Source organism: Arthrobacter echini, from assembly GCF_008107445.1.
Lineage (GTDB): Bacteria > Actinomycetota > Actinomycetes > Actinomycetales > Micrococcaceae > Arthrobacter_D > Arthrobacter_D echini_A.
In genome coordinates this window covers 1-171551 of the sequence record NZ_VSLD01000007.1, presented here as the reverse complement: position 1 = coordinate 171551, position 171551 = coordinate 1, and the positions used below count along the sequence as shown (strand labels likewise).

Annotated in this window: 147 protein-coding genes, 1 tRNA gene and 3 pseudogenes; 96 read left to right on the top strand and 55 right to left on the bottom strand. The window is 67.7% G+C overall.

The window, feature by feature from the left end; all coding sequences use genetic code 11:
• Positions 1-666 precede the first annotated feature (666 nt).
• Together FQ377_RS13045 and FQ377_RS13040 are read left to right on the top strand one after the other, a co-directional pair.
• Positions 667-819 (top strand): annotated as a pseudogene (locus FQ377_RS13045) (helix-turn-helix transcriptional regulator); the annotation flags it as partial.
• A 186-nt stretch (positions 820-1005) separates the two neighbouring features.
• On the top strand, positions 1006-2598 hold the full coding sequence (locus FQ377_RS13040) for a hypothetical protein (protein ID WP_148601690.1): 1593 nt from the start codon (positions 1006-1008) through the stop codon (positions 2596-2598).
• 305 nt (positions 2599-2903) lie between these two features.
• Here FQ377_RS13040 and FQ377_RS13035 read toward each other — a convergent pair whose 3' ends face one another.
• Together FQ377_RS13035 and FQ377_RS14905 are read right to left on the bottom strand one after the other, a co-directional pair.
• A complete protein-coding gene (locus FQ377_RS13035) occupies positions 2904-3938 on the bottom strand; it encodes an IS3 family transposase (protein WP_148601689.1) in 1035 nt (344 codons plus the stop codon).
• On the bottom strand, positions 3935-4360 hold the full coding sequence (locus FQ377_RS14905; RefSeq protein WP_222861880.1) for a hypothetical protein: 426 nt from the start codon (positions 4358-4360) through the stop codon (positions 3935-3937). Before FQ377_RS14905 ends, FQ377_RS13035 begins: the two co-directional genes overlap by 4 nt.
• Before the next feature lie 588 nt (positions 4361-4948).
• Here FQ377_RS14905 and FQ377_RS13025 point away from each other — a divergent pair.
• Together FQ377_RS13025 and FQ377_RS13020 are read left to right on the top strand one after the other, a co-directional pair.
• On the top strand, positions 4949-6424 hold the full coding sequence (locus FQ377_RS13025) for a hypothetical protein (RefSeq protein ID WP_148601688.1): 1476 nt from the start codon (positions 4949-4951) through the stop codon (positions 6422-6424).
• Between the two features lie 501 nt (positions 6425-6925).
• A pseudogene (locus tag FQ377_RS13020) lies at positions 6926-7180 on the top strand (HigA family addiction module antitoxin).
• Positions 7181-7225: 45 nt separating this feature from the next.
• Here FQ377_RS13020 and FQ377_RS13015 read toward each other — a convergent pair.
• Positions 7226-7801 carry a hypothetical protein gene (locus FQ377_RS13015; RefSeq protein WP_148601687.1) on the bottom strand — a complete coding sequence of 192 codons (576 nt, stop codon included), beginning with the start codon at positions 7799-7801 and terminating at the stop codon, positions 7226-7228.
• A 260-nt stretch (positions 7802-8061) separates the two neighbouring features.
• Here FQ377_RS13015 and FQ377_RS13010 point away from each other — a divergent pair, with 260 nt between their 5' ends.
• From FQ377_RS13010 to FQ377_RS15160, 6 genes and pseudogenes are all read left to right on the top strand, one after another.
• A complete protein-coding gene (locus tag FQ377_RS13010; protein WP_222861879.1) occupies positions 8062-8268 on the top strand; it encodes a type II toxin-antitoxin system RelE/ParE family toxin in 207 nt (68 codons plus the stop codon).
• Complete coding sequence (locus FQ377_RS13005) at positions 8243-8563, top strand: HigA family addiction module antitoxin (RefSeq protein WP_148601686.1); 321 nt, start codon at positions 8243-8245, stop codon at positions 8561-8563. Before FQ377_RS13010 ends, FQ377_RS13005 begins: the two co-directional genes overlap by 26 nt.
• A gap of 252 nt (positions 8564-8815) precedes the next feature.
• Complete coding sequence (locus FQ377_RS13000) at positions 8816-9706, top strand: alpha/beta fold hydrolase (protein WP_148601685.1); 891 nt, start codon at positions 8816-8818, stop codon at positions 9704-9706.
• A gap of 297 nt (positions 9707-10003) precedes the next feature.
• Positions 10004-10255 carry a type II toxin-antitoxin system Phd/YefM family antitoxin gene (locus FQ377_RS12995; protein WP_148601684.1) on the top strand — a complete coding sequence of 84 codons (252 nt, stop codon included), beginning with the start codon at positions 10004-10006 and terminating at the stop codon, positions 10253-10255.
• Positions 10256-10507, top strand: a pseudogene (locus FQ377_RS12990) (Txe/YoeB family addiction module toxin); the annotation flags it as partial. It abuts the gene before it with no gap.
• An 83-nt stretch (positions 10508-10590) separates the two neighbouring features.
• Positions 10591-10764, top strand: coding sequence for a PIN domain-containing protein (locus tag FQ377_RS15160; protein WP_262364459.1), 174 nt, complete (start codon positions 10591-10593; stop codon positions 10762-10764).
• A gap of 45 nt (positions 10765-10809) precedes the next feature.
• Here FQ377_RS15160 and FQ377_RS15155 read toward each other — a convergent pair whose 3' ends face one another.
• Complete coding sequence (locus tag FQ377_RS15155) at positions 10810-11025, bottom strand: hypothetical protein (RefSeq protein ID WP_262364458.1); 216 nt, start codon at positions 11023-11025, stop codon at positions 10810-10812.
• Between FQ377_RS15155 and FQ377_RS12980 the strand changes: the two genes are divergently transcribed.
• From FQ377_RS12980 to FQ377_RS12970, 3 genes are read left to right on the top strand one after another with little or no spacing between them, the layout of a single operon-like run.
• Entirely contained in the window at positions 11024-11503 is a 480-nt protein-coding gene (locus FQ377_RS12980; protein ID WP_148601683.1) for a GNAT family N-acetyltransferase, read from the top strand. The two genes, FQ377_RS15155 and FQ377_RS12980, sit on opposite strands and share 2 nt — an antisense overlap.
• Positions 11504-11556: 53 nt before the next feature.
• The gene (locus FQ377_RS12975; protein ID WP_222861878.1) at positions 11557-12114 is read left to right on the top strand and encodes an NUDIX domain-containing protein; all 558 of its coding nucleotides are present in this window, start codon (positions 11557-11559) and stop codon (positions 12112-12114) included.
• A 25-nt stretch (positions 12115-12139) separates the two neighbouring features.
• The gene (locus tag FQ377_RS12970) at positions 12140-13597 is read left to right on the top strand and encodes a hypothetical protein (protein ID WP_222861877.1); all 1458 of its coding nucleotides are present in this window, start codon (positions 12140-12142) and stop codon (positions 13595-13597) included.
• On the opposite strand, the gene FQ377_RS12965 is transcribed toward FQ377_RS12970, so the two are convergent.
• Positions 13594-14307 (bottom strand): superoxide dismutase family protein, encoded by a 714-nt coding sequence (locus tag FQ377_RS12965; RefSeq protein WP_148601682.1) that lies wholly within the window; start codon positions 14305-14307, stop codon positions 13594-13596. The two genes, FQ377_RS12970 and FQ377_RS12965, sit on opposite strands and share 4 nt — an antisense overlap.
• A 161-nt stretch (positions 14308-14468) precedes the next feature.
• Here FQ377_RS12965 and FQ377_RS12960 point away from each other — a divergent pair, with 161 nt between their 5' ends.
• From FQ377_RS12960 to FQ377_RS12945, 4 genes are all read left to right on the top strand, one after another.
• On the top strand, positions 14469-14810 hold the full coding sequence (locus FQ377_RS12960) for an ArsR/SmtB family transcription factor (RefSeq protein ID WP_316245929.1): 342 nt from the start codon (positions 14469-14471) through the stop codon (positions 14808-14810).
• The gene (locus FQ377_RS12955) at positions 14810-15556 is read left to right on the top strand and encodes a cation efflux transmembrane domain-containing protein (protein WP_148601680.1); all 747 of its coding nucleotides are present in this window, start codon (positions 14810-14812) and stop codon (positions 15554-15556) included. Before FQ377_RS12960 ends, FQ377_RS12955 begins: the two co-directional genes overlap by 1 nt.
• Positions 15557-15636: 80 nt before the next feature.
• The gene (locus FQ377_RS12950; protein WP_148601679.1) at positions 15637-16314 is read left to right on the top strand and encodes a DsbA family protein; all 678 of its coding nucleotides are present in this window, start codon (positions 15637-15639) and stop codon (positions 16312-16314) included.
• Positions 16315-16402: 88 nt separating this feature from the next.
• Positions 16403-17041 carry a vitamin K epoxide reductase family protein gene (locus FQ377_RS12945; protein ID WP_148601678.1) on the top strand — a complete coding sequence of 213 codons (639 nt, stop codon included), beginning with the start codon at positions 16403-16405 and terminating at the stop codon, positions 17039-17041.
• A 13-nt stretch (positions 17042-17054) separates the two neighbouring features.
• Here the strand turns inward: FQ377_RS12945 and FQ377_RS12940 are convergent, their stop codons facing one another.
• On the bottom strand, positions 17055-17369 hold the full coding sequence (locus FQ377_RS12940) for a hypothetical protein (RefSeq protein WP_148601677.1): 315 nt from the start codon (positions 17367-17369) through the stop codon (positions 17055-17057).
• A gap of 338 nt (positions 17370-17707) precedes the next feature.
• On the opposite strand from FQ377_RS12940, the gene FQ377_RS12935 reads away from it, so the two are divergent.
• The 3 genes from FQ377_RS12935 (at position 17708) to FQ377_RS12925 (ending at position 22344) form a co-directional block, all read left to right on the top strand.
• Entirely contained in the window at positions 17708-19507 is a 1800-nt protein-coding gene (locus FQ377_RS12935) for an ABC transporter family substrate-binding protein (RefSeq protein ID WP_148601676.1), read from the top strand.
• A 234-nt stretch (positions 19508-19741) separates the two neighbouring features.
• Positions 19742-21283 carry an ABC transporter permease gene (locus tag FQ377_RS12930; RefSeq protein ID WP_148601675.1) on the top strand — a complete coding sequence of 514 codons (1542 nt, stop codon included), beginning with the start codon at positions 19742-19744 and terminating at the stop codon, positions 21281-21283.
• Positions 21280-22344 carry an ABC transporter permease gene (locus FQ377_RS12925; protein WP_148601674.1) on the top strand — a complete coding sequence of 355 codons (1065 nt, stop codon included), beginning with the start codon at positions 21280-21282 and terminating at the stop codon, positions 22342-22344. Before FQ377_RS12930 ends, FQ377_RS12925 begins: the two co-directional genes overlap by 4 nt.
• 8 nt (positions 22345-22352) lie before the next feature.
• On the opposite strand, the gene FQ377_RS12920 is transcribed toward FQ377_RS12925, so the two are convergent.
• Positions 22353-22979 (bottom strand): PH domain-containing protein, encoded by a 627-nt coding sequence (locus FQ377_RS12920; protein WP_148601673.1) that lies wholly within the window; start codon positions 22977-22979, stop codon positions 22353-22355.
• Between the two features lie 89 nt (positions 22980-23068).
• Here FQ377_RS12920 and FQ377_RS12915 point away from each other — a divergent pair, with 89 nt between their 5' ends.
• The 8 genes from FQ377_RS12915 to FQ377_RS12880 all read left to right on the top strand — a co-directional run bounded on the left by FQ377_RS12915 (position 23069) and on the right by FQ377_RS12880 (position 35381).
• Positions 23069-24886: an ABC transporter ATP-binding protein gene (locus FQ377_RS12915; RefSeq protein ID WP_148601672.1), complete on the top strand. Its 1818-nt coding sequence runs from the start codon at positions 23069-23071 to the stop codon at positions 24884-24886.
• Between the two features lie 326 nt (positions 24887-25212).
• On the top strand, positions 25213-26856 hold the full coding sequence (locus tag FQ377_RS12910; RefSeq protein ID WP_148601671.1) for a peptide ABC transporter substrate-binding protein: 1644 nt from the start codon (positions 25213-25215) through the stop codon (positions 26854-26856).
• Positions 26857-26990: 134 nt separating this feature from the next.
• Positions 26991-27917: an ABC transporter permease gene (locus tag FQ377_RS12905; protein WP_148601670.1), complete on the top strand. Its 927-nt coding sequence runs from the start codon at positions 26991-26993 to the stop codon at positions 27915-27917.
• The gene (locus FQ377_RS12900; RefSeq protein ID WP_148601669.1) at positions 27910-28917 is read left to right on the top strand and encodes an ABC transporter permease; all 1008 of its coding nucleotides are present in this window, start codon (positions 27910-27912) and stop codon (positions 28915-28917) included. Before FQ377_RS12905 ends, FQ377_RS12900 begins: the two co-directional genes overlap by 8 nt.
• 14 nt (positions 28918-28931) lie before the next feature.
• Positions 28932-30641, top strand: coding sequence for a dipeptide ABC transporter ATP-binding protein (locus FQ377_RS12895; protein ID WP_148601709.1), 1710 nt, complete (start codon positions 28932-28934; stop codon positions 30639-30641).
• Positions 30642-30996: 355 nt separating this feature from the next.
• Positions 30997-32775, top strand: a complete 1779-nt coding sequence (locus FQ377_RS12890; RefSeq protein ID WP_148601668.1) for a BCCT family transporter — start codon at positions 30997-30999, stop codon at positions 32773-32775.
• A gap of 189 nt (positions 32776-32964) precedes the next feature.
• A complete protein-coding gene (typA, locus tag FQ377_RS12885; RefSeq protein ID WP_148601667.1) occupies positions 32965-34881 on the top strand; it encodes a translational GTPase TypA in 1917 nt (638 codons plus the stop codon).
• Between the two features lie 14 nt (positions 34882-34895).
• A complete protein-coding gene (locus FQ377_RS12880; protein WP_148601666.1) occupies positions 34896-35381 on the top strand; it encodes a hypothetical protein in 486 nt (161 codons plus the stop codon).
• Here FQ377_RS12880 and FQ377_RS12875 read toward each other — a convergent pair.
• Together FQ377_RS12875 and FQ377_RS12870 are read right to left on the bottom strand one after the other, a co-directional pair.
• Complete coding sequence (locus tag FQ377_RS12875; RefSeq protein WP_148601665.1) at positions 35344-35838, bottom strand: ArsR/SmtB family transcription factor; 495 nt, start codon at positions 35836-35838, stop codon at positions 35344-35346. The genes FQ377_RS12880 and FQ377_RS12875 overlap by 38 nt on opposite strands.
• Before the next feature lie 179 nt (positions 35839-36017).
• On the bottom strand, positions 36018-36272 hold the full coding sequence (locus tag FQ377_RS12870) for a putative acetyltransferase (RefSeq protein ID WP_148601664.1): 255 nt from the start codon (positions 36270-36272) through the stop codon (positions 36018-36020).
• A 136-nt stretch (positions 36273-36408) separates the two neighbouring features.
• Here FQ377_RS12870 and fdxA point away from each other — a divergent pair, with 136 nt between their 5' ends.
• From fdxA to FQ377_RS12855, 3 genes are all read left to right on the top strand, one after another.
• Positions 36409-36735, top strand: a complete 327-nt coding sequence (fdxA, locus tag FQ377_RS12865) for a ferredoxin (protein WP_148601663.1) — start codon at positions 36409-36411, stop codon at positions 36733-36735.
• Positions 36736-37890: a succinyldiaminopimelate transaminase gene (dapC, locus tag FQ377_RS12860; protein WP_262364457.1), complete on the top strand. Its 1155-nt coding sequence runs from the start codon at positions 36736-36738 to the stop codon at positions 37888-37890.
• A gap of 148 nt (positions 37891-38038) precedes the next feature.
• Entirely contained in the window at positions 38039-39322 is a 1284-nt protein-coding gene (locus FQ377_RS12855; protein ID WP_148601662.1) for a citrate synthase, read from the top strand.
• 94 nt (positions 39323-39416) lie between these two features.
• On the opposite strand, the gene galE is transcribed toward FQ377_RS12855, so the two are convergent.
• Positions 39417-40442: a UDP-glucose 4-epimerase GalE gene (galE, locus tag FQ377_RS12850; RefSeq protein WP_148601661.1), complete on the bottom strand. Its 1026-nt coding sequence runs from the start codon at positions 40440-40442 to the stop codon at positions 39417-39419.
• 149 nt (positions 40443-40591) lie between these two features.
• Between galE and FQ377_RS12845 the strand changes: the two genes are divergently transcribed.
• Positions 40592-41206, top strand: coding sequence for a hypothetical protein (locus tag FQ377_RS12845; RefSeq protein WP_148601660.1), 615 nt, complete (start codon positions 40592-40594; stop codon positions 41204-41206).
• A 64-nt stretch (positions 41207-41270) separates the two neighbouring features.
• On the opposite strand, the gene FQ377_RS12840 is transcribed toward FQ377_RS12845, so the two are convergent.
• Both FQ377_RS12840 and dapD read right to left on the bottom strand, forming a co-directional pair.
• Entirely contained in the window at positions 41271-42125 is an 855-nt protein-coding gene (locus FQ377_RS12840; protein ID WP_148601659.1) for a hypothetical protein, read from the bottom strand.
• 3 nt (positions 42126-42128) lie between these two features.
• Positions 42129-43139, bottom strand: coding sequence for a 2,3,4,5-tetrahydropyridine-2,6-dicarboxylate N-succinyltransferase (gene dapD / locus FQ377_RS12835; protein ID WP_148601658.1), 1011 nt, complete (start codon positions 43137-43139; stop codon positions 42129-42131).
• 32 nt (positions 43140-43171) lie between these two features.
• Between dapD and dapE the strand changes: the two genes are divergently transcribed.
• Positions 43172-44263 carry a succinyl-diaminopimelate desuccinylase gene (dapE, locus tag FQ377_RS12830; protein ID WP_148601657.1) on the top strand — a complete coding sequence of 364 codons (1092 nt, stop codon included), beginning with the start codon at positions 43172-43174 and terminating at the stop codon, positions 44261-44263.
• A 35-nt stretch (positions 44264-44298) separates the two neighbouring features.
• On the opposite strand, the gene FQ377_RS12825 is transcribed toward dapE, so the two are convergent.
• The 4 genes from FQ377_RS12825 to FQ377_RS12810 form a co-directional block, all read right to left on the bottom strand.
• Positions 44299-45168: an amino acid ABC transporter permease gene (locus tag FQ377_RS12825; protein ID WP_148601656.1), complete on the bottom strand. Its 870-nt coding sequence runs from the start codon at positions 45166-45168 to the stop codon at positions 44299-44301.
• Positions 45165-45842, bottom strand: a complete 678-nt coding sequence (locus tag FQ377_RS12820; protein ID WP_148601655.1) for an amino acid ABC transporter permease — start codon at positions 45840-45842, stop codon at positions 45165-45167. The genes FQ377_RS12825 and FQ377_RS12820 overlap by 4 nt, the downstream gene beginning before the upstream one ends.
• 78 nt (positions 45843-45920) lie before the next feature.
• Positions 45921-46763 carry a glutamate ABC transporter substrate-binding protein gene (locus FQ377_RS12815; RefSeq protein ID WP_148601654.1) on the bottom strand — a complete coding sequence of 281 codons (843 nt, stop codon included), beginning with the start codon at positions 46761-46763 and terminating at the stop codon, positions 45921-45923.
• A gap of 55 nt (positions 46764-46818) precedes the next feature.
• Complete coding sequence (locus tag FQ377_RS12810; RefSeq protein WP_148601653.1) at positions 46819-47595, bottom strand: amino acid ABC transporter ATP-binding protein; 777 nt, start codon at positions 47593-47595, stop codon at positions 46819-46821.
• A 124-nt stretch (positions 47596-47719) separates the two neighbouring features.
• Between FQ377_RS12810 and FQ377_RS12805 the strand changes: the two genes are divergently transcribed.
• From FQ377_RS12805 to FQ377_RS12785, 5 genes are all read left to right on the top strand, one after another.
• Complete coding sequence (locus FQ377_RS12805; RefSeq protein ID WP_395858492.1) at positions 47720-48526, top strand: LOG family protein; 807 nt, start codon at positions 47720-47722, stop codon at positions 48524-48526.
• A 35-nt stretch (positions 48527-48561) separates the two neighbouring features.
• Entirely contained in the window at positions 48562-48936 is a 375-nt protein-coding gene (locus FQ377_RS12800; protein ID WP_148601651.1) for a DivIVA domain-containing protein, read from the top strand.
• The gene (locus FQ377_RS12795) at positions 48933-49556 is read left to right on the top strand and encodes a DNA-3-methyladenine glycosylase I (protein WP_148601650.1); all 624 of its coding nucleotides are present in this window, start codon (positions 48933-48935) and stop codon (positions 49554-49556) included. The genes FQ377_RS12800 and FQ377_RS12795 overlap by 4 nt, the downstream gene beginning before the upstream one ends.
• Entirely contained in the window at positions 49553-50818 is a 1266-nt protein-coding gene (locus tag FQ377_RS12790; RefSeq protein WP_262364456.1) for a hypothetical protein, read from the top strand. The genes FQ377_RS12795 and FQ377_RS12790 overlap by 4 nt, the downstream gene beginning before the upstream one ends.
• Positions 50819-50989: 171 nt before the next feature.
• Positions 50990-51157 carry a DUF3117 domain-containing protein gene (locus tag FQ377_RS12785; RefSeq protein WP_087076540.1) on the top strand — a complete coding sequence of 56 codons (168 nt, stop codon included), beginning with the start codon at positions 50990-50992 and terminating at the stop codon, positions 51155-51157.
• Positions 51158-51193: 36 nt separating this feature from the next.
• On the opposite strand, the gene FQ377_RS12780 is transcribed toward FQ377_RS12785, so the two are convergent.
• Positions 51194-51832, bottom strand: a complete 639-nt coding sequence (locus FQ377_RS12780; protein WP_148601649.1) for an O-methyltransferase — start codon at positions 51830-51832, stop codon at positions 51194-51196.
• Between the two features lie 335 nt (positions 51833-52167).
• On the opposite strand from FQ377_RS12780, the gene sigE reads away from it, so the two are divergent.
• The 3 genes from sigE (at position 52168) to FQ377_RS12765 (ending at position 54301) form a co-directional block, all read left to right on the top strand.
• A complete protein-coding gene (sigE, locus tag FQ377_RS12775; protein WP_148601648.1) occupies positions 52168-52812 on the top strand; it encodes an RNA polymerase sigma factor SigE in 645 nt (214 codons plus the stop codon).
• A 4-nt stretch (positions 52813-52816) separates the two neighbouring features.
• The gene (locus FQ377_RS12770; protein WP_148601647.1) at positions 52817-53806 is read left to right on the top strand and encodes an anti-sigma factor family protein; all 990 of its coding nucleotides are present in this window, start codon (positions 52817-52819) and stop codon (positions 53804-53806) included.
• Between the two features lie 84 nt (positions 53807-53890).
• On the top strand, positions 53891-54301 hold the full coding sequence (locus tag FQ377_RS12765) for a twin-arginine translocase TatA/TatE family subunit (RefSeq protein WP_148601646.1): 411 nt from the start codon (positions 53891-53893) through the stop codon (positions 54299-54301).
• A 48-nt stretch (positions 54302-54349) separates the two neighbouring features.
• Here the strand turns inward: FQ377_RS12765 and FQ377_RS12760 are convergent, their stop codons facing one another.
• From FQ377_RS12760 to FQ377_RS12750, 3 genes are read right to left on the bottom strand one after another with little or no spacing between them, the layout of a single operon-like run.
• Positions 54350-55480 (bottom strand): Mrp/NBP35 family ATP-binding protein, encoded by a 1131-nt coding sequence (locus tag FQ377_RS12760; protein WP_262364455.1) that lies wholly within the window; start codon positions 55478-55480, stop codon positions 54350-54352.
• Complete coding sequence (locus FQ377_RS12755) at positions 55477-56034, bottom strand: DUF1003 domain-containing protein (RefSeq protein WP_262364454.1); 558 nt, start codon at positions 56032-56034, stop codon at positions 55477-55479. Before FQ377_RS12755 ends, FQ377_RS12760 begins: the two co-directional genes overlap by 4 nt.
• 31 nt (positions 56035-56065) lie before the next feature.
• Positions 56066-57352 (bottom strand): magnesium transporter MgtE N-terminal domain-containing protein, encoded by a 1287-nt coding sequence (locus FQ377_RS12750; protein WP_148601644.1) that lies wholly within the window; start codon positions 57350-57352, stop codon positions 56066-56068.
• Positions 57353-57478: 126 nt separating this feature from the next.
• Between FQ377_RS12750 and FQ377_RS12745 the strand changes: the two genes are divergently transcribed.
• Positions 57479-58327 (top strand): YflT domain-containing protein, encoded by an 849-nt coding sequence (locus tag FQ377_RS12745; RefSeq protein ID WP_148601643.1) that lies wholly within the window; start codon positions 57479-57481, stop codon positions 58325-58327.
• Positions 58328-58441: 114 nt separating this feature from the next.
• On the opposite strand, the gene FQ377_RS12740 is transcribed toward FQ377_RS12745, so the two are convergent.
• Entirely contained in the window at positions 58442-60022 is a 1581-nt protein-coding gene (locus FQ377_RS12740; protein WP_148601642.1) for an aminopeptidase P family protein, read from the bottom strand.
• Positions 60023-60114: 92 nt separating this feature from the next.
• Between FQ377_RS12740 and FQ377_RS12735 the strand changes: the two genes are divergently transcribed.
• Entirely contained in the window at positions 60115-60957 is an 843-nt protein-coding gene (locus tag FQ377_RS12735) for a PHP domain-containing protein (protein ID WP_148601641.1), read from the top strand.
• 40 nt (positions 60958-60997) lie between these two features.
• Here FQ377_RS12735 and FQ377_RS12730 read toward each other — a convergent pair whose 3' ends face one another.
• The 3 genes from FQ377_RS12730 to FQ377_RS12720 form a co-directional block, all read right to left on the bottom strand.
• On the bottom strand, positions 60998-61867 hold the full coding sequence (locus tag FQ377_RS12730) for a DNA-methyltransferase (RefSeq protein WP_262364453.1): 870 nt from the start codon (positions 61865-61867) through the stop codon (positions 60998-61000).
• Positions 61868-61873: 6 nt separating this feature from the next.
• Positions 61874-63697: a DEAD/DEAH box helicase gene (locus tag FQ377_RS12725; protein ID WP_395858491.1), complete on the bottom strand. Its 1824-nt coding sequence runs from the start codon at positions 63695-63697 to the stop codon at positions 61874-61876.
• A 282-nt stretch (positions 63698-63979) separates the two neighbouring features.
• On the bottom strand, positions 63980-65467 hold the full coding sequence (locus FQ377_RS12720; protein WP_262364452.1) for an RNB domain-containing ribonuclease: 1488 nt from the start codon (positions 65465-65467) through the stop codon (positions 63980-63982).
• A gap of 113 nt (positions 65468-65580) precedes the next feature.
• On the opposite strand from FQ377_RS12720, the gene FQ377_RS12715 reads away from it, so the two are divergent.
• Positions 65581-66336: a ferritin-like domain-containing protein gene (locus tag FQ377_RS12715; protein ID WP_262364451.1), complete on the top strand. Its 756-nt coding sequence runs from the start codon at positions 65581-65583 to the stop codon at positions 66334-66336.
• Positions 66337-66403: 67 nt separating this feature from the next.
• Here FQ377_RS12715 and FQ377_RS12710 read toward each other — a convergent pair whose 3' ends face one another.
• Together FQ377_RS12710 and FQ377_RS12705 are read right to left on the bottom strand one after the other, a co-directional pair.
• On the bottom strand, positions 66404-66628 hold the full coding sequence (locus FQ377_RS12710; RefSeq protein ID WP_148601639.1) for a DUF3107 domain-containing protein: 225 nt from the start codon (positions 66626-66628) through the stop codon (positions 66404-66406).
• 47 nt (positions 66629-66675) lie between these two features.
• Positions 66676-67293 carry a TetR/AcrR family transcriptional regulator gene (locus FQ377_RS12705; protein ID WP_262364450.1) on the bottom strand — a complete coding sequence of 206 codons (618 nt, stop codon included), beginning with the start codon at positions 67291-67293 and terminating at the stop codon, positions 66676-66678.
• Positions 67294-67386: 93 nt separating this feature from the next.
• Between FQ377_RS12705 and moeB the strand changes: the two genes are divergently transcribed.
• Positions 67387-68637 (top strand): molybdopterin-synthase adenylyltransferase MoeB, encoded by a 1251-nt coding sequence (gene moeB / locus FQ377_RS12700; protein ID WP_148601637.1) that lies wholly within the window; start codon positions 67387-67389, stop codon positions 68635-68637.
• A gap of 81 nt (positions 68638-68718) precedes the next feature.
• Here moeB and FQ377_RS12695 read toward each other — a convergent pair whose 3' ends face one another.
• Positions 68719-70092 (bottom strand): glutamyl-tRNA reductase, encoded by a 1374-nt coding sequence (locus FQ377_RS12695; RefSeq protein ID WP_148601636.1) that lies wholly within the window; start codon positions 70090-70092, stop codon positions 68719-68721.
• Between the two features lie 193 nt (positions 70093-70285).
• Here FQ377_RS12695 and hemE point away from each other — a divergent pair, with 193 nt between their 5' ends.
• The 8 genes from hemE to hemL all read left to right on the top strand — a co-directional run bounded on the left by hemE (position 70286) and on the right by hemL (position 79018).
• A complete protein-coding gene (gene hemE / locus FQ377_RS12690; protein ID WP_148601635.1) occupies positions 70286-71347 on the top strand; it encodes a uroporphyrinogen decarboxylase in 1062 nt (353 codons plus the stop codon).
• A 2-nt stretch (positions 71348-71349) separates the two neighbouring features.
• Positions 71350-72864, top strand: coding sequence for a protoporphyrinogen oxidase (gene hemG / locus FQ377_RS12685; RefSeq protein ID WP_148601634.1), 1515 nt, complete (start codon positions 71350-71352; stop codon positions 72862-72864).
• 71 nt (positions 72865-72935) lie between these two features.
• Complete coding sequence (gene hemQ, locus FQ377_RS12680) at positions 72936-73655, top strand: hydrogen peroxide-dependent heme synthase (RefSeq protein ID WP_148601633.1); 720 nt, start codon at positions 72936-72938, stop codon at positions 73653-73655.
• A 47-nt stretch (positions 73656-73702) separates the two neighbouring features.
• Positions 73703-74857, top strand: coding sequence for a ferrochelatase (locus FQ377_RS12675; protein ID WP_148601703.1), 1155 nt, complete (start codon positions 73703-73705; stop codon positions 74855-74857).
• Complete coding sequence (gene hemC, locus FQ377_RS12670) at positions 74857-75801, top strand: hydroxymethylbilane synthase (RefSeq protein ID WP_148601632.1); 945 nt, start codon at positions 74857-74859, stop codon at positions 75799-75801. Before FQ377_RS12675 ends, hemC begins: the two co-directional genes overlap by 1 nt.
• A gap of 6 nt (positions 75802-75807) precedes the next feature.
• On the top strand, positions 75808-76689 hold the full coding sequence (locus FQ377_RS12665) for a uroporphyrinogen-III synthase (protein WP_148601631.1): 882 nt from the start codon (positions 75808-75810) through the stop codon (positions 76687-76689).
• Positions 76686-77672 (top strand): porphobilinogen synthase, encoded by a 987-nt coding sequence (hemB, locus tag FQ377_RS12660; RefSeq protein WP_148601630.1) that lies wholly within the window; start codon positions 76686-76688, stop codon positions 77670-77672. Before FQ377_RS12665 ends, hemB begins: the two co-directional genes overlap by 4 nt.
• Before the next feature lie 8 nt (positions 77673-77680).
• Positions 77681-79018: a glutamate-1-semialdehyde 2,1-aminomutase gene (hemL, locus tag FQ377_RS12655; protein ID WP_148601629.1), complete on the top strand. Its 1338-nt coding sequence runs from the start codon at positions 77681-77683 to the stop codon at positions 79016-79018.
• Positions 79019-79061: 43 nt separating this feature from the next.
• Here the strand turns inward: hemL and FQ377_RS14900 are convergent, their stop codons facing one another.
• Positions 79062-79583 (bottom strand): DUF1697 domain-containing protein, encoded by a 522-nt coding sequence (locus FQ377_RS14900; protein ID WP_187393361.1) that lies wholly within the window; start codon positions 79581-79583, stop codon positions 79062-79064.
• Between the two features lie 22 nt (positions 79584-79605).
• Positions 79606-80394, bottom strand: coding sequence for a 3'-5' exonuclease (locus tag FQ377_RS12645; RefSeq protein ID WP_148601627.1), 789 nt, complete (start codon positions 80392-80394; stop codon positions 79606-79608).
• A 79-nt stretch (positions 80395-80473) separates the two neighbouring features.
• On the opposite strand from FQ377_RS12645, the gene FQ377_RS12640 reads away from it, so the two are divergent.
• Genes FQ377_RS12640 through FQ377_RS12630 form a run of 3 tightly spaced genes read left to right on the top strand, consistent with a single transcriptional unit; the run spans position 80474 to position 87762 of the window.
• The gene (locus tag FQ377_RS12640; protein WP_148601626.1) at positions 80474-80953 is read left to right on the top strand and encodes an MGMT family protein; all 480 of its coding nucleotides are present in this window, start codon (positions 80474-80476) and stop codon (positions 80951-80953) included.
• A gap of 36 nt (positions 80954-80989) precedes the next feature.
• Positions 80990-84349, top strand: a complete 3360-nt coding sequence (locus FQ377_RS12635; RefSeq protein ID WP_148601625.1) for an ATP-dependent helicase — start codon at positions 80990-80992, stop codon at positions 84347-84349.
• An 11-nt stretch (positions 84350-84360) separates the two neighbouring features.
• A complete protein-coding gene (locus tag FQ377_RS12630; protein ID WP_148601624.1) occupies positions 84361-87762 on the top strand; it encodes an ATP-dependent helicase in 3402 nt (1133 codons plus the stop codon).
• Between the two features lie 15 nt (positions 87763-87777).
• Here FQ377_RS12630 and FQ377_RS12625 read toward each other — a convergent pair whose 3' ends face one another.
• On the bottom strand, positions 87778-89184 hold the full coding sequence (locus tag FQ377_RS12625; protein ID WP_148601623.1) for a phosphotransferase: 1407 nt from the start codon (positions 89182-89184) through the stop codon (positions 87778-87780).
• Positions 89185-89332: 148 nt separating this feature from the next.
• Here FQ377_RS12625 and nudC point away from each other — a divergent pair, with 148 nt between their 5' ends.
• The 3 genes from nudC to FQ377_RS12610 are packed head-to-tail and all read left to right on the top strand — an operon-like array spanning position 89333 to position 92980.
• Positions 89333-90292, top strand: coding sequence for an NAD(+) diphosphatase (gene nudC, locus FQ377_RS12620; RefSeq protein WP_148601622.1), 960 nt, complete (start codon positions 89333-89335; stop codon positions 90290-90292).
• On the top strand, positions 90289-92397 hold the full coding sequence (locus FQ377_RS12615) for an ATP-dependent DNA helicase UvrD2 (protein WP_148601621.1): 2109 nt from the start codon (positions 90289-90291) through the stop codon (positions 92395-92397). The genes nudC and FQ377_RS12615 overlap by 4 nt, the downstream gene beginning before the upstream one ends.
• Positions 92384-92980 carry a M48 metallopeptidase family protein gene (locus FQ377_RS12610; RefSeq protein WP_148601620.1) on the top strand — a complete coding sequence of 199 codons (597 nt, stop codon included), beginning with the start codon at positions 92384-92386 and terminating at the stop codon, positions 92978-92980. Before FQ377_RS12615 ends, FQ377_RS12610 begins: the two co-directional genes overlap by 14 nt.
• A gap of 34 nt (positions 92981-93014) precedes the next feature.
• Here the strand turns inward: FQ377_RS12610 and FQ377_RS12605 are convergent, their stop codons facing one another.
• Entirely contained in the window at positions 93015-94580 is a 1566-nt protein-coding gene (locus tag FQ377_RS12605; RefSeq protein ID WP_148601619.1) for a zinc-dependent metalloprotease, read from the bottom strand.
• A gap of 261 nt (positions 94581-94841) precedes the next feature.
• Here FQ377_RS12605 and FQ377_RS12600 point away from each other — a divergent pair, with 261 nt between their 5' ends.
• The 3 genes from FQ377_RS12600 to FQ377_RS12590 all read left to right on the top strand — a co-directional run bounded on the left by FQ377_RS12600 (position 94842) and on the right by FQ377_RS12590 (position 99386).
• Positions 94842-95936 (top strand): YlbL family protein, encoded by a 1095-nt coding sequence (locus FQ377_RS12600; protein WP_262364449.1) that lies wholly within the window; start codon positions 94842-94844, stop codon positions 95934-95936.
• A gap of 247 nt (positions 95937-96183) precedes the next feature.
• Positions 96184-99234: a UPF0182 family membrane protein gene (locus FQ377_RS12595; protein WP_395858490.1), complete on the top strand. Its 3051-nt coding sequence runs from the start codon at positions 96184-96186 to the stop codon at positions 99232-99234.
• A gap of 78 nt (positions 99235-99312) precedes the next feature.
• Positions 99313-99386, top strand: a tRNA-Met gene (locus tag FQ377_RS12590).
• Positions 99387-99517: 131 nt separating this feature from the next.
• Here FQ377_RS12590 and FQ377_RS12585 read toward each other — a convergent pair.
• The 3 genes from FQ377_RS12585 to FQ377_RS12575 all read right to left on the bottom strand — a co-directional run bounded on the left by FQ377_RS12585 (position 99518) and on the right by FQ377_RS12575 (position 104038).
• Complete coding sequence (locus tag FQ377_RS12585; protein ID WP_148601618.1) at positions 99518-100906, bottom strand: cryptochrome/photolyase family protein; 1389 nt, start codon at positions 100904-100906, stop codon at positions 99518-99520.
• Between the two features lie 151 nt (positions 100907-101057).
• A complete protein-coding gene (locus FQ377_RS12580; protein WP_148601617.1) occupies positions 101058-101852 on the bottom strand; it encodes a PspA/IM30 family protein in 795 nt (264 codons plus the stop codon).
• A 62-nt stretch (positions 101853-101914) separates the two neighbouring features.
• Positions 101915-104038 carry a TPM domain-containing protein gene (locus FQ377_RS12575; protein WP_148601616.1) on the bottom strand — a complete coding sequence of 708 codons (2124 nt, stop codon included), beginning with the start codon at positions 104036-104038 and terminating at the stop codon, positions 101915-101917.
• 389 nt (positions 104039-104427) lie between these two features.
• Between FQ377_RS12575 and FQ377_RS12570 the strand changes: the two genes are divergently transcribed.
• From FQ377_RS12570 to FQ377_RS12555, 4 genes are all read left to right on the top strand, one after another.
• On the top strand, positions 104428-105819 hold the full coding sequence (locus FQ377_RS12570) for a S1C family serine protease (protein WP_262364448.1): 1392 nt from the start codon (positions 104428-104430) through the stop codon (positions 105817-105819).
• A 138-nt stretch (positions 105820-105957) separates the two neighbouring features.
• Complete coding sequence (locus FQ377_RS12565; RefSeq protein WP_187393360.1) at positions 105958-106785, top strand: electron transfer flavoprotein subunit beta/FixA family protein; 828 nt, start codon at positions 105958-105960, stop codon at positions 106783-106785.
• Between the two features lie 35 nt (positions 106786-106820).
• Positions 106821-107765, top strand: a complete 945-nt coding sequence (locus FQ377_RS12560) for an electron transfer flavoprotein subunit alpha/FixB family protein (protein ID WP_148601614.1) — start codon at positions 106821-106823, stop codon at positions 107763-107765.
• Between the two features lie 3 nt (positions 107766-107768).
• On the top strand, positions 107769-108521 hold the full coding sequence (locus FQ377_RS12555) for a PIG-L deacetylase family protein (protein WP_148601613.1): 753 nt from the start codon (positions 107769-107771) through the stop codon (positions 108519-108521).
• A 56-nt stretch (positions 108522-108577) separates the two neighbouring features.
• Here the strand turns inward: FQ377_RS12555 and FQ377_RS12550 are convergent, their stop codons facing one another.
• The 6 genes from FQ377_RS12550 to FQ377_RS12525 form a co-directional block, all read right to left on the bottom strand.
• Positions 108578-109438 carry an anti-sigma factor gene (locus FQ377_RS12550; protein WP_187393359.1) on the bottom strand — a complete coding sequence of 287 codons (861 nt, stop codon included), beginning with the start codon at positions 109436-109438 and terminating at the stop codon, positions 108578-108580.
• 16 nt (positions 109439-109454) lie between these two features.
• A complete protein-coding gene (gene sigK, locus FQ377_RS12545) occupies positions 109455-110072 on the bottom strand; it encodes an ECF RNA polymerase sigma factor SigK (protein WP_148601611.1) in 618 nt (205 codons plus the stop codon).
• Positions 110073-110253: 181 nt separating this feature from the next.
• Positions 110254-111072 carry a class I SAM-dependent methyltransferase gene (locus FQ377_RS12540; protein WP_148601610.1) on the bottom strand — a complete coding sequence of 273 codons (819 nt, stop codon included), beginning with the start codon at positions 111070-111072 and terminating at the stop codon, positions 110254-110256.
• A gap of 19 nt (positions 111073-111091) precedes the next feature.
• The gene (locus FQ377_RS12535; RefSeq protein ID WP_148601609.1) at positions 111092-111556 is read right to left on the bottom strand and encodes a tRNA (cytidine(34)-2'-O)-methyltransferase; all 465 of its coding nucleotides are present in this window, start codon (positions 111554-111556) and stop codon (positions 111092-111094) included.
• Positions 111557-111565: 9 nt separating this feature from the next.
• On the bottom strand, positions 111566-112537 hold the full coding sequence (locus FQ377_RS12530) for a J domain-containing protein (RefSeq protein WP_148601608.1): 972 nt from the start codon (positions 112535-112537) through the stop codon (positions 111566-111568).
• A 44-nt stretch (positions 112538-112581) separates the two neighbouring features.
• Positions 112582-113331 carry a pyrimidine reductase family protein gene (locus tag FQ377_RS12525; RefSeq protein ID WP_148601607.1) on the bottom strand — a complete coding sequence of 250 codons (750 nt, stop codon included), beginning with the start codon at positions 113329-113331 and terminating at the stop codon, positions 112582-112584.
• 945 nt (positions 113332-114276) lie between these two features.
• Here FQ377_RS12525 and FQ377_RS12520 point away from each other — a divergent pair.
• The 4 genes from FQ377_RS12520 to FQ377_RS12505 are packed head-to-tail and all read left to right on the top strand — an operon-like array spanning position 114277 to position 118138.
• Complete coding sequence (locus FQ377_RS12520) at positions 114277-115503, top strand: cysteine desulfurase family protein (RefSeq protein WP_148601606.1); 1227 nt, start codon at positions 114277-114279, stop codon at positions 115501-115503.
• On the top strand, positions 115500-116642 hold the full coding sequence (gene mnmA / locus FQ377_RS12515) for a tRNA 2-thiouridine(34) synthase MnmA (protein ID WP_148601605.1): 1143 nt from the start codon (positions 115500-115502) through the stop codon (positions 116640-116642). Before FQ377_RS12520 ends, mnmA begins: the two co-directional genes overlap by 4 nt.
• 37 nt (positions 116643-116679) lie before the next feature.
• Positions 116680-117093, top strand: a complete 414-nt coding sequence (locus tag FQ377_RS12510; RefSeq protein WP_148601604.1) for a chorismate mutase — start codon at positions 116680-116682, stop codon at positions 117091-117093.
• A complete protein-coding gene (locus FQ377_RS12505; RefSeq protein ID WP_148601603.1) occupies positions 117086-118138 on the top strand; it encodes a uroporphyrinogen decarboxylase/cobalamine-independent methonine synthase family protein in 1053 nt (350 codons plus the stop codon). Before FQ377_RS12510 ends, FQ377_RS12505 begins: the two co-directional genes overlap by 8 nt.
• Before the next feature lie 20 nt (positions 118139-118158).
• Here FQ377_RS12505 and FQ377_RS12500 read toward each other — a convergent pair whose 3' ends face one another.
• The 7 genes from FQ377_RS12500 to FQ377_RS12470 are packed head-to-tail and all read right to left on the bottom strand — an operon-like array spanning position 118159 to position 125171.
• Entirely contained in the window at positions 118159-118827 is a 669-nt protein-coding gene (locus tag FQ377_RS12500) for a DUF4166 domain-containing protein (protein ID WP_148601602.1), read from the bottom strand.
• Entirely contained in the window at positions 118824-119639 is an 816-nt protein-coding gene (locus tag FQ377_RS12495) for a phosphotransferase (protein ID WP_148601601.1), read from the bottom strand. Before FQ377_RS12495 ends, FQ377_RS12500 begins: the two co-directional genes overlap by 4 nt.
• Entirely contained in the window at positions 119636-120928 is a 1293-nt protein-coding gene (locus tag FQ377_RS12490; RefSeq protein ID WP_148601600.1) for a DUF58 domain-containing protein, read from the bottom strand. Before FQ377_RS12490 ends, FQ377_RS12495 begins: the two co-directional genes overlap by 4 nt.
• A gap of 47 nt (positions 120929-120975) precedes the next feature.
• Positions 120976-121959: an AAA family ATPase gene (locus tag FQ377_RS12485; protein ID WP_148601699.1), complete on the bottom strand. Its 984-nt coding sequence runs from the start codon at positions 121957-121959 to the stop codon at positions 120976-120978.
• Positions 121960-121973: 14 nt separating this feature from the next.
• Positions 121974-123248, bottom strand: coding sequence for a DUF4350 domain-containing protein (locus FQ377_RS12480; protein WP_148601599.1), 1275 nt, complete (start codon positions 123246-123248; stop codon positions 121974-121976).
• The gene (locus tag FQ377_RS12475; protein WP_148601598.1) at positions 123245-123895 is read right to left on the bottom strand and encodes a DUF4129 domain-containing protein; all 651 of its coding nucleotides are present in this window, start codon (positions 123893-123895) and stop codon (positions 123245-123247) included. Before FQ377_RS12475 ends, FQ377_RS12480 begins: the two co-directional genes overlap by 4 nt.
• Before the next feature lie 43 nt (positions 123896-123938).
• A complete protein-coding gene (locus tag FQ377_RS12470; RefSeq protein ID WP_148601597.1) occupies positions 123939-125171 on the bottom strand; it encodes a DUF7847 domain-containing protein in 1233 nt (410 codons plus the stop codon).
• Between the two features lie 165 nt (positions 125172-125336).
• On the opposite strand from FQ377_RS12470, the gene mtrA reads away from it, so the two are divergent.
• The 7 genes from mtrA (at position 125337) to secA (ending at position 135601) form a co-directional block, all read left to right on the top strand.
• The gene (gene mtrA / locus FQ377_RS12465) at positions 125337-126014 is read left to right on the top strand and encodes an MtrAB system response regulator MtrA (protein ID WP_148601596.1); all 678 of its coding nucleotides are present in this window, start codon (positions 125337-125339) and stop codon (positions 126012-126014) included.
• 88 nt (positions 126015-126102) lie between these two features.
• Entirely contained in the window at positions 126103-127842 is a 1740-nt protein-coding gene (gene mtrB, locus FQ377_RS12460; RefSeq protein WP_262364447.1) for an MtrAB system histidine kinase MtrB, read from the top strand.
• A complete protein-coding gene (locus FQ377_RS12455; protein WP_148601595.1) occupies positions 127829-129574 on the top strand; it encodes an LpqB family beta-propeller domain-containing protein in 1746 nt (581 codons plus the stop codon). Before mtrB ends, FQ377_RS12455 begins: the two co-directional genes overlap by 14 nt.
• Positions 129575-129635: 61 nt before the next feature.
• The gene (locus FQ377_RS12450; RefSeq protein ID WP_262364446.1) at positions 129636-130613 is read left to right on the top strand and encodes a ComF family protein; all 978 of its coding nucleotides are present in this window, start codon (positions 129636-129638) and stop codon (positions 130611-130613) included.
• Positions 130614-130737: 124 nt separating this feature from the next.
• The gene (gene hpf / locus FQ377_RS12445; RefSeq protein ID WP_148601594.1) at positions 130738-131466 is read left to right on the top strand and encodes a ribosome hibernation-promoting factor, HPF/YfiA family; all 729 of its coding nucleotides are present in this window, start codon (positions 130738-130740) and stop codon (positions 131464-131466) included.
• Positions 131467-131566: 100 nt separating this feature from the next.
• Positions 131567-132778 carry a winged helix-turn-helix domain-containing protein gene (locus tag FQ377_RS12440; RefSeq protein WP_148601593.1) on the top strand — a complete coding sequence of 404 codons (1212 nt, stop codon included), beginning with the start codon at positions 131567-131569 and terminating at the stop codon, positions 132776-132778.
• A 114-nt stretch (positions 132779-132892) separates the two neighbouring features.
• Positions 132893-135601, top strand: coding sequence for a preprotein translocase subunit SecA (gene secA, locus FQ377_RS12435; protein ID WP_148601592.1), 2709 nt, complete (start codon positions 132893-132895; stop codon positions 135599-135601).
• Between the two features lies 1 nt (position 135602).
• Here secA and FQ377_RS15010 read toward each other — a convergent pair whose 3' ends face one another.
• Positions 135603-136193, bottom strand: coding sequence for an Rv3235 family protein (locus FQ377_RS15010; RefSeq protein WP_222861876.1), 591 nt, complete (start codon positions 136191-136193; stop codon positions 135603-135605).
• Positions 136194-136256: 63 nt separating this feature from the next.
• On the bottom strand, positions 136257-137168 hold the full coding sequence (locus tag FQ377_RS12425) for a LysM peptidoglycan-binding domain-containing protein (protein WP_148601591.1): 912 nt from the start codon (positions 137166-137168) through the stop codon (positions 136257-136259).
• A 107-nt stretch (positions 137169-137275) separates the two neighbouring features.
• Here FQ377_RS12425 and FQ377_RS12420 point away from each other — a divergent pair, with 107 nt between their 5' ends.
• A complete protein-coding gene (locus FQ377_RS12420) occupies positions 137276-137860 on the top strand; it encodes a hypothetical protein (protein ID WP_148601590.1) in 585 nt (194 codons plus the stop codon).
• A gap of 216 nt (positions 137861-138076) precedes the next feature.
• On the opposite strand, the gene FQ377_RS12415 is transcribed toward FQ377_RS12420, so the two are convergent.
• Positions 138077-138304 carry a helix-turn-helix domain-containing protein gene (locus FQ377_RS12415; RefSeq protein WP_262364445.1) on the bottom strand — a complete coding sequence of 76 codons (228 nt, stop codon included), beginning with the start codon at positions 138302-138304 and terminating at the stop codon, positions 138077-138079.
• A 181-nt stretch (positions 138305-138485) separates the two neighbouring features.
• Between FQ377_RS12415 and FQ377_RS12410 the strand changes: the two genes are divergently transcribed.
• The 4 genes from FQ377_RS12410 to FQ377_RS12395 all read left to right on the top strand — a co-directional run bounded on the left by FQ377_RS12410 (position 138486) and on the right by FQ377_RS12395 (position 146954).
• Entirely contained in the window at positions 138486-139142 is a 657-nt protein-coding gene (locus tag FQ377_RS12410) for an SAF domain-containing protein (RefSeq protein ID WP_262364444.1), read from the top strand.
• Positions 139139-140467 carry a CpaE/TadZ family protein gene (locus FQ377_RS12405; protein ID WP_148601588.1) on the top strand — a complete coding sequence of 443 codons (1329 nt, stop codon included), beginning with the start codon at positions 139139-139141 and terminating at the stop codon, positions 140465-140467. Before FQ377_RS12410 ends, FQ377_RS12405 begins: the two co-directional genes overlap by 4 nt.
• A gap of 47 nt (positions 140468-140514) precedes the next feature.
• Entirely contained in the window at positions 140515-145347 is a 4833-nt protein-coding gene (locus FQ377_RS12400; protein WP_148601587.1) for an NAD-glutamate dehydrogenase, read from the top strand.
• A gap of 128 nt (positions 145348-145475) precedes the next feature.
• The gene (locus FQ377_RS12395; protein ID WP_148601586.1) at positions 145476-146954 is read left to right on the top strand and encodes a sensor histidine kinase; all 1479 of its coding nucleotides are present in this window, start codon (positions 145476-145478) and stop codon (positions 146952-146954) included.
• A gap of 149 nt (positions 146955-147103) precedes the next feature.
• Here FQ377_RS12395 and FQ377_RS12390 read toward each other — a convergent pair whose 3' ends face one another.
• A complete protein-coding gene (locus FQ377_RS12390) occupies positions 147104-147352 on the bottom strand; it encodes a WhiB family transcriptional regulator (protein WP_148601585.1) in 249 nt (82 codons plus the stop codon).
• Positions 147353-147593: 241 nt separating this feature from the next.
• On the opposite strand from FQ377_RS12390, the gene FQ377_RS12385 reads away from it, so the two are divergent.
• Positions 147594-148016 carry a hypothetical protein gene (locus tag FQ377_RS12385; RefSeq protein WP_148601584.1) on the top strand — a complete coding sequence of 141 codons (423 nt, stop codon included), beginning with the start codon at positions 147594-147596 and terminating at the stop codon, positions 148014-148016.
• On the opposite strand, the gene FQ377_RS12380 is transcribed toward FQ377_RS12385, so the two are convergent.
• Complete coding sequence (locus FQ377_RS12380) at positions 147979-152034, bottom strand: FtsK/SpoIIIE domain-containing protein (RefSeq protein ID WP_148601583.1); 4056 nt, start codon at positions 152032-152034, stop codon at positions 147979-147981. The genes FQ377_RS12385 and FQ377_RS12380 overlap by 38 nt on opposite strands.
• Before the next feature lie 239 nt (positions 152035-152273).
• On the opposite strand from FQ377_RS12380, the gene FQ377_RS12375 reads away from it, so the two are divergent.
• From FQ377_RS12375 to FQ377_RS12355, 5 genes are all read left to right on the top strand, one after another.
• Complete coding sequence (locus FQ377_RS12375) at positions 152274-153563, top strand: nucleotide sugar dehydrogenase (protein ID WP_148601582.1); 1290 nt, start codon at positions 152274-152276, stop codon at positions 153561-153563.
• A 72-nt stretch (positions 153564-153635) separates the two neighbouring features.
• The gene (locus tag FQ377_RS12370; RefSeq protein ID WP_148601581.1) at positions 153636-154232 is read left to right on the top strand and encodes an acyltransferase; all 597 of its coding nucleotides are present in this window, start codon (positions 153636-153638) and stop codon (positions 154230-154232) included.
• Positions 154229-155320, top strand: coding sequence for a DegT/DnrJ/EryC1/StrS family aminotransferase (locus tag FQ377_RS12365; protein WP_148601580.1), 1092 nt, complete (start codon positions 154229-154231; stop codon positions 155318-155320). Before FQ377_RS12370 ends, FQ377_RS12365 begins: the two co-directional genes overlap by 4 nt.
• A 3-nt stretch (positions 155321-155323) precedes the next feature.
• Entirely contained in the window at positions 155324-156310 is a 987-nt protein-coding gene (locus tag FQ377_RS12360; RefSeq protein WP_148601579.1) for a Gfo/Idh/MocA family protein, read from the top strand.
• A 2-nt stretch (positions 156311-156312) separates the two neighbouring features.
• Positions 156313-157464: a glycosyltransferase gene (locus FQ377_RS12355; protein ID WP_148601578.1), complete on the top strand. Its 1152-nt coding sequence runs from the start codon at positions 156313-156315 to the stop codon at positions 157462-157464.
• A 73-nt stretch (positions 157465-157537) separates the two neighbouring features.
• Here the strand turns inward: FQ377_RS12355 and FQ377_RS12350 are convergent, their stop codons facing one another.
• The gene (locus tag FQ377_RS12350; protein ID WP_148601577.1) at positions 157538-158674 is read right to left on the bottom strand and encodes a glycosyltransferase family protein; all 1137 of its coding nucleotides are present in this window, start codon (positions 158672-158674) and stop codon (positions 157538-157540) included.
• Between the two features lie 192 nt (positions 158675-158866).
• Between FQ377_RS12350 and glf the strand changes: the two genes are divergently transcribed.
• The 4 genes from glf to FQ377_RS12330 all read left to right on the top strand — a co-directional run bounded on the left by glf (position 158867) and on the right by FQ377_RS12330 (position 163697).
• Positions 158867-160054: a UDP-galactopyranose mutase gene (glf, locus tag FQ377_RS12345; RefSeq protein ID WP_148601576.1), complete on the top strand. Its 1188-nt coding sequence runs from the start codon at positions 158867-158869 to the stop codon at positions 160052-160054.
• On the top strand, positions 160051-162072 hold the full coding sequence (locus FQ377_RS12340) for a glycosyltransferase (protein ID WP_262364443.1): 2022 nt from the start codon (positions 160051-160053) through the stop codon (positions 162070-162072). The genes glf and FQ377_RS12340 overlap by 4 nt, the downstream gene beginning before the upstream one ends.
• Before the next feature lie 74 nt (positions 162073-162146).
• Positions 162147-162968, top strand: coding sequence for an ABC transporter permease (locus FQ377_RS12335; protein WP_262364442.1), 822 nt, complete (start codon positions 162147-162149; stop codon positions 162966-162968).
• Positions 162969-163697 (top strand): ABC transporter ATP-binding protein, encoded by a 729-nt coding sequence (locus FQ377_RS12330; protein ID WP_148601575.1) that lies wholly within the window; start codon positions 162969-162971, stop codon positions 163695-163697.
• Between the two features lie 28 nt (positions 163698-163725).
• Here FQ377_RS12330 and FQ377_RS12325 read toward each other — a convergent pair whose 3' ends face one another.
• Positions 163726-165690 carry a DUF6541 family protein gene (locus FQ377_RS12325; protein WP_148601574.1) on the bottom strand — a complete coding sequence of 655 codons (1965 nt, stop codon included), beginning with the start codon at positions 165688-165690 and terminating at the stop codon, positions 163726-163728.
• 458 nt (positions 165691-166148) lie between these two features.
• Between FQ377_RS12325 and FQ377_RS12320 the strand changes: the two genes are divergently transcribed.
• From FQ377_RS12320 to FQ377_RS12305, 4 genes are all read left to right on the top strand, one after another.
• Positions 166149-166814 carry a glycosyltransferase family 2 protein gene (locus FQ377_RS12320; RefSeq protein WP_262364441.1) on the top strand — a complete coding sequence of 222 codons (666 nt, stop codon included), beginning with the start codon at positions 166149-166151 and terminating at the stop codon, positions 166812-166814.
• A gap of 5 nt (positions 166815-166819) precedes the next feature.
• Complete coding sequence (locus FQ377_RS12315; RefSeq protein WP_148601573.1) at positions 166820-167236, top strand: DUF2304 domain-containing protein; 417 nt, start codon at positions 166820-166822, stop codon at positions 167234-167236.
• Positions 167233-169029, top strand: coding sequence for an ABC transporter ATP-binding protein (locus FQ377_RS12310; RefSeq protein ID WP_148601572.1), 1797 nt, complete (start codon positions 167233-167235; stop codon positions 169027-169029). Before FQ377_RS12315 ends, FQ377_RS12310 begins: the two co-directional genes overlap by 4 nt.
• A 125-nt stretch (positions 169030-169154) precedes the next feature.
• Positions 169155-170264: a glycosyltransferase gene (locus FQ377_RS12305; RefSeq protein ID WP_187393358.1), complete on the top strand. Its 1110-nt coding sequence runs from the start codon at positions 169155-169157 to the stop codon at positions 170262-170264.
• A 1075-nt stretch (positions 170265-171339) separates the two neighbouring features.
• Here the strand turns inward: FQ377_RS12305 and FQ377_RS14895 are convergent.
• The coding region (locus FQ377_RS14895; protein WP_187393357.1) for a hypothetical protein at positions 171340-171551 on the bottom strand (212 nt) is incomplete at its 5' end.

The window sequence follows — 171551 nt, the reverse complement described above, 5'->3', positions numbered from 1 at the left end:
TCATCGTGATGATGCCTTTCGAGTGTGATGTGAGAGTTTCCTCGAAGGATCACGCGGTGGCCGCCTTCATGTCCATCACGATGATGAACCCGGCAACCGCGCTACACCACCATATGGGGCACTACTGACCACATTGATTTCCGGGCGCTCAAGGAGCACCTGCAGGATGTGAATCCGCGTCTCGCTGGCCTGCTGGGACGCAAGAAGCCTTCACGGCCGACTCCGAAGGGCGACTGGGACCAGGTTATTCGACACGGCTTCGCTGAAGCTGCTCTGCCGGGTGGCGTGAAGAACAACCGGCAACGCACACGTCCGGCATTCCATGGGGATGGCGCCCTCAGGTTTCAGGCCATAGCCGACATCGATTTTGGAAGCGCAAGTGCACGGGACCTCGAGGACCTCTTGGATGCGACGCTAACTTTCCTAGCCGACAGACAGCCAGCTTAGGAATCAAACGGCGAGGAGTTGCACGTGGTTGAGCCTGCAATGGACGCTTCGGCAGATTGTGCCGGCCCGGGAAGTACGGGCGCCGAGCTCGTGAAGGTTCGGTAGGGCGAATACTCCATGTCTCGGACTACTTAGGCTCCTGCCAGTGTCGTCAAGGGAAGAAGCCGGAGGAGCGCTGACCCCACGGCTAAACCCGGGTGGTCCCGTTAGGATCGGTCCATGGCCGATCAGCCCCGTTTCATGACCTTGCCCGACGTCGTCGCGGAGCTCGCAGTGAGCCAGTCGCAGATGTATGCGCTGGTGAAGTCTGGTGACCTGCCAGCGATTCAGACTGGCGGCCGAGGCCAGTGGCGGGTGGAACGGGTGAAGCTCTAGGAGTATATCGCCAGGACGTACGAGCAGGCCTCGGTATACACGCGAGAACGCCAAGAAAACCGAACGGCAGACCGCATATTTTCGCAGCTACTCGGCCTCCAAACCGGATCGGGCACGCGCCAGCCGTCAAGCTGTCGAAAAGTGAATATCTAGAACTACTGGCGATGCTTTTAAAGGAGAAAGATGCAGGTTCTGTATGTTGCAAACTTTGATGTCGAAATTAGGGAGAAAGAGAAAAATTCTCGTGAAGCCGCTTTTATTGTTTTAGGAGCTATTTCCAAGTGGATTCTGACAACATGCAAAACTCGGATCGAGCGCGATGAATTCCTCGTCAACGGATCCCGTCACCTACCAGATGGGCGAGAAGGTAACAAGCGGTCCGTCGAGTGGGAGCACGTTCCTGGCGGCGAAATCTGGGCAACTCGCGTACAGCGACAAGACGTTTCGCGGGATGATTCGATCTTTGTTACCCGGATAACGGTCGGTGTGGAGGGGGAGGCATGTATCGTTCGCGTATCGATGGCTAGAGAAGTTCCGACTTCCGGCCTGACCCCGGCCTCCAGTGTTGACTTGCTTCAGCCTGCCTTCATCGCAATGCTGGTCGAAGATTCTCGCTTATCTGTGAGAGTAGATGGTCAAATTCAAGATGGCAAATACTTGCAAGTGCGTAGTGGCGGCGATGTAGAAGAATTGAGTCGCGCCCTCACTTCCGATACTCGCCTTCCCATTTTGTTGCTTCATACTCGCACCCTCGAAGCCCAAGCGGTTGCCGCAAAAGCGGCAAGTCGTCTTGTTGGTCTCGTCCGTGTTGTAACTCTCGATTACAAAGCTGCTAGACTGCTGCACGAATTAAACGACGCCGTTGAAGTTCCTTATTCTGGTGGCGTGCTTGTGTGGGCAGACTCGACGGCGGTTGCCTTAGAGATTCCACCCGTGCTGGTGAACAGTGCCAATAAAGATTCTGTGCGATCCAAACTGATGGCTCTTGTGGCACCCTTGTCTGTTCTCACCAGAGGGAGGGATGAGGTTTTCACAAAGGCAAGGCAGGCATCCCAATCGTTGAGAATGAAGGAGTTGGCCCGTTTTTCTGCTACGGCAGCGGCTTCGGGATCAGTGCAGGAGCAATTGGAAGCGGTAATCGCCGAACGAGATGCGCTGGCTTCTCAACTTAAAACGGCTGAGGACGAGTGGGTCTTTGCGGGGCAGTCTGCTGAGGAGAGCTTGCGTGAGGTTGCTCTCCTCAAGGCCCAGCTCGAACAATTCAAAATAACCGCGGATTATGCTGAATCGTCAATAAGTCCCGATAGCCAGCCTGAACTCAGAGATGCTCCAGAGGGGCTTGTTGCGGGGGACAAAGATTCCCTTGACGCACTGTGTCAGCATTTAGAAAAAGGAGCGGAAGGTGCTATCACTTTCACGCCAAACGCTCTTAATGCATGGAAAAAAGCTCCGGACTACCAAACTTTAGACTTGATGAGGGAGAGTTTGATAAAACTGGCGGAAGTTGCGCGGCATTTGTACGACGGGCAAGACAAGACTCTCGGTCATCTTGATGATTGGATCCGCCAGAATCACGACCTAAAAGTTGCACCACACGACAATGCTATTCCGAAGAACCTTCGAGACTTCAACTATGAGGACGAAAAATACTCTCGCCGTCAGCACGTCAAGGTAAATGACGGGGTCCCCCCATCACAATGCGGGAGAATCTACTTCGCCACGGACGCCGAGAACAAGCGGATAATCGTGGACCACATCGGCCTAAAATTAACGTAGCGAAGCGGTTCATGATGAGCCCGACGATGTTCCTGGTGTCCGCGCGTCCGCGCGTTCAATCTCACCAATGCGATGAGTTCATGCGGTCCGCGGTCGTGAAACTTGCTGTGAAAGACGCAGGGCCTGAAGAGTGCTTCTACAAGCTGGCCGAGCACCTCAGCCACCTCAAGCCCGGGGTGTCAGCCGGTGAGAAGTGTGCCATGGTCACAGTATGTCGGCTGGCGTTCGATCACTACGGAGCATCACGATAGGGCCCCTGTTCGCGCGCTCGACGGAAGGTGTCAAGGCTGGTGAGACAGTTGGTTTCAGGCGGTCTGTATGAGGGCCTCCTGTGAGGGTTGGTTGATCCATGCGGCGGTTGGGAGTTTCGGTGCTTGGGGCCGGTTGCGGGTGAAGCGTTCGGGGTGGGTGGTGTAGGCGGCGTCGAGGGTGTGCTGGCGTTGAGCACGGACCTCGGTGGCGGTGCCGTGATGCACGGAGGCGGGTGTGTGTAACCCGATGCCGGAGTGGCGGTGCTCGTGGTTGTAGTAGGCGAAGAAGTCCTCACAGAAGACCCTGGCGTCTTGGAGGGATCCGAAGGTCTCGGGGAAGACCGGGGCGTACTTCAAGGTCTTGAACGCCGACTCGCTGTAGGGATTGTCGTTGGAGACGTGGGGGCGGGAGTGGGATCGCTCGACGCCGAGGTCCAGGAGCAGGTGGGAGACGGGTTTGGAGGTCATCGAGGTGCCCCGGTCGGCGTGGATCGCCTCGGGGATCCCGTGGACTTTCATGGCGTCGTCGAGCATGGTTCTGGCGATCTTGGCGTCCTCGCGTGCTGCGACCCTCCAGGTGATGATGTAGCGGGAGTAGATATCGATCACGACGTAGAGGTCGTAGTAGACCCCGCGCACCGGGGACCTCAGTTTCGTGATGTCCCACGACCAGATCCAACCTGGCCCGGTGGCCAGGAGTTCGGGTTTCTTCCGCGGCGGGTGCGTCGCCTGCCGGCGACGTTCACCGGAGAGCTGGTTCTCGCGTAGCAGGCGGTGCATCGTGGACATCGAGCACAGGTACGTGCCCTCGTCCAGCAGCATCGCCCAGATCTGGGCGACGGCTTTGTCCGCGAACCGGGGTCCGGTCAACACCTTCAACACCCGCGCGCGCTCGGGATCGGTGAGCGCGTTCGGTGGGGTCGGCCGCGGTGCACGCACTGGTGCCGGTTCGGGCCCGAACACCACCCCGGCACGACGCTGGGCTTCGCGAGCAGCACGGTAATGAGACGCCCTGGAGCGCCCCAGCAAGGCGCACGCCGTCGCAACGGACGTCACGTGGGCGAGGTCCTCGACCAGCGGCACAATCACCGCTTCGAGTGCTTGCCGGCCTGCGGGTCCGCGCTCTCGGAGAGAGTCTCCAAGAGCGCGTGTGCTTTTCCCATCAGGTCCAACGCCGCCTTGTGCTTGGCCAGATCAGCCTCAGCCTTCTCCGCCCGAACGCGCAACAGCTCAAGTTCCCGGTCACGACCCCGATCGCGACGGTTCTTCGTCGCCGGTCCCAGACCCGTTGCGGCGCCGGCCTCGGCCGCTTTGCGCCACTCGATGATATGCGAGGAATACAAGCCCTCCCGGCGCAGAAGCACCCCACGTTGCCCGCGCTCAGCGTCCTCGTACTCCGCCAGAATCCTGGCCTTGTACTCGGCGGTGAAACTCCGCCGCTTCGGTCGATCCGATCGAGGTCCCATACCCCCATCATCGCCACTACCAGTGCCCAGATCAGCCGTGGTCATCGTCATCGTCACCCGTCTCACTTCTCACCCCGTGCAAGGGAAGGAATCACAACAGGTGTCTCACCCCAGCCTGACGCACAGGGTCGCGGCGTCCGAATATGAGTAGCTAAGCCGGTTCGAGGCTCACAACTACTGTTCTGAACCTAAATGGCGGGTACGATTCATACCAGCGGGGACGCGGGCTCTTTCTCAATGTCGACACCAAGTATCCACGTTTCACCACTAATACGAAAAGCCGCACAACTAACCTTCACACTTTGATCGTCTTGGCCTAGTAGGATAAGAGGCTGGTGCATTATGGTAGCACGCGCGATTATGTTCATGTTATTACTTTACACCACACACTTTTTGATAGTATTTGTGCTCAAAAGAGCCAAGAATAAAAGGCAAAACGCATCAGCACCAAAGATATCAGCTCGAACACATAAAACATTTTCTCTGGTTCGCGCCCTGCTTAACAGTTGGGTATACATCGTCGCGTTGATATGGATCGCCACAGGCGAGTTACATTACAGTGATATATGCCTGATCCTAGTTGCGACATGCCTCAGCGTAGCGGTGGCAGCATCTGTGAGCAGAAGCGCTCCTATGAATCCAATATCCACCATTGCATCAATCACGAGAACGGTGGCTGAGCTATATCCCGCTAATAGCGGCCTGTGGTGGGTAAGAATCGCCACCACCGCACTGATCACTCCATTAGTACTATTCGCATTCATAACCTGGATAATATTCTCTCATCTGTCACACGGAGCAGTAGATTACTCCGCACTTGTGTGGTTATTTTCAGCACTCACCATTACTGCTTGGGTAGCACAAGTTATAATGCTCTTGCCCCTTACGCTACATGAGGCGGTGAACTACGACGCCCGACTTCAAATTGTCATCGTCCAAGGTGCCGCCGGAGTTATCCCAATCATCTTGGCCGTTCTCGGAAGGCCGCCTCCAAATCTGACTTCACTGATAATCAACGACTGGACAGCGCCAATATCTCTCTGGCTCGTGATAGCGGTAATGATCGTGCTGGCTGGCACAGGAATACCAATGATCATCGGGAACAGCCGTCGACGGGTGTCCATCCTGACAGGCTTAGATAGCAGCCAGTCAATTATTCGTACTGTCGAATATACGTTGATGGAGAATCAGGCGGGCGACACGACGCTCCTACGTGAACGCGTGGATACAGAGAGTCAAAAGATTACCGCAGAACTAAATACCTTAACTACTCCCGCGGATGTATTTAGTAGAGCTCTCCAGTTCATGGCTGATGAAGATATATTAGTTAAGACCGAGACAAATGAAACTCGGAATTCTGCTATCGAAGCTATGAGAACTGACCTACTCAATATTGCTTCCGCTCTTGGATTGAAGTCTCTTCCTGATCCACCTCAAGGGCGTAGCGTACGAGCGTGGAGTAGACGAACGGGAATATTGCTAATTGTCCGAGTACACGAAGCCCATGTTGCTGTTATTCAATTGCTGATCCATCACAGAGTAGAGAGACTGGCATACGATTTTTTCGGATTGATTAACAGTTTTACGAGGAGCTCTGTCGAGAGGGATGCATGGCTTTCAATGAACGCTTGGAATAGCTATACCAATTCGATGGTTCAGTACATTGATGAGTTCGAAGCTCTGATCAAGCGATCGCTGTTGATCGTGGATGATTTTCCGTTTGCTACATACCTTCCCTCGTGGCTGTCACGCCTTCTGCGGTTCCTCCAATATGTAGGGCTCGTGGCAACAAGAGAAGAATTACATAGTTCCGTGAAGGGCTTCCTGGACGTTATAAAGCTACAGTTGAGCCACTTTAGTCGGGCGCCCTTTGAAGATCCGCGATGGAAACGGGTTATCACGGCTCACAGGATTCGGACAACGCTTCTTGAAAAAGATGTTACGCAAATTCGCGCGGGCATTAGCCATATATCTCGTATTTGCGATGAAGATCGTCAGATGATACTGGAGGATAAAGCTCGTACCCACCGAGTTTTATTTCCCGCTTTCACGTCCTTTGTAGCATCGGTTGGCACTCAGTACTTCTTCAATTTCGTTGGTTGGGCGTGATCGAGTAGGAGCCGCTGAAGGCGAGTCCAACATTGCCTGGTATATGCGTGGTCGAATATCGGTTCAATGTGTAATTAATTCCTGGTCCAACGCATAGTCGGTCCGGCCGGGTTGCATTCGCCCCGATCTGCTCAGCCGTGGGGCCCCCGGGCTGGCTCGTCTCGACCTTGGCGGCAGTCGACCTTGATATGTCGGTAGGACGCGGAGTCTCCGATTGTCGCGGATATTTTGAGGCACCCTCGCTCACGTGCTGCGCGCAGTGATGCTTCTATAGTTGCCGACGAGCACCGTTAGGTTAATCGGCTACGGAACGTGGTGGAGTTCCGATTCAACGTCTAGCGTTATTGACGTGCCTCGTTCTATTTTCTTCGTGTGGTCAGATCGTTCGGCCGCAAGGACACCGAGTGCATCTGGGCGGAGCAGTACGGTAGTCGCGTCGATCGTAGGCTGCAGCGAGCGACTCTGCGGAAGATCGAGCCGATCTATCCAAAAAAGCTCGTGATGGAGGACTTCATCGCGGTCTTCGGGATCACACCGCACGAGCTGGTCGTGCGCGTCGGGGTGCCACCGCGTCGGATCAACTAGTTCGAGCACGGCAAGCGAGGAATCACGGCTGATACAGCGATCCGTCTGGCGAAGTACTTCGGGACGTCCGATGAATTCTGGATGAATCTGAAGTCGAACTACGAGTTGTCCGTCGAGCGTCGCGCTTTGCGCGAGAAGGATCTCGGGATCACGCCGCGGTCGGTTGCATGAGAGACCATCCTTCCGCGCGCAGAGGCTTCCTTGTGCCGGGCGGACCTACTCGCAGGTGTCGCAGATGCCGGTCGCGGGAAGCGCCATGAAGCACGTGGGACAAGTGGCGACAGCACGTTCTGCCGACTCCTGGTTCGTTCGCCGTCCGCCGGTCCGGACCCGCGGGTTATGCACCGGCGGCTTGGTCGGCCGGTCGGGCATCATCCGTCGTTCATGGCCCGCTGACGCCGGATCGACGAGGACAGCTGAGAACGCGCCCGTCACCTCGTCCACGTCGATCAGCTTCATCATGAAGTGTTCCTCGGGATACCGGCCTGCGATGGTCAAGGTGTTTTCATCAGGATTGCGTGCGGTAACCCAGATGACGTGGAACAGGGCATCGCAGTTGTTGCGAGCGCTCAGCAGATTCCGGATGCGCTCCTGATTGCCCGGCTTCGACGTCCACGTTGCCAATCCGGGATCGTCGAAATAGTCGATCGATCCGTCGACGCCGGCCTCGTGTTCCCAGATCGTGACAGCGATTGTCTTCGAGTCGGGGCTCGCACCCGACCAGGACCATCGGGGATTGCCCGGACGGGTGCCGAAGAACGCGAACGCGTCGGCGAGCGTGGTGGTCTTCATCCTGCCCTCTTCCATGGCGCGGGCTCGTTGACCCTGGTCAGACTACCGGCGCATCGCTTGTCGTACAGCAGCACCGCACCGGCATCCGCGACGCTGAGACCTAGAGCCCGACAAGTGGTCAGATGGCCGTACAAGCCGGAACAGGGTGAAACTTCGGCTTAACGTCTAGCGTCACATGCTTGTCCGGTGATCAGATCGTCCGGCAGCAAGGATACCGAACGTATCTGGCATGAGCAGTACGTCAGTGTGTTGACAGGACAGTGCAACGGGCGACTCTGCGGAAGCTTGAGTTGACCCACGCGGCGAAGGATGTCGAGGACCTGCGTATCCCCCCGGGGAATCGGCTGGAGCGACTCGTCGGCGACCGTCGTGGTCAGCACAGCATCCGGGTGAACGCCCAGTGGCGTCTCTGCTTCGTCTGGAGAGATGGAGGTGCGGAAGATGTCGAACTCGCCGACTACCACTGAGAACGACCTGATCGAGCCGATCCACCCTGGGGAGATCCTCATGGAGGACTTCATCGAGGGCTTCGGGATCACACAGAACAAGCTGGCAGTGTCCAACGGCGTACCGCCGCGGCGTATCAACGAGATCGTGCACGGCAAGCGGGGGATCACGGCCGATACAGCAATCCGCCTCGCCCGGTACTTCGGGACATCCGAGGAGCTCTGGATGAACCTGCAGTCCAACTACGAACTTCGGATCGAGCGCCGAGTACTGGGTGAAAGGGTTGCCGCGATTACGCCCCTTAAGGTGGCGTAAACGTCGGGGCACATATGATCGTTCATCGCGGCGAGGCCAGCGAACGATTCCGCACAGGCTCGCAGCCTCCAGGCGTTCACGTTTCTTGGCTCGCCTGAATCATTTCCTCGCAGGTGTGCGTTCGGGTTCCTGCGCTCAGCTTCTCCCTGGGTGATTCGATCGTGGATACCATGGTGCTCCTGGGCCTGGGCCTGGGCCTGGGCCTGGTCCGAGATCCTGACATTGTGGTGAGACAGCGCAAGGAGCAACGGAATGTTTGACGGCTTCGCCGAACTCGATGTCGAGGTCAACGGGGTGCGTTTGCGGGGCCGCACCAGTCCGGATGAGGGCAAGCCTGCGCTGTTGCTGCTGCACGGGCATCCGCAGTCGCATGTCATGTGGCACCGAGTGGCCCCGGCACTTGCCGAAGACTTCTTCATCGTTGCTCCTGACTTGCGCGGCTATGGCGAATCCGGGCGTCCGGTCCCGGACACGGAGCATCACAGCTACAGCAAGCGCGAGATGGCCCGCGATGCGTTGGCGCTGATGGACTATCTGGGGCGCCGCAAGTTCTCGGTAGTGGGACACGACAGGGGCGCACGGGTTGCAGCGCGATTGGCCGCGGATGCGCCGAACCGCGTGCACCGGGCGATGCTTCTGGACATCGCGCCGACGCTAGACATGTATGAGGCCACCAATCGAAAGTTCGCCTCCGCCTATTGGCACTGGTTCGCGCTCATTCAGCCGGCACCGCTGCCGGAGACGTTGATCGGTAACAGTCCGCGTGCTTATGTCGAGGGCGTTCTGGGAGGTCGCCATGCCGGTTTAGAGCCGTTTCCAGCTGAGGTGCTTGATGCGTACGTCGCCGGCCTCACGGGTGCGGCGCGAGCACTCGGTGCATGTGAGGATTACCGTGCAAGTGCCTCGATCGATCTCGAGCATGATCGTGCAGACCGCGCTGCCGGGAACCTCATCCGCGTGCCACTGCGAATTTTGTGGGCTAAGTACGGAGTGATCGAGAAGCACTTCGACCCGCTCGAGCTCTGGCGGAACATCGCCGTTAGTATCTCCGGACGCGTGGTCAACTGCGGACACTATCTGGCCGAGGAGAACCCGGGCGAGATCGTGTCGGAGATCCGCGACTTCTTCACAGCAAAGCCCTAGCTGTTGTGTGTCTCGAGGTCTGTACTGCGATCGCACAGGACCGTGGCTTCATGACAGCTGGACAAAGAATGTTGCCATCCAAAGTGATTCGGCTACGGAACGGGATGGAGTTCCGCTTCAAGTGTAGGCGCGTCTCGATTTGGTGTGGGATCGTTCGTGGTATCGCCGCGTTCGCGTCCATCATGTTTGTTCAGATGACGTCCACGGACCCGCATGGGTTTTACTAGACCTTCAGCGATGGTCGCCCTAAGTGGTACGACAATCCCGTACCACTTATCCGGGTGCAAGGTCATCGACGTGTCCATGAGTGCCAGTGAGGCGCGTAAGACGCTGTTCCCGCTCATCGAGCACATCAACCAGGACCGTGACGCTGTCGAGATTGTTTCCCGCAATGGCAATGCCGTTCTCGTACCTGCCGACGAGTACGCCGCTTGGAAGGAGACGGCGTACCTGTTCCGCTCGCCCGCCAATGCCCGTCGGCTCCTCGATGCCTACGAGCGCGCCCGTGCGAGCCAGACCGAGGTGCACGATCTTGACCGGGAGGACTGAGTGCGTCTGGGTTGGGACCCGTCCGCCTGAGAGGACTACAAGCTCTGGCAGACGGCCGACAGTCGGACCCTCAAGCGGATCAACGTGCTCATCGATGCTTCCCTCCGTGAGCCGCTCGCCGGCATCGGGAAGCCCGAGCAGCTCAAGTACGGTGCACAGGGTTCGTGGTCCAGGCGCATTACCGACGAGCATCGGCTGGTCTATCTTGTCGACGGCGACGATCTAGTCATTCTTCAAGCGCGCTACCACTACCGACCGCAGCGAGACCCACCGGATTGCATCGACGGCCTCCCTTTCCCAGATCGATGCGACGTGGCGCGAGCGATGGACTTCGAGTGATCGTCCTCGATACGAATGTCATCTCGAAGGTCTTCCGACCGCAGCCGGACTCAGAAGTTGTGGCTTGGCTGGATTCACTTGCCGGCGACGTCGCGATCACTGCCATAACGCTCGCTGAAGTGCTGGCCAACGTGCGTCGCCTTCCTGATGGTCGGCGCAAATCCAAATAGTCGGCGAGGATCGAGGCTGCGGTAGAGCTTCACCGGGACGATCGTTCAGTCCTTGCCTTCGATGCTGCCGCCGCACAGCGGTATGGGGATGTCCTCTTCGAACGCGAGGTCGCAGGTCTGCCGATCAGTACCGCTGATGCTCAGATTGCAGCGATCCGCCTGGTACACGATGCCGTGTGCGCAACGCGGAATACCAAGGAGTTCGCGAGCACGTCGGTCGAGCTGATCAACCCGTGGGACGCTGCATGAGAGAAATTGCATGAGTCGCCCATCATGGAGTTCCGTACGGGAGCCTCAGGTTCCGGAGGACGTCGCCCGGTTGCTCGGAACCGTCCCCGAGTGGTTCGGGCAGCCGGAGTCGAACGCGGAGTACGTCGAGGCTGCGCGGTCGAAGAAGACGTGGACCGTCCGCGATGCCGCGGGACGGGTCGTCGGTGTGACGCTGGTCGACCGACACTTCCCGCACGTCGTCGAGATCCATCTCATCGTCGTCGATCGGGCCGTGCACGGCTCAGGTGTTGGCAGCGCAATGCTCGGTGCGATCGAGGCGGATGCGAGACGTCGCGGCGTGAAGCTCCTGGAGGTGAAGACGCTCGGACCGTCGCATCCCGCTGTCGGACATGCGCGGACCCGGCACTTCTACGAGAAATGGGGCTTCCTTCCCCTCGAGGAGACAGACCTGTGGGGCGAGGCAAACCCGTGTCTGATCATGATGAAGCCACTTGTCGGTAGTACCTGAAGCCGGTGAGGATCAGCGTGGTCCGATCTGGGGACACGAAAGGCAGATCGCGAATGGCAAACGAGCGAGCACAACGGATACGTCCCGGACGACGCCTCGTGCAGAAGGTCGTCGGCTACGTCGTTCACGACGATCAGCTCCTGGTATTCACGCACGACGACGTCGCTCTCGCGATCGCGGGCGTGCAGGTCCCGGCCGGAACACTGGAGGCGGGGGAGTCGCCTGCCGAGGCTGTGGTGCGTGAGGTCCTCGAGGAGACGGGTCGACGGACGTTCGTGGTGCGTGACCTCGGCGTCGAACGGTACGACGCGTGGCCGGCCAAGGACGAGGTGCATGAGCGCCGCTTCTTCCAGCTCGAACTGATCGACGAGCTGACCCTCGATCGCTGGAGCGCAGGCGAGGACCATCCATCCGACGGGGGTGCGCCTCAACGGTGGATCTGTCAGGCGAATCCGCAGACATTGCCGCACCCACCCCTCCGGGCCGGTAGTTTCTGCGGTCTCGGCGGAGGCTGCGGTCATCGGGCGGATCGACGGCGTCAGCTCCGGCTTCTGCCGAGGCTGAGTGCCACAGGGATGATCGTGGTCCAGGCAGCACCGACACCTCTGTAGCTCCGTCCATGTCCCACCACGGAGGATGGAAAAATCCTGGCGCGGGATTGCTGAAGCCCTGTACAGGCTCCTGTCAGCGGTCGCCAGGAAGCGACCGGAAGCGAACAGCACGGCAATATCAGATCCGACACTTCACCGGAAGGTCGTCACCATCGTCGAGTCACACACAGTCAGTGCAGGGGACGAGCTGCAGGACGCGCTCAACGACGGCGCACAGGACATCGAGGTCTCCGGCACCATCTCCGGCATCCCGCGCGTCGTGCTCCCCGCCGGCGCCCGGCTGCACGGTGGCCGCCTCGAATTCGGGTCCAAGGGCGTCCTGCTCACGCAGGACAACACGCTCGAGGACATCGAGATCGCGGTGCCCGAGCACGAGATCGCCGTCTATGCCGACGTCACGCAGTCCGGCTGGGGCACGCTCACCCTGCGCAACGTGACCACGGTGGGGCAGGTGGCGATCGTCGCCACGCAGGCGGTCCGCTCCGGCCACATTGCCATCGATGCGCTGACCGTCACCGCCGCCGACGTCCGCGGCCGCACCGATCGCCCGCGCGGCTTCGGCGTCGAGGCGATGCAGGGCGGTCTGACGGTCTGGAACCGCCAGCCCGACGCGGATGTGGAACTCACGGCCGAGATCACGAATGTGACCGTGGGGTCCGAGCAGAGCCCGGTGCGCGGCAGCGGCGTCTTCGTCGGCGGGCACGGGACCGACGACGGCAAAGCGTCCGGCGGCACGCTACGGGTCACGACGCTCACCACCGGCGAGGTCTACACCGACGGCGGCATCGCCGATGGCGCAGCGGATCTGGTCAGCGGCGGGGTCTTCGTCATCAGTGGCGCCATCGTCGACCAGGTGACGAATCACGGACCCGTGACGACGCTCGGCCAGAACGACATGGTGCTCGACAACTGGGGTGATGTGCGTTCCTGGACGGCCGAGCAGCCGATCACCTCCCACAGCCCCAGCGGCATCGGCTTCGTCAACTTCAGCGACATCAGGACATTGGAGATCAAGGCTCCGGTCCGGACCCACGGCAAGGGCGCTCGCGGATTCAACCTGTACGACGGCTCCCTCGAGGAGGCGATCTTCGAGTCCATCGAGACCTACGCGGACGGGTCGATCGGCGTGCAACTCTCCCGTCCGCTGCCGCGGCTGACCATCAGGAAGGACCTGACGACCCAGGGCGGCGAGGGGACGAGCCTGGTCAAGGGCGTCCAGATGACCCTCAAGGCCGTTGCGCTGAGCATCAAGTCCGGTGGCGCGGTGGACGAGATACGCGTCGGCGGTGCCATCGCCACCCAGGGAGACGACGTCGTCTCCGTCGAGCTCGCGGACAGCGTGGGCCTGTGGGACGTGGCTGGCGGAATCCACGCGAGCGGGGACAGGTCCGACGGCGTCCACTTCACCTCGCCCGGCGCAGCGCCCTCCGGTGTCGACATCAGGGCCGACCGCGGGAAGGGCGTCGCCGAGGGGATCTCCTAGCCGTCGGTCGGCGGGATGGAGCCTTCCGCGACGCCGCAGGCAAGGCGGTCGCCGGCGTCGCCGGCGCTGGTGGTGTCGTCGTCGGGACCGTCGGCGGCATACCGCTCCGGGATGTTGGCGAAGTTGTCGGGCTCGGAGTGGATCATCACCGCCGCGCCGTCGGCATCCATCAGCACGGACTCATCGAGTCGATCCGTGGTCACGGTCATGGTCGCCGTGCCGTCCTCACCCACCAGCAGCGTGGGGAGGTCGCCTGCGTGGTCCGGATGATCGGCGCCGTCCCCGGGGATGTGCCCTCCGGCTGACTTGAATGCGCCGGTGTCACTGGGGTCGTCGGGTGCCGCACTGTCGGCTGCACACTCGCCGATCTCGTGGACATGCAGACCGTAGAACCCGGGCTCCAGTCCCTCGGCCGAGACGGACACCGTGAGCGATCCGTCGGCCTCGGTGAACGCCACCTCACCGCGTGGTTGGCCGTCGACGTCGGCGAGAGCGGCCCGCGCGAGGACAGCGGCGTCGTCCGCGGTTGCCTGAGCTGCGGCATCGGTGACGGGTGCTCCGGCGTTCTCCGTCACGGGTGCGTCAGCGGTGTCGTCGGCACTGCACGCGGACAAGCCGACGGCAAGACCGAGAGCCAGGACCGCCACCGAGACCGTGACGCGCTTACGTCCACGAGTGCGCCGGAACTCGTACCTGCTGGAAGCCTTCATCGCTGTCCTTCCTCGGAAGCCGGGACCCATCGCATACTGCCTCCGTGATCGAGGCGGTATGCGATGAGCGGAGCTGGTGACGTGCGCTCTCCACACTAGGCGGGCTGACGGGTCCCGAGAAGAGCCACCGCGCGGTACAGAAACGGATGTACCATCGAGGTGTGGAAACCCTTGCGTCGTCGTCGGTCCTCGCCCGCTTCGGATACGCCCTCTCGGACCCGACCCGCTCGCGGGTGCTGCTGGCCCTGCGGGACGCGCCGTCGTATCCGAGCGAGCTCGCCGAGCTGGCCGGCGTGAGCCGCCAGAGTCTCTCGAACCATCTGGCCTGCCTGCGGGGATGCGGGCTCGTGGTGGCCGTGCCCGAGGGGCGCCGGGTCCGCTACGAACTGGCGGACCGGAAGCTGGGGGAGGCCCTGACAGCCCTGCTCGACGTCGTGGCCGTGGTGGGCCCTGGCTGTGACTGTCCCGCCGACACCCACGATGCCGGAAGGGCCTGCTGCTGATGGCATCCACCCTCGCGCGGACGACACCGACTCTTGAGCGGCGCACAGTACTGACCCGACGCATTCGCCTCTTCGTCGCGGCGACCATCACCTACAACATCATCGAGGCCGTCGTCGCGATCAGCGCCGGCACCATCGCCTCCTCCAGCGCACTCGTCGGCTTCGGGTTGGACTCGATCGTGGAGGTCCTCTCCGCGGCAGCGGTGGCGTGGCAGTTCGCGGGCCGCGACCCGGAGGCGCGGGAACGGACGGCCCTCCGGCTGATCGCCTTCTCGTTCTTCGGCCTCGCCGCGTTCGTGACCCTGGACGCCGTGCGCGCGCTCCTCGGGGCTGCCGAGCCCCAGCACTCCCTTGTGGGGATCGTCCTGGCCGCCGTCAGCCTGATGGTGATGCCGTTCCTCTCCTGGGCACAGCGCAGGGCCGGCCGCGAGCTCGGCTCCCGATCCGCCGTCGCCGATTCCAAGCAGACCCTCCTGTGCACCTATCTCTCCGGCGTCCTGCTGGGCGGGCTTCTGCTCAACAGCCTGTTCGGCTGGTCCTGGGCGGACCCGCTCGCGGCCCTGGTCATCGCCGCCGTGGCCGTGAAGGAGGGCAGGGACGCGTGGCGGGGGGACGCCTGCTGCGCACCCGCCCCCGGAAACTTCGCTGCTCCCGCACCCGTTGGACAGGCAGACAGCAGCAGAGCACCCGCGCCGGATTCGTGCTGCACCGGCAGCGCACCCTGTGCCTGCTGCCAGGACCACTGACCGACGTCGAGCACGGCCCGAAGCACGCCACCCGACCCGTACGGCGCACGATCGCCGCGACCCCCAGAGGAGATCCACCCGTGTCCACCCCCGCCAAAGGCCTGAGCCTGCCGAACCGCATAGCGATCGGCCTGCTCCTCGCTGCCGCCCTGATCGCGGGTCTGGTGATCATCCTCAACAATCTCGGCTCCGATGAACCAGAGGCTGCGGAGGCAGCGGCAGCGCGGACGCCGGTGGTGCGCCAGGACAGTCACCGGTTGTCCCGGGCTCCCGAGGAGAAGGCCGTCCTCGTGGAATTCCTCGACTTCGAGTGCGAGATCTGCCTCGAGGCCCATCCGCTCGTCGAGGACCTCACGGCTGAGTACGGCGAGAATCTCACCGTGGTGGCCCGATACTTCCCTCTGCCGGGGCACCCCAACTCCGAGACATCGGCGGCCGCCGTCGAGGCAGCGGCGCAGCAGGGCAAGTTCGTGGAGATGCACTCCCTGATGTACGAGAAGCAGCCCGAATGGGCGCACACCCCCGAATCCCGGGCCAGTACCTTCCGTGAGTACGCGCTCTCGCTCGATCTCGACATGGACGCCTACGATGCCGCGATCGCGGATCCGGCCACCCTGGAGCGCGTCAACAGCGACAAGGCGGACGGGCTCGCCCTGAACGTCGAGGGGACCCCCACGTTCTTCCTCGAGGGACGGAAGATCCAACCCTCCACCCAGGCGGAGTTCCGCAGCCTGATCGAGACCGCCATCGCCGACTGACGCGGTTGCCCGGACATGCAGGGCGACGGCGGAGGGAGACCGGGCAGTCGGAGGCGGGGTAACTAGAGGCATGGCAGAAGGACAACGTATGACGAACACCACCCACGACGCACCACCTGTGGACGGCCGCGTCGGTGAGGAGGCCCTGCCCGTCGTCGCCCGCCGTATCCCCTTCGGGGTGCTGCTGGTCAGCACGGGCCTCATCGGGTGGCTGGCCGCCGGCATCCTCATCCTGGAGAAGCTCGAGCTCTATCGGGACCCGGATCACGTGACCAGCTGCGACATCAACCCCTGGGTGTCCTGCGGCCGGGTCATGGAGACCTGGCAGTCCGAGCTGTTCGGCTTCCCTAACCCGTTCATCGGTCTCGTGGGCTTCGGCGTCATCATCACCACCGGTGTCGTGCTCCTCGCCGGGGCGCGCCTGGCGGGCTGGTACTGGCTGGGCCTCCAGCTGGGCGTGACCCTCGGCTCGGTCTTCGCCGTCTGGCTGTGGAGCCAGGCCCTGTTCGAGATCTACATCCTCTGCCTGTACTGCATGATCGTCTGGGCCGCCATGATCCCGCTCCTCATCCTCACCACCGTGAGGAATCTGGTCCACGGCGTCATCCCGGCACCCCGGACTTTCACCCGCTGGATCGCCGCGTGGGTGGGCCCGATCATCGCGGTGAGCTACGTCGCCGTCGGCGCCTCGGTGTTCTTCCGCTTCCTCCACGTCTTCACCGGATAGCCCGGAGGCCCATTCACCACAGGCGGCTGGTGGTCTCCGACACGAAGCCGCGCCCGTCCGAGAACCAGTGGATGGTGGGACTGTTGCGCGCGCTCGGCGTGGTCAGTTCGGCGAACAGATCGGCGTTGAAGCGATTGTTCAGTTCCGGAGAGCTGAGCTGCGTCTGCCGCGTGATCACGAACACCGGCCCCTTCAGGCCCCTGCTCTGGATGGACAGGTGCACCTCCGCGTGCTGGTCGAGGCGCGCCTTGATCGCCCCGATCGCCGCCTGGACATCGGCGTCGTCGTCCCAGACGGCAGCGTGCTGATCCACGAAGAGCCACGCCATGCGCTTCCACGTCCTGTTCCTGCCCCTGATCCGCCGCCCGTGTCCACGGGCGGCGCTCACCCGGGCGGGCATTCCAGGAGAGACCAAGCAAAGCACCGGTGCACCTGACCGATCAAGCCCCTTCCCTGCGCGCGGCGTCTGCTCGATCCGTGCCGGGCGTTATCCGAATTTGGTCACAGGTCGATAACAACGAGCGAGCCTGCCACTGATGGTTACCCTTTGCCCGTCCACTGCACCTAGGCTCTAGCTCATGTGAGTGGCGTCACCCAAGAGGTTGCGCGTCGGCTGTCATGCAACACCGCGTGACGTTGGAACCACACGACGAAGAAGGAGGCGGAATGCGTTTCACACGTACTTCCAAAGCGGTGGGAGTTGCCGCAGTAGCAGCCCTGGCACTGAGTGCCTGCGCTGCCGATACGGGGACGGATTCGTCCGATGGCGCAGACGACGGCGAGGCGACGGGCGGAAATGTACGCGTGGTCGAGGTGAACGCCTTCAGCTCGTTCAACTCGAACACATCCGAGGGCAACGTCGACATCAACGGCAAGATCGGTTACGCGACCCACGCCGGTTTCGTCTACGTGAACAACGATCTCGAGGTCGTGCAGAACGAGGACTTCGGCACCATGGAGGTCCTCTCGGAGGATCCCCTGAGCGTGAAGTACACGGTCAACGAGGACGTCAAGTGGTCCGACGGCGAACCCGTGGACGGCGGCGACCTGCTGCTCACCTGGGCCATCGGCTCCGGCTACTTCGACGACGCCAAGACCGACGACGCCGGCGAACCGGTGTCCGGGACCACCTACTTCGACTACGCCGGTGACACGAGCGGTCTTGCGCTGACCGAACTGCCGGAGATCGGCGAGGACGGGCGCTCCATCACCCTGAACTACTCGGAGCCCTACGCCGACTACATGGTGGCGTTCGGTGACATGACCGGTGAGGCGGGCATCTCCACTCCGGCGCACGTCGTGGCGGAGAAGGGCGGCCTCGCGGACGAGGACGCGCTGATCGAGCTCATCAAGACCGAGCCTGCCGGGGATCCCGAGAATCCGGAGGAGCGTCCCGAGGTTCAGGACCTCGCGGACTTCTGGAACGCGGGCTTCGACACGAAGTCGCTGCCGGAGGACGAGAGCCTCTATCTCTCGAACGGGCCGTTCATCGCCTCCAGCATCACGCCGGACCAGTCCATGACGTTGGTGCGCAACGAGGACTACACGTGGGGTCCGGAGCCGAAGGTGGACGAGATCACCGTGCGCTACATCGGTGAGGCTCCCGCGCAGATCCAGGCGCTGCAGAACGGCGAGGTGGACATCATCGCCCCGCAGGCCTCGGCCGACACCGTGGAGCAGCTCGAAGCGCTCGACGGCGTGACCGTGGAGCAGGGCAACCAGCTGTCCTACGACCACCTGGACCTGAACTTCAGCGGTGTGTTCAAGGACGCCGATGTGCGCGAGGCCTTCATGAAGACGGTGCCGCGCCAGCAGCTCGTCGACACGATCATCAAGAAGATCAACCCGGACGCGGTGCCGCTGGACTCCCAGTTGTTCCTGACGGATCAGGCGGCCTACGAGGACGCGGCCAGCAGCAATGGCTCGGACGCCTACGCGGAGGTGGACATCGAGGGCGCCAAGGAGCTGCTCGACGGGGCGACCCCCGAGGTGCGCCTGATGTACAACCGGGACAACCCGAACCGCCTGAACTCCTACACCCTCATCGCGGAGTCCGCCGCGAAGGCCGGCTTCAAGGTGGTCGACGGCGGGCTCGGTGCCTCCGACTGGGGTGCAGCCCTGGGCAACGGGACCTACGACGCGACCATCTTCGGCTGGATCAACTCGGGTGTCGGCGTTGCAGGTGTGCCGCAGATCTTCAAGTCCGGCAACGGCTCGAACTTCAACGGCTTCTCCAGCCCCGAGGCCGACGAGCTGATGAACGAGCTCATCGTCACCACCGACGAGGCCGAGCAGGATGCCCTGCAGGTCAAGATCGACAAGCTGATCTGGGACTCGAAGTACGGCATCCCGCTGTTCCAGGTGCCCGGGGTCGACGCGTACAGCGACAACATCTCGGGTGTCGAGTACATGCCGAACCAGATGGGTGTCTGGTGGAACTTCTGGGACTGGTCGGTCGCCCAGTAGGGAATCCGTAGCACCCAGCACCACCAGCTCGTGAAAGGCGCCGGGACGGGCATCCGCCCGTCGCGGCGCCTTTCGCGCGCACGCACCGTAACGGCCCATCGCTGCGAGATCGCACTGTGCGACACGTCGGACGGTCCGGACGGGGTGACCTGGCCGCGCGCGGCACAGGCTGAACTACACTTCAGCAACAACTCGGGAACCATCACCCGCATCCAAGATTGAGGCTCGAAACCTATGGTCACCTACATCGTTCGGCGTCTGGTGACGGCCGTCCTGATCCTGTTCGGCGCGTCGTTCGTCGTATATCAGCTCACGGCGCTCTCGGGCGATCCCCTCGAGGATCTTCGCGGCAGCAACGCGCCGAACCGGGATCAGCTGATCCAGGCACGGACGGACCTGCTCGATCTCAACACGCCGGCGCCGCTGCGGTACTTCGGCTGGCTGGCGGGAGCGGCCAAGTGCCTCATCCCGTTCGCCGCGACCTGCGACCTCGGCTCGAGCATCCAGGGCGAGGCCGTCACGACGGCGCTCTCACGGGCCATGGGCAACACCATCACGCTCGTCACCACCGCGACCATCCTCGCGATCGTCATCGGGGTGTCCCTCGGCATCATCACGGCACTGCGCCAGTACAGCGGCCTCGACTACGGCGTGACGTTCATGTCCTTCCTGTTCTTCTCCCTGCCGATCTTCTGGCTCGCCGTCCTCCTCAAGGAGTTCGGGGCCATCGGCTTCAACAACTTCCTCGCCGATCCCGACATACCGCCCCTGACCATCCTGGTGGTAGCGCTCGCCAGCGGTCTGATCTGGGCACTGTTCGCCAGCAGGTCATGGAAGCGCAAGGGTGTGGCGTTCGTGCTCGGCGCCGTCATCGCCGCGGCGCTGCTCTTCCTCCTCGATCTCGTCGACTGGTTCTCGGATCCCGGTCTCGGACCGATCGTCATCCTCATCACCGGGGTGGGGATCGCCCTGGGCGTCGTCCTGCTCACAGCGGGCCTGAGGAACCGCAAGGCGGTGTATGCCTCGCTGACGATGGTCGGTGTGGGCCTCGTTGCCTACTACGTGGTCAACCCGATCCTGAATGCCGCGACGATCTGGATGATCATCGTCTTCGGGCTCGTCATGGTGCTCGTGGGTCTGCTCGTCGGCTACCTCCTGGGCGGCTACGACCGCGGGCAGAGCATGCGGGCAGCGGCGCTGACCGGCGTCCTGATGGGACTCGTGATCGTGATCGACCGGTTCATGGTCACGTGGCCCGCCTACGTGGGCAATTCGCGGGTCCGCGGCAGGCCCATCGCCACGGTCGGGGCGCAGACGCCCGGGCTCGACGACTCGTTCTGGATCAACGGGCTCGACACCTTCACGCATCTGCTCCTGCCCACGCTGGCACTGCTGCTCGCATCCCTTGCGAGCTACAGCCGGTACTCGCGCGCCTCGATGCTCGAGATCATGAACATGGACTACATCCGGACGGCCCGCGCCAAGGGCCTCAGCGAGCGGACCGTGGTGATGCGACACGCTTTCCGCAATGCCCTCATCCCGCTCGCCACCCTGGTGGCCTTCGACATCGGCGCACTGATCGGCGGTGCGATCATCACGGAGCAGGTCTTCGCCTTCGCCGGCATGGGGCAGCTCTTCGTGCAGGCACTCCGTCGCGTGGATCCCGATCCGATCATGGGCTTCTTCCTCGTGGCCGGCATCCTGGCGCTGGTCTTCAACCTGGTGGCCGACATCGTGTACTCGTTCCTCGATCCTCGCGTAAGGGTAAAAGCATGACGACGCAGAGTCCCTCGGACTTCCCACTCCACGCACAGTCGACCGCCACGGGGCCTGTCCATCCGGATGCGGATGCCGAATCGTCGCCCACGGGTGAGCCGGAGCAGGAGAGGAAGGGACTCTCCCAGGGCCAGATCGTCCGCAAGAAATTTTTCGACAACACGGCGGCGATCATCAGCCTCGTCGTCTTCGTGGTGATCTTCCTGCTGGCGTTCACCTCGGTGGGATTCGCCGGCATTCCCGGCTGGTGGAAGTACAACCACACGGAGTTCGTCCCGCTGCTCGACGGCGGCGTGCCCACTGTCACCGGTCCGTTCAGCTGGGGGGAGCACCCCTTCGGGCAGGACTCCATCGGTCGCGACTACTTCGCCATGACCATGCGCGGTACGCAGAACTCCATCATCATCATGTTCCTGATCGGAGCCCTCGCGGGACTCGTCGGCGTGGTCATCGGGGCATGCTCCGGCTACTTCCGCGGGTGGCCGGAAGCGGTCCTGATGCGCTTCACGGACGTCATCATCATCATCCCCGTGGTGCTCGCAGCCGCGACGCTCGGAGAGGCAGTGACCCGTTTCGTGGGTCCGGGTGGCCAGATCTGGCTCCTCGGCCTCTTCCTCGGTCTCGTGCTCTGGACCGGACTCGCACGGCTGGTACGCGGTGAGTTCCTGACACTGCGTGAGCGGGAGTTCGTCGACGCCGCGAAGATCGCCGGGGCATCCAACGGCCGGATCATCTTCAAGCACATTCTGCCCAACGCCGTCGGGGTGATCATCGTGAACACCACGCTGCTCATGTCCGCCGCAATCCTCCTCGAGACGGCGCTGAGCTACATCGGCTTCGGTGTCAAGGCGCCGGACGTCTCGCTCGGGCTCATCATCAGCCAGAACCAGGAAGCCTTCCAGACCCGCCCCTGGCTGTTCTGGTTCCCAGGCCTGTTCATCGTGCTGATCTGCCTGTGCATCAACTTCATCGGAGACGGCCTGCGGGACGCGTTCGATCCGCGGCAGAAGAAGTTCAGGGCGAGCCGGATCAAGGGCGCCGGGAAGCCAGTCGCGGCGTGAGGTGCAGCCTAGAGGCCGACGGCGAGCGTCCAGGTGGCAGCCGCCGCCAGGAGGACCGCCAGCACCACGAGCCGCCAGTGCCAGGAGCGCTGCGGGAGCGAGGGCCGGTCGAGGTCGAGGGCTCCGTTCTCCACCAGCTCCTCCCACCGCGAGCGCACCAGATAGGCGGCGTATCCCGAATCGGTGTTCTTGAGGTCCCCCGGGCGGATGGACTGCCCGGGACCGTAGCTCATGGACGGCAGATTGGTCACGTGCTCCGGTTTCCCGGCGTGGGTGCCCCACACACCGGGCGCGGGGGCTGCCCAGGCCGTGAAGGCGCCCACGGGCGTCACCAGTTTCAGGGCGTACTTCGTGTCGACGTCGATCAGTGCCTCCCAGGGGACGTCGATCGTCGCGAGGGGGTTCCGCACGGTGATGCCCTGGTCGGCCACCACCACCGTGGGGTACCAGAACAGCCACCAGCCCGCGAAGGCGATACCGAGCAGGGGCCAGCCCACGAGCAGCCCACCAGGGCCCTCGGTCGCGACCACGGAGGCGAGTGCGCCGACGGCGACGACAACAGCCAGGGCTGTGAACCAGCTGCTGGTGCGCGGTCTGAAAATGGTGGCTCCGGCCACATCCTGCGTACTCGTCATGGCTCAATAGTCCCAGCGAAACACCTGCCCGCGGCAATTCAGGAGACTCCGCTGCACCGCGGCGTCACCCCCACCAAGGAGATCCACTCATGAGCACTCAGGTCATCGGCGGCACCGGCGCGGGCCGCCCCGCGTCCCAGGGGCCCGTCCTCGAGGTCCGTCACCTCAGCGTGGACTTCGGCGTCGACAAGGAGTGGGTGCCCGCAGCGATCGATCTCAGCTATGAGGTCAACGCCGGTGAGGTGCTCGCGATCGTGGGGGAGTCTGGCTCGGGCAAGAGCGCCAGCTCCATGTCCCTGCTCGGGCTGCTCCCGGAGAACGCCCGCGTGACCGGTGAGGTCATGCTGAACGGGAAGTCCGTGCTGACCATGTCGCCCGCGCAGCTGCGGCAGATCCGCGGCAATGATGTGGCGGTCATCTTCCAGGAACCCATGACGGCCCTGAACCCCGTGTACACCGTGGGCTTCCAGATCGTGGAGACCCTCCGCCTGCACAACGCCATCTCGCCCGACGAGGCCCGGGAGCGTGCCATCCGCATGCTCCAACTGGTCGAATTGCCGGACCCCGAGAAGGCCTTCCGGTCCTATCCGCACCAGCTCTCCGGTGGCCAGCGCCAGCGGGCGATGATCGCGCAGTCGCTCTCGTGCGACCCGAAGCTCCTGATCGCCGACGAACCGACCACCGCACTCGACGTCACGGTGCAGGCCGAGATCCTCGACCTCATGCGCAATCTGAGGACTAAGCTCAACAGCGCCATCGTCCTGATCACGCACGACATGGGCGTGGTGGCCGATCTCGCCGACCGTATCGCCGTCATGCGCCAGGGCCGGATCGTGGAGACCGGCACCGCGGACCAGGTGTTCAACGACCCCCAGCACGAATACACGAAGGCGCTCCTCGCCGCCGTACCCCACCTCGGGCAGGGGGACGGGGCCGACGACGTCGACATCACCGCGGCCCTGGCAGCCGCCACCCACGGAGAACGCCAACCGGACGAGCACGCCGCCCCCGGACACGGCGCACCTGCCGCGGAGTCGCCCAGCGGCACCACCGCCGAGCCACGGCCCACGAGCGAGGCGATCCTCGAACTGATCGACGTCGCCATCGAGTATCCGAAGCAGGGCCGGGTGCCGGCCTTCCGCGCCGTGGAGGGCGCCAATCTGATTGTGTATCCCGGTCAGGTGATCGGCCTGGTGGGGGAGTCCGGGTCCGGCAAGACCACGATCGGCCGTGCCGCCGTGGGTCTCCTCCCCGTGGCCGCCGGGTCCCTGAAGGTGGTCGGCACGGACATCACCGGCTTCCGGCCCACCTCGAAGGAACTGGGGAAGGTGCGGCGTGATGTGGGGATGGTGTTCCAGGATCCGTCCTCGTCCCTGAATCCGCGCCTGCCGATCGGTGAGAGTATCGGCGAGCCGATGTTCCTCGCGAAGGAGGCGAGGGGCGCGGCGCTGCAGAAGCGCATCGAGACCCTCCTGGACCAGGTGGAGCTGCCGCGGTCCTACCGCAACAGGTACCCGCATGAACTCTCGGGGGGCCAGAAGCAGCGTGTCGGGATCGCCCGTGCGCTCTCGCTCAGGCCGAAGCTCATGGTGGCCGACGAACCCACCTCGGCCCTGGATGTCTCCGTCCAGGCCAAGGTGCTCGAACTCTTCCAGAACCTGCAGCGCGAACTGGGCTTCGCCTGCCTCTTCGTGACCCACGACCTCGCCGTGGTCGACGTGCTCGCCGACTACATCTGCGTCATGAAGCGTGGACGGATCGTGGAGCAGGGATCACGCGACCAGATCCTGCGCAGTCCGAAGGACCCCTACACGCAGCGACTGCTTGCTGCCGTGCCTTTGCCCGATCCCGAGAAGCAGCGGGTGCGCCGCGAATTGCGCGCCGAGCTCATGGCCTCGACCGACTGACCGTCCCGGTGGGCGCACGATCGGTTGCAGCGTCCGCAACACAGTGCGCCACCGTCGTCCTTCGCTGCGTCCTGCACCGGAGCGCAGCCGCTGCGGGTCCAGCTGTTACCGAAGCGTGATCCTCGGGGCCGGTCCCGCGAGGGGACGCGAGCGGCGGAGGTTCTCCGACCGCCCGAGCGCATCCAGCGGTGCGTGCGCCCAGGCGTGATGTTCGGCGCGGCAACGGAACGGGCATATGATCTTGCCCTGTGAGGTGGCTCTCCCCAGGGGAGGGCAACCGGACCGGCTGCATCGACGCCGGGAGAAACCAATACCAAGGAGGCGGAATGCGTTACACGCGCAGTTCCACAATGCTCAGCGTCGCGGCCATCGCCGTCCTCGCACTGAGTGCATGCGGCTCGGACACCGATTCCAGTTCGGACGGGGGCGGCGGCGGCGATACCGAGGCCGTCATCGTGGTGGACGGCTCGGAGCCCCAGAACCCGCTGATCCCCACCAGCACCAACGAGGTGGGTGGCGGCGCCATTCTCGATCTCGTCTTCGCCGGCCTGGTGAGCTACGACGCGGACGGCAAGTCCCAGAACGAGGTGGCCGAGTCCATCGAGACCGAGGACGCCCAGAACTACACGATCACGCTGAAGGAAGGCCAGACCTTCACCAACGGTGATCCCGTCACCGCGAACTCCTTCGTGGACGCGTGGAACTACGGTGCTGCTGCGAAGAACGCACAGCTCTCCAGCTACTTCTTCGAGAGCATCGAAGGCTACGACGAGGCCAGTGCCGAGGGCTCCACGGTGGAGACCATGAGCGGCCTCGAGGTCGTCGACGATCAGACCTTCACCGTCAAGCTGGCCCAGCCCGAGTCCGACTGGCCCCTGCGCCTGGGCTACAGCGCGTTCTACCCGCTGCCCGCCGTCGCCTTCGAGGACACGGCCGCGTTCGGCGAGAACCCGATCGGCAACGGTCCCTACATGTTCGCCTCCGACGGCGCCTGGCAGCACAACCAGCAGATCGAGCTCGTCCCGAACGACGAGTACGAGGGTCCGCAGGAAGCCCAGAACGGCGGCGTCACGTTCAAGATCTACCAGAACGACACGACGGCGTACCAGGACCTGATCTCGGACAACCTGGACGTCCTCAAGACGATCCCCACGTCCGACATCAAGAACTTCAAGAACGACCTGGGGGAGCGCTCCATCGAGTCGCCCTATGCGGGCAACCAGACCATCGCCATCCCGTACTACCTGCCGAACTGGGACGGCGAGGCCGGCAAGCTCCGCCGGCAGGCCCTGTCCATGGCGATCAACCGCGACGAGATCACCGAGGTGATTTTCAGCAACGGCCGCGAGCCCGCGAAGGAATTCACCGCGCCCGTCCTCGACGGTTTCAACCCCGATCTGCCGGGCAGCGAGAATCTCGAGTTCAACCCCGACGAGGCGAAGAAGCTGTGGGAGCAGGCGGAGGAGCTCGAGCCCTACGACGAGTCCGAGCCCCTGACGATCGGCTACAACGCTGACAAGGGCGACCACAAGACGTGGATCGAGGCCGTGGTGAACAACATCAAGAACAACCTCGACATCGAGGTGTCAGGCAAGCCGTACGCGACCTTCAAGGAAGCGCGGACCGATGCCACGGACGAGAAGCTCACGGGTGCGCTGCGCTCGGGCTGGCAGGCCGACTACCCGTCGCTGTACAACTTCCTCGGACCGATCCACGCCACCGGCGCCGGCTCCAACGATTCCCGGTACAGCAACCCCGAGTTCGACGAGAAGCTGACCGAGGGTCTTGCGGCCGAGTCCGTCGAAGAGGGCAACGAGATGATGAACGAGGCCCAGGAGATGATCCTGGAGGACCTCCCAGCCATCCCGCTGTGGTACCAGGTTGCCCAGGGCGGCTGGAGCAACAACGTGGACGGTGTGGAGTTCGGCTGGAACGGCGTCCCGCTGTACTACGCCATCACCGGCAAGTAGCCCATTGCGGTCAGGGGCCCGCCCGCACAGGGCGGGCCCCTTTCCGTGCCCCGAAGCAAAGGTACGACTTTCCCCATGATCAATGACCACCCGCGTCCCGTCCGGACGCGCCCCCTGCCGGGAGGAGCGCACCGATGACCTGGTACATCGTCCGACGCTTCCTGCAGATGATCCCCGTCTTCCTGGGGGCCACCCTCCTGGTGTACTTCCTCGTCTTCAGCCTTCCCGGCGACGCCACCGCCGCCATCTGCGGGGACCGCGGCTGCACCCCCGCCGTCGTCGCCGGTCTGCGTGAGCAGTACAACCTCGACGAGCCTTTCTTCATCCAGTACCTGCTCTATCTGAAGGGCGTACTCACCTTCGACCTCGGGACCAACTTCTCCGGCCGCCCCATCGCCACGATTATCGCCGAGGTCTTCCCGACCACGGCGAAGCTCGCCCTCATGGCGCTGGTCCTCGAGGCCGTCTTCGGGATCGTCTTCGGCCTCGTCGCCGGTCTGCGCAAGGGGAAGCTCTTCGACTCCTCGGTCCTCGTGCTCTCCCTCGTCGTCATCGCCGTCCCCATCTTCGTGCTCGGCTTCCTGATGCAGTTCCTGATCGGGGTCAAGCTGCAGTGGACCAACCCGACGGTCAGCGGCGACGCGACCTTCACGGAACTGATCCTGCCGGCGGTGGTGCTCGGACTCGTGTCCTTCGCCTACGTCCTGCGCCTCACCCGCACCAGCATCATCGAGAACGTCAATGCGGACTACGTGCGGACCGCGACGGCGAAGGGCCTGAGCCGCAAGCGCGTCGTCGTGGTGCACGTGCTGCGCAACTCGCTGATCCCTGTCGTGACCTTCCTCGGCGCCGATCTCGGCGCACTCATGGGCGGTGCGATCGTCACGGAGGGCATCTTCAACGTGAACGGGGTGGGCAACACCCTGTACCGCGCCGTGCTCAACGGCGACGGACCGATGGTCGTCTCGATCGTCACCTTCCTGATCCTCATCTTCGTGCTCGCCAACCTGCTGGTGGATCTCCTCTATGCGTGGCTGGACCCAAGGATTCGATATGCCTGAACCAACACCCTCCATCCCTACCGGCCCCCCCGCCCCCGTGACGCGCACCAAGACCTCCGCGTACGAGATCGAGCACTTCGTGGCGGATCTCGACGAGACGCCGATCAAGGCCACCGACAGCGCCGTGACCGACGACGCGCCCCGCAGCCTGTGGGGCGAGGCGTGGCGCAGCCTGCGCCGGCAGCCACTGTTCATCCTCAGCGCGATCCTGATTCTGGCGGTCATCTTCGTGGCGCTGTTCCCGGGTGTCTTCACCGACGAACCGCCGAACGAGAACTGCCTGCTGGAGAACTCCGACGGCGGACCCGCTCCGGGCCACCCGCTGGGCTTCACCGTGCAGGGCTGCGACATCCTGTCCCGCGTGGTGTACGGCACCCAGTCCTCGCTGACGGTCGGCCTGTTCGCCACCATCGGCGTGGTGATCATCGGCGGACTGATCGGTGCACTCGCGGGCTTCTTCGGCGGCTGGGTGGATGCCATCTTGGCGCGCCTCGGTGACATCTTCTTCGCCCTCCCGCTGATCCTCGGCGCGATCGTGGTGGTACAGCTGCCCGTCTTCCAGCAGAACCGCAACGTGTGGACGCTCGTGGTCATTCTCGTCGCCTTCGGCTGGCCGCAGATCGCGCGCATCACCCGGGCGGCGATCATCGAGGTGCGGAACGCGGACTTCATCACGGCGGCGCGTTCGCTCGGGGTGTCACCGCTGGGTGCGCTCGTCAAGCACGCGATCCCCAATGCGCTGGCACCCGTGATCGTCATCGCGACGATCTCCCTGGGTACCTTCATCGTGGCGGAATCGACGCTGTCCTTCCTCGGCATCGGGCTGCCCCCGAGCGTCATGTCCTGGGGCAATGACATCTTCGCCGCGAAGCCCTCCCTGCGGAGCAACCCCATGGCCATCTTCTGGCCCGGGCTGGCTCTGTCGATCACCGTTCTGAGCTTCATCATGCTGGGCGATGCCCTGCGTGACGCTCTCGATCCGAAGGCGCGCAAACGATGAGCCACAGTACTGGCATGGACGACGCTCGCGGCAGCACGGCGCGCGCCGGCGCGAACGAGGCAGTGCCCCTGCTCGAGCTGCGCGATCTGGCCATCACCTTCGCCACCTCGAACGGAGATGTGGAGGCGGTGCGCAACGCCCACCTGACCGTGATGCCCGGGGAGACCGTCGCGATCGTGGGGGAGTCGGGATCGGGCAAGTCGACGACGGCGCTCGCGGCCATCGGCCTCCTGCCCGGCAACGGACGGGTCTCCAACGGCAGCATCATCTTCGACGGCGAGGACATCACCCGTGCCTCCCAGAAGCGGATCGTGGAGCTGCGTGGATCCTCGATCGGCATGGTGCCGCAGGACCCGATGTCCAATCTGAACCCGGTCTGGAAGATCGGCTTCCAGGTCAGGGAGACACTGCGGGCCAACGGCCTGCCCAGTGGCACCCAGGATGTGGCGAAGGTGCTCGCGGAGGCGGGTCTGCCGGACGCGGAATCCCGCGCCAACCAGTATCCCCACGAGTTCTCGGGAGGCATGCGCCAGCGCGCGCTCATCGCGATCGGCCTGTCCTGCCGGCCGCGCCTGCTCATCGCCGACGAGCCGACGTCGGCACTGGACGTCACCGTCCAGCGCCAGATCCTCGACCACCTCGACACGATGACCGAGCAGCTCGGCACCGCCGTCCTGCTCATCACGCACGATCTCGGCCTCGCCGCGGAACGGGCGCACAAGGTGATCGTGATGTACCGGGGGCAGGTCGTGGAGGCGGGCCCCGCCCTGGAACTGTTGACGAACCCACGCCATCCGTACACGCAGAAGCTCGTGGCCTCGGCACCGTCCATCGCCTCGAGGCGTATCGCGTCGGCGAAGAAGGCGCGCGTGGTGAGCGGGGACGAACTGGCTCCCGCCGTCCCCAGGGACGCGGGGAAGGACACCGTGATCGAGGTGTCGGATCTCACCAAGGTCTTCAAGCTGCGGGGCAGCTGGGGCAGATCCACCGACTTCACCGCGGTGGACGACGTGTCCTTCTCGGTCCAGCGGGGCACCACCACGGCCGTGGTGGGCGAGTCCGGTTCGGGCAAGTCGACGGTCGCGAAGATGGTCCTGGGACTCGAGGACGCGACCTCCGGCAGCATCCGCTTCGACGGCGTGGACATCACCACCCTGGGGCGGAAGGATCTGTTCGACTTCCGCCGACGGGTCCAGCCGATCTTCCAGGATCCCTATGGGTCCCTCGATCCGATGTACAACATTTATCGGACCATCGAGGAGCCCCTGCGGGTCCACGGTATCGGCGACTCGAAGAGCCGGGAGAAGAAGGTCCGCGAACTGCTCGATCAGGTGGCGTTGCCGTCCTCGATGATGCAGCGCTTCCCCAACGAGCTCTCGGGCGGACAGCGGCAGCGCGTGGCGATCGCCCGTGCGCTGGCGCTGGACCCCGAGGTGGTCATCTGTGACGAGGCCGTCTCCGCCCTCGACGTGCTGGTGCAGGCGCAGATCCTCAATCTGCTGGCGGATCTGCAGTCCGAGCTCGGGCTGAGCTACCTCTTCATTACCCACGACCTGGCGGTGGTGCGGCAGATCGCCGACCACGTCGCCGTCATGGAGAAGGGGCGGCTCGTGGAACAGGGCACCACCGACGACGTGTTCGACAACCCTCAGACCGCGTATACGAAGGCGCTGCTGGCGGCCATTCCGGGCGCCGGTCTGGAACTGCCGCCCGAGGCTGCCTGACCCCGGGCCGGCAGGCGGGCCGGACGAGTCGATCGGCCCTGCTGAGCGGTCCCCGATACCGGGGGCCGCTCATTGCTTTATCAGGAGAACCGGGCCGCGAGTGTAACGATTGAGCTGTCACTGACCGGCGCGACTCCCAATTCCGACCCGGGCGCAATAGCGTTACGCATCCAGCCCTCCGTAGGGTTTCCTGAGGGACGACCGCGGAAATCCGGGCATCGTCCGCGCCTGGAGAGCGCCCGCCCCACCTCCCGGATCGTGGCCTCCTCTGTACTCTGGATAGCTGACGTCAGGTCCGAAGCCTGGATCCCAGACCTGTGCCAGAGGCACGTCGCACCCCAAAAGGAGAACATTCGTGAGTATCAAGTCTCGGGACGAGGCTGTCACCAGCCCGCCCCAGCCGACGGCGGGGGAGCGAGAGCGTCCCGCCCAGAGAGCACGACTGGCCCTGCCCGTCTTCATCCCGGCCTCGGTCCTGATCGCGGTCTTCGTGGCCTTCGCGCTCATTGCCCCCGATTCCGCCGCCACCCTCTTCGCCGGCATCCAGGAAAACGTGATCGGTGCCTTCGGCTGGTACTACGTGGCCCTCGTCGCCTTCTTCGTCGTGTTCTCCCTGTGGGTCGGCTTCAGCCGCTACGGTGACATCCGGCTCGGCAAGGACGATGACAAACCCGAGTTCTCCACCATGTCCTGGTTCGCCCTCCTCTTCGCCGCGGGCATGGGGATCGGCCTCGTGTTCTGGGGCGTCGCCGAACCGCTCAACCACTTCGCGAGTCCCCGCCCCGGCGTCACCGGGTCCGATCTGCAGCTCGGCCAGCAGGCCATCACGCAGACGTTCCTCCACTGGGGGCTGCACGCGTGGAGCATCTACGTGGTCGTGGGGCTGTCCATCGCCTACGCCGTGCACCGCCGTGGCCGCCCCATCTCCATCCGCTGGACACTCGAGCCGCTGCTCGGCGATCGTGTCAGGGGTGGCTGGGGCCACGCCATCGACGTCGTTGCACTCGTGGGAACCCTGTTCGGCGTGGCCACGTCGCTGGGCCTCGGTGTCCTCCAGATCTCCTCGGGCCTCGACAGCGCCGGTATCCTCGCGGCGACCAAGGCCACCCAGGTGGGTCTGATCCTCGCCATCACGGCCCTGACCATCCTCTCGGTGATCTCCGGGGTGGGCAAGGGCATGAAATGGCTCTCCAACATCAACCTGGTCCTCGCCGGCGTCCTGCTCCTCGTGGTGCTGTTCGCCGGGCCCACCCTCTTCCTGCTGCGCGAGTTCGTCCAGTCGATCGGCAACTACCTGCAGAACGTCGTAGGGCTGACCTTCAACACGCTGGCGTTCTCCGGGGCCGAGGGCGAAGCCTGGCAGGCGGCGTGGACCACCTTCTACTGGGGCTGGTGGATGTCCTGGGCGCCGTTCGTCGGCATCTTCATCGCCCGCATCTCCAAGGGCCGCACGGTGCGTGAGTTCGTGGCCGGCGTGCTGCTGGTACCCACCACGCTCGGGTTCCTCTGGTTCGCGGTGCTCGGCGGATCGGCCATCTACCGCGAGATCTTCGGTCAGGGCGGCCTGGTGGGCGACGACGGATCGGTGGACACCGAGAACGCCCTGTTCGGACTGCTCAGCGATCTCCCGGGCGGACCGGCGCTCCTGATCGGGGCAATCATCCTGATCGCCATCTTCTTCATCACCTCCGCCGACTCGGGCGCACTCGTCATGAGCATGATCTCCACGGGCGGCGACGCCAATCCGCGGAACTGGGTCCGCGTGTTCTGGGCCGTCCTCGCATCTCTCGTCGCGATCGCCCTGCTGCTGGTCGGCGACACCGGACTGAGTTCCATCCAGACGGCCGCGATCCTCACGGCCCTGCCCTTCAGTATCGTGATGCTCCTCATGACCGTCGCCACGGCGAAGGCCTTCCACCGCGAGCACAGGGCCAAGGAGGCAGCCCTCCAGCGGGTGGCCGCCACGGCCATGGCCGAGCGGGTCAGCGACCAGGTCAGCGAATCGATGTCCGGGCAGGTGGAGCGGCAGGTGCAGGAGCATCTCGCGGACTACTCGACGGAGACGCAGCGGGCCGGTGGCGATATACCGACGCCCGACGACGAGCGGGAGCCGCGCCGCTACCCGCACAGCTAGCACGCACGCGCACAGCACGACGGCGGTCCCCCTCCAGGAGGGCCGCCGTCGTGCGTCCACGACCGTTGCCGGACGAGCATTGACAGAGTCCATTAGGTCTGATTTTGTCCAGCGCCTAGAATGTGGTGAGGCGTGCACTGCAGCCGCCACCACTTTCCCAGCAGTAGACACGGAATTGAGTCCTTACGCATGTCTGAAACCGCAGGCAACACCGCTGTCCGCAGCGACCTCCGCAACGTAGCCATCGTGGCCCACGTTGACCACGGAAAAACTACCCTGGTCGACGCCATGCTCAAGCAGACCAACTCCTTCTCGGCCCACGGCGACGTGGCGGAGCGCGTCATGGATTCCGGTGATCTGGAGCGCGAGAAGGGCATCACCATTCTCGCCAAGAACACCACGGTGTTCTACGACGGGCCCTCCGCCAAGGGTGAGACCATCACCATCAACGTCATCGACACCCCGGGTCACGCCGACTTCGGCGGCGAGGTGGAACGTGGTCTCTCCATGGTCGACGGCGTCGTGCTCCTCGTGGATGCCTCCGAGGGCCCCCTGCCCCAGACCCGCTTCGTGCTCCGCAAGGCGCTGGCCGCCAAGCTTCCCGTGGTGCTGCTGGTCAACAAGACCGACCGCCCCGACTCCCGCATCGAGGAGGTCGTCAGCGAGTCCATGGACCTCCTGCTCGGTCTCGCCTCCGATCTGGCCGACGAGGTCCCCGATCTCGACCTCGACTCGATCCTGAATGTCCCGGTGGTGTACGCCGCGGCCCGCGCAGGGGCAGCCTCGCTCGAGCAGCCCGCCGACGGCAGCGTCCCCTCGAACGACAATCTGGAGCCCCTGTTCCAGACGATCATCGACCACATCCCGGCGCCCCGCTACAACCCCGACGGCGTTCTGCAGGCCCACGTCACCAACCTGGACGCCTCGCCCTTCCTGGGACGCCTGGCGCTGCTGCGGATCTTCAACGGCACGCTGCGCAAGGGCCAGCAAGTGGCCTGGGCCCGTCAGAACGGCGAGCTGAAGACCGTGAAGATCACCGAGCTCCTCGCCACGAAGGCGCTCGACCGTGTGCCCACCGATTCAGCCGGCCCGGGCGAGATCGTTGCCGTCGCCGGTATCGAGGGAATCACCATCGGCGAGACCCTGACGGACGTCGACAACCCGCAGCCACTGCCGCTGATCACCGTCGACGATCCCGCGATCTCCGTCACCATCGGTATCAACACCTCGCCGCTCGCCGGCAGGGTCAAGGGCGCGAAGGTCACCGCCCGCCAGGTCAAGGACCGCCTCGACAAGGAGCTGATCGGCAACGTCTCCCTTCGCGTGCTCCCCACGGCCCGCCCCGACGCCTGGGAGGTCCAGGGCCGCGGCGAGCTCGCCCTGGCCATCCTCGTCGAACAGATGCGTCGCGAGGGGTTCGAGCTGACCGTCGGCAAGCCGCAGGTGGTCACCCGGACCGTGGACGGCAAGATCCACGAGCCCATGGAACACATGACCATCGACGTCCCCGAGGAGTACCTGGGTGGCGTGACGCAGCTGCTGGCCGCGCGCAAGGGCCGCATGACGAACATGGCCAACCACGGCACGGGCTGGGTCCGCATGGAGTTCATCGTTCCCGCCCGGGGCCTCATCGGTTTCCGGACCCGCTTCCTGACCGACACCCGCGGCTCCGGGATCGCCGCGTCGATCTCCGAGGGCTACGAGCCCTGGGCCGGTGACATCGAGTACCGCACCAACGGCTCCATGATCGCCGACCGTGCAGGCGTGGTGACGCCGTTCGCGATGATCAACCTGCAGGAGCGTGGCTCGTTCTTCGTCCAGCCCACCTCCGAGGTGTACCAGGGCATGATCGTCGGCGAGAACTCACGCGCCGATGACATGGAGGTCAACATCACGAAGGAGAAGAAGCTCACCAACATGCGGGCGGCGTCGTCGGACTCCTTCGAGAATCTGACCCCGCCGCGCAATCTCACGCTCGAGGAATCCCTCGAGTTCGCGCGGGAGGACGAGTGCGTCGAGGTGACGCCCGAGTCCATCCGGATCCGCAAGGTCATCCTCGACGCCAACGAGCGCATGCGCGCCTCGCGGTCCCGCGCCCGCGCCTAGCGCGAGACGTCCGCATGCACGACGACGACGCCGGTACCTCCCCCACTGGGCGGGGCCGGCGTCCGTCGTTCCGGGGACTGCCCGGCGCTGTGGCGGCAGGAGGGGCGGCGGGGATCCTCGGGACCCTGCTCCACGCCCAGCTCCTGGTGGTCGGTGGCGCCCAGCTCCCCGTAGGGGCCCTGGGTGCCCTGGTCCTCGCATCGAGCCTCTTCCTGCTGAGCGGCCTCTGGGCCCGCAATGTCATCATGAGTGCGGTGGCCGGCGCGGTGGCATACGGCGTCGTCGCCCTGATCTCCACGGCACCCAGGACACTGATCCTCACAGGCTCCTCCGACATGGCCCCGGGGACGGCCCTGGCCGGGAATCTCTGGCTGTTCGGGGTGCTCGTGGTCACGCTGGTGGCGGTGGTGGTGGGTTCCGTGGTGCTCCGTCCACGGCGCGGGAGCGCCCCTCGGCCCGCGCCTAGTCGGCCGTCCGGTCAGGGTGATGGGCCAGCATGATGGAGGTGGCCTCGCCGTCCTCGTCGGGTCCTCGCCGGACGTAGTCGTCGAGCACCTCCTGCAGACGTCCCAGCAGCTCCGCCCGATGACCGCTGTTGAGCCGGACACCGAGTCTCCAGACCTCGATCTCCGCCGGCTGCAGTCCCTCGATCTCCTGGAGGAACGTGTCCACCAGCACGGGAGCGGAGTCGGGCACCCGGCTGCTCCAGGACAACCCGGTGGCCCGGTAGGGGATCTCGCGCGCGCCACGATTGCCGCTGCGGGCCTCATCGGCCGCGAGGAAACCCGTGGACAGCAGGGTGCGGACGTGGTGCAGGGCCGTGGCCGGATTGAGTGCGAGCGTCTGGGCGATCTCCTTGTTCGTCCTCGGCCTGTGGAGACAGAGGCGCAGGATCCGGAGGCGGATGGGCGAACTCAGCGCCCGGGCCCTGGCCTGGAGCTCCTCGTCGCTGTCCATGCCACGAGTGTACGGGAGCCCCTGTGACCGATTGATGTCTCCCAATCGCAGCGGTCCCGGGTCGGCGCGGCGTCTCCGGTCCGTCACCCGCCCGGTCCGTCACCCGCCCGGTCCGTCACCCGCCCGGTCCGTCACCCGCCCGGTCCGTCACCCGCCCGGTCCGTCACCCGCCCGGTGCGTCATCGGTCCGGTCCGTCGCCCGTGGGCCTGCGCCGTGGAGCACGCCGCGGCGGGGCGGGTGGGACGGTCTTCGCCGCGGTGACGTCGTCCAGCCGGACGACGTCGTCCCCGCGGCGTGTGCGCACCGTGCAGGTGGAGGCATCGAGGGACATCAGGTCACCGAGGGAATCCGTGAAGCCCCCGCTGATCCGGTGTCGGACGACCACCCTGGTTCCCAGCGGGAGGGTGGCGAGGAGCTCACCGGGTGTCTGCACACGTCAAGGGTAGCCGCGGCGCACAGCCCGCAGGCTCCGGAGGATCGGGGCAGGAGCGCTCGGCGCAGGTGCGTTAAGCTGGGAAGCGCACCGAGGAGTGCATCCGCAGACTTAGTCACAAGGAAAGGCGTGGGAAGTGACCTACGTAATCGCGCAGCCGTGCGTCGATGTCAAGGACAAGGCCTGTATCGAGGAGTGCCCGGTCGACTGCATCTACGAGGGTGAGCGATCGCTCTACATCCACCCCGACGAGTGTGTGGACTGCGGTGCCTGCGAGCCCGTGTGCCCGGTCGAGGCGATCTACTATGAGGACGACACCCCGGAGCAGTGGGCCGAGTACTACAAGGCCAATGTGGAGTTCTTCGACGAACTCGGTTCACCCGGTGGAGCCGCGAAGATCGGGAACACCGGCTTCGACCACCCGATCATCGCCGTCCTGCCGCCGCAGAACCAACCCGCGTAGGTGGCGGGCCGGGAGCCGACGCCGTTCGGCCTGCAGCTGCCGGGGTATCCGTGGGACTCCATGGCGCCGTTCCAGGAGATCGCGGCCCGGCACCCCGATGGCGTGGTGGACCTGTCGATCGGCACGCCCGTCGATCCCACGCCCGCGCTGATCCGGGAGGCCCTCGGCGCTGCAGCCGATGCCCACGGCTATCCCACCACCCACGGGACACTCGCGCTGCGGCAGGCAGTCAGTGCCTGGTTCGCCCGGCGCAGGGGCGTTCCCGGGCTCGACCCGCAGGACATCCTGCCGACGGTGGGCTCCAAGGAGCTCGTCGCCTGGCTGCCGCTCCTGCTCGGTCTCGGAAAGGGCGACGTCGTCGTGCGCCCCGCCATCGCCTACCCCACCTACGACATCGGGGCCCACCTCGCTGGAGCCACACCCGTGGCCTCCGACTCCCTCGCCGATCTCCCGCAGGACCTCCGGGACCGGGTGCGCCTGGTGTGGATCAACTCCCCGGGCAATCCGACGGGCGAGGTGCTCGACGCCCACCAGCTCCGCAGCATCGTGGACGACGCCCGGGCGCTCGGCGCCGTCGTCGCCTCCGACGAGTGCTACGGCGAACTCGGATGGGGTCGCTGGGATCCCGCGGGATCGGGAAGCGCCGTGCCGAGCATCCTCGACCCGCAGGTCTGTGGGGACTCCCACGAGCTCCTCCTGGCCGTCTACTCGCTGAGCAAGCAGTCCAATCTCGCCGGGTACCGGGCCGCCTTCACCGCGGGGGACCCAGCACTCATCGCGAGCCTCGTCAACTCCCGCAAGCACGCGGGCATGATCGTGCCGTACCCCGTGCAGGAGGCGATGCGCGTGGCCCTCGGGGACGACGCACACGTCGAGGAGCAGAAGGACCGCTACCGACGCCGGCGCGCACGGCTCCTCCCGGCACTCCGGGAAGCCGGCCTCACCATTCACGGGTCCGACGCCGGGCTGTACCTCTGGGCCTCGAGCGGGAAGCCGACATGGGAGACCATTGGTCGGCTCGCGGAGCTGGGGATCCTCGCGGGTCCCGGCTCCTTCTACGGGGACGCCGGCGAGGGCTTCGTCCGCTTCGCCCTGACCGGCAGCGACGAGCGGATCGACGCCGCTGTGACCCGTCTGGTCGGCGCCTCGCGCTGACTCTGAGGCAGCCCGCGGCGGCCGGGCGGAATTAGCGATCACGGTGGGCTGGCGGTAGCGTTTGGCCTGATGCTTGTCCCGGAGTGACACCTGTGCTCCGGCAGAGCGATGACGTGCTGACCTCGTGCCGGCCTCTGAAGGAGAATCAATGACAGAGCAGAATGCTGCGTCCCTCCACTACGACGGTGGCCGGCTCGAGTTGCCGCTGGTCCCGGCGGTGGAGGGCAACAACGGCTACGACGTGTCGAAGCTCCTGAAGCAGACGGGCCAGGTCACCTACGATCCCGGCTTCATGAACACCGCCGCCACCACCTCGGCCATCACCTACATCGACGGTGACGCCGGGATCCTGCGCTACCGCGGCTACCCCATCGAGGAGCTCGCGAAGGGCTCGAGCTTCCTCGAGGTGTCCTATCTGCTCATCTACGGCAACCTGCCCACGCCCGAGGAACTGAGCGCCTTCGACGGCCGGATCCGCCGCCACACGCTGCTGCACGAGGAGCTCAAGGGGTTCTTCGGCGGGTTCCCGCGCGACGCCCATCCCATGCCCGTGCTGTCCTCGGCCGTGTCGGCGCTGTCCACGTTCTACCAGGACTCGCTGGACCCCTTCGACGACGAGCAGGTGGAGCTGTCGACCTTCCGCCTCATGGCGAAGCTCCCGGTCATCGCGGCCTACGCGCACAAGAAGTCCATCGGGCAGCCCATGCTGTACCCGGACAACTCCATGAACCTGGTGGAGAACTTCCTGCGGCTCTCTTTCGGCCTGCCTGCCGAGCCGTACGACGTGGATCCCATGATGGTCAAGGCCCTGGATCTGCTGCTGATCCTGCACGCGGACCACGAGCAGAACTGCTCGACGTCGACCGTGCGCCTCGTGGGAAGCTCGAACGCCAACATGTTCGCCTCGGTCTCCGCCGGGATCAACGCCCTCTTCGGTCCGCTCCACGGCGGCGCCAACGAGGCCGTGTTGAACATGCTGCGCGACATCAAGTCCCAGGGCGTCAAGCCCGAGGACTTCATGGAGAAGGTCAAGAACAAGGAAGACGGCGTCAGGCTCATGGGCTTCGGACACCGCGTCTACAAGAACTACGACCCCCGGGCGAAGATCGTCAAGGCCACGGCGCACGACATCCTCAGCAAGCTCGGTGGCAATGACGAACTGCTCGACATCGCCATGCGGCTCGAGGAGAAGGCCCTCGCCGACGACTACTTCATCGAGCGCAAGCTGTACCCGAACGTCGACTTCTACACCGGCCTGATCTACAAGGCCATGGGCTTCCCGGAGAAGATGTTCACGGTGCTCTTCGCCATCGGTCGACTGCCGGGCTGGATCGCCCAGTGGCGCGAGATGATGCAGGATCCGCAGACCAAGATCGGCCGCCCGCGCCAGCTGTACACGGGCGAGGGGGAGCGACACTACCCCGCACGCTGAGCACGGCGTCCTGAACTGTCCGACGGCGGCCACCCACCCTCACGGGGGAGGGCGGCCGCCGTCGTCGTGTGCGCGGTCGTCGGGTCCGGGTCGGTCAGCCGTTCCCGGACGGCGCGTAGCCCAGCGGATTGTTCTTCTGCCACCGCCAGTGGTCCTCGCACATCTGCGCCAGGGTGCGGCCCGCGGACCAGCCGAGATCCGCGAGGGCCGACGACGGGTCCGCGTAGCTGACGGCGGCGTCACCGGGGCGGCGGGGCGCGAACTCGTAGGGGATGTCCTTGCCCACGGCGTCCGAGAACGCGCCGAGGACCTCCAGCACGGAGGAGCCCGTGCCGGTCCCCAGGTTCCAGGTGTGGACACCGTCGTGGGCCACGAGGTAGTCCAGCGCTGCCAGATGTCCCTCGGCGAGATCGACCACATGGATGTAGTCGCGCACGCCGGTGCCGTCCGGTGTGGGGTAGTCGTTGCCGAAGATGCGCACCGTCTCCCGCCGGCCCACGGCCACCTGGGCCACGAAGGGCAGCAGATTGTTCGGGATGCCGGTGGGATCCTCGCCGATGGTGCCCGATGCGTGCGCGCCCACCGGGTTGAAGTAGCGCAGGAGGGCGATGGTCCAGCGCGGATCCGACGCACCGAGGTCCGAGAGGATGTCCTCGATCTGCTCCTTGGTGCGTCCGTACGGGTTCACGGCGTCCAGGGGGAGCTTCTCCGTGAGGGGCACCTCGACGGAGGTGCCGTACACGGTGGCGGAGGAGCTGAACACGAGGGTGCGCACCCCGACGTCGTCCATGACCCGCAGCAGGTTCAGCGTGCCGCCCACATTGTTGTGGTAGTAGTACAGCGGTTTCTCGACCGACTCGCCGACCGCTTTGAGCCCCGCGAAGTGGATCACGGCGTCCACCTGTTCCTCGGCGAAGATCTCCCGCAGACGGGCCTCGTCGAGCAGATCCGCCCGATGGAAGGCGGGGGCACGGCCGGCCAGTGACGCCACCCGCTCGAGGGAGGTCTCCGTGGAGTTCAGCAGGTTGTCCACCACGACGACGTCGTGGCCGTTCTCGAGCAGGGTCAGGACCGTGTGGGAACCGATGTAGCCGCTGCCACCGGTGACGAGGATCTTCATCCCTCCATCCTAGGTCGGGTGCCGGGACCGTCGCCTGCCCGCAGACGGGTGGCCGAAATCCCCGGCTGCGGTGTGGCCGGGCCCCGCTCTGGAACGTGGGGCGCCGTGGGTCTACCCTTGGAGCAGCCTGACTGGTCCGAAGGAGGCCCATGTCGTACTCCGACGCCGGCTACAGCGCCTATTTCACGGTCGATACGTCCGAAGTGCTCCTGGTTGCCCTGTATCTGCGCGACTGTGCGGGACTCACGACGTCGGGGCGCCCGACCCTCCCGCCGGCCGTCCCGGCGGTGCGCGTCATGGATCACCACCGCCTCGCGGAGCCGCTGGGCGGGGACGCTGCTCTGAGGGTGGAGTGGGAGGCCTGGTGGCACGGCCTGCTCCGGAACCGGATCGTCGACGCCGTGCTCCCTGTCCCTCCCCGTTTCGACGCCCTCGACGGCATGGAGGCGCTCAAGGCCCTGCTGCGCGCCCACGTCGGGGCGGCCATGGAGTGGGCGCAGGAACGTTGCGCCGACTACGCGCTGCACGCGGGCTCGCGCGGTGCCGGGAGCATGGAGGGCGTACTCGCCGCGATGCTGCAGGAACGCGAGCTGGAACTCGGGCGTGCGGCGCGCCGATTCACGCTGGAGCTGGTGGAGCTCCCGCTCGGCGTCCGTCGGGCCTGGTGGGTGGAGCCCGACAAGCTCCTGCTGGGGCAGGAGCTTTTCGACGACGAGAGATCCTTCCGCAGCTATGTGGAGCCGGTCATCAGGATGCTCGCCTGACGGCAACCCCGGCGTGCAGCCTGACGAGCGGCGGTCCGACGCGGGGCCGCTCCGTGGCGTGGACTCACTGCGCCACGTCGATGGTCAGGGTGGCGGGCTGCGTCGTCGTCGAGGTCCATCCCTGTCCGGTGCGCGTCCACTCCAGACCCGCATAGCGGACCGAGGTGATGTGCAGGGCGGAGGCGTTCGCCACGGCCCACTGGGCAACGGCCCAGCCCACGGTCTCCTCCGCTTCCAGGACCAGCTGCCGGCCGTCGGCGATCCCCCCGAGGGGACCGAAGACCTCGTTCGCCGAGCTGGAGACCGACAGGGCGTCACCGGTACCGCCCGGCGTGCGGAGCGAGCAGTCGAGGGCGGCCGGGGAGTTCCCGGTCAGCGCGGACGCGAACGCGCGCCCTTCCGGCTCGTGGTCCGCGTAGGCCTCCGGGTAGGCGGAGCGCTGCACCCGCTGCGCGGCCTCGGTGATGGGCATCGACTCGTACCCGGGAACCTGCACCAGGGCGTCGTAGAAGGCACCCACCGCGTACAGGGGCATCATGATCTGCTCCTCGGTGCCCCAGCCCTGTGACGGTCGCTGCTGGAAGAGGCCGCGGGAGTCCGGTCCGGCGTCGTCCCCGTAGTCGATGTTCTCCAGCCGCGATTCCTGGAACGCCGTGGCGATCGCGATCGAGGCAGCCCTGGCGGGCAGTCCGCGACCGACGGCGACGCCGGCGATCAAAGCGGCGTTCTCCGTCTGCGTCGGCGAGAGGTCGAAGGTCTCCGTGCCCACGGTTGCCGTGCAGCGCTCGCGGACGAGCATGTCGCCGCCGCCCGCCTGGGTGATGACCACAGCTCCTCCGACCACCACGAGGAGCCCGGCGAGGACGGCGCCGGTCCATCGTCGGCGCCGGCGGGCACGGGAGCCAGCGCTCGGCGTCATGGGTCAGTTCGCGTGCAGGGCCGGATTGAGGGCGATGCCGTGGCCGGTACGGGGGCGGGCCTCCACCACACCGGTTGCCGAGTTGCGCAGGAACAGGATGCCGTCCTCGCCCGAGAGCTCGCGGGCCTTGACGAACGAGCCGTCCTGCAGCATGACCTTGGTGCCCGACGTCAGGTACAGGCCCGCCTCGACCACGCAGTCGTCGCCCAGGGAGATGCCCACCCCGGACTCGGCGCCGAGCAGGCAGCGCTCGCCGAGGGTGATGCGTGCCGTCCCGCCACCGGAGAGGGTGCCCATGATCGAGGCTCCGCCGCCGATGTCCGATCCGTCGCCCACGACGACCCCTGCCGAGATGCGGCCCTCCACCATGGAGTGGCCGAGCGTCCCCGCGTTGAAGTTCACGAAGCCCTCGTGCATCACGGTGGTGCCCTCGGCGAGGTGTGCCCCCAGGCGTACCCGATCGGCATCCGCGATCCGAACGCCCGCCGGGACCACGTAGTCGGTCATGCGGGGAAATTTGTCGACGCCGTGGACGGACACGGGCCCGCGGGCGCGCAGCGCGGCGCGGACGATCTCGAAGCCCTGGACGGCGGTGGGTCCGTGGTTGGTCCAGACGACGTTCGCGAGCAGGCCGAAGATGCCGTCCAGATTGATCGTGTTCGGCCGCACGAGCCGGTGGGAGAGCAGCTGGAGCCGCAGGTAGGCGTCCTCGGTGCTCGTGGGGGCGGTGTCGGGATCGACGGTCAGTTCGACGACGCGCTGCGTCACCTTCCGCGCGTCGTCGGCGCCCTCCCGGGCCAGACCCTCCAGGGTGGCGCGGAGCTCCGCCTGGTCGGGTTCCGCGGAGTCGGGTTCGGAGTCGGTGCCGTCCGTCTCACGGGGGCCTTCCAGGAGCCAGGGGGCGGGGAACCAGGTGTCGAGCACCGAACCGTCGGCCGCCACCGTCGCGAGACCGGTTCCGCCGGCCGAGCGCCGGGTGCCGTCAGGGGAGGGCGTGGGCAGGGGGGAAGTCATGGCTGCAGTCTACCGAGCGATAGTGTTGCGCCATGATCCAGACCCCCGCCCCGGAGCTCGATCCCACCTCCGACGTGGCCCAGCTGACAGCCCGCCTGATCGACATCGGGAGTGTCTCGGGCAACGAGAAGGCCGTCGCCGACGCCGTGGAGGAGGCCCTGAGGGGTCTCGATCAGCTCGAGGTGGTGCGGGATGGCGACTGCGTGCTGGCGCGGACGACGCTCGGGCGTGGCGAGCGCGTGATCCTGGCCGGTCACCTCGACACCGTGCCCCTCCCGACGACGCCGGGCGCGCGCGGCACGGTGCCCTCGACCTGGGAGGGCGAAACCCTGTACGGCCGGGGGGCCACGGACATGAAGGGCGGCGTCGCGGTCCAGCTGGCGCTCGCCGCCACGCTCACCGCCCCGAGCCGGGACATCACTTTCATCTTCTACGATCACGAGGAGGTCGAGGCATCCCTCAGCGGTCTCGGCCGGGTCGCTGCGTCCCGTCCGGACTGGCTGGCCGCCGACTTCGCCGTCCTGCTCGAACCGACGGACGGGACGGTGGAGGGCGGGTGCAACGGTACCGCCCGCTTCGACGTCCGTGTTGCAGGGAAGGCTTCCCACTCCGCCCGTGCCTGGATGGGTGTCAACGCCATCCACGGCGCCGCGGAGATTCTCGGGCGTCTCCGCGACCACGAGCCCGCCACCGTGCACGTGGACGGCCTCGACTACCGCGAGAGCCTGAACGCCGTGCGGATCACCGGCGGAACGGCCGGCAACGTCATCCCGGACAGCACTGTCATCGAGGTCAACTACCGCTTCGCCCCGGACAAGACTCCCGATGACGCGGAGGCGTACGTGCGGGCGCTGCTGGAGGGCTTCGACGTGGAGCGGACCGACGCCGCGGCCGGCGCCCGTCCCGGGCTGCAGCATCCCGCCGCGGCCGCCTTCGTGGCCGCCGTCGGCGCCGACCCGAAACCGAAATACGGCTGGACCGACGTGGCACGCTTCAGTGCCCTCGGCATCCCCGCCGTGAACTTCGGCCCGGGGGATGCCCTGCTGGCGCACACCGACGACGAGCACGTCCACGCCGACGCGATCCGTGCCTGCCTCGCCGCACTGCTGACCTGGCTGGCCTGACCACGCCTCGATCGAGCCGGCGGTGAGGAGCAGGCTCAGGTCGAGGCGGGATCCATCACGACCACGTCCTTCGCGGCGGGTTTGCCGGCCCTGGTCCTGAACGTCAGCAGGGAGGACAGCCGGGTGGCCAGACTGGACAGCGCGAAGTTGATCAGGATGAAGATGGTCGCCGCGACGAGCAGCGACGGGATCACGTTGCCCTCCCCGACACCCAGCCGCCTCGTGTACTGCAGCAGTTCCGGATAAGTGATGATGTAGCCGAGCGCCGAGTCCTTCAGGATGACCACGAACTGGCTGATGAGGGCCGGCAGCATCGCGATCAGTGCCTGTGGCACCTCGATGTTCCGCAGCGACTGGTTCCGGGTCAGGCCGATCGCCATGCCTGCCTCGCGCTGGCCCTTCGGCAGCCCGTAGACGCCGGAGCGGACGAGCTCCGCGATCACCGAGCCGTTGTAGAGCGTGAGTGCGAGGATCACGGCGATCAGCGGCGCGTCCTGCGGCTCTACCGCCCCGGACCGTCCGAGCGCGAGCCAGAAGAAGATCATCATCAGCAGGACCGGGACGGCCCGGAGGAACTCGACCACGACGCCGGCGATCCAGCGGATTGGGGCGAGGTGGGAGAGCCGGCCGATCCCGAACACCAGGCCGAACGTGACGGAGGTGAGGATCGCGATGCCGGCGGCCTTGAGGGTGCTGAGCAGGCCCGGGAGAATGAAGAACTCCCAGGTTCGCCCCTCGAGGAACGGCGTCCACATGCTTGCCGCGAACTGCCCCTTCCCCGCGAGGGCGGACACCACCCAGGCGAGGATCGCGAGCACGATCAGGACGCCGACGATGTTGCAGATCAGGATGATTCGGCGGGTACGCGGCCCGGGGGCGTCGAACAGGACCTGCTGGGCGCTCATCGTGCCACCGCCAGTTTCCGGGAGGCCCAGGTGGTCAGGAGCCCGATGGGGATCACCAGGATCACGAATCCGAGGGCGAAGGTGAGGAAGATGGGTATCACGAGATCCGAGCGGAATTCGATCATGGTCTTCATGAGGCTCGAGGACTCGGCGGCCACGGAGCCGGCCGCCGCCACCGTGGAGTTCTTGATCAGGGCGATCAGGACGTTCCCCAGGGGAGCGATGGCACCACGGAAGGCCTGCGGCAGGATGATCAGCCGGGCGGCCGGGAGGAAGCCCAGGCCGATGGCCCTGGCTGCCTCGGCCTGGCCGAGGGGAACGGTGTTGACGCCGCTGCGGATGGCCTCGCAGACGAAGGCCGCGTGATACAGGGACAGGCCGACGATCGCGATCCGGAACAGGCTCAGATTGAGGTCGTCCGCCAGACTGATCTGCATCACGGAGAACAGACCGAGGAACCCGAAGGCGAGGATGATCGTCAGGGGTGTGTTGCGGAAGATGTTGACGTAGGCCGCGCCGAACCACTGCAGACTGAGGATGGGGGAGATGCGGAAGAGCGCAAGGACTGTGCCCAGGGCCAGCGCCCAGATCGCGGACCAGAAGGACAGCTGGATGTTGACCCAGAACGCAGCGGGTACGTCGTACGTCTCGAAGAGGGACAGGTAGCTCTCCACGGATCACCCCTTATCTGTTGAGGAACACGGCTGTGGTGGGGCCACCCGTCACGGGTGACCCCACCAGGGGACGGACGGCTACGCGCAGTCGTCGGGCTCCGGGGGATTCAGATCCTCGTTGTAGCTGTAGTCGGCACCTTCCGTGTTCGCGGTGAGCGCTTCCTCCCAGTCGCCCTCATCGATCATCTTGGTGATGGCGGCGTTGATGTCCTCACACTGGTCACTGTCCTGGGGCAGTCCCACACCGTACTTCTCCTCGGAGAACGTGTTGCCGACCACCTTGAACTTGCCGGCGTTGGCCTCCTGCGCGGCGAGACCCGCCAGGATGATGTCGTCGGTGGTGACGGCATCGATCTGTCCGCCGCCCATCGCCGTGACGCACTCGGCGTAGCCCGGCTGCTCCACGAGCTGCACACCCGGGTACTGGTCCTTGATCTTCTGCGCCGAGGTGGAGCCGGTGACCGAGCACAGGTTCTTGCCCTCGAGATCCTCCGGACCGGTGATGTCGCTGTCGGTGGGGACCAGCAGATCCTGCCCGGCGATGAAGTAGGGACCTGCGAAGGCGACGGTCTCCTTGCGGGTATCGGTGATGGAGTAGGTCGCGAAGATCATGTCCACCTGGTCGTTCGCCAGCATGTTCTCGCGGTTCGCGGAGGGGGACTCCACGAACTCGATCTGGTCCTCGGAGTAGCCGAGTTCGTTGGCCACGTACTTGGCGACGTCGACGTCGAACCCGGAGTACGATCCGCCCTCGTTGTAGCCGAGGCCCGGCTGGTCGAACTTGATGCCGATGCGGACCACCTCGCCGCCGGCGTCGCCACTCTCTCCGGAGGAACTGGCGTCGTCGCCTCCACCACAGGCGGACAGGGTCAGTGCGGCCGCGGCAGCCATCGCGGCTGCTGCGTAACGGGTCTTGCGCATTGGCTCTCCTTGCGTTGTGGCCCTCACGAAGGCCTCGAGTGGTCGGGTGTACGGGTCAGTGCGCGAGGATCTTGCCGAGGAAGTCCTTGGCGCGATCGGTCTGCGGATTGGTGAAGAACTCCTCCGGCGTCGCCTGTTCCATGATCTCGCCGTCGGCCATGAAGATCACGCGGTCGGCGGCCTTGCGGGCGAAACCCATCTCGTGGGTCACCACGATCATCGTCATGCCCTCCTTGGCGAGCAGGACCATCGCATCGAGGACCTCGGTGATCATCTCCGGGTCGAGGGCCGAGGTGGGCTCGTCGAACAGCATCACCTTGGGCTGCATGGCCAGCGCACGCGCGATGGCCACGCGCTGCTGCTGGCCGCCGGAGAGCTGTGCGGGCAGTTTCTGCGCCTGGTTCTCGACGCCCACCCGGGAGAGCAGCGACATGGCCAGCTCCTTCGCGGCGGCGCCCTTCATGCCCTTGACCTTCATGGGACCGAGGGTCACGTTCTCCAGGATGGACTTGTGGGCGAACAGATTGAAGGACTGGAAGACCATCCCCACGTCCGCACGCAGTTTCGCCAGGCCCTGGCCCTCGGCGGGGAGGACCTTCCCGTCGATGGTGATCTCGCCGTCGTCGATCGTCTCCAGGCGGTTGATGGCCCGGCACAGCGTCGACTTGCCCGACCCGGACGGGCCGATGACCACCACGACCTCGCCGCGGGAGACCTCCAGATTGATGTCGCGGAGCACATGCAGCTCACCGAAATGCTTGTTGACGTTCTTCAGCCGGACCAGCGGACCCGCCGGGGTCGACGGTCCGGTCGGCTGAGGCTCAGGTGTCATGGGAGAAATCTAGCGAACAATCCGGGGGTGTCACTACGCAGCAGCCCGAAGTGGTCAATCGTGATCCAAGAGCAACCAAGCCTGCGGCGCTGCGTGAGGGCGGGCGCCGGGGGTTCGCTAGCCTGTGGGGATGTCTTCCTTCCAGCGTCCCTCGCCCGACGACGGCAGCGCGTCCTCCGGGCCCGCTGCGTCCACTCCCTCCACCAGGCGCAAGGGCTCCGTGGTCTTGCGGCGTGGTCAGGCGACGGGTGCGCAGGCCGACAGTATCCTGCTCGACGACCACGGCTCGGGCGCCTTCACCCACACCGATCCCTGGCGTGTGCTGCGGATCCAGAGCGAGTTCGTGGAGGGATTCGGGGCGCTCGCGGAGCTGGGACCGGCCATCAGCGTCTTCGGGTCCGCGCGGACCGCTCGGGAGTCGCGCTACTACGCGATGGGCGAGGAGGTGGGTCGGCTGCTCGTGCAGGCCGGGTTCGCCGTGATCACCGGAGGTGGTCCGGGCACCATGGAGGCGGCCAACAAGGGGGCGTGCGAGGAGGGCGGCATCTCCGTGGGGCTCGGAATCGAGCTGCCCTTCGAAGCCGGCATGAACGAGTGGGTGGATCTGGGCGTCAACTTCCGCTACTTCTTCGCACGGAAGACGATGTTCGTGAAGTACGCGAGCGGCTTCGTGGTGCTGCCCGGCGGCTACGGCACACTCGACGAACTGTTCGAGGCGATGACCCTGGTCCAGACCCAGAAGGTGACCTCGTTCCCGATCGTGCTGGTCGGGGTGGACTACTGGGGGCCCCTGCTCGACTGGCTCCGGGCAACGCTGGTGGCCGAGGGGACGATCGCGGAGAAGGACCTCTCGCTCGTGCAGCTGGTCGACACGGCGGAGGAAGCGGTACGGATCATGACGACGTCGGCGGGAAGCCCGGGCGACGCCTGAGCACAGCGCTCCGCCTCCTCTGGCACCATTGCGGTGTGACTATCTTCCTGGTGATCCTCGCGATCCTGCTGGTGGGGGGAACGGCCGTGCTGGCGTCGGGTCGTCCGCTGCCGTCCTGGGCCGGCCGGCGTCGTCCCGGCTCGGCGGTGTCCCGGTCCGAGGACAGGGACGTATCGGGCGGCGGCGACCTCGGCCTGGTCCACCCCGTGGCCTCCCTGCCGCCGGTGCTGCTGCCGACACAGGTCTCGGCGAGGGACGTCGACGCCGTCCGCTTCGGTCTCGGTCTGCGCGGCTACCGGATGGACCAGGTGGACGAGGTGCTGGACAGGCTCGCTACTACGATCACCGAACGCGACGAGGAGATCCTGCACCTGCGCGCGCGGCTGGCGGAACGGGACGCCGTCCGGTGAGCCCTGCGGTCCCCGGGTCGGACGGGCGGCCCCGGTGCGGCTGGGCCGTCTCCAGTGCCGAGTACGAGCGTTACCACGACGAGGAGTGGGGCAGGCCGGTCCGCAGCGAACAGGGACTGTACGAGCGCCTGAGCCTCGAGGCCTTCCAGTCGGGACTGAGCTGGATCACCATCCTGCGGAAGCGACCGGCCTTCCGCCGGGCGTTCGCCGCCTTCGACCCGGACACCGTCGCGGCGTTCGGGACCGAGGACGTCGAGCGGCTCATGGCGGACACGGGTATCGTCCGGAACCGCCGCAAGATCGAGGCGACCATCGTCAACGCCCGGGCGCTCCTGGCGCTGCCGGCGGGGACGAGCCTCGGCGCGATCCTTCAGGCACACCGCCCCCCGGCCGGTCCTGCGCCCATGGATCTCTCGGACGTACCGGCGAGCACGCCCGGAAGCATCGCACTCGCCCGGGAGCTCCGGACGCTGGGGTTCCGCTTCGTCGGGCCGATCACGGCCTACGCCATGCTGCAGGCCACGGGCTATGTCGACGATCACCTCCGGGACTGCTGGGTGCGCGGCGGGGCCGCGACGGCCGAGAGCGACGATCCACCCGGCGACCCGCTGCGGCGATGACCCGTCCGCTGAGCCGCCCGTTGAGTCGTTCGCCGAGTCGTCCGCCGGGCCGCGCGCTGAGCCGCGCCGTGGCCGTGCGGTCCGTCGTCGGATCGCAGGGAACCTGGGTGGTCCAGGTCCTGGTGGTCTTCGTCGTGGGACGCCTCGTCTCCACCGGCCTCCTCCTGCTTTCTGCCGCCCGGCAGGGCCCCAGCCCATGGTCCGGCCCCGCCCCCGGCTACGGCGTCTTCATCAACTACTGGGACAGCGGCTGGTACGAGCGGATCTTCCGGGAGGGCTATCCTGCGGAGCTGCCGCGTGGCGCGCTCGGCTCCGTCGAGCCCAATCAGTGGGCCTTCTACCCGCTCTTCCCGGGACTCGTCCGTGGGCTCGACGCGGTCACGGGACTGGGCTGGGGGGTCCTGGCACCAAGCGTGGCACTGGCGGCGTCCGCCGGAGCCTCGCTGGTGATCTACAGGCTCTTCCGCCTCCGCGCCGGCCACGGGTCCGCCCTGGCAGGTGTCGCCCTCGTCTCCTTCGCACCCGTGGCAGCGATCCTGCAGGTCCCCTACGCTGAGTCCCTCCTGCTGCTCCTGCTGGCATCGGCGCTGTACCTCGTGTCCACTCACCACTACTATGCGGCGATGCCCGTGGTGGTGCTCATGGGCCTGGCGCGCCCGGTGGGGGTGCCGTTCGCGCTCGCCGTCGGGCTCCTCGTCCTCCACGCGGTCTGGCGGGCCCGTACCGCTGGTGGGTCGGCTGAGCGCCACCGTGCCACCTGGCAGGTGCTGCCCCTGTTCCTCCTCGGCGTGGTGTCCTCCCTCGCGGCGATCACCTGGCCGGCGGTGGCCTGGATCACGACCGGGGAGCGCGACGCATACGTGGCGACGGAGACGGCCTGGCGCGAGGAAGCACTCGTGCCGTTCGTGCCCTGGTTCGCCACGCCCGCTGCGCTGCTCGGACCGGTAGCCGCAGGGCTCCTGGTGTTCGCACTCCTGCTCGCGGTGGCGGGGCTCTTCCTGGCACCGGCGGTGCGATCCCTCGGCCCGGTCCTGTGGTCGTGGTGCGCGGGCTACCTGCTCTATCTGGCGGCCTTCTGGGATCCGCAGTCCAGCACCTGGCGGATCCTCCTGCCGCTGTTCCCGCTCGCTCTCGCCGCCGTCCCCCGCGGACCACGCCAGCTGTGGGTCCTGGTGCCTGTCTCGGTGGTGCTCCAGCTCCTCTGGGTGGACTGGTTCTGGGGCTGGACCCCGTCCGGTCCGGATGGGGATTTTCCGCCCTAGTCCCGGCGGATGTGATCCACGCCCCATCCGAATTAGCAGGTGCACGGCTTGTACTGAATAATGGAATCGATGATGTGCACCGCCGACCCCCTCGGGGAACCGGCTCGGGGCACCGTTTACTGATGCGTGGACCGCTGCCGGCGGTTGCGCCCTGTTGAAAGGGATCCCCCTATGGCTGCCATGAAACCGCGTACCGGCGATGGACCGATGGAAGTCACCAAGGAGGGGCGCAGCCTCATCATGCGGGTCCCGATCGACGGCGGTGGCCGGCTGGTCGTCGAGCTCAACGCGGAAGAGGCGGGCAAGCTCAAGGACTGCCTCCTGACCGTCACGACCTAGAGCCGCCGCCCGGGCCGGGGACACCGGCCCGGGTGATCAGGGACGTTGCTTGACGGCCAGGAGAAGTCCCGTGCCGGTGGGCAGGAGCGCCGAGACCAGGGTCTCGTTCTCGCGGACCAGTCTGCCGACCTGGCGCAGGGTGGTTGTGGAGGCCTCGCGCACGGCGGGCTCGGGCACCCGGTCCTGATCGAGTGCGTCGTTGACGATGAGCATGCCACCCTCCTTCAGCAGACGCGTGGCCTGCTCCACGTACCCGGGAAGTCCTGCCTTGTCGGCGTCGAGGAACACGAGGTCGTAGGCCCGGTCCGTCAGTCGCGGCAGCACGTCCGAGGCCCGCCCGGAGATCGTCCGGGTGCGGTTCGTGGGGATGCCCGCTTCCGCGTAGGCCTCCCTCGCGGCACGGAGGTGGTCCACATCGGCATCGATGGTGGTCAGGACGGCCTGGCGCCCCAGCCCCCGCAATAGGCAGACTCCGGATACTCCCGCACCCGCCCCGACCTCGACCGCGGTGGAGGCCTTCGACGCGGCAGCGAGGACGGTCAGGGCAGCGCCGACAGCGGGCGTGACCGGGGAGACTCCGAGTTCATGGGACCGCTCGCGCGCCCGGAGGAGGATGTCGTCCTCGTCGGGGAGCCCTTCCGTATAGGACCAGCTGCTGTGTTTGTCGGCGGCCATGGACTTCCCTTCGTTCTACGCCGCGCGGGAGGTGCCCTGCGCGCGGCCGGTGATTGGTGGCGGGCCGGAGCCCGGACTCAACACTACTGTGCCCTGCACGGCTTCGAAGGAGAGCATGCCCTGCATCGGAGCTCCTGTCCCCTCGTGAGCATTGCCCTCGGCGAATGACGGACCGGGCACGACCGACGCTGCCAGCCAGTTCCCAGCTTGGTGCGAAAGTCTTCTCGTGCTGGACATCCACCAGCGGAGCAGTGCCGAATCACTGCTGGGACCGGCCGCGCCCGAGCAGGAGCGGCCAGGATCCATCCGGGAGTTCGGGCGAGAAGGGGCACATGATGTCTAGCGTTGAGACGAGACAGCCGGATCTGGGGAGCGTCGACAGAACGGACGCGCCCGTCCTCGACGAGCACGGCAATCCTTGGGTGGCACCCTCCTGGGAGGAGGTCGTCACGAACTACTCGCCCAAGGTGTATCGCCTCGCCTATCGGCTCACCGGCAACAAGTTCGACGCCGAGGACCTCACGCAGGAGGTCTTCGTGCGCGTGTTCAGGTCTCTCGCGAAGTTCAGGCCCGGCACGCTGGATGGCTGGCTGCACCGGATCACCACGAACCTGTTCCTCGACCAGGCCCGCCGCAAGACCCGCATCCGCTTCGACGGTCTGACCGAGGAGGCGGAGAGCCGGCTCGCCAGCGGGCATCCCGGTCCCGAGCGCAGCTTCGAGTTCAACAATCTGGACATCGACGTGCAGGCGGCACTCGAAGAACTGCCTCCGGACTTCCGCGCCGCCGTCGTCCTGTGCGATCTCGAGGGCCTGGCCTACGACGAGGTGGCGCGGGCACTCGGGGTCAAGCTGGGCACTGTCCGCTCACGGATCCACCGCGGGCGGACGATGCTCCGTGGCAAGCTCGCCCACCGTGATCCCAGGCCCGCCGGCAGCGGCGCCTCGCTCGGCGTGCCGCGGGTCGCCGGTCTGGGGTAGCGCCGTGTTCCATCCACGGCGCTCCCTGCAGGACCTCGTGGACGGCGAGCTGTCCGACCGGAAGAGGCTCGCCGTCGAGCGCCATGTCCAGCTCTGCGCGCCCTGCACGGCGGCCGTGAGCCGGCTGCGCGGTCACAAGAGCACCCTCCTGGGGCTGCAGCGTCCGTCACTCGATCCGGACTTCCAGCGCAGGCTCCTCTCCACGACGTCGCGCCCTCCCCACGCCCCGGAGGTCCCCGGGTCCTCCGACGTTACGCGGTCGGACGACGTCCGACGCACGTGCCCCGCAGGTGTGGCTCACGATCCTGCGCTCCGTGCGCCACGCCGCCGCCGCGCAGTCGTTGCCGCGACCGCCGTCTCGGCCGTGGTGGCTGCGGCAGTGCTCGGCAGCGCCTACGTGGCGGGGTCCCCGCAGCAGGCGACGGCCGGAGCGGCCGGTCCGACGGCGCTGCGCGCGGGGTGGGAGTCCATGGTGCCGCGCACGCCCACCGCACTCGATGCCGATCAGCTGGAGACGCTGAGGGCGGAGGGGTGGGCGTGTCCCGCGCTCACGTCCCTCGGATTCACGCTCAGGAGCGCCGGGGGCATGAGTGTGGGCGACATGCCCACGCTCCGGCTCGTGCTGGAGCACGACGGCGACGAGGTCACCGTCTACGAGCAGCGGAAGATCGAGGGGCGCCCCGATGCGACGACGGCGGTGCCGGTGAACGCAGCGAGCGGCAGGACGGTCGAGCAGGACGGCTTCGACCACGTGGGCGGTGTGGGTCGAGATCTGTGGGTGCGCTCCGGCGAGCCCTGGCTCGTGGTGCTCGATTCACCCACGGTGACCTATACGGTGGTCTCCGAGCTGCCGCCCGCCGCCATGCCGCAGACGCTCAACCAGCTCGTCACCACGGACTACGCCCGATTGTCGACGCCGCACGGACAGGACGGCTCCATGATGGACAGGATCATGCGGGGGCTGTCGGTCATGACGCACCCGCAGGACCGCTGACCCATGGGGAGCTGCATCCCCGGGGCCGACGTCGGGCGCGCCACCGGATGCGGTACGTCCTGACCGGGAAGGTAGGCTTCTCGCGTGTTGGGAATCAATGGCCTCGAACTGGTGGTCCTGGCGATCATCGCCGTCGTGGTGCTCGGCCCGGAACGCCTCCCGGAGTACGCCGCGCAGTTGGCGAGGCTCGTGAAGAGCCTGCGGCGCATGGCCACCGGGGCCCGTGACCAGCTCCGGGAAGAGGTGGGTCCGGAGCTCGACGAGGTCGACTGGCGTAAGCTCGATCCGCGCCAGTACGACCCACGACGCATCATCAAGGAGGCGCTCCTCGACGACATCGAGGACGTCTTCAAGCCCGTCAGCAGCGGAGCGCCGACCGCTGTTCCGGCGGCCGCCACCGCGGCGGCCCTGCAGGTGGGCCCGGGCCCGTCGGTGCCCCTGAGGCCCACGCTGGCGCCAGGGGAGCCCGCCCCCTACGATCTGGAAGCCACTTAGCCGTACCCCGCATGGCCGGGCAGGTCCGGCCCGGGACTCTTCTGCGGGTCAGGAGACCGTGACAGGAAGCTTCAGCCCCTCGAGGCCTCGTGGGCGCCCGGCGAGGAGCGCGGCGATCCTGATCAGTTCGTCCTTCGCCGCGGAGGCTTCGGTCCCGAGGACGAGGGGCAGGCCCTCGTCGCCACCCTCGCGCAAGCTCTGATCCAGCGGGATGCTGCCGAGCAGTGGTACCTCGGTCGACAGCGTGCCGGACAGCCGGGTGGCCAGCAGTGCGCCCCCGCCGGCTCCGAAGAGCTCGAGCCGTCCGCCGTCGGGCAGTTCGAGCCAGGACATGTTCTCGATGACCCCGGCAACGCCCTGTCCGGTCTGCGCTGCCATGGCTCCCGCACGCTCGGCCACGCTGGCGGCGGCACTCTGCGGTGTGGTCACCACCAGGAGTTCGGAGGAGGGCAGCAACTGGGCCACCGAGATCGCGATGTCGCCCGTACCCGGCGGCAGATCGAGGAAGAGGGCGTCGAGATCCCCGAAGTAGACCTCCGTGAGGAACTGCTCCAGGGCACGGTGCAGCATGGGGCCGCGCCAGGAGATGGGCTGGTTGCCCTCGACGAACATGCCGATGGAGATCACCTTCACGCCGTGCGCGACCGGCGGCAAAATGAGTTCGTCCACGCGAGTGGGCTGCTGGCTGATACCCATGAGGGCCGGGACGGAGAAGCCGTAGATGTCCGCGTCGACGATCCCCACCCGGAGACCGCGCGCGGCCATGGCCACCGCGAGATTCACCGTCACGCTCGATTTCCCCACGCCTCCCTTGCCGCTCGCCACGGCGTAGACCCGCGTCAGCGACGCCGGATCGGCGAAGGGGATGCCGCGCCGGCCACCGGGGCCCTTGAGCTGGTCCTTCAGGGCGTCACGCTGGCCCTGGTTCATGACCCCGAGGTCCACCACCACCTCGTCCACGCCCTCGACGCGCGAGACCGCGGCCTCGGTGTCCTCGGTGATGGTGCCACGCAGCGGACACCCGGCGATCGTGAGCAGGATCCCGATGCGCACTGTGCTGCCCTCGACGGCCACCGACGCGACCATGCCGAGCTCGGTGATGGGACGGCGCAGCTCGGGGTCGATCACCGTGGCGAGGGCGTCGCGCACTGCCTGCTCGCTGGGCGGGGAGAAGGTCACCGCGACTGCCTCCTCCCTGCGGGCTGCACCCTCGGCGTGGTGGCGGTGTCGGAGGACTTCCGCGGCTTGCGCTTCTGCAGCATCAGCTCCTGGCCGTCCGCCGTCTCCAGTACCTCGTCGAGCACGGACCGCAGTTCGGAGCGGACGTAGTCGCGGGTGGCCACCTCCCGCAGGGCGATGCGCAGCTCGGCGATCTCGCGGGTCAGGTACTCGGTGTCGGAGAGATTGCGTTCCGCGCGCTGGCGGTCCTCCTTGAGCGAGACGCGGTCGCGATCGTCCTGGCGGTTCTGGGCCAGGAGCAGCAGGGGAGCTGCGTAGGAGGCCTGCAGCGAGAGCATGAGCGTCAGCAGGGTGAACCCGATCGCGGCGCTGTCGAAGCGCAGGCCCTCCGGCGCCAGCGTGTTCCACAGCAGCCACACCGCGCAGAACACGGTCATGTAGAAGAGGAACTGGGGTGTGCCCATGAACCGCGCGAAGTTCTCGGTGGCGCTGCCGAAGGCATCCGGGTTCGGACGCAGGCGCGGCAGGAGCCGCATCCGACTCTCGCGGGGCATGTCCAGCCCACTGGAACTCGACCTGATTCTCTCAACCACGGCGTTCACCTCGCTTCGCTTCCGATGCATCGTCCTGTGCCCGCCAGTCGTCGGGCAGCAGATGGTCCAGGACGTCGTCGACCGTCACGGCGCCGACGAGACGACCCTCGGTGTTGACGACGGGGACCGAGTTCAGATTGTAGGTCGCGAGGATCCGCGAGACATCGCTCAGGGCGGCCTGGTCGCCGACGGCCTCGAGATCCGTGTCGATGATGTTGCCGAGGGGTTCCGGAGGCGGATAGCGCAGCAACTGCTGGATATGGACCACACCGAGGTAGCGCCCCGTGGGGGTTTCGAGCGGCGGGCGGCAGACGAAGATCGCCGATGCGAGGGCGGGGGTGAGCTCCTGGCGGCGCACATGGGCGAGGGCCTCCGCGACAGTGGCTTCCGGAGGCAGGATGACCGGGACCGTGGTCATCAGCGATCCTGCCGTGTCCTCCTCGTACTCGAGCAGGCGGCGCACGTCCTCGGCGTCCTCCGGCTCCATGAGCTGCAGCAGTTCCTCCTTCTCTGCCTCGGGCAGTTCGTTGAGGAGATCGGCCGCGTCGTCGGGGTCCATCTCCTCCAGGACGTCCGCCGCACGCTCACGCGTGAGCGAGGACAGGATCTGGACCTGGTCGTCGTCGGGCAGTTCCTGCAGGACGTCCGCGAGACGATCGTCCTGCAGCTCCCCGGCCACCTCCACGCGGCGCTTGTCGTTCATCTCGTGGAGGGCGTCGGCGAAGTCGGCGGCCTTCAGGTCCTCGTGCTGCGCCACGTACTGGGACGCGCCCTGTGGCTCGCTCGCGGGCCCGTGGAAGGCGTCGATCCAGTCGATGATCAGGCGCTCCCCACCGCGGCGCAGGCCGCGCAGGGGCGAGGTGGAGGATCCACCGCGGCGCACGTACAGCTGCGAGACGTGCCAGTCGCCGCTGCGGTCGCGTTCCATGGCGCTGTCCTCCACCACGGCGCTGCCGCTACCGTCGCGGAGCGTCAGGCGCCGGTCGAAGAGTTCGGCGACCACGAGCATCTCGGCCCCGCGCTGTTCGAACCGGCGGAGATTGACCAGTCCGGTGCAGATGATCTGGGAGGCATCCATCGACGTGATACGGGTCATCGGCACGAAGACCCGCTTCTTGCCGGGGACCTCGACCACGAGACCCACCACCTGGGGCGGGCCGGCGGCACCGCGATCGAGCACGACGGCGTCCCGGAGGCGGCCCAGCCGGTCACCGAGCGGGTCGAAGACGTCCAGGCCCAGCAGTCGTGCGACGAAGACGCGGGTCGGATTGGTAGTCACCGTCCTAGGCTATCGGGCACGCTCGCGCCGACCGGCATCGGGGTCCTGCCGCGTCGGAGGACCGTGGGCGTTCACCAGCGGCGATACCGCTGTCCCGGCGGCAGGCCGTGGGCCAGAATAGGGATCATGTCGACGCCACTTGGAACCACCGCCTCCCGTGACCAGGGCCGCACCCTGCCCACGGGCGAGATCATCGGCCGCTACACGAGTTACCTCGATGCGCAGAAGGCGGTGGACTATCTCGCCGATCACAAGTTCGCCGTGCAGAAGGTGGCGATCGTCGGCAACGACCTCAAGGCGGTGGAGCGCGTCACCGGGCGGCTCAGTTACCCGCGCGTGGCCCTGGGCAGCGCAGCCACGGGTGCCTGGTTCGGTCTCTTCGTGGGCCTCATCCTGAGTCTCTTCGCAGGGAGCGAGTCGGGTATCACCATCACCTCCTCGATCGCCCTCGGTGCCATCTTCTGGCTCCTCTTCGGCGTGATCACCTACGCCTTCCAGCGTGGCAAGCGGGACTTCACCTCCACGAGCCAGGTCATCGCGACCAGCTACGACGTCCTCGTGGATCCCACCCTCGCGGCCGAGGCACGGAAGCTGCTGCAGCAGCTCCCGATGCAGGGCCAGGCCCAGCACCCGGTCGCCGGCTCCACCGGGCGACAGGGCCAGCAGCCTTCCCAGCCGGCGCCCGATCGTCCGGCCCAGTGGAACGATCCCTACGCCGGTCAGCAGCCCCCCGCCCTGCCGCCACAGCCCGCCCAGGACCCGGTCACCGCCGACCAGACCGCCGGACCGGGGACCACCGGGCCGCGTCGTGGTCAGCTCCCCGATCTTCCGGACGGACGCCCCCAGTACGGGGAGCGCGTCGAGGATCGTCCGGCCGGCGATCCGGCGGAGCAGTCCGGAACGGTGCACGGTGGACAGTCCCCGACGGGCGAGGCCGAGAACGGCGGACCCACCTCATCGCAGCGCCGGGGCTGATCCGCTCCTGATCAGCAGCTCCGTGCGGCGGAGCGCACCGGCGTCGAGCGACACGGAAGGCAGGGACCCGATGGTCCCTGCCTTCCGTCGTCCGGTCCGGAGCCGGGGTGAGGGCTACTCGCCGGTGCTGCCCCAGATCCCGGCGATCCAGTCCTCGACGTCCTCGGGGTTGCGGGGGAGCGCGGCGCTGAGGTTGACGGGTCCGTCGGCTGTCATGAGGATGTCGTCCTCGATCCGCACGCCGATCCCCCGGTACTCCTCCGGCACGGCGAGATCCTCGGCCTTGAAGTAGAGGCCCGGCTCGATCGTGAAGACCATGCCCTCCGTGAGGACGCCGTCCAGGTAGAGCTCACGCTTGGCCTGGGCGCAGTCGTGGACATCCATGCCGAGGTGGTGGCTGGTGCCGTGCGGCATCCAGCGGCGGTGGTGCTGGCCGTCAGGTGCCAGGGCCTCATCCAGCGATACCGGCAGCAGCCCCCAGCGGTCGAGATTCTCGGCGAGCACCGTCACGGCCGCATCGTGGATCTCGCGGAACTTCCGGCCGGGCCGGGCTGCGGCGAACCCGGCGTCGGCCGCATCGAGCACGGCCTGGTAGATGGCGCGCTGCGTGTCCGTGTACGTGCCGTTGATGGGGATGGTCCTGGTGATGTCGGCCGTGTAGAGGCTCTCGGCCTCGACGCCGGCGTCCAGCAGCAGGAGCTCGCCGGCCTTGACCTGGCCCGTGTTGCGGATCCAGTGCAGTGTGGTGGCGTTGTTGCCGGCGGCGGCGATGGTGTCGTACCCGAGATCGTTGCCCTCCTCGCGGGCCCGCGTGAAGAACGCACCCTCGACCACGCGCTCGCCGCGCGGGTGGGAGATGGCCCGCGGCAGGGTCCGGATGACCTCGTGGAAGCCGTCGACGGTCGCAGCCACCGCGACCTCCATCTGCTCGATCTCCCACGCGTCCTTGATGAGGCGCAGTTCGGAGAGGAACTCGGCGAGCATGGCATCGAGGGCGTCCGCCTTCTCGAGGTCCACCCCGGTGTTGATGCGCGAGGTGTCCACCAGGGCATCCGCGGCCGGGTCCACCTCGCGGAGGAGGCGGATCCCGATGCCGCCGATCTCGGCCACCCCGGCGTCCTTGGTGATGGCGACCTCCAGCTCACCGAGGTCGGCGGTCGCGAGGTCCAGCTGGGCGTTCAGCTGCGCCATCGACGGACGCCGGCCGATCCAGAACTCCCCGTACCGGGCGTTGGCGTAGAACTCCGCGCTGTCCCGGCCCGCGAGTTCACGGAAGTAGAGCCGGGCGGTGTGGTTCCCGCCGTCGTCGCCCTGCCCGTGCTCCACCGGCTCGAGCACCAGCATGGCGTCGGGCTCGTGGTCCAGGCCGAGACCGGTCAGGTGCGCGAACCCCGAGTGCGGCCGGTACCGGTAGTCGGTGTCGTTGGAGCGCACCTTGAAGGGCCCCGCCGGGACGACCATGCGCTCCCCGGGGAAGCGGTCGGAGACGGCGCGCCGGCGTCGTGCGGCGTGCTCCGCCACGGGTGACCTCTCCGGGAGTGTCGCGGTGTCAGATGCCCACTCACTGGCCATGAACGCCTTGAAGGCGTCAGAATCGGGGCGCTGCGACCGGTTCTCGTTGCGGTCGGACAGGGGCTGGCCCTCCGGCGAGTCGGAGGGGTTGTGGGCTGCGGATTCGATGTCGGCGGTACTCATCCTGCCATCGTCTCACCGCTGTGGCAGGCCGGGGAAGTCCGGCCCGCCGGGCATGGACCAGGACGCCGCCGCCGGCGCGTAGATTGGACCCGGTGAGGATCGACCTGCATACGCACTCCAACGTCTCGGACGGCACAGAGGACCCGGAGGTCCTGATCGGATCCGCCGTGGCCGCCGGGCTGGACGCCGTCGCACTGACCGACCACGACTCCACGGCAGGGTGGGACCGCGCGCGGACGGCGGCGCACGGACTGGGGATCACGTTCGTCCCGGGCATGGAGGTCTCCTGCCGGACGGACACGGGTATCAGCGTGCACATGCTCTCCTACCTGCACGACCCGCTGCATCCGGGCCTGCACGCGGAGATCGAACGCTCCAGGACGGCGCGGCTGACCCGTGCCCGGCGCATGGTGGAACTGATGTCGGTGGACTACCCCATCAGCTGGGACCTCGTGGCGCAGCACGTGAGCGAGGGTGCCACGGTGGGACGGCCGCACATCGCCGACGCCCTGGTGAGCCTCGGGATCGTGCGGACCCGCTCGGAGGCCTTCCAGAGCGTCCTCACGGCGCGCTCCCCCTACTGGGTCAGCCACTACGCGCCGCACCCGGCCCACGCCGTCGGGCTGATCCGCGCTGCCGGAGGGGTCCCGGTGTTCGCCCATCCCTCGGCGTCCAACAGGGGAGCGGTGGTGGGTGGTGCGGATCTGGAGGAGATGATCGACGCCGGACTGCTGGGCCTCGAGGTGGAGCACCGGGACAATCCCGCCGCCGCGCAGGTGGCACTGCGCAGGATCGCGCGCGAGCGGGGACTGCTCGTGACGGGCTCCAGCGACTACCACGGCAGCGGGAAGCCGAATCTGCTGGGAGAGAATCTGACCGCCCCCGAGGTGCTCGGGGCCATCCAGGGTCTCGCGACGGGCGCCGCCGCCCCGTGAGTCCCGGTCCGGGGGGAGGAAGCCGTCCTCGACGGGTGGCTCAGAGCCAGCGGTCCAGGCGCGCGTTCATGACGGCGATGGCCTGCGGGTTGCTGTCCACGCAGACGAAGCGGCGTCCGAGTTTCCCGGAGACGGCGCCGAGGGTGCCCGAGCCGGCGAAGAAGTCCAGCACCCAGTCGCCCTCGCGACTGCTCGCCGCGACCACCCTCCGCAGCAGTCCCTCGGGCTTCTGGGTGGGATAGCCGGTCTTCTCCTTGCCGGTAGGGGACACGATGGTGTGCCACCACACGTCCGTGGGGAGCTTTCCGCGTGCGGCCTTCTCCGGCGTCACGAGCCCGGGGGCCATGTACGGTTCCCGGTCCACAGCCTGACTGTCGAAGTGGTAGGCGGACGGGTTCTTCACGTAGACGAGGATGTTGTCGTGCTTGGCGGGCCACTTCCGCGTGGTCCGCGCACCGTAGTCGTAGGCCCAGATGATCTCGTTGAGGAAGCTGTCGCGGCCGAACAGGGCGTCCAGCATCACCTTGGCGTAGTGCACCTCCCGATAGTCGAGGTGCAGGTAGAGCGTGCCGTCGTCGGCGAGGAGCCGCCACGCCTCGATGAGCCGTGGGGCCAGGAACTCCCAGTAATCCTCGAACGCGTCGTCGTAGCTCGCGAGAGTGCCCTTGACCGTCGAGTAGGACTGTCCCTTGAAGCCCACCCTGTTGCCCGTGCCCGCCTCGGCGCGCCGGGTGCTCAGTTGCTGCCGGCGCTGCACGCGACCCGTGTTGAAGGGCGGGTCCACGTAGACGAGGGTGAAGGCGCCATCCGGCAGGGTGGGCAGGAAGTCCGCGTTGTCGGCGTTCACCACGAGATTGGCGCCGTCACCGCTCCAGGAGGGCAGCGGTGACGGCGCGGGGAGTCCACTCACGGAGGGCTAGTCCTCCGTGCCGCCGGCGGACTTTGCGACGACCTCGCCGTTGCGCCGCCGGGTCCGGCTGCGCCGGGGACGCTCGCCCGAGGGCGCCTCGCCCTCACCTGCCGGTCGGCGACGGCGACCCGGAGCCTCGTTGCCGGCAGGCTCCGTCGTCGTCCGACTGTCCGCCCCCCGGTTGTCCGCCGCCGGACTGTCGGCCGCGGCGCCCGGGGCCTCTGCTGCACGATTGCCACCGCGGCCGCGTCCGCGGGATCCACGCGATCCCTCGCCGCCCTGCCCGGACCGTCCTCCCGAGCCACTACCAGCCGAGCCACTACCAGCCGAGTCACTACCACCCGAGCCGCGACCGCCCGAGCCGCGACCGCCCGAGCCGCGACCGGTGGAGCGGTCCTGGCCGGAGGGGGCGCCGCCGCGCTTGCCGGTCTCGCCGAGATCCTCCAGGGCCTCCGCGTCGATGCCGGCGAGCTTGCGCTCCCTGCGCGGCAGGCGACCCTTGGTGCCTTCGGGGATGTCGAGATCCGTGAAGAGATGCGGTGAGGAGGAGTAGGTCTCGACCGGCTCGGGGGTGTCCAGCCCCAGCGCCTTGTTGATCAGTCCCCACCGGGGGACGTCGTCCCAGTCGACGAAGGTCACGGCGGTGCCCTTCTTGCCTGCGCGACCCGTGCGGCCCACGCGGTGCAGGTAGGCCTTCTCGTCCTCGGGGCACTGGTAGTTGATGACGTGCGTGATGTCGTCGACGTCGATGCCGCGCGCGGCCACCTCGGTGGCGACGAGGACGTCGATCTTGTCGCCGCGGAAGGCCCGGAGGGCCTGCTCGCGCGCGCCCTGCCCCAGATCGCCGTGGATGGCGCCGGCGGCGAAGCCGCGGTCGATGAGTTCCTCGGAGAGCTTCGCGGCGGTGCGCTTGGTCTTGCAGAAGACGATGGCGCGGCCGCGATTCCTCGCCTGCAGGATGCGGGCCACCACCTCGGCCTTGTCGAGATTGTGCGCCCGGTAGATGACCTGGCGGATGTCCTTCTTGGTGATGCCCTCGTCCTCGGGATCCGCGGCCCGGATGTGCGTGGGCTGGGTCATGTAGCGGCGGGCCATCGCGATCACGGGGCCGGGCATCGTCGCCGAGAAGAGCAGTGTCTGGCGCACGGGCGGGGTGGCGGCGATCAGGGTCTCGACGTCGGGCAGGAAGCCGAGGTCGAGCATCTCGTCGGCCTCGTCGAGCACCACGATCTTGACGTTCTTCAGCACCAGCAGCTTCTGCCGGTAGAGGTCGATCAGTCGTCCGGGGGTGCCGACCACGATCTCGACGCCCTGCTTGATGGCCTCGATCTGCGGCTCGTAGGCGCGGCCACCGTAGATGGTGACGATGCGCGCGTTGCGCTTCTTCGCCGCCGTCGTCAGGTCCCCGGCGACCTGCACGGCGAGCTCACGGGTGGGTACCACCACGAGGGCCTGCGGCGCGCCGGGCACGGGCAGCTTCTCGTAGCCGGGATCCTCGGGTCCCACGACCCGCTGGATCGCCGGGATGCCGAACCCGAGCGTCTTGCCGGTGCCGGTCTTCGCCTGCCCGATGATGTCGTGCCCGCCGAGCGCGATGGACAGCGTCATCGCCTGGATGGGGAAGGGGTGGATGATGCCGGCGTCGGCCAGCGACTCCACGATGTCGGGCCGCACGTTGAAGTCGGCGAAGGTCTCGACGACCTCCGCGTGCGGCTCGTCCGTGGAGACCAGGGTCTCCTCGACGTCGATGGCGTCCGGGGCGTCGTCGGCGACGAGGTGGTGTGCGTCCGAGGCCAGGGGGGTGTCTGTGGTGTGTTCTGTGTTCTGCACGTTCTACCGTTCATTTCAGGCCGTGCGGCGGCGAAGGCTCGACGCACCGGACCGACTTCGGGCGGGGCGGAGCGTATCGACGGGCGCAGGGCGTCCAGTGGAAGCCGATCGCGGGCTTGCGACTGCGTGCGGGCTGCGGAGTAGAACCTGCGCCTGCGGGAAAACTCGGGATCGAGTAGGTACTGCGGGTTATCGAGGACGTGATAACGACCGGGCATCCATTACTACGCTGTCGACTCTACCCCGCCCGCCCCCGCCGGGCGTCATTACGGGCCGCGCCGATCACGCGTCGGCCGGCTTCACCTCGAAGCGCAGGCGACGACGCGCGATGTCCGCTTCCAGCAGGATCACCGTGACCTTCTCGCCGGCCACCAGGTCCCCGTAGCAGACCGCCTCGAGGACGGGATCGGCCACCTGGACCACGCCGGACGGGCGGGGCGCCTGCCTGCCGGGGGCGTCGTCGGCGGCCGGCGGGGAGCCCTGCAGCACGACGGCGGAGAACGCCTCGCCGATCCGCTCGCTCAGCAGCGCTGCCTGGACCGCGTCGAGGGCACCGGAGTCGAGCCGGGACGCGAGCTGCGCCGAGGACGCCATGACGGAACCCAGCTCGGGTAGCGCACGCCGCGCCCACCCGGGGACGTCCTCGCCGGCACACAGCGCCGCGCAGATCACGAGGACGAAGCGATCCACGAGCCGTCTGATGGGTGCGGTGGTGTGGGCGTAGGGCGCGGCGATCGCCGACTGGACGGTGTCATCGGGGAGCTCGCCGTCGAACACGGTGTACCCGGCGCCGCGGAAGAGCGTGGCGGCCGCGTGCATGAGGGCGAGCTGCCGGGGCTCGCTGACATCCAGGGTGCGCAGGAAGTTCCCGTAGGGCAGATCCTCGGGCCACGGGTGCCCGAGGGCCACGGACTGCAGGCGGAACTTCCTGAGTGCACCGTCGTCGGGCGCGGGCATGGTGCGGAGGATCCCGATGCCGCCGTCGAGCATGATGCGCGCCGCCGCCATGCCGGTCATCAGCGAGAGCTGGGCGTTCCAGTCCTCGCAGGGCCTGGCGGGCTCGGTCACGATGGCGTACCGCCCGCCGTCGTGGGTGACCTCCTGGCGCGGCAGTGTCAGGCCGGCACCCCCGCGCTCGAGCTCCAACCGGATGCGGTGCCGGCCGATCTCCTCGAGAAGGCGGAACTGTTCGTCCGTGGTCCCTGCGTCGATCGCGGACTGCACCTCGGCATACGTGAGCTGGCGCCGGCTCCTGATGGTGGCGCGGCGCACCGAGACGGAGTCGACAGCTCCCGCGGCATCGAGCCGGAAGTGCCAGACGAAGGCCGGGCGGTCCTGACCCGGCAGCAGGCTCGCGGCCCCCTCGGAGATCACGTCCGGGTGCAGCGGGATCCGGCCGTCCGGGGCGTACATGGTCTGGCCGCGAAGCCGGGCCTCGAGATCGACGGCGCCCTCCGCCGGGACGAAGGCGGGAACATCGGCGATGGCGTACCGCACGTCGTAGGCAGCCCCGTCCGCGTCGTCCGCGGCGCCACGTCCGAGGTGAATGGCCTGGTCCAGATCGGTGGAGCCGGGCGGATCGATGGTGAGGAAGGGCAGCTCCCGCAGATCCTCGGACGGAAGGCGGTGGGCGACCACCGCCGCAGCCGCCTCCCGGAGGACCTCCTCGGGGAAGCCCTCACGGAGATCGAGCTCCGCACGCAGCCCGCTCAGCGAGCGGGCAAGGAGTTGCTGCGCGTCCCGCTCGGGAACCGGAGGCTTCGCTGGCACGGGATTCACGGTAACGCACGTCACGGACATCGGCCCGGGGCGGCGCAGCAGCGCGGTGTCCCGGGCCGGGCCGACGGCTTGCCGCTCCCCGGCGATTGCGTACTCTTAGCAGCATGAACAACGGCGCCTCCGACAGCATGGCCCCTCCTGCCGCCGAGCCGCGGACTGCTTCGGAGGCAGCTTCCGCCGCCCACGGGAGCGACGTCGAGGACCCGTTCGGTAATCCCCACTACGTCCGCTTCGTCGCGGATCTGCTCGGCGCCATCGCCTACGCGGAGCTCTCCGGATTCGAGCGGCTGTCCTCCGATGCTCGCTTCTCGCCGAGCCTCGCTGATCGTGCGAGCCTCGGCAGGCTCGCGGTGCAGGAGTTCGAGCATTTCGAGCTCGTGGGTCGGTTCCTCGACGGCCTGGGCATCACCGTCGAGGACGCCATGACGCCGTTCTGCGCCTCGATCGACTCCTTCCACGAGCGGACGCGGCCCGGCGACTGGTACGAGTCGCTCATGAAGGCCTACGTGGTCGATGCCTTCTCGCGGGACTTCTACCGTTCGCTGGCGCACAACCTGGACGCCAGGACACGCGAGCTGATCGCCGTCATCGACTCGGGCGACGGTGCGGAACACCTCCGGGACCGCCTGAAGGAAGCCCTCGCCGATGATCCCCGGCTCGCGTCACGCTGCGCGCTCTGGGGACGGCGGCTCGTGGGAGAGGCGCTGACCCAGGCGCAGCGGGTGGGCATAGAGCGGGAGAATCTCGCGGGACTGCTCTTCGCCGGAGAGGACGGCCCGGCCCGGCCCAGCGGGACGTTCTTCTCCGAACTCACGCGGAACCACTCCCGGCGGATGAGCGCCCTCGGCCTGACGGCCTAGCCCCACGCAGAAGGACCCGCACCCGACCGGGTAGGTCTGGTAAGGGTCCTTCTGGTGTTGTCCCGGGTCAGAGTGCGCCGAAGCCCACGCGCCGGGTCTCCTCGGCGCCGATCTCCACATATCCCAGGGCCGATGTGGGAACGATGACCTGGCGGCCCTTCGAGTCCTTGAGGCGGAGGTCGGTGCCCTCGCCCATGGCCTTGCCCACCAGCTCGGCGATGGCGTCGGCGCTCTCGGTGGAATCGATGACGATCTCGCGGTTGATGTTCTGGATACCGATCTTGATTTCCACGGCGCGTGCCTCCTGTGTAGTGAGCCTGATGCTCTCTGGAACCTACTCTAGATCTCCTTGGGGAAGCGGCTGATTCCGCGCCAAGCTAAACGATAGATCAGCTCCGCGGCGGCATCGATGTCGAGGCTGCCGTCGGTCTCGAGCCAGTAGCGGGCGCTGATCTGCGCCATCCCGGCGAGGCCCCTGCCCAGGAGGGTCGCCTCGACCATGGACAGCTGGGTGTCGTCGGCGATCACCTCCGCGATGGCGCTCGCGAAGTGGGCGTTGAACGCCTCCAGCCGACTGCTGACGTCCGGTTCGTCGCTGATGTCGGATTCGAAGACCAGTCGATGCGCCCTGCTGTCCTGGGCGATGAACTGGAAGTACGCGCGCATGGTCGCGTGGACGCGCAGATCGTTGTCATCGGTGGAGCGGAGCGCATCGATCAACAGCTCGGTCAGTTCCGCGAGATGGCTGTCCAGCAGGGCAAGGTACAGATCGCGCTTGCCGGGGAAGTGCTGGTAGAGCACCGGCTTGCTGACCCGGGCGGCATCGGCGATGTCGTCCATGGCGGCCCCGTGGTAGCCGTTGCCCACGAAGACCGCCTGTGCTGCCGCGAGGAGCTGGCGTCGACGCTCGTCGCGCGGGAGCCGCACGGCGCGTCCGGTGGTCGGTTCTGCACTCACGTAGGGAATCCTCAGCTGTCGCGATCGGGTAGCGCCAGTTTACCGGCCGGCCCCGCGGTGGCATCGCCGCGGTGCTGCGCCCTACCCTTGGGTATGACTGTTTCCGGATCCCTGGCTTCCGCCGTCGCGCCGCCGTCGGCGGACAGCCCCGCGGGGCTTCCGCCGCTGGTGGAGCCGGTCGGTACCCTGTCGCAGGAGGAGGCGGAGCGCTACTCCCGGCACCTGATCATTCCCGGGTTCGGGATCGAGGCGCAACTGCGCCTCAGACAGGCACGTGTCCTCGTGATAGGAGCAGGCGGGCTCGGTTCCCCGACGCTGCTCTACCTGGCGGCAGCGGGGGTGGGCACGCTGGGCATCGTGGACGACGACGACGTCGAGCTGTCGAACCTGCAGCGCCAGGTCATCCACGGCATGGCCGATCTCGGACGTTCCAAGGCCGAGTCCGCGCGCCTGAGTGTGGCGGAGGTGAACCCGCTCGTCGAGGTGGTGCTGCACCAGGAACGGCTGGAGCGCGCCAACGCACTCGACCTGTTCTCCGGGTACGACCTCATCATCGACGGCACCGACAACTTCGCCACCCGGTACCTCGTCAACGACGCCGCCGCCATCCTGGGCAAGCCCTACGTCTGGGGTTCCATCCTGCGCTTCGACGGACAGGTCAGCGTCTTCTGGCAGGGGCACGGGCCCACCTACCGGGATCTCTTTCCCGAACCGCCGCCGGCGGGGTCCGTGCCGTCGTGCGCGGAGGGCGGTGTGCTCGGGGTCCTGTGCGCGCAGATCGGTTCCGTGATGGTCAACGAGGCGATCAAGCTCATCACGGGAGTGGGGACCACCCTGCTCGGCCGGGTGCTGGTCTTCGATGCGCTCGCGATGAGCTGGCGCGAACTGCGGGTCCGGCCGGATCCGAGCATCCCGCCCATCACGGAGCTCGTCGACTACGAGCAGTTCTGCGGGCTGCCCTCCGCGACCCGCACGGTGGACCCGGATGCGGCGGCAGGCCCGGACACGGCGGCGGTGCCGGTGGTGTCCGTGGACGAGCTGGCGGGGCTCCTCGCGGCGCGCTCCGAGGGCCGGGCGGACTTCGACCTGCTGGATGTGCGCAGCCCCGAGGAGCACGCGATCGTGAGTATCGATGGCGCCGTGCTCGTCCCCAAGGGCACAATCCTCGACGGCGAGACCGTCGTCGATCCTGCGCGGACGGCGTACGTGCACTGCAAATCGGGCGTCCGGTCTGCGGAGGTGGTCCGATTCCTCCGCAGCCGGGGCCACACGGAGGTGCACTCGGTGGAGGGCGGCATCACGGAGTGGGTCCGCAGGATCGAACCGGACAAGCTCACGTATTAGACAGGCGCACGGAGTGGACCGGCCCACGTATTGGTCAGGCCGATGTCCTGAAGAGCCCCCGTACCCGGGAACCTCCTCGATTCAGGCGCCGCGAGCCGGACGATCCCGATCCACCGGGCACGCCGCGTCCTCGGCACCAGCGCCAGCACCGGGCATTGTCCGGGGCGTCCGGTCGGCGGTGGCGTCCGCCGGCGTGCCGGGTTGCGTCACGTCGATCCCGTACAGGGCCTGGAGCGCTGCCTCGTAGTCCTCCTGGCGTCCCTCGGCGGCGAGTTCGCGAGCCCGCACGGTGGGCACGTGCAGGAGCTGACGCACCATGCGGCGCAATGCGAACTCCACCTCCTCCGCGGCGGCCGTGCAGCCGTGCTGGGCGCGGACACGTTCCATCTCGGAGTCGAGCACCGATTGCGTGTGGCGGCGCAGTGCCACGATCGACGCGTTCATCGCTCGTGCGCTCTGCTGTTCCTCGAAGGCGCGGGCCGCGTCCCGGACGAGGTCGCTCGCCTGCACCAGGGAATCCGCCTGCTCGTCGGGGGCAGCTGCGCGGACCGACTCGAGCGTGATGAGCTCGACGTCGTCGAGCAGTCCCACGGCCGGGTCGAAGTCGTGGCTCAGTGCCAGGTCGATCACGAGCAGGGGAGAGGTGCTGCCTGCGCGGACCCGCTCGATGTCGGCGGCGTCGATGCGGGCGTCACTGCCGCTGCACCCGATGACGACGTCGGCCTGCCCCAGGGCATCGGCCAGACCCGCAGCGGAGACGGCGGTACCGCCGCGGGATGCGACGAAGGCCTCGGCGCGGCCCGAGGAGGAGAACACGGAGATGTCGGTGCAGCCCCTGTCCTTCAGGGCCGCGACGGTCGCTCCGGCGTACGCGCCCGTGCCGAAGAGGACCACCGACTTCCGGGACCAGTCCGGGTCGGCGGATATGTCACTGCCGAGCTCGAGAGCCACGGAGACGATCGAGCGTCCACGGGAGCCGAGGGCTGTCTGCGCTCCGACGTCCTTGGCGGTCTTCGAGGCAGCCTGGAAGAGGCGCACCAGGGAGCCGCTGGCCGCACCGGAGCCCTGAGCCTCGATGAGGGCCCGCCGCACCTGCCCCGCGATCTCCCGCTCGCCGATCACGGCGGAATCGAGGCCGGCGCCGACGGCGAAGAGGTGCTCGGCCACATCCTGCCCGGTGTGGGTCCGGAAGGAGGAGGAGACGGACTGCTCGGAGATGCCGGAGTACTCGCTGATGGTCGAGATGATCGCCGAGCGGGCGGCTTCGACGTCCTCCACGGTGGGCGCCTCGGCATAGATCTCGAAGCGGTTGCACGTGGCCAGGACGACGGCGCCGGCAACGGTCCTGTCGTCGGCGAGCACCACCGAGGGGACCTGGGGCGCTCCGATGCTGAGTCGGGCCACGGTTTCCAGGTCTACATCCGAGTGGGTCGCTACGAGTGAAAGAAGTACCACAATGATTCCAGCATACCGAGGTCCCGTCCCATTCCCTGAATAGGTTTGCCTTACCCGGGAGGGTATTCCTCGCCGTTCCGCCAGACCCGTGGTCGCGGAAGCGGAGTGATGTTGCGCACGCGGAGCAGCGCGGCGTGGTCGGGGCGCCTGCACCGGTTAACGCTCCGCAGGGATCTTCGGCAGAATCGGGTGCATGGACCTTGGAGCATCGCACCCGCTGGTCGACGGACGTACGTCCGACTCGGCACTCATCCGCGCCTACCGGGGCCAGAGACCGCACCGGCGCCCCGTATGGTTCATGCGCCAGGCCGGGAGGTCGCTGCCCGAGTACCGGGCTCTGCGGGAGGGCACCGACATGCTGCAGTCCTGCCTCATCCCGGAGCTGGCCTCGGAGATCACGCTGCAGCCGGTCCGGCGGCACGACGTCGATGCGGGCATCTTCTTCTCGGACATCGTCATCCCCTTGAAGCTGGCCGGCGTCGACGTGGACATCGTTCCCGGAGTGGGCCCGGTCCTCGGCTCGCCGATCCGTTCCGCCGCCGACGTCGCGGCCCTGCCGCGCCTCACGCCGGAGGCCCTCGAACCCATCCGGCAGGCCGTGGGCCTCACCGTCGAGCAGCTCGGCTCCACGCCGCTCGTCGGGTTCGCTGGTGCCCCCTTCACCCTGGCCGCCTACATGGTCGAGGGAAAGCCGTCCCGGGACCACCTCGGACCGCGCACCATGATGCACGCGGATCCCCACACCTGGCAGGCCCTGACGGAGTGGGCAGCCGACGCCTCCGGCATGTTCCTCCGCGCCCAGCTCGAGGCCGGCGCCAGTGCGGCGCAGCTCTTCGATTCCTGGGCGGGCTCGCTCTCGCTGGCGGACTACCGGAGTCATGTGGCGCCGGCCTCGCGCAGGGCCCTGGACCACGTGCGCGGCCTCGGCGCGCCCCTGATCCACTTCGGCACCGGCACCTCGGAACTGCTCGTGGCCATGCACGACGTCGGGGTCGACGTGATCGGCGTCGACTACCGGCTGCCGCTCGACGAGGCCAATCGGCGGCTCGGTGGCGCCGTCCCGCTCCAGGGCAATATCGATCCGGCCCTGCTCCCCGCACCGTGGCCCGTCCTCGAGCGGCACGTCCGGGACGTGCTCGCCGCCGGGGCCGCGGCACCGGGACACGTGGTGAACCTCGGGCACGGCGTACCGCCCGAGACGGATCCCGCCGTGCTCACGCGCGTCGTCGAGCTCATCCACTCGCTGGAGCCCTAGCCATGACCGGGCGCGACGACGCCGTAGCCCGGGAGCAGGCGGGTCCGGCACGGCAGCGGAGCGCCGTGGTGATCGGCGGGGGTATGGCGGGCCTGCTGGCTGCACGGACTCTGCTCCGGCGCGGGGTCCGGGTGACCCTGCTGGAGCGCTCCGATCGTTTCGGGGGCACCGTGGACGGCCGGGTGCTCGGAGGCCTCCAGCTCGACAGCGGCGCGGAATCCTTCTCCACGCGCTCCGCGACCGTGCCGGCACTGGCCGCCGAGCTCGGCCTGGGTGAGCGGCTCGTGACACCCGAGGCGACCGGCGCCTGGGTCCAGCTACCCGGACCGGACCTGCAGGCGTCCGCCCGGCCGCTGCCGAACTCCGGGGTGCTCGGGATCCCGGCGGATCCCACCGATCCCCTGATCAGCGCCATGATCTCCCCGGAGGGAGCGCGGCGCGCCGCGCAGGACGGCGTCCTGCCGGTGGGCTCCCTCGCCACCCGGGCGGGTGTCAGCCTCGGAGAACTGGTCCGCACCCGCATGGGCGACGAGATCCTCGCGCGGCTCGTGGCTCCCGTTGCGGGCGGGGTCTTCTCCGCCGACCCCGACGATCTCGACGTCGACTCCGTGGCACCGGGACTCCGCGCGACGATGGCGCGGCTCGGATCGCTGGGGGCCGCCGCAGGTGCTCTCCGCGCGGCGGCCCCGGCCGGCGCGGCGGTGGGCGGGATCGACGGCGGGATCGCGCTCCTGCGCGACCGCCTCGTCACCGACCTCGAGGCCGCAGGGGCACAGTTGCGGACGGGGGAGGAGGTCACGGACCTGACGCGCACCGGGGACGGCTGGACCGTCACGACCGGCCGCGCGGGAGCGCCGCGGCGCCTCGTCGCCGACGGCGTGGTCGTCGCCACCGAGGGCAGGGCCGCCGTCGACCTGCTGTCCCCGGGCCTGCCGGCCCTGGCCGCGGAACGGCCCGCTCCCGTGCCGGGCGTGGCCCTGGTGACCCTGCTCGTGGACCTCCCCGCACTCGACGTCCGGCCGCGGGGCACGGGCGTGCTCGTGGCGCGCGGCGTCGAGGGGGTCGCCGCGAAGGCACTCACGCACTCCACCGCCAAGTGGGCGTGGCTGCGCGAGCAGGCCGGCCCCGGGCGCCACGTGCTGCGCCTGTCCTTCGGGCGCGTGGGCGACCGCCCGGCCGACGTCGGTATCGCGAGTGACGACGACGTCCTGTTCAGCCATACGCTCGCGGACGCCTCCGTGCTCCTGGGCATCCCGGTCGGGGCAGCGGACGTGCTGGATCATGACGTGGTGCGCTGGGCCGGCGCCCTGCCGCACGCCGCCGTGGGCCACCGGGAGCGGGTCGCCCGGATCAGGGCCCTGGTGGCGGACCATGCCAACTCCCTCGCCGTCACGGGCGGGTGGCTCGCGGGGACGGGACTCGTGGCGGTCATCGATGACGCACGGGCCCGGGCGGGGGCGCTCGCGGACGCCCTGCTGGCCGGAGCGGGAGGCGACGGGTCGGGGCCTCCTGTGTGATGTTCGTCGCTTCTACGTGCGGTAGAAGAAAAAGATTTCGGATCGTCTCCGGACAGAGGCAAACTGTAGTCATGACTGAGCCAACCGGTAGCAACCCAACCCACGATGCACAGCAGACCGGAGCGGGCGACGACGCCCCCGGTGAACTCTTCTACACCCTCTGGACCGTCTTCCGGCGCAGTGGCGGCTCAGGTGCCGCCGAGGTCGCGGATCTCGAGGAGACCATCGCCGGCTTCGAGCAGGACGGCGTGGTGCTCCGCGGGTTCTACGACGTCTCAGCCATGCGTGCCGGCGCCGACGTCATGGTGTGGCTGCACGGACCCCGGGCCGAGGACCTGCAGGCAGCCGTCCGGAAGCTCCGCCGCACCGGGGCCTTCGCCGGAGCCGAGATCGAGTGGTCCGCCATGGGCGTGCACCGGGACGCCGAGTTCTCGAAGTCGCACAGCCCGGCGTTCTCCCGAGGCGTGGCACCGGCCGAGTGGGTGTGCGTGTACCCGTTCGTCCGGTCCTACGAGTGGTACATCCTGCCCATGGAGGAGCGCCGCGAGATGCTCATGGACCACGGCATGAAGGGGCGCAAGTACCCGCAGGTCCTCTCCAACACGGTGTCGTCCTTCGCCCTGAACGACTACGAATGGATCCTGGCACTCGAGGCCCCCGACCTCGTGGACCTCGTGGACCTCATGCGGCACCTCCGGGAGACCGAGGCCCGCCGTCATGTGCGCGAGGAAGTGCCGTTCTTCACCGGCCGGCGGATCACCCACGACGAGATTGCAGAGGTACTCCAGTGACCACTCAGGTATTCGACCCACGCGAGGGGATCGACGAGAACGGCAGGATGGCGCCGAAGGCGTACGACGCCGTGGTGCTCGCCTCCTTCGGCGGACCGGAGGGGCAGGACGACGTCATCCCGTTCCTGCGCAATGTGACGCGTGGCCGCGGTATCCCGGATGAGCGTCTAGAGGAGGTGTCGCACCACTATCGCGCCTTCGGCGGCGTGAGCCCCATCAACAGCCAGAACCGCGCCCTCCGGGCCGCCATGGAGGCCGAGCTGCGGCGGCGCGGTATCGACCTCCCGGTGTACTGGGGCAACCGCAACTGGGAGCCGTTCATCGCGGACACCCTGCAGGAGGCATACGACGCCGGGCACCGCAGGGTGCTCGCCGTGACCACGAGCGCGTACTCCTGCTACTCGAGCTGCCGGCAGTACCGCGAGGACCTCGGAATGGCACTCGTGAAGACCGGGCTCGAGGGCCGGCTCGAAGTGGACAAGGTGCGCCAGTACTTCGACCACCCCGGCTTCGTCGAGCCCTTCGTCGAGGGCGTGTCCGCAGGACTCGCCGCGGTGCGCGCCGGTCTGGCCGAGCAGGACGCCGCCGACGCCCCGGTGCACATCATGTTCTCCACCCACTCCATCCCGATGGGCGACGCGGAAGCTGCCGGTCCGCGTGATGCCGACGGTGGTCCGGCCTACGAGGAGGGCGCGTACGTGGCGCAGCACCTCGCCACCGCCCAGGCGGTCCTCGACCGCATCCCCGAGGCGGCCGGCGTCGAGTGGTCGCTCGTCTACCAGTCGCGCTCGGGCGCCCCGCACATCCCCTGGCTCGAGCCGGACATCAGCGACGCACTGCGGGACCGCTACGAGAGCGGGGCGCGCGGCGTCGTGATCGTGCCCCTCGGCTTCGTCTCCGACCACATGGAGGTTGCCTGGGATCTCGACACCGAGGCGAAGGAGACCTGCGCCGAGCTCGGCATGGTCGCGGACAGGGTGCCCACCCCGGGCACCCACCGGAAGTTCGTCGAGGGCCTCGTCGACCTGATCCTCGAGCGCACCATCGAGAACAACATCGCGGACCGCCCCTCGACCACGCCCCTGGGCCCCTGGTTCGATGTGTGCCGGCCCAACTGCTGCGCGAACCGGCGGGGGGAGAAGCCCACCGTCGCGGCCGTCGACTCCACCGTGGGGACCCCGCTGCCGAACCCCGGCGAATAATGGCGATGATCAGGGTCGGTACCCGGGGCAGCGCCCTGGCGATGACCCAGACCACCACTGTCGCGGAGCGGGTGTCGGAGCTCGCCGGGTCGTCCTACGAACTGGTGCGGGTACGCACCGAGGGCGATATTTTGAAGGGCTCGCTCTCGCAGATCGGCGGCACGGGTGTCTTCGTCGCGGCGCTGCGCGACGCCGTGCTGGAGGGGCGCTGCGATCTCGCCGTGCACTCGCTCAAGGATCTGCCGACGCTGCCTGCGGACGGGCTGACCGTCGCGGCGGTGCCGGGGCGTGAGGATGTCCGCGATGCACTGTGCGCCCGCGACGGTCTCACGCTCGCCACGCTGCCCGACGGCGCCCGGGTGGGGACCGGCTCACCCCGCCGTGCCGCGCAGCTCCGGGCCGCCCGCCCGGGGATCGAGGTGGTGGACATCCGCGGGAACGTGGACACGCGCCTCGGACGCGTCGCCGGGCTCGTCAGCGGAGCGCCGGGAGACCTCGACGGCGTGGTCCTGGCGGCTGCGGGTCTGCGGCGACTGGGTCGGGAGGAGGCCATCACCGAACTGATCGATCCCGCGGTGATGCTGCCGGCTCCCGGGCAGGGGGCCCTGGCGGTGGAGTGCCGTGAGGGCGAGGCCGCACCCGGCGTGCGCGAAGCCCTGGCGTCCTACGACCACGCGCCCACACGCCTCGCCGTCACGGCCGAGCGCGCCGTCCTGCGTCGCCTCGAGGCCGGGTGCAGCGCTCCGATCGGAGCACTCGCGCACCTGCGGGGCGACGAGCTCGCCCTGGAAGCCGTGGTCTGCAGCCTCGATGGTCGGTCGATCCTCCGACTGACGCGCTCTGCACCCGCTGCGGACGTCGACGCCGCGGCGCAGCTCGGCCACGCCCTGGCCGATGAACTCCTCGCCGCGGGCGCGGCCGTCATCGCGCCGCTGACCTCCTAGGCTCCCGTGGCACCTGACGGACCCGGCCGGCCGGTGATCGTCCTGCGTCATCCCGCGCGCGCGGTGCGCCTGAAGACCGCGCTGGAGGGGGCGGGCTTCACCCCGTTCGCCCTGCCCCTCACGGACACCGAACTGCCCGGCGACACCGCCGCCGTCCACTGCGAGCTCGCAGCGCTGGCCCGGGGCGCCTACTCCTGGCTCGTGGTGACGAGCGGCAACACCGTGCAGGCGCTGGAACTGATCGCCCGCGACGGCGGAACCACGCTGGCGGACGTCGTCCGTGCGGGAAGAGCCCAAGTGGTGGCCGTGGGGTCGGCGACGGCGGAGCTCCTCGGCGGCGTGGGCGTGGACGTCGTCCTGGTCCCCGACGACGAGTCCGCCACCGGCATCCTCGCGGTCTTCCCCCGCGGCACGGGTGACGTGCTCCTGCCGCAGTCCGATCTCGCACCCGAGGATCTCCGCGCGGGTCTGGCCCGGCTGGGCTGGTCCGTGCGGCGCGTCGAGGCCTACCGCACGGTGGCCTCGCCGGCGGACCCGGAGCGCAGGGTACCCGGCGTCGAGGAGACGGGCGCCAGGCCGCCACTGCTCGATGTGCCCGCTGCCCTCGAACTCCTGTCCGGGACAGCACGGCCGATCGTCGTCTTCACCGCCCCCAGCGCCGTGCGGCACTTCCGCGCCAGACTGACCGGAGGGCCCGCCGACGTCGGACCGGGCACCTTCGCGGCGGTCGCCATCGGCCGCACCACGGCAGCGGCACTGCGCGCCGAGGGGTGGGGCCCGGCGGCGACGGCGGCCGACCCCACGCCGGAGGGCATCGCCGCGGCCGTCCGGGACGCGGCTGCACGCACCATCACGACAGATTACCGACCGAACGGAGATCGATCATGAGTTTCCCCCAGCACAGGCCGCGCAGGCTGCGATCCACCCCCGCCATGCGGCGCATGGTCGCCGAGTACCGGGTGCACCCGGCGGAGCTGATCCTGCCGGCGTTCATCCGCGAGGGCCTCACCGAGCCCTCGCCCATCTCGTCCATGCCCGGCGTCGTCCAGCACACCACCGATTCGCTCAAGCGCGCCGCGGCGCAGGCCGTGGAGCGCGGGGTGGGCGGCATCATGCTCTTCGGCATCCCCGAGCACCGCGACGCCACCGGCAGCGCGGGGATCGATCCCGATGGCGTCCTGAACAGGGCGATCGCCGACGTCAGGAGCGAGGTGGGGGACTCACTCGTCGTCATGAGCGACGTCTGCCTCGACGAGTTCACCGACCACGGTCACTGCGGGGTGCTCGACGCCGACGGCGCCGTCGACAACGACGCCACCCTGGCGCTCTACGCTCAGATGGCCGTGGAGCAGGCCAATGCCGGAGCCCACGTGCTCGGCCCCTCCGGCATGATGGACGGCCAGGTCGCCGTCATCCGGCAGGCACTGGACGAGGCCGGCCACCGGGACACCATGGTGCTCGCCTATGCCGCCAAGTACGCCTCCGCCTTCTACGGGCCCTTCCGCGAAGCGGTCGACTCCCAGCTCACCGGTGACCGCCGGACCTACCAGATGGACGCGGCGAACCGGAGGGAAGCACTCCTGGAGGTGGAGCTGGATCTCGAGGAGGGTGCCGACCTCGTGATGGTCAAGCCCGCGATGAGCTATCTGGACATCCTGGCCGACGTCGCGGCGATATCACCCGTACCCGTGGCCGCCTACCAAATCTCGGGGGAGTACGCCATGATCGAGGCCGCGGCTGCGAACGGCTGGATCGACCGGCGGCGCGCCATCGAGGAGTCGGTCCTCGGCATCAAGCGCGCCGGCGCCCAGCTGATCCTCACCTACTGGGCCTCGGAGCTCGCGCTCTGGCTCGACGACCACCACAGCTAAGGAACCCCATGACCACGCCCTCCACCACGTCGGACAGCCTCTACGAGCGCGCCCGCGCCCTCATGCCCGGCGGCGTCAACTCCCCGGTCCGCGCCTTCGGGTCGGTCGGCGGGACGCCGCGCTTCCTCGTCGACGCGCAGGGAGCCTATGTCACCGACGCCGACGGCACACAGTACGTGGATCTCGTCGGATCGTGGGGCCCGGCGCTGCTGGGCCACTCGCATCCAGACGTCATCGCCGCCGTCCACCGGGCCGTGGACCACGGGCTCACCTTCGGGGCCTCCACGCCCGCCGAGGCCGATCTCGCGCAGCTCGTCCAGCAGCGCGTTCCCGCCGTCGAGCTCCTGCGCATGGTCTCCACCGGCACCGAGGCCACCATGACGGCCGTGCGCCTGGCCCGCGGATTCACGGGGCGGAATCTGATCGTCAAGTTCGCCGGGTGCTACCACGGGCACGTGGACAGCCTGCTCGCAGCGGCCGGATCGGGTGTCGCCACGCTGGCGCTGCCCGGATCCGCGGGTGTCACGGAGGCGACGACGGCGGAGACCCTCGTGCTGCCCTACAACGACGTCGAGGCGGTCGAGGAAGCCTTCCGCACGCACGGCGCGAACATCGCAGCCATCATCACCGAGGCTGCCCCGGCCAACATGGGCGTGGTGACGCCCGCACCGGGCTTCAACGCGTTCCTCAGTCGCATCAGCGCCGAGCACGGTGCACTGTTCATCGTCGACGAGGTCATGACCGGCTTCCGCACGCACCCCGGCGGCTACTGGAAACTCACGGGCGGGGCGGACGACGCCGAGCATCCCTGGACCCCGGATCTGCTCACCTTCGGCAAGGTCATCGGCGGCGGCATCCCGGCCGCGGCCCTCGGTGGCCGGGCGGACGTCATGAACCATCTGGCACCGATCGGCCCGGTGTACCAGGCCGGCACGCTGTCGGGGAACCCGATCGCCATGGCCGCCGGCGTCGCGACGCTGACCGCCGCCACCGACGAGGTCTACCGCCACGTCGACGCGCGCTCCCTGGAACTGAGCCACGCCCTCTCGGACGCGCTCGCCGAGGCCGGGGTGGATCACTCGATCCAGCGTGCGGGGAATCTCTTCAGTGTCGCGTTCGGGACGTCGGAGCACGGGGTGTGGAACTACGCCGACGCGCAGGGCCAGGAGGCCTTCCGGTACGGGCCGTTCTTCCACTCCATGCTCGACTCCGGCGTCTATCTGCCGCCGTCCGTGTACGAGGCGTGGTTCCTCTCGGCAGCACACGACGACGCCGCAATGGAGCGCGTCCTCGCGGCCCTGCCGGCGGCGGCGCGGGCTGCTGCAGAAGCCGTTCCGACCGACTGAGCGCCTGCTCGCCGCTGCCACTGCGGCGGCGAGTCGTCGATGGTCAGGCCGTGAGCCGCACCAGTTTCGCGACGGTGTTGGCATTGCGGGCAGTGCCGATCACGCCGAGCCGCTTCTCGAACCACGTGGACTGGAGTTTCGACGTCGCCACGGACTCGGCGTGGCGCACGAACACCTCCCTGCCGTCCACCACGAACAGATCCGGGGTGCCGCTGGCCGGATCGAGCACAGTGTCCGCCCGTGGTGGTCGGTCGAGGAACACCGTCATCACCCAGCGGCCCTCCTGCGTTCCGACGAACGGGTTGCGGCGCGCGGCGGCGGCGAGTTGTCGGTGGGATCGGATGACGACGGGGAGATCGTGGCCGAAGCTTTCACGGACGGTCCGCCTGACGAGCTCGGCGCACGCTGAAGCCGAACGGCCCCCCGGCTCGAAGACGACGTTCCCCGCGACCTGCAGGGTCACCACCCCTTCGAGCCCGCCGTCCTCCAGCGCCGAGCGCAGGGCGGGCATCCGCAGGGCGGTGGGTCCTCCCACTCCTCGGATCAGCGCGACCGACTTCGACATGGCGCCAGCATAGCCGCGGGCGTCACAGGGCAGCAGGGCGCCCGGCGTCGACGGTGGTCCTGCCCGCCACGACGGTCCCGTCCTCCACAGCAGGCCTGTCCTCCACGGCGTTCCTGCCCTCCATAACCGGCCGCACGACGGGCCAGTCCCGCTCGATGAGGGCGCCGGGCTCCGTCCGCCGGAGGTACTCCTCGAAGTTCGCCGCCTGACGGGCCGCCCAGACCACGAGCGAGGCATGGAGCTCCGCTGCGGGCTTGCGGAGGAAGGCGTGCCGGTCCGCGAGGAGCCGGCCCACGCGCAGGGTCGCCAGGACATCCGCCGCGGACGTGTGGGCGTTCTCGAAATCCACGCCGTAGTGCTCGCACACCGCTGTGAGCGTGCGCTTGCCCCTGCGATACCGGTCGGCCTGCTTGTCCATGACGTACGGGTCGATCACGGGCGAGGGCACGGGCGTGTTGACGGCGTGGCGCAGGCCCTCCTGCGCGAGCACCGTGAAGTCGTAGCGCGCGTTGTAGGCCAGTACGGGTACGCCGTCGTCGAACAGTCGTGTCAGGACGGCGGCGATACCCTGTACCACCTCCGCCGCGGGGAGACCGTGGCTCCGGGCGTGCTCCGTGGTGATCCCGTGGATCGCCGCGGCACCCTCCGGGATCTCGACGCCGGGATCGGCCAGCCACTCGTGGTGCTCGAGGATCTCACCCTGGCCGTCCACGAGGACGACGGTCGCGGTGACGATGCGCGCGCTCGACGGATCGCGTCCCGTCGTCTCGAGGTCGAAGGCCGCCCGTGGTTCCTCGTGCCAGCTCGTCATGGTGACACGCTACCGGCGCGGTCCGACCAACAGGCATTGCGCCCCGGCGGACCCGGCGCTGCCGCTTAGTCTTGAACCCATGGAACCACCGAAGACCGCCCGGGGTGCGGCAGCGGCGGGCCTCGGGCCCACGGATACCGCGCCATCCGTGGATCCCCGTGCCTACGTGGAGGCCGTCCTCGCCGTGACCGGGCTGATCCCTGCCGGTCACGTCCTGACCTACGGCGATATCGCCGAGCTGCTGGGCCGCGGCGGTCCACGCCAGGTGGGCCGAGCCCTCTCACGCAGTACGCGGGAGGTCCCGTGGTGGCGCGTGCTGCGCTCCGGCGGGCTCGCGGCCAGGGGGTTGGCCGGTCGGGCCAGGCCGCACTACGACGCCGAGGGCACACCCCTGCGGGTGCCCGCCGAGGCGACCGACGACGCCGACTACCGCGTGGAACTCGCGCTCGCCCGGTGGTGGCCCTCCCCGCAGGAGCAGACCGCGATCGAGAACCTCGGCCTCGCCCTCCGCGCCGCGGGAGACGGCCAGGACACGGACTCCGGTACGTCCGTGGGCTGAGCGCTGATTGTCCGTGGAGTGTGGTGGGCTTGGACCATGACCAGCACCGTCGACGACGCTCCCGCCCGTCCCTCCGGCGCTGAACGGGACGGCTCGACCGAGCAGCCCACGAGCGGCTACGAGGCGATCCTCGAGTCGCTGCGGCACCTGTCCGGACAGGTACTGGTCCTCGGTGCCCCGGGCAGTGGCAAGTCCTCCCTGCTCACCGATCTCGCCGTCCGCCGGATCGAGGCGGGGACGCTCGATCCCGAGGGCCTCCTGGTGCTCGCGCCCACCCGCGCCGCCGCGACCCGGCTCCGCGACGAACTCACGGCGAAGCTCGACCGCAGCATCAGCACGGCGCCTGCCCGGACCTGGTCCTCCTATGCCTTCGACCTCATCCGGCGGGCCCGCGCCGAGGGGCGGATGCCCTGGATCGGGCGCGCCCCCCGCCTGCTCTCGGGAGCGGAACAGGATCTGATCATCAAGGAGCTCCTCGCCGGTCACGGGCAGGACGGCGCTCCCGGTCCCTCCTGGCCGGCGAGTCTGGCCCTGGCACTGCCCACACGGGGCTTCCGGCAGGAGATCCGCGATCTGTTCGACCGCGTGAGTGAATACGCGGTGTCCGCCGAGGAGCTGGCCGCCTGGGGGGAGCGCTTCGACCGGCCGGACTGGATCGCCGCCGCCCAGCTCTACCGCGAGTACCGCGATGTCCTCGATCTGCGCATGCCCGAGGCCTTCGACCCGGCGGGCATCCTCACGGCTGCCCGCGAGATCCTCGAGACGGACCGGGAATTCCTCGACCGGGAGCGTACCCGTCTGCAGCTGGTCCTCGTGGACGACTACCAGGAGGCCAACCCAGGCATCCACGCGCTCCTGGGCCTCATCGGTGCGGGCAACGACGTCGTCATCACCGCCTGCCCTGACACGGTGGCCCAGGGCTTCCGGGGCGCGCGCCCCGACCTGGCAGGACGTCTGGCCGCCCTCTTCACGCGTCAGGGCGGGTTGACGACCCTGACACTTCCCGGATCGCTGACCCTGAAGGGCCCGCTGGCGGACGCCTGGACCAATGTGGCGGCCCGTATCGCCACGACCGGTGTCAGCACGGCCTACCGCTCGCTCCCGACCGCACCACGAGAGGTGTCGGCAGAGGGATGCCCGGGTGGTTCCGGGGACGGGGGTCCGCAGCGTGGAGCGGCGGTCTCCGTGCATGTGCTCGACAGCGTGTTCCACGAACAGCGATTCATCGCCCAGCAGGCGCTCGAGGCCCATCTGTTCGGTGGGCGTAGCTTCGACGACATCGCGGTGATCGTCCGGAACGGTGCCCAGGTGGCAGCCGTCCAGCGCTATCTGACCGCGCAGGGGATCGCCGTGAACGTCCCGGCCGCGGAGACGGCCATCCGCGAGGAGCCGGCTGTACGACCCCTGCTCCATCTCTACGCCGTGGCCGTGGGGAGCGCGCCGCTCGACACCGAGCTGTGCATCTCCCTGCTCACCTCCAGGATCGGCGGGGCGGGCAGTCTGGAGCTCCGCCGGCTGCGGCAGCAGTTACGGCGTATTGAACTCCAGCGCGGCGGGGGCCGGACGAGTGACGAGTTGCTCGCCACCCTGTTCTCCTCCCCGGAGGAGATCGCCGAGCTCTCCTCCGAGGGGGCGCCCGTCCGGCGACTGCACCGGATGCTCGAGGCGGGCCGGGCCGCGGCGGACGAGATCGCGGCCGATGCGGAGACGGTCCTCTGGGCGCTGTGGTCGGCGTCGGGTCTCGCCCAGCAGTGGTCGGGTGCGGCCCTGTCCGAAGGTCCGTTCTCCGCCCGCGCGGACCGCGACCTGGACGCCATGATGGCGTTGTTCACCACGGCGGAGCGCTTCGTGGAGCAGGTGCCGGGCGCCGATCCCGAGCTCTTCCTCGAGTACATCCTCAACCAGGACATCCCCATGGACACGCTGGCCCAGCGGACCAGCAGGCAGGCCTCGATCTCCGTCCTCACCCCGGCCAGTGCGGCCGGGCGGCACTGGCCCATGGTCGTCGTCGCCGGCGTGCAGGACGGCGTCTGGCCGAATCTCCGGCTCCGCGGCGAACTCCTCGGGTCCGGGGAGCTGCGGGCCCTGCTCGATCACGGCGAGTCCTTCCGCAGTACCCGCGATCCGGTCTCCCTGCTGCAGGACATCCGGTTCGACGAGCTGCGCACCTTCTCGCTCGCGGTGTCCCGGGCGAGCCAGGAGCTCGTGTGCTGCGCCGTCTCGTCCCAGGACGAGCAGGCGTCGCCGTTCCTCGACGTGCTCGATCCGCTTCCTCCGGGTGCCGAGGCGAGGCCTCGCACGGAGGTGCTGCGGCCCCTCACCCTGCGCGCCCTGGTCGCGGAGCTGCGCCGGGTGGCGCAGGATCCGCAGGCGAGCGCAGCCCTGACCGGGGAAGCCGTGCGGCACCTGGGCCGCATGGCCGCGACGGAGCCGCCCGTGCCGGGTGCCCATCCGGCCCAGTGGTGGGGGCTCGCCGAGGTGAGCAGTGCTGCTCCTGTGGTTCCGGCGGACCAGCCCATCAATGTCTCGCCCTCGAAGGTGGAGTCCGTGCTGGCCTCACCCCTGAGCTGGTTCGTCTCCGCTGCAGGAGGAGAGCGGAACACCGACTTCGCGCGGTCCCTCGGCACCCTCGTCCACCAGATCGCCCAGGATCTCCCCGACGCGACCGGCCAGGAGTACACGCAGGAACTCGAGCGCCGGTGGCCGCGGCTCGGTATCAGTGACGGCTGGGAGGGACAGGCGGACTTCCGGCGGGCCGAGGGCATGGTCCGCAAACTCGCCACCTACGTGCTGCTGATGAGGAAGTCCGGACGCACCCTGCAGGCCACGGAGGTGGACTTCTCCGTGGATCTCACCGTGCTCGTCGAGGGTGCGCAGCGGACGGCCCGGCTCCGCGGCCAGATCGACCGTCTCGAGCGCGACGCCGGGGGCCGCGCCGTCGTCGTGGACCTGAAGACGGGCAGGAGCGCACCGACCGCCGCCGAGATCGAGCGGCACCCGCAGCTCGCGGCCTATCAGACGGCCGTGGCGTACGGAGCTGTCGCCGTGACGCAGGCCGACGACACCCAGGCCCACGACATCGAGACCGGTGATGTCGCGACTGCCGACGTCGCCGACGGTGCTCCTGCCGACGACGCCACGGTGCACGAGACGCCAGGGGGCGCCTCGCTCGTCCACCTCGGGACGAAGGCGAAGACCGTCGCGGTCCAGGACCAGCCCGCCGTCGGCGACGAGGACACCTGGGCGCTGGGCATGATCGAGGACGCGGCGGCGCTGATGGCCTCCGCCTCCTTCGACACCGTCCACGACCCGCGGCGGTCCGGATTCGGCGGCAGTGGCTGCCGGCTGCCCGAGATCTGCCCGCTCTGCGAAGAGGGCAAGCAGGTGACGCAGTAGTGGCGGCTGCGATGCCGGCTCCGACCTACTCGGCGAGGGCGCTCGCCGAGCTGCTGCACACCGACCCCGGAGCCCCGGTCCAGTACCCCACCGAGGACCAGGTGCGGGTCATCGAGGCGCCCCTGGAGCCACTGCTCGTCATCGCGGGCGCGGGGTCGGGCAAGACGCGGACCATGGCGGACAGGGTGGTCTGGCTCGTCGCGAACGGGCTCGTGCGCCCCGAGCAGATCCTCGGCGTCACTTTCACGCGCAAGGCCGCCGGGGAACTCGCCTCGCGGGTCCGTCTGCGGCTGGCGCAACTCTACGCAGCACTCGGGCGCGACGATGCGGCCGCCCCCGGCGCGGACGTGGTCGATCGCCTCGACCCGGCCATCTCCACCTACCACTCCTTCGCGAACGGGATCGTGCAGGACTACGGGCTGCGGATCGGCGTCGAGCGCGACTCCGTGATGCTCGGGACGGCGCAGTCCTGGCAGCTGGCCCACTCCGTCGTCGAGGCGTACGACGGCGACTGGGCGCACTTCACGGCGGCCAAGAGCACCCTCGTCAAGGCGGTGCTCGACATGGCAGGGGAGTGCGCCGAGCATCTGGTCAGCCCGGCGACCGTGCGCGCGGAGCTCCGGCGCCACCTCGTGCACGTCGGCGCCCAGGCCTACGTGGACGGGACCACGAAGGCGCCCACGCAGAAGGTGCAGGAGCTGCTCGACAAACTCCGCACGCGCGTCACCGTGACGGAGCTCGTGGAGACCTATTCCGCCGCGAAGCTCGCCCGCAGGCAGCTCGACTTCGGCGACCTGGTCTCCCTCGCCGCCCGGATCGCCCGCGACATCCCCGAAGCAGGGCAACTGGAGCGCGAGAAGTACCGCGTGGTGCTGCTCGACGAGTTCCAGGACACGTCCCACGCGCAGATGGTCCTGTTCTCGCGCCTGTTCGCGGACGGCCGCTCGGTCACCGCCGTCGGTGACCCGCACCAGTCGATCTACGGCTTCAGGGGAGCGTCGGCCGGACAGCTGGGTACCTTCCGCACGGCGTTCCCGATGATCGACGCGGACCGGCGTGCTCCGTCGCAGGTGGCGCACCTGTCGGTCGCGTGGCGGAACCCGACGTCCATCCTCGAGGCGGCGAACACGGTGGCAGCCCCGCTGAACACGCCCGCTCCCTGGCTGCGGACCACCCCTGCTCAGCAGGTTCCCGGCCTCGACGCGCGTCCGGGTGCTCCGGTCGGAGAGGTGATCCTCGGCCGTTTCCTGACCGACGCCCCGGTCCTCGGCGCGCCCACCGATGGTGCGGGCCCGTCCGGTCCGACCCTCAGCGAGGCGGAGGCGATCACGCGGGAGGTGCTGCGGCAGCGTCGTCGTTCCTTCGAATCGCACAACGGGGCGGCTCTTCCGCCCTCCATGGCAGTCCTGTGCCGGGGGCGCAAGCAGTTCGCCCCGATCCGCCGGGAGCTCGAGCGTGCCGGCATCCCGGTGCAGGTCGTCGGGCTGGGCGGCCTGCTGCGCACCCCCGAGATCGTCGATCTGCTCGCCACCCTGCGGGTCCTGGGCGACCCCGACAGGTCGGACTCGATGCTCCGGCTCCTGTCCGGAGCGCGGTGGCGGATCGGGCCGGCCGATCTGATGGCGCTCGGTGACTGGTCGCGGCACCTCGCGCGGAGGCGGGAGGCGATGTTCCGGCGCGGGACGGCGGTGGGGGAGGAGATCGACGACGAGCAGCTCCGCGACGCGATCGTGTCACCGGACACGGCCGAAGCGGGCAGCCTGGTGGAGGCCGTGGACCAGTTGCCGCCGTCGGACTGGGCGTCCTCGTCCGGCAGGGTCCTCAGCGCCACCGCGCGGCAGCGCCTGGAGGCGCTGAGGAAGGAACTGCGGGTGCTCCGCGGCTTCGTGGGCGACGATCTGGGTAGCATGATCGGGGAGGTCGAACGCACCATCCTGCTGGACATCGAAGTGGCCGCCAAACCCGGTATGGGGACCAACGAGGCGCGCCGGAACCTCGACGCCTTCACGGAGGCCGTGGCCGGGTTCGTCGCCACGGCCGACCGCGTCGATCTGCCGGCATTCCTCGCCTGGCTGGAGGCCGCGGACCAGGAGGAGGACGGCTTGCCCGTGACGCAGCTGGAGGCGAGCCGGGACGCCGTGCAGCTGCTCACCGTGCATGCCTCGAAAGGCCTCGAATGGGACGTCGTGTTCGTCCCGGGCCTCACCGCGGGTTCCTTCCCCAGCGACAGGGATTCGCGCTGGAGCAGCGGGAGTTCGGCCATCCCGTGGCCCCTGCGTGGTGATGCACCGGAGCTGCCGCAGTGGGACTGGGAACAGCAGGACCAGAAGGCGTGGCTGGCCAGTGAGGCTGACTTCACCGGGGAGGCGAGAGCCCACACGGAGCGGGAGGAACGCCGGCTCGCCTATGTCGCCTTCACCCGTGCCAAGCAGGTGCTGGTCTGCACGTCGTCGGTGTGGTCGGGTGGGCGCTCGAAGCCTTCCGGGCCGTCGTCCTTCCTCGAGGCGCTCACGGTCCTCGCCGACTCCGGGAGCCCCGGGATCGCCATGCCGCACTGGGTCACGGACGCCGACGTCGGCGACACCAACCCGGCGAACGCACGGCCCGAGCAGGCCACCTGGCCCATCGATCCGCTGGGACCGCGGCGCCCCGCCATGGAGCAGGCGGCGCAGGCTGTCCTCGAGCGGATTGTCGCGGCCGCTCCGGAGGAGGACGTCGACGATGGGCGGTGGGGTCGCGAGGTGCGGCTGGCGCTGGCCCGGCAGCACCGGGAGGGCGAACGGCGACCGCTCGCGTTGCCCGCGCACATCTCGGCGTCGACCCTGGTGGAACTGCGTGAGGACCCGGACGCCGTCATGCGGAACCTGCGCCGGCCGCTGCCCCGCCGGCCGGGCTCGGCAGCACGCAAGGGAACGGCGTTCCATGCCTGGATCGAGGAGTTCTACGGGTCGACGGGCATGCTCGACCTGGGGGAGTATCCCGGAGGCGCCGATGCGTACGTGGACGAGTCGCTCGGACTGGGGGAGATGGCGGCGATCTTCGAGCGGTCCGAGTGGGCACTGCGCGAGCCCGAAGCGGTGGAGGCACCGATCGAGACGCGGATCGGAGGGGTGGTTGTCCGCGGACGGATCGACGCGGTGTTCCGTGATGCCGATGGCGGATGGGATCTCATCGACTGGAAGACCGGACACCCGCCGGCTCCGGGACTGCGAGCCGCCAAGGCGGTCCAGCTGGCCGTCTACAGGCTGGCGTGGTCGAGGCTGAAGGATGTTCCGTTGGAGAAGGTGCGGGCAGCGTTCTTCTACGTCGCCGACAACCTCGTGGTGCGTCCGCACGATCTCGGTGACGCAGCCGAACTCGAGGCGATCGTCGCCGCGGCGCAGGAGAGCGGTTCAAACCAGTCTCCGGCCTGATATGGCCGCCTGCGCTCAGCGGCCGAAGGACACGATGGGAAGTGCTGTCGTCTCCAGCTCGTCGGGAGACTCCGGGCCCGCCCCGCTGTCCTCCGGCGCCGTGTCGTCCTGCCCCACGGCGCCCTCCCGTCCGGCTGTCAGTCGCGCGTGGGCCAGGGACGAGCCGGAGGCCGTTCCCGTGCCCGGCCGAGTTCCGTCGTCCGGTCCCGGGCGCCTCCGGTCGTGACCGTGGTCGTCCGCATCGCCGTCCCCGTCGGACGCCTCGGCATCGTCCTCGTCGGACGCTGGCAGCCCGCGTGCCTCGTCGGCGTGGCCGTCCCCGTCGGACGCCGCGGCATCCTCCGACCACCGCGGCGACGACGTCGCCCCCACGGCCGCGGCGCCGTGCTGGGCTTCAGTGCCCGGACGCGGTGAGGCCGTGTGCTCGTCGGATCCCTCCGCATCGCCCCACTCGATCCGCTCCTCCTCGGCGCGCAGGGCACGCTCGGCGGCCTCGTGCTGCTCCCGCTCGAGGGACTCGACGTCGGCCTCGAGCGCAGCGAGCATCTCCTCGGCCTCGCGGATCATCGAGCCGTCCCCGAGGGTGACACCGCGGACCAGCCACTGCGCGAGCGCGAATTCGGCCGCGAGCGCGGCGCGTCGGGGGAGATGCGGATCAACCGCTCCGGCCCGGGCTGTGGCATAGGCCTCATGGACCGCGTGGACGAAGTCCGTGTTCTCGGCTGCTGCGAGCCAGGCGAAATCCTGTGCTGGGTCGGCGACGCAGAGCTCTGTCCAACCGATCACGGCGGACACCCGTGGCCCCGAGAGGAGCAGATGGTCCTCGTGCAGGTCACCATGGACCACGGTGGGGGCGAATCTCCACAGACTCACGTCCTCGAGCGCGTGCTCCCAGCGGCGCAGCAGCACAGAAGGGATCCGCCCCGTGGTCGCCGCCTGATCGAGTTCGTTCAGTTTGCGCTGCCGGTACTCGTCGGCCTCGTAGCTGGGCAGGTCGGCTTGCTGGACCAGCTCCTTCGGGAGATCGTGGATGGCGGCGATGACGCGTCCGATCTCCGTCGCGACGGCGCGGTCGCCGCCGGCCAGGGCGGACAGCGACGCGGTACTGCCGGCGAGGTGCGAGTAGACGAAGGTGCTGAGTTCGCCCTGGCGGACGCTGCCCGCGAGGTGGGGGATCAGGAACGGGAGTTCGGCCTTCACCGCCGGTGTGAAGGCCCGGAGTGCCTGCACCTCGGTCTCGAGACGCATACTTGCCTCGACATGCCTCGGTGCACGGACCCGCCACTGTTTCCCGGACGCGTCCACCAACTGCGCGGAATCGAAATCCACGGCATCATCGGGGGTGCCGGCCACGCCCGTCGGAGCCAGGCCGGGCACGGCGGCGCTGGCAACGGCGGCAAGTTCCATGGGTGTGCGTTTCACACCCTCAACGGTAGGGCGTCCAGGCAGCGCTTTTCGACCCGGGGTGCGGTGAGTCGCCAGATGCACTACTCGTCTTCGGTCCTGCACTGCTCCTCCACCTCTCGGCACAGAATGCCTTTTTGGGGTTGCGAGAACGTACCGTAGAAGCATGGAAGAGACCCTCCGGACCCTCGCTCAGCCTCCGCTCGGAGAATTGCAGCTCTCACGTGCCGACTCGGACCGGAACGGCGAGTCGAGGATCACCGAGCAGTTCCTCGAGACGCTCTGGGAGACGGCCGGCACCAAGGTGCTGCCGATCGCCCACGGGAAGGCGCCCGTCACCGCTGGGGCGCTGACGCTGGTCACGCCCTCCGATATCGGCGGGCACGGCATCCTGGTCTATCTGGGCCGTGTCAACGAGGGAGCTGTCGACGCCGGGAACCACGTGATCCTCGCCATGCTCGAGGAGGCCGACCCCGAGCTGGCTCCCCTCGACCAGTGGCTGGGACTGCGCGACATCGCCACGTCGCTCGACGCCCGGGACGCCGGACTGTTCGTCGAGGCCGCAGCCGTCGCCAACTGGCACGAGACCACCACACACTGCCCTCGATGCGGAACACCCACCGTGGTGCGCGATGCCGGGTGGGTGCGCCAGTGCCCCAACGACGGGTCGCAGCACTATCCCCGCACCGACGCCGCCATCATCGTCTCCATCGTCGACGACGAGGACCGGCTGCTCCTCGGATCGGCCGTGGCCTGGCCCGAGAACCGCTACTCGACGCTCGCCGGTTTCGTGGAGCCCGGGGAGTCACTCGAGGCTGCCGTCATCCGGGAGGTCGGAGAGGAGGCCGGCATCGCGGTCGACTCGCCCCAGTACCTCGGGTCGCAGCCGTGGCCCTTCCCCGCCTCCCTCATGCTCGGTTTCACCGCGCACGCCGCGACCACCGATGTCCGCCCCGATCTTTCTGAGATCCGCTCCCTGCGCTGGTTCACCCGGGCGGAGCTGTTCGCGGAACTCCGGGAGGGCTCGATCGCCGTCGCCGGTGGAGTATCCATCGCCCGTGCGCTGATCGAGCGCTGGTACGGCGGATCGTTGGACGAGGAGCCGTCCCGGACCGGTGAGCGGTGACCGGCGTCCTGCTCGAGGACAGCATCCTCGAGGGGCTCGACGACGAACAGCGGGCGGTCGCGACCACGCTCAGCGGTCCGCTCTGCGTCCTGGCCGGGGCGGGAACGGGCAAGACGCGCGCCATCACCCACCGCATCGCCTACGGCGTCCGCACCGGCGTGTACAAGCCGCAGCAGGTCCTGGCCGTGACCTTCACCGCGCGGGCCGCCGCCGAGATGCGCACGAGACTCCGGGACCTCGGGGCCGCCGGCGTCCAGGCGCGGACCTTCCACGCGGCCGCACTGCGTCAGCTGCAGTACTTCTGGCCGCAGGCCGTGGGTGGGACACTGCCGGCGCTCGTGGACCACAAGGCACAGCTCATCGCCGAATCGGCGCGGCGGCTGCGCGTCACCACCGATCGGGCCGCCATCCGCGATGTCGCGGCGGAGATCGAGTGGGCGAAGGTGTCCATGCTCACCCCCGACGCGTACATGGGTGCGGCGGTCGGGAGATCGGAGCCCGCCGGTATGGACCTGACCACGGTGTCCCGCATCTTCTCGGCCTACGAGGACCTCAAGCTCGACCGCAATCTGATCGATTTCGAGGACGTCCTCCTCAGTACCGTCGGGATCCTCGAGGACGACGAGCGGATCGCCGCCACGGTCCGTGCCCAGTACCGGCACTTCGTGGTGGACGAGTACCAGGACGTCTCTCCACTGCAGCAGCGCCTGCTCGATCTCTGGCTGGGTGAGCGGCGGGAGCTGTGCGTGGTCGGCGACGCGAGCCAGACCATCTATTCCTTCACGGGAGCGTCCTCACGCCATCTGCTCGACTTCACCAAGCGCTACGAGGGTGCCCAGGTGGTGAGGCTGGTGCGCGACTACCGGTCAACGCCGCAGGTGGTCAAGGCGGCGAACACCCTTTTGGCGGCCCGGAGCAAGGAGGCCGACAGATCGACGGCCGGCACCACCTGGTCCGCGCCGCTCGAACTCGTCGCGCAGCAGCAGGCGGGCCCAGAACCCGCCTTCACGGAGTGCAGCGATGACGAGGCCGAAGCCACGGAGTGCGTCCGGCGCATCGGTGCCCTGCTCGACCAGGGGGTCAAGGCGAGCGAGATCGCCATCCTGTACCGGACGAACGGGCAGTCGGAGGCCTACGAGCAGGCCCTCGCGAGTGCCGGCATCGGCTACCAGCTCCGCGGTGGCGAACGCTTCTTCCAGCGCCGCGAGGTCCGTGACGCGCTGCTGCAGCTGCGGGCTGCCGCACGCACCCAGGGCGATGAGGATGTTCCCCAGCAGGTGCGCGACGTCCTCGCCTCGCTCGGCTACACCTCCGTGGCGCCGCAGAACTCCGGCGCCGTCCGGGAGAAGTGGGAATCGCTCGCGGCCCTGGTGGGACTCGCGGACGAGCTCGCACGCGTGCGCGGAGCCGAGGCCCTCACTCTGCAGCTCTTCGTGGCCGAGCTCGAGGAACGCGCCGCAGCCCAGCACGCACCGACGGTCCAGGGCGTCACCTTGGCCTCCCTGCACTCTGCCAAGGGCCTCGAGTGGGATGCCGTGTTCCTCGTGGGACTCAGTGAGGGTCTGATGCCCATCTCGTTCGCCGATACCCAGGAGGCGGTCGACGAGGAACGGCGCCTGCTGTACGTCGGGATCACCCGGGCACGCCGGCATCTCGCCATGTCCTGGTCCACCTCGCGCTCGCCGGGCGGACGTGCCAGCCGGAAGCCCTCCCGCTTCCTCGACGCGCTCAGGCCCGCAGGGACCGGGCAGGCAGCCTTTCGCCAACCCCGCGCGAAGGCAGCGCGGAAGAGCGCCGGCCCGGTGACCTGCCGGGTCTGCAAGCGGCCCCTGCTGACTGGATCGGAGCGGAAGATCGGCCGATGCAACGACTGCCCGGTGAGTTACGAGGAGGAGACGTTCGAGGCGCTGCGCGCGTGGCGGCTGGGCGAAGCCCGTGAGAAGGATGTCCCGGCGTTCGTGATCTTCACCGACGCGACGCTCGTGTCCATCGCGGAGGCGCGGCCGGAGTCCCTCGATCAGCTCGGCGAGCTGGCGGGTATCGGCTCCGCGAAGCTGGAGCGGTACGGTGAAGCCGTGCTCGGGATCATCGGTGACAACGCCTGACCCTGGGGCGGGGCCGGGCCGTCCACGGGTCGAGGTCCGGCGCTCGGCGCGGCGCAAACGTACCGTCAGCGCGGACCTGCGCGACGGCGTCCTCCGTGTCCTGATCCCCGGTCACTTCTCCCCGGGGGAGGAACGCCTCTGGGTGAAGAAGATGGTGGAGAAGATGGCGGCGAAATACCCTCCAGCGCCGTGTCCCGAGAACCTCCCGCTCCCTGCATTGCGGGAGCGGGCCGAGGGCCTCGCGCGACGTTTCCTCGACGGCAGGGGAGTGCCGTCGGCGATCGTGTGGGTCACGAACCAGAACACACGCTGGGCATCGGCTACTCCGGCGCGTCGCACCATTCGTCTGTCGCACAGACTGCAGGGCATGCCGGACTGGGTGGTGGACTACGTGATCCTGCACGAGATGGCCCACCTGATCGAGCCTTCCCACAGCGCCGCCTTCTGGCGCCTGCTCTCGGAATACCCCAGGACGGACCTGGCGAAGGCCTTCCTCGACGGTGCCTCGTTCGGGTCCCAGCGGTGGTCTCGGGGCGGACAGCCGAGCCGGCCGGATTCTGACGACCCCGCGCCCGCTCCGTAGACCCCGGAGTCAGGACGCGGGAACCGGGCGGGCTCTATCGGTTCGGGTCCACTCCCTCGTCGGTCCCCGGTGCATCCGGATCGTCGTCCGCAGCGGAGTCCGCTCCGGAGTCGGATCCCGCGTCATCGACTCCGGATGGCGTCGGCCCATCCGTCGCCGTGTCCTCCGCTGCGTCCGGGTGCTGTGGCTCCTGATCGTCGAAGTCGCCCGCCAGCAGGCGCTCGAGGGCCGCATCCACATCGGCGTCGGAGGATTCGATCAGCCGCCGGCGCTCGGAGAAGCCCTCGGGATCATCGAGGTCCTCCGCTGTGGGCAGCAGGTCCGGATGCTGCCAGAGAGCGTCCCGGCCCTGAACGCCGCGTTCCTCGGTGAGCCGCGACCAGAGGGCGGCGGCATCCCGGAGCCTGCGCGGCCTGAGCTCGAGGCCCACGAGCGATGCGAAGGCATGCTCGGCCGGTCCGCCCGTCGCCCGTCGCCGTCGGACCATTTCCCGCAGGGCGCCGGCGGAGGGAAGGTTCGCCGCGGCGGCTGCCGCGAGCTCGTCGACCCAGCCCTCCACGAGAGCCAGCGTGGTCTCCAGGCGCACGAGTGCTGCTTCCTGCTCCGGAGTGCGCTCGGGCATGAAGACACCCTGTGACAGGGCACCCTGCATGCTCTCCGGGTTGGTGGGATCGATGTCCCGGGCAGCTTCCTCGATCTTGCTGATGTCGATGTGGATGCCGCGCGCATAGCGCTCGATGCTGCCGAGGAGGTGACCGGTCAGCCACGGCACCTGGGTGAAGAGCCTGACATGGGCGGCCTCCCGGACCGCCAGGAAGAGCTGTACCTCCTGCTCGGGGATGTCGAGCCCCTCGCCGAAGGCCGCAACATTCGCGGGGAGCAACGCCATGCGGCCGTCCGCGAGGGGAACACCGATGTCCGTGGAGCCCACAACGTCCTTCGAGAGGGCGCCGACGGCCTGCCCCAGCTGCATGCCGAACATCGCGCCACCGACATTCTGCAGCATCGACGCGGGTCCGCCCATGGAGCCGAGCATGGACTTCATCTCCTCCGGGAGCTGCTCGGAGATCACATCGGAGAGCGCGCGGGCGATGCTCGTGGCCACGGGTTCCGTGAGGCGGCGCCAGGTAGCCATGGTCGCCTCCACCCACTCGGCCCGGGACCACGCGCGGCCCAGCTGGCCGGTGCTGGGGAAGTCGGTGACCGGGTCGAGCCACATCTCGGCGAGCTTCAGGGCCTCGTCGACGCTCCTGCGCTGCAGGGAGGAGACGGACGGGTCGTTGTCCGCTGCGGCGATCCGCCGGGCGTGCTCGTGGGCCAGCTGCCAGTTGACGGGGCCGTCGCTGGCCGTGGAGAACATCGCCTGGACCTGCTGCATCATCATGGCCATCGCGGATGGATCGGAGGGCAGGCCCGCCGCTTTTGCGAGCTCCTGCGCGTCGAAGCCTCCGGCCCCTCCGCCGAACATCTTCGAGAGCATCTCCGACAGCGGGTCCTGAGGCGTGTCGTCGTCGCCGTTCGAGGGGTTGGATGGGTTGGTCACTGATACCACCGGTCCTGGGAGTAGCTTGGCGGGTCCGGTCGGGCGGGATTGCGCCATCCCTGCCGGCTGTACGCTCCACGCTACCGGCCCGGGCCTCCCGGCGTCCCTCATGCCTCGGATCGTTCGCTGAGGGCAAAGCAGCGAACGATCCGTGGATCGGCGTCGCCCGCGCGAGCTGCGCCGGGGACGGCTCCCGCTGAAGATCCGGGGAACGCCCGGCGATCGTCCAGGATGGAGCGTCTAGGCTGGGTTGGCAGGAACGGTGCTCGCAGGCCGGCCCGCCACCACCACCCCGCTACCGCTACAGAGAGAAGATCCGTGACGCAGCGTGCCCACGCCGAGACCTTCGGCCACGAGGGACCGGAGCGTCCCCGCGATCCACGCTTCCGCGCCATGGCCGTCTCCGGTGGTCTCGCCGTCGTGCTGAGCGCGACGGCGGTCCTCCTGCCCTCTCCCTATGTGCTCGAGTCCCCGGGACCGACCTTCAACACCATCGGCCAGGTGGACGGGCAACCGCTGATCGAGATCGACGGCGCGGAGAGTTTCCCGCCGGAGGGCCAACTGGACCTCACGACGGTCTTCGTCCGGGGAGGCCCGAACGGGCAGGTCAACGTCCTCGACACGATCCGGGCCTGGGCCACCTCCGACGACGACGTCATCCCCGAACAGCTCGTCTACCCCGAGGGCACCACCTCCTCCGACGTGCAGGAGCAGAACGCCGTCGCCATGACCTCCTCCCAGGAGTCCGCCATCGCTGCGGCCCTGTCCCACGAGGACATCGAGTACACGGAGGAGCTGTCCGTCGTCGGTCTCGGGCAGGACTCCGCCGCGGAGGGGCTCCTCGAGGAGGGTGATGTGCTGCGTTCTATCGACGGGCAGGAGATCCGCACCATCGCCGCGCTGCGCGAGGCACTCAACGACGGCGACGGATCAGCGGTGGACCTCGCCGTGACCCGCGACGGAGCGTCGACCGACGTGTCCGTCACACCCAGGGAGTCCGGCGAGGGCGACTACCAGCTCGGGGTCCTGCTCACCTCGAGGTTCGACTTCCCCTTCGACATCACCATCCAGCTGGACGACGTCGGCGGCCCATCAGCCGGGATGATGTTCGCCCTCGGGATCGTCGACACCCTCACGGAGGGCAATCTGACCGGCGGACGCCACTTCGCGGGGACGGGCACGATCGACTCGGCCGGCGTGGTGGGCCCCATCGGAGGGATCGCACAGAAGCTCGTCGGCGCACGCTCGGGCGGCGCCGAGTTCTTCCTCGCTCCGGGCGAGAACTGCGACGAGGTCACGGGGAACATCCCGGACGGGCTGACGGTGGTCCGGGTGGACACGCTCGACGACGCCGTCGAGGCCGTCGGGACCCTCGGCGAGGGAGGCGACGCCGCCGGACTCGCCTCCTGCTGAGGGACCGGACGGGTACGCGACCGGCCTCGTCCGGGGGCGCGTGGGGGTCCGGTCCCGGAAGGACACGGTTGGGTGACGATCGAGTCTGTCCTGCTCCCGCGCGGAACCGAATTGGTCGGCCCGGACGTGGAGAGGGCAGAATGAGAGCAGGAATGACGTCCGTGCACGCTACCTTCTGCTTCACGAGGCAGGTAGCGGGGCCAGAGAACGGCCATCGTGACCCGCAGCACCTAATGATGAGGTATATGTGACATCCGGACCAGAACCATCGTTCGGCAGTAGCCCGAGCAAACCACGAGGATCAGCCACCAGGCGCCGCAACCCGCTCATACCGACAATCATCGTCGTGGCGGTCATAGTCGTCGCCTTCGTGTATCTGTCCCAGGTGTACGCCGATGTGCTGTGGTACGACCAGCTCGGCTTCCTCGAGGTGTTCGTGACCGAGAATCTCACCAGGATCGCCCTGTTCCTCGCGGCGTTCCTGATCATGGCCGGGGCGGTGTACCTCAGTCTTCGCATCGCCTTCCGCAGCAGACCCATCTACGCGCCCGACAGCGCCATCCAGGACAACCTCAACCGCTATCAGGCGCAGCTCGAACCCATCCGCCGCCTGCTCATGCTCGGCATCCCGGTGGTGCTCGGCGCATTCGCCGGCACCGCGGCGTCGTCGCAGTGGCAGCAGGTGCTCCTCTTCCTGCGGCAGGAGCCGTTCAACCGGCAGGACCCCGAGTTCGGACTCGACTACTCCTTCTACATGTTCACGCTGCCCTTCCTGGGGTTCGTGACCGGCTTCCTGATCAGCGTCGTCATCATCAGTGCCATCGCCACGATCCTGACCCACTACCTCTACGGCGGTATCCGGCTCGAGGAGAAGGGTCTGTTCACCACGAAGGCTGCGCGGATCCAGATCGCTGTCGTCGTGGCGCTGTTCCTCATCCTGCAGGGCATCAACTACTGGCTGGACCGCTACGGGACGCTGCTGAACCAGGACGACTGGGCAGGCGCGCTGTACACCGACGTGAACGCGGTCATCCCGACGAAGGCCATCCTCGCCGTCGCCGCGATCATCGTCGCCGTGCTGTTCATCGTCTCCGCCATCATCGGACGCTGGAGGCTGCCCCTGATCGGAACGGCCATGCTGATCGTCACAGCGTTGCTCGCCGGAGGCATCTACCCGGCCATCGTGCAGCGCTTCCAGGTGGACCCGTCGCTGCTCTCCCGTGAGGGCGAGTTCATCGACCGCAACATAGAGCTGACGCGGGAGGCCTACGGACTCGACGACGTCGAGGTCTCGGCCTACACGCCCGAGAGCGTCCCGACCTCGGGAGCACTGGGTGACGACGGCGAGACCACGGCGAACATCCGCCTGCTCGACCCGAATCTCGTCTCCGACGCCTTCAGCCAGCTCCAGCAGTTCCGCCAGTACTACCAGTTCCCGGACACGCTGAATGTGGACCGCTACGAGATCGACGGCGAGATCCAGGACACCGTGATCGCCGTGCGCGAGCTCGATACGAGCGGCGTCCCGGACGGTTGGGTCAACGAGCACGTGTTCTACACGCACGGCTACGGCGTGGTCGCCGCTGCCGGCTCCACCGTCCAGCCCGACGGCCGCCCCGAGTTCCTGCAGTCCGGCATCCCCTCCACCGGAGTGCTCGGTGACGAGTCGACCTACGAACCGAGGATCTACTTCGGTGAGGAGTCGCCCGACTACTCCGTGGTCGGTGCGCCGGAGAACCAGGACCCGGCCGAGATCGACCGGCCGCAGGACGAGAACTCGGACACCGACTCGCGGACCACCTTCAGCGGGGACGGCGGCCCGGACGTCGGCAACGCCTTCAACCGGCTGGTCTACGCGCTGAAGTTCCAGTCCACGGATCTGCTCCTGTCCGATCAGGTCAACAGCGACTCGCAGATCCTCTACGACCGGGACCCGGTGGAACGGGTGCGCAAGGTGGCGCCCTACCTGACCCTCGACGGCAACAGCTACCCCGCCATCGTCGACGGCCGGGTGAAGTGGATCATCGACGGCTACACGACGAGCGCCAACTTCCCCTACTCCACGGAGCAGGAGCTGCAGTCGGCCACCCAGGACTCGCAGACGGCGGAGGGTCTCGCGACAGCACTTCCGGCGGATCGGGTCAACTACATCCGGAATGCGGTGAAGGCCACGGTGGACGCCTACGACGGCTCCATCAATCTCTACGCGTGGGACGACCAGGATCCGGTCCTGATGTCCTGGCAGAACGTGTACCCGTCCTCGCTCAAGCCGTACAGCGAGATGTCCTCGGATCTGCTCGCCCACGTGCGGTATCCGGAGGACCTCTTCAAGGTGCAGCGTGAACTGCTCGCGCGCTACCACGTCACCGCGACGGACGAGTTCTTCAACAACAGCGAGGCATGGAGTGTGCCGGCTGATCCGGGCGCCTCCTCGGACGGCGCGACGACGGCCTCCACGCCCCGGCAGCCGCCGTTCTATTTGACGCTGCAGATGCCCCAGTACGACGAGGCGGCGTTCTCGCTGACCACGCCGTACATCCCCTACGTACCGCCGGGCCAGACCCCGCGGAACGTGCTGTACGGGTTCCTCGCCGCCAACGGTGACGCGAGCACGGGGGAGGACGGCGTCAAGAGCGAGAACTACGGCCGCCTGACCCTGCTCGACAGCTCCGGACAGGATTCGGTCGTCGGCCCCGGGCAGGCGCAGAACCTGTTCAACTCGGACACCACGGTGTCGCAGGAACTGAACCTGCTGCGCCAGGGGGCCTCCGAGGTCATCAACGGCAACCTGCTGACGCTGCCGATCGGCGGCGGCATCGCCTACGTGCAGCCGGTGTACGTGCAGTCCTCCGGCAGTTCGTCCTTCCCCGTCCTCCGACGGGTCCTCGTGAGCTTCGGTGAGAACGTCGGCTTCGCGCCCACGCTCGCCGAGGCGCTGGACCAGGTGTTCGGTGGGGACTCCGGAGCAACGGCGGGCGACGAGGAGAACGTCGGGGCAACCCCGGATGATCCCGCAGCGCCGCCCGCGGAGGGTGACGGCGAGACACCCGCACCCACCCCGTCCGCCACGCCGACGCCTACTCCTTCCGAGGGCGGCACACCGGGTGGTACCACGGACGATCCGGCCGCGGACCTGCGTAGCGCACTCGATGATGCGAACACGGCGATCCAGGACGGTAATGCGGCCCTGGCAGCCAACGACTTCGCCGCCTACGGTGACGCGCAGGACCGGCTGCAGAGCGCCCTCCAGCGGGCCCTGGACGCGGAGGAGCGCGTCTCGGGAGGTGCCGGCGGATAGCTCGAAGCTGATCACGCGGGGTCGGGAGGCCGGTCGATTTGCCTCCCGACCCCGCGGCCGGTAACGTTAGTTACACGCCGCGGGGTGGAGCAGTTCGGTAGCTCGCTGGGCTCATAACCCAGAGGTCACAGGTTCAAATCCTGTCCCCGCAACGACGAAGAGGCAACAACAGTGAAGTCCGGTCCACCTGGTGGGCCGGACTTCACTGTTTAAGCGTCTGCTGAGAGAGCCCCGATGCTGCCCGAGCCGCTCTACGGGGTTGGACAGTACCACCGGGTACGCGTCAGCCCTTCGGAAGCTCCTTGTAGGCGCTCAGTGCCCGTTCCCGGCTCTCCTTGAGGTCCACGATCGGATCCGGATAGCCGGGGGCCGATCCCTTCCATGGTTCGTGCAGATTGTCCGCATCAGCGAGTTCCGGTACGTGGCGCAAGAGGTATTTCCCCTCGGCGTCGAACTTCCTGCTCTGCAGCACCGGATTGAAGATGCGGAAGTAGGGGCTCGCGTCGGCGCCCGATCCCGCTACCCACTGCCAGTTCGACGCGTTGGACGCCGCGTCGGCGTCGACGAGGCAGTCCCAGAACCATCTCTCGCCCACGCGCCAATCGACCATGAGGTTCTTGATCAGGAAGGAGGCCGTGACCATGCGGACACGATTGTGCATCCACCCCGTCCCGTAGAGCTGGCGCATCCCGGCGTCCACGAGGGGATAGCCGGTGCGCCCCTGCTGCCACGCCGCAAGATCGGCCGGCGTCGGGTCCTCCGACGCGAAGCCATCGAATTCCCTGCGGTAGTTCACGGTGGCGAGATCCGGGTTGAAGTAGAGCAGCTGCCAGCTGAACTCCCGCCAGCCGAGCTCTGCGCCGAAGACCCGCATGTCCTCCGCCGTCGAGGTGTCCTTGTTGTCCTGGACTGCGTGCCAGACCTCGAACGGGCTGATCTCGCCGAAGCGCAGGTGCGGGGACAGCCTGCTGGTGCCCTCGGTCCCGGGCCGCTCCCGGGCCGCTTTGTACCCGGCGGCGCTGTCGAGGAAGTCGTCGAGGCGTTCGTGGGCGCCGCCCTCGCCCGGTGTCCAGGCCTCACGCAGCCCCTGCGCCCAGTCCGGTGTGGTCGGGAGCAGCTTCCAGGAGTCGAGATTCTCGGACTTCAGCTGTGGCCCCTGCAGGGACTCGGGAGCGGGGAGCGGGGTCCGGGGCGTACGGAACGCGAGACAGGCCCGCCAGAACGGTGTGAAGACCTTGTACGGTTCCTTCGATCCGGTGGCGACTTCCCACGGCTCGTACAGCAGATTGGCCTGGTAGCTCGTCGCCTCGACGCCGTCCTCGGAAAAGCCTGCCTTGAGGGAGGCGTCGACCGTTCGCTCGGCCAGGCCGTAGCGGCGGTTCCACACGACGGCGCGGGCCGAGGACTCGTCGACGAGCCGGGGGAGCACCTCCCCGGCGGCGCCGCGTCGCAGGGTGAGGGCTATCCCGAGCTCGCCGAGCGACGCCGCGAGGGCGCTGAGGGAATGATGCAGCCACCATTTCGAGGCGCCCCCGAGCGGACGGATGCCCTCGGTCTCCTCATCCAGCACATAGCAGGCGACGACGTCGTCCCCGCTCTGTGCAGCCGCCATGAGCGCGGGATTGTCGGAGATACGCAGATCGTCGCGGAACCAGACGAGAGTGACAGCCATACCATCAACCTACCGGCGGCCACTGACACGGCATCGTGCACGAATAGACGATGTCATGGTGCACGAAAGGACAGGGGAACCGCAGCCTGATGGCCGTGGTTCCCCTGTCACCCTCCGCCGGATGGCGTCGGGCTGCCGCCTGGCGTCGGGATCAGAAGGTGCTTCCACCCGTCCCCGAGGGAGCACCGTTCGAACCATCGGTCCCGTTTCCCTGTCCGAGCGCGGACTGGCTGCCGGCGCCGGACTTCAGGGCGGCCAGCCGCGCCTCGATCTCGGTCTGCTCACCGAGGTCCTCGAGGCTCTCGAACTGCGAGTCGAGGCTCGACGACGCCAGTTCCTGCTGCCCGCGGACCTTGGCCTCCTCGCGCCGTATCTTCTCCTCGAAGCGGCCCACCTCGCTCGTCGGATCCATGAAGTCGATGCTCTTCACGGCGTCGTGAACCTGCTGCTGGGCCTGGGCCGTGCGGGAACGGGCAATCAGCTGATCACGCTTGACGGTCAGCTCGCCGAGCTTGCCCTTCATCTGGTTGAGACCGTCCTTGAGCTTGTCCACGATCTCCGTCTGCGACGCGATGGTGGGTTCTGCGCCCTTGGCCTCGTTCTCGGCAGACATCTGGCGCTGGATGGCGACCTTCGCCAGATTGTCGAACTTCTGTGCATCCGCAGTGTTGCCGGAGGTCCGGTACTCGTCGGCCTTGCGGGACGCCGCGAGCGCCTTGTTGCCCCAGCTGCGGGAGTTCTCCAGGTCCTCGTTGTAGTCCTCCTGCATCATGCGCAGGTTCCCGATGGTCTGGGCGACCGCGCTCTCCGCCTCGGCGATGCTGTTCGTGTAGTCGCGGACCATCTGGTCGAGCATCTTCTGCGGGTCCTCTGCCTGGTCGAGCAGGGAGTTGATATTCGCCCGTGTGAGCTGGGTGATCCGTCCGAAGATTGACTGTTTCATCATTGATTTGCCTTTCGATTCTTCCTGCTGGTCTCTGTGTCCTGCTGGACGCCGCCGCCCACGGTCTAGAAGTCGCCGCCACCGCCGCCGAAGCCGCCGAAACCGCCACCGCCGCCACCGAAGCCGCCGAAGCCGCCGCCGCCGAAACTGCCGCCGCCTCCGTCGAAGCCCCCACCGCTCTGCCCGCCGCCTCCACCGAATCCTCCTCCGAATCCGCCGCCCCCGTTGAGGATGGAACCGAGCAGGATTCCGCCGAGCAGCGCGCCGCCCATGCCGTCGTTCCCGCGTCGGCCGTAGCCTCCGCCTCCGCGGCCGAAGCCGCTCACGTCCTGTTCGGCGAGCTGCGCGGCCTGGTCAGCGAGCATCGCCGCCTGCTGGGCGTGGGAGAGCGCCGTCACGGGATCCGAGCGCTGGAGGTCCACGGCGTGGTCGAGGTTCCGCTCGGCCTCGGCCAGGCGGGTGCGAGCCTCGCGGCCCACCCCGCCCCGCCGCGCCCGGATGTAGTCGGCAGTACCGGAGATACCGGACTGCGCGGCGATGAGCGCGTGCTGCAGCGAATCCTGTGCACGGCGCGCATTCTCCGCCTGGTCCCGCACACCCCCCAGAGCGGCGTCGAGCTGGGCATGCGCCGATTCGAGTCGTTCCAGCAGCGCCAGGGGATTGCTGCGGCTCTGTCGTCGCTCTTCCCGCACGGTGGCCACCGCAGCCTCTACAGCAGCGATCGGGCCGGCGAGATCACGGTACTGACCGGCGCGGTCCATGGCTCGGGCCTGCGCCAGGTCCTGCTCGGTGTCGGGCAGCGCTCGCTCCAGCTCTGTTTCGGCCGCTGCGAGCTCGTCCGATCTCCGGTCGATCGCGTCGAGGAGGACAGTGCTCTGATGGACGGCTTCCTCCGCCGCCCGGACGGCGACGACGGCGCGGCCGGTGTCCCCGGCGTCCATACGTTCACCGGCTTCCTGTGCGGCACTGTCCACGAAGGCGAGCCGGTCCCTGGCCTGGTCGATGTTGTCCGCCACCTGGGTCGTCGCGGTGTCGCTGTAGCGGGCCTGCAGGCGGCCCAGTGCCTGCTCGGCCGCGGCGAGGCGCTGACCGGCGTCGGCCGCCGCGGACCGGGCGTGGGCGAGTGCCTCGGGCGCATTCCGTTCCAGTTCGCGCAGGCCGTCGAAGTCGGCCTTGTGTTCCTCGAGGGACGCATTCACGTCCTCGCAGCGGCGGATGATCTCGCCGAGCCACTGACGCTGCTGCTCCTCGGTGTCGGGGATGTGGTCGTCGAGCTGCTGCTGCAGTTTGAAGGACGCTCCCATGTGACGCTTCGCGGCGGCGATGTCCTCCGCGAAGGTGGCGATCGCCGGTGCGCCGTACTGCGCCTCGGCGAAGCCGAGCTCCTGCTCGCTGGATTTGATGGCGTCGTCCGCGGCGATCAGGAGGCTGCCGGCGCGCTTGCGCAGGTCCTCCACGCTGACCGAGGCGAGCGGGTCGATCACCTCGCCGTCCGACGACGGCGACGGTCCGTATCCGTACTGCTCGCGCTTGCGCTGGGCGCTGGTGCCCCCGCGCTTCTTCAGCAGCAGGTAGCCGCCGGCGCCGGCGACGGCGACGATCCCGCCCACGAGTACCAGACCGCCGAGTCCTCCGCCGTCCGACGAGGTACCCGTGCTGCCTGAGGTGCCACCGGAGCCGTTGGAGGTTCCGCCCGAGGTGCCGGAGAGAACTGCCTCGGTCCCCGCCACAGCGGCGAGGCCGCCGCCGAGCCAGTCTCCTTGCCCGAGTTCCGGCGCCACGTCATTCGTCCTGATGTCCTCGACCGATGAGTAGATCGCCGAGCGTTGGCCCGCGCTGAAACCCACCTGTCGTTGCTCGACTGCGACAGCGAGCACAGCTTCATCGTCGGACTGGGCGTTCGCCGCCGCCACCTGACTGGCCCAGTCTCCAGCAGCAGCTGGATTCTCGAACGTGTCGACATAGGCGACGCGGACCGTGAAGCCCTCGGACGACCGCAGCTCCTCGATGGCGGCCTGGAGCTGGTCCTCCTCGTCGGGGCCGAGGACGCCGGCGTCGTCGATCACGTAGTTCCCGGTGTCGAACGTGACCGGCTCGTCGGCGAATGCCGCTGAACCCGCTATCAGCGGGATCGCCACGAGGGCTCCCAGAACAGCAGAGACGCGTACGCGCCTGCTCGTCAATCGCATGTCCGACCCTTCAGCACGTCCCCCGGACCTTACCGATCCCGCGACTGGGGCTGGCGGACGCCGGAGGCTCCCTGTTGTCGTCCGATTCTATGGTCGGGTCCCCGGAGCGTCCACCAGGGCGGTCGTGCCCGAAGCGAACAGTGGTCGTCGGCCGCATGGACGCAGCCTGGTCGGTGGCCGACGAAATACCTCCGGTGCCTGCAACGGGCGCGGACACGTCGTGTCGACGGTGCTCGGACGGAGGATACTGGGGTGAGCCGGAGGCGCAGTCGTTCGACCGCCGCCACCCGATCGACGCCAGCGGACGTCCAGCAAGCATTCAGCAAGTGCACGCCTGATGCTCAGCGACTCTTGCGATGATGTGGTCAACAGCAACGAGAGGACTTTCCATGAACGAGCAGCCGGGCACCTCCGATCGACCACTGCCGCCCCAGCCGCTGACACCCCCGTCCCGCACCGCCGGAGGAACGGGCCAGCAGCCCGCGACGCCGCACCCCGCCTACGCGGGCCATCAGCCCTTCTACGGTGATCCCAGGGGCAGCTCCGGCCCGTCCACGGCCAGTGGGAGCAAGGCACCCCGTGACCGCCGCCGGGTGAGTGTGGCGACCTTCGCTGCCGGAGCCCTCGTGGCCGGGCTGATCGGCGGTGGAGTGGCGACTGCCGGGTACAACGCCCTGGAGCCCGATTCCTCGGCGGGTACCGTCCGGTCCGAGCCGCAGTCGGTCGTGGTCAACAACTCCGACGACGTCAACAGCATCACCGGCGCAGCGGTGACCGCATCGCCGAGCGTAGTCACCATCGCCGTGAGTGGTGGGGACTCCAGCGGCACCGGGTCGGGCATCATCCTCGACACCGACGGACACATCCTCACCAACACCCACGTGGTGACTCTCGGCGGCCAGGTGTCCGACCCCACCATCGAGGTCCGGCTCAATGACGGACGACTCTTCCCGGCGACCGTGGTCGGGACGGATCCCCTCAGCGACCTGGCGGTCGTCAAGATCGATGCACCGCAGCTCACCGCTGCCACACTCGGCGACTCCGACATGCTGAACGTGGGAGACACGGCCATCGCGATCGGCTCGCCCCTGGGCCTGAGCGGAACGGTCACCGACGGGATCGTCTCCACGCTGAATCGAACCATCAGTGTCGCCTCCTCCGCCGTGCCGGAGCAGCAGCCCGACAGCTCGGCGTCGGAGAACAAGGACGGCTTCAACTTCCTCCCACCCGGGGACTCGTCGGCACCTCAGCCGCAGTCACAGGGTTCCATCTATCTCAACGTGATCCAGACCGACGCCGCGATCAACCAGGGGAATTCCGGTGGTGCGCTCGTGGACACGGACGGGAAGATCATCGGAGTGAACGTGGCGATCGCCTCGGGGGGATCGAGTGAGACCACGGGCAACATCGGCGTCGGCTTCTCCATCCCCATCAGCTACGCGGAGCGCATCGCGAAGGAGATCATCGCCGACGGCGAAGCCACCCACGGCTTCCTCGGCGTGAGCATCTCCCCCGCCTCGGCGGATGGCTCGCCGACCACGTCCCCGTTCTCCTCCGGGGCACTCGTGGAGAACGTGGAGCCAGGCTCGCCCGCCGAGGACGCGTCCCTCGAGGCCGGTGACGTGATCACCGAGGTGGCAGGCTTCACCATCACCGACCCGGAGTCCCTGACGGCCGCCGTCCGCATGCAGCGGGTGGGGGAGCAGGTGCCGGTGGAGATCCTCCGGAACGGGCAGACCATGACCATGGACGTCACTCTGGGTGAGGTGCCGGCCAACTAGCATCCTTCCGGCAGCCAGGCTGGACGAGGCGGCTCCCGACCGGGGGCCGCCTTCTGCATCGGTTCCGGTCATCGGAAAGCGTCATACCACTGTGGTTAGCTAGGACGCGGGAAGATCCCCGATCGAGGAAGGTCAGCAATGGACGAGGCCACGGCAGGCGGGCTGCACATCGCGGTCCTGGTGAAGCACGTACCCGACGCACAGTTCGACCGCCATATCGGCGGTGACCAGCTGACGACCGTCCGGTCCGAGAGCATTCTCTCCGAGCTCGACGAGTACGCGCTGGAAGCGGCGCTCCAGCTCGTCGAGGCGCACGGGGGAGCGGGGGCCGGCCACCGGATCACCGCGCTCACCATGGGTCCGGCGGCAGCCGTCAACGCGGTGAAGAAGTCCCTCCAGATCGGGGTCGACGACGGCGTGCACCTGACGGACGAGGCTCTGTTCGGCTCCGACGCCTCGGCGACCTCCCGGGCGCTCGCCGCCCTCCTGGAGCAGGTGGGACCCTTCGACCTGATCCTGACCGGGATGGCCTCGACCGACGGGGAGACCTCGCTCGTACCGGCACAGCTGGCTGAGCGACTCGGCCTTCCCCAGGTGACCTTCGCGGCGTCGCTGGAGCTGGCGGCGACGGACGACGGCTGGGCCCTGACCGCCCGCCGCGACAACGACACGTTCGCCGAGACCATCGAGGCGCCCCTGCCCGCGCTGGTGTCCGTGACGGATCAGATCAATGACCCCCGGTACCCAAATTTCAAGGGCATCATGGCGGCGAAGAAGAAGCAGATCCAGGTGTTGTCCCTCGCCGACTGCGGAATACAGGCGGACGAGGTGGGTCTTCCGGGCTCGTGGACCAGGGTGGAGGCGGCCGAACCGAGGCCGCCGCGCAGCCAGGGCGTGATCATCACCGACGAGGGCGATGCCGGCATCCGGCTGGTCGACTTCCTCGCCGGCCAGAAACTTCTCTGACCCGCCGCCCCTTCTTTCTCCAGGAGATCCCAGCCATGACCACTGTCCTCGTCTTCCTCGACCACCCCGGAGCCAGCCTCGCCAAGGGTGAACGCGAACTCCTTTCCCTGGCGGGATCCCTCGGCGACGTCGCCGTAGCGCTCGCGGACGACGCCGAGCAGACCTATCTGGACGGTGTCGGGTCCTACGGAGTCCAGGAGTGCTACCGGCCGGACACGGATGTGTCCGAGGTGCTGGTCGCGGGCAAGGCAGCGTTCCTGGCGGAAGCCGCCCGGTCCGCCGCGGCCGATGTCGTCCTGCTGGGAAACTCCTACGAGGCCAAGGAGATCGCCGCGCGGGCGGGCATCCGCCTCGAGGCAGGGGTCGTGACCGATGTCGTCTCGTTGGACAGCGATCTCGTTGCGACGAAGGCCGATTTCGCCGGGTCCTACACGGTCGGGTGCCGCGTGACCACCGCGCGCGCCATCCTGACCGTCAAGCCGAACAGCTTCGACGCCGTGCAAGCCGGGACGCCGCAGGCACCACGGGAGATCCGGGTCCCGGTGGGCGCAGTGACCCCGGCAGCCCGCATCACCGGTCGGGTCGACAAGCCGGTCAGCGGCCGTCCCGATCTCACGGAGGCGCGGGTCATCGTGGCGGGTGGGCGCGGTGTCGACGGTGACTTCGGCCCGCTGGAGGACCTAGCGGACGCCCTCGGCGGAGCGGTAGGCGCCTCCCGGGCCGCGACGGACGCAGGCTGGATCGAACACTCCGCACAGGTGGGGCAGACCGGCAAGACGGTCGCTCCCCAGCTGTACGTCTCCGTGGGCATCTCAGGGGCCGTGCAGCAACGGGCCGGGATGCAGACCTCCAAGGTGATCGTCGCCATCAACAAGGACTCCGATTCGCCTATTTTCGAGATCGCCGATTTCGGGATCGTCGGTGATCTGTTCTCGGTGTTGCCACAGGCCACCGAGGAGATCCGGAAGCGCGGGCTCTAGCCCATGGCGGATCTCGGGGAGGCCCTGGCTCCCGCACGCGTTCTCGCCGTCGCCGCACATCCTGACGACATCGACTTCGGGGCGTCGGCAACGATCGCGGGCTGGACCGCGGCCGGAGCGTCGGTGAGTTACTGCATCCTCACCGATGGCGACGCCGGCGGGTTCTCCGACGAGGACAGGCCGGGTCTGGCAGCACTGCGTCGGGAAGAGCAACGCGCGGCCGCGGCTCGCGTCGGCGTCACGGATGTCACGTTCCTGGGTGAGACGGACGGGCACCTGGAACCGACCGACGCCGTGATCCGCGGGATCGTCCGACGCATGAGGGAGGTCCGGCCGGATATCGTGCTCGCCATGCATCCCGAGCGCAGCTGGGACATGATCCAGAAGAGTCACCCCGATCACCTGGCCTGTGGTGAAGCGGTCACGAGGGCCGTGTATCCGGCCGTTGAGAACCCGTACGCATACCCGGAACTCGAAGCGGCGGGGATCACCAGCTTCAAGGTGCCGTGGCTGTGGTTCTACGCCGGTCCCGCGCACCTCGAGAACCGCTTCATCGATGTCACCGGTGCCGAGGACCTCAAGATCGCAGCCATCATGGCCCATGAGAGCCAGCATCCCGATGTGGATCGCATGCAGTCACGGGTGCGGGCGATACTCCAGGACAACGCACGCCGCGGAGGTCTCGGCGAGGGTCGCAGCGCAGAAGCCTTCCATGTGGTCGGCATCAACACCGACCAGACCATCGCCGGCTTCTGATCCGGCGACGCCCTGTCGACCCACGGCAGGGGCCGGAGGGCGGGTAGGACCGAGGCTCAGGCTCCCAGCGGGATCTGGGCGACGATCGGAAGCGTCGGTGTCGTCGAACCGCCCTCGGGCTCCACGGTGATGGCGAGGGCGCTGAGGCCGCTGATGTCCGTGATCTCGGTGGACTTCCCACCGTCGACATCGCCCTCCGTCATGGTGCCGACCGAGACGGGCGCCGAACCGTCAGCGGGGATGCGCCACATCTGATAGACCGATCCCTCGGCCGGTGCCGGAACCCCGGTGAGCGTGACGACCGCGGCGTTCTCCGAACCGGAGACGGCGAGGTCCGCCGTGCCGCCGGCGTCGAGGGAGAGCTGTTCGGTCCTGACGTCCTGGGCCTGGAGCACCTGGTCCTCGAGCGTGCTCTCCTGCAGGTTCTGCGCCACGGTCACACCACCCACGACGAGAACAGCGGCTGCGGCCGCGGCCACGGTCCATCGTGCAGCCCGCGCAGACAGCGATGTCCGCTTCGCGCGGCGCTCGGACAGTTCGTCCCGGGCGTCTCCCGCAACCACGCCGTGGTCCAGGTCGGCAGGGGAATCCGGCGCGGGCCCTGCGGGCATCGATCCGGATGCCGGGCGAGCGGTCGATCCGGCCGCTACACCCGGAAGCTGAGCGAGGATCCGGTCGAAGAGATCGGCCGGTGGATCGAGCGGGGCCGTCGTGTAGGTGGCTGTGATCGTGTCCCGGCAGGTACGGACCCGGTCGGAGAAGACCGACGCGACAGAGGAGTCGGCGTCCTGGAGGAACGCTTTGATCGACCGGCGCTCATCGGCGCTGATGGCGTCGAGGGCGTACAGTTCTGCCCACTCGAGGACGTGGCCACGGGCCAGATCGGTCTCAAGATCGTCGGCGAACTGCCTGCTCATGTTCTTGTCCGTCATATCAGGAAACCCCCAGGCACGTCTTGAGTCGGATCAGGCCGTCGCGGATCCTTGATTTGATGGTGGGCACGGCAACCCCGAGCTTCTCGGCGACCTCCCGATAGGTGAACCCGCCGTAATAGGCCATGCGTACCGATTCCCGCTGCGTCTCCGTGAGGGTGCCGAGGCAGTCGACCACGCTTTGCGCCTCGAGGCGCTGCGTCACGGTGTCCACCACGTCGTCGTGATCGATGCTCTGGGTGGCGGCGCCGTAGCGCGCCTCGCGATCCGTGGCGCTCTGCTCGGAGCGCACCTTGTCCACGGCGCGTCGGTGAGCCAGTGTCATCAGCCAGGCCATGGGACTGCCGAGGGCCGGATTGAAGCGTTCGGCGGTGTTCCAGACCTGGAGGTAGACCTCCTGGGTGGCGTCCTCGCTCAGATCGGGATCGATGAGTACCCGGCGTGCCAGACCGTAGACCCGTCGACTCGTCTGCTCGTAGAACAGCTCGAACGCGGACCGGTCCTGTCGTGCCACGCGTACCAGCAGGTCGGTCAGGGTGGGATTGCCGCCTGCACCGGTCACCGACTCCTGCTGTGCAGCGGCGATCGGGCTGACCCGGTGTGCTCGTGGCGTATCCATAGGGTTCCAGCATAAAGCGCCGGTCCGCCGAAATTGAATATGGAACGATGGCTTGCGGCGGAGGCTGCCCGGCAGGCCCTGCCGTGTCTGAACCATCCTGGTCTTCCTACCTCTCCCGCACCGGCTTCCCTGATACGAGGAATTCGGATCTGGTGGGCCGACGGATGGGCGGGCGGTGGAGTCAGGCGTCGGGACCCACGGTGCCGACGGCGATGAGGGAGTCCGCCGAGAGGACGAAATCGTCACCGAGGCTGTCCACAAGAGCGGCGCGGACGCGCTGCAGGGCCTCCGGTTCCTCGGGCAGGAGCCCGCGGTACCCGCTGGCGAGGGCGAGTGACCACGCGTGGTCCGCCTCGAGCGGGACGGTCAGTCCGAGCTTCTCCACCCCCACGTCGCTCAGGCCACGCGCGAGGAGCCACTCCTGCAGCCGTTCCTCCGGGGCGAGCCTCCGGCAGTTCTCGACGAAAACGGGAACGGTGGCGGCCTCGGCGGACGGGTGCACGCCGGTGGAGCGGATCGCCTCCAGGAGCAGATCGCCGAAGGGTGTGAGGGCGCCCTGGTCCCAGGCGCTCAGGGCGATCCGGCCGCCAGGGCGCAGCAGGGTGAGGATGCGGTCCATGTCGGCATCCATGTCGTGGAGCAGGAAGACCCCGTAGGAGCTGATGACGGCGTCGTACTTCTCCGCCGGGTTCCAGCCGGCCGGATCGGAGTGGATGAAGGAGACGTTCCGGAGACCCAGGGCCTCCGTCTTCGCCTTCGCCAGGCCCAGCATGGCCGCCGAGCGCCCGACGGCGTCGACGTGTCCGCCGGGGCCGGCCAGCTGCGCGGCAGGGACGGTCCCGGAGCCGGTTCCCGCATGGACGTCGAGGATCCGTTCACCCACCAGGATGTCCGCGGCGGCCACCACGGCATTGCTCACGGGGTTCCAGACCGCGGGAGCGAGGAGGTCGTAGTCCTCGGCCCCGTCGTCGGGCAGGGTTGCTGCATGGCGAGCGGTCATGGGAACTCCAGATCGTAGGTCACTGTGCTCCGGCGAAGCCCTGTTGACGCCAGGCCTCGTAGAGGACGATGGACGCGGTATTGGCGAGATTCAGCGATCGGCGTGCAGGCAGCATGGGCACGCGCACACGAGCAGTTATGTGCGGGTCCTGCTTCACGTCCTCGGGGAGACCGTCCGATTCGCGGCCGAAGAGCAGTACGTCCCCGGGTTCGTAGGCGATGCCGGTGTAGGAGACATCACCCTCGGAGGTGTAGGCGAAGACGCGCTCGGGTTGCAGCGCAGCCCAGGCAGTCTCGAGGCTGCTGTGCACGTGGAGGACGGTGAGATCGTGGTAGTCGAGGCCCGCGCGCTTCAGTTTCGAATCCTCCAGGCTGAAGCCGAGCGGTTCCACGAGGTGGAGCTCCGCTCCGGCGACGGCGGCGAGGCGGATCGCCGCACCGGTATTGCCGGGGATCTCGGGGGTGTGGAACAGGATGCGGAACACCGGATCATCCTAGCTTTCGGTGAGGGCCAGCAGCCGCGCAAGGACCGGAAGCTGCACCACGTTCGGTGATGGTCCCGCGGCGAGGAAGGACCGGATGGTGCGGACGGCCGTTCCTGCGTTCACCACCTGGATCGTGGTGGGCGAGGACCGGTCGAAGCCCGGCGGTACGTCGATCACCGGAGCGAACGGGTTGTCCGGGGCCCCGTGCACCACCACCCAGCCCGCAACATTGAGATCGGGGAACATCTCCTGGACGACGCGCACCGTCTGCGGCAACCCGAGGTCGATCCGGCGGCCCTGGTGCCGCAGGACCCGCCCGTCCCAGGAGAAGTTCCCCGGCGGTGCGGTGAAGGAGTCGATCACGGCGATCCTGTACCCGGCGAGCAGCACATGGCCGGCGGTCGTCTTGTCCCGGCCGTCGAACTCGACGCCGCTGACGAGGCGTACCGCAGGGTATCCGGGCAGGAGAGCGCGTTCGAGCAGCGTGGTTGTCCGGGTCTCCCCGTCGGTGCGGCTGCGGGACCCAGAGGACAGGCGCGCGAGGATCCCGGGCTGCCGGACGGAACCGTGGAGCTGTCGGCCGGCGAGGATCAGCGGCACGGCCGGAGGACTGCCGGGGGAGAACGCGGGCAGATACGACGGCGGCGCGCCGGCGGCGTCCTCGTCGTCGGTCGACGCGCGCCTCGGGCGGGGCGGGGCGGATCGCGCCGTCGTCGTACCGGTCCGGCCCGCGGTGGAGTTCGTTCCGGACGGGCGCCCGGGGAAGGGACGGCCCGTGTCGGCGTCGTAGCGCATGCGGAGCTGGGGGTCGCCGAGCGTCTCGAAGGCCACCGCGACGTCGTGGAACGCCGTGGCGCTACCACCGAGGTCCGGGTGGGCGGCGCGTGCTGCCCGGCGATAGGCGCTCTTGATCTGCCTGGCATCTGCTCCGGGGGACACTCCGAGGACGTCGTAGTACGACTTCCGTGGTGCCTCTGCCATCTATGCAGCCTTTCGGTGATGAGGAGTGGAGCGGTCGCAGAGGCTCAGCGTGCCCGACGGTAGAGCGTGTACAGCGCGGAATCCTCCGTGAGCAGGGAGGACAGGACCAGTCCGATCGGCTCCTCCGGACTCTCGCCCACTGCGATCCGGGGACCGGCGCCGCCGGCGAGCAGTGGACTGATCGAGAGGCAGAGCTCGTCCACGGCATCGGAGCTGGTGAAGTCGCCGAGCACGGCAGGACCACCCTCGCACAGGATCTTCGGCAGTCCGCGACGGCCGAGTTCCGCCAGGATCGCGGGGGCATCCACCCGCTCGGTGCCGCAGTCGACGACGTCGGCCACGGCGGCCAAGGCCTCGCGCCTCTCGGCCGGGGCACTGCTGCTCGTCAGCACGAGCGGACGCACAGGGGCGTCGGTGAAGAAACCGCTCGCGGGATCGAGGTCCAGGCTGCCCGAGATGACGGCGATCGCAGGATGCGCGGCCGCATCCCGGGCCTTCCGCCAGGAGCGGGCATCCTCGTCCACGAGGTCGCCCGCGTACCCTTCTGCCCGCACGGTTCCGGCCCCGACCAGCACTACGTCGGCAAGGCGTCGCAGGACGGCGAAGATTCTTTTGTCGCCGTCGTTCCCCAGACCTGCCGAGAGTCCGCCGGTGGTGGCGGCGCCGTCGGCCGCGGCAATGAAGTTGAAGCGTACGTAGGGTTCGTCCGCCACCGCCGCCGGGTAGGCGTAGAGGCGGTGCAGTGCGTCGTCGTCGATCTCCCCGGGGGACGGTGGGACGAGGGCGGTGATCATGGGGTGGACGCTTCGTTCATACCGTCCATGATATTGCGTAGCCGGGTCGCGTCCCGACAGCGCTGCATCGCCGGTGCTGGGACCGTGTTCCGCGCTGCGTCGTGCCCGGTGTCGGGGCTCGAGCCGTAGGAGGGACAGCCGAGCAGGGCGTGTGTGCGTGTTGCGTTGCCCCGTTCCCAGTACTCGGCGTTCACCAGCGGGAACGGACTCTCAACCCCACCGATCGGACTCGAGCAGTGGGAACGACGACAGTGCGAGTGTGAATCGGTTGCGTCGTTGCCACCGACCAGGCTCGGGCAGTGGGAAGGACGGCCATGGGGGCTGGGAGTGTTGCGTCGTTCCCAGTGGTCCGTGCTCATCAGTGGGAACAGGCGCTCAGTCCCACCGACCGGGCTCGGGTGTTGGGAGGGACGGCGGGGGCTGGGAGTGTTGCGTCGTTCCCGCTGTTCGGGCACCAGCAATGGGAGGGATGGACATGCGGGCCGGAATCGGCGCTCTTCCCAATGGTCGGACTCGAGCAATGGAACTGACGACCATGCAAGACGGGAATGTTGCGTCGTTCCCAGTGGTCGGTGCTCATCGGTGGGAATCAGCCCTCCATCCCACTAACCGGATTCGGGCAGTGGGAGGGATGGACATGCGGGCCGGAATTGGCGCTCTTTCCCAATGGTCGGACTCGAGCAATGGGACTGACGACCGTGGGGGCGAGGGTATTGCGTCGTTCCCAGCGGTCGGTGCTCATCAGTGGGAACGGGCGCTCAATCCCACTAACCGGACTCGGGTAGTGGGAGGGACGACGGCGCGGGCAGGGCGGGTTGCGTCGTTCCCACCGACCGGGCTCGGGTAGTGGGAGGGACGGCCGAGCACCGGGCGGTGGGAACGGAGCCCGGGGCACAAGGAAGCACCGGAATCGGCCCGACGGCGTGGCGCCCGTAGAATCGAGGCATGCCCGTGTATGTCGACCACGCGGCGACCACGCCGATCTCGGCGCCGGCGCTCGCCGCACTCACCCACGAACTCAGCCGGGGCGGGAACCCCTCCTCCCTTCACGGGTCGGGCCGCCGTGCCCGACGCTCGGTGGAGGACGCCAGGGAGCGGATCGCTGCAGCCGCCGGAGCCCATGCTTCGGAGATCATTTTCACCTCCGGCGGGACGGAGGCCGACAATCTGGCCGTCAAGGGCCTGTACTGGGCCCGGAGAGCGGCCGACCCACGCCGGACGAGGATCCTCTGCAGCGCAGTTGAGCACCACGCCGTGCAGGACGCCGTCGAGTGGCTCGAACGCCACGAGGGTGCCGAGGTCCGCTGGCTGCCCGTCGACGAGACCGGCCTGGTGTCCCTCGACGCACTCCGCACAGCACTCGCGGACGGCGCCGACCGGACGGCACTGGTCACCGTGATGTGGGCCAACAACGAGGTCGGGACGGTGCAGCCCGTCCGGGAGATCGTGGCCGAGGCCGCCCGCCACGGGATCCCGGTGCACAGTGACGCGGTGCAGGCCTTCGGCTCGATCCCGGTCTCCTTCGCGGACTCCGGGCTCGCCACCATGGCCGTCAGCGCCCACAAGATCGGTGGACCGGTGGGCGTCGGCGCACTCCTGGTGGGCAGAGCCGTCACCCTGACGCCCGTGCAGCACGGGGGAGGCCAGGAGCGCGACATCAGATCCGGCACCCTCGACGGCGCGGGCATCGCAGCCTTCGCCGCTGCGGCCGAGGACGCCGTCGCGCGCCTTCCGGTCGAGGAACAACGGCTCGCGGCGCTGCGCGACCGACTTATCGAGGGAATTTCCCGGGAGGTGCCGGAGGCCGTGCTGCGCGGGGTGACGCATCCGGCCATCGACGGAACGAGACTGCCCGGCAATGCGCACTTCACCTTTCCCGGCTGCGAGGGGGACTCACTCCTGTTCCTGCTCGATCTCGCCGGCATCGAGTCCTCCACGGGTTCGGCCTGCACCGCAGGCGTCCCTCGCCCGTCCCACGTGCTGCTCGCCATGGGGCTGAGCGAGGACGAGGCCCGCGGTGCCCAGCGGTTCAGCCTCGGGCATACATCCACGGCCGACGACGTTGCCGCCGTGGTGGCCTCCATCGGCGAGGCCTACACGCGGGCACGCAAGGCCGGCATGGCCGGGCACGCATCAACCATCCAGACGGCAGGAACGGGTTTTTCATCATGAGGGTTCTGGCAGCGATGAGCGGCGGCGTCGATTCCGCGGTGGCGGCGGCGCGCGCCGTGGACGCGGGGCACGACGTCGTCGGCGTGCACCTGGCGCTCTCCCGCATGCCCGGCACGCTGCGCACCGGCAGCCGGGGATGCTGCACCATTGAGGACTCCCGCGACGCCTGGCGCGCCTGCGACATCCTCGGCATCCCGTACTACGTCTGGGACTTCTCGGAGCGCTTCAAAGAGGATGTCGTGGACGACTTCATCGCCGAGTACGCGGCGGGCCGCACTCCCAATCCCTGCATGCGCTGCAACGAGCGCATCAAGTTCGCAGCGCTGCTGGAGAAGGCACTCGCGCTCGGTTTCGACGCCGTCTGCACCGGCCACTACGCGACCGTCCTCCGCGACGCCGACGGCAATCCGGAGCTCCACCGGGCAGCGGACTGGGCCAAGGACCAGTCCTACGTGCTCGGGGTCCTCACGCACGAGCAGCTCGAGCACTCCATGTTCCCGCTGGCCGCGACGCCGTCGAAGGCGGAGGTCCGCGCGGAGGCCGAACGTCGCGGGCTCTCGGTCGCGAACAAGCCCGACAGCCACGACATCTGCTTCATTCCCGACGGCGACACGCGCGGCTGGCTCGAGGAGCGCATCGAGCTGACGGAGGGTGACATCCTCGACGTCGACGGCGAGCGCATCGGCAGCCATCCAGGCGCGAACGCCTTCACCGTGGGGCAGCGCCGGGGGCTCAAGCTCGGTACGCCCGCAGCGGACGGCAAGCCACGCTTCGTGCTCGAGATCCGCCCGAAGCAGAACGAGGTGGTGGTGGGCCCGGAGCATCTGCTCGCCATCGACGAGATGCGAGGCATCAAGGTCTCCTGGGCGGGCCTGCCCATCGACGAGGCGCGCTCGGGCGAGGAGTTCGACTGCATGGCCCAGGTACGGGCGCACGGCGATCCTGTGGACGCCCGGGCGCGGGTGGAGCGGGACGACGAGGGCGCGCAGCAGCTCGTGGTGCGGCTCGTGGAGCCGATGCGCGGTGTGGCGCCCGGGCAGACGGTGGTGCTCTACCAGGGCACGCGTGTCCTCGGGCAGGCCACCATCGATTCGGCGCGGTCGGCGCTGCGTCCCGAGCCGGCCGCACTGCAGGGGTAGTGCACAGCCCGTCGACGGTGTCTGCTTGACTGGTGGCATGACGCATCCACGCAGTGCTTTCGACCCGGCAGCATCTTCGTTAGCAGGGGACGTCGCTCCCGACGTGATGGCCGAGCTGCTGTCGGTGAGGAGCTCGATCGACAATATCGACGCGACCCTCGTCTATCTCCTGGCCGAGCGATTCAAGGCGACGCAGCGCGTGGGGCACCTGAAGGCCGAGCACGATCTGCCGGCGGGTGATCCGCAGCGGGAGGCGGCGCAGATCGCCCGGCTCAGGATGCTCGCCGAGGAGGCCCAGCTCGATCCCGCCTTCGCCGAGAAGTTCCTCAACTTCATCATCTCCGAGGTGATCCAGCACCATCAGGCCATCTCCGAAAGCCGGAGACCCTCGTCGGCCGACGGACATCCCCTGTCGCAGGACACGGCGGAGGGGCGCGACGAGCGTGCTTGACGACGGCAGGGAACACAGCCTCGACGCCGCGGAACCACGGGTGAGGGCCACCGGGGCCGGCGACTGGCCCGGAGTGGATCCGATCGAGGCGAATCGGGCTATCCGCGGCGAGCTCGGGGGCGTCAACGCTCCGTTTCTTCCAGCCCTCCCGGCCCGCGGACCGGGCAGCGACGCCACCGGACGCACGCTCGGCGTGCTGGTCGAGCTGCCGTTCGACCTCCAGCCGCACGGGTGGCGCCTCACCCAGCGGCCCGGGAAGGACCAGCGGCGTGCCGAATCAGCCCTCTCCTCGGATTTCAACGCCCTCGGTGACATCGCAGGGGCGGAGGAGCGACCGGCGTCGCGCCTGGTCCTGACGCTGCAGGGCCCGCTCTCGCTGGCGGCCGGCGTCCATCTGCACGGCGGTGAACGTGTGCTCCTCGATCACGGCGCCCGGCGGGAGCTGTATGCGTCGCTCGCTGCCGGGGCAGCGGAACTGGTACGGCGCGTGGCCGCCGTGGCGCGCGGTGCAGGGATACGGGTCCAGCTCGACGAGCCGGCCGCGGAAGCCGTCCTCACCGGGAGCATCCCGACCGCCAGTGGCTACCGGACCCTTCGGGCGATCGATCGCCGCGAGGCCACGGAGGCCTGGGATCTCGTGACGGCCTCCGTGCTCGCTGCCGGGGCGAGCGGCACCGTCGTGGCGCCGGGGCGGGGCGATGTAGCGTTCGAGGCCGCCCGCTCGAGTGCAGCGGAGGCGCTCGTCCTCGAGTTGTCGGTAGTATCCGACCGGCAGTGGGAGTCCCTGGCCGAGGACGTGGAGAGCGGGCGCCACGTCTGGCTCGCCCTCCTCGATCCGCAGCACCCGGTCCCGCAGGTCAGTTCGCTGGTGGAACCGGTACGCGCGGCCTGGAACCGCGTGGGCCTGCCCGTCGCGGCGCTGTCCGCCCTGACCGTCACCACGCGTCGCGGGCTGGCCGGGCGCTCACCCGCGGACGCTGTCCGGATGCTCACCAGACTGGTCCAGACCGCCGACGCCCTGGACCAGGTCCGGTCCGAGGGCTGAGGCCTACGCGGCGGCGGGGTTCAGACGCGGGCTTCCCAGCGGTCCGGGCGGGCGCCCTCGGGCAGGACGCCGTCGAACTCCTCGAGCGTGTAGTCGAAGCTCCCGGCGTAGACGAGGAGGGTGCCGAGCTGCCGATGGACCACGCGGGTGGTGATCCTGAAGAGTCCCGTGGCGTCGTCCCACCACTGCTCCACGTAGGCCAGCGCACCGACGACGTCGGGCAGTGGCAGGCGGAGTCCGGCGAAGATACGGGTCTGTGAGGAGACCATCCGGATGCGCCCCTCACGGGTGGCAGTGCACGTGAGCAGGGTGGCCATGCGGCGGTGCCGGCCCACGTAATCGGTCAGCACACCGTCCTGCAGGGAGGTGGTGTCCTCGAAGATGCGCAGGGCCGTCCCGAAGTCGAGCTCGCGCCGTGCGGTGAGCGAGGGGCGGCCGAAAGGGTCCAGGTGCGGGTAGTTCCTGATGGTGAAGGGGACGTCACTGTTGTACTCGGGGAAGAAGGCGTTCTCGAGGGCCGTGAGCCGGAAGGCGGGTCGCGCGAACCACGCGGTGCAGCCGGCGACGTCGAACACCCCTCGCCCGAATCCCGCGAGGCCACTCTCGGCATGGAGGCCGAAGTACTCGCGCAGCTCCGGCTGGAGCCTGCCGAACCCGCGTCCCATCGCTTCCTGGTAGATCGAGATCATGCCGCCCACTTCCGTCGCTCGGACACCCAGTCAACCATGATGCGGGCCGTGAACCGCCCGTGGGCCCGCAGGTGCGGACTGGTAGGGACCTCCGGGGAGCTGCCGGTGACCACCATGTACGCGGCGAGCACGGCGAGCCAGCTGTCGACGGCGTCGTTCGGCACCCCTCCTGACAGGGCGGAATCGCGGAGCAAGGTGTCGGCGTCGAGCCCGCCCTGCCGCGCATAGGGCAGCAGGCCCACCCAGTCCGCCCAGGCGGGGCCCTTGGTGAGATGGTTCCAGTCGCAGACCCAGGCACGTCCGGACCCGCTCGCGAGGATGATGTTGTCGGGACGAAGGTCGTTGTGCAGCACGCTCGATCCTGCGAGGACCACCGGAGCCTGTTCCACCAGTGACTGCAGTTCGAGCCAGCGCCGCGATGGCAGGGGAGGCAGGAAGGCGATCCGCTCACCCCTTGCGCAGCGGGCGAAGATGCCGGACACGGCGTCGTCGTCCAGCAATCCGTCAAGCATCGATCCGTCGGCCAGGAGCGGCGGAAGTCCCCGCAACCCTTCCGGGAGGCCGGCGAGAACCGAGGCCTCGCGCGCGTAGGCGGAATAGGGGAAGGCATTTGCGGAACTGGCCGCCTTCACGAAGATCGCCCGGCTTCCGCGGCGAAACGTCGCGGCGAAGCCGGGGGTGAAGCCTCCTCCTGCGGACTGCACGGAGTCGGGCGGGCCTCCGAGAGCGAGCTCGAGTGCGTCCAGTACCTCGGGCGGGAGTCCCGTGCAGAGGGGGCGGACAGCTGTGGAGGAGTAGTCGAAGCCCGTCACAGGCGTCCCGCGGCCTTGAGCCGGATGTAGGTGTCGGCGAGGCGCGGCGGCAGCTCGGCGGGTTCGGCGTCCACAACCTCGGCGCCGAGCAAACGGAGCTGCTGCGCCACAGCGGCCCGGTCCAGCAGGGCGCGTTCCGCGGCCGCCGCCCGGAAGGTGGCGGACGCCGTCGACCGATCGGCCCGCAGTTCCTCGAGCCGCGGATCGCGCACGGAGGCGACCACGACGACGTGGCGCTCGGTCAGGCCCGGAAGGGCGGGTAGCAGTCCCTCCTCCACGGACCCGGAGTCGAGGGATGTCAGCAGCACCACGAGCGATCTGTGCGGGGAGGCGGCCCGCACCTCGGCGGGCACCCGCGACCAGTCGGCCTCGATCAGTTCGGGCTCCAGGGGCGCCATGGCGGTGACGAGGGAGCGCAGCAGATTGCCCCGGGCCGTGGAGTCGACGCGAGCCCGGAGCCTGCGGTCGAACGCGAGGAAATGCACCTTGTCGCCGCCGCGCTCGGCCAGGACGGAGAGCAGCAGCGCCGCCTCGATCCCGGTGTCCAGCCGCGGCTCGTCGAGGATGCGCCCCGCTGAGGTGCGGGACATGTCGAGCACGACGACGACGCGCCGGTCCCGCTCGGGCCGCCAGGTGCGCACCACCGTGTCACGGCGCCTGGCCGTAGCGCGCCAGTCGATCGAGCGGACGTCGTCTCCGCGGACGTAGTCGCGCAGGGAGTCGAACTCGGTGCCTGCTCCCCTGAGCTGGACGGCGGAGCGGCCGTCGAGCTCTCGCAGCTTGCGGAGCTTCGAGGGGAGGTGCCGTTTGGAGTGGAAGGCAGGGAGCACCCGGAGCACGCCCGGAGCAGGCACGGTGATCTGCCGGGCGGCCAGACCGAGGGGTCCGGCGCTGCGGACGGTGACGGTGTCGACCCGCAGGATGCCCCGGCGCACGGGACGCAGGCGGACGGTCCTCCGGCGTGCCTCACCCCGGGGCAGGTCGACGCTCTGCTCGGGATTCCGAGCTCCGGCCGAGGGCTGCCAGGCCTCGCGGAAGGTAGCCCGCATCCGCCGCTGGGTGTCGTTCCGGAGTACGAGGGCGCTGTCGCACTCCTCGCCCAGCCGCACGCCGTCGGGCAGTGTGCGGGTGATGCCGAGGCGGCGCGGGACGGCCGCGAGAGCCAGGTCGAGGATTGCCAGCACGGTCAGCAGCAGCGCCCACAGCAGGATCGAAGTGATGCCCGGGTACACGATCACGGGCACGACGCCGAGCAGTGCCAGCAGCACGAGGCGTCCGGTGATGACCACGGAGGGCTCCTTTCGGGTGCGGTGGGCGGGTCGGGGGACGGGCGAAGCTACCGCGGGACGGCGACCGTGCTGAGGATGGTGCCGAGCACGTCGTCGACGTCGACCCCGTCCATCTGCGCCTCGGGGCGCAGTGCCACCCGGTGCCGCAGGGCGGGCAGGGTGAGGGCCTTGACGTCGTCGGGCGTGACGAAGGACCGCCCGGAGAGCCACGCCCAGGCCCGCGCGGTGTTCAGCAGGGCCGTGGCACCGCGCGGGGAGACTCCGAGCTGGAACGACGGCGAGACCCGGGTGGCGCGCACGAGGTCCACGATGTAGGCGAGCACCTCGGGAGCGACGGAGACGCGCGCCACCGCCGCCCGTGCGCGCCCGATGTCCGAGGCGTCCGCGACGGCCCGGACGCCCGCGCCATGGAGATCCCGGGGGTCGAAGCCGACGCTGTGGCGGCGGATCACCTCGATCTCGTCGTCGCGCTCCGGTAGCGGGAGCGTCAGCTTGAGCAGGAAGCGGTCGAGCTGGGCCTCGGGCAGGGGGTAGGTGCCCTCGTACTCGACGGGGTTCTGTGTGGCCGCCACGATGAACGGCGCGGGCAGCGGGCGGGAGATGCCGTCCACCGAGACCTGCCGCTCCTCCATCGCCTCGAGCAGTGCTGCCTGGGTCTTCGGGGGCGTGCGGTTGATCTCGTCGGCGAGCAGGATGTTGGTGAACACGGGGCCCTCCCGGAAGCTGAACTCGGAGGTCCTCGCTTCGTAGACGAGGGAACCGGTGATGTCCCCTGGCATGAGGTCCGGGGTGAACTGAACCCGCCTGGTGTCCAGGTCCAGCGCCGTGGCGAGGGTCCGCACGAGCAGGGTCTTGGCGACGCCCGGTACGCCCTCGAGCAGAACGTGGCCGTCGGCGAGCAGACCGATGAGCAGACCGGTCACTGCCGGGTCCTGGCCCACGATCGACTTGCCGACCTCCGTGCGGACGCGCAGGAGCGCGGCCCGCGCCGACTCGCTGTCGGTGCACGCGTGATCGGCGACCTCCTGCATCTGGTCGGGATGGGTCATGGCGGGGTGATCTCCTTCTCGAGGTCGAGCAGTCCCTGCGACCAGGGCACGAGCTCGCGGTTCGTGGTGGGGCTGTGCAGCAGGCGTGCCTCGAGCTCGTCCCGCGGGCGCCCACTCCTGTGGGCGGCGGCAGCTATGATCTCGGACGCCGGGGCGGAGCGGTCCACCCGGAGGCGTCGGGCCAGGCGGGTGAGCGTGCCGGATCTGAGTGTGGCGGCCGCGTGCTCCACGGAGCGCGCGTCCTGGTACAGGCGCGCACGCCCCTCCGCCGTCTCAGCGGCGCGCACGAGGACGGGCAGGGGCTCTGTGGCGAGCGGTCCCATCCGCCGGCCCCGCCAGAGCATGGCGAGAACGGCGCAGACGAGGAGCCAGACGAGCAGGACGTCGACCCAGGGCGGGAGCAGGGTCAGCGGGTCGATGCCTTCGCCGACCGCGACGACGTCGGCCCCGGTCGGCTCGAACCAGACGAGCGCAGGCGAGAACCCCAGGAGCTGGAGTGCCAGGGCGGCGTTGCCATCGGCCGTGATCGATCGGTTCGCGAGGACGGCCGGCGCACCGAGGACCCCCACGGAGCCCTCGGTGCTCGTGACGTACAGCCCTCCGGTCCCGTCGTCCGCCGCGGACGGGAAGCACTCGACGGGCCCGGAGTAGAGCGAACCGGTGGCGGTGATCGTCCCGGCAGCGCTCGCGCGGGAGTCGGTGCAGGCCGCCTCCGGCGGGGGAGTGTCGTTGCCCGGGTCGAAGGGCAGGGGTCCGACGAGCTCGATGTCCTCCTCGAGTGCGGTGAGCTGCCGGGCTCCGGGCGTGGCCAGTACCGAGCGGTCCGCAGCAGCGGTCAGGGTGGCGACCTGCGTTGCGCTGAGGTACTGCCGGGCGTCGTTGAGGAACAGCGTGGCCGGTCCGGCGTCGAGGAGCGCCAGGGCCTCATCGAAGGATCCGGGGCGCTGCACATCGACGCCCTCGTCCGCGAGGACCTGCGCCACGCCCCGCGCACCCTCGGGGCCGGGATTCTCCGGGGAGAGCGGTGCACCTTCCTCCCCGGTGCCGGAAAGGAGGGTGATCAGCACAATGACCGCCAGGGCGGCGGCGCCCACCACGAGGGGACGTGCGCGCCGGACCCGGTGCCGCGCTGTCGCCCCGGCGCTGCCGCCGTCGCCCATGGCCTCGGGTCCGCCGGCATCGTCCACGGACGCCGCGACCGCCGACGCGCCGGGCCGCCGCGTGCGGACGCTCATCGCGGTGCCGCCGGGCCGCCGCGTGCGGACGCTCATCGCGGTGCCGCCGGGCTCTCGGCGGCCGGCCCGCGCGCGGGGCGGAGGGCGGACAGCCGGGCGTCCACCTCCGCTGCCCGCCGGTACTGGTGGTCGGACGCGGTCCCTCGCCCGTAATGGGTCTCGTTGAACAGCTCGGCGAGCCAGGAGACGTCCGCGGCCAGGGCGGGGAAGACCCCGCCGAGCTGCACGGCCGCCTCCGACGCCGTCCGGCCCGGCTGCTCGTCCACGAGGACGCGCTCCTCCGCCGAGCGGATGATCGCGCGGAGCAGTTCGGCGATCGCCTCGTTCCACTGCCGGTCAGCAGCGCGGGCGGCGGCTCGGCTCCGATGCTCGGCGGCCGAGCGCCGCACGTCACCGGTGAAGACTCCCGGCTCCGGTCGGGTACCCCGCGCATTCGCGCGCGGTCTGCTGAGGATCACGGCGAGGACGACGACGATCCCTGCCCCGAGCAGGAGGACGACCGTTCCGGGCCCCGGCCCGAACGCTCCCAGGCCATCGAGGAGCCTGCCGATGGCGCGCAGGAGATCCCCGACGATCCGTTCCGCGAGATTCGGACGGGCCTCGACATAGATGTGCTTGGAGAGTTCCTCGTCGAGGAGCCGGCGTGCCTCATCGGCGTCGGGCACGAGGGCGCCGAGGATCACGGGCCGGGCTGTCCGGCAGTGCGCGCTTCCGCCGCCGCGGGCATCAGGCGGACCCGCCTCGATGACCGAAGGAGGTTGTGCCGCCCGGGATGACATCCGTCGTCGTGGTGCCGGCGTTCTCGTGCTCGCGCATCAGGACGACGTCGAAACCCTCCCGCCGAATCCGCAGATCCACATAGAGCAGTGCCGTGACTCCGGCCTGGAACGCATAGCCGACGGCAGTGAACAGGGCAGTGATGGCCTGGGTGGCGGCCAGGACGGGGAGCGACTCGAGGGCGTCCGGCGCGGCGGAGGAATTCGAGCCGAAACCGATCACCAGGGTCACGGCGAAGGTGAGCGGAGCGGCGATGACGGAGCTGATCACGGAGACGATCACGCTGGTCAGCAGCACGATGCCGAAGGTACGCCACCAGTTGCCGTGGGTCAGCACCCACGAACGTTTGATCGAGGTCCACGGCCCGGTGCCTTCGAGCATCAGCGCAGCGGGGGCGACCACGAGCTTGATGCTGGCCCAGATGAGCACCACGACGGCGCCGAGCGCGAGGGGCACGATCAGCAGCGCCGAATACGTGCCGAGGCCGGCGATGGCGAGGGCGGAGATCCCTACGATCAGCACCACACCGAGGACGGTGGCGGCGAACGCGAGGAGCCCGAAGCCGAGCAGCGGCAGCAGGCGGGGCCCGGCAAGGCGCCAGGCCTGGCCGAAGGAGGTCTCCTGATTGATCACGGAGCGGGCGATCGGGATGACGAGGATGCCCTGCAGGAGCAGCAGTGCCACGGCGGAGACGATTCCCGACACCGAGGCGAAGACGCCCAGGCCGGCCAGGGCTCCGATCATGCTCTCCGTGCCGGGATCGGCCGCTTCGAACACCGCCAGGGAGGAGGCGAGATTGCCGAACAGGAGGACGACCACCACGGCGACGACGGCCTGCAGGAGGATCGCGATCCCGAAGGTGGCGAGGGGATTCCTGCGGCAGGCCTGGAATGCTCCGTCCAGTATCTCGCCGAGGCCCAGCGGGCGGAGCGGGATGACACCCGGCTTCGGGGGTGCCCGATACATCGGGGCCGGAGGGCGGTACTGCCCCGGGGACCCGGACACCGGTCCGTCGCCGCGCGCCCCGTACTGCTCGTTCCAGCCCTGGGCCGGAGGCTGTCCGGGAGGCTGCCACGGCGACGCGGTCCGTCCGTCGCCGTCCGCGCCGGTCCACCCGCCGCTGCGGGCTCCACTCGGGTCGGAGTCCGGTCTCTTGCCCGGCTGGCTGTCCGGATCACTCATGGTGTTCCTTCGGTCGATCGTCCGGGAAGCACGGCTCGCATCCCTCCCTGCATCATAGGCACCGCACCCCTCCGCGGCGCCGGATGAACGTGCGGACACCATGTCCTGTCTGGCGCCCGGCGGCGCTGTTGGGACTTTGCGGGCCCCGTACGACACTATTGAGGCATGAAGGCGCGCATCCTGGTCGTCGATGACGACGAAGCCCTGTCCGAGATGATCGGCATCGTTCTCCGCAACGACGGCTTCGATCCCGTGTTCTGCGCGGACGGCGAGGCTGCACTCGGGGTCTTCCGTGCGAGCAATCCGGACATCGTGCTGCTGGATCTCATGCTTCCCGGCATCGACGGGATCGAGGTCTGCCGCCAGATCCGTGCCGAGTCGGACGTCCCCATCGTGATGCTGACCGCCAAGTCGGACACCTCCGACGTCGTCCGCGGGCTCGAGTCCGGCGCCGACGACTACGTGCCCAAGCCCTTCAAACCGGCCGAACTCGTCGCCCGCGTACGCGCCCGGCTTCGACCCGCCGAGTCGAAGGCTCCCGAGACCGTGCGGATCAAGGATGTCTCCATCGATGTCGCGGGCCACGAGGTCACCCGTGCCGGAGAACGCGTGTCACTCACGCCCCTCGAGTTCGATCTGCTGGTGGCCCTGGCCCGGAAGCCCTGGCAGGTCTTCACCCGGGAGCTGCTCCTCGAGCAGGTCTGGGGTTATCGGCATGCCGCCGACACCCGGCTGGTCAACGTGCACGTGCAACGGCTGCGGTCGAAGATCGAGCGTGATCCGGAGGCGCCCGAGATCGTCCTGACGGTGCGTGGTGTCGGCTACCGAGCCGGTCAGGCCTGACCTGGCGGGCGCGGACGGCGCTCCGGTCCCGCCCCGCGGTTCGTCAGCGCCGGAGGTGGTCCCGCCCCGCGGTTCGTCAGCTCCAGAGGTGTCTGCCGGCGCTGACCCGGCAACGGGCCGTGGTCAGCGGGTCGCGGCACGCCTCCGTGGAGCGCTGCGGAGGATCGCGGCGCACTGGAGGCGTTCGCTGCAGTTCCGAACCGTGGTGGCGACGATGCTGCTGACCTCGGCGTCGTCCGTCGCGGTGGGCGGTTTCCTCTCCACACAGATCGCCGGTGCGCTCTACGACCAGCGTTTCGATCAGTTCAGCGCCGAAGCGACCAGCGAGCTCACCCGGTACAAGGCGGTCTTCCGGGATTCCCCGGCGACCGATCGGGACACGATCAGCCGCCTGGTGCTCGACTCGGTCACCGCCCTGGCCGGGAACGACACCGACTCGCCGCGTGAGGCCATCCTGGCCCCCATCTCCGGTGAGGAGATCGTCATCCCCACCACGTCGAGTCAGAAGGGTGCGACGGCGCGCATGCTGCCCCAGGACCTCCAGGCGGCCATTGCGGACGGCGAGGACATCTACTGGTCCCCGATCGTGATCCCGGTGACCAAGAGCGGTGAGGTCGAAGCCCCTGGAGTCGCCTTCGGTACCCGGGTGACTCTCCCGCCGGAGCAGACGCCCTACGCGCTCTACGTCTTCTACGATCTCTCCACCATGCAGGACACGCTGAACTACATCCAGCGCGTCCTGGCGATCTCGGGTCTCATCCTCCTGGTCATGATCGGTGCGATCGCCTGGTACGTCACCCGCAGCGTCGTCCGACCCGTCAGCCATGCCGCTGCCGTGTCCGAGAAGCTCGCAGCAGGTCAGTTGCAGGAGCGCATGGAGGTCAGCGGGGAGGACGAGGTGGCGCGCCTCGGGGTCTCGTTCAACCACATGGCCGGCAGTCTGCAGGACCAGATCAACCAGTTGGCCCAGCTGTCGCAGATGCAGCAGCGCTTCGTCTCGGACGTCTCACACGAACTTCGTACCCCGCTGACCACCGTGCGCATGGCCGCCGAGGTGCTGCACGACGCCCGTGAGGATTTCGACCCGATCAACCGGAGATCCGCCGAGATCCTGTTCGACCAGGTGGAGCGCTTCCAGGCCCTGCTCGCCGATCTCCTCGAGATCTCCCGCTTCGACGCCGGCGCGGCGACGCTGGAGGCCGAATCGGTGGATATCGTGCAGCTGGTGCAGCACGCGATCGACGGCGCCTGGCCGCTCTCCGAGCGGCTCGGTTCGGAGGTGAGCATCATCTCGACCGAAGCGAGCTGTATCGTCGACGCGGATGCGCGGCGGATCGACAGGATCCTGCGCAATCTCATCGTCAACGCACTCGAGCACGGGGAGGGAGAACCGGTCGACATCCACATCGCCTGCAGCCCGGAGGCTGTCGCGGTAGCGGTCCGTGATCACGGCATCGGCATGACGGAGGACCAGGCCTCACGCGTGTTCGACCGCTTCTGGCGGGCCGACGCGGCCCGGGCCAGGACCACGGGGGGCAGCGGGCTCGGTCTGTCCATCGCGACCGAGGACGCCCGCCTCCACCGGGCGTGGCTGCAGGCCTGGGGGGAGCCCGGGCAGGGGTCGTGCTTCCGGCTCACCCTGCCACGCCACCAGGACATCGACCTGGCGTCCTCGCCGGTGGCGCTCCCGCCCGCGCCGATCTCCGTCGCTGCGTCCGCAGGGGCAGTCGGGATCAGCAGGTCAGCGGCTGACGACTCCCGGCAGGCCGGCGCTGACGGGCGGATCCAGGAGGCACAGGAGGTGGGGCAGCGCCGTGAGACACCCTAGGACGACGTCGGCGACCGGCATGCCACGCCGCGCCACCGCACGCCCGGTCGGCCTCCTGACGGCGCTGCTCATCCTGTGCCTGCTCCTGCCCGCCTGCACGGCGATCCCGACGGACGGCCCGGTGGGGGTCATCTCCGCCTCCGACGGCGAGACCGGCGGGGTGGCGGCGGTCTTCGATCCCCGGGGCCCGGCGGTCGACGCGAGCCCCGCGCGCATCCTCGTCGACTTCATCACCGCTGGAACCGGCACGAGCGACGGCTACAGTGTGGCCCGCCAGTACCTGACACCGGAGCTGCAGGACACCTGGACACCGGAGGAGCGGATCGTGCTCTTCCGCTCCGATCCACGGGTGGAAGCGCGCGAGGCCGAGGGCGCCTACCAGATCCAGCTCGAGACCACGGGAATCATCGATGCCGCGGGTGTGCGGACCAACAGTGTGGTGCCGGCGACGGAGACCATGGACGTGCGCCTGGTGCAGGTGGACGGCCAGTGGCGGATCGACGAGATCCCCGACGGCATCATGCTCGCCCAGAGCAGCGCTCGGGATATCCTGCTCTCCCACAATCTCTACTTCTACAGCAGCACCTACCGGTACTGGGTGCCCGACGCACGCTGGTTCGTCCGTCGCACCGGGGTGACGGCCCGGGTGGTCGGGGCCATGCTGGCAGGTCCGGTGCCCTACCTCCAGGGCTCCGTCACGAGCGCCTTCCCGGAAGGGGTGAATCTCGCCCGGGACTCGGTGCCGATCACCTCGGGGACCGCGACGGTGGAACTGTCCTCGCAGGTCCTCGAGAACGCCACGAATCTGAGTCTGCAGCAGATGAACCAGCAGTTGCAGGTCAATCTGCTGGGCCTGAACGACGTCACCTCGGTGGAGATGACCACGGACCAGCCCATCGAGCTGGGTCCGCCGTCCCCGGACCTCGTGGTGCCAGAACTCTCCCCCGACGTGGGCGGTGAGCAGGTGGCGGTCTCCGGCGACGAACTGGTCTCCGTGCGCAACGGCCAGGCCACTCCCATCGAGGGCCTGCCGTCCGTGGCCGAGCTCGGGCCGCGCGACCCGGCGGCCTCCGTCTCGGGCAGCGCCTATGCCTTCGTGGACGCAGCGCGCAAGGCACTGTACGTCGCGGCGCCGGGCAGCGAGGCACGCAGGATCGCCGTGGGCACGGCACTGACCCAGCCGTCCTTCGACACCGAGAACTGGGTCTGGTCGGCGCGCTCCGTCGGTGGGCGCAGCGAGGTTCTCGCCGTGCCGCCCGGTGGTGCGGAGCGGGACGCTGCCGTGCTGACGGCGAGCTGGCTCGGGGACCAGAAGGTCCTGGACCTGCGCGTCTCGCGGGACGGAGCCCGCGCCCTGGTCGTCACCGATCGCGGTGGTGCGGCAGAAGTGGTCCTGAGTGGGATCACGCGGTCCCCCGAGGGCGTACCCCAGACTTTGGCGTCCCCGCTGTCCATTCCCACGGCGGTCGACGTCGACACAGCCAAATGGGCGGGGCAGAGCACCATCGTCGCCTCAGCGATCGGTGCCACTGCCACGGTGGAGCCGGTGGTGCTGCATCTGGACGGCGAGCAGGAGATGATGGCCACGCTCGACGGCGTCCTCGGGATCAGCGCGGGAGCGGACGCCGAGGAGATGTTCTACGCGCAGGCCGGCGACACCCTGTACCGGCGCATCGGCAACAGTTGGGTCGACGAGCACATCGACGTCGTCGACCCCGCCTTCCCCGGCTGAGGTCGTCCACATAGCGGTGCTCAGGTCCACCGCCGGAGCGCGTCCGTGCTCTGCTGGAGCCGTGGATTCCAGTACCCGGGCCCTGTTCCACCGCCTCGACGCCGTGTACTTCGGGCGTCCGTACCAGCGGTTCGCGGGTGCGCTCCGCGGCTTCGGGACCCTCGTGCTGCCCGCCTCGTGCGTGCAGTGCGGGGCATGGGACTCCTCCCTCTGCCGCGGGTGCCTCACGCGGTTCAGGAGGGCCACAGCACGGCCGTTCCGCGCGGAGGCAGGAGCCGAGTCCCTGCCCGACGTCCGGCTGCAGCCGGACCAGGTGCATCCGGCGGACCACGGCTTCGGACCCCTGCCGGTCGTTGCGGCGGGTCGCTACGGACCGGTGGTCGCCCGTGTACTGCTCGCCTACAAGAACCACGGCCACGTGGATCTCGCCGCAGCCGTCGCGGCGGCACTCGCCGGCGCGCTGCACGCCGCGGTCCCCGGAGCTACCGGCCGATCGGGGGACGCGGCGGGCAGGGGAGTCCTCCTCGTCCCCGTGCCGACGCGGGCCTCGTCACGGCGGCGCCGCGGGTACGACCCCGTGATGCTGCTCCTGGTGCGCCTGCAGCGCAGTGCCTCACTGCCCGTGGACACGGTGCTCGGACCCGTCGTCCGGCATCGCCCCTGGGCGGCGCTCGTGGCACGACTCGCCCGGCGGCACGGCATGCCGTCCGCCCGGGAGCTCCGCGCGGCGGTCCTTCCGGGTGCCGGCGGCCAGAAAGGGCTGGGCCGGCGTCGTCGCAGGTCCCAGGTGCTCGGTTCCATGAGGATCGCAGCACGGGCCCGGCACACGCTGTCCGGACGCGAGTGCGTCATCGTGGACGACGTCCTGACCACCGGAGCGACCATCGGGGAAGTGCACCGTGTCCTGGTGTCCTGCGGCGCCACGGTGCTGGGTGCCGTCGTGATCGCGGCCACGGCCCCGCCCGCGGGGGAGACCGGCCGTAGCCTCGGTGCGGAACCCCGGGACATACCGATCAGACATCTCCCCGGTGATGGGTGAATAAAGCATCGGCGTGAACTACCGTGAGGCATGGGTACAACTCAGTGACGGAACGTACCCCTCGGCGGCGGCTCTGCACAGCGCGCGGCCGCCGTTGTGTCACCTTGACGATGTGGAGGGCACCATGGAGTTTGAGATCAATGGCCGGAACCTTGCGGTATCGGACCGGTTCCGTGAGTACGCGACCGAGAAGATCGACAAGATCGAGCAGCTCGGCGACAAGGTACAGCGGGTCGACGCGAAGATCACCAAGGAACCCAACGCACGCCTGGCGGACACCTCACTGACCGTCGAACTGACGGTGATCTGCAGGGGACCGGTGGTCCGTGCGGAAGCCTCGGCCTCGGACAAGTTCGCCGCCTTCGATCTCGCCTACGCGAAGCTGCTCGAGCGACTGCGCCGGGCCCGCGACCGCCGGAAGGTCCATCACGGACGCCACACGCCCGTCGCCGTACGGACGGCGACCGCCGGACTCGAACCCGCGGATCCCGCCCAGCCCATCTACCAGGACTCCCCGGGGGCCGCGCAATCGGACCAGCCCGCGTCGCAACAGGACGGCGACCCCTACGCCTCGCCGGACGACGTACCCGCCGGTGATTCGCCGGTCCTCATCCGCCGGAAGGTCTTCTCCGGCACGCCGATGACGCTCGACGATGCCGTCGACAACATGGAACTGGTGGGCCACGACTTCTACCTCTTCGTCGATTCCGCCACGGGAGCCTCCTCGGTGGTCTATCGGCGGCAGGGGTGGACCTACGGTGTGATCTCGCTCGACTCCGAGGGACTGGACGGGACCGCGCCGTCGCGCGAGCAGCTCCTCGCCTACCGCGCCGAGGAAGCGGCGTCGGCCTGACCGTCCCCGGCGCACGAGGTGCCCGGTCAGCAACCAGCCACGGACGTGCCCCCGCGCCGAGAGCGGGGGCACGTCCGTGCAGCAGCCCGCACAGGAGTCCATGCCCGATCTGACCACGGCCCATGCCCGGCGTATCCTCCTCGCCGCCCAGGGGCTGCACCGGCCGCGACCGGAGGCCGAGCCGACCCGCCGGAGGATCGACACCGTGGTCCGGCGCCTCCAGGTCCTGCAGCTCGACAGCGTCAACGTCCTGACGCGCTCGCACTACCTGCCGCTGTTCTCGCGCCTCGGACCCTACGAGCCGGCCCTCCTGGATGCGCTGTCGGCGCGGGCTCCGAGGCGACTCGTCGAGTACTGGGCCCACGAGGCCAGCCTCGTCCCGCCCGAGCTCTTCCCGCACCTGCGCGCCTGGCAGCGCCGCACCTGGATGGGGGCCGGCAGTATGCCGGAGGCCCAGCGCGGCATGCTCGAGACCACCATCCTCGAACTCCTCGACCGCAGCGGCCCGCTGACCGGTTCGGCGATCCAGCGGCGTCTCGGCGCCGACCGCACGCGGCCCGCCGACGGGTGGGGCTGGCGATGGACCGCAGCGAAACGCGTGCTCGAGGATCTCTTCGGCCGCGGCATCCTCGGTTCCGCAGGCCGCACCGCACAGTTCGAGCGCCGCTATGCACCCATCAGCCGTGTCCTCCCCGACCCCGCCCTGGCCACGCTGCAGATCGAGCGGCCCGCGGCCCTGGCCGTTCTGGCCGAACGCGCAGCCGGGGCCCTCGGGGTGGCCTCCGCCCGATCGATCGCCGACTACTTCCGGACACCCGTCCGGCCGACGCGTGAGGCTCTCGACGACCTCGTGTCAGCGGGAGCCCTGGAGGCGGTCACCGTGGACCGGGGCCCGGAGCGGTGGTACCTGCATCCCGCAGCCGTCCGCCCGCGGCGGGCAGGGGGACGGGCGCTGCTGAGTCCGTTCGACTCCCTCGTCTTCGATCGCGACCGCCTGCACCGCCTGTTCGGCGTGCACTACCGCATCGAGATCTACACACCGGCCGCTCGCCGGGTCCACGGGTACTACGTGCTGCCCTTCCTCCTCGGCGACGCGATCGTCGCCCGCGTCGATCTCAAGGCGGACAGGGCCTCGGGACGATTGCTCGTGCGTGGCACCCATGCGGAGCCCGGAGCGCCGCCCGGTACCGCAGCGGAGCTCGCGGACGAGCTGCGCCTCCTGGCACGCTGGCTGGGACTGGACGATGTCGTCGTCGAGGACCGCGGGAACCTGGCACGCGTGCTTGCCGTGGAGGCGGGCAGACTAGCCTGAGTCGGTAGGGGATCCTCGTCAGCGCGGACCGGCAGGGAACCGACGCGGGGATCCGGTCGTCGAAGTACACTAGACACGCCATCTTGGGCAGCATCAGATTGGGAGCAGAGACCAGTGCCATCACTTCTTGAACGAGTACTTCGGACCGGCGATAAGAAGACACTGAAGAGACTCCGGAACTACGCTGACGCCATCAATGTCCTCGAGGACGAATTCCGGGACATGACCGACGCCGATCTCCGCGGGGAGACCGATCGGCTCAGGAAGCGGCTGGCCGACGGCGCATCGCTGGAGGAGCTGCTCCCCGAGGCGTTCGCGGCCGTGCGGGAGGCCTCGAGCCGGACCCTGGGACTGCGCCACTTCGACGTCCAGCTCATGGGCGGCGCCGCCCTGCACCTGGGCAACATCGCGGAGATGAAGACCGGTGAGGGCAAGACCCTCGTGGCGACGGCTCCCGCCTACCTGAATGCCCTCAGCGGCAAGGGCGTCCATGTGATCACCGTCAACGACTACCTGGCCGAGTACCAGTCGGATCTCATGGGGCGTGTCTTCCGCTTCCTCGGCCTCACGAGCGGCTGCATCCTGTCGAAGCAGGACCCCGCCACCCGCCGGGAGCAGTACGCCGCCGACGTCACCTACGGGACGAACAACGAGTTCGGGTTCGACTACCTGCGCGACAACATGGCGTGGAGCTCCACCGAGCTGGTCCAGCGCGGCCACAACTTCGCGATCGTCGACGAGGTGGACTCCATCCTCATCGACGAGGCGAGGACACCCCTGATCATCAGCGGGCAGGCCTCGGGCGACGTGAACCGCTGGTACAACGAGTTCGCCAAGGTGGTGCAGAAGCTCTCCGTCGACGTCGACTACGAGGTGGACGAGAAGAAGCGCACCGTGGGTGTGCTCGAGGACGGGATCGAGAAGGTCGAGGACTACCTCGGCATCCACAATCTCTACGAGTCGGCGAACACTCCGCTCATCGGGTTCCTCAACAACGCGATCAAGGCCAAGGAACTCTTCAAGGCCGACAAGGACTACGTCGTGCTCAACGGGGAAGTCATGATCGTCGACGAGCACACCGGCCGGATCCTCTCCGGCCGGCGGTACAACGAGGGAATGCACCAGGCCATCGAGGCGAAGGAGGGGGTGGACATCAAGGCCGAGAACCAGACCCTCGCCACGATCACGCTGCAGAACTACTTCCGCCTGTACGACACGCTCTCCGGCATGACGGGTACCGCCGAGACCGAGGCGGCCGAGTTCATGTCCACGTACAAGATCGGCGTCGTCCCCATCCCCACCAACCGGGAACTGATCCGCCAGGACCTCTCGGATCTGATCTACAAGAACGAGGTCGCCAAGTTCGAGGCGGTCGTGAAGGACATCCTCGAGCGCAACAAGACCGGCCAGCCGGTTCTGGTCGGTACCACCAGCGTGGAGAAGAGCGAGTACCTCTCGAAGCAGCTGGCCGGCGCCGGGGTGCGGCACGAGGTGCTCAACGCGAAGAACAACGCGCGTGAGGCCGCCATCATCGCCCAGGCCGGCCGCAAGGGCGCCATCACCGTCGCCACCAACATGGCCGGGCGCGGTACCGACATCATGCTCGGCGGCAACGCGGAGTTCAACGCCGTCGCCGCCCTCGAGAAGCTGGGACTGGACCCGGCCGACGACGCCGAGGCCTACGAGGCGAGATGGCCCGGGGCGCTCGAGGCCGCCAAGGAAGCGGTCAAGGCCGAACAGCTGGAGGTCCGCGAGCTCGGCGGACTGTACGTGCTCGGGACCGAGCGGCACGAATCGCGCCGCATCGACAATCAGCTGCGCGGCCGGTCGGGCCGCCAGGGTGATCCCGGTCGCTCCCGGTTCTATCTCTCGCTCACCGACGACCTCATGCGGCTCTTCAATTCCGGTGGCGCGGAACGGATCATGAACAGCTCCACGATGCCCGACGACGTCGCGCTCGAGTCGAAGCTCGTGTCCAAGGCCATCGAGAACGCGCAGGGCCAGGTGGAGGGCCGCAACGCGGAGCAGCGCAAGAACGTCCTCAAGTACGACGACGTCCTGAACCGGCAGCGTGAGGCCATCTACGGTGACCGCCGCCGCATCCTCGAGGGTGGGGACCTGCAGGAGAAGGTGGGGTTCTTCCTCGAGGACGTCATCACCGCGATGGTGGACGAGGCCACGGAGCAGGGCCACGGGGACGACTGGGACTACGAGCTGCTGTGGACAAATCTGAAGACGCTCTACCCGATCACCCTCACGTCGGCGGAGGTCATCGAGGAAGCCGGTGGTGCCTCCAGGCTGACGCGCGACTTCCTGCACGCGGAGATCCTCTCCGACGCCAAACTTGCCTACCGGGCCCGTGAGGAGGCGCTCGGCGAGCAGGCGATGCGCGAGCTGGAGCGACGCGTGGTCCTCTCGGTCATCGGCCGGAAGTGGCAGGAACACCTGTACGAGATGGATTACCTCAAAGAGGGCATCGGGCTGCGCGCCATGGCGCAGCGAGATCCGCTCGTCGAGTACCAGCGCGAGGGCTTCATCCTCTTCCAGGCCATGATGGAGGCGATCCGCGAGGAGAGCATCGGGTTCCTCTTCAACATGGAGATCGAGGTGTCGGCACCGGTCGCCACGGGCCTGCCCGGTGTCACCGACGGCCGGAGCCTGGTTCAGGCCCCGTCGATCAAGGCACCGGGGCTCGATGCTCCGGCGAAGCCGGCCACGCTGAACTTCATTGCGCCCAACGCCCAGGGCGAGGCCGAGGTCCATGTGGAGCGGACCAAGGCCCAGCCGGTGCCCACCCGGAGCAAGAAGACCAGAAAGAAGTAGCTCAGCCGATCTCGAGGGCGGTGATCCGCCACGACCCGCGCCATTGCTCGATCCTGAGGGCGATGGCGCGGACCCGCTTCTGGTCGAAGGCGACCACCGACGCCTCGTAGATCCCACCGCTGACCTGGCAGACCCGGACGGACCGGATCAGGACATGCCGCGGTGTGCTCGTACGCGCCGCCCCGATCCGAGGAACCGGCTGCGTGATGCAGCGCACCAGATTGGTACGCAGCTGCAGCCTCTCGTAGTTCTCGGGATCAAGCCAGCGTGCCAGCTGCTGCAGCGGCCGGGTACCCGCGAGGACCTCGAGCGCCCCCTGGGCCACGGACCGGGCGATCCGGGCAACACGTCGGAACGCCTCGGGATCCGCACCGTGCTCCGTTCGAAGCAGGGCAGCGTCCGCCCGTACAGGTCCCTCCTCCGGTGGTGCATTCTCCCCCGGTGGCGCACTGCCCTCCGCGCCGCCCGCACGGGGTCGTAGCTCGATGATGGGCGCTGGATCCCTGGGCAGCGCCCGCACCGGGCGTGGTGCCCCGCTGGCTTCGGCGAGCTCATCGACGGTGTCCTCATGGAGCCGGGTGACGATCGACATGGCGATTCCTTTCCACAGGGGGTCTGCATACGCTGGTGCGGTGTGCTTCTCCGGGGGAGGGTCCTAGGCCGGAGCCCGCAGGACCTGGCCGGGGAGCACGAGGCAGGGATCGGGCCCGATGGTCGACGCGTTCGCCTGGTACCAGCCGGGCCAGGTCGCGGCCACATCAGCCGCGGTCGCCAGGGGGCCGAGCTGAGTGGCCACGATGGACCAGAGCGAATCACCCGGTGCAACCACGATCTCCGCGGGCCCGGCCTGCGGGCGCGTCTCCGCACGGACCAAGGGTCCTCCGTCGGTCGGTACCGGCGCAGGTTCCCAGCCGCGGTCCGCGGTAGGCGCGGCAGCTTCACCGGTGGGCGTCTGCGTCGGTGCAGGCGTCGCCGGCGTGGGCGTCGGTCCCGGTGCTCCCGACGTGACGGGCGCAGGTGAGGGAAGGTCCTGCGGAGTCCAGTACGGCGAACCGGGGGCCCCGGGAGTGCCTGCCTTCGCCGGGGGCGGAATCGGCCCGGAACTCTCGGCGGCAACGGCAGCGGCTGCCGCAGGCGCAGGGACGGTCCGGGCCGAGGGCCGCAGCCGGACGACAGGTGAGCCCCCGTGGTCCGCCGGCGCGGGGAGGGCGATGCTGGCAGCACCGGACGGGACCGGGGCTGCGTGGGCCACGGCCGGGACCGTGAGGGTGGTCAGGCCCAGGAGGGCCACGGCGAGCCGCTGCATCATCGCAGGGGTCCAGCGTGCAGCCCAGGAGGAGGCCGGCGAGGGGCCCCGCCGCCGCACCACCTCGGACGCGAGCGCGAGCAGCAGTGCCAGGATCCACACCCCGATGATCCCGAGCCCTGCGAGGGAGAGACCGATGGCGAGGGCGTCCTCGACGCCGAAGGATGCCCGCGGACCGTCCAGCGCGCGTCCTGCCGCCAGCAGCACTGCTCCGGTGAGCAGGATCAGCCCCGCCTGTACTGCATCTGCCTGTTTCGTCATGATCGCCACCTGGAGTACCTGATTGGATCTCTTTTGGAACAGTTTGGTGCAGTTTGATGAGGTTTGTCCAGCGAGATAATCTCCTGTGGGCAGTCATTGACCGGTCGATGAGCCCTGCCTATCGTGAGGTCATGCGCTGGGATGCCCTGTTCGACGATCTGGAGGCGCAGCTGGAATCGGCCGCCACCCGGGGGCAGGAAAACGAGATCCGCGAGCGGACCCGGGTCGAGCAGTCCCGTCTCACCCTCGTCCAGCGCCTGACCGGACACCTCGATCGTCCACTCGGCGTCACCACCCGCGGTGGCCGGTCCCTCACCGGCCTGCTGACCACGGTCGGTTCGGCGTGGATCGCCGTTCTCGTGGAAGGCCGGTCGATCATCGTGCCGCTGCAGTCGCTGAGCAGTGTCCGCGGGCTGGGCCGGGGCGTGGGCCAGCCGCTCACGGGCGTCGGCGCCAGGCTCGGGCTGGGGTCCGCGCTCCGAGCGCTCTCACGGGACCGGGCGCAGGTGTCGATCTGGCTGATAGCACCGGCAGCACGCACCACAGGCGTGATCGATCGCGTCGGCGCCGACTTCCTCGACCTCGGTCTCGCCGGTCCGGGGGACGGCAGGAGGGGGACGGCAATGCGCGATCTCCTGACGGTGCCCTTCGCCTCCATCGACACCCTCGATGCGGCGACCACCCCGGAATGAGCGTCCGGGCGAGTACCCGCGAGGCAGCGTCCGCCGCATTCCCTCAGGGCCCGTGACGTCCTTCAGGCCGCGCCCCGTGACGTCCTTCAGGCCGCGCCCCGTGACGTCCTTCAGGTCGCGCCCCGTGACGTCCTTCAGGCCGCGCCCCGTGACGTCCTTCAGGCCGCGCCCCGTGACCCTGCCGGGGTCCGTGACCTCGAGGGTCCATGACGTGCTTCAGGCCGGGGGCGAACCGGCGTCGTCGTTCCGAAGTCCGGAGGCGGTCTTCTCGTAGGCCCGCGTGATGTAGTCCTCGAGTACTCGGGTCTCGACACGCCACTGGCCACGCCCGCCCACCTGGATGGCCGGCAGTTCACCGGAGCGCACGAGCGCGTAGGTCTGCGACGAGCTGATGTTGAGGACCTCGCCCACATCGGCGAGGGTGAGGAAGCGTCGCTCGACCACTACGGCACCCCTCCTGCTGGTTCGATCACAGCACAAGTCTGCCACCGCATCCATCCACTCCGGCGGATATCCACACCGCACCATCATTTGGCAGCGACCCGTTCCCATCGGGGCCGCTGTGCACAACAATGGCGGTCAGGGGTGCCGGATGCGGGCGCCACGGACCCGATGGGGGACGAGAGTGAGCACCGACGTACGGATCGCCCAGCCCACAGGAGAAGCTCCGCGCCTGAGGAAGCCGTCCTGGAAGGACCCGCGCCTGCTCATCGGCCTCCTGCTGGTGTTGGCCTCTACCGCGGGCGTCGTCGCCCTCCTGGACAGCCAGAACACGACCACCGAGGTGTACTCGGCGCGCCAGGACCTGGCGGTCGGGTCTCCACTGACGCCCGACGACGTCGTGCCGGTACCGGTACGCCTCGGAGATGCTGCCGGTTCCTACCTGTCGGCTGGTGAGCAGATTCCGGACGGGGCGGTGGTGACGAGGATCGTCTCCGAGGGGGAGCTGATCCCCTCGGCCTCGCTCGGACGCTCCGACGCCCTGGACCGCAAACCCGTCGGGCTGACGATCGAGGATCCACTGCCCTCGGGAACCAGCACGGGGGACCGCGTCGACGTGTGGGTCTCCCTGCGGACGGACACGAACAGCTACGAGGAGCCCCGCCTGTTGCTCGAGGCGGCGGAGGTGGCCGAACTGACGGTCGGGGAATCGGCCCTCGGGGCGAGCTCCTCCACCCTCGTACAGGTGCTCGTCGGCGACGAGGCGATGCCCGATCTGCTCGACGCACTGTCCAACGATGCCCGCATCGCCGTCGTCCTGAATCTCGGTGCGGGTTCGTGAGCATCCCGGTCATCACGCTCGGGGGCGTGGCGAGTGCCTTCGTGCCGGGTCTCGAGCAGCTCCGGGGTCCGGTCACGGTGGTGCGTCGATGCGAGGATCTGGCCGAACTCGTCGCCGCCTGCCAGAGCGGACTCGCCCGCGCGGTCATCCTCGCGCCCGGCGCCGCGGAGCTGACGGTCTCGCTCATCACGCGGCTGCACTTCTCCGGCGTCGTGGTCGTCGTCCTGTCCGAGCATGCGGCGGCGCCGGGCGCGGAGGCCGTGGAGGGGGTCGTGTACGTCGATCAGGGTGTGGCCCCCGCGGCCCTGGCCGACGCCGTCTCGCGGGCCGTCGAGCAGTTCGAGGCAGAGGACCCGCCGCCGCGTGGGTCGTTGGCGTTCGCCGACCCCTTCGACGTGCCGCAACCGGCCCGGGCAACGCTCGTCGACACCGCGGGGCCGCCCGGGGACGGCCGGGTGGTCGCGGTCTGGGGCCCGGTGGGGAGCCCCGGACGGACGACGGTGGCGATCAACATGGCGGCGGAACTGGCGGCAGCGGGGACCTCGACCCTGCTGGTGGACGCCGACACCTACGCGGCGAGTGTCGGTGCCTGTCTCGGTCTGCTCGACGAATCGGCGGGGCTCGCCCAGGCCTGCCGTATCGCCGACCAGGGCGGCTTCTCGCCCGCCGCGCTCGACCGGATCGCCGTGAGTGTCGCCATCAAGGGCGGTCGCCTGCGGGTCCTGACGGGCATCACGCGGGCGGACCGCTGGCCCGAAGTGCGTCCGGCGGCGCTGGGCCACGTCCTGGAAGCTGCCCGCTCCCTGGCCGAGGTGACAGTCATCGACTGCGGGTTCTGCCTCGAGGCGGACGAGGAACTGAGCTTCGACACGCTCGCCCCGCGACGCAACGGTGCCACGCTGCGCTGCCTGGAAGTGGCCGACGTCGTCCTCGCCGTGGGCGGAGCGGACGCGATCGGGGTACCGCGCATGGTGAAGGCCCTGACGGAGCTCGTGGAGATCGTGCCCACGAGCACGCCCCGCGTCGTGTTCAACAAGGTCAGGGTCGCGGCCGTGGGCCGGTCTCCCGAGACCCAGCTGCAGGAGGCGTGGGCTCGGTTCGGCCCGGCCATGGACATCGCCGCCTTCCTCCCGATCGACCACGCAGCGGCGGACCAGGCGCTCCTGGCGGGTACCGCACTGCTCGAGACGGCGCCCGCCTCACCGCTGCGCCACGCCATTGCGGAACTCGCCGATGTGCCACCGAAGGACGCGCGGCGACGGCGGTCCCGGCGCAGCACACGCAACGTGAAGTTTCCCTCCAACCCCGCTAGGCTTCGCGAATAAGAGGTCGCAACGGAGCGGCCTTTCCTTTCACAACGGAGGCTCTCCCCATGTCGTCTGGATCCCGGCTAACGGATCAGTCAATTTCGGACACGTCAGGGGAGGAATTCGTCAGGAACTACTTCGAGCACCTCGCCCGCGAGGACGCCCTCGCCTACGACCCCGCCGAGCTCCGGGAGCGGGCGCTGGCCCACCGCACACTGGCGGAGTCCCGCGAACCAGGCACTGCCGTCATCGACATCCTGGACCAGGGCGTATCGAGCGTCGTCCTGATCGTCACCGACGACATGCCCTTCCTGGTCGACTCCGTCACCGCCGAACTCGTGCGCCAGCACGCGGCGATCCGCCTCGTGGTGCACCCCACGTTCGTTGCCGGGCGCAGCGGAGCTACGCACGCGCTGGAGTCGCTGGAGCGTGTGCCGTCGACGGCGGGAGCCTCGAGCGGCGATACGGCGGCGCTCCCGGTCCACGCGTCATCGGACAGTCGCACCACGCACATCGAGTCCTGGATGTCGGTCGAGATCTCGCGCCTGCCAGATGCCGCAGCGAAGGAGGAAGTCCGGGAGGGGTTGCACCGGGTGCTGGAGGACGTGCGGGCCGCCGTCGAGGACTGGGCTGCCATGCGCGGCAAGGTGACCACCATCGAGGCGTCGCTGGGTGATGTCGTGGGCGGCGGGGACATCCCCGACCTGCAGCAGGCGAGGCATCTCCTCCGCTGGCTCGAGGACGGCAACTTCACCTTCCTCGGGTACAAGGAGTACGACCTCGTGAAGGACGAGCACGGAACCGACGCCCTGCGCGTCCGCGAGGGCAGCGGTCTGGGACTGCTCCGGCACGGAGGGGGCGGCGGGGCCGTGCAGCACCTCACCGAGGCCGGCCGTGCCAAGGCCCGCGAACGTCAGGCCCTCGTCATCACCAAGGCCAATTCCCGATCGACGGTCCATCGCGCGGCGTATCTCGACTACATCGGGGTCAAGAGCTTCGACGCGCAGGGCAATGTCGACGGCGAGCGGCGCTTCATCGGACTGTTCGCGACCAGCGCCTACACAGGCTCGGTCCTGGACGTTCCCCTGGTCTGCGACAAGGTCTTGGAGGTGCTGCGTCGCTGTGGCTTCCCCTCGGACTCCCACTCGGGCAAGGATCTGCTCTCCATCCTCGAGACCTATCCGCGTGACGAGCTCTTCCAGATCGAGGTCTCGGATCTCGTGTCCACCGCCCTCGGGATCCTCCGGTTGCAGGAGCGGCGCCGTACGCGACTGTTCCTGCGCCCCGACATCTACGGCCGCTTCATGTCGGCCCTCGTGTACCTGCCGCGCGACCGGTACACCACCAATGTGCGGCTGCGGATCGAGGGCGAGCTGCGCGAAGCCTTCCACGCCGACTCCATCGACTTCGAGGCGCGACTGAGCGAATCGGCCCTGGCCCGCCTGTTCTTCCGTATTCGCCTGCCGCGCGGCACCGAGCTGCCCCCCGTCGACGCCGAGCAGCTCGAGGATCGCCTCGTCCATGCGGCGCGCTCCTGGTCCGAGGGCATCGAGGAGGTGGCCCGGCAGCGATTCGAGCAGGACACGGCCGAGCCGCTCGCGGCACTCTGGGCGGAATCCTTCCCTCCCAGTTACCGGGTGGCCTACGAGGTGGAGGACGCCCTCGAGGACATCGCCCGTTTCGAGGAGCTGGCCGCCGCGGAATCGGGGGCCCCGACACTCCAGGTCTACGTTCCCTCCGGGTCAGCGCCGAACGACGCCCAGGACGCGCGGCTGAAGCTGTACTTCACCGAGGCCAGGAGTCTCACCCGGATCCTGCCCTACTTCCACAATCTCGGGCTCGAGGTCCTGGACGAACGGCCGTTCAAGGTGACGCGGTCCGACGGACGCTCGTTCTTCCTCTACGACCTCGGGCTGAAATACCCTGCCGGCGTGTCACCACTCGGGACGGCCACCCTGCTGCAGGAGGCGTTCGGGGCAGCGGTCGTCGGAGACAGCGAGTCCGACCCGCTGGACCGCCTCGTCCTCAGCGAGGAGCTCGGCTGGCGGCAGGTGCTGATCCTCCGCGCCTACGCCAAGTACATCCGCCAGCTCGGCAATGCCAATTCCTACGACTTCGTCGCCGACACGCTCATGAGGAATCCCGTCGTCACCCGTGGCCTGGTCGCCCTGTTCATGGCACGGTTCGACCCCGATCTCGACGGTGACCGCGATGCGGCGAGCGCGACCGCCCGCGCGGGACTCGAGCAGGGGCTCGAGGAGGTACCTACGCTCGACGCCGACAGGGTGCTGCGCATCTTCGTCAATCTCATCGAGGCGACCCTGCGCACGAACTACTTCCAGGACAAGCGGCACGTCAGCTTCAAGTTCGCCACGGAACGTATCGAGGGGGCACCCTTCCCGCGCCCCAAGTTCGAGATCTGGGTGTATTCGCCGCAGATCGAGGGCGTGCACCTGCGCTTCGGGAAGGTGGCCCGTGGTGGGCTCCGGTGGTCGGACCGCCGGGAGGACTTCCGCACGGAGGTGCTCGGCCTGGTCAAGGCGCAGACCGTGAAGAATGCGGTGATCGTCCCCACCGGCGCCAAGGGCGGATTCTTCGCGAAGCAGCTCCCGGATCCCGCCGCCGACCGGCAGGCGTGGATGGCCGAGGGCCAGGCGAGCTACCGCACCTTCATCAGAGGCCTGCTGGACATCACGGACAACGTGGTCACCAACGGCACCACCGAGTCGATCCTGCCCCCGCCGCTCGTGGTGCGGCACGACGACGACGACTCCTACCTGGTGGTCGCAGCGGACAAGGGGACGGCATCCTTCTCCGACATCGCCAACGAGCTCTCGGCGGAGTACGGGTTCTGGCTCGGTGACGCCTTCGCCTCCGGTGGCTCGGTGGGCTACGACCACAAGGCCATGGGCATCACGGCGCGTGGCGCATGGGAGTCCGTCAAACGGCACTTCAGCGAGTTCGACGTCGACACGCAGACGCAGGACTTCACGGTGGTCGGCGTAGGCGACATGAGCGGCGACGTCTTCGGCAACGGGATGCTGCTCTCCCGGCACATCCGTCTGCTCGCGGCCTTCGACCACCGTCACATCTTCCTCGATCCGAACCCCGAGGATGCCGAGGCATCCTTCGCCGAACGGCGCCGACTCTTCGAGCTGCCGCGATCGAGCTGGGAGGACTACGACGCACAGCTGATCAGTGCCGGAGGCGGCGTCTACCCACGGCAGGCGAAGTCGATTCCCGTGTCCGCCGAGGTGCGCGAGGCGCTGGGCCTGGACGCCTCGGTCACGAAGCTGAGCCCGCCGGAACTGCTCAAGGCCATCCTCCGCGCCCCCGCGGACCTGCTCTACAACGGGGGTATCGGCACCTACGTGAAGGCCTCGGACGAGACCCACGCGCAGGTCGGGGACCGGGCCAATGACGCCATCCGCGTGGACGGCGGCGAGCTGCGCGCACGCGTCGTGGGTGAGGGCGGCAATCTGGGGATGACCCAGCGTGGACGTATCGAGGCGGCACTTTCCGGCGTCATCCTGAACACCGACGCGATCGACAACAGCGCCGGCGTGGACTGCTCCGACTACGAGGTCAACATCAAGATCTTCGTCGACCGGATGGTGCGCGCCGGGCGACTGCAGCCGGAGGAGCGCGCCGAGTTCCTGCACTCGATGACCGACGAGGTCGCCGAGCTGGTGCTGCAGGACAACATCGACCAGAACATCCTGCTGCTCAACGACCGCCGTCAGGTGATCGAGTTCAGCCCCAGCTACGAGCGCATGATCAACTGGCTGGAGGACAAGGCCGACCTGGACCGCACCCTCGAGGCGCTGCCCACCACGGCGGAACTCAGAAAGCGGATCGACGCCGGCCAGGGCCTCACCTCGCCCGAACTCGCCGTCCTGGCCGCGTACGCGAAGATCGAGCTCAGCCGGGTGCTGACCGCCTCGGATCTCGCGGACGACCCGTACTTCAGGGGGACCCTGCGGCGGTACTTCCCACGGCAGCTCGTGGAACGCTTCGACGACCAGCTCGACACGCACCCACTGCGCCGGGAGATCATCTCGACCCTCGTCGCGAACGACATCATCAACCTCGGCGGTATCACCTTCGCCTTCCGGGTGATGGAGGAGACCTCGGTGCCCGAGTCCGTCGTCGCCCGCGCGTTCGTGGCGCTGCGCGAGATCTACTCGCTGGACGAGACCGTCGAGGCGCTCTCCGACCTGCCGGCGGACTTCCCCACCGATCGGTGGACCACCGTCTACCTGGATCTGCGCCGGCTGCTGGACCGGGGGGTGCGCTGGTTCGTGAACCACGTGGCGCAGGGCACCTCGGTGGACGAGGACGTCGCGGCCTTCAAACCGCTGATCGCGCCGTTCCGCACGCACCTCTCGGAGTACCTGCAGGGCAGTGACCACGAGCGGGCCCGCGAGGGCATGGAGACGGCGTCCCAGTGGCAACTGCCGGAGGAGCTCGGCCGGCACTGGGCCGAGCAGTTCGAGTCCTTCGCCCTCCTGGACATCGCCTACAGCACCCGGCGGGTCGACGAGCCTGTGGAGAACATCGCGAAGGTGTACTACGCCGTGTACGACCGCTTCGAGGTGGACAACCTGCTGCAGCGGATCACGAAGCTCCCGCGGACGGACCGCTGGCAGGCGCTCGCACGGGCGGCGCTGCGCGACGACCTCTACTCGACCACGGCGGACATCTGCGTCGCCGTGATGCGGGCGTCGCAGGATCTGCAGGACCGCGATGCGGGGGAGCGGCTGCTCGCCTGGCAGGAGCAGAACGCGGACCAGCTGCAGCGGGCCTCGAACATGTTCGCCGAGGTCAATCTCCTCGAGCAGGACGACATCTCGTCCCTCTCGGTGGCCCTTCGCCTGCTGCGCTCCATCGTCCGCTGATCGTCCTTCGTTGATCAACATCTGCTGATCGACGTCCGCCGGTCGACGCACACCCCGGTCGGTCCTGTCCGGCCGGGGTGGAAGACTGGGCACCGGCATCCAGCCGAACCCGGCGACAGAGAGACCCCATGGCTATTTTCACGGACCCGATCCGCGAGTACGACGGCTTCGAGCCCGGCGACGCCGAGTGGCTGCACCTGCTCGTGGGGGACTGGCAGATGGTCGCCGATCTCGCGTTCGCGGACCTGGCCCTGTGGTTCCCGCTGGACGACGGCGGCTACGTCAGCCTCGCGCATGCCCGCCCGTCGACCACGCACACGGTCTTCCACACGGACTTCGTGGGCGAACGCATCCGCGCCGACCTCCAGCCCCTCGTCGACGCCGCGTGGTCGTCCCAGAAGATCGGACGTGCCGCCGACACGGGCCCCACCACCGCGGCCGCGATGCGGGTCGAGGCCGTCCCGATGGTCCGTAACGGGCGCACCCTCGCCGTCGTGACCACCCACCTGGACCTGTCGACGTCGAGGATGCCGTCGCGGCTCGAGATGACGTACCGGCAGTGCGCTGACGACCTCCTGCGCATGGGGACGCTCGGGCTGTGGCCGGACTTCGCCACACCGACCGGTGCGCGCCGTGGTGCGCCCCGGGTGGGGGACGGACTGATCCGGCTCGACGTCGACGGGATCGTCCAGTACGCGAGCCCCAACGGCGTCTCCGCGTTCCGCCGGCTGGGCGACGTCGAGACGCTCGAGGGGCGGACGCTGGCCGAGATCACGACGGCGCTGCTCAAGGACCGCCGGCTGGTCGATGAGACGCTGCCCCTCGTGGTGACCGGGCGGATGCCGTGGCGGACCGAGATCGGGTCCCACGGCGTGAGCCTGTCCCTCAGGGCGATCCCGCTGCGTGACGAGAAGGAGCGGTTCGGTGCCATCGTCCTGTGCCGGGACGTCTCCGAGCTGCGCCGCCGCGAGCTGGAACTGGTCTCGAAGGACGCCACGATCCGCGAGATCCACCACCGGGTGAAGAACAATCTGCAGACGGTGGCGGCACTGCTACGCATGCAGTCCCGGAGGATGGTCAGCGAGGAGGGCAGGCTGGGACTCGACCAGGCCATGCGCCGCGTCTCGACCATCGCGCTGGTGCACGAGACGCTGTCGCAGGGTCTCGCCCAGCGCGTCGATTTCGATGAGCTGATCGGGCGCCAGTTCCTCCTCAGCGCCGAGGTCGCGTCCCCCACGCAGACCGTCAGGACGGAGCGCAGCGGTGACTTCGGTGAGCTCCCGAGCGATCTGGCGACACCGCTGGCGCTGGTCATCAACGAGCTGGTGACGAACGCGGTGGAGCACGGGCTCTCCGGTCGGGTCGGCACCGTATGGCTGATCGCGAATCGTCGCACGAAATCCGACGGCCAGGAGATCCTGCGGGTGACGATCAGCGACGACGGCATCGGCCTCCCGCCGGAGGGTCATGCCGAGGGCCTCGGCCTGCAGATCGTCAGGACCCTCGTCACGAGCGAGCTCGACGGCACGATCACCTGGAGCAATCGGACGGGCGGAGGCACCACTGTGGTGCTCGAGCTCGATCTTCCGCTGGACGGCTCACAGTAGTCCGGGACTCCACCACCTGCCCCACGGTGATGGAGCATGAACATCACCGTGGGGCAGGAACGCCGAAGGGCCGCCCGCGGGCGGCCCTTCGACTGCGCCGGTCCTGCGACCGGCCGTGCTCTGCTCTGTGTCGTGCTGGCGCCCGGCGCCTACGAGGCGCGACGTGCCCTGGCGGCGCGGCGCTTGAGCGCACGACGCTCGTCCTCGCTCAGCCCACCCCATACTCCGGCATCCTGACCGGACTCGATGGCCCACTGGAGACAGGTCTCCTGCACCTGGCAGCGCCGGCACACGCTCTTGGCTTCCTCGATCTGCAGCAACGCCGGTCCGGTGTTACCGACGGGGAAGAACAGCTCCGGATCCTTGTCCAGGCATGCTGCGCGACTTCGCCAATCCATGATGATCACATTCTCCTTCGGCCTCGCTCGTCCTGCTTGTGAAAACATTCACGAGGGGCCACATAGTAAAGGGGCCGATCTCGGCCCCCGGGTCTCAACTGCTTTTAAGGCTGTCATGTTCCCAACGGGTAAACAAGTGTTTTCCCCGCCCTCTTTGCCTTGACAGGTGAGGGGTCGGTCACAGCGGAGCTGCTCCCACGAGGGCGCTCAGGGCCGCAGCGGTGTCGGGTAGGGTTCGGGTGTGACCGTCGATCCCGCACCCCAGCCCGCCGTCCGGCCGCCCGGTGTCCTGCTGATCGGCGGTGTCCTGGTGGTCCAGGCAGCGGCCCTGGTCCTGCTCGCGGTCCGCTTCATGCTCACGATCTTCGGACCGGATCCCCTCTCTGTGGGTGGGTCGGTGTTCATGGCCGTCCTGCTGGTGCTGCTCGGGGCCGGGCTGGTCACTCTCGCACGCCGACTGGCCGGCGGATTCCGCTGGCCGCGCTCACCCGCGCTCGTCGTCCAGCTGTTCCTCGTGATCCTCTCCTTCCCCTACTTCTCGGCGGGCAATCCGCTGTTCGGTGTCCTGCTGCTGGTGCCGGCTGCCGCTGTCATCGTGACGCTGTTCTCAAGACCCGTGGTCCAGTTCACGGTGCGCCCGGTGGGCTCCGGAAAAATGCTCTAGCCGGAGCGCCGACCGGAGCTGTCTGCAGGGGACCGGTGTCGGGCGCGTCAGCCGGCCACGCGATCTGCAGCTCGACGGCCCCGGACGGCTCGCAGGCCCAGCCGCGTCCCGCCGCGGGCGGACCCTCCACCTCAGGTCGCAGTCCGAAGAAGTCCCCGTCCGCGGGCGTCCTCGGTGCGAGGACCATCCCGCGGCCGGATCCCCGGGCCTGCAGGGACAGGGGAACCCGGGTCAGGAGGGCAGGACCGGGTGCGGCGGAGAGGACGGCGGCAGCGCCGGCGGTCACGAGGGAGCTCAGGATCTGCTGCACGTCCGCAGGGAGCCTATCGGCGTCGTCGACCAAGGCGATGATCCGCTCGGGCGGGACCTCACCGCACCCGTGGTCCCGCACACCCCGCCAGTACTCGGGCGCTCCGGTGCCCGGCGGTGGAGCCAGGAGGCGGCGCCCGGCGCGGAGGTGTTCGGGCGATCGTGCGAACACCCGCAGCACGGTGGAGCGCCCCGAGCCCGGTGGACCCAGCACCAGGTACACCTCGCCGGAAAGCAGGGAGACGGACAACGTGGCCAGATCGTCCCCGTGCACCCCTACCGTGATGGCACCCGCAGGGCAGCTCCGTCGTTCGCCGGGGCCTCTGCGGAGTTCGTCGAGCCGGATCAGGCGTGGCAGCGGATGCACCGGGAAGGGGGCGGTCACGGGCGGCCGGGGCGGCTCGGTGACCGCGTCCTGTCCGGCCGGGTCGGCGATGAGCTGGCAGGCGCCGTCACCGGAGGCACCCGTGAGCGGACCCTGGACGAAACCACGTCCTGCGACGGCATCGAGCAGTGGAAGCTTCGGCCAGGTGAGCGTGGTCTCCTGGTGCGCGCCGAGCGGTAGATACACGCGGTTGGGAAGGAGGGCGAAGAAGCGGGCGGTCGTCAGTTCGCGGTCGCCGCTGATGAGGATGCTCACCCCGCGGGTGACGCCGTCCCGCGCCACCGTGTGCAGATCCTCCTCCGCCTGGAGGGAGCGGCCCTGCCGGAACCGGGTACTCCAGTGACCCCATCCGGTGATCACGAGGACGATGTGGGGCCGCGAGCCCGGCTCCTGCAGGGGCAGGGATGCCAGCCGGGAGAGGACCCGGCCGGCCCTGCGGGTCTCGTGGGAGTGCACGTACGCGCCGATCTGGGCGAAGTCGCGGGAAGCACTCAGGGACCCGTCGCCGTCGAGGAGATACAGGTGCAGGTCGGGGTCGATCACCGGTAGCCGTGACACCGAGGACGCGAGGGCCGCCGTACTTCCGCTCCCACCAAGGCCCACCAGGGCGAGATGGGAGTGGCCTCCCGGATGCCACAGGAGGAGGCGCTGGGTCTGTACGTCGGGGAAGTCGGCGACGCCCAGAGGGACGGCTTCCCCGGGCGGACAGCGCCCGGGCCGATCCGCGGGCTGATATCCGGACACGGCAGCCGCCGGCAGGAGCGTCGGCAGCGGTGGGAGGACGGGACGGGACAGCTGCAGGGTGGGGGAGTCGCCCGCGGCAGCACCGAGGGCCCTCACCGCCGTGTCGAGCACGCCGGCCGGAGCTGCGGGATCAGGCCCGGGCGCCGCGCGCGCTGCAGGGTCCTCTCCGGTGACGTATGCGGCGAGATCCTGCCACCCGGTCGTCGTCGACGCCGGGGGCCTGGACGACGACGAGGCCACCTGGAAGGCCACCGGTACCTCCCCTCCCCGGCGCAGATAGGCGCGGCCCGGAAAGTCGACGCCGATCTCGGCTGCCGCGCCCGATCCGAGGAGATCGTGGGACTCCATGGCCGTCTGGACCCGCAGGAGGATGGACGAGGTGATGTTGGCCCGGAGGTCGGGCGTCACAGCACCCTGGGCCCGCTGAGTGGCCAGCACGAGGTGCACCCCCAGCGAGCGCCCGAGGGCAGCGATCTTCAGCAGATCCTGCACAGCGCCGGGGACATCCTCGCTCAGCATCCTGAACTCGTCGATGACCACCAGCAGCCGCGGAGGGCAGGCGGCGGGTGCCACCTGGCGCAGCTCGCCCAGATCGGAGGCACCGTGATCGGCGCAGAGTGTCTCGCGCCGTCGGAGTTCCGCCCGGAGCGAGGTCAGGGCCCGCGCGGTGGATTCGGAGGAGAGATCCGTGAGGCTGCCGACGCAGTGCGGCAGAGCGGCCAGGGCCCCCAGCCCTGAGCCTCCCTTGTAGTCGATCAGCAGCATGGTCAGCAGCTCCGGCGGCTGATCCACCGCCAGGGCCAGGACGAGGGTCCTCAGGAACTCCGACTTGCCGGAACCCGTGGTCCCGGCGACCAGGAGGTGCGGGCCGTCGTCGACGAGATCGAGGAACAGATCGCCACTCGCCGCCCGGCCCAGGCGGGCCACGGGGTGTCCGGGATCCGCCCGTGCCCAGTGCGGCCGCGCCGTCTCCGTCAGTGCCCCGGGGCTCAGGTCCCCGGTCCACAGGGAGGCCGAGCGGGGAAGCCCGCCCGCTGTTCCCGCGGTGAGCCTTGCTCGCGCGAGAGCCAGTGGCTTCGAGCGGGCGAGCAGACGTGCTGTCCGCTCGAACACGTGGCTGGAGACGCCATCCACCCGGACGTCGAGGTCGATGCCGCCGAGCCGGGCCCGGGCGGATCCGGAGCAGAGCCGCACGTGGTCCGTGGACAGATTCTGGTCGGTCACAGCGTCGCCCCCGCGGAAGTCGATGATGCAGACGTGCGGCGCTGCGCTCATGTCGGGTAGATCGTCCGAGAACTGGAAGACGAGGAGGAGGGACGAGCTGGCCGTGAGCGACGCGAGCACTCGGACGTCGTGGCTGAGCCGGACGTTCGGCAGGAAGCGGGCGTGCCGGGGCACCTCGGAGGGTGGACCCCAGCAGAGGACCGGCGGAGGATCGGCGGCCGGGTGGGCGAGCTGCAGCAGGAGGGCACGAGACAGGGCGTGGACGGCGTCGGCCTCACCGGTCACCGTCATGCTGTTCGGCGCCGCGCCGGCTGCACGGATTGCGCACGGCAGGAGGAGGGGTAGCTCCGGCAGGACGGGCGGGACGAAGCCCTGATCCGCCCGATTGACGGTCAGCCGGGCCGGCTGTGCCGCCAGGCCCAGGCGCAGCAGGGCGAGCGTCGGTGCGCGCGGCTCTTCCCGGTTCCCGGGCAGTATCGGATCGGCACTGTGGCGCAGGGCGTCGAGGGCCGTCTGTCCCGGATCCGGCACGGCGCGACTGCGGCGGTCGCGGTCCTGCCCGGCGGCACGGCACACGGTGCGGGCGAAGTCCTTCGAGCTGCGGCGATAGGTCAGGAGCGGAACCATGCCGGTCACGGCGGACAGGGCGCTGAAGGCGAGGAAGAACCACATGCCGGTGGTCAGGGCCAGGACGACGCCGAGGACGAGCGGCAGGAAGGCGGTGAGCACGAGGATGCGCGAAGGTTTGGCCGGGAGCTCGACGCCGAGGGGTATCGGGGCGAGAACATCGACGGCAGGGGAGGGGAGCCACTCCGTGCCATCGACCAGTTCGAGGCCGCACCGACTCGTTCCGAAGGCGACGACGGCAGCCACGGTGATCAGCGCCGTCGTGATGGGCTCGTCATCCACCACAGTGCCGTTCGCCGAGCCCAGATCCTCCAGCGTGATGGTGTCCGCGCCCACCGTGAGGAGCGCCTGGCGCCGCGACAGGGCCGGATCGGCGATGACGATGTCGCTGTCCGCGCGACCGATCGTGTAGCTGCCGCGCGTGAGCGGAACCACCTGGCCGGCGTCGGGGCCCGATCGGACCACGAAGACGAGGTGGGGGAGTCGCTCCGATCGGGGAGGACAGGGCTGGAGGCCTGCCACGACCACCGCGCCGTCCGGCAGCGCGCCGGCCAGTGGCGACAGAGTTGTGAGGGGCACGCCGTCCACGGTGAAGGGGCCGCGGTGTCCCGCGGCCTCGAGACGCTCTGCCAGCGTGACGCCGGAGCGCAGCACATCGGTGTCGACGACGATCTCGCGGGCAGGGAATACCGCCGGGGGAGCATCCACGAGGGTGATGTGAAGATCCATGAAGCCTCCTGACGCAGTCCTGCTGGTTCGAGACTAGGGACCGGGTCTCCGGAAGCGTGGGTGTGGGCTACGCATGTGGATACCGCCTCGTCCAACCCCGCTCGGCGGCTGCGCGTGGCGGACCGACACCCGCCGCGCGGGGGGCACTGCGAACGGCGATGTGGGCTGGTACCTATACGCTGGTGTGGGAATAAACCGCCGCAGTCGAGCGGGACATGAAGACGAAAAGGTGCTCTCACGTGAAAATTGCTGTCATTGCCCTGGGCAAAATCGGGCTGCCGCTGGCGGTGCAATTCGCCTCCAAGGGCCATGAGGTCATCGGCGTGGACGTGAACGCGGCAGTTGTGGCAATGGTCAACGAAGCACGCGAGCCATTCCCCGGCGAGGCCCACCTCCAGGAGAAGCTCTCGGAGCTGGTGCCGGCGGGCAAGCTGCGAGCCACCACCGACTACGCCGATGCTGTTCCGGGCGCCGACGCCGTCGTGCTCGTGGTTCCTCTCTTCGTCGACGCGGAGGCGCAGCCCGACTTCGGCTGGATGGACGCCGCCACTGCCGAGCTTGCGAAGCACCTCACCGCCGGCACCCTGGTCTCCTACGAGACGACGCTGCCCGTGGGCACCACCCGGGACCGCTGGAAGCCGGCGCTCGAGTCCGGCAGCGGACTCGTGGAAGGTCAGGACTTCCACCTCGTGTTCTCCCCGGAGCGGGTGCTGACGGGTCGCGTGTTCGAGGACCTGCGCAAGTACCCGAAGCTCGTGGGTGGTCTGTCGCCCGCGGGTGCCCAGCGTGCGGTGGACTTCTACGAGGCTGTCCTGGACTTCGATGACCGGCCGGACCTGCCGCGCGGGAACGGCGTATGGGATCTGGGGTCCGCAGAAGCTTCGGAGCTCGCCAAATTGGCGGAGACAACCTATCGCGATGTGAACATCGGGCTGGCCAACCAGTTCGCCCGGTACGCCGCGACGGTCGGCATCGACATCTATCAGGTGATCGAGGCCTCCAACTCGCAGCCGTACAGCCACATCCACCAGCCGGGCATCGCCGTCGGCGGGCACTGCATCCCCGTCTACCCGCGCCTGTACCTGTGGAACGACCCGTCGGCCACGGTGGTCCGCGCGGCGCGCGAGGCCAACGCCGGGATGCCGGACTACACGATCGGCCTCCTCGAGGGCGTGTACGGAGACCTCACGGGAGCGAAGGTCGTGGTGCTCGGCGCCGCGTACCGTGGAGGCGTCAAGGAGACGGCCTTCTCCGGTGTCTTCGCCGCCGTGGATGCCCTGACCTCGCGCGGCGCCGTCGCCGTCGTGAACGACCCGATGTACACAGACGAGGAACTCGAGAAGCTCGGCTTCGCGCCCTACCACTTCGGCGAGGCAATCGACGCAGCCGTGGTGCAGGCCAATCACGAGGAGTACGCCGGTCTGACCTCCGCCGATCTGCCGGGTATCAGGGCCTTCATCGACGGGCGCCGCGTGAGCAGCCCGGAGAAGTGGGCCGATGTGGACTATCGGGTCATCGGGCGGGCCTGACCACCATGCACGTCCCTCGGCGTCGCAGCTTCACAGGCGGCTCCGGCAGCTGCAGAGAGGAAATGAAGCACTATGAGCTACATCGCTGAGACCGCCGACGTGTCGCCTGACGCCTCCATCGGGCATCGTTCGAAGATCTGGCATCTTGCCCAGGTCCGTGAGGACGCCCACCTGGGAGAGAACTGCATCGTCGGGCGGGGGGCCTACGTGGGCACTGGCGTCCGTATCGGAGCCAACTCGAAGCTCCAGAACTATGCGCTGGTCTACGAACCGGCGGTTCTGGGGGAGGGTGTCTTCATCGGTCCCGCTGTGGTACTGACCAACGACACCTACCCCCGGTCCATCACGCCCGACGGTGGACTCAAGAGCTCGGAGGACTGGGAGCCGGTCGGCGTGACGGTGGAGAAGGGTGCGGCCATCGGGGCGCGCGCCGTTTGCGTTGCGCCGGTCACCATCGGAGCGTGGTCCACCGTAGCGGCGGGCGCGGTGGTCACGAAGGACGTACCGCCCTTCGCCCTGGTCGCGGGTGTACCCGCCAAACGCATCGGCTGGGTCGGCCGGGCCGGCCACCCTCTGCACGACGTCGGCGGCGCCTGGGTCTGTCCCGAGACGGCCGAGCAGTATGAAGAATTGAACGGAAAACTGACACTGGTAGGGGTAGAAGCATGAGCACTGGATTCATTCCCGCAGCGAAACCGATCGTCGGCGAAGAGGAACGCGCTGCCGTCGACGCCGTGCTGCTCTCGGGCATGCTCGCGCAGGGCGCCGAGGTAGCTGCCTTCGAGAAAGAGTTCTCGGAGGTGCTCCTCGACGGCCGAGGTGCGGTCGCGGTCAATTCCGGTACGGCAGGACTCCACCTGGGTCTCCTCGCCGCCGGCGTAGGGCCGGGGGATGAGGTCATCGTCCCGTCGTTCACCTTCGCGGCGACCGCCAACTCCGTGGCCCTCACCGGTGCCACGCCCGTTTTCGCGGACGTGGAGCTCGATCACTACTGCCTGGACATCGCCCACGTCACGAGTCTCATCACCGAGAAGACCAAGGGCATCATGCCGGTGCACCTTTACGGGCACCCGGCCAATCTCTCCGCATACCGGCAGCTCGCCGACGAGCGCGGCATCATGTTGTTCGAAGACGCCGCGCAGGCACACGGAGCGTCCTTCGACGGGCGGCAGGTCGGCACGTTCGGCGACTTCGCCATGTTCTCCCTCTACCCGACCAAGAACATGACCTCCGGCGAGGGCGGAATGGTCTCCACCGGAGATCCGGGGATCGAACGCCGCCTCCGACTGCTGCGCAACCAGGGGATGGAACGCCAGTACGAGAACGAACTGGTGGGATTCAACGCCCGGATGACGAATCTGCACGCCGCCATTGGCCGGGTGCAGCTGACCAAGGTGGGCGGCTGGACGGAACAGCGCCAGTCCAACGCGGCATTCCTCACGGCAAACCTCGAGGGTATTGTCCCGCCGGCCGTGGCCGACGGCGCCGTGCATGTCTACCACCAGTACACCATCAGGGTGGAAGGCGACCGCGAGGGTTTCGCCGCCGCGCTCAAGGACGAATACAACATCGGCTCCGGCGTGTATTACCCGATTCCGAATCATCGGCTCCCCTCCTTCCAGCGGACGGAGGACCTGCCGAATACGGAGATTGCCGCCCGCGAGGTCCTTTCCCTCCCCGTGCATCCCTCGCTCGACGCGGAGGACCTCGACCGGATCGTCACAGCGGTCAACGCCCTCGCGAAGGCCGGTGCCTAGCTCATGGCTGATCTGAGGGTAGGTCTTATCGGCCTGGGCATGATGGGCAGGAACCATGCCAGGGCCATCCGGGAGGTCGAGGGTCTGCAGCTCGTCGCCGTCGCCGATGCCTATGGTGATCCGCACGGAGCTGCCGGTGATCTTCCGCTCTGCGGGTCCATCGACGAGCTCATCGGCCAGGGTCTCGATCTGGCGGTCTGCGCAGTTCCCACCGGCCTCCATGAAGAAGTCGGTCTGGCACTCGCAGCCGCAGGCGTCCACACCCTCGTCGAGAAGCCCATCGCGGACACCGTGCAGGCAGGCCAGAATCTCGTCGAGGCATTCGAGGAAGCCGGGCTGGTCGGCGCTGTCGGGCACATCGAGCGCTTCAACCCCGCGCTGCAGTCCCTACGGAGCCGGATCGCCTCGGGCGACCTCGGCGAGGTGTACCAGATCGCCACGCGACGCCAGGGTCCGTTCCCTGCCCGGATCGCCGACGTCGGTGTGGTGAAGGATCTCGGCACGCACGATATCGACCTCACGTCCTGGCTGGCGCAGTCCCCGTTCGTCTCCGTATCGGCGCGCACCGGTACTCGATCCGGTCGGCCCCACGAGGACATGGTCACGGCATCGTGTCAGCTCGAGAACGGCGTCATCACGAGTCACCTGGTGAACTGGCTCTCTCCGATGAAGGAGCGAGTCACCGTCGTGACGGGGGAGAAGGGCGCCTTCGTCGCCGACACCCTCACGGCTGACCTCACGTTCTACGAGAACGGAACCTTCACAACGGAATGGGAGGCGGTCTCCAACTTCAGGGGAGTGTCGGAGGGCAACATCACCCGGCTGGCGCTCACCAAGCGCGAGCCTTTGCGCTCCGAACTGGAGGCGTTCCGTGATGCAGCTCTCGGAGTTGCCGACAATACGGTGACCATGCGCGAGGGTCTGAACACCCTTCGTGTCGCCGAAGCCATCATCGAGGCGGCTCGTGACGGCGTCGTCCGCGACCTCTGACCGTGGGTCTCCGCATTGCCGTCGCGACGCGCATCTTTGAACCGGAGACCGGCGCTGCCGCCTATCGGTTAGCGGCGACGGTCCGCCAGCTTGAGAAGCGCGGGCACGAGGTGATCGTCTACACGTCTCGCGCGCCCGGAGCCGAACGGTCAAGCCCGACAGTTCGTAGGTGGCCCGTCCTGCGGGACAAAACGGGTGCTGTTCGCGGATACGTGGAGTACGCGAGTTTCGACATACCACTCCTCTTCCGCCTCCTCCTCGGTAGAGCGTTCGATGTGATCATCGTCGAGCCGCCGCCCACCACCGGATTGATGGTCCGCATAGCTGCTGCAATACGTAGGCGACCGTTCGTCTATTTCGCGGCCGATGTCAGCTCCGTCGCTGCCGCTGGGATCGGGGTTCCCGCACCGGTCGTTCTGCTGCTCCGCACTCTCGAACGGTACGTCCTATCCGCAGCACGGTATGTCCTGACGGTCTCACCCGGCGTGTCAGACGCAGTTGTCAGCCTCACGCGCCGTCCAGAGCGTGTGGTGAACGTGGGGACCGGGGTCGACACCCGAAAGTTCTCTAGAGAAGGTCGAGCTACGCCCGAGCATGGCCGGTACTTCGTCTATGCGGGCACGATGTCCGAAATCCAAGGCGCCGGCGTCTTCGTCGATGGCTTCCTCAGGGTCATGGCGGAGTTCCCGGACGTCCGGCTGATCATGTACGGGTACGGCGTCGAAAGAGATGAACTCGTCGACCGCGCAGTACCTGCAGGAGAACGAATCAGCTTTCCAGGCACGGTCGACAGCGAGTTCCTCTCGAGTGTTCTCAGGGGAGCGGTGGCCGGGCTGGCGTCGGTGCGGCCAGCGAAGGGATACGACTTCGCTTTCGCCACCAAGGCCTTCGTCAGCCTCAGCTGTGGCACGCCGGTGATCTATGCGGGGGTCGGTCCATTGAAGGACATTGTCGCCGGGGAGAACCTGGGACTGAGTGTCGAATGGGACGCTGATGAGGTAGCGCTGGCGATGCGCCAACTCCTCACCAGCAGAAGGTCAGGCAGCGAGAAGCAGCGTCTCGCTGAGTGGGTTGAGGACAACTATTCGCTGACACGCGTCGGGGATCAAGTGGCAGCTGTTGTCGAGAGGATCCACGGAGTAAGTGGGAATTAGCTTGTCGGTGCACTGAACGATTGAACTCTATTTCATCGGGTCGCATCTGAGGTGTCGTCGTCTGCCCATATGGCTAAGGCAAGAGGTCCTTCAAAATTTTTCGCTGCGCTTCCTGGTCCCGTTCCGAACTCAAAGTTCGAGCCGCCAGGTGAGCATGCGACTTGAAAAGAGCAATGCCCTCACTAGTCATCTGTCGAAGAGCGTCCGCAAGTGCATCATCAGAGAAATCTTCAGCGATAACGCCCAAATCATATTCATTGATCAATCGGGACGTTTCTGGCGATGGGCTGAAGACAATGGCCAGACGTGCCTGAACGAAGTCGAAGAACTTGTTCGGCAGCATGAGGGCGTGGTTCTTCGTCTGAGGGGGCAAGCTGAAGATACCCACATCGTACTGATTCAGGGTGGTTGGTAGGTCCTCGGGGGTGACCGGACGATGGAGCGTCACATTTTCCGTGCCCGCCGCGAGTGATTCGAGGAATCTCAGATACTTCCCGCCATCTCGAGCAGTCACGAGATATAGATCGAGGGTGTACCCGGGACCTAGCTTGCCGGTGGCTGAGATCATGCCCTCGAGATTGCGGCCGGGTATTGCAGCACCACTATGCACGAGTCTGATAACGCCAGGCACCTGAGCGCTTGGCTGCAGGTCGATGAAGGGTCGAGCGTTGCGGACTGTCACAGCCTCGATAGAGAACTGTTCCTCATAGAGGCGGCCTATCGAGTCATTCACCACTGTCACTGCATCTGTTCGAGGCAGGTATTTCGAGCAGATAGCCGTCATGTACGGCTTGACGAGCAATCTCCACGAGAGGACGTGGACCCGTTCTTCAGGGGCCCACTCATGCATATCGCCCCATACGGGAGCGTGACCGGCAATCAGGTGAGCTAGGGGGAGGGCGCGCGCTTCATTCGCGACAACCAGATCAAAAGCGCGACCCTCAACCAGCCGCCTCGCTGCATGCACTGCGGGCGCCATCAATTCGACTTTTCGAAAAGCTCGAACTGCCAGAAGTGCGATGCCGGCGACGGTTTGAGGTAAGGATGGAAGCGATGCGTCCAATTCGAGGTGCTCGACCACCGATCGTGGCTTCTCGCCGTAACCAAGTGTTGTCACGTCACCAAATTCACGGAGGATGTCCAATTGGCGAAGGACGCGGGCGTCCGCCTGAATGTCGGAGAAGGAGATGCAGAGAATGCTTGGGCGCATGTCCCAACTCTAGGCCAGGTGAAGCGGAGTGAAGCGCCGGGTGGTAATGCTTGAAGCGTGTGATGGTGCAGGGTCCCAGTTCCAGGAATCGCGACGGACGGCCTATGAAGGATCAAGGAGACCGGTCGGGTATCCTTGAGCGGCGGGCATTGCGCTCTGCTGCCCGCATTCACCCTCTTGTCAGGAGACTTTGTGACCGCTGATCTCGTCGTCGTAGGAGCAGGCTTCTTCGGCCTGACCGTTGCGGAACGGGTCGCCAGCGAACTCGGACTGGAGGTGCTGGTCATCGACCGGCGCAATCACATCGGGGGGAACGCATACAGCGAGCGCGACGCCGAAACCGGTATCGAGGTCCACAAGTACGGAGCCCACCTCTTCCACACCTCCAACGAGCGGGTCTGGGAGTACGTGAACAGGTTCACCACCTTCACCGACTACGTCCATAAGGTTTACGGGGTCCACAACGGCGAGGTGTACTCCCTCCCGATCAACCTCGCGACGATCAACCAGTTCTTCCGGGCCAATTTGACCCCCGACGAGGCGCGGAGCCTGATCCAGGAGCAGGCTGGAGAGCTCGCGGGCTCCGACCCGCAGAATCTCAACGACAAGGGCATCCAGTTGATCGGGCGGCCGCTGTACGAGGCCTTCATCAAGCACTACACCGGCAAGCAGTGGCAGACCGACCCGAAGAATCTGCCGGCCGGCATCATCTCGCGGTTGCCGGTGCGCTACAACTACGACAACCGGTACTTCAATGACACCTACGAGGGACTCCCCACGGACGGGTACACGGCGTGGATAGAACGTATGGCGGACCATCCCAACATCACGGTGCAGCTCAGCACCGACTTCTTCGACGAGTCGCAGCCGCTGAACAAGAAGGATCTCGTCGGAACGGTGCCGATCATCTACACCGGCCCGGTGGACAGGTACTTCGACTACGCCGAGGGCGAGCTGTCCTGGCGCACCATCGATTTCGAACAGGAGGTCCTCGAGACCGGGGACTTCCAGGGCACTTCCGTGGTCAACTACAACGACGCCGAGACACCGTTCACGAGGATCATCGAGCCCCGCCATTTCCACCCCGAGCGTGGCTACCAGACCGAGAAGACCGTCATCATGCGCGAGTTCTCGAGATTCGCCGAGTCGGGTGACGAGCCGTACTACCCCATCAACACAGCGGATGACCGCCAGAAGATGCTCGCCTATCGTGACCTGGCGAAGGCCGAGAGCTCCGTCCTGTTCGGCGGGCGCCTCGGCACCTACAAGTACCTGGATATGCACATGGCCATCGGGTCCGCCCTGACCATGTACGACAACAAGATCAAGCCGCACTTCAGTGACGGCACCCCGCTTGAGAGTGGAGGAGTGGACGCGTGACCACTACTGCAGCAGCTGACCAGAAGCCGACCTCGGACAGTGTCGAGGCAACCTGGAAGACGATCCATCGTGTGGTGTTCCCGGAGACCGGGGACCTCGACACCATGCCGCTCTACGTGGACTTCAATAATCTCCAGCGGGTGCCCGAGCACAAGCCTGGGACCACGGAGGTGGACGCCGCAGCTTCCGGTGGCGCCGATGTGCACCCTGACTACGTGGTGGATCGCCGGTCCCTGTCACTTCCTGCCCACGAGCGAGTGTCACTCGGCACCTACTTCAACGCCTTCCCGGCGAGCTACTGGCAGGCTCACACGAGTGTCCGCACGGTGCGTCTGACCGTCGAGCTCGAGGGCGATGCGACCGTCGTCGTCTACCGGTCGACCTCCAGGGGTACGGCCAATCGGGTGAGCAGCACGCGCACCGGGTCGCGGTCTGCTCCGGTGGTCTTCGACCTCCCGATCGCGAGTTTCGGAGATGGCGGCTGGTACTGGTTCGACCTGGCAGCCCATAGCGGCGCCGTCCTGCTCACCAGCGCCGAATGGAGTGTTCCCGAGCCGGACGGCTTCCAGGCCGGGAAGCTGTCGATCGCCGTGACGACCTTCAACCGGCCCGACTACTGCGCCCGCAACCTCAAGGCACTGGGCGCCTCGCCGGACCTTCTCCCCGTCCTGCACAGGGTCATCGTCACCGATCAGGGCACGCAGAAGGTCCGGGAGGAAGCCGGGATTGATGACGCCGCGGAGTCACTCGGCCACCGTCTCGAGATCGTGGAACAGGCCAATCTGGGCGGGTCAGGGGGCTTCGCCCGAGGCATGCTGGAAACCGTCGAGGACGGGCAGAGCACCTATGTCATGCTCCTCGACGACGACGTCGAGATGGAGACCGAGGGCATCCTCCGCGCCGCCCAGTTCGCAGACTTCACCCGCAACCCCACCATTGTCGGTGGGCACATGTTCAACCTGTTCGAGCGCGCCGTGATGCACAACTTCGGTGAGGCGGTGCAACCCTACCGTTTCAGTTACGGCGGAGCGGAGAACACCCGGGAGGGTCACGACTTCGGGAGCAGTAATCTGCGTACAACGCCGTGGATGCACCGCCGGGTGGACGTCGACTACAACGGGTGGTGGATGTGCCTGATCCCCACCGAGATCATCCGCCAGATAGGCCTCGCCCTCCCGGTCTTCATCAAGTGGGACGACGTCGAGTACGGGATCCGGGCCAAAGCACACGGCTTCACGACCGTGTCACTGCCTGGAGCCGCCGTGTGGCACATGCCGTGGACGGAGAAGGACGACACGATCGACTGGCAGGCCTACTACCACCAGCGGAACCGCTGGGTCGCAACGCTCATCTACTCGCCGTACAAGCGCGGCGGACGGATGCCGAAGGAGAGCCTGGGCGTCGACGCCCGTCACCTGTTGTCGATGCAGTACTCTGCGGTGGAGTTGCGCCTGCAGGCGCTCGAGGACGTGCTCTCAGGGCCCGAGCACCTCCACCGCACCATCGGCACCAAACTGGGCGAGGTCCGCGCCACGCGAGCTTCCTTCGACGATGCACGGGTTTCCAAGGATCTGGCCGACTTCCCAGCCGTGAAGCGCAGCAAACCGCCGCACAAGGGTAAGAGTCCAGCCCCTGCGCGGAGCCGTTCCGCAGCCGTTGCGCGACTGATTGCAAGTGCCGCATACCAGGTGAGACCCGTCTCTGTAGCCGCGACCCAGAACCCGGAAGCCCATGTCGCAGCCGTCGATGCGCGCTGGTGGCGGTTGGCGCAGCTCGACTCGGCACTGGTCACGTCCTCGGACGGCACCGGGGCCTCCTGGCACAAGCGAGACGCCCAGAAGGCACGCGAGCTGGCGCTGCGCAGCGCCGATCTTCACCGTCGTCTGTATCTCCGGTGGGACGAGCTGGCCGAGCAGTACCGGGCAGCACTGCCCGACTTCACCTCACAGCATGCCTGGCGCCAGACCTTCGAGCTGGACGGCACTGCTCATGGCACGGACGCCGGGACCGGGGCGTGAGTGCTGGCGCTTCACGAGCCGGCGACGGCTCAGTCGGTCTGGTTTCGCCGGGACGCGGCGGAGGCCTCCGGGACGTGTTGGGAAGCAGATTCCTGCTCAAGCTCCTGGTGGACAAGGAGATCAAGGTCCGTTATCGCGGCTCGATCCTGGGCTTGCTGTGGTCCTATGTCAAACCTGGCGTCCAGTTCGTGGTCTTCTACATTGCCCTCGGTATCTTCCTCGGCCTCGAGCAGAGCGAGCGTAACCCTGCAGGTCTACCAAACTACGCAATTTATTTGTTCTCAGGGATCGTGCTGATCAACTTCTTCTCGGAAGCATTGAGCAATGCCTCACGGTCCATCGTGACCAACGGCGGCCTGATCAAGAAGATCTACCTGCCGCGTCAGCTCTTCCCGGTTTCTGCTATCTGGGTCTCCGGAATCCACTTCCTGCCCCAGATGGTGATCCTCGTCGGGGCCTGTCTCCTGACGGGCTGGACACCCTCCGTGCTCCAGGTCGGCACTGCCGTCCTCGGATTCCTGATCGTGGCCTTCCTCGCCACAGGCCTCGGCCTGATTTTCGGCGCTGTCAACGTCTACTTCAGGGACGCCGAGAACTTCGTCGACATGCTGCTCATGGTCGCCACCTGGGCATCGCCTGTCCTCTACGCGTGGACCATGGTCCGCGACCAACTGGGGGAGACCGCGCTCGACATCTATCTACTCAACCCGATCACCATCGGGGTGGAGTCCTTCCATTTCGCCTTCTGGATGCCGACGGCCGAGCAGACCCAGGGTCTGCCGCCGTCCTTCCTCTCGGTCTGGGTACCCGTAGGTCTGGCCATCTCGTTGATCGTCGTCGTCCTCGGGCAGCTGGTCTTCCGCCGGCTCGAGGGCCGATTCGCCCAGGAGCTGTGAATGTCCGTCTCGATCGAAATCAGAAAACTCGACAAACGCTTCGTCCTGCGCCATACGCGGTCCATCAAGGAGGCCGCACTGTGGCTCGTCAAAGGACGTAAGGGCGACCTCAGTCGGAAATTCGCCGCGCTGGACGACGTGAATCTCACGGTCCAGCAGGGGGAGACCGTCGCCCTGCTCGGTTTCAACGGCTCCGGGAAGTCGACGCTGCTCAAACACATCTCGGGAGTGATGCTGCCCGACGCGGGCTCCGTCCGGGTCCGGGGTAGGGTTGCCGGCCTGATCGAGGTGGGCGCCGGCTTCCACCCGGATCTCAGCGGCCGGGACAACGTGTTCCTCAACGGATCCATTCTCGGCATGACGGAGAAGCAGATACGGCAGCAGTTCGACTCCATCGTCGAGTTCTCCGAGATCGGGGAGTTCATCGACACCGAGGTCCGCTTCTATTCCTCCGGCATGTATCTCCGGCTTGCGTTTGCCGTGGCTGTCCACACGGACCCCGACATCTTCCTCATCGACGAGATCCTCGCGGTCGGCGACGAGCCCTTCCAGAAGAAGTGTCTCGCGAAGATCAGGGAGCTGAACGCGGCGGGGAAGACGCTCGTTGTGGTGAGCCATGATTTCGACATGGTGAGCAAGGTCTGTGAGCGCGGCGTCGTGCTCGAACACGGGCGCATCGTGAAGGACGGCAGCGTGAGCGAAGCCATCACCCATCTCCGCGCAGTGTGAAAGCCCTTCGTCGAACGATGAGCCTACCTCAGAAGCAGTTGGTCACTTCATAGAGCCTTGCATCGCCCTCGCGGTCGACGAGCTCCAGATTGGGGGCGTCGGCGACGTCGTCGAATGCGGGATAATCCTCGGCCTCCAGCCGGTCCAGGAGGTAGTAGTCCCCGAAGTCGAGCACGTACTCGACATTCTCCTCTCTGGCGATCGAGCAGGCCCTCGAGTCGTAGGTCGCGACGTCGAGCCTGTGGGAAAGAACGGAAAGATCAGGCGGTAGTGCTCGCGAGCTCATGTGGTACTGGGTCACCGCACGACCGCTGATCGCGTATGCAAGAGATCCACCGTTCCAAGGGTTGACGGCGATCACGGCATCCTCGGGCACTTCGTCGTCCAACCGTTCGAGCAGAGCCAGCTCATCGAGCGAGAGGATGGTCGGGTTTCCCTCCCACGTGTGGTTCTGCCTGCTCTCGATCACCATGTCATCAACCTGCCCATGCTGGCTCTGAAGCCCACCCAGAACCGCCACCACCGCCACGACCGCGCCGGCTACGGCTCGCAATCCGCGCGATGGTGTCGAGGACACGCGCAGCACCCCGAGCCACAGCCACGTGAGAAGGCCGGTTGCTCCGAATGCCGCGATCAGCACGGTCGGAAGAGGAAGAAGTGAAGCCAGGCGCTGGGGATCCTGATACCAGCTACCTACTATGGCCTGCCGGAAGGCGCCGCGGGGCTCTGCCGCTGAGACCACATAGAGGCTAACGACAACCCCGTAAACTCCCAGAAGCCAGACACGGCCGTTCCCAGCTTTGATCAGGCGAACCAATCCGACTGCTGTGCACACGGCGATGACGACGGGAATGCTGCGATCGTGGGGAGCGCTGGTAAGTGACTGTCCGATGGCACTGGCATAGCGGGTGAAGGGTAACCAGGTGTCATACCCAAGCAGCATGGCTCGCCAGACGACGACGAAAGCGGCGCAAAAAAGAATCGCTGCGAGTATCGGGATGACGGAGCCGCGGCGCCCTCGCGCCCCAAAACGGGCCTTGAGCCAACCGAGCCAACTGAAGATGGCGATCGGTAGCGACAGGGCCATGAGGGCGGTGAAGCCATTTGGTTGTGCGAGTACCAGCGCAGCGATTGCTGCCAGAAAGGCCACCCAGATTAGGCGGTAGTCGGTGTTCTCTGTTGATCGGACACGAAAGACCGCTATCGCGAGGGCAAGAGCTGCTGGCAGGATCGCATATGAAAGGAGATTCGGATACAGCGGGCCGAAATCGATGAGGCCCATGGGGAAGGCGGCGAACCCGGCGGAGAACAGACCTGCCGTTGCTAGCAGTACCGGCTGCGCTCCGAAGACGATCCGCGCAAGGAGCATGACGCTGATTGGCCACACCAGAGAGGCAATCGCAATGTTGAGCGCGTTGACCGCAATGGGGATGGGCTGTCCGGTCACTTCCACGATCAGCGCCGCAAAACCATGCCAAGCGGCGGGATACACAGCGATTTCGGCGGACGGACTCAGCATCCGCCCGAGAGTCAGAGTAGAGGCATCGCCCTTCTCCAGGACCCACCGCACCGCATTGAGATGGTAGACGTTGTCATAACGCTGCGCAATATTATTCGGATTGCCGAAGATTCGAATCAGATTGTAGGCGGAAGCGAGCCCTCCCATCATTACGCCTACCACTGCACCAAGGGCAGTCCTCCATTCGACTGCAACGAGAAGGGGGTGCCAGGTAATGTGAAAAACGAAGCGTCGTGCCAATGCCGCAATAATAAGAAGCACTGTGAGCGTCAATACGAAGTTAACGATCGACCACGGAATGCTCAGGAGTGACAGCAGCACTGCAGCCGAACCGATCACTGCGACAGAAAGAATCGGCGCTAGACCCAGGGAGAGAAAGCCGCGAACGTTGAGCGCCGCTAGGAGCGCGAGGCCCGGAAGGGTGAGCAATGCTATTGCTGCGGCCAGGGTAGGCAGGAGGCCCAACCAAGACATCTGTCTTCCTCCAGTTGAATCCGACCGCAATTTTCACAGCAACAGACGCGAGTAGTAATTGGCAAACTTCATGATATTATCACGGACTTGGAAGGGCGGTCCCGTAACGCTTCAGACTGGGCCGTCGAGACAGCTCAGCTCCCTCAACGCTACTCCGGTTCAGATTTAGCTGGGGACCGTCGGAACCGGCTGCACGCGAAGTGTCCGCAGGCCACTGATCAGCACATGATGAGAGGTATCAGTAGGGCATGACGCTGCCGATGGGCTTCCAAGCAGTGCGCAGCTATCCGCGGGTGCTACTGCCACGGTCCAGGAAGCGAAGGCTGCGTTTCTTCGCAGTGTAGGGTGACGCGGGCCGCTCGCATCCGCCTTCTCGAGGGCTTCCTCGACGAGCTTCAGCCGCCGCAGGTCGCCCTGGGGGCGCCGATGTCGCATGCGGTCTATGTGATACTTGACGGGTGAGCCGCACTTGGATTGTGATCCCGCTGTACAACGAGGCTCCTGTCATCGGTTCCGTCATCGAGGAACTTAGACACACCTTTCCGCACGTGGTCTGCGTTGACGACGGCAGCACCGACGCTTCGGCCAATGCCGCTCGTGCGGCCGGCGCAGTGGTAGTTCAACATCCGGTGAATTTGGGGCAGGGCGCAGCTCTTCAGACCGGTTTCGAGTACGTGCTCCTCGATCCAGCTACCACTTCAGTCGTGACGTTCGACGCAGACGGTCAGCATCGAGTGAGTGACGCGAAGGCGATGGTTGAGCGAGTGGAGTCCGGGGAAGCCCAGGTCGTCCTGGGGTCACGCTTTCTGGACAATCGCACACACATCGGCCGTGTCAGGCGCTTGGTTCTCCGAGTGGCAGCTCTTCAAGCACGATGGAGTACGGGGATGCGCCTTACGGATGCGCACAATGGATTGCGAGCACTCGATCGCAATATGGTCGCCAATATTTATTTGTCGCAGAACAGGATGGCGCACGCATCCGAGTTGATCCAGATAATTTCAGTCTCCAAGCCATCGTGGACGGAGCATCCCGTTGAAATTCGATACACCGAATACTCGAAATCTAAAGGACAGTCCTTGCTAAATTCTGTAAATATTTTGGCAGATCTGCTGTTTAGGTAAAATAAATGATTATTGTTGTGCAAATCGTTCTCGTCTGCGTAGTTCTCTTCGTGTCTTTGGTGCTTATTCGTGGCGGATCGAATGCCAAGCACATGGCGATTCGCAGGATTATGGTTCTACTTTTTGCTACCGGAGCAGTCCTTTCTATTTTTCTCCCTACGCTTCTAACTCGACTTGCTGCGGTCGTTGGAGTAGGTCGCGGTACCGATCTGATGCTCTACGCGTTCATCGTCTCGTTCCTCGTGTACATGTCAACAACGCATCAGCGCTTCCGCCAGTCCGAGGCAACCCTGACCAAGCTCTCTAGAAGAATAGCGCTGGATGAGGCAGACAAACCATGGCAGGCGTACGCCGCGTCGAACGCTGAGGAGTCTATCTCGACGAATGGGCTTCAAACACAGAAATCGGTAGATGACAAATGAATGCTTTACTCCAGATCAACCTCCGATTGCTCGACGTACTACCCCGGTCGGCCCGGAAGTTCTTGATCGGCTATGCTGCGCTGTCGTCGTCTCTTGCCCTGATTGACATCGTCGCTTTAGGTCTTCTGGCCGTGACGATGTCCAGCATCATCGCAGATCGACCGGTGGAGTTCGGCCCGGTCGTCATTGAAACGGTTTCCGGTTATGCCGCCGTCTTGGCTATTTTCTGTGCCCTAGTGATCCTTAAGAGTGCCCTGAATGTACTCCTGCTTCGTGTCGCCACAACCCGATTCGCTGCACACGAGGTGTCTATAGGGGACCGTCTGCTGGCTGCATATCTCCGCGCGCCCTGGGTGGACCGGTTGAAGCGCAACTCGTCGGAGCTCGTCAGATCAGTCGATTCTGGTGTATCCATCACGGTCTCCGGCGTCCTCATGCCCTCAATGGGTTTAGCGGGTGAGGTGGTCACGGTCCTCGCCGTCGTCATCGTGCTTCTGGTCAGCAACTGGATTACAGCGATCACTGCGATCATCTACCTCGGACTCGTGGCCCTTTTCCTGTCAAGAGGTATCTCCAAGCGAGCAGTTGCCAACGGCCGGCGCAACCGCCAGTTCTCGTTGCGGACAGTTCGTCTCATCACTGAGGCGATGGGCGCCCTTAAAGAGGTGACTTTGAAGGGGGCAACGGAGGACGTCGAACGAGCGGTCCATGCGAATCGTGTGCACTCTGCGAAGGCCCGTTCCATGGCGCTGTTTCTCGGACAGGTTCCTCGCTTCGTCCTCGAGTCGGCGCTTATTGGGGGCTTCATGCTGGTGGGGCTTGTCGGGTATTTCACTAGTCCTGCGGAGGTGGATCCGGTGAGTAACACGCTTGGTGCGATCGCCCTTTTCGGAGTCGCTGGCTTTCGCATCGTCCCTGCTCTGACGAGGTTCCAGTCGATCCTGTCGACAGTCCACTCAAGTACCCCTTTTGCGGAGCAGGTCCTGGAGGACATCAAGGAGGCCGAAGCACGGGCGAAGGATGAGGAATCGCCCGACCAGAGCGTCCTTCCTGTCGGTGTACCTGACATCATCCTCTCCAACGTTCGGTTCAGCTACCCGAACACCGAGACCCCAGCTCTGGTGGATGTCGACATGACTGTACCGGCCGGTTCCCGCGTCGCGGTCGTCGGTGCTTCGGGTGCGGGGAAGTCGACGCTCATCGACCTGTTGCTTGGTTTGCTACTACCAAGCTCCGGCGAAGTCCTCATTGGGGGGGTGCCGCTGCAGGAGGTGCTCCATTCCTGGCGTGCAAGGGTCGGTTATGTGCCTCAGGAAGTCTCCCTCTTCGACGCGTCGATCGCCCAGAATGTCGCTTTGACCTGGGACCCGGATGAGGTAGACGAGGATCGCGTGCGCCGCGCACTCGGTCGGGCTCAGATGCTCGATGCGGTCGAGTCGAGACCAGACGGTATTTTCGGTGTGGTTGGAGAACGAGGAATGGCGCTGTCCGGCGGCCAGCGGCAGCGGCTGGGTATCGCCCGTGGACTTTACCGTGACCCCGCTGTGCTCGTGCTCGATGAAGCAACCAGTGCACTCGACACAGCGACAGAAGCCGCGGTCACTGAAGCAATCCGGAATCTTGCGGGAAGCGTGACAACTATCACCGTTGCTCATCGGCTGTCGACCATCAAAGACAGTGATGTCGTCTTCTTCTTCGCTGACGGACGACTGGCTGGCCGTGGAACATTCGACGAAGTTGTCGCGCAGATGCCTGATTTCGCTAAGCAAGCAGCGCTTGCCGGGCTAGCCTGAATTGTCCGAAGTCTCAAAATGGGTGAGGTATTGAAATGGTAGAACTTGCGAACGGCAAGAGTGTGCCGTCTCGAAGGCCACGAGTACTGGTTCTGTCCTTCTCGCCCATCGTGCGCGATCCACGAGTGCTCCGACAGATCAGACTGCTCAGCGAAATCGCCGATATCGTCTCATGTGGGTACGGTGAGGCGCCGAGGGGCGTCGTCGAGCACGTGCAGATTCCCGACGACTTGAAGGCGTGGCGGACGGATTTCAAGTCCACTGCAACGCTCCTGACGATGCGCTTTTACGAGAGGCTCTACTTCGATTCGGAGCGGATCAAGTTCGTCCGTCGTGCGATTCCGGCCGGCTCAGTCGACGTGATCATAGCCAATGATGTTATTGCAGTGCCCCTTGCACTAGCTTTGCGTCCCGTCCGGGGCGTGCATGCCGACCTCCACGAGTACGCCCCTAGACAGGGTGAGGACCGGCTGCAGTGGAAAGTGCTTATTGGCCCGTTCATGCACTGGGCGGCACGCCAATACGTGACCAGAGCGGATTCCGTGACGACAGTCGCGAAGGGCATTGCTGAAGAGTACGCACGGGTGTATGGAATACCCGAGCCCCTGGTAGTGCCCAATGCTTCTTCGTATGACGGCCGTTACAGTCCGACCGAAGTTCAGATGCCGCTCCGACTGATTCACACTGGCGCTGCAGGGCGAGGACGTAAGATCGAGGTCATGATCGACGCGGTTGCCCGTGCAAATGAGATCCGTCCAGGGTCGACCACGCTCGACTTGGTCATGGTGCCGGGAGAACAGAAATACATTGATGAGCTCACGGCTCGAGCATCGGCTGTCTCCAACAACGCAGTCCGAATGAGACCTGCAGTTCCGTTCGATCAAATCGTGCCCATGTTGCAGAACTATGATGTTGGGATCTTCATTTGTCCGCCGAGTACCTTCAATCTTCTTCATGCGCTTCCGAACAAGCTCTTTGAATTCATTCAGGCTCGGCTTGCAGTCGTGATTGGACCGTCTCCTGAGATGGAGCGCATCGTTCGGCAATACGGGGTTGGAGCAGTCTCGAAGGATTTCAGCGCTGAGTCGATTGCACAGCTCCTTATGGACCTCACGCCGGAGGCAGTAGCGAATATGAAGCAGGCGTCGCACCGTTCTGCCCGAGAACTCAGCGCGGAAGAGGTCATGGGTCCGTGGACGGACGCCGTGCGAAAGCTGTTGAGAGCTGTCGGATGACGTTCGCGGACACGCAGAAAGTGAAAGCGCTCCATGTTCACGATGCTGCGAACGTAGGCAGGACCCTTGTTGATGCTGCCAATGAGATGGGGCAGTCCTGGTCCATGACGAACATCCCCTGGTACTACCGCCGTACTTGGAACGGTCTTCTCAAACACCCGGCACTGCGCACCCGGCCGGTGTTCTGGGATGGGACGCTTGCAGCGAGGAGCACTAGCCAGGATGTCGTGCATTTGCACACCGGGGGTTTGTCCCCACATATGCGATGGCTGAGAGTCCCTTGGGTCCTTCACCTGCACGGTACCGACGTGAGATCTCGTCAGTACGACGGATGGGCGGACAAGCTTCGCTTCGGTGCGCAGCACGCGTCGGCAGTACTGTATTCGACTCCCGATTTGCTCCCTCACGTACTCAATCTGGAGCCGCGGACCGAACCAATCTACTTCCCTGGGCCTGTGAATCTCGCAGGTGCACCCAAGTGGTCGCCTGTTCCGGGCCGAGTTATCTTTGCTTCGCGCTGGGAGCAAAGTAAGGGTGGGTCAGCACAGGTGGAGGTGGCGCGGGAGATACGAGCTAGGAACCCGGACGCGGAAATCATGGGCTTGCAGTGGGGGTCCGGCTCGGATGATGCCCGAGCAGCTGGGGTACGGTTGCTCCCGCGAATGAGTTCTGAAGAGTATACGAGGTGGCTTGCTAGTGCTTCCGTAGTGGTGGGACAAATGACTGATGCGCTAGGAATCAGTGAGCTTGAAGCTCTATCGGTTGGAGTGCCGCTCGTAAGCGGAGCTTCACCAGAATATTACCCAGAGCTGCGACTACTGGGAGAACCGTCAGTGAGCGGAGTTGCGGAGGCTGCGTCGCGTGTGCTCATTGACCCACAGGGTTTCTCTGATTTGCAGCAGGGTGCGCACTTCATCGCCGAGACACACGATGTGACTGACCGGGTCACTGACCTTCTTCGTATATATAGCTCGGTTCTTGCTCGGTCATGATCGTGGAGATTTTACAGGAGGCGTGACGGGGATGTAGTTGTGGAGCGCGCAGTACTTCTGAAGCGCGCTCCACAATTGATTCCTTAGAGTTTTCCGGTGTTGAGGGTGATGATGTTGAGCTCTCCGGTGGGTTTGAGGTTGCGGAGGGTGAGTGTGCCGTTTCGGTTCGGGGTGAGGGTTGCTGTTTGGTTGGGCATGGCGAAGTTCCGTGCTGCTGCGGGGATGGTGGTGGCTGACCAGTATTCGGTGGTCTTGATGCGTGGTTTCCATCCGCCGGTCCCGTTTCCGGGATAGA

Coding starts and splice junctions, on each gene's coding strand:
- FQ377_RS13040 (WP_148601690.1), top strand. CDS start 1,006: ATGCAGGTTCTGTATGTTGCAAACTTTGATGTCGAAATTAGGGAGAAA.
- FQ377_RS14905 (WP_222861880.1), bottom strand. CDS start 4,360: ATGACCACGGCTGATCTGGGCACTGGTAGTGGCGATGATGGGGGTATG.
- FQ377_RS13025 (WP_148601688.1), top strand. CDS start 4,949: ATGAATCCAATATCCACCATTGCATCAATCACGAGAACGGTGGCTGAG.
- FQ377_RS13015 (WP_148601687.1), bottom strand. CDS start 7,801: ATGAAGACCACCACGCTCGCCGACGCGTTCGCGTTCTTCGGCACCCGT.
- FQ377_RS13005 (WP_148601686.1), top strand. CDS start 8,243: ATGTCGAACTCGCCGACTACCACTGAGAACGACCTGATCGAGCCGATC.
- FQ377_RS13000 (WP_148601685.1), top strand. CDS start 8,816: ATGTTTGACGGCTTCGCCGAACTCGATGTCGAGGTCAACGGGGTGCGT.
- FQ377_RS12980 (WP_148601683.1), top strand. CDS start 11,024: ATGAGTCGCCCATCATGGAGTTCCGTACGGGAGCCTCAGGTTCCGGAG.
- FQ377_RS15155 (WP_262364458.1), bottom strand. CDS start 11,025: ATGCAATTTCTCTCATGCAGCGTCCCACGGGTTGATCAGCTCGACCGA.
- FQ377_RS12975 (WP_222861878.1), top strand. CDS start 11,557: ATGGCAAACGAGCGAGCACAACGGATACGTCCCGGACGACGCCTCGTG.
- FQ377_RS12970 (WP_222861877.1), top strand. CDS start 12,140: ATGGAAAAATCCTGGCGCGGGATTGCTGAAGCCCTGTACAGGCTCCTG.
- FQ377_RS12965 (WP_148601682.1), bottom strand. CDS start 14,307: ATGAAGGCTTCCAGCAGGTACGAGTTCCGGCGCACTCGTGGACGTAAG.
- FQ377_RS12955 (WP_148601680.1), top strand. CDS start 14,810: ATGGCATCCACCCTCGCGCGGACGACACCGACTCTTGAGCGGCGCACA.
- FQ377_RS12945 (WP_148601678.1), top strand. CDS start 16,403: ATGACGAACACCACCCACGACGCACCACCTGTGGACGGCCGCGTCGGT.
- FQ377_RS12940 (WP_148601677.1), bottom strand. CDS start 17,369: ATGGCGTGGCTCTTCGTGGATCAGCACGCTGCCGTCTGGGACGACGAC.
- FQ377_RS12935 (WP_148601676.1), top strand. CDS start 17,708: ATGCGTTTCACACGTACTTCCAAAGCGGTGGGAGTTGCCGCAGTAGCA.
- FQ377_RS12930 (WP_148601675.1), top strand. CDS start 19,742: ATGGTCACCTACATCGTTCGGCGTCTGGTGACGGCCGTCCTGATCCTG.
- FQ377_RS12925 (WP_148601674.1), top strand. CDS start 21,280: ATGACGACGCAGAGTCCCTCGGACTTCCCACTCCACGCACAGTCGACC.
- FQ377_RS12920 (WP_148601673.1), bottom strand. CDS start 22,979: ATGACGAGTACGCAGGATGTGGCCGGAGCCACCATTTTCAGACCGCGC.
- FQ377_RS12915 (WP_148601672.1), top strand. CDS start 23,069: ATGAGCACTCAGGTCATCGGCGGCACCGGCGCGGGCCGCCCCGCGTCC.
- FQ377_RS12910 (WP_148601671.1), top strand. CDS start 25,213: ATGCGTTACACGCGCAGTTCCACAATGCTCAGCGTCGCGGCCATCGCC.
- FQ377_RS12905 (WP_148601670.1), top strand. CDS start 26,991: ATGACCTGGTACATCGTCCGACGCTTCCTGCAGATGATCCCCGTCTTC.
- FQ377_RS12900 (WP_148601669.1), top strand. CDS start 27,910: ATGCCTGAACCAACACCCTCCATCCCTACCGGCCCCCCCGCCCCCGTG.
- FQ377_RS12895 (WP_148601709.1), top strand. CDS start 28,932: ATGGACGACGCTCGCGGCAGCACGGCGCGCGCCGGCGCGAACGAGGCA.
- typA (WP_148601667.1), top strand. CDS start 32,965: ATGTCTGAAACCGCAGGCAACACCGCTGTCCGCAGCGACCTCCGCAAC.
- FQ377_RS12880 (WP_148601666.1), top strand. CDS start 34,896: ATGCACGACGACGACGCCGGTACCTCCCCCACTGGGCGGGGCCGGCGT.
- FQ377_RS12875 (WP_148601665.1), bottom strand. CDS start 35,838: ATGGACAGCGACGAGGAGCTCCAGGCCAGGGCCCGGGCGCTGAGTTCG.
- FQ377_RS12855 (WP_148601662.1), top strand. CDS start 38,039: ATGACAGAGCAGAATGCTGCGTCCCTCCACTACGACGGTGGCCGGCTC.
- galE (WP_148601661.1), bottom strand. CDS start 40,442: ATGAAGATCCTCGTCACCGGTGGCAGCGGCTACATCGGTTCCCACACG.
- FQ377_RS12845 (WP_148601660.1), top strand. CDS start 40,592: ATGTCGTACTCCGACGCCGGCTACAGCGCCTATTTCACGGTCGATACG.
- FQ377_RS12840 (WP_148601659.1), bottom strand. CDS start 42,125: ATGACGCCGAGCGCTGGCTCCCGTGCCCGCCGGCGCCGACGATGGACC.
- dapD (WP_148601658.1), bottom strand. CDS start 43,139: ATGACTTCCCCCCTGCCCACGCCCTCCCCTGACGGCACCCGGCGCTCG.
- dapE (WP_148601657.1), top strand. CDS start 43,172: ATGATCCAGACCCCCGCCCCGGAGCTCGATCCCACCTCCGACGTGGCC.
- FQ377_RS12825 (WP_148601656.1), bottom strand. CDS start 45,168: ATGAGCGCCCAGCAGGTCCTGTTCGACGCCCCCGGGCCGCGTACCCGC.
- FQ377_RS12815 (WP_148601654.1), bottom strand. CDS start 46,763: ATGCGCAAGACCCGTTACGCAGCAGCCGCGATGGCTGCCGCGGCCGCA.
- FQ377_RS12810 (WP_148601653.1), bottom strand. CDS start 47,595: ATGACACCTGAGCCTCAGCCGACCGGACCGTCGACCCCGGCGGGTCCG.
- FQ377_RS12790 (WP_262364456.1), top strand. CDS start 49,553: ATGACCCGTCCGCTGAGCCGCCCGTTGAGTCGTTCGCCGAGTCGTCCG.
- FQ377_RS12785 (WP_087076540.1), top strand. CDS start 50,990: ATGGCTGCCATGAAACCGCGTACCGGCGATGGACCGATGGAAGTCACC.
- FQ377_RS12780 (WP_148601649.1), bottom strand. CDS start 51,832: ATGGCCGCCGACAAACACAGCAGCTGGTCCTATACGGAAGGGCTCCCC.
- sigE (WP_148601648.1), top strand. CDS start 52,168: ATGTCTAGCGTTGAGACGAGACAGCCGGATCTGGGGAGCGTCGACAGA.
- FQ377_RS12755 (WP_262364454.1), bottom strand. CDS start 56,034: ATGCCCCGCGAGAGTCGGATGCGGCTCCTGCCGCGCCTGCGTCCGAAC.
- FQ377_RS12745 (WP_148601643.1), top strand. CDS start 57,479: ATGTCGACGCCACTTGGAACCACCGCCTCCCGTGACCAGGGCCGCACC.
- FQ377_RS12740 (WP_148601642.1), bottom strand. CDS start 60,022: ATGAGTACCGCCGACATCGAATCCGCAGCCCACAACCCCTCCGACTCG.
- FQ377_RS12715 (WP_262364451.1), top strand. CDS start 65,581: ATGAACAACGGCGCCTCCGACAGCATGGCCCCTCCTGCCGCCGAGCCG.
- moeB (WP_148601637.1), top strand. CDS start 67,387: ATGACTGTTTCCGGATCCCTGGCTTCCGCCGTCGCGCCGCCGTCGGCG.
- hemE (WP_148601635.1), top strand. CDS start 70,286: ATGGACCTTGGAGCATCGCACCCGCTGGTCGACGGACGTACGTCCGAC.
- hemG (WP_148601634.1), top strand. CDS start 71,350: ATGACCGGGCGCGACGACGCCGTAGCCCGGGAGCAGGCGGGTCCGGCA.
- hemQ (WP_148601633.1), top strand. CDS start 72,936: ATGACTGAGCCAACCGGTAGCAACCCAACCCACGATGCACAGCAGACC.
- FQ377_RS12675 (WP_148601703.1), top strand. CDS start 73,703: ATGGCGCCGAAGGCGTACGACGCCGTGGTGCTCGCCTCCTTCGGCGGA.
- hemC (WP_148601632.1), top strand. CDS start 74,857: ATGGCGATGATCAGGGTCGGTACCCGGGGCAGCGCCCTGGCGATGACC.
- hemB (WP_148601630.1), top strand. CDS start 76,686: ATGAGTTTCCCCCAGCACAGGCCGCGCAGGCTGCGATCCACCCCCGCC.
- hemL (WP_148601629.1), top strand. CDS start 77,681: ATGACCACGCCCTCCACCACGTCGGACAGCCTCTACGAGCGCGCCCGC.
- FQ377_RS14900 (WP_187393361.1), bottom strand. CDS start 79,583: ATGTCGAAGTCGGTCGCGCTGATCCGAGGAGTGGGAGGACCCACCGCC.
- FQ377_RS12645 (WP_148601627.1), bottom strand. CDS start 80,394: ATGACGAGCTGGCACGAGGAACCACGGGCGGCCTTCGACCTCGAGACG.
- FQ377_RS12640 (WP_148601626.1), top strand. CDS start 80,474: ATGGAACCACCGAAGACCGCCCGGGGTGCGGCAGCGGCGGGCCTCGGG.
- FQ377_RS12635 (WP_148601625.1), top strand. CDS start 80,990: ATGACCAGCACCGTCGACGACGCTCCCGCCCGTCCCTCCGGCGCTGAA.
- FQ377_RS12630 (WP_148601624.1), top strand. CDS start 84,361: ATGCCGGCTCCGACCTACTCGGCGAGGGCGCTCGCCGAGCTGCTGCAC.
- nudC (WP_148601622.1), top strand. CDS start 89,333: ATGGAAGAGACCCTCCGGACCCTCGCTCAGCCTCCGCTCGGAGAATTG.
- FQ377_RS12605 (WP_148601619.1), bottom strand. CDS start 94,580: ATGGCGCAATCCCGCCCGACCGGACCCGCCAAGCTACTCCCAGGACCG.
- FQ377_RS12585 (WP_148601618.1), bottom strand. CDS start 100,906: ATGGCTGTCACTCTCGTCTGGTTCCGCGACGATCTGCGTATCTCCGAC.
- FQ377_RS12580 (WP_148601617.1), bottom strand. CDS start 101,852: ATGATGAAACAGTCAATCTTCGGACGGATCACCCAGCTCACACGGGCG.
- FQ377_RS12575 (WP_148601616.1), bottom strand. CDS start 104,038: ATGCGATTGACGAGCAGGCGCGTACGCGTCTCTGCTGTTCTGGGAGCC.
- FQ377_RS12570 (WP_262364448.1), top strand. CDS start 104,428: ATGAACGAGCAGCCGGGCACCTCCGATCGACCACTGCCGCCCCAGCCG.
- FQ377_RS12565 (WP_187393360.1), top strand. CDS start 105,958: ATGGACGAGGCCACGGCAGGCGGGCTGCACATCGCGGTCCTGGTGAAG.
- FQ377_RS12560 (WP_148601614.1), top strand. CDS start 106,821: ATGACCACTGTCCTCGTCTTCCTCGACCACCCCGGAGCCAGCCTCGCC.
- FQ377_RS12555 (WP_148601613.1), top strand. CDS start 107,769: ATGGCGGATCTCGGGGAGGCCCTGGCTCCCGCACGCGTTCTCGCCGTC.
- FQ377_RS12550 (WP_187393359.1), bottom strand. CDS start 109,438: ATGAGCAGGCAGTTCGCCGACGATCTTGAGACCGATCTGGCCCGTGGC.
- sigK (WP_148601611.1), bottom strand. CDS start 110,072: ATGGATACGCCACGAGCACACCGGGTCAGCCCGATCGCCGCTGCACAG.
- FQ377_RS12540 (WP_148601610.1), bottom strand. CDS start 111,072: ATGACCGCTCGCCATGCAGCAACCCTGCCCGACGACGGGGCCGAGGAC.
- FQ377_RS12530 (WP_148601608.1), bottom strand. CDS start 112,537: ATGGCAGAGGCACCACGGAAGTCGTACTACGACGTCCTCGGAGTGTCC.
- FQ377_RS12525 (WP_148601607.1), bottom strand. CDS start 113,331: ATGATCACCGCCCTCGTCCCACCGTCCCCCGGGGAGATCGACGACGAC.
- FQ377_RS12520 (WP_148601606.1), top strand. CDS start 114,277: ATGCCCGTGTATGTCGACCACGCGGCGACCACGCCGATCTCGGCGCCG.
- mnmA (WP_148601605.1), top strand. CDS start 115,500: ATGAGGGTTCTGGCAGCGATGAGCGGCGGCGTCGATTCCGCGGTGGCG.
- FQ377_RS12510 (WP_148601604.1), top strand. CDS start 116,680: ATGACGCATCCACGCAGTGCTTTCGACCCGGCAGCATCTTCGTTAGCA.
- FQ377_RS12500 (WP_148601602.1), bottom strand. CDS start 118,827: ATGATCTCGATCTACCAGGAAGCGATGGGACGCGGGTTCGGCAGGCTC.
- FQ377_RS12485 (WP_148601699.1), bottom strand. CDS start 121,959: ATGCAGGAGGTCGCCGATCACGCGTGCACCGACAGCGAGTCGGCGCGG.
- FQ377_RS12480 (WP_148601599.1), bottom strand. CDS start 123,248: ATGAGCGTCCGCACGCGGCGGCCCGGCGGCACCGCGATGAGCGTCCGC.
- FQ377_RS12470 (WP_148601597.1), bottom strand. CDS start 125,171: ATGAGTGATCCGGACAGCCAGCCGGGCAAGAGACCGGACTCCGACCCG.
- mtrA (WP_148601596.1), top strand. CDS start 125,337: ATGAAGGCGCGCATCCTGGTCGTCGATGACGACGAAGCCCTGTCCGAG.
- hpf (WP_148601594.1), top strand. CDS start 130,738: ATGGAGTTTGAGATCAATGGCCGGAACCTTGCGGTATCGGACCGGTTC.
- FQ377_RS12440 (WP_148601593.1), top strand. CDS start 131,567: ATGCCCGATCTGACCACGGCCCATGCCCGGCGTATCCTCCTCGCCGCC.
- FQ377_RS15010 (WP_222861876.1), bottom strand. CDS start 136,193: ATGTCGATCGTCACCCGGCTCCATGAGGACACCGTCGATGAGCTCGCC.
- FQ377_RS12425 (WP_148601591.1), bottom strand. CDS start 137,168: ATGACGAAACAGGCAGATGCAGTACAGGCGGGGCTGATCCTGCTCACC.
- FQ377_RS12420 (WP_148601590.1), top strand. CDS start 137,276: ATGAGCCCTGCCTATCGTGAGGTCATGCGCTGGGATGCCCTGTTCGAC.
- FQ377_RS12400 (WP_148601587.1), top strand. CDS start 140,515: ATGTCGTCTGGATCCCGGCTAACGGATCAGTCAATTTCGGACACGTCA.
- FQ377_RS12395 (WP_148601586.1), top strand. CDS start 145,476: ATGGCTATTTTCACGGACCCGATCCGCGAGTACGACGGCTTCGAGCCC.
- FQ377_RS12390 (WP_148601585.1), bottom strand. CDS start 147,352: ATGGATTGGCGAAGTCGCGCAGCATGCCTGGACAAGGATCCGGAGCTG.
- FQ377_RS12380 (WP_148601583.1), bottom strand. CDS start 152,034: ATGGATCTTCACATCACCCTCGTGGATGCTCCCCCGGCGGTATTCCCT.
- FQ377_RS12370 (WP_148601581.1), top strand. CDS start 153,636: ATGAGCTACATCGCTGAGACCGCCGACGTGTCGCCTGACGCCTCCATC.
- FQ377_RS12365 (WP_148601580.1), top strand. CDS start 154,229: ATGAGCACTGGATTCATTCCCGCAGCGAAACCGATCGTCGGCGAAGAG.
- FQ377_RS12360 (WP_148601579.1), top strand. CDS start 155,324: ATGGCTGATCTGAGGGTAGGTCTTATCGGCCTGGGCATGATGGGCAGG.
- FQ377_RS12350 (WP_148601577.1), bottom strand. CDS start 158,674: ATGCGCCCAAGCATTCTCTGCATCTCCTTCTCCGACATTCAGGCGGAC.
- FQ377_RS12330 (WP_148601575.1), top strand. CDS start 162,969: ATGTCCGTCTCGATCGAAATCAGAAAACTCGACAAACGCTTCGTCCTG.
- FQ377_RS12325 (WP_148601574.1), bottom strand. CDS start 165,690: ATGTCTTGGTTGGGCCTCCTGCCTACCCTGGCCGCAGCAATAGCATTG.
- FQ377_RS12315 (WP_148601573.1), top strand. CDS start 166,820: ATGATTATTGTTGTGCAAATCGTTCTCGTCTGCGTAGTTCTCTTCGTG.
- FQ377_RS12310 (WP_148601572.1), top strand. CDS start 167,233: ATGAATGCTTTACTCCAGATCAACCTCCGATTGCTCGACGTACTACCC.